General features: G+C 66.3%; 209 protein-coding genes and 1 other RNA gene (2 of these 210 running past the window's edge). 96 read left to right on the plus strand and 114 right to left on the minus strand.

All coding sequences use genetic code 11. The annotated features are described in order from the left end of the window. From AC1AYR_RS00880 to AC1AYR_RS00890, 3 genes are all read right to left on the minus strand, one after another. A protein-coding gene (locus tag AC1AYR_RS00880; RefSeq protein WP_476511056.1) for a DUF58 domain-containing protein crosses the window boundary here: on the minus strand, window positions 1-239 show its start. The gene continues 715 nt to the left of window position 1, outside the view; the window shows 239 of its 954 coding nt (coding positions 1-239); the start codon lies at window positions 237-239; its stop codon lies beyond the left edge, outside the window. Further along, window positions 236-1,300, minus strand: coding sequence for an AAA family ATPase (locus AC1AYR_RS00885; protein WP_476511055.1), 1,065 nt, complete (start codon window positions 1,298-1,300; stop codon window positions 236-238). Before AC1AYR_RS00885 ends, AC1AYR_RS00880 begins: the two co-directional genes overlap by 4 nt. A gap of 115 nt (window positions 1,301-1,415) precedes the next feature. Further along, window positions 1,416-2,117: a uracil-DNA glycosylase gene (locus AC1AYR_RS00890; protein ID WP_476511054.1), complete on the minus strand. Its 702-nt coding sequence runs from the start codon at window positions 2,115-2,117 to the stop codon at window positions 1,416-1,418. A gap of 157 nt (window positions 2,118-2,274) precedes the next feature. Between AC1AYR_RS00890 and AC1AYR_RS00895 the strand changes: the two genes are divergently transcribed. The 3 genes from AC1AYR_RS00895 to groL all read left to right on the plus strand — a co-directional run bounded on the left by AC1AYR_RS00895 (window position 2,275) and on the right by groL (window position 5,305). Then, a complete protein-coding gene (locus AC1AYR_RS00895) occupies window positions 2,275-2,955 on the plus strand; it encodes a LytR C-terminal domain-containing protein (protein ID WP_476511053.1) in 681 nt (226 codons plus the stop codon). A gap of 208 nt (window positions 2,956-3,163) precedes the next feature. Beyond that, entirely contained in the window at window positions 3,164-3,367 is a 204-nt protein-coding gene (locus AC1AYR_RS00900) for a cold-shock protein (protein ID WP_034529900.1), read from the plus strand. 312 nt (window positions 3,368-3,679) lie between these two features. Further along, window positions 3,680-5,305: a chaperonin GroEL gene (gene groL / locus AC1AYR_RS00905; RefSeq protein WP_476511052.1), complete on the plus strand. Its 1,626-nt coding sequence runs from the start codon at window positions 3,680-3,682 to the stop codon at window positions 5,303-5,305. A 120-nt stretch (window positions 5,306-5,425) separates the two neighbouring features. Here groL and AC1AYR_RS00910 read toward each other — a convergent pair whose 3' ends face one another. Further along, window positions 5,426-5,716, minus strand: coding sequence for a WXG100 family type VII secretion target (locus tag AC1AYR_RS00910; protein ID WP_034529895.1), 291 nt, complete (start codon window positions 5,714-5,716; stop codon window positions 5,426-5,428). Between the two features lie 183 nt (window positions 5,717-5,899). Between AC1AYR_RS00910 and AC1AYR_RS00915 the strand changes: the two genes are divergently transcribed. The 5 genes from AC1AYR_RS00915 to AC1AYR_RS00935 all read left to right on the plus strand — a co-directional run bounded on the left by AC1AYR_RS00915 (window position 5,900) and on the right by AC1AYR_RS00935 (window position 11,504). Continuing rightward, on the plus strand, window positions 5,900-6,679 hold the full coding sequence (locus tag AC1AYR_RS00915; RefSeq protein ID WP_476511051.1) for a TPM domain-containing protein: 780 nt from the start codon (window positions 5,900-5,902) through the stop codon (window positions 6,677-6,679). Between the two features lie 69 nt (window positions 6,680-6,748). Further along, complete coding sequence (locus AC1AYR_RS00920) at window positions 6,749-7,480, plus strand: response regulator transcription factor (protein ID WP_034529893.1); 732 nt, start codon at window positions 6,749-6,751, stop codon at window positions 7,478-7,480. Further along, the gene (locus AC1AYR_RS00925; RefSeq protein ID WP_476511050.1) at window positions 7,477-9,552 is read left to right on the plus strand and encodes a sensor histidine kinase; all 2,076 of its coding nucleotides are present in this window, start codon (window positions 7,477-7,479) and stop codon (window positions 9,550-9,552) included. The genes AC1AYR_RS00920 and AC1AYR_RS00925 overlap by 4 nt, the downstream gene beginning before the upstream one ends. A gap of 119 nt (window positions 9,553-9,671) precedes the next feature. Then, entirely contained in the window at window positions 9,672-10,061 is a 390-nt protein-coding gene (locus tag AC1AYR_RS00930) for a cold-shock protein (RefSeq protein ID WP_476511049.1), read from the plus strand. A gap of 9 nt (window positions 10,062-10,070) precedes the next feature. After that, on the plus strand, window positions 10,071-11,504 hold the full coding sequence (locus AC1AYR_RS00935) for a DUF3027 domain-containing protein (RefSeq protein ID WP_476555105.1): 1,434 nt from the start codon (window positions 10,071-10,073) through the stop codon (window positions 11,502-11,504). Window positions 11,505-11,638: 134 nt separating this feature from the next. On the opposite strand, the gene AC1AYR_RS00940 is transcribed toward AC1AYR_RS00935, so the two are convergent. Next, complete coding sequence (locus AC1AYR_RS00940; protein ID WP_476511047.1) at window positions 11,639-12,616, minus strand: universal stress protein; 978 nt, start codon at window positions 12,614-12,616, stop codon at window positions 11,639-11,641. A 152-nt stretch (window positions 12,617-12,768) separates the two neighbouring features. Here AC1AYR_RS00940 and AC1AYR_RS00945 point away from each other — a divergent pair, with 152 nt between their 5' ends. The 4 genes from AC1AYR_RS00945 (at window position 12,769) to AC1AYR_RS00960 (ending at window position 19,116) form a co-directional block, all read left to right on the plus strand. Next, the gene (locus tag AC1AYR_RS00945) at window positions 12,769-15,357 is read left to right on the plus strand and encodes an ATP-dependent Clp protease ATP-binding subunit (RefSeq protein WP_476511046.1); all 2,589 of its coding nucleotides are present in this window, start codon (window positions 12,769-12,771) and stop codon (window positions 15,355-15,357) included. Between the two features lie 179 nt (window positions 15,358-15,536). Then, a complete protein-coding gene (locus AC1AYR_RS00950) occupies window positions 15,537-16,421 on the plus strand; it encodes an AraC family transcriptional regulator (protein WP_476511045.1) in 885 nt (294 codons plus the stop codon). Window positions 16,422-16,579: 158 nt separating this feature from the next. After that, complete coding sequence (locus tag AC1AYR_RS00955; protein WP_476511044.1) at window positions 16,580-18,004, plus strand: sugar porter family MFS transporter; 1,425 nt, start codon at window positions 16,580-16,582, stop codon at window positions 18,002-18,004. Beyond that, on the plus strand, window positions 18,004-19,116 hold the full coding sequence (locus AC1AYR_RS00960) for an alpha/beta hydrolase (protein ID WP_476511043.1): 1,113 nt from the start codon (window positions 18,004-18,006) through the stop codon (window positions 19,114-19,116). The genes AC1AYR_RS00955 and AC1AYR_RS00960 overlap by 1 nt, the downstream gene beginning before the upstream one ends. A 132-nt stretch (window positions 19,117-19,248) precedes the next feature. Here AC1AYR_RS00960 and AC1AYR_RS00965 read toward each other — a convergent pair whose 3' ends face one another. Next, the gene (locus AC1AYR_RS00965) at window positions 19,249-20,949 is read right to left on the minus strand and encodes an acetolactate synthase large subunit (protein WP_476511042.1); all 1,701 of its coding nucleotides are present in this window, start codon (window positions 20,947-20,949) and stop codon (window positions 19,249-19,251) included. Between the two features lie 119 nt (window positions 20,950-21,068). Further along, entirely contained in the window at window positions 21,069-22,391 is a 1,323-nt protein-coding gene (locus AC1AYR_RS00970) for an amidohydrolase family protein (RefSeq protein ID WP_476511041.1), read from the minus strand. Window positions 22,392-22,535: 144 nt separating this feature from the next. Here AC1AYR_RS00970 and AC1AYR_RS00975 point away from each other — a divergent pair, with 144 nt between their 5' ends. From AC1AYR_RS00975 to AC1AYR_RS00990, 4 genes are all read left to right on the plus strand, one after another. After that, window positions 22,536-24,086, plus strand: a complete 1,551-nt coding sequence (locus AC1AYR_RS00975) for a PucR family transcriptional regulator (protein WP_476511040.1) — start codon at window positions 22,536-22,538, stop codon at window positions 24,084-24,086. 157 nt (window positions 24,087-24,243) lie between these two features. Continuing rightward, window positions 24,244-25,605: an MFS transporter gene (locus AC1AYR_RS00980; protein ID WP_476511039.1), complete on the plus strand. Its 1,362-nt coding sequence runs from the start codon at window positions 24,244-24,246 to the stop codon at window positions 25,603-25,605. Between the two features lie 190 nt (window positions 25,606-25,795). Then, window positions 25,796-26,554 (plus strand): creatininase, encoded by a 759-nt coding sequence (locus AC1AYR_RS00985; protein ID WP_476511038.1) that lies wholly within the window; start codon window positions 25,796-25,798, stop codon window positions 26,552-26,554. 127 nt (window positions 26,555-26,681) lie between these two features. Further along, the gene (locus AC1AYR_RS00990; RefSeq protein WP_476511191.1) at window positions 26,682-28,469 is read left to right on the plus strand and encodes a bifunctional metallophosphatase/5'-nucleotidase; all 1,788 of its coding nucleotides are present in this window, start codon (window positions 26,682-26,684) and stop codon (window positions 28,467-28,469) included. A gap of 166 nt (window positions 28,470-28,635) precedes the next feature. Here AC1AYR_RS00990 and AC1AYR_RS00995 read toward each other — a convergent pair whose 3' ends face one another. Continuing rightward, window positions 28,636-30,081 (minus strand): DUF349 domain-containing protein, encoded by a 1,446-nt coding sequence (locus tag AC1AYR_RS00995; RefSeq protein ID WP_476511037.1) that lies wholly within the window; start codon window positions 30,079-30,081, stop codon window positions 28,636-28,638. A 139-nt stretch (window positions 30,082-30,220) separates the two neighbouring features. Here AC1AYR_RS00995 and hisS point away from each other — a divergent pair, with 139 nt between their 5' ends. Further along, window positions 30,221-31,600, plus strand: a complete 1,380-nt coding sequence (hisS, locus tag AC1AYR_RS01000) for a histidine--tRNA ligase (protein WP_476511036.1) — start codon at window positions 30,221-30,223, stop codon at window positions 31,598-31,600. Window positions 31,601-31,676: 76 nt separating this feature from the next. After that, on the plus strand, window positions 31,677-33,476 hold the full coding sequence (aspS, locus tag AC1AYR_RS01005) for an aspartate--tRNA ligase (protein ID WP_476511035.1): 1,800 nt from the start codon (window positions 31,677-31,679) through the stop codon (window positions 33,474-33,476). A 117-nt stretch (window positions 33,477-33,593) separates the two neighbouring features. Here the strand turns inward: aspS and AC1AYR_RS01010 are convergent, their stop codons facing one another. The 5 genes from AC1AYR_RS01010 to AC1AYR_RS01030 all read right to left on the minus strand — a co-directional run bounded on the left by AC1AYR_RS01010 (window position 33,594) and on the right by AC1AYR_RS01030 (window position 38,869). Beyond that, window positions 33,594-34,631, minus strand: coding sequence for a hypothetical protein (locus AC1AYR_RS01010; protein WP_476511034.1), 1,038 nt, complete (start codon window positions 34,629-34,631; stop codon window positions 33,594-33,596). Between the two features lie 14 nt (window positions 34,632-34,645). After that, window positions 34,646-35,806: a DNA cytosine methyltransferase gene (locus AC1AYR_RS01015; protein WP_476511190.1), complete on the minus strand. Its 1,161-nt coding sequence runs from the start codon at window positions 35,804-35,806 to the stop codon at window positions 34,646-34,648. Between the two features lie 5 nt (window positions 35,807-35,811). Continuing rightward, a complete protein-coding gene (locus AC1AYR_RS01020; protein WP_476511033.1) occupies window positions 35,812-35,988 on the minus strand; it encodes a type II toxin-antitoxin system RelB/DinJ family antitoxin in 177 nt (58 codons plus the stop codon). A gap of 52 nt (window positions 35,989-36,040) precedes the next feature. Next, on the minus strand, window positions 36,041-37,075 hold the full coding sequence (locus tag AC1AYR_RS01025; protein WP_476555107.1) for an IS1595 family transposase: 1,035 nt from the start codon (window positions 37,073-37,075) through the stop codon (window positions 36,041-36,043). A gap of 102 nt (window positions 37,076-37,177) precedes the next feature. Further along, a complete protein-coding gene (locus AC1AYR_RS01030; protein ID WP_476511031.1) occupies window positions 37,178-38,869 on the minus strand; it encodes an ATP-binding cassette domain-containing protein in 1,692 nt (563 codons plus the stop codon). 235 nt (window positions 38,870-39,104) lie between these two features. Here AC1AYR_RS01030 and AC1AYR_RS01035 point away from each other — a divergent pair, with 235 nt between their 5' ends. The 9 genes from AC1AYR_RS01035 to AC1AYR_RS01075 all read left to right on the plus strand — a co-directional run bounded on the left by AC1AYR_RS01035 (window position 39,105) and on the right by AC1AYR_RS01075 (window position 50,900). Continuing rightward, on the plus strand, window positions 39,105-39,662 hold the full coding sequence (locus AC1AYR_RS01035) for a YbaK/EbsC family protein (RefSeq protein ID WP_476511030.1): 558 nt from the start codon (window positions 39,105-39,107) through the stop codon (window positions 39,660-39,662). Window positions 39,663-39,792: 130 nt separating this feature from the next. Next, entirely contained in the window at window positions 39,793-40,593 is an 801-nt protein-coding gene (locus AC1AYR_RS01040; protein ID WP_034529880.1) for an amino acid ABC transporter ATP-binding protein, read from the plus strand. A 20-nt stretch (window positions 40,594-40,613) separates the two neighbouring features. Next, a complete protein-coding gene (locus AC1AYR_RS01045) occupies window positions 40,614-41,456 on the plus strand; it encodes a glutamate ABC transporter substrate-binding protein (RefSeq protein ID WP_476511029.1) in 843 nt (280 codons plus the stop codon). Next, window positions 41,456-42,133 (plus strand): amino acid ABC transporter permease, encoded by a 678-nt coding sequence (locus tag AC1AYR_RS01050; RefSeq protein WP_476502039.1) that lies wholly within the window; start codon window positions 41,456-41,458, stop codon window positions 42,131-42,133. The genes AC1AYR_RS01045 and AC1AYR_RS01050 overlap by 1 nt, the downstream gene beginning before the upstream one ends. A 7-nt stretch (window positions 42,134-42,140) precedes the next feature. Further along, window positions 42,141-43,409: an amino acid ABC transporter permease gene (locus AC1AYR_RS01055; protein WP_476511028.1), complete on the plus strand. Its 1,269-nt coding sequence runs from the start codon at window positions 42,141-42,143 to the stop codon at window positions 43,407-43,409. 225 nt (window positions 43,410-43,634) lie between these two features. Further along, on the plus strand, window positions 43,635-45,113 hold the full coding sequence (locus tag AC1AYR_RS01060) for an acid phosphatase (RefSeq protein ID WP_476511189.1): 1,479 nt from the start codon (window positions 43,635-43,637) through the stop codon (window positions 45,111-45,113). 114 nt (window positions 45,114-45,227) lie between these two features. After that, window positions 45,228-47,339 (plus strand): lamin tail domain-containing protein, encoded by a 2,112-nt coding sequence (locus tag AC1AYR_RS01065; protein WP_476511027.1) that lies wholly within the window; start codon window positions 45,228-45,230, stop codon window positions 47,337-47,339. 229 nt (window positions 47,340-47,568) lie between these two features. Continuing rightward, a complete protein-coding gene (locus AC1AYR_RS01070; RefSeq protein WP_476511026.1) occupies window positions 47,569-50,166 on the plus strand; it encodes a hypothetical protein in 2,598 nt (865 codons plus the stop codon). Then, window positions 50,163-50,900: a hypothetical protein gene (locus AC1AYR_RS01075; protein ID WP_476511025.1), complete on the plus strand. Its 738-nt coding sequence runs from the start codon at window positions 50,163-50,165 to the stop codon at window positions 50,898-50,900. Before AC1AYR_RS01070 ends, AC1AYR_RS01075 begins: the two co-directional genes overlap by 4 nt. Window positions 50,901-50,909: 9 nt before the next feature. Here the strand turns inward: AC1AYR_RS01075 and AC1AYR_RS01080 are convergent, their stop codons facing one another. Continuing rightward, the gene (locus AC1AYR_RS01080; protein WP_476511024.1) at window positions 50,910-52,115 is read right to left on the minus strand and encodes a hypothetical protein; all 1,206 of its coding nucleotides are present in this window, start codon (window positions 52,113-52,115) and stop codon (window positions 50,910-50,912) included. 179 nt (window positions 52,116-52,294) lie between these two features. Here AC1AYR_RS01080 and AC1AYR_RS01085 point away from each other — a divergent pair, with 179 nt between their 5' ends. Then, complete coding sequence (locus AC1AYR_RS01085; protein ID WP_476511023.1) at window positions 52,295-54,640, plus strand: WD40 repeat domain-containing protein; 2,346 nt, start codon at window positions 52,295-52,297, stop codon at window positions 54,638-54,640. Between the two features lie 21 nt (window positions 54,641-54,661). After that, window positions 54,662-57,067 (plus strand): TIR domain-containing protein, encoded by a 2,406-nt coding sequence (locus AC1AYR_RS01090; RefSeq protein WP_476511022.1) that lies wholly within the window; start codon window positions 54,662-54,664, stop codon window positions 57,065-57,067. Between the two features lie 248 nt (window positions 57,068-57,315). Here the strand turns inward: AC1AYR_RS01090 and AC1AYR_RS01095 are convergent, their stop codons facing one another. From AC1AYR_RS01095 to AC1AYR_RS01105, 3 genes are all read right to left on the minus strand, one after another. Continuing rightward, a complete protein-coding gene (locus AC1AYR_RS01095) occupies window positions 57,316-59,271 on the minus strand; it encodes a hypothetical protein (RefSeq protein ID WP_476511021.1) in 1,956 nt (651 codons plus the stop codon). Between the two features lie 27 nt (window positions 59,272-59,298). Continuing rightward, the gene (locus AC1AYR_RS01100) at window positions 59,299-59,961 is read right to left on the minus strand and encodes a zinc ribbon domain-containing protein (protein ID WP_476511020.1); all 663 of its coding nucleotides are present in this window, start codon (window positions 59,959-59,961) and stop codon (window positions 59,299-59,301) included. 82 nt (window positions 59,962-60,043) lie between these two features. Then, window positions 60,044-61,315 (minus strand): zinc ribbon domain-containing protein, encoded by a 1,272-nt coding sequence (locus tag AC1AYR_RS01105; RefSeq protein WP_476511019.1) that lies wholly within the window; start codon window positions 61,313-61,315, stop codon window positions 60,044-60,046. Window positions 61,316-61,514: 199 nt separating this feature from the next. On the opposite strand from AC1AYR_RS01105, the gene AC1AYR_RS01110 reads away from it, so the two are divergent. Further along, window positions 61,515-63,428 (plus strand): tubulin-like doman-containing protein, encoded by a 1,914-nt coding sequence (locus AC1AYR_RS01110; RefSeq protein WP_476511018.1) that lies wholly within the window; start codon window positions 61,515-61,517, stop codon window positions 63,426-63,428. A 25-nt stretch (window positions 63,429-63,453) separates the two neighbouring features. Here the strand turns inward: AC1AYR_RS01110 and AC1AYR_RS01115 are convergent, their stop codons facing one another. The 4 genes from AC1AYR_RS01115 to AC1AYR_RS01130 all read right to left on the minus strand — a co-directional run bounded on the left by AC1AYR_RS01115 (window position 63,454) and on the right by AC1AYR_RS01130 (window position 66,963). Beyond that, window positions 63,454-64,566 (minus strand): zinc ribbon domain-containing protein, encoded by a 1,113-nt coding sequence (locus AC1AYR_RS01115; protein ID WP_476511017.1) that lies wholly within the window; start codon window positions 64,564-64,566, stop codon window positions 63,454-63,456. Between the two features lie 23 nt (window positions 64,567-64,589). Further along, window positions 64,590-65,108 carry a hypothetical protein gene (locus tag AC1AYR_RS01120; protein WP_476511016.1) on the minus strand — a complete coding sequence of 173 codons (519 nt, stop codon included), beginning with the start codon at window positions 65,106-65,108 and terminating at the stop codon, window positions 64,590-64,592. Window positions 65,109-65,179: 71 nt separating this feature from the next. After that, window positions 65,180-66,421, minus strand: a complete 1,242-nt coding sequence (locus AC1AYR_RS01125; protein ID WP_476511015.1) for a zinc ribbon domain-containing protein — start codon at window positions 66,419-66,421, stop codon at window positions 65,180-65,182. Between the two features lie 35 nt (window positions 66,422-66,456). Next, window positions 66,457-66,963: a hypothetical protein gene (locus AC1AYR_RS01130; RefSeq protein WP_476511014.1), complete on the minus strand. Its 507-nt coding sequence runs from the start codon at window positions 66,961-66,963 to the stop codon at window positions 66,457-66,459. 280 nt (window positions 66,964-67,243) lie between these two features. Here AC1AYR_RS01130 and AC1AYR_RS01135 point away from each other — a divergent pair, with 280 nt between their 5' ends. Next, window positions 67,244-68,371, plus strand: coding sequence for a zinc-ribbon domain-containing protein (locus AC1AYR_RS01135; protein WP_476511013.1), 1,128 nt, complete (start codon window positions 67,244-67,246; stop codon window positions 68,369-68,371). Between the two features lie 31 nt (window positions 68,372-68,402). After that, on the plus strand, window positions 68,403-69,440 hold the full coding sequence (locus AC1AYR_RS01140; RefSeq protein ID WP_476511012.1) for a hypothetical protein: 1,038 nt from the start codon (window positions 68,403-68,405) through the stop codon (window positions 69,438-69,440). A gap of 28 nt (window positions 69,441-69,468) precedes the next feature. Here AC1AYR_RS01140 and AC1AYR_RS01145 read toward each other — a convergent pair whose 3' ends face one another. The 13 genes from AC1AYR_RS01145 to AC1AYR_RS01205 all read right to left on the minus strand — a co-directional run bounded on the left by AC1AYR_RS01145 (window position 69,469) and on the right by AC1AYR_RS01205 (window position 89,231). Then, window positions 69,469-71,319: a tetratricopeptide repeat protein gene (locus AC1AYR_RS01145; protein WP_476511011.1), complete on the minus strand. Its 1,851-nt coding sequence runs from the start codon at window positions 71,317-71,319 to the stop codon at window positions 69,469-69,471. Between the two features lie 72 nt (window positions 71,320-71,391). Continuing rightward, complete coding sequence (locus AC1AYR_RS01150; RefSeq protein WP_476511010.1) at window positions 71,392-71,916, minus strand: hypothetical protein; 525 nt, start codon at window positions 71,914-71,916, stop codon at window positions 71,392-71,394. A 407-nt stretch (window positions 71,917-72,323) separates the two neighbouring features. After that, a complete protein-coding gene (locus AC1AYR_RS01155; protein ID WP_476555109.1) occupies window positions 72,324-75,233 on the minus strand; it encodes a GAP1-N2 domain-containing protein in 2,910 nt (969 codons plus the stop codon). 36 nt (window positions 75,234-75,269) lie between these two features. Further along, window positions 75,270-76,466: a P-loop NTPase family protein gene (locus AC1AYR_RS01160; RefSeq protein ID WP_476555111.1), complete on the minus strand. Its 1,197-nt coding sequence runs from the start codon at window positions 76,464-76,466 to the stop codon at window positions 75,270-75,272. Between the two features lie 50 nt (window positions 76,467-76,516). Further along, the gene (locus AC1AYR_RS01165) at window positions 76,517-79,651 is read right to left on the minus strand and encodes a double zinc ribbon domain-containing protein (RefSeq protein ID WP_476511007.1); all 3,135 of its coding nucleotides are present in this window, start codon (window positions 79,649-79,651) and stop codon (window positions 76,517-76,519) included. A 6-nt stretch (window positions 79,652-79,657) separates the two neighbouring features. Then, window positions 79,658-81,802, minus strand: coding sequence for an Hsp70 family protein (locus tag AC1AYR_RS01170; protein ID WP_051922855.1), 2,145 nt, complete (start codon window positions 81,800-81,802; stop codon window positions 79,658-79,660). A gap of 32 nt (window positions 81,803-81,834) precedes the next feature. Beyond that, on the minus strand, window positions 81,835-83,493 hold the full coding sequence (locus AC1AYR_RS01175) for an Hsp70 family protein (protein ID WP_034527769.1): 1,659 nt from the start codon (window positions 83,491-83,493) through the stop codon (window positions 81,835-81,837). A 123-nt stretch (window positions 83,494-83,616) separates the two neighbouring features. Further along, on the minus strand, window positions 83,617-84,609 hold the full coding sequence (locus AC1AYR_RS01180; protein ID WP_156963165.1) for a hypothetical protein: 993 nt from the start codon (window positions 84,607-84,609) through the stop codon (window positions 83,617-83,619). A 30-nt stretch (window positions 84,610-84,639) separates the two neighbouring features. Further along, the gene (locus AC1AYR_RS01185) at window positions 84,640-86,844 is read right to left on the minus strand and encodes a TRAFAC clade GTPase domain-containing protein (protein WP_476511006.1); all 2,205 of its coding nucleotides are present in this window, start codon (window positions 86,842-86,844) and stop codon (window positions 84,640-84,642) included. 48 nt (window positions 86,845-86,892) lie between these two features. Further along, window positions 86,893-87,192: a hypothetical protein gene (locus tag AC1AYR_RS01190; RefSeq protein WP_034527763.1), complete on the minus strand. Its 300-nt coding sequence runs from the start codon at window positions 87,190-87,192 to the stop codon at window positions 86,893-86,895. A 40-nt stretch (window positions 87,193-87,232) separates the two neighbouring features. Then, window positions 87,233-87,388, minus strand: coding sequence for a hypothetical protein (locus AC1AYR_RS01195; protein WP_476511005.1), 156 nt, complete (start codon window positions 87,386-87,388; stop codon window positions 87,233-87,235). Between the two features lie 196 nt (window positions 87,389-87,584). Further along, window positions 87,585-88,529: a hypothetical protein gene (locus tag AC1AYR_RS01200; RefSeq protein WP_156963163.1), complete on the minus strand. Its 945-nt coding sequence runs from the start codon at window positions 88,527-88,529 to the stop codon at window positions 87,585-87,587. Between the two features lie 384 nt (window positions 88,530-88,913). Continuing rightward, on the minus strand, window positions 88,914-89,231 hold the full coding sequence (locus AC1AYR_RS01205; protein ID WP_156963162.1) for a hypothetical protein: 318 nt from the start codon (window positions 89,229-89,231) through the stop codon (window positions 88,914-88,916). Here AC1AYR_RS01205 and AC1AYR_RS01210 point away from each other — a divergent pair. Genes AC1AYR_RS01210 through AC1AYR_RS01220 form a run of 3 tightly spaced genes read left to right on the plus strand, consistent with a single transcriptional unit; the run spans window position 89,209 to window position 93,011 of the window. Next, the gene (locus AC1AYR_RS01210; protein ID WP_238567629.1) at window positions 89,209-90,201 is read left to right on the plus strand and encodes a hypothetical protein; all 993 of its coding nucleotides are present in this window, start codon (window positions 89,209-89,211) and stop codon (window positions 90,199-90,201) included. The genes AC1AYR_RS01205 and AC1AYR_RS01210 overlap by 23 nt on opposite strands. 58 nt (window positions 90,202-90,259) lie before the next feature. Next, on the plus strand, window positions 90,260-91,291 hold the full coding sequence (locus AC1AYR_RS01215) for a PPK2 family polyphosphate kinase (protein ID WP_034527758.1): 1,032 nt from the start codon (window positions 90,260-90,262) through the stop codon (window positions 91,289-91,291). A 31-nt stretch (window positions 91,292-91,322) separates the two neighbouring features. Beyond that, window positions 91,323-93,011 carry a hypothetical protein gene (locus AC1AYR_RS01220; protein ID WP_034527756.1) on the plus strand — a complete coding sequence of 563 codons (1,689 nt, stop codon included), beginning with the start codon at window positions 91,323-91,325 and terminating at the stop codon, window positions 93,009-93,011. Window positions 93,012-93,119: 108 nt separating this feature from the next. Here AC1AYR_RS01220 and AC1AYR_RS01225 read toward each other — a convergent pair whose 3' ends face one another. Both AC1AYR_RS01225 and AC1AYR_RS01230 read right to left on the minus strand, forming a co-directional pair. Beyond that, window positions 93,120-93,761: a hypothetical protein gene (locus AC1AYR_RS01225; RefSeq protein ID WP_034527754.1), complete on the minus strand. Its 642-nt coding sequence runs from the start codon at window positions 93,759-93,761 to the stop codon at window positions 93,120-93,122. Window positions 93,762-94,184: 423 nt separating this feature from the next. Next, window positions 94,185-94,865 (minus strand): helix-turn-helix domain-containing protein, encoded by a 681-nt coding sequence (locus tag AC1AYR_RS01230; protein WP_476555113.1) that lies wholly within the window; start codon window positions 94,863-94,865, stop codon window positions 94,185-94,187. Window positions 94,866-96,988: 2,123 nt separating this feature from the next. Between AC1AYR_RS01230 and AC1AYR_RS01235 the strand changes: the two genes are divergently transcribed. The 5 genes from AC1AYR_RS01235 (at window position 96,989) to AC1AYR_RS01255 (ending at window position 105,419) form a co-directional block, all read left to right on the plus strand. After that, window positions 96,989-99,559 (plus strand): DEAD/DEAH box helicase, encoded by a 2,571-nt coding sequence (locus AC1AYR_RS01235; protein WP_034527881.1) that lies wholly within the window; start codon window positions 96,989-96,991, stop codon window positions 99,557-99,559. Continuing rightward, window positions 99,556-100,938 (plus strand): replication-associated recombination protein A, encoded by a 1,383-nt coding sequence (locus AC1AYR_RS01240; RefSeq protein WP_476511004.1) that lies wholly within the window; start codon window positions 99,556-99,558, stop codon window positions 100,936-100,938. The genes AC1AYR_RS01235 and AC1AYR_RS01240 overlap by 4 nt, the downstream gene beginning before the upstream one ends. Window positions 100,939-101,041: 103 nt before the next feature. Then, window positions 101,042-101,809 carry an MtrAB system response regulator MtrA gene (gene mtrA, locus AC1AYR_RS01245; RefSeq protein ID WP_476511003.1) on the plus strand — a complete coding sequence of 256 codons (768 nt, stop codon included), beginning with the start codon at window positions 101,042-101,044 and terminating at the stop codon, window positions 101,807-101,809. Next, window positions 101,806-103,572 carry an MtrAB system histidine kinase MtrB gene (gene mtrB / locus AC1AYR_RS01250; protein WP_476511002.1) on the plus strand — a complete coding sequence of 589 codons (1,767 nt, stop codon included), beginning with the start codon at window positions 101,806-101,808 and terminating at the stop codon, window positions 103,570-103,572. The genes mtrA and mtrB overlap by 4 nt, the downstream gene beginning before the upstream one ends. Further along, window positions 103,572-105,419 carry an LpqB family beta-propeller domain-containing protein gene (locus AC1AYR_RS01255; protein WP_476511001.1) on the plus strand — a complete coding sequence of 616 codons (1,848 nt, stop codon included), beginning with the start codon at window positions 103,572-103,574 and terminating at the stop codon, window positions 105,417-105,419. Before mtrB ends, AC1AYR_RS01255 begins: the two co-directional genes overlap by 1 nt. Before the next feature lie 134 nt (window positions 105,420-105,553). Here the strand turns inward: AC1AYR_RS01255 and AC1AYR_RS01260 are convergent, their stop codons facing one another. Next, window positions 105,554-105,823: a hypothetical protein gene (locus AC1AYR_RS01260; RefSeq protein WP_476511000.1), complete on the minus strand. Its 270-nt coding sequence runs from the start codon at window positions 105,821-105,823 to the stop codon at window positions 105,554-105,556. 301 nt (window positions 105,824-106,124) lie between these two features. Between AC1AYR_RS01260 and fruE the strand changes: the two genes are divergently transcribed. From fruE to fruG, 4 genes are all read left to right on the plus strand, one after another. Next, entirely contained in the window at window positions 106,125-107,102 is a 978-nt protein-coding gene (fruE, locus tag AC1AYR_RS01265; protein WP_476510999.1) for a fructose ABC transporter ATP-binding protein FruE, read from the plus strand. A gap of 149 nt (window positions 107,103-107,251) precedes the next feature. Next, window positions 107,252-108,781: a fructose ABC transporter ATP-binding protein FruK gene (gene fruK / locus AC1AYR_RS01270; RefSeq protein WP_034527738.1), complete on the plus strand. Its 1,530-nt coding sequence runs from the start codon at window positions 107,252-107,254 to the stop codon at window positions 108,779-108,781. An 11-nt stretch (window positions 108,782-108,792) separates the two neighbouring features. After that, complete coding sequence (fruF, locus tag AC1AYR_RS01275) at window positions 108,793-109,866, plus strand: fructose ABC transporter permease FruF (RefSeq protein ID WP_476510998.1); 1,074 nt, start codon at window positions 108,793-108,795, stop codon at window positions 109,864-109,866. After that, the gene (gene fruG, locus AC1AYR_RS01280; RefSeq protein WP_476510997.1) at window positions 109,863-110,885 is read left to right on the plus strand and encodes a fructose ABC transporter permease FruG; all 1,023 of its coding nucleotides are present in this window, start codon (window positions 109,863-109,865) and stop codon (window positions 110,883-110,885) included. Before fruF ends, fruG begins: the two co-directional genes overlap by 4 nt. Window positions 110,886-111,641: 756 nt before the next feature. On the opposite strand, the gene AC1AYR_RS01285 is transcribed toward fruG, so the two are convergent. The 4 genes from AC1AYR_RS01285 to AC1AYR_RS01300 all read right to left on the minus strand — a co-directional run bounded on the left by AC1AYR_RS01285 (window position 111,642) and on the right by AC1AYR_RS01300 (window position 118,667). Further along, window positions 111,642-113,135: an MDR family MFS transporter gene (locus tag AC1AYR_RS01285; RefSeq protein ID WP_476510996.1), complete on the minus strand. Its 1,494-nt coding sequence runs from the start codon at window positions 113,133-113,135 to the stop codon at window positions 111,642-111,644. A gap of 196 nt (window positions 113,136-113,331) precedes the next feature. Continuing rightward, a complete protein-coding gene (locus AC1AYR_RS01290) occupies window positions 113,332-113,637 on the minus strand; it encodes a YhbY family RNA-binding protein (protein WP_476510995.1) in 306 nt (101 codons plus the stop codon). A gap of 128 nt (window positions 113,638-113,765) precedes the next feature. Next, complete coding sequence (gene hrpA / locus AC1AYR_RS01295; protein ID WP_476510994.1) at window positions 113,766-117,944, minus strand: ATP-dependent RNA helicase HrpA; 4,179 nt, start codon at window positions 117,942-117,944, stop codon at window positions 113,766-113,768. 72 nt (window positions 117,945-118,016) lie between these two features. Continuing rightward, a complete protein-coding gene (locus tag AC1AYR_RS01300) occupies window positions 118,017-118,667 on the minus strand; it encodes a class I SAM-dependent methyltransferase (protein ID WP_476510993.1) in 651 nt (216 codons plus the stop codon). A 203-nt stretch (window positions 118,668-118,870) separates the two neighbouring features. Here AC1AYR_RS01300 and hflX point away from each other — a divergent pair, with 203 nt between their 5' ends. Both hflX and AC1AYR_RS01310 read left to right on the plus strand, forming a co-directional pair. Then, complete coding sequence (gene hflX, locus AC1AYR_RS01305) at window positions 118,871-120,325, plus strand: GTPase HflX (protein ID WP_476511188.1); 1,455 nt, start codon at window positions 118,871-118,873, stop codon at window positions 120,323-120,325. Between the two features lie 224 nt (window positions 120,326-120,549). Continuing rightward, window positions 120,550-121,512: an L-lactate dehydrogenase gene (locus AC1AYR_RS01310; RefSeq protein WP_476510992.1), complete on the plus strand. Its 963-nt coding sequence runs from the start codon at window positions 120,550-120,552 to the stop codon at window positions 121,510-121,512. A gap of 263 nt (window positions 121,513-121,775) precedes the next feature. Here AC1AYR_RS01310 and AC1AYR_RS01315 read toward each other — a convergent pair whose 3' ends face one another. Both AC1AYR_RS01315 and lexA read right to left on the minus strand, forming a co-directional pair. Next, window positions 121,776-122,720 (minus strand): cation diffusion facilitator family transporter, encoded by a 945-nt coding sequence (locus AC1AYR_RS01315; protein ID WP_476510991.1) that lies wholly within the window; start codon window positions 122,718-122,720, stop codon window positions 121,776-121,778. 174 nt (window positions 122,721-122,894) lie between these two features. Next, window positions 122,895-123,653 (minus strand): transcriptional repressor LexA, encoded by a 759-nt coding sequence (gene lexA, locus AC1AYR_RS01320; protein ID WP_476510990.1) that lies wholly within the window; start codon window positions 123,651-123,653, stop codon window positions 122,895-122,897. A gap of 117 nt (window positions 123,654-123,770) precedes the next feature. Here lexA and AC1AYR_RS01325 point away from each other — a divergent pair, with 117 nt between their 5' ends. Both AC1AYR_RS01325 and nrdR read left to right on the plus strand, forming a co-directional pair. Continuing rightward, window positions 123,771-124,121, plus strand: a complete 351-nt coding sequence (locus AC1AYR_RS01325) for a LysM peptidoglycan-binding domain-containing protein (protein WP_476510989.1) — start codon at window positions 123,771-123,773, stop codon at window positions 124,119-124,121. Window positions 124,122-124,285: 164 nt separating this feature from the next. Next, window positions 124,286-124,726 carry a transcriptional regulator NrdR gene (gene nrdR / locus AC1AYR_RS01330; RefSeq protein ID WP_476511187.1) on the plus strand — a complete coding sequence of 147 codons (441 nt, stop codon included), beginning with the start codon at window positions 124,286-124,288 and terminating at the stop codon, window positions 124,724-124,726. 143 nt (window positions 124,727-124,869) lie between these two features. Here the strand turns inward: nrdR and serA are convergent, their stop codons facing one another. Together serA and AC1AYR_RS01340 are read right to left on the minus strand one after the other, a co-directional pair. Next, complete coding sequence (gene serA, locus AC1AYR_RS01335) at window positions 124,870-126,069, minus strand: phosphoglycerate dehydrogenase (RefSeq protein WP_476510988.1); 1,200 nt, start codon at window positions 126,067-126,069, stop codon at window positions 124,870-124,872. A 10-nt stretch (window positions 126,070-126,079) separates the two neighbouring features. Then, window positions 126,080-128,359 carry a HelD family protein gene (locus AC1AYR_RS01340; protein WP_476510987.1) on the minus strand — a complete coding sequence of 760 codons (2,280 nt, stop codon included), beginning with the start codon at window positions 128,357-128,359 and terminating at the stop codon, window positions 126,080-126,082. 494 nt (window positions 128,360-128,853) lie between these two features. On the opposite strand from AC1AYR_RS01340, the gene mraZ reads away from it, so the two are divergent. From mraZ to ssrA, 13 genes are all read left to right on the plus strand, one after another. Beyond that, complete coding sequence (gene mraZ / locus AC1AYR_RS01345) at window positions 128,854-129,339, plus strand: division/cell wall cluster transcriptional repressor MraZ (RefSeq protein ID WP_476511186.1); 486 nt, start codon at window positions 128,854-128,856, stop codon at window positions 129,337-129,339. An 83-nt stretch (window positions 129,340-129,422) separates the two neighbouring features. After that, window positions 129,423-130,511, plus strand: a complete 1,089-nt coding sequence (rsmH, locus tag AC1AYR_RS01350; RefSeq protein WP_476510986.1) for a 16S rRNA (cytosine(1402)-N(4))-methyltransferase RsmH — start codon at window positions 129,423-129,425, stop codon at window positions 130,509-130,511. Window position 130,512: 1 nt separating this feature from the next. Continuing rightward, entirely contained in the window at window positions 130,513-130,965 is a 453-nt protein-coding gene (ftsL, locus tag AC1AYR_RS01355; protein WP_476510985.1) for a cell division protein FtsL, read from the plus strand. Further along, complete coding sequence (locus AC1AYR_RS01360) at window positions 130,965-132,782, plus strand: peptidoglycan D,D-transpeptidase FtsI family protein (protein ID WP_476510984.1); 1,818 nt, start codon at window positions 130,965-130,967, stop codon at window positions 132,780-132,782. The genes ftsL and AC1AYR_RS01360 overlap by 1 nt, the downstream gene beginning before the upstream one ends. Before the next feature lie 21 nt (window positions 132,783-132,803). Continuing rightward, complete coding sequence (locus tag AC1AYR_RS01365; protein ID WP_476510983.1) at window positions 132,804-133,694, plus strand: UDP-N-acetylmuramyl peptide synthase; 891 nt, start codon at window positions 132,804-132,806, stop codon at window positions 133,692-133,694. 95 nt (window positions 133,695-133,789) lie between these two features. After that, window positions 133,790-135,268, plus strand: a complete 1,479-nt coding sequence (locus tag AC1AYR_RS01370; RefSeq protein ID WP_476511185.1) for a UDP-N-acetylmuramoyl-tripeptide--D-alanyl-D-alanine ligase — start codon at window positions 133,790-133,792, stop codon at window positions 135,266-135,268. A 79-nt stretch (window positions 135,269-135,347) separates the two neighbouring features. Further along, window positions 135,348-136,454, plus strand: coding sequence for a phospho-N-acetylmuramoyl-pentapeptide-transferase (gene mraY / locus AC1AYR_RS01375; protein ID WP_476510982.1), 1,107 nt, complete (start codon window positions 135,348-135,350; stop codon window positions 136,452-136,454). A 143-nt stretch (window positions 136,455-136,597) separates the two neighbouring features. Beyond that, on the plus strand, window positions 136,598-138,049 hold the full coding sequence (gene murD, locus AC1AYR_RS01380) for a UDP-N-acetylmuramoyl-L-alanine--D-glutamate ligase (RefSeq protein WP_034527691.1): 1,452 nt from the start codon (window positions 136,598-136,600) through the stop codon (window positions 138,047-138,049). After that, window positions 138,036-139,232, plus strand: coding sequence for a peptidoglycan glycosyltransferase FtsW (locus tag AC1AYR_RS01385; protein ID WP_084686111.1), 1,197 nt, complete (start codon window positions 138,036-138,038; stop codon window positions 139,230-139,232). Before murD ends, AC1AYR_RS01385 begins: the two co-directional genes overlap by 14 nt. A 101-nt stretch (window positions 139,233-139,333) precedes the next feature. Beyond that, window positions 139,334-140,515 (plus strand): UDP-N-acetylglucosamine--N-acetylmuramyl-(pentapeptide) pyrophosphoryl-undecaprenol N-acetylglucosamine transferase, encoded by a 1,182-nt coding sequence (locus tag AC1AYR_RS01390; protein ID WP_034527689.1) that lies wholly within the window; start codon window positions 139,334-139,336, stop codon window positions 140,513-140,515. Between the two features lie 162 nt (window positions 140,516-140,677). Beyond that, window positions 140,678-142,210, plus strand: a complete 1,533-nt coding sequence (gene murC / locus AC1AYR_RS01395; protein ID WP_034527687.1) for a UDP-N-acetylmuramate--L-alanine ligase — start codon at window positions 140,678-140,680, stop codon at window positions 142,208-142,210. A 233-nt stretch (window positions 142,211-142,443) separates the two neighbouring features. Continuing rightward, complete coding sequence (locus AC1AYR_RS01400) at window positions 142,444-143,409, plus strand: cell division protein FtsQ/DivIB (protein WP_476510981.1); 966 nt, start codon at window positions 142,444-142,446, stop codon at window positions 143,407-143,409. A 110-nt stretch (window positions 143,410-143,519) separates the two neighbouring features. Continuing rightward, window positions 143,520-143,916: a transfer-messenger RNA gene (gene ssrA / locus AC1AYR_RS01405) on the plus strand. A 275-nt stretch (window positions 143,917-144,191) separates the two neighbouring features. On the opposite strand, the gene AC1AYR_RS01410 is transcribed toward ssrA, so the two are convergent. From AC1AYR_RS01410 to AC1AYR_RS01430, 5 genes are all read right to left on the minus strand, one after another. Continuing rightward, entirely contained in the window at window positions 144,192-144,512 is a 321-nt protein-coding gene (locus AC1AYR_RS01410; RefSeq protein WP_476510980.1) for a hypothetical protein, read from the minus strand. A gap of 29 nt (window positions 144,513-144,541) precedes the next feature. Next, window positions 144,542-145,330 carry an endolysin-like domain-containing protein gene (locus tag AC1AYR_RS01415; protein ID WP_476510979.1) on the minus strand — a complete coding sequence of 263 codons (789 nt, stop codon included), beginning with the start codon at window positions 145,328-145,330 and terminating at the stop codon, window positions 144,542-144,544. 2 nt (window positions 145,331-145,332) lie between these two features. After that, the gene (locus AC1AYR_RS01420) at window positions 145,333-145,458 is read right to left on the minus strand and encodes a hypothetical protein (RefSeq protein WP_476510978.1); all 126 of its coding nucleotides are present in this window, start codon (window positions 145,456-145,458) and stop codon (window positions 145,333-145,335) included. Beyond that, the gene (locus tag AC1AYR_RS01425; RefSeq protein WP_476510977.1) at window positions 145,448-145,672 is read right to left on the minus strand and encodes a hypothetical protein; all 225 of its coding nucleotides are present in this window, start codon (window positions 145,670-145,672) and stop codon (window positions 145,448-145,450) included. Before AC1AYR_RS01425 ends, AC1AYR_RS01420 begins: the two co-directional genes overlap by 11 nt. 100 nt (window positions 145,673-145,772) lie before the next feature. Beyond that, complete coding sequence (locus AC1AYR_RS01430) at window positions 145,773-146,165, minus strand: hypothetical protein (RefSeq protein WP_476510976.1); 393 nt, start codon at window positions 146,163-146,165, stop codon at window positions 145,773-145,775. A gap of 82 nt (window positions 146,166-146,247) precedes the next feature. Here AC1AYR_RS01430 and AC1AYR_RS01435 point away from each other — a divergent pair, with 82 nt between their 5' ends. The 4 genes from AC1AYR_RS01435 to AC1AYR_RS01450 are packed head-to-tail and all read left to right on the plus strand — an operon-like array spanning window position 146,248 to window position 148,186. Beyond that, window positions 146,248-147,117: a tyrosine-type recombinase/integrase gene (locus tag AC1AYR_RS01435; RefSeq protein ID WP_476510975.1), complete on the plus strand. Its 870-nt coding sequence runs from the start codon at window positions 146,248-146,250 to the stop codon at window positions 147,115-147,117. Between the two features lie 23 nt (window positions 147,118-147,140). Further along, window positions 147,141-147,452, plus strand: coding sequence for a hypothetical protein (locus AC1AYR_RS01440; RefSeq protein ID WP_476510974.1), 312 nt, complete (start codon window positions 147,141-147,143; stop codon window positions 147,450-147,452). Window positions 147,453-147,490: 38 nt separating this feature from the next. Continuing rightward, on the plus strand, window positions 147,491-147,784 hold the full coding sequence (locus AC1AYR_RS01445; RefSeq protein ID WP_476510972.1) for a hypothetical protein: 294 nt from the start codon (window positions 147,491-147,493) through the stop codon (window positions 147,782-147,784). A gap of 45 nt (window positions 147,785-147,829) precedes the next feature. Further along, window positions 147,830-148,186 carry a hypothetical protein gene (locus AC1AYR_RS01450; protein WP_476510971.1) on the plus strand — a complete coding sequence of 119 codons (357 nt, stop codon included), beginning with the start codon at window positions 147,830-147,832 and terminating at the stop codon, window positions 148,184-148,186. Here the strand turns inward: AC1AYR_RS01450 and AC1AYR_RS01455 are convergent. The 24 genes from AC1AYR_RS01455 to AC1AYR_RS01570 form a co-directional block, all read right to left on the minus strand. Then, complete coding sequence (locus AC1AYR_RS01455; RefSeq protein WP_476555116.1) at window positions 148,183-148,476, minus strand: hypothetical protein; 294 nt, start codon at window positions 148,474-148,476, stop codon at window positions 148,183-148,185. The genes AC1AYR_RS01450 and AC1AYR_RS01455 overlap by 4 nt on opposite strands. A 455-nt stretch (window positions 148,477-148,931) precedes the next feature. Continuing rightward, window positions 148,932-149,741 carry a hypothetical protein gene (locus AC1AYR_RS01460; protein WP_476555118.1) on the minus strand — a complete coding sequence of 270 codons (810 nt, stop codon included), beginning with the start codon at window positions 149,739-149,741 and terminating at the stop codon, window positions 148,932-148,934. Between the two features lie 2 nt (window positions 149,742-149,743). After that, complete coding sequence (locus AC1AYR_RS01465; RefSeq protein WP_476510969.1) at window positions 149,744-150,001, minus strand: hypothetical protein; 258 nt, start codon at window positions 149,999-150,001, stop codon at window positions 149,744-149,746. Between the two features lie 28 nt (window positions 150,002-150,029). Next, on the minus strand, window positions 150,030-151,013 hold the full coding sequence (locus AC1AYR_RS01470) for a hypothetical protein (protein ID WP_476510968.1): 984 nt from the start codon (window positions 151,011-151,013) through the stop codon (window positions 150,030-150,032). After that, entirely contained in the window at window positions 151,004-151,852 is an 849-nt protein-coding gene (locus AC1AYR_RS01475) for a hypothetical protein (RefSeq protein ID WP_476510967.1), read from the minus strand. Before AC1AYR_RS01475 ends, AC1AYR_RS01470 begins: the two co-directional genes overlap by 10 nt. After that, the gene (locus tag AC1AYR_RS01480) at window positions 151,849-155,217 is read right to left on the minus strand and encodes a phage tail tape measure protein (protein ID WP_476555119.1); all 3,369 of its coding nucleotides are present in this window, start codon (window positions 155,215-155,217) and stop codon (window positions 151,849-151,851) included. Before AC1AYR_RS01480 ends, AC1AYR_RS01475 begins: the two co-directional genes overlap by 4 nt. A gap of 15 nt (window positions 155,218-155,232) precedes the next feature. Then, window positions 155,233-155,595, minus strand: a complete 363-nt coding sequence (locus tag AC1AYR_RS01485; protein ID WP_476510965.1) for a hypothetical protein — start codon at window positions 155,593-155,595, stop codon at window positions 155,233-155,235. 17 nt (window positions 155,596-155,612) lie between these two features. Then, complete coding sequence (locus tag AC1AYR_RS01490; protein ID WP_476510964.1) at window positions 155,613-156,140, minus strand: hypothetical protein; 528 nt, start codon at window positions 156,138-156,140, stop codon at window positions 155,613-155,615. Window positions 156,141-156,225: 85 nt separating this feature from the next. Beyond that, window positions 156,226-156,636 (minus strand): hypothetical protein, encoded by a 411-nt coding sequence (locus AC1AYR_RS01495; RefSeq protein ID WP_476555120.1) that lies wholly within the window; start codon window positions 156,634-156,636, stop codon window positions 156,226-156,228. After that, window positions 156,633-157,403 carry a hypothetical protein gene (locus AC1AYR_RS01500; RefSeq protein ID WP_476555121.1) on the minus strand — a complete coding sequence of 257 codons (771 nt, stop codon included), beginning with the start codon at window positions 157,401-157,403 and terminating at the stop codon, window positions 156,633-156,635. The genes AC1AYR_RS01495 and AC1AYR_RS01500 overlap by 4 nt, the downstream gene beginning before the upstream one ends. After that, window positions 157,400-157,927, minus strand: a complete 528-nt coding sequence (locus AC1AYR_RS01505; protein WP_476510962.1) for a phage tail tube protein — start codon at window positions 157,925-157,927, stop codon at window positions 157,400-157,402. Before AC1AYR_RS01505 ends, AC1AYR_RS01500 begins: the two co-directional genes overlap by 4 nt. Before the next feature lie 68 nt (window positions 157,928-157,995). Then, complete coding sequence (gp17, locus tag AC1AYR_RS01510; protein ID WP_476510961.1) at window positions 157,996-158,376, minus strand: tail completion protein gp17; 381 nt, start codon at window positions 158,374-158,376, stop codon at window positions 157,996-157,998. Then, complete coding sequence (locus AC1AYR_RS01515) at window positions 158,373-158,750, minus strand: hypothetical protein (protein ID WP_476510960.1); 378 nt, start codon at window positions 158,748-158,750, stop codon at window positions 158,373-158,375. Before AC1AYR_RS01515 ends, gp17 begins: the two co-directional genes overlap by 4 nt. A 2-nt stretch (window positions 158,751-158,752) precedes the next feature. Continuing rightward, window positions 158,753-159,178: a DUF6093 family protein gene (locus AC1AYR_RS01520; protein WP_476510959.1), complete on the minus strand. Its 426-nt coding sequence runs from the start codon at window positions 159,176-159,178 to the stop codon at window positions 158,753-158,755. After that, window positions 159,175-159,765 (minus strand): hypothetical protein, encoded by a 591-nt coding sequence (locus AC1AYR_RS01525; protein WP_476510958.1) that lies wholly within the window; start codon window positions 159,763-159,765, stop codon window positions 159,175-159,177. The genes AC1AYR_RS01520 and AC1AYR_RS01525 overlap by 4 nt, the downstream gene beginning before the upstream one ends. Window positions 159,766-159,782: 17 nt before the next feature. Then, window positions 159,783-160,223 carry a hypothetical protein gene (locus AC1AYR_RS01530; protein ID WP_476510957.1) on the minus strand — a complete coding sequence of 147 codons (441 nt, stop codon included), beginning with the start codon at window positions 160,221-160,223 and terminating at the stop codon, window positions 159,783-159,785. Next, window positions 160,223-161,080 (minus strand): major capsid protein, encoded by an 858-nt coding sequence (locus tag AC1AYR_RS01535; protein ID WP_476510956.1) that lies wholly within the window; start codon window positions 161,078-161,080, stop codon window positions 160,223-160,225. The genes AC1AYR_RS01530 and AC1AYR_RS01535 overlap by 1 nt, the downstream gene beginning before the upstream one ends. A gap of 18 nt (window positions 161,081-161,098) precedes the next feature. Next, window positions 161,099-161,713 (minus strand): hypothetical protein, encoded by a 615-nt coding sequence (locus AC1AYR_RS01540; RefSeq protein WP_476510955.1) that lies wholly within the window; start codon window positions 161,711-161,713, stop codon window positions 161,099-161,101. A gap of 25 nt (window positions 161,714-161,738) precedes the next feature. Further along, window positions 161,739-162,947: a hypothetical protein gene (locus AC1AYR_RS01545; RefSeq protein ID WP_476510954.1), complete on the minus strand. Its 1,209-nt coding sequence runs from the start codon at window positions 162,945-162,947 to the stop codon at window positions 161,739-161,741. Then, window positions 162,838-164,334: a phage portal protein gene (locus AC1AYR_RS01550; protein ID WP_476510953.1), complete on the minus strand. Its 1,497-nt coding sequence runs from the start codon at window positions 164,332-164,334 to the stop codon at window positions 162,838-162,840. Before AC1AYR_RS01550 ends, AC1AYR_RS01545 begins: the two co-directional genes overlap by 110 nt. A gap of 3 nt (window positions 164,335-164,337) precedes the next feature. Beyond that, the gene (locus AC1AYR_RS01555; protein ID WP_476510952.1) at window positions 164,338-164,994 is read right to left on the minus strand and encodes a terminase; all 657 of its coding nucleotides are present in this window, start codon (window positions 164,992-164,994) and stop codon (window positions 164,338-164,340) included. After that, window positions 164,966-166,099 carry a terminase gene (locus tag AC1AYR_RS01560; protein WP_476510951.1) on the minus strand — a complete coding sequence of 378 codons (1,134 nt, stop codon included), beginning with the start codon at window positions 166,097-166,099 and terminating at the stop codon, window positions 164,966-164,968. Before AC1AYR_RS01560 ends, AC1AYR_RS01555 begins: the two co-directional genes overlap by 29 nt. A 1-nt stretch (window position 166,100) precedes the next feature. Next, window positions 166,101-166,607: a hypothetical protein gene (locus AC1AYR_RS01565; protein WP_476510950.1), complete on the minus strand. Its 507-nt coding sequence runs from the start codon at window positions 166,605-166,607 to the stop codon at window positions 166,101-166,103. A 299-nt stretch (window positions 166,608-166,906) separates the two neighbouring features. Then, the gene (locus tag AC1AYR_RS01570) at window positions 166,907-167,305 is read right to left on the minus strand and encodes a hypothetical protein (RefSeq protein WP_476510949.1); all 399 of its coding nucleotides are present in this window, start codon (window positions 167,303-167,305) and stop codon (window positions 166,907-166,909) included. Window positions 167,306-167,444: 139 nt separating this feature from the next. Here AC1AYR_RS01570 and AC1AYR_RS01575 point away from each other — a divergent pair, with 139 nt between their 5' ends. The 3 genes from AC1AYR_RS01575 to AC1AYR_RS01585 all read left to right on the plus strand — a co-directional run bounded on the left by AC1AYR_RS01575 (window position 167,445) and on the right by AC1AYR_RS01585 (window position 168,029). Next, complete coding sequence (locus tag AC1AYR_RS01575; protein WP_476510948.1) at window positions 167,445-167,603, plus strand: hypothetical protein; 159 nt, start codon at window positions 167,445-167,447, stop codon at window positions 167,601-167,603. 65 nt (window positions 167,604-167,668) lie between these two features. Beyond that, entirely contained in the window at window positions 167,669-167,830 is a 162-nt protein-coding gene (locus AC1AYR_RS01580; protein ID WP_476510947.1) for a hypothetical protein, read from the plus strand. After that, on the plus strand, window positions 167,820-168,029 hold the full coding sequence (locus tag AC1AYR_RS01585) for a hypothetical protein (RefSeq protein ID WP_476510946.1): 210 nt from the start codon (window positions 167,820-167,822) through the stop codon (window positions 168,027-168,029). The genes AC1AYR_RS01580 and AC1AYR_RS01585 overlap by 11 nt, the downstream gene beginning before the upstream one ends. A 147-nt stretch (window positions 168,030-168,176) precedes the next feature. On the opposite strand, the gene AC1AYR_RS01590 is transcribed toward AC1AYR_RS01585, so the two are convergent. From AC1AYR_RS01590 to AC1AYR_RS01695, 22 genes are all read right to left on the minus strand, one after another. Then, window positions 168,177-168,953, minus strand: coding sequence for a hypothetical protein (locus AC1AYR_RS01590; protein WP_476510945.1), 777 nt, complete (start codon window positions 168,951-168,953; stop codon window positions 168,177-168,179). Between the two features lie 157 nt (window positions 168,954-169,110). After that, complete coding sequence (locus tag AC1AYR_RS01595; RefSeq protein ID WP_476510944.1) at window positions 169,111-169,293, minus strand: helix-turn-helix domain-containing protein; 183 nt, start codon at window positions 169,291-169,293, stop codon at window positions 169,111-169,113. Further along, a complete protein-coding gene (locus tag AC1AYR_RS01600) occupies window positions 169,290-169,667 on the minus strand; it encodes a hypothetical protein (protein WP_476510943.1) in 378 nt (125 codons plus the stop codon). The genes AC1AYR_RS01595 and AC1AYR_RS01600 overlap by 4 nt, the downstream gene beginning before the upstream one ends. Then, entirely contained in the window at window positions 169,664-169,933 is a 270-nt protein-coding gene (locus tag AC1AYR_RS01605) for a tight junction protein ZO-3 (RefSeq protein ID WP_476510942.1), read from the minus strand. Before AC1AYR_RS01605 ends, AC1AYR_RS01600 begins: the two co-directional genes overlap by 4 nt. Next, window positions 169,930-170,223 (minus strand): hypothetical protein, encoded by a 294-nt coding sequence (locus AC1AYR_RS01610; RefSeq protein ID WP_476510941.1) that lies wholly within the window; start codon window positions 170,221-170,223, stop codon window positions 169,930-169,932. The genes AC1AYR_RS01605 and AC1AYR_RS01610 overlap by 4 nt, the downstream gene beginning before the upstream one ends. Next, complete coding sequence (locus AC1AYR_RS01615) at window positions 170,220-170,603, minus strand: DUF7694 domain-containing protein (protein WP_476510940.1); 384 nt, start codon at window positions 170,601-170,603, stop codon at window positions 170,220-170,222. Before AC1AYR_RS01615 ends, AC1AYR_RS01610 begins: the two co-directional genes overlap by 4 nt. Continuing rightward, window positions 170,600-170,860, minus strand: a complete 261-nt coding sequence (locus tag AC1AYR_RS01620) for a hypothetical protein (RefSeq protein ID WP_476510939.1) — start codon at window positions 170,858-170,860, stop codon at window positions 170,600-170,602. The genes AC1AYR_RS01615 and AC1AYR_RS01620 overlap by 4 nt, the downstream gene beginning before the upstream one ends. Then, window positions 170,857-171,330, minus strand: coding sequence for a hypothetical protein (locus AC1AYR_RS01625; protein WP_476510938.1), 474 nt, complete (start codon window positions 171,328-171,330; stop codon window positions 170,857-170,859). The genes AC1AYR_RS01620 and AC1AYR_RS01625 overlap by 4 nt, the downstream gene beginning before the upstream one ends. Beyond that, the gene (locus AC1AYR_RS01630; protein ID WP_476510937.1) at window positions 171,327-171,497 is read right to left on the minus strand and encodes a hypothetical protein; all 171 of its coding nucleotides are present in this window, start codon (window positions 171,495-171,497) and stop codon (window positions 171,327-171,329) included. Before AC1AYR_RS01630 ends, AC1AYR_RS01625 begins: the two co-directional genes overlap by 4 nt. After that, on the minus strand, window positions 171,494-172,138 hold the full coding sequence (locus tag AC1AYR_RS01635) for a 3'-5' exonuclease family protein (protein WP_476510936.1): 645 nt from the start codon (window positions 172,136-172,138) through the stop codon (window positions 171,494-171,496). Before AC1AYR_RS01635 ends, AC1AYR_RS01630 begins: the two co-directional genes overlap by 4 nt. Then, window positions 172,135-172,419: a hypothetical protein gene (locus AC1AYR_RS01640; RefSeq protein WP_476510935.1), complete on the minus strand. Its 285-nt coding sequence runs from the start codon at window positions 172,417-172,419 to the stop codon at window positions 172,135-172,137. The genes AC1AYR_RS01635 and AC1AYR_RS01640 overlap by 4 nt, the downstream gene beginning before the upstream one ends. Before the next feature lie 3 nt (window positions 172,420-172,422). Then, a complete protein-coding gene (locus tag AC1AYR_RS01645; RefSeq protein WP_476510934.1) occupies window positions 172,423-172,833 on the minus strand; it encodes an HNH endonuclease in 411 nt (136 codons plus the stop codon). Beyond that, window positions 172,830-173,882, minus strand: coding sequence for a hypothetical protein (locus tag AC1AYR_RS01650; RefSeq protein ID WP_476510933.1), 1,053 nt, complete (start codon window positions 173,880-173,882; stop codon window positions 172,830-172,832). Before AC1AYR_RS01650 ends, AC1AYR_RS01645 begins: the two co-directional genes overlap by 4 nt. Beyond that, on the minus strand, window positions 173,879-175,330 hold the full coding sequence (locus tag AC1AYR_RS01655) for a ParB/RepB/Spo0J family partition protein (RefSeq protein ID WP_476510932.1): 1,452 nt from the start codon (window positions 175,328-175,330) through the stop codon (window positions 173,879-173,881). The genes AC1AYR_RS01650 and AC1AYR_RS01655 overlap by 4 nt, the downstream gene beginning before the upstream one ends. Next, window positions 175,327-175,464, minus strand: coding sequence for a hypothetical protein (locus AC1AYR_RS01660; protein WP_476510931.1), 138 nt, complete (start codon window positions 175,462-175,464; stop codon window positions 175,327-175,329). Before AC1AYR_RS01660 ends, AC1AYR_RS01655 begins: the two co-directional genes overlap by 4 nt. Before the next feature lie 13 nt (window positions 175,465-175,477). After that, a complete protein-coding gene (locus AC1AYR_RS01665; protein ID WP_476510930.1) occupies window positions 175,478-176,035 on the minus strand; it encodes a single-stranded DNA-binding protein in 558 nt (185 codons plus the stop codon). Beyond that, a complete protein-coding gene (locus tag AC1AYR_RS01670; RefSeq protein WP_476555122.1) occupies window positions 176,035-176,538 on the minus strand; it encodes a hypothetical protein in 504 nt (167 codons plus the stop codon). The genes AC1AYR_RS01665 and AC1AYR_RS01670 overlap by 1 nt, the downstream gene beginning before the upstream one ends. 308 nt (window positions 176,539-176,846) lie before the next feature. After that, on the minus strand, window positions 176,847-177,116 hold the full coding sequence (locus AC1AYR_RS01675; protein WP_476510928.1) for a hypothetical protein: 270 nt from the start codon (window positions 177,114-177,116) through the stop codon (window positions 176,847-176,849). A gap of 13 nt (window positions 177,117-177,129) precedes the next feature. Beyond that, window positions 177,130-177,363, minus strand: coding sequence for a helix-turn-helix transcriptional regulator (locus AC1AYR_RS01680; protein WP_476510927.1), 234 nt, complete (start codon window positions 177,361-177,363; stop codon window positions 177,130-177,132). Beyond that, window positions 177,363-177,578 (minus strand): hypothetical protein, encoded by a 216-nt coding sequence (locus AC1AYR_RS01685; protein WP_476510926.1) that lies wholly within the window; start codon window positions 177,576-177,578, stop codon window positions 177,363-177,365. Before AC1AYR_RS01685 ends, AC1AYR_RS01680 begins: the two co-directional genes overlap by 1 nt. Then, window positions 177,575-177,829, minus strand: coding sequence for a hypothetical protein (locus AC1AYR_RS01690; RefSeq protein WP_476510925.1), 255 nt, complete (start codon window positions 177,827-177,829; stop codon window positions 177,575-177,577). The genes AC1AYR_RS01685 and AC1AYR_RS01690 overlap by 4 nt, the downstream gene beginning before the upstream one ends. Next, entirely contained in the window at window positions 177,829-178,083 is a 255-nt protein-coding gene (locus AC1AYR_RS01695; RefSeq protein ID WP_476510924.1) for a hypothetical protein, read from the minus strand. Before AC1AYR_RS01695 ends, AC1AYR_RS01690 begins: the two co-directional genes overlap by 1 nt. A 95-nt stretch (window positions 178,084-178,178) precedes the next feature. Here AC1AYR_RS01695 and AC1AYR_RS01700 point away from each other — a divergent pair, with 95 nt between their 5' ends. The 5 genes from AC1AYR_RS01700 (at window position 178,179) to AC1AYR_RS01720 (ending at window position 182,001) form a co-directional block, all read left to right on the plus strand. Beyond that, window positions 178,179-178,598 (plus strand): helix-turn-helix transcriptional regulator, encoded by a 420-nt coding sequence (locus AC1AYR_RS01700; protein ID WP_476510923.1) that lies wholly within the window; start codon window positions 178,179-178,181, stop codon window positions 178,596-178,598. Beyond that, a complete protein-coding gene (locus tag AC1AYR_RS01705; RefSeq protein ID WP_476510922.1) occupies window positions 178,585-178,986 on the plus strand; it encodes an ImmA/IrrE family metallo-endopeptidase in 402 nt (133 codons plus the stop codon). The genes AC1AYR_RS01700 and AC1AYR_RS01705 overlap by 14 nt, the downstream gene beginning before the upstream one ends. A 21-nt stretch (window positions 178,987-179,007) precedes the next feature. Continuing rightward, on the plus strand, window positions 179,008-179,397 hold the full coding sequence (locus AC1AYR_RS01710) for a DUF2511 domain-containing protein (protein WP_476510921.1): 390 nt from the start codon (window positions 179,008-179,010) through the stop codon (window positions 179,395-179,397). Between the two features lie 180 nt (window positions 179,398-179,577). Next, window positions 179,578-180,816: a DUF262 domain-containing protein gene (locus AC1AYR_RS01715; protein WP_476510920.1), complete on the plus strand. Its 1,239-nt coding sequence runs from the start codon at window positions 179,578-179,580 to the stop codon at window positions 180,814-180,816. A 33-nt stretch (window positions 180,817-180,849) separates the two neighbouring features. Beyond that, entirely contained in the window at window positions 180,850-182,001 is a 1,152-nt protein-coding gene (locus AC1AYR_RS01720) for a tyrosine-type recombinase/integrase (protein WP_476510919.1), read from the plus strand. Window positions 182,002-182,389: 388 nt separating this feature from the next. On the opposite strand, the gene AC1AYR_RS01725 is transcribed toward AC1AYR_RS01720, so the two are convergent. The 5 genes from AC1AYR_RS01725 to AC1AYR_RS01745 all read right to left on the minus strand — a co-directional run bounded on the left by AC1AYR_RS01725 (window position 182,390) and on the right by AC1AYR_RS01745 (window position 184,772). Next, window positions 182,390-182,806, minus strand: coding sequence for a hypothetical protein (locus AC1AYR_RS01725; protein ID WP_476510918.1), 417 nt, complete (start codon window positions 182,804-182,806; stop codon window positions 182,390-182,392). An 89-nt stretch (window positions 182,807-182,895) separates the two neighbouring features. Beyond that, a complete protein-coding gene (locus AC1AYR_RS01730; protein WP_476510917.1) occupies window positions 182,896-183,165 on the minus strand; it encodes a hypothetical protein in 270 nt (89 codons plus the stop codon). Between the two features lie 2 nt (window positions 183,166-183,167). Next, the gene (locus tag AC1AYR_RS01735; protein WP_476510916.1) at window positions 183,168-183,698 is read right to left on the minus strand and encodes a hypothetical protein; all 531 of its coding nucleotides are present in this window, start codon (window positions 183,696-183,698) and stop codon (window positions 183,168-183,170) included. Then, a complete protein-coding gene (locus AC1AYR_RS01740) occupies window positions 183,695-184,591 on the minus strand; it encodes a VG15 protein (protein WP_476510915.1) in 897 nt (298 codons plus the stop codon). The genes AC1AYR_RS01735 and AC1AYR_RS01740 overlap by 4 nt, the downstream gene beginning before the upstream one ends. Then, a complete protein-coding gene (locus AC1AYR_RS01745) occupies window positions 184,575-184,772 on the minus strand; it encodes a hypothetical protein (protein ID WP_476510914.1) in 198 nt (65 codons plus the stop codon). Before AC1AYR_RS01745 ends, AC1AYR_RS01740 begins: the two co-directional genes overlap by 17 nt. A 142-nt stretch (window positions 184,773-184,914) precedes the next feature. Here AC1AYR_RS01745 and AC1AYR_RS01750 point away from each other — a divergent pair, with 142 nt between their 5' ends. From AC1AYR_RS01750 to AC1AYR_RS01760, 3 genes are read left to right on the plus strand one after another with little or no spacing between them, the layout of a single operon-like run. Beyond that, on the plus strand, window positions 184,915-185,298 hold the full coding sequence (locus AC1AYR_RS01750) for an ImmA/IrrE family metallo-endopeptidase (protein ID WP_476510913.1): 384 nt from the start codon (window positions 184,915-184,917) through the stop codon (window positions 185,296-185,298). Window positions 185,299-185,330: 32 nt separating this feature from the next. After that, the gene (locus AC1AYR_RS01755; RefSeq protein ID WP_476510912.1) at window positions 185,331-185,525 is read left to right on the plus strand and encodes a hypothetical protein; all 195 of its coding nucleotides are present in this window, start codon (window positions 185,331-185,333) and stop codon (window positions 185,523-185,525) included. After that, window positions 185,522-185,899 carry a type II toxin-antitoxin system HicB family antitoxin gene (locus AC1AYR_RS01760; protein WP_476510911.1) on the plus strand — a complete coding sequence of 126 codons (378 nt, stop codon included), beginning with the start codon at window positions 185,522-185,524 and terminating at the stop codon, window positions 185,897-185,899. The genes AC1AYR_RS01755 and AC1AYR_RS01760 overlap by 4 nt, the downstream gene beginning before the upstream one ends. Window positions 185,900-186,278: 379 nt before the next feature. Here AC1AYR_RS01760 and AC1AYR_RS01765 read toward each other — a convergent pair whose 3' ends face one another. Further along, the gene (locus tag AC1AYR_RS01765) at window positions 186,279-188,417 is read right to left on the minus strand and encodes an SWIM zinc finger family protein (protein ID WP_476510910.1); all 2,139 of its coding nucleotides are present in this window, start codon (window positions 188,415-188,417) and stop codon (window positions 186,279-186,281) included. A gap of 59 nt (window positions 188,418-188,476) precedes the next feature. Next, window positions 188,477-189,325, minus strand: a complete 849-nt coding sequence (locus AC1AYR_RS01770; RefSeq protein WP_476511184.1) for an aldo/keto reductase — start codon at window positions 189,323-189,325, stop codon at window positions 188,477-188,479. A 147-nt stretch (window positions 189,326-189,472) separates the two neighbouring features. Between AC1AYR_RS01770 and AC1AYR_RS01775 the strand changes: the two genes are divergently transcribed. Next, entirely contained in the window at window positions 189,473-190,372 is a 900-nt protein-coding gene (locus AC1AYR_RS01775) for a nitrilase-related carbon-nitrogen hydrolase (protein ID WP_476510909.1), read from the plus strand. An 18-nt stretch (window positions 190,373-190,390) separates the two neighbouring features. Here AC1AYR_RS01775 and AC1AYR_RS01780 read toward each other — a convergent pair whose 3' ends face one another. Together AC1AYR_RS01780 and AC1AYR_RS01785 are read right to left on the minus strand one after the other, a co-directional pair. After that, window positions 190,391-191,152, minus strand: coding sequence for a metallophosphoesterase family protein (locus tag AC1AYR_RS01780; protein ID WP_476510908.1), 762 nt, complete (start codon window positions 191,150-191,152; stop codon window positions 190,391-190,393). A 56-nt stretch (window positions 191,153-191,208) separates the two neighbouring features. Further along, a complete protein-coding gene (locus tag AC1AYR_RS01785; RefSeq protein WP_476510907.1) occupies window positions 191,209-192,240 on the minus strand; it encodes a hypothetical protein in 1,032 nt (343 codons plus the stop codon). A gap of 664 nt (window positions 192,241-192,904) precedes the next feature. Between AC1AYR_RS01785 and AC1AYR_RS01790 the strand changes: the two genes are divergently transcribed. Further along, window positions 192,905-194,464: a bifunctional folylpolyglutamate synthase/dihydrofolate synthase gene (locus tag AC1AYR_RS01790; RefSeq protein WP_476510906.1), complete on the plus strand. Its 1,560-nt coding sequence runs from the start codon at window positions 192,905-192,907 to the stop codon at window positions 194,462-194,464. Window positions 194,465-194,486: 22 nt separating this feature from the next. Continuing rightward, window positions 194,487-198,236: a chromosome segregation protein SMC gene (gene smc, locus AC1AYR_RS01795; RefSeq protein WP_476510905.1), complete on the plus strand. Its 3,750-nt coding sequence runs from the start codon at window positions 194,487-194,489 to the stop codon at window positions 198,234-198,236. A gap of 69 nt (window positions 198,237-198,305) precedes the next feature. Here the strand turns inward: smc and AC1AYR_RS01800 are convergent, their stop codons facing one another. From AC1AYR_RS01800 to AC1AYR_RS01815, 4 genes are all read right to left on the minus strand, one after another. Next, window positions 198,306-199,052 (minus strand): aspartate/glutamate racemase family protein, encoded by a 747-nt coding sequence (locus AC1AYR_RS01800; RefSeq protein ID WP_476510904.1) that lies wholly within the window; start codon window positions 199,050-199,052, stop codon window positions 198,306-198,308. After that, window positions 199,049-200,293, minus strand: coding sequence for a carboxylate--amine ligase (locus AC1AYR_RS01805; protein ID WP_476510903.1), 1,245 nt, complete (start codon window positions 200,291-200,293; stop codon window positions 199,049-199,051). The genes AC1AYR_RS01800 and AC1AYR_RS01805 overlap by 4 nt, the downstream gene beginning before the upstream one ends. Before the next feature lie 6 nt (window positions 200,294-200,299). Then, window positions 200,300-201,889, minus strand: a complete 1,590-nt coding sequence (locus AC1AYR_RS01810; RefSeq protein WP_034527517.1) for a UDP-N-acetylmuramoyl-L-alanyl-D-glutamate--2,6-diaminopimelate ligase — start codon at window positions 201,887-201,889, stop codon at window positions 200,300-200,302. Between the two features lie 75 nt (window positions 201,890-201,964). Continuing rightward, window positions 201,965-203,527, minus strand: a complete 1,563-nt coding sequence (locus AC1AYR_RS01815) for a UDP-N-acetylmuramoyl-L-alanyl-D-glutamate--2,6-diaminopimelate ligase (protein ID WP_034527514.1) — start codon at window positions 203,525-203,527, stop codon at window positions 201,965-201,967. Between the two features lie 232 nt (window positions 203,528-203,759). Here AC1AYR_RS01815 and AC1AYR_RS01820 point away from each other — a divergent pair, with 232 nt between their 5' ends. Next, a complete protein-coding gene (locus tag AC1AYR_RS01820) occupies window positions 203,760-204,455 on the plus strand; it encodes a sigma-70 family RNA polymerase sigma factor (protein WP_084686106.1) in 696 nt (231 codons plus the stop codon). Beyond that, entirely contained in the window at window positions 204,452-204,751 is a 300-nt protein-coding gene (locus AC1AYR_RS01825; RefSeq protein ID WP_034527513.1) for a hypothetical protein, read from the plus strand. The genes AC1AYR_RS01820 and AC1AYR_RS01825 overlap by 4 nt, the downstream gene beginning before the upstream one ends. A 168-nt stretch (window positions 204,752-204,919) precedes the next feature. Here the strand turns inward: AC1AYR_RS01825 and AC1AYR_RS01830 are convergent, their stop codons facing one another. Both AC1AYR_RS01830 and AC1AYR_RS01835 read right to left on the minus strand, forming a co-directional pair. Further along, a complete protein-coding gene (locus AC1AYR_RS01830) occupies window positions 204,920-204,994 on the minus strand; it encodes a 50S ribosomal protein bL37 (protein ID WP_003817083.1) in 75 nt (24 codons plus the stop codon). Between the two features lie 129 nt (window positions 204,995-205,123). Continuing rightward, window positions 205,124-206,074 carry an aldose 1-epimerase family protein gene (locus AC1AYR_RS01835; RefSeq protein ID WP_034527510.1) on the minus strand — a complete coding sequence of 317 codons (951 nt, stop codon included), beginning with the start codon at window positions 206,072-206,074 and terminating at the stop codon, window positions 205,124-205,126. 221 nt (window positions 206,075-206,295) lie between these two features. On the opposite strand from AC1AYR_RS01835, the gene AC1AYR_RS01840 reads away from it, so the two are divergent. The 6 genes from AC1AYR_RS01840 to AC1AYR_RS01865 all read left to right on the plus strand — a co-directional run bounded on the left by AC1AYR_RS01840 (window position 206,296) and on the right by AC1AYR_RS01865 (window position 214,199). Beyond that, window positions 206,296-207,273: a 4-hydroxy-3-methylbut-2-enyl diphosphate reductase gene (locus tag AC1AYR_RS01840; protein WP_476510902.1), complete on the plus strand. Its 978-nt coding sequence runs from the start codon at window positions 206,296-206,298 to the stop codon at window positions 207,271-207,273. Window positions 207,274-207,463: 190 nt separating this feature from the next. Continuing rightward, window positions 207,464-209,353 (plus strand): asparagine synthase (glutamine-hydrolyzing), encoded by a 1,890-nt coding sequence (asnB, locus tag AC1AYR_RS01845; protein ID WP_476510901.1) that lies wholly within the window; start codon window positions 207,464-207,466, stop codon window positions 209,351-209,353. Between the two features lie 236 nt (window positions 209,354-209,589). Then, window positions 209,590-211,521, plus strand: a complete 1,932-nt coding sequence (gene typA, locus AC1AYR_RS01850) for a translational GTPase TypA (RefSeq protein ID WP_476510900.1) — start codon at window positions 209,590-209,592, stop codon at window positions 211,519-211,521. Between the two features lie 17 nt (window positions 211,522-211,538). After that, a complete protein-coding gene (locus AC1AYR_RS01855) occupies window positions 211,539-211,982 on the plus strand; it encodes an alcohol dehydrogenase (RefSeq protein WP_476510899.1) in 444 nt (147 codons plus the stop codon). Between the two features lie 28 nt (window positions 211,983-212,010). Continuing rightward, a complete protein-coding gene (locus AC1AYR_RS01860) occupies window positions 212,011-213,045 on the plus strand; it encodes a prephenate dehydratase (protein ID WP_476510898.1) in 1,035 nt (344 codons plus the stop codon). After that, the gene (locus tag AC1AYR_RS01865; protein ID WP_476510897.1) at window positions 213,039-214,199 is read left to right on the plus strand and encodes a prephenate dehydrogenase; all 1,161 of its coding nucleotides are present in this window, start codon (window positions 213,039-213,041) and stop codon (window positions 214,197-214,199) included. Before AC1AYR_RS01860 ends, AC1AYR_RS01865 begins: the two co-directional genes overlap by 7 nt. 40 nt (window positions 214,200-214,239) lie before the next feature. Here AC1AYR_RS01865 and AC1AYR_RS01870 read toward each other — a convergent pair whose 3' ends face one another. The 3 genes from AC1AYR_RS01870 to AC1AYR_RS01880 all read right to left on the minus strand — a co-directional run bounded on the left by AC1AYR_RS01870 (window position 214,240) and on the right by AC1AYR_RS01880 (window position 218,384). Beyond that, entirely contained in the window at window positions 214,240-214,491 is a 252-nt protein-coding gene (locus tag AC1AYR_RS01870; RefSeq protein ID WP_476510896.1) for a DUF6725 family protein, read from the minus strand. Window positions 214,492-214,656: 165 nt separating this feature from the next. Continuing rightward, entirely contained in the window at window positions 214,657-217,539 is a 2,883-nt protein-coding gene (locus tag AC1AYR_RS01875) for an ABC transporter permease (protein ID WP_476510895.1), read from the minus strand. After that, window positions 217,536-218,384, minus strand: coding sequence for an ABC transporter ATP-binding protein (locus AC1AYR_RS01880; RefSeq protein WP_476510894.1), 849 nt, complete (start codon window positions 218,382-218,384; stop codon window positions 217,536-217,538). The genes AC1AYR_RS01875 and AC1AYR_RS01880 overlap by 4 nt, the downstream gene beginning before the upstream one ends. A 73-nt stretch (window positions 218,385-218,457) precedes the next feature. Here AC1AYR_RS01880 and AC1AYR_RS01885 point away from each other — a divergent pair, with 73 nt between their 5' ends. The 9 genes from AC1AYR_RS01885 to AC1AYR_RS01925 all read left to right on the plus strand — a co-directional run. Then, window positions 218,458-219,558, plus strand: coding sequence for a tyrosine recombinase XerC (locus AC1AYR_RS01885; RefSeq protein ID WP_476510893.1), 1,101 nt, complete (start codon window positions 218,458-218,460; stop codon window positions 219,556-219,558). Window positions 219,559-219,855: 297 nt separating this feature from the next. Then, window positions 219,856-221,484, plus strand: a complete 1,629-nt coding sequence (locus AC1AYR_RS01890) for a peptide ABC transporter substrate-binding protein (RefSeq protein ID WP_476510892.1) — start codon at window positions 219,856-219,858, stop codon at window positions 221,482-221,484. Window positions 221,485-221,712: 228 nt separating this feature from the next. Next, on the plus strand, window positions 221,713-222,639 hold the full coding sequence (locus tag AC1AYR_RS01895) for an ABC transporter permease (protein WP_034530437.1): 927 nt from the start codon (window positions 221,713-221,715) through the stop codon (window positions 222,637-222,639). A 19-nt stretch (window positions 222,640-222,658) separates the two neighbouring features. Further along, window positions 222,659-223,627: an ABC transporter permease gene (locus AC1AYR_RS01900; RefSeq protein WP_034530438.1), complete on the plus strand. Its 969-nt coding sequence runs from the start codon at window positions 222,659-222,661 to the stop codon at window positions 223,625-223,627. A 19-nt stretch (window positions 223,628-223,646) separates the two neighbouring features. Then, complete coding sequence (locus AC1AYR_RS01905) at window positions 223,647-225,662, plus strand: dipeptide ABC transporter ATP-binding protein (protein ID WP_476510891.1); 2,016 nt, start codon at window positions 223,647-223,649, stop codon at window positions 225,660-225,662. Between the two features lie 80 nt (window positions 225,663-225,742). After that, window positions 225,743-226,600 (plus strand): exodeoxyribonuclease III, encoded by an 858-nt coding sequence (locus tag AC1AYR_RS01910; protein ID WP_476510890.1) that lies wholly within the window; start codon window positions 225,743-225,745, stop codon window positions 226,598-226,600. Window positions 226,601-226,717: 117 nt separating this feature from the next. Beyond that, complete coding sequence (locus tag AC1AYR_RS01915; RefSeq protein WP_476511183.1) at window positions 226,718-227,587, plus strand: DUF3710 domain-containing protein; 870 nt, start codon at window positions 226,718-226,720, stop codon at window positions 227,585-227,587. Between the two features lies 1 nt (window position 227,588). Continuing rightward, a complete protein-coding gene (locus tag AC1AYR_RS01920; protein ID WP_476510889.1) occupies window positions 227,589-228,320 on the plus strand; it encodes a DUF3159 domain-containing protein in 732 nt (243 codons plus the stop codon). A gap of 51 nt (window positions 228,321-228,371) precedes the next feature. Further along, window positions 228,372-229,018 carry the 5' portion of a class I SAM-dependent RNA methyltransferase gene (locus AC1AYR_RS01925; protein ID WP_476510888.1) on the plus strand. The gene runs 625 nt beyond the window's last position, so only the first 647 of its 1,272 coding nucleotides appear in the window; it begins with the start codon at window positions 228,372-228,374; its stop codon lies beyond the right edge, outside the window.

The following is a 229,018-nucleotide window of genomic DNA, read 5'->3' on the forward strand; positions in this document are numbered from 1 at the left end:
TCGCGGCGTACCACCATCGGGCGGCCCTGGCGCGCGCTCGTCTTCCATTCGATCAGACGCGCCTCATCGCCGGGCTCGTAGGCGCGCACGTCCATCAGCTCGTCCGAGCCTCCCGGGCGACGCGACGCATGCTCGCCCTCGATCACACCCAGCGCCTTGCGGACGGTGGGCAGACTCAGCTGCGTGCCCAACGCCTCGATCTTGGCCCTGATCGGATCGTCGGTTCGCGTGTCGATCATGGAACGGGAACCGCCCTGACGATGCGGTCGACGACCTGGTCGGCGGTCACGCCGTCCGCCAGCGCCTCGAACGTGAGCACGATGCGGTGGCGCATCACCTCATGCACCACCGACTTCACATCCTCCGGCACCACGTAGTCGCGGCCCTTGAGCAGCGCGTTCGCCTGGCCGATGCGCATCAGCGCGATCGAGGCTCGCGGCGAGGCGCCTAGCCTGACCAACGAGCCCAGACCCTGCACGGGGTTCGAGCCGGCGCCGCGCGACGTGGCGGCCAGATCGACCGCGTAGCGCATGATCGCGTCGGACACGTGCACGCGACGGGCGGCCGCACGCAGGAACTCCACGTCGCGGATCGACACCTGATCGGCCGGCAGCTGCGCCGGATCGAGCACGTCGGAGCCACGGCGGGTCAGCAGCGCCAGCATGCGGCGCTCCTCGTCGGCCGTCGGATAGGTCATCACGGCCTTCATCATGAAACGGTCCATCTGGGCCTCGGGCAGTGTGAACGTGCCCTCCTCCTCGATCGGGTTCTGCGTGGCGATCACCATGAACGGCTTCGGCAGGGCGATGCGCTCGCCGCCGATCGTCGTCGCGCCCTCGGCCATCGCCTCGAGCATCGCGGACTGGGTCTTCGCGTTCGAACGGTTGATCTCGTCGAGCAGCACGAAGTTCGCATGGATCGGGCCGATCTGCGTGGTGAACTTCTGCGAGGCGAAGTCGAACACCTGCGTGCCCACCAGATCGGAGGGCATGAGGTCCGGCGTGCACTGCACGCGCTTGAACGTGCCCGACACGGAGGTGGCGAGCGTCTGCGCGGCCGTCGTCTTGGCCAGACCCGGCACCGATTCGATGAGGATGTGACCGCCGGCCACCAGCGTGAGGATCAGCGATTCGCGAAGATTGTCCTGTCCGACGAGCGTCTGCGCGAAGCGCGCGCGGATGCGGTCGGCCAACGCCGCGGCCCGCTTCACGTCGTCCGCGGCGATCGCGCTCGCCGCCACGGGGACCCGCATGCCGGCGGGCTGAGGGGGCATCTGTGGATTCGGAGGGAAAATTGCCATGCGTTCCACTCTAACCGCGTGCGATGACCGCCCATCCTGACAGGCGGCTGGACGGGCGGTCGGGGGATGCGGTCAACACACGTTCCGGGACGGCATCCGCCCGCGTCGACGACGATCAGGGCAGACGCCAATCGACCGGTTCGGCCCCCATCTCCTCGAGCGCCTGATTGGCGCGGGAGAACGGGCGCGAACCGAAGAAGCCGCGCGAAGCCGACAGCGGCGAAGGGTGCGGTGATGTGATGATGACGGCGTTGGTGAGCAGCGGCTCGAGCGTCTGCGCGTTGCGCCCCCACAGGATCGCGACGAGCGGACGCGGCCTGCCGGTCGCGGGGTCGATACGCGCGTTCAGCGCGCGGATGGCGGCCTCGGTGACCTCCTCCCAGCCCTTGCCCTGATGCGAGTTGGGGCGTCCCACACCGACCGTCAGGCACCTGTTGAGCAGCAGCACGCCACGTTCCGTCCATGGTGTCAGATCGCCGTTGGAGGGCATGGGCACATCCAGATCGGCGGTCATCTCCTTATATATATTGACAAGGCTCTTCGGCAGGGGACGCACATCCGGGGCCACGCAGAAGCTCAGTCCCACCGGATGCCCGGGCGTGGGGTAGGGGTCCTGGCCCACGATCAGCACCTTGATCGAGTCGAACGGGATCGTGAACGCCCTGAGGATGTTGTGCGCGGCGGGCAGCCAGCGACGGCCGGCGCGGTTCTCCTCGCGCAGGAAGTCGCCCATGCGGTGGATCGTCGGTTCGACATCGGCCAAGGCGGCGGCCCAGCCGGGTTCGACGAGTTCTCCCAACGGTTTGATTTCGCTCATGGCTCCACACTCTACCCGCATCACGACCATGCGGAAGGGAGCGGGGCGGAGCGGATGGTGTGTGCGTGATGTGCGCGTGACACGGTGGGCGGTCCCGTTCGGGCGGCCGTGACGTTACACTCGGTGGGTAGTGTGACGAATGGAGGACAGGAACATCATGGCGAAGAACGATAAGGACGAGGCCGATTCCTACGAGCCGGATGCGTTCGACAACCCGCCGAAGGGGCCGGCGGGCATGCATCGCGGCGCGCGCTCGGCGGTGGCGAGGTTCGCGCCGTTCGTCGTGGTCGTGCTCGTCGCGGCGCTCGCCGGCGTCGGAGCATGGGGCGTGTTCTCGGGCGAGATCGGCAAGGTGAAGCTGCCGTGGACGCAATCGGCGTCCGCCTCCGCGTCCTCCACCTCGGACGCGGCGAAGAAGAAGGCGGCCGCGGCGGCGAAGAAGAAGGCCGCGGCGAAGAAGGCCGCCGAGCAGAAGGCCGCGGAGGAACAGGCTGCCAAGCAGCAGGCCGAGCAGCAGGCGGCGGCCGAACAGCAGGCGCAGGCCGAGCAGCAGGCCGCGCAGGCGGCCCAGCCGGACAAGACCAAGGGTGTGACCGTCATCAACGGCACCGGCATCTCCGGCTACGCCGCCACCAAGCAGGGCGTACTCACCTCCGCCGGATACACGAACGTCGCCGCGTCCAATCCGACCGGCAGTCTGCCGTCGGCCACCGTGGTGTGGTATGAGTCCGATGCGGACAAGGCCACGGCGGACGACGTGGCGTCCACGCTCGGCATCACGAACGTGCAGCAGGCCAGCGGCTTGGGCGGATCCATCGTCGTCGTGCTCATGAGCTGACCCGCATCCGGGGTTTCACGGGCATCAATCCGGTCCGCCGGCCCACGTCCACGGTTCGTTCCATATTTGCGCTCCCTCTGTTGTCGTTGACATGGGTCACGTCTATACTGTCCCTTTAGTCGCGAGGCGGGGGGAGCGCGGTGTTGTAGTTCTTTATTCCCTCCGTGTCGGGAGAGATTACAGCTCACACAGCTAAGGGAAGTGCAACATGGCGCAAGGAACCGTAAAGTTTTTCAGTAACGGCAAAGGGTATGGCTTCATCACCCCGGATGGTGGTGGCGACGACGTCTTCGTCCACTATTCGGTGATTTCCGGCGAGGGGTTCAAGACCCTCGACGAGGGAGACAAGGTCGAATACGAGGCGGAGAAAGGGCCGAAAGGCATGCAGGCCACCAAGGTCACCAAATTGTAGTCGACGCGATGTGGCTTCTGTGACATCGCCCACCATGAAATCCCTAGGTTCGTGAGGTTGAGGATTCGGACCCCTCAGGTTGCCCCGGTCGGTACGACGGGGCTTTTTTCATGCCCGGACGGGCCGGCGACGTCGCCGGTCAAGCCCAAAGCGCAATCGTGGGGCGCGGTGTTGGCACTCGACGGGGTGGAGTGCTAATCTCATGGTTAGCACTCGGAGGTCGAGAGTGATAACCGGTAGCTGACGGCCGGTATCGCGTGGGCCTTGCGGGTGGACATCGGTACACCAGCCATTTGGAGGATGAACACAACCATGGCAAAGATCATTGCGTATGATGAGGATGCTCGCCAGGGCATGCTGGAGGGCCTCGACAAGCTCGCCAACACCGTGAAGGTCACGCTGGGCCCGAAGGGCCGCAACGTCGTGCTCGACAAGACCTACGGCGCGCCGACCATCACCAACGACGGCGTCTCCATCGCCAAGGAGATCGACCTCGAGGATCCGTACGAACGCATCGGCGCCGAGCTGGTCAAGGAAGTCGCCAAGAAGACCGACGACGTCGCGGGCGACGGCACCACCACCGCCACCGTGCTGGCCCAGTCCCTCGTGCATGAGGGCCTGAAGAACGTGGTCGCCGGTTCCAACCCGATCGCGCTGCGCCGCGGCATCGAGAAGGCCTCCGACGCCATCGTCAAGGAGCTCATCGCCGCCGCCAAGGACGTCGAGACCAAGGACCAGATCGCCGCGACCGCGACCATCTCCGCCGCCGATCCGGAAGTCGGTGAGAAGATCGCCGAGGCCCTGGACAAGGTTGGTCAGGATGGCGTCGTCACCGTCGAGGACAACAACCGCTTCGGCCTGGACCTCGAGTTCACCGAGGGCATGCGCTTCGACAAGGGCTACATCGCCCCGTACTTCGTCACCAACGCCGACGACCAGACCGCCGTGCTCGAGGATCCGTACATCCTGCTGACCTCCGGCAAGGTGTCCAGCCAGCAGGACGTCGTCCACGTGGCCGAGCTGGTCATGAAGACCGGCAAGCCGCTGCTGATCATCGCCGAGGACGTCGACGGCGAGGCGCTGCCGACCCTCATCCTCAACAACATCCGCGGCACCTTCAAGTCCTGCGCCGTCAAGGCCCCGGGCTTCGGTGACCGCCGCAAGGCCATGCTCCAGGACATGGCCATCCTCACCGGTGCCCAGGTCGTCTCCGACGAGCTCGGCCTCAAGCTCGACTCCGTCGACGTCTCCGTGCTCGGCCACGCCAAGAAGGTCATCGTCTCCAAGGACGAGACCACCATCGTGCAGGGTGCCGGCTCCAAGGAGGACATCGACGCCCGCGTGGCCCAGATCCGCGCCGAGATCGAGAACACCGACTCTGATTACGACCGCGAGAAGCTGCAGGAGCGTCTCGCCAAGCTGGCCGGCGGCGTCGCCGTCATCAAGGTCGGCGCGGCCACCGAGGTCGAGGCCAAGGAGCGCAAGCACCGCATCGAGGACGCCGTGCGCAACGCGAAGGCCGCCATCGAGGAAGGCCTGCTGCCCGGCGGTGGCGTGGCCCTCGTCCAGGCCGCCAAGAAGGCCGAGTCGGCCGAGGCCGTCACCTCGCTGACCGGCGAGGAGGCCACCGGTGCCGCCATCGTCTTCCGCGCCATCGAGGCCCCGATCAAGCAGATCGCCGAGAACGCCGGCGTCTCCGGCGACGTCGTGATCAACACGGTCCGCTCCCTGCCGGACGGTGAAGGCTTCAACGCCGCCACCGACACCTACGAGGATCTGCTGGCCGCCGGCGTCACCGACCCGGTCAAGGTGACCCGTTCCGCCCTGCAGAACGCCGCCTCCATCGCCGGCCTGTTCCTGACCACCGAGGCCGTCGTCGCCAACAAGCCCGAGCCGGCTCCGGCCGCTCCGGCCGCCGGCGCCGACATGGGCTACTGATCGGAAGGCCGATCGGTTCCATCAGGTGACTGACTGAACGGGGCCGTGCATGTCTTGGGACATGCACGGCCCCGTTCGTCGTATCCGGGCACTGCAATCCGTCGGATCATCGCGCCCGGATCACTGCGCGAAGAGGCGCGTGGCCTGGGATTCCGCGTCCGCGTAGACCGTGGACGCCTGCGTCAGGGCGTTCTGGATCGACTCCAGCGACGTCTCCATCTGCTGTTGCGCGGCGCGCCACTGGGCCGCCACCGCGGTGAACTGCGTGGCCGCCGAACCGCGCCAGGCGTCCTGCAACGCGTTGAGGTTCGCGTACATGCCGGCCACGGCCTGTCTGATCTGACCGACCGAGGCCTGCACCGCGGCGCTCGATGATTGGATCCTTTCCGAATCCACCTGATATTGGGGCATCGTCGTCTCCTTTGTGTCATGGGCTGGTATTGTCTGTTGGTGCAACCGGTCGCTAAGGTGGAGTCTATGATGTCTGCACGAATGAGGAATGGAAAAACGGCCCCTGTGGTCGGAGCCCCCGTCGACGGCGTGTCGCCGATGCGGAAATGGCTTGTCTGCTTGGTTCTTGCGCTGATGTGTGCGATGTGGATAACTCCCGCGGCCCTCGCCGCGGACACGCCCACGACCACCAACGACATCACCGACACGCAGAACCTGCTCGGCAAGAACGAGTCGGCCGTCTCCGATGCGATGAAGCGCACCGAGGAGGAGACCGGCGTGCACGTGCGTCTGCTCTACGTCGACAGCTTCGGCACGAAGGACAAATCCGCGTTCGCCTCATCCGCATTGGAATCCACCGATCCGGAGCCGAACACCGTCCTGCTCGCCGTGGCCTCGGGCGACGGCAGCCTCGTCGTATGCGTCTCCAAGAACTCCGATGAATGGCTCAACAACCAGAAGACCATCGACGCGCTGAGCGAAGCCGCCATGCAGCCGCTCACCAAGCAGGGCGCGCAGGACTGGCCCGGCGCCGCCATGGCCATGATGGACGAGATCAAACAGCAGAAGCAGACCTCCACGAATTCGGGTGTGATGCGGATCGGCGTCATCGTGATGGTCGGCGTGCTCGGCGTGCTCGTCGTCGTCATCATCGTCACCGTCGTCGTACGCCGTCGCCGCGAGGTCGGCGAGGACGCGGCGCAGGCCGTGGATGCCGACGATCGGGAGCCGTCGCAGGCTGAGGCGTCCGTCATCGGTGCCGCGGCCGGAACGGAGCCCGGGCCCGAGGATCCGACCGTCGTCTCGGACGACACGGTGGCGTCCCCGACCGTCATGGCCCCGGCGGAGGAACCGGAACGGCCGATGACGCGGCGTGAACTGCGCGAGGCGCGCAAGCGCCGTCGCGGGCCGTTCGGCCGCTGACGGCATCGGGGCGACAATGCACAGTCGGCTCTCAGGAAACCCACAGGCAACGAGTCCAAGCTGGGAGCCATGAGCAAGCCCATCGAAGCATCCATCGTCGTCGTCGACGACGAACCGTCCATCCGCGAACTGCTGGTCGCATCCCTTCACTTCGCGGGATTCGAAGTGAACACCGCCGCCTCCGGATCCGAGGCCATCGAAGTCATCGAGAAGGTCGAGCCGGATCTCATCGTGCTCGACGTGATGCTGCCGGACATCGACGGCTTCACCGTCACCCGCCGTATCCGGCAGGAGGGCATCAACGCCCCCGTGCTGTTCCTCACCGCCCGCGATGACACGCAGGACAAGGTGATGGGACTGACCGTCGGCGGCGACGACTACGTCACCAAGCCGTTCAGCCTGGAGGAGGTCGTCGCCCGCATCCGCGCCATCCTGCGCCGCACCCGCGAACAGGTGGACGACGACCCGATCATCCGCGTCGGCGACCTCGAGATCAACGAGGATTCGCATGACGTGACCCGCGCCGGACAGACCGTCGACCTGAGCCCCACCGAATACAAGCTGCTGCGCTACCTCATGGACAACGCCGGACGCGTGCTGTCCAAGGCGCAGATCCTCGACCACGTGTGGCAGTACGACTGGGGCGGCGACGCGGCCATCGTCGAAAGCTACATCTCCTACCTGCGCAAGAAGGTCGACGGCGTCATGGTCGAAGGCGAGGACGGCGAGAAGCACAAGGTCACGCCGCTCATCGAGACCAAGCGCGGCATCGGCTACATGATCCGCGAACCGAAGTCATGATTCCCCAGCCGAACTATCCGCCCAAGAACGGCCACCGAACGGACACGACGCGCGCCATCATCCTCAAGCCGCCGAAGCCGACCGGATGGCGGCGCGTCCCGCGGTTCTTCCTCGACCATATCGACCGCGTCTCGCTGAGCACCAAGCTCGTCGCATGCACGCTCGTGGTGCTCATCGTCGGCACGATCGGCATCTCCGCGTCCATCCGACAGCTCGTCGGCAGCTACCTGCTCGAAAAAACCGATTCGCAGATCACCTCGCAGCGCAACATCGTGCTCACCGGCACGCTGCTACGGGACTCCGACCTGCGCAACAACGGCCTCAACACGTATTTCCTCCAGGTCAGGCCCGTCAAGAACGGCAAGCTCACCGGGCAGGTCGACACGCTGCTCTACCCGGTACTCGACGGCAACGTCGTATCGATTCCACAACTGCCGTCCAACAGCCAGATCGACGTGGATTCGCTCGGGCAGCCGTTCACCACGAGTGGGGTCTCCACGACGGTGGGGCAGATGGAGGCCGCGGCAGCGAAGAACGGATCGTCGTCCTCGACAGGCGGTTCCGATTCGTCCGATGGTTCCGGCGGTTCCGGCACGGCCGATGGTTCCGGTGGCCCCGACGCGTCCGGCGGCTCCGACGCCGGCGGCGCCGGGCAGGACGGGGCGGGGGATCCGGGAGTCGGACAGCCGGATATTGTCTCATCTCCCAGCCGCAAGACGCTCGACCAGGCGAGTGCGCCATGGCGAGTCGCCGCCTTCCAACGGCAGTCCGCCGACAATACCGTCACCGCCATCGTGTTCATCGGTCTGTCACTCGCCGACCAGATCGACATCATCGACACGCTGACCAAATACTGCGTGACCGTCGGCATCGCGATCGTGCTGCTCGGCGGCTCCCTGGCCGCGCTCACCATCCAGCGCACGCTCGACCCGCTCAAACGCATCGAGAAGACCGCCGCGAAGATCGCCGCCGGAGACCTCACCCAACGTGTGCCGTGGGCGCCCGAGAATACGGAGATCGGCTCGCTCGCCGTCTCCCTCAACACGATGCTCGCGCGCATCGAGAAAAGCTTCCATGAACAGGAACAGACCACGGCGAAGATGAAACGCTTCGTCTCCGACGCGAGTCATGAGCTCAGAACCCCGCTCGCAGCAATCCACGGCTATGCGGAGCTGTACACGATGCAGCGCGGCATGCCGGGGGCCTTGGAGCGCGCCGACGAGTCGATCGCCCACATCGAGAAGTCCAGCCAGCGCATGACCGTGCTCGTCGAAGATCTGCTCTCGCTCGCACGCCTCGACGAGGGGCGCGGCATCGACATGACGCAGACCGTATCGCTCACCAGCGTGGTCGCCGACGCGCTCGACGACCTGCACGCGCTCGACCCCGAACGCGAGGTGACGCGCGGCACCATCGTCTACAAGCCGGCCGAAGGACTCGACCAGCCGTCGGACATCGCGATTGCGCCGGGCGAGATGACCCCCGTCACACTCACCGGCGATGCCTCCCGTCTTCGCCAGGTGGTGACGAACATCGTCGGCAACATCCACCGCTACACGCCCTCCGACTCGCCCGCCCGCATCGGATTGGGCATCGTACCCGCCTCCATCCGGCCCGACGAGCTCGCCATGCTACCGTCCACCGACGAGTCGATGCGACGATTCCTCGACGCGGTCGAAGTGGGGCATTCGATGCGCACCGGCACCAACTGCGCCGTGCTGCGCTTCGAGGATCACGGCCCCGGCGTGCCGGACGAGTCACGTGACCAGATCTTCGAACGGTTCTACACGGCCGATCCGTCGCGAGCCCGCGAGAAGGGAGGCACCGGACTCGGCCTCGCCATCGCGCAGTCCGTCGTCAAGGCGCATCACGGGCTCATCTGCGCCACACCCACCGACGGCGGCGGGCTCACGTTCACCATCGTGCTGCCGCTCGGTCCGGTCGAACCCGCCGTGGGAAACGACGGCGACGACACGATACGGGTCCGTGCGTCCAAGGCGACGAAGGCCAAGGAGAAGAAGGAGAAGGTCGCGAAGGAGAAGCCGAAGCGTCTGCCCTGGCTCAATCGGTAGGTGCCTGCACGTGAGCTTCCGCCGCACATGCCCCGGCGCTACGCCGAGGGCATGTGGCGGGGGAGTGCGGTAGAATGAATCGGCTTAACGATTGGAGACAAGGAAAGCGAGAGTGTACGATGCCCACCGGTCGAGTTCGTTGGTTCGATGCCGCCAAGGGGTATGGCTTCATCACCAGTGAGGAAGGCGGGGATGTGTTCCTGCCTGCGGCCGCGTTGCCCACCGGCGCCACCACGCTGCGCAAGGGCGCCAAGGTCGAGTATTCCGTAGTGGCGGGCCGCAGGGGGCCGCAGGCGATGGGCGTGAGGGTCGTCGCGTCCGCGCCGTCCCTGGTGAAGGCCACCCGTCCGAAGCCGGACGATATGGCCGCCATCTGCGAGGACCTCATCAAGATGCTGGATGCGGCCGGCAACACGCTGCGCCGGCACCGCTATCCCTCCGCGGCGGAAAGCCGCAAACTCGCCACGCTGCTGCGCGCCGTGGCCGACAATTTCGATGTGGAGGATTAAGACCGTTCCATGACCGATACCATTGAGACCCCCGGACAGGACGCGGCGACGCCGGACACGCCCGACGCGCCGCGCATCGACCCGCGCGAACTGGCGCGGTCCGTCGCGATCGCCGTCGCCGAGGAACCCGAGCAGGTCGGTGACGTCGTCGACGCCCTCGATCTGGGCGACGGCGTGACGGATTTCCGTGTCGCCGCGCACATCAAAGGCTACGAGGGATGGCAGTGGTCGGTCACGCTGTACCACGACGAGGAGCTTGACCGGTGGACGGTCAACGAGTCCTCGCTGATCCCCACCGACGACGCGCTCATGCCGCCGGCGTGGATTCCATGGAAGGATCGTCTGGAACCGACCGACCTGGCACCCACCGATTCGATCGGCACCGACCCGGACGACCCGCGTCTCGAAGACGGCTTCCGCAGGACCGAGCCCGTGGCCGATACGGCTGAGGGCGTCGACGAGGGCGATGCCGCCGATACAACCGGCGACGCCGCGGCCAGCGACGATGCCGATGCGGATTCCGACATCGACGGCGCCGCCGATTCCGCAGACGGTCGAAGCGAGACCGACCAGCGCGAGGACGTGGACGAGGCGGTCGAGGAATTCGACCTGTCCCGCCGCCACGTGCTCTCCCCGCTTGGGCGCGCGCAGACCGCGAAACGCTGGTATGAGGGGCCGCGCGGCCCGAAGGCCATGTCCACGAAGACCGCGTCCGGGCATCTGTGCTCGACCTGTGGGTTCTTCGTGCCGCTGAAAGGCGAGTTGAACCTGCTGTTCGGCGTGTGCGCGAACAAGTGGAGCCCGGACGACGGTCGTGTCGTCTCCCTCGACCATGGCTGCGGCGAACATTCGGAGATCGAGCCGCCGGAGCCGAGCCGTCTGTGGGTGCAGTCGAAGCCGGCCTTCGATGACCTGCACATCGATATCATCGCGCAGAAGCCGCGTGAGGAACGCGCGCAGATCGAACTCCTCGAGCAGGAGGACGCCGGTGATGCGGCGGACGTCGCAGACGAACCGGAGACGGTGGAATCCGTCGACGCGGCGGAGACCGTCGTGACGGACGATGAGACCGCCGAGGCGACCGAACAGGACATCGAGGAGAACACCGAGATCGACGCGGACGCCCCCGAGATCGAGGAGAACACCGTGGAGGCGGACGACGGCCCGGAGCTCGAAGCGGTCGTCAGCCTCGCCGATACGGACGCGGACGCCGATGCGGACGATGCGGACGATGCCGGAGAACCGGACTCCGCCGCTGGCACGGACGTGACGGATTCCGCGGATCTGGCCGTCGACTCGGCATCGACGGAACCGGAGACGTTCGCGGACGGCGAGACGAACGACCCGGCCGACGGTGGTTCCGCCGACGATGATCACACCGACGAGATGTCCGATGAATCCGAGCAGGATGGTGCCGCCGAGACGGACGACACCGCGCAGTGACGCGGCGGCGACGACGAATACGGCGAGGGGAGGAAGCGATGTCGTATCGCTTCCTCCCCTCGCCGTATCGCTCGGGCGTGGTCGGGGATTCTACACCCGCCGCGTCGCCCTTGCCGCCGCTAGCGGGCCATCGTTCAGTGGACCACGGTGACCGTGCACTCCGCGAAGTTCACGATCTGACGCGACACCGAGCCGAGGAAATGCGCGTCCAGACCACTCAGGCCACGCGAACCGACCACCAGATGGCTCGCATACCGGGAGGCGGCCACCAGTCCCTTCGATGCGGTGATGTGGAAGGCGTGCGACTCCACCTCGACGCCCTCGGGGATGGCGGTATCGGCCACAAGCCCGGCGAGCAGCTCTTCGGCGCGTCGCTGGCCCACCTCGATCGGCGCGACCGCACGCTCGTAGCCGGGCACCACGCCCAGATCCTTCAACTGCCAGCAGAACAGCACATGCAACGGCGCGTCATGCACCTGCGCCTCGCGGATCGCGAACGCCAACGCGCGACGCGACGTGTCCGAACCGTCCACGCCGACGACCACCGGACGACGCGACTCCTCGACCACGCCCTCGCTCGGCGCATAGTGCACGGTCTCCTTGACGGGGGAGAGGGCGTTCGCGATGTCGTCGGTCACCGACTCGTCCTCGCCTCCGGCGACGCGCACCACGGTGACCGGCACTTCGGCCTCCTCCGCGAGCGATGCGGACAGCGAACCCATGAACCAGCGGGCCACACGGCCCAGCGAACGGCGGCCCACGACGATCTGCTGCGCGTCGCGGCCAATCTTGAGCAGCGCCGCCGTGCCGGACGCCTTCACCGACGTGAGCTTCAGCCTGTCGGCGTCGAAGTCGATGCCGGCGCACGCCTCATCCACCCACTCGCGCAGTTGGGCGGCGATGTCGCGACGCACCTTGTCCCACGCCTCCTCGCTGTCCGGTTCCGCGCCCATATCCCACGAATGGGTCCATCCGAACACCGCGTTGACGCGCTGACCCGTCAGACCGGCCTCGCGCATCGCCCATGTGAGCGCCGCGAACGACTCATCGGAACCATCCACGCCGACGACGATGTCGGCCGTCGGATCATACGGGGAATCGAATGTAGTCATCGTAAACCTCCCTTGGTCGTGACTGAAGGACATCCACCAGTCCCAGCATATCGCCTTCCCATACGTCCTGAGCGGAAATCCGGGACGCAACAGGGCAAACGTCACCGCGAATCGCTAAAGTGAGGGGCAGTGTCAATTGAGGAAGGACAATAATGTTCGAACGGTTCACAGACCGTGCGCGGCGCGTGATCGTGTTGGCGCAGGAGGAAGCACGCTCCCTCCAGCACAACTACATCGGCACCGAACACCTCCTGCTCGGACTGATCCGCGAAGGTGAGGGCGTGGCCGCCAAGGCGCTCGCCGCGAAGGGCGTGGAGCTCGACGCCACCCGCAAGCAGGTCGAGGAGATGATCGGCAAGGGCAACGCGACGTCCAACGGCCATATACCCTTCACCACGCACGCCAAGCAGGTGCTCGAACTGAGCCTGCGCGAGGCGCTGCAGCTCGGCCACAGCTACATCGGCACCGAGCACATCCTGCTCGGCCTCATCCGCGAGGGCGAGGGCGTGGGCACGCAGGTGCTCATCAAGATGGACGTCGATCTGGGCGAGCTGCGCTCCACCACCATCGACATGATCCGCGGCAATTCCGGCGACGGCAAGGCCAAGGGCGATCTGGCGAACGCCGGCGGCGTGGCCGACAAGGCCAACAAGTCCGGTTCGGCCATCCTCGACCAGTTCGGCCGCAACCTCACGGCCGAAGCCGCCGAGGGCAAGCTCGACCCGGTCATCGGCCGCTCTCAGGAGATCGAGCGCGTCATGGTCGTGCTCTCCCGCCGTACCAAGAACAACCCGGTGCTGATCGGCGAGCCCGGCGTCGGCAAGACCGCCGTCGTCGAAGGCCTCGCGCAGAAGATCCAGGAAGGCGACGTGCCGGAGACGCTCAAGGGCAAGCAGGTCTACTCGCTGGATCTCGGCTCCATGGTGGCCGGCTCGCGCTACCGCGGCGACTTCGAGGAGCGCCTCAAGAAGGTCCTCAAGGAGATCAAGACCCGCGGCGACATCGTGCTGTTCATCGACGAGATCCACACGATCGTCGGCGCCGGCTCGGCCGACGGCGCGCTCGGCGCGTCCGACATGCTCAAGCCGATGCTCGCGCGCGGCGAACTGCAGACCATCGGCGCCACCACCACCGACGAGTACCGCAAGTACATCGAGAAGGACGCGGCCCTCGAACGCCGCTTCCAGCCGATCCAGGTGCATGAGCCGACGATCGCCGAGACCATCGAGATCCTCAAGGGTCTGCGCTCGCGCTACGAGAACCACCACAAGGTGACCATCACCGATGGCGCGCTCCAGTCCGCGGCCGAGCTGTCGGCCCGCTACATCCAGGACAGGAACCTGCCGGACAAGGCCATCGACCTGATCGACGAGGCCGGTGCGCGTCTGAGGATCAAGCGCCTCACCACGCCGCCGGAGCTCAAGGAGCTCGACCAGAAGGTCACGAAGCTCTCCGCCGAGAAGGAGCAGGCCGTCAAGGACCAGGACTTCGAGAAGGCGGCCTCCCTGCGCGACGACCTCGAGAAGATGCAGACCGAGCTTAAGGAGAAGCAGAAGGCCTGGCATGAGGGCGAGTCCGACGTGAAGATGGTCGTGGACGAGGACGTGATCGCCGAGGTCATCTCCTCCACCACCGGCATCCCCGTGGTCAAGCTCACGCAGGCCGAATCGAAGAAGCTCCTCAACATGGAGAAGGAGCTGCACAAGCGCATCATCGGCCAGGACGAGGCGGTCTCCGCGCTGTCCCGTTCCATCCGCCGCACGCGCGTCGGCCTCAAGGATCCGAAGCGTCCGTCCGGCTCGTTCATCTTCGCCGGCCCCACGGGCGTCGGCAAGACCGAGCTCGCCAAGACGCTCGCCGAATTCCTGTTCGACGACGAGGACGCGCTCATCCGCGTCGACATGTCCGAGTTCTCCGAGAAGTACGCCGCCTCGCGCCTGTTCGGTGCGCCCCCGGGATACGTCGGCTACGAGGAGGGCGGCGAGCTCACCGAGAAGGTGCGCCGTAAGCCGTTCTCCGTCGTGCTGTTCGACGAGATCGAGAAGGCCCATCCGGACATCTTCAACACGCTGTTGCAGGTGCTCGACGACGGCCATCTGACCGACGGCCAGGGCCGCAAGGTCGACTTCAAGAACACGATCATCATCCTGACCACCAACCTCGGCACGCGTGATATCGCGAAGGCCGCCAACACGGGCTTCAACCTGGGCTCCAACACCGAGTCCAGCTACCAGCGCATGAAGGAGCAGGTGAGCGCCGAACTCAAGCAGCAGTTCCGCCCCGAGTTCCTCAACCGTCTGGACGACATCATCGTGTTCAAGCAGCTCACCGAGCCGCAGGTGCGCCAGATCGTCGATCTCGACGTCAAGCAGCTCAACGACCGTCTGTTCGACCGCCACATGTCGCTCGAACTCACGGACGCCGCGAAGGATCTGCTCGCGCAGAAGGGCTTCGACCCGCTGCTCGGCGCCCGTCCGCTGCGCCGCGTGATCCAGCGCGACATCGAGGACGCGATCTCCGAGAAGATCCTCATGGGCGAGCTCACGGACGGCCAGCGCGTGGTCGTCGACGCGGAGGGTGAAGGCATCCTCGGCGAGTTCACGTTCAAGGGCGAGGACTTCGAGGAGCCGAAGGCCGGCGAAGGCGACAAGGACGCGTCGCAGGGCGAGCTCGTCGGAGCCTCCGCCGACGCGTCCGGGGCCGGCGAGACCCCGGCGACGGGCGATTCCGTGCAGGAGTGATCTCCACTCCGCCCGACGGACCATGATCGATGGGCGGCCCCATACGGGGCCGCCCATCGTCGTATTCCCGGCCGGGCCGCGCACGGAGCCGGCCGCATGCCGTGCGGACGGCGGGGATTGACGCCCCGCGCGCGCCGGACCTAAGGTGGTGGCGTATCGATGGCGAGACGGGAGGCGGGATGCATTACATCGACGACAGCCGGCAGGAGCTGCTGGTCTCCTCGCCCCAGTTCCCGGCGCTCGTGCTCGCCCATGATTCATACGACAAGGCGCCGTTCCACTGGCACCCCGGGTTCGAGGTCGTCTACGCCAAGGACTGCGCGGTGGCCGTCTCGCTGAAGGAACGGATGGTGAGGCTCTCGCCGGGCGAGGCGTTCGTCGTGCCGGCCGGCGTGATGCACGCGGTGCGCATGCTGGAGGACGACGACGCATCCAGCGCGCCGCGGGCGCTGTCCGTCACCGTCAACCCCGCCGACATGGCGTCGGTCTTCCCCGGCGTGATGCAGGCGCAACGCTCCATCGACTACGAACGCTGCAACCGGGACGGCGCCAAGGCGTTGGCGGGGGAGTGCGACGAATTCTACCGGCATCTCGCCGGGGACGGCCCCGCACGCTATCTTGCCGCGAACGCCGACTTCTACGCGCTGATTTCGACGATCTTCGAACGGTACGCCTGCCTCGACGGCCTCGCCGGCGATGGCACCGGTCATGACGAACAGACCGTGGCGCTCATCTACCGGTACGTCCAGACCCGGTTCATGGAGCCGATCACCACCACCGGGGTCGCACGTCACTTCGGGTACTCCCGCGAATACTTCTCGCGCTTCTTCAAACGGTACGTGGGCGTCTCGTTCCGGGAATACGTGACCGAGCTGCGGCTGGACGTGGCGTGCGAGCGCCTGCGCGCAAGCGACGTCCCCGCCGGAAGGATCGGCAGGATGGCGGGCTTCCCCAACGAGAAGAGCTTCCGTCAGGCGTTCGACCGCAGGTTCGGCTGCACGCCGGCGCAATACCGGGCCAACGAACGCGGACACGGCGACGCCGACTGGACGACACGGGAGTAGAGCCCGCCGCACCGGGGCAGGGGAGACCACGGGCCCGCTACCCTCCCGGACGCGTGGGTCACAGAACGCCCCGGAAGAGGTCACACCCCGGCGAGGCCGTCCCCCTGCCGCGAGGTTACGCTGGTGCTTGGGATTCATGGGAACGCAAAGGAGGGAACATGAATCAGAACAATGAAGTACCGGTGAAACTGCACGCCAAGCTCATCACCGTCGCCACCATCGGCGCGGTGGGCGGCTTCCTGTTCGGATACGACACGTCCGTGATCAACGGCGCGGTCGACGCCATCGCCAGCCCGGACTCCGGCTTCGGCCTCAACTCCGCCATGAGCGGCTTCTCCGTGTCCAGCGCGATGATCGGCTGCGTGGTCGGCGCATGGTTCGCCGGCACGCTCGCCGACCGCATCGGCCGCGTGCGCGTCATGCAGATCGCCGCCGTGCTGTTCGTGCTCAGCGCGCTGTTCACCGGCCTGGCCAACAACATCGCCCTGTTCGTGATCTTCCGCATCGTCGGCGGCCTCGGCGTGGGCTTCACCTCCGCCATCGGCCCGGCGTACATCTCGGAGATCTCGCCATCGTCCAGACGAGGGTTCCTCACCGGCTTCCAGCAGATGGCCATCGCGTTGGGCATCGTCGCCTCGCTGGTCGTCAACGACTCCTACCTGCTCGGCTCCGGCAGCGCGGCCACCGTGTTCTGGGGCGGCCTCGAGACCTGGCGCTGGATGCTGATGACCACCGCCGTGCCCGGCGCCGTCATGCTCGCGCTCACGTTCGCCCTGCCCGAGTCCCCGCGCTACCTGGTGATGAAGGGACGCCGCGACGAGGCGTCCAAGGTGCTCGCCGAGGTCGTGGCCGACGCGCACCCCGAGCGCACCATCGACCAGATCGCCTCCACCCTGCAGGGCGAGACCCAGCCCAAGGTCAGCGACCTCAAGGGCGACGTGTTCGGCCTCAAGGGCGTGGTCTGGGTCGGCATCGGCGTGGCCCTGTTCCAGCAGGTCTCCGGCGCGAACGTCATCATGTTCTACGATTCCAGCCTGTGGAAGGCCGTCGGCTTCAGCGAGTCCGCGTCCATGACCATCGCCGTCGTGCGCGCCCTGCTCGCCACCGCCGTCACCGTGCTCGGCATGCTCATCATCGACAAGGTGGGACGCCGCGCCATGCTCAAGGTCGGCTCGCTCATCATGGCCGCCCTGCTCGTCGTGGTCGCCGTGTGCTTCAGCCAGTCCACGATGACCGCCGACGGCGGCATCAACCTGCCGGGCGCCTGGGCCGTGATCATGATCATCGGCGCCTACGGCTTCTTCCTCACCTACTGCGCCACCTGGGGCGTGGCGATGTGGGTCGTCATCGGCGAGATCTTCCCCAACCGCATCCGCGCCATCAGCGTGGCGCTCGCCACCGCGGCCAACTGGGTGGGCAACTTCCTCGTCTCCACCACGTTCCCGCCGCTGCGCGACAGCCTCGGCCTGACCTGGACGTTCGCCCTGTACGCCGTGATGGCCGTGCTCGGCTACTGGTTCATCGCCAAGAAGCTGCCCGAGACCAACGGCGTCGAACTCGAGGACATGAAGGCGGACATCTGATGCTGCCGGATATCCAAGGAACCGACCTGCAGGGCGCCGACGCGCTCATGTTCGACAGGAACGACGGCCTCACCGAGGCGCAGAAGCGCATCGCGCGGGAATGGACCTACTTCGACGAGGACCTGGACGGGGCCGACCCGGCCATCGCCGCGCAGGTGCTGCGGCACCGGACGAACTTCGCCCACAACGACCTGCCGCGCTATGCGTTCAAACGCGACATCCCCGACGACGTGGTCCTCTACCGGGACATCCCGTACATGGACGACGGCCCGTCCGCCAAGGGCGCGGGGCGCGAGCATCTGCTCGACGTGCTGCTGCCCCGCGACGCCGTGGTGCGCGGCGGGGCTCCGATCCCCGTGATCCTCGAGATCCACGGCGGCGCCTTCTTCTACGGGTTCAAGGAGATCAACCGGGCCCACGCCATCGTCCTGGCGCAACACGGGTACGCGGTGGCCAGCGTGAGCTACTCGCTCTACCCGGCCGTGGACTTCCTCGCCCAGTTGCGCGAACTCGCCGAGGCGACTCGGTGGATCCGCGAGGAGGGAGGCCGCTACCTCCTCGACGCGGACCAGGCGTTCATCACCGCCGACTCCGCGGGCGCCGTGCAGGGCCTGCACCTGCTGGCGGCGATGAACAACAAGGACTACGCCGACCTGATCGACGTGCATCCGGCGAAGCTCGGCGTCCTCGCGCTGGGCTTCAAGTCCACGATGCTCGACCTCGACCGGCTGTTCGACCCGGACGCCCGCGACGCGGGCGGGCTCGTCGAGGAGCTGGCGCCGTTCTTCGCGGAGTACGCGGACACGGTGCGCGGCAGCGGGTTCGAACGGCTCGACGACGTGCTGCGCGCCGCCGGCATGCCGCCCACCTGGACGGCGACCAGCACCGACGACTTCCTCGAGGCCACCAGCCTGGAGCTGGGCGCGCGGCTGCGCGACCTCGGCGTCGACCACCAGGTGCTCGACTACCGCGCCGGTTCACGCGAATGCCTGCCGCACAATTTCATCGTCGGCATGCCCTGGCTTGAGGAGAGCCGCGACGCGGTCGACTCGATGATCGGCTTCTTCACCGACCATCTGACGCCGCGCACCAGCCTCGTCGCCAGCGAGTGAGCGGCGTCGCCCCGGCGCGATGCGACGCGGGCGGGCCGTGACGGGAATTCCTCTTTCCTCCCGTCACGGCCCGCCCGTCTTCCATGTTCCGGACTCCATTGATTGAACGTCCGGAGCGCATCCGCATGGGGTTCAACCGCTGAAGTCGACCTCGCCGAGCTTCTCGATGAGCTTCATGTTCTCCGAATAGTCGACCGGGCAGGCGATGATGTCGATGCCCGAACCGGAGCGCAGCGCGGAACGCAGCGTGGGGTAGAGTTGGTCGGCCGATTCGATGAGATGGCCCTTCGCGCCGAAGCTCATGCCCAGCTCCACCACGTCCGGGTTGTTGAAGTCCACGTACTCGTGGCTGCCGTCGTGCAGGTCCATCTTCCACTTGATCAGGCCGTACGCCTCGTCCACCCACACGAGGATCACGATGCGGGCGCCCACGCGCACCGCGGTCTCGATCTCCTGCACGTTCATCATGAACGAGCCGTCGCCCATCACGGCGAGCACCGGCCTGCCCGGATGCTCCAGCGAGGCCGCCACCGCGCCGGGCAGCGTCCATGCCATCGTGGACAGCGAATTGTCGATGACGCACGTGTTCGAATAGTAGGTGGGGTAGAGGCGTGCCATCCACATCTTCAACGCGCCCGTGTCCACGAGCGCGATGTCCGTGTCCTCCTCCATCGCGCGGCGCGTGTCCGCGACGATACGCTGCGGCTTGAGCGGGAACGAGTCGTCGTTCGCGTACGACTCGTACTCGTCCGTCAGCAGCTCGTGGATCTTCGGATGGGAGACGCCGAACGTGACGCGGTCGCGCCGCAGCGCGTCGATGAGCGCCGCGAGCGTCGCGTCGATGTTGCCCATGATGTTCAGGGCGGTCGAGTAGTGCGCGTCCGTGTCCTCGATGAACGTGTTGATGTGGATGATGGTCTTGTCGTCGTTCGGGTTGATCTTCTTCGGGTCGAACTGCTGGATCGAGAAGCCCACGGCGATGATGAGGTCCGCCTCGTCGAACGCGAAGTTCTCGTAGTCGTGCCGCATGAAGCCGACCACGCCGAGCGCCAGCGGGATGCGGTCGGAAATGACGCCCTTGCCTTCGAACGTGGTGGCGACCGGCACGTTGAGCTGTTCGGCCAGGGCGAGCAGGCGGTTCTCCGCATGGCCGCGCGCCACGCCGTTGCCGGCGAGGATGATCGGGTGTTTGGCGCCGCGGATGATGCTCACGGCCCGGTCGATGGTGTCCGTCGTGGGCGCGAAGCTCATCGGGTTCGGCAGCGGCAGCGGGCGCGCGTCGGCCGGCGCCGGCATCTCGGCCACGTCCTCCGGCAGGATCAGGCAGGTGGCGCCCGGACGGTTGCGCTGGGCGATTGAGAAGGCCTTGCGCACCATCTCCGGCACGGAGGCCGGTTCCATCACCATCGAGGTCCACTGGGTCAGCGGGCGGAACACGTTCACCAGGTCGACGATCTGGTGGGACTCCTTGTACAGGCGCGTCACGTTGCCCTGCGCGCAGATGGCGACCAGCGGCGTGGTGCTCGCGTTCGCCTGCGCGACCGGCAGGGTGAGGTTCAGCGCGCCCGGGCCGAGCGTCGCCAGGCACACGCCCGGCTTGCCGGTCAGATGGCCCTGCGTGGCGGCCATGAAGCCGGCGCCCTGCTCGTGGCGGGTGAGGATGAAGCGGATGCGGCCGTCGCGTTCGATGGCCTCCATGAGCGGGATGTTCTCCTCGCCGGGGATGCCGTACATGGTCTCGACGCCCTCGTTGACCAGGCATTCGACGAACAGGTCGGCGACGGTGCGGAGGTGTTCCCGTGCTTGCTGCGGTTCGGTTGTTGCTGCGTTCACGGTAGGGAAGTGTAACAGGCGGGATGTGCGACGCCGTTCCACGGTATGTTGTCCGTTCCGCCCTTCGGACGGTCGCGGCGACATGCCGCGGGACGGCGCATGGGGTCCCGCGGGGCGGTTCAGCCCAGCAGGGCGAGGTCGGTGTCGATGCTTTCATGGCGGGTGAACAGCGTGCGTCCGCCCCTGACCGAGCGCAGCACCGAGCAGCGCTCGTACACCGCGTCGAACACGCTGGAGGCGTCGAGCACGATGAAGTTCGCCGGCTTGCCGGCCTCGAGGCCGTAGGAGTCGGTGATGCCGAGCGTCGTGGCGCCGTTGACCGTGAGGAACTTCAGCGCGTCGTCGATCTCCTCGAAGCTCATGAGCTGCGCCAGATGCAGCACGTAGTCGAGGATGAGCATCATATTGCCGTTGCCCACCGGGTACCACGGGTCCTGCATCGAGTCCTGGCCGAGCGAGACGTTGACGCCGGCCTCGGTGAGCTCCTTGACGCGGGTGATGCCGCGGCGCTTGGGGAACGTGTCCTGGCGTCCCTGCAGGTACAGGTTCTCGGTGGGGGCGCACGCGAAGTTGAGGCGCGCCGCCTTGAGCAGCTTGGTCAGATGGAAGAAGTAGGCGTTGTCCGCCGACCCGAGCGAGCAGGTGTGGCTGGCGGTGACCTTCGGTCCGATGCCCGCGCGGTAGGCGAGCGCGGCGAGCAGCTCGACGTAGCGCGAGTTCGGGTCGTCGGTCTCGTCGCAGTGCACGTCGACGAGCCTGCCGTACTTGGAGGCGAGCTCGACGACCGTGTGCATCGAACGCTCGCCGAACTCGCGGCACTGCTCGAAGTGGGGGATGCCGCCCACGCAGTCGGCGCCCATGCGCAGGCCCTCCTCGACCAGGTCGGCGCCGGATTCGCCGTTCGGGCCCTCGTACGAGTACATGCCCTCCTGCGGGAAGCTCACGATCTGGATGGTGACCGTGTCCTTGAGCTCCTCCTTGAGCTCGAGCAGCGCCTTGAGGGAGGTGAGGTTCGGATCGGTGACGTCGGCGTGGGAGCGGATGAACTGCACGCCGTGGAGCATCTCCTTTTTGATGCCGATCCTGGCGCGGCGCTTGACCTCGTCGACGGTCAGGTCGGATTTGGTCTCGCTCCAGCGCTGGATGCCCTCGAACAGGGTGCCGGTCTCGTTGACGGCGCCGGGTTTGCGCGCGGTGAACACGTAGTCGAGGTGCAGGTGCGTGTCGCAGAACGGCGGGCAGACCAGCTTGCCGCCCAGATCCACCGTCTCGACGCCCTCCCAATCGCGGCCCTGCGCGGCGAGCGACGCCTTGAGGTCGGGGCCGATGGCGGCGAACGCGCCGTCCTCGACCAGGATGTCCTGCAGCGGCGCGGTGTCCGCGGCGGTGCTGCCGGGCCTGCCGGTGGCGATATGCGCGTTGGTGAACAGTGTGGTGGTCATCGTCGTTCTCCTTGCATTGCATGTTGCGGGGCGGTTACGTCCGGGCGGCGCCCGCGTAACCGACTGCGGTTATTGTCGGCACCACGCTTTGCGGCGAGGTTACGCCGCGGACGCAGGGACATTACCGAGAAATGGACGGTTTGTATGGTCGTGACGATCGAGGGGGCGCTGCGGGACGAGTGTTTCCGGCTTGCGTTGCCGCATGTCGAGGTCGAGGGCGCGGGGCTCGGCAGGCCGGTGCGCTGGGTGTTCACCAACGAACGCGAGGACGTGGCGAACTTCCTGTCCGGCGGGGAGATGCTCGTCATCGAGGGCAACGCGCTGACCCGCCCCGACCGTTCCATGACCGACCTGCAATACGCGAAAAGCCTTGTCGATGCGGGCGTGGCCGCGCTGGTGGTCGAACTCGTGGAGGGCGTCACCGCGATGCCGCCGCGCATGCTCGACGCGGCGCGGCGCACCGGGCTCACGCTCGTCGGTCTCGAGGCCCGCGTGCCGTTCGTCGACCTGTGCCAGTCGGTGAACACGGCCATCGTGCGCGAGCGGATGAGCTTCCAGCATGAGGTGGACACCATGTCCAATGCGCTGCGCGAGGGATTGTCCCATGCGAACGGCATCGACGCCGTGGCCGGCGTCATCGCCGGGCTGTTCGGCGAGGCCGTGGCCGTCTTCGACGCCGACGGCCTGCTCGCCGCCGAGGCGGGAGGCCCGTTCCGCGTCGGCGAGCCCACCGTCGTCATCGCCCTGCATGGCCGCCCGCGTCCGGTCGGGGCCCTCGAGATCTCCTGCCGTGCCTCGACGCTCGACGCCGAACGCCGGCGCGCCGTCGCCTCCATCGTCGCCCCGGTCGCCGCGCTGCACCTCGACGGCGGCGCCCGCGTGGGCATGATCCGCCATCTGACCGAAGGCCCCGCCGACGGCGTGCACGCCACCGCCGCCGAGGCCGGTGACGCGCACGCCATGCTCGAGGCGCTGGGATTCGCCGGGTCGTGCATCTACATGCCGTTCGCGTTGCGGCTGCGCTCCCTGGTCGGAGGGCTCGACGCCGTCTCGGCGATGATCGAACGGTTCTGCGCGTGCCGCGGATGCGACGTGGCCTGCGTGCTCGAAGGGGACGTCATGGCCGGCTGGTTGTCCGCCGCCGACCTGTCCGACGGGCTCGCCGAGTTCTCCGGCCGGTGCCTCGCCGCGTTGGAGGGGCTCGGCGGCGACGGCATATACGTCGTGCACGGCAAGGTCGCGATGGACACCGTCACGCTGGTCGACGGGTTCGCCGGCGTGAACGACGTCCTGCGCGGCGGGGCCCGCTACGGCGAGGTCGTCGGCACGATGGCCGCGGCCGTGGACCGTTTCGTCGCCGCCGGCGACATGGACGAGGCGGTGCGCACGCTCATCGTGAGGACCATCGGGCACGACGTGCTCGACTCGCCCATGCTGCTGGACACGCTGTGCGCCTGTTTCGACAACCTCGACAACAAGACCGGCGCGTGCGCCCAACTGGGCATCAGGCGGCAGACGCTCTACAACCGGTTGGACAAAGTGACCCAGATGATCGGCGTCGACCACAACGACCCGCACGACTGGTCCACGCTGCTGTTCGCCGCCAAAATCGCCGAGGCGTGGCGGCGGACGGGCGGCGCGCGGGGGAGCGGCGGCCATGGTCAGTCTGTCCACCGCGGCCCGGAAACCATGTAACCGGGGGTTCACCTGCGTGCAAATCCGGCGGCGCATAGTCGGGGCCAACGCGGCGCACCGATCGGTCGGCCGCGACGGACGACAACCGAACACGAACACGACTTCACCACCGATCCGGCCCCCGCAGGGCCCGATCCCATGAAAGGACGGTGACATCATGACCACGGCCACGATCCCCTCGGCCCGACTGATGCACTCCACCACCGAAACCGAAGAACAGCGCATGGTCGGCAAGGTCGCGCTCTCCTCCTTCCTCGGCAACTTCATCGAATGGTTCGACTACGCCTCCTACTCCTACTTCGCCACGACCATTGCGCTCGTCTTCTTCCCCACCGGCGACCACACCGTCGCCATGCTGCAGACCTTCGGCGTGTTCGCGCTGAGCTTCGTCCTGCGCCCGATCGGCGCCCTGTTCTGGGGCAGCTACGGCGACAAGAGGGGACGCAAGGCCGCCCTCGCCCACTCCATCATGTTCATGTCCGGCGCGAGCTTCCTCATCGGCTGCCTGCCGTCCTACTCGGTGATCGGCGTGGGCGCGCCCGTCCTGCTCCTGCTGCTGCGCATGGTGCAGGGCTTCTCCGCCTCCGGCGAATACGCCGGCGCCGCCACCTTCCTCGGCGAATACGCGCCGACCAGCCGCCGCGGCATCTACTGCTCGCTGATCCCCGCCTCCACCGCCATCGGGCTGCTCGCCGGCTCCACGCTCGCCACGCTCATGACCGCCCACCTGGGCACCCACGCCATGGTCGGCTGGGGATGGCGCGTGCCGTTCCTGCTCGCCGGCCCGCTCGGCCTGATCGTCCTCTACATCCGCACCAAGCTGTCCGATTCGCCCGTCTACCAGTCCATGACCGACGCCCTCGACGCGAAGTCCGCAGCCCCCGCCGCGGCCAAGGACGGCATGTTCGCCCCGCTCGCCGAGCTCTTCCGCGACCACGCCAGGGCGCTCGCCATCAGCTTCGGCGCCTGCGTGCTCAACGCGGTCGGCTTCTACACCGTGCTCACCTACCTGCCCACCTACCTGTCCGACACCGTCGGCATGGACGCCACCAGGTCCGGCACCATCACCACCATCTGCCTGGTCGCCTACGTGTTCATGGTGTTCGGCATGGGCCACATCTCCGACAAGTTCGGCCGCAAGAAGGTCCTCATCGGCGCCTGCGTCGCGTTCATCGCGCTCACCGTGCCCGCCTTCCTCATCCTCAACACCTCGGGCTTCCTGCCGGTCCTCATCGTCGAACTCGCCATGTGCGCCACGCTCACCGCGAACGACGGCACCCTGTCCAGCTACCTGACCGAGACGTTCCCGACCTCCGTGCGCTTCACCGGGTTCGCGTTCAGCTTCAACCTCGCCAACGCGGTCTTCGGCGGCACCGCCTCCTTCGTCGCCACCGGCCTGATCGCCCTGACCGGCTCGTCCATCGCCCCCGCCTGGTACATGGTCGGCGTCGCCGCCATCGCCCTGGTCGCCATGATCCTGTCCCACGAGAACACCGACAAGGACCTCAACCACATCTGATCCCCACGGCGGGCGGGGCGGGAACGGAACCGGATCCCGCCCCGACGGTCCGCCGACCGGACGGCTCCCCCCGAACGGGGGAGCCGCGTCCTATACATGGACGCATCCCATACGCCACCCGCATCGACCGCGCGCATACGCGCGACCGCCGAACCCATAAACCCATAACACCCATCAAAGGAGTACAGCAATGGGCAGCAACCGCCGAATGGACCACATGACCTGGCCGGAATTCAAGGAGGCGAGGAACCGTCCCGTCATCGTGCCCATCGGATCGACCGAGCAGCACGGGCAGCACCTGCCCATCGGCACCGACGCCATCCTCGCCGGACACGTGGCCGAGGACCTCGCCGAAAGGATCGACGGCACCGTGCTGCCCACGCTGAGCTACGGATACAAGTCCAAGCCCCTGTCCGGCGGCGGCCCGCTGTTCCCCGGCACCATCGACATGAACGGCGTCACCGTCATCGACCAGATGCACGACGTGCTCTCCGAGCTCATCGCCGACGGCTTCACCAAGATCGTCGTCATGAACGCCCACTTCGAGAACGAGGCGTTCATCGTCGAGGCCATCGACCTGGTCACCCGCGAGACCGGCGGCGTCGCGACCATCGTCGAGACCAACTGGTGGGACCCGCTGCCCCGGGACGTCGTCGACAAGGTGTTCGACGGCCTCGTGTTCCCCGGCTGGGCGCTCGAGCACGCCGCCGTCACCGAAACCTCGCTGATGCTGCATTACGCCCCCGAACTGGTCCACATGGACCGTGCGGTCGAGGAGGCGGGCGCCAGCGCCAAATCGTACGTGCGTTACCCGGTGCGTCAGGGCGACGTGCCCGCCCACGGCGGCCTGGCCAACCCGGCCGGCTCCAGCGCCGAACGCGGCAGGCTCATCGCCGACGCCTGCGTGGACGAGGTGGCGCGCGTCTGCGCCGCCGAATTCGGCGACTGATTCCCCTGGCCCGGTCCGGCACGAACCGTCCCGGACCGGGCCAAGACGCCACTAAGAATTCACCTGACGGTAGGCCGGCGGGCCGCATCCGTTCAACCTCGCGGCATACCTTGCAATCGTGAGCAGGATGCAGTCAGGCCGGCGCACGAAGGCCGGCAGGCGACCGGGGGTCGCCATCGCGGGTATCACGTTCCTTCTCGTCGCGGCGCTCGCCGTCCCGCACGCGTCCGCGTCGAACCCGGGTACCGTTCCCTTCTCCGGCGCGGACGCGGCCACGGGCGAACGGACCGTCACCGTCGCCGACATCACCGACTTCCACGGACACATCGAACGCGGCGAGGACGTCGCCGCCGGGTTCACGCTCGCCGACGCGCACAACCCGGGCAACATGGTGCCGGTCTCCGCCGGCGACCTGGTGGGCGGCAGCCCCTACGAATCCGCGTTCGAGCAGGACCGGCCCACGCTGGATATGGCCAAGGCGTGGGGGCTGACCGTCTCCGCCGTCGGCAACCACGAATTCGACCGCGGCGTCGCCGACTTCGACGAGCGCATCGCCGCGCCCGCCAACGGCATCGACTGGCTGTGCGCGAACGTCTCCGCCGCCAACAAGTCCGCCGACGGGCGGCTCGACCGGGTGAAGGACTACGTGATCCGCAACGTCAACGGCAAACGCGTGGCGTTCGTCGGCGCCCTCACCGACGCGCTCGGCGCGGTCGCCACCCCGCGCATCACCGCCGACGCGGATCTCGGCGAGACCGCCGTGCACGCCATCAACCGCGTCGCCGACCGACTGAGCGACGGCGACGAATCCAACGGCGAGGCCGACGCGGTCGTCGCGCTGCTGCACGCCGACGCCTCCGCCGCCGCCGGGACCGGGGCCGACGGGCTCGACCGCAACGTCGACCTCGTCTACGCCGGCCACAGCCACGCCGTCAAACGCATGAGGACCGCCGCCGGCGCCCCCGTCGTGGAGGCCGGAAGCTTCGGCAGGCAGATGGCCGTGCAGGACCTCGTCATCACCGGGACCGGCCGGGCCGCGACCGTCGACGTGCGCGACGTGGACCTCGGCAACGGCATGACCCCCGCGAACGCCGCGGGCGTCTACGACCTCGCCGGCGTGTCCGGCTCCTCCGCGGGCGCCGCGCACGTGAAACAGGCCGCGTGGGAGTCGGCGGGGGAGCCGTCCGGCCGCGTGCGCCGGGCACGCGCGGTCTGGACGAAGGCCTCCGCCGCGGCGCGCCGCGTGGGATCCAAGGTGATCGGCACGATCGGCAGGGGCGCCTACTTCGGCAAGGTGCCGTCCGACGGCACCGAAAGCGCGCTCGGCGTGCTCGTCGCCGACGCCGAACGCGAGGCGGTCATGCGCGACCTGTACGCCGGCGACCGGATACCCGTCGTCGGATTCTCCAACGACGGGAGCCTGAGGACCGCGAACCTCGACGCGGACGGGGACGGGAGGATCACCCTGCGCGAGGCCGACAGCATGATGGCCCTGCAGTTCAAGGTGGCGAAGACCACGCTCACCGGCCGTGATCTCAAGGCCGTGCTCGCCCAGCAGTGGCGCAGGCACGGCGGCAGGACCGTCGTCTCGCGGCTGGGGGTGTCGGGCAACGTGCGGTACCGGTACGTGACGGGAGGACACGCGCCTTCCGTGCCGGGGGAGGGGAGCGGCGACCTGGGCGGCGCGTCGATCGTGGACCTCACGGTCGACGGACGCGCGATCGGCGACGACGACCTCGTCATCGCCGCGTCCAACTCGTTCCTCCTCCAGGGCGGCGACCGGTACACCGCGTTCCGCGCCGGCACCAACTACCGCGAGTTCGACGAAGGGTACGGCGCGGCGCTCGTCGGGTATCTCGGCCGGCATCCGGGCGTGCGCGTCCCGCTGCCCGTCACCGGAACCGTGCTCGTGTGAGCGGGGCCGCGGCCGATGAGGCTGTGGAGAGGCGCCGTTCGCTTTGTTCTCCACCCCTCACCGATGAGGGGTGCGGTGGAGAGATGCGGTGTGACCGGGCATGCGAAAGGGGCCGCCGTGAATGCACGGCGGCCCCTTTCGCAGTCGGTCTGCCCGGCCCGCGGAATCACTTCACCGCGTTGAGCCACTGCTCCTTGGTGGCCTTCTCGGCCTCGAGCTTCGCCTTCTTCTTCGGGTCGGACTCGGCGGCGATCTTCGCGTCGAGCTCGGCCAGCTGCGCGTTGAGCTGCTCCTCGAAGCTGGACTTGCGGGCGTCGGCCTCCGGGTCGGACTGCTTCCAGGCGGCGTCCTCCACGGCCTTGATCTGCTTGTCGACCGCGTCGAGACGGCCCTCGATGCGGCGCATGTCGTCACGCGGCACGTAGCCGATCTGGTCCCACTCCTCCTGGATCTTCGCGAGCTCCTGGCGGGCGCGCTTGGCGGCCTTCTCGTCGGCGACCGGCACGAGCGCCTCCGCCTTGACGAGCAGCGCCTCCTTGGCGGCCAGGTTCTCCTTCTCGGAGGAGGAGATCTGGTCGCGGTCGGCCTGGCGCGCGTTGAAGAACGTGTCGGCGGCCTCGCGGAACTGCGCCCACAGGGCGTCGTCCTCGTTGCGGCCGGCGCGGCCCGCCTTCTTCCAGCGGTCCATCAGCTCGTTGAAGCGGCGGGAGGTCTCGCCCCAGGAGGTGGAGTCCTTCAGCTCGTTCGCCTCGGCGATGATCGCCTCCTTGGCGGCGCGGGCCTCCTTGCGCTCCACGTCGCGGGCCTGCGCCCACTTGCGGCGGGCCTGGTTGAACGTGGTGCGGGCGGCCGAGAAGCGCTTCCACAGCTCGTCGGCGTCCTTCTTGTCGATGCGCACGTTGTTGCGCTGGTGCTCCTGCCACTCGTCGAACAGGGCGCGGAACTTGTCCGCCGTGGAACGCCAGTTCGTGTTGTCGCCCAGGGAGGCGGCCAGCGCCTCGGCCTTCTCGACGATGGCGGTGCGGCCCTCGATGGCCTTGGCCATGGCGGCCTTGCGGGCCTCGGCGATCTCCGCCTTCTTCTTCTCGCCGGCGGCCTTGAGCTCCTCGTACTGGGCCTTCAGGGCGGCGATGTCGCCGACGACGGCCGGCTCGGCGGTCTCCTCGGCGAGCATCTTCAGGGACTCGTCGATCTCGCGCGGCTTGACGTTGCGGGACTTCAGACGGCCCGCCAGCGCGTCCAGCTTCGACTTGAGGTCCAGGAAGCGACGGGCGTACAGGGCCAGCGCCTCCTCCTTGGACACGTCCGGGAACTGGCCGACCTCACGCTCGGTCTCGCCCTCCTTGACGTACACGGTGCCGTCGTCGGCGACGCGGCCGAACGCCTCGGCCTCGCGGATCGCGGCCTCGGCGTGGCCGCGCTTGGCGGCCGGCGCGGCGGGACGTGCGGCGGCCGGCTTGTGGGCGAACGCGGCCGGGGACGGCGCGTGCGGCTTCGGCATCGCCGAGGGTTTCGGAGCTGCCGCGGGCGCGGTCTGTTCCACCGCAGGCTGCGTCGCCTGCGCGGTGGGCTCGGTGGTGTTCTCGGTTTCGGTGACGTTCTCGTCGGCCATGGCCAGCTCCTTACAGCTTGGAAGTATGTGCGGCGTGCGCTCTCGCACCGCGCCCCGGCGACGACCCCTGCGGATCAGCCCGGTTTCCCGTGAAGGAACGGCGGTGTTTGACGCAACCCTCACCTATTATATTGATTCCGTGGCTAAAGGCGCATCAATTTCAGGATTTCCAGAGTGGCTCCCCTCTGAACGCGTTGTGGAGCAGCGTGTCATCGACACGCTCCGTGAGGTTTTCGAGCTCAACGGCTTCCTCGGCATCGAGACCCGTGCCGTGGAGACCGGAGCGTCCCTGCTGAAGAAAGGCGAGACCAGCAAGGAGATCTACCTGCTGTCCCGTCTGCAGGAGGTCGGCCGCGAGTCCGACACCCCGATCGAGGAGCGGCTCGGACTGCACTTCGACCTCACCGTGCCGCTGAGCCGGTACGTGGTCGAGCATTCCGGCCAGCTCGCCTTTCCGTTCAAGCGGTGGCAGATTCAGAAGGTCTGGCGTGGCGAGCGCCCGCAGGAGGGCCGCTACCGTGAGTTCGTTCAGGCCGACATCGACGTGATCGGTCAGGGCGACCTGCCCGACCACTACGAGGTGGAGCTGCCGCTCGTCATGGTCTCGGCGCTCGAACGACTGCGCGCGTTCGGCCTGCCGAAGGCGACCGTGCACGCGAACAACCGCAAGCTGTCCGAGGGCTTCTACCGTGGACTCGGCCTGACCGACATCGAAGGCGTGCTGCGTGAGATCGACAAGCTCGACAAGATCGGTGCCGACGAGGTCGCGAAGCTCCTCGTCGACGAGTGCGGCGCATCCGAGGCGCAGGCGCGCGCCTGCCTCGAACTCGCCGAGCTGACCGCGGCCGACGGCGCCGAACTCGTGTCGAAGTTCGACGCGCTGTGCGCGGCCCACGGCATCGCGGCCGACTCCGAGGCGTACACGCTCGCCAGGCAGGGACTCGACACGCTCGCCATGATTGTCGACCAGGCCGCGGCCATCCGCCCCGGTTCCGTGATCGCGGACCTCAAGATCGCGCGCGGACTCGACTACTACACCGGCTCCGTCTACGAGACGTTCCTCGACGGTGCCGCCTCCCTCGGCTCGATCTGCTCGGGAGGACGCTACGACAATCTCGCCTCGCAGGGCAACCGCAAGTACCCGGGCGTGGGCCTGTCCATCGGCCTGAGCCGTCTCGTGAGCTACATGCTGCACACCGCCGGCGCGCACGCGAGCCGCGTCTCGCCGGCCAGCGTGCTCGTCGCCGTGTGGAACGAGGAGGATCGCGCCGCCTCCAACGCGATCGCGAACACGCTGCGTTCGCGCGGCATCGCCGCCGACGTGGCGCCCACCGCGGCCAAACTCGGCAAGCAGATCAAGTACGCCGACAAGCTCGGCATCCCGTACGTGTGGTTCCCCGGTCAGGAGGGCGCGGGCGACGAGGTGAAGAACATCGTCTCCGGCGACCAGAACCCGGCCGACGCCACGTCATGGGAGCCGGATACTGTTAGTGCCCGGCAAACCGTAGTCATCGACTGAAAACCCACCGCCCGACGCGCCGTGTCGGACGGCGTGTCGGGATACGTCAAGCACGTCAAGAACTGAAAGAGGAAGCATGAGCCAGACGGCTTACAGAACACACCATGCCACCGAAGTCACCGAGGCGCTGGTCGGCGAGAAGGTCACCCTCGCCGGTTGGGTCGACCGTCGCCGCGACCACGGCGGCGTCGCCTTCATCGATCTGCGCGATTCGACCGGCCTCGTGCAGGTCGTCATCTACGACGAGGACATGGCCCGCCCGCTGCGCAGCGAGTTCGTCATCCAAGTCGTCGGCGAGGTTCGCCTGCGTCCGGAGGGCAACGAGAACGAGCATCTCGCCACCGGCAAGATCGAGGTCGTCGCCGAATCCATCGAGGTGCTCGCCAAGTCCGACGCCCTGCCGTTCCAGGTGTCCACCGCGCTTGAGAACGAGTCCGAGAACAAGCTGCCCGGCGAGGATGTGCGTCTCAAGTACCGTTACCTCGACCTGCGCCGCCCGTCCATGCAGTACAACCTCAAGCTGCGCTCCGACATGGCCAAGGCCGCCCGTCACGCGCTGGAGGACATGGACTTCACTGAGGTCGAGACCCCGACGTTCATCAAGTCCACCCCGGAGGGTGCCCGCGACTTCGTCGTGCCGGCCCGCCTCGTGCCGGGCTCTTGGTACGCGCTGCCGCAGTCCCCGCAGCTGTTGAAGCAGCTGCTCATGGTCTCCGGCGTCGAGCGCTACTACCAGCTGGCCCGCTGCTACCGCGACGAGGACTTCCGCGCTGACCGCCAGCCCGAGTTCACGCAGCTCGACATGGAGATGGCGTACGTCGATCAGGAGGACGTCATGGCCATGGCCGAGAAGGTCATCGCCGCCATCTGGAAGACCGCCGGATACGAGGTCACGCTGCCGCTGCCGCGCATCACCTGGCAGGAGGCCATGGACAAGTACGGCTCCGACAAGCCGGATCTGCGCTTCGGCAACCCGCTTGTCGAGCTCACCGAATACTTCAAGGACACGCCGTTCCGCGTGTTTCAGGCCCCGTACGTGGGCGCGGTCCTGTTCAAGGGCGGCGCCTCCACGCCGCGCCGCCAGTTCGACGCGTGGCAGGAGTGGGCCAAGCAGCGCGGCGCCAAGGGCCTCGCCTACGTGTCCTTCACCGAGGACGGCGAGCTCAAGGGACCCGTCGCCAAGAACCTGTCCGAAGCTGAGCGCGCCGGCCTCATGGAGGCCGTGGGCGCCGAGCCGGGCGACGCCGTGTTCTTCGCCGCCGGCTCCCGCGAGTCCTCCCAGCTGCTGCTGGGTGCCGTGCGCGTCGAGCTCGCCTCCCGCGCCGGCCTGCTGGACCCGAAGAAGTTCGCGTTCACGTGGGTCGTCGACTTCCCGCTGTTCAAGCCCACCGACGATCCGGACGACGACGACGTGGCGGTCGGCCACTCCAAGTGGACCTCCATGCACCACCCGTTCACGATGCCGTCCAAGGACTGGATCGACAAGTTCGACCAGGATCCGGAGCACGCCATGTCCGACTCCTACGACATCGTCTGCAACGGCGAGGAGATGGGCGGCGGTTCGGTGCGTATCCACCGCGACGACATCCAGGACCGCGTCCTCAACGTTCTCGGCATCTCCTCCGAGGAAGCCGCCGAGAAGTTCGGCTTCCTGCTTGAGGCGTTCAAGTACGGCGCCCCGCCGCACGCGGGCATCGCCCTCGGCTGGGACCGCACCGTGTCGATTCTCGCCGGCGCCGACACCATCCGCGACGTCATCGCCTTCCCGAAGGCGGGCGGCGGCCGCGATCCGCTGACCGGCGCCCCGGCCCCGATCTCGGCCGAGCAGCGCGCCGAGACCGGCGTCGACTACGACCCGGACGAGGACGAGGACTGATCGTCCTAGGGTGAGCCTCCCACGAGGGGCTCACCCTTTTTTGTTGGCTCTGTTAAACCAGAATTGACATGCGCAAGTATCCGATGATACCCGATGCTTGCGCATGTCAATTTGAAACTATTGCCTTGGGATGCGAATCGTCGGTCCTGATGGAATGCCAATGGACAGTTCCTGCTCACTGGCGCTAAGGATGACATTTTGCGGAAGCGGTCGAATACCGCCATTGGCTGCATCCAAAACAGGTTCAACGTATTTTCCGATGAATATAGACATACCGTCTTCGGCGTTGTTCTTGAGCAATGACCACGCGCTTTCTCCTGTGGCGCTTTCGCCTCCGGCGGCTGTATACGCTTCTTCCAGTTCCGTTAGGCGAGAAGATGGGGTGGGGTCAAATACTACGAGAACAGGTTTATATCCAGCTGCTTCCGCTTCTCTTGGGAATGAGAGTTCCTCGTTGAAACGTCCTTGGCCACTTGCCGCAATAGTCATTCGCATTTTCAGTTCGTACACGGTTTTTGTCTCTTCGACAAGACAGTCAATTTGCCGGCCTTCTTTTAGAGGATTGCCTTGTTCGTCTAGTCGATGGACAACCGAATTACGAGCTCCTAAATCAACACCGCCCAAACATGCCGCCAGTATAGGCTCAAAGAGATAGCCTGTTTCCTGCCCGCTGCGATTATCAAGATCAAAGGCGAGTTTGCGCCACGACATCCATGAGAACAATAGCGAGTCCTCGCATTTGCCGTATTCAAGGAGGGAACGCGGACCTATCTGATCAACGGTGGGAAAAGATTGGGTCTGTAGTATCTTCCAATACTTTACTCGTCTGCGGTATAGAGCGGATAACGTCTTCAGGTACAGGTATTCAGGTCTATTGTTGTCGCATACGCCGGCTTTTTGTAAGATTTCATAAGCATGCTCGTCGGTGACGTTTTTAATTCGACCAAGATTGCGTGATTGTATTGAATATAACCCGGTCTTTGCTACCGCCAGTATTCTTTCATCCATCCAATCGGCTTCACGGTTTTCGTGAAGGTCAAGACTGGTGATGGTTGTGAGAAGTTCCACTTCCTTTGGTTCAAGGCGTACGAGAGCATCACCAGAACCATGCTCCGCAAATTGCTTATAAAAAGCCTTTTTGGACCCCTTTAGCATTATCAAGTCTCCTTTCAGAAGTCAAGTTGAGGCTGGATATCCGTCAGAGAATTTAGCATGTCTTCCGTCCTCTGAAGTGCCGAGCTGCGAGCCGATGCCTTGCTAAGGTCATATGAAATCAAACCGGGAGCCATTTCTGAACTATTTTTGTCAGCTTGGATTATGGACTGTGCCAGTTGTTTGGCAAATTTTGGCGGAACGGCATTGCCTATCTGCAATATCCGATCCCGTCTTTTTCCATAAAAACGATAACTATCAGGAAAGGTCTGTATTCGGGCGCATTCCCGAATGGTCAATGCTCTGTTGCGAACGGGATGGATAAATTCCGAAGGAGATGCGCTGGTGATAGTCAGGCATGGCTCATCGTAAACGAGTCGCTTCAGACCACTCGGTGCTCCTCCTCGTTTCGCGCTTGGCGTGCCATCCATAACACGTCGGTGAGCGCGTCTCTTGAATGATTCATGCTGGAGCTCTTCAGGTAGATCCTTCATGGTCTGTCCCGGCTTCAGCGACTCGATGCGCTGGAGCTTGACGCCAGTTTCCCATTGTGGTTCCTGATCTAGTTCCGGATCATCTACATCCTGCAAATCCTCAATGGCATCTCTTAACGTCACCGAGGAATTACGATAAATCTGACCTCCAGCTGGCGTAGTGGACACCGGAAATACGTAGCGCTTACCCTCTTTGTTTCCGACGATAATAACTCGTTTTCTGCGCTGAGGAATCCCATATTCCTGCATATATACTTTGCGTATATATACCGAATATCCTAGTTCAATCATTTTCCTTACGGCCTCATATAGATATACCCCCCGAGCTGTGGTGAGTATTCCTTCCACGTTCTCCATTACAAACCATCGTGGAGAAAAGTGCTTAAGGGCATCCGCGTAGTTGCGAACCAAGCTGTTTCTAGGATCGTCCCAAAAGCGGGTACCGGCCGAGGTGAAGCCCTGGCATGGAGGGCCGCCAATCAAAATATCTACATCCCCTTGTTTGGATAAATCTCGCGATACTTTCGAAAAATCGCACGAAGATAAATCCAACTGGGTTGCACCACCGAGATTGGCATTATATGTCTCGACCATCGGCTCCATATTGTCGTAAGCCGCTAAAATGTCATAACCGGCTTCTTTGAAGCCTAAATCCATGCCGCCCGCGCCAGAAAACAGGCTCACTGCTTTCAAACTAAATTCTCCTTATTCTTCACGTCGAACGGCAGTCCGTTCTCGCGTACTACGGCTTTGAGGAAGATGGTGACTGCCCCGGTCATGTTCAGCCCCAATGGTTCGAGCACCCTCATGGCCCGGTCCTTCAATTCGGGGTCGAGGCGCATGGTCGTGGTTGGTGTGTTCGCCATGCGTTCCTCCTTTCCTTCAATGTCGGTGATATGTACAGTGTACTTGCATCCGTCATGCGGCCATGCCCCAGTAGTCCATGTACGGTGGGATCACATGGTTCCAGTCGCGCGTCACGCCGGGGCATGGCTGGGCGTCCACCTGACGGACGATGCTTTCGTTCCTGTCCGCGCGGAACGAGCGCCGCCACAGGAACCACGTCAGGTAGCTTTGCAGATGCTTCGTGGATACGCCCTTGAATCCGGCGAGGAACCCGTCGAGGTTCGAGTGGAGCGTGTTGATCCGGTTGATGCGATGCGACTTCGCGTCCACCCGCTCGAATACGGCGCCAAGCGCTTCCATCGCGCCCGGATAGGCCGCCGCCTCATCCGCCATGACGTATGCGCCGCATTCTATGCGGCCGGCAAGCGATTCGATGGCGCGCCGCTTGGAGATTACGCCGCGACCGCTAAGCGTGGCGAAGGTGGTGTCCGAGTCGGTGATGCCGGTCATCACGCAAATCTGTTCCTTGGAAAGTCCGCGCTTGTGCAGGGAGCCTCCGCGGTGACGCGCGGGGCGCGGCAGAACGAACCTGCCCTTGCGGTGGTTGCCCTTGAAGCTCTCGCGCAGATACGTCTCATCCAGCTGGACGGACACGCCCGCACCGGCTGTGAACTTCGGCAGAAAGCGTTCGAGACATTTCAACAGGCGGCGGCGCATGAGCCATGCGGTACGCAACGACACCTTGCAGCGGGAGGCGCACTCTCGCAGTGCGAGGCGATCCACGAAGCACTCCACGTACGTCATCCATTTGGCGACTGGCAGCTTCGACCGGCCAATAAGCGTGTCGCGCGTCTTGGAGAACGTGCGTTTGCAATCCTTGCACTGCCGACGCTGGGAGCCGTCCGGGTTGTGTCCCTTCTTCACTATGGCGGCGGAGCCGCAGCGAGGGCACGCGAGATCGTCGTTACGGGCGGTGATGGTTTCGTAGGCGTCCTCGTAGATGACCTCGCGCAGTTCGCGTACGGCGTTCTCCCGTTCGACGGGCGTCATGCCCTTGAGTTGTCTGCGCACCTCGTCCGCGAGCCTCATCGCTCTCACCTCCAACACTGTAATCTCATTGTAACTACAGTATTGGACATGCGCCCCCGTCATGTCAAAGCTAGTTTAACAGAGCCTTTTTGTTTCCCGGTTCACGATTCGCCAGGGGGATCATGAACCCAGTACCCGGTCCACGAACCATTCGTCGTGGGAGACGACGACCAGCGCCCCCGGATAGTCCGCCAACAGTCGGGCCAACGCCGTCTTCGACGACAGGTCGAGATGGTTCGTCGGCTCATCCATGACGATCAGCTGCGGGCGATCCGGCAACGCCAGACACATCAGCAGCTTGTGCAGTTCGCCCGGCGACGGCGAGCCGCCGGCCAACAGCCTGTCCGGATTCGCATTGAGCCGTGCGAAAGCCCCCAGCACACGGGCACGGCCCTCGGCGGGAAGCCCGTGAAGCCGCGCCATCGCCGCGTCGCGGTCATCATCGGTGAGCTCCTGCGCGACGACCAGAGTCGGCACGTCGACGGTATGGTCGAGCATCGCGCGCAGCAGCGTCGATTTGCCGGTGCCGTTCGGCCCCGTCACCGCGACATGGTCGCGAGGGCCGATCGAGATCGTCGGAATCCTGAGACCAGTCGGCGCATCGCCGTCGGACGGCGACGACAACCGGATGCGAGTGCCGACAACATCGGCCCGGGATAGGCAGTCGTCGATGCCGTCCCTCCCATCGAACCGGATCGCACCAGCCTCAAGCCGGACGATCTCATGTCGGCGACTCGGCTCGACATCCATCCAGATGTCGCCGTCGTAACGTTTCGCCGCGACCGTGATGCCGTTCTCGCGTCGTCGGGCCTCGGCCATCCGGGCGTCGAGCCGCGTATAGGCGCGGGTGACGCCACGGTCGAGACCGGTCATCTTCGCCAGCTGACGCCTGTCCCGCGCGTCATGGTCGTTCCGGTCGATGTGCTCGCCGTGTCGTTTCGTGGCCTCGACCTGACGCACTTTGGCGAATCCCCGAGCTCGGGAGGCCGACAGGCGTGCCGTTTCGCGCCGCGCTGCGGCCAATGCCGCGGCGTCGGCGGCATCGCGCGCCTCGAGCGCCGCCGCGGCCTGCGTCCATCCGCCCGGAATCGTGTCGACGGTCGTCACGTTGCGTGAGCCGACGTGACGGCGCGAGAAGACGACGCACCGGCCGCAGGTCGCGTCGATGAGCGCCACGTCGTGCGAGACGACGATGCCGATGCCGCGGTATGCGCGCATCGCGTCGACGATGCGCGCCCGCGTGGCGGCGTCGACATGGTTCGTCGGCTCGTCCAGGACCAGCACGTCGGGTCGTGCGATGAGCGCGCAGGCGAGCTGCACGCGTTTGCGCTCGCCGCCGGACAGCGTGCCGTAGCGGTACGGCCAGTCGTCGCCGATGCCGAGCATGTCGCGTACGGCGATCGCCTCGGGCGACCAGTCCACGGCGAACGCGTCGATTCCTTCGGGCGGGATGTCGACCGTCTGCGGGCAATGGCCGATGACGAGACGTGCCGGGCTGGGGGAGACGGTGCCTTTATCCGGGGTGAGAGCACCGCGTGCGATGGCCGTGAGCGTGGTCTTGCCGATGCCGTTGTCGCCGACCACGGCGGTCCAGCCGCGTGGGAACGACACGTCGACGCCGGCGAACAACGGTTCCGGTGCGTTCGGATAGGTGAACGTGATATCGGTGAGGGTGAGTATGGTCGCGCCTTTCGTTTCGGGCGTGCCGATGGGGATGATATGACGATGACGGCAAGGAACCGAATCCTGGTCCAATGACGGATGACGCACGGCGGCACGCTTCGGCGCGTGGTTCCGCTGGGCTGCCGTCATCCTTCACAGGCGCAACTCGGGTGGTTTCCTTTCCTGATGGGGCCAAGACCCCGAACTTATTGACGTGGGGCATCGTAGGGGGCCATGGCGACATCGCCTCCGGTTCACGATTCGCCAAAGGTGGGGAATCGTGAACCAGCTATAGGGAACGGCTATAGGCGAGGCGGCGTGGGACGGGCGACGCGTCGTTATGGTGGGCGGGTAATGAAGGCCGTTGGCAAAACGAGGGGGACATATGACGTTGGAGATCATCGACTGGCATGACGGGGACCTATTGGCCAAGCCGGTGTTCGACCGGCTCAACGATCTGGTGGCCTCGGGCGTGCCGGAGTCCAAGATCCTGGGCGTGACCATCAACACGGACGAGGAATCGGACACCGACCTGTGGTGTCCGAAGTACGGCGTGCCGTTCGCGATCACCGGCAACGTGGTCGTCGTGCACACGCACAAGACCCGCAAGGCGCCGCCCGAGTTCGCCGCCGCGTTCGTCACGGCGGACACGCGTGCCGACTTGAACGGCGTCGTCAAACACACGTTGGAAGTGTCGAAGGTGAGCTTCGCGCCGATCGCCGCGGCCGTCGAGGCGACCGGCATGGAGTCGGGCGGCATGTCGCCGATCGGGCTGCCGGAGTCCTGGCCGCTGCTCGTCGACCAGCATATCCTGTCGATCCCGAAGCTGTACTTGGGCTCCGGCATCCGCCCGTCGAAACTCGTGGTGGACGGCTCCATCTTCGCCGACATCCCCGGCGTCAGGTTCGTGTCCGGTCTCGGCAAGCCGCGTCCGGTGCAGTGACGTTCCCATGGTGCGGCGCTCCGTAGGTGTCGCCGCACCATGGAAATGATGGGAAATCGTCTCACAGGGTGAACACCTGATGTCCGGCTGGTAGTCTGCCGGTAACACGTTGCCGTTATACTGACCTCCCATGTCAGAGAAACTGGAAGAAACGCGCCCTGTCGCGCCCCTCGTGCCGGGTAACGAGACCACCGGCCACCCGCTCGTCGAGCTGACCCACGTCGAAAAGCACTTCGGCGACCTGCACGTCCTCAAGGACATCAACCTCACCGTCAACAAGGGCGAGGTGCTCGTCATCGTCGGTCCGTCCGGCTCCGGCAAGTCCACGATGTGCCGCACCATCAACCGTCTGGAAACCATCGACTCCGGCGACATCCGCATCGACGGCAAGGCCCTGCCCCAGGAAGGCAAGGAGCTCGCCAACCTCAGGGCCGAAGTCGGCATGGTGTTCCAGTCGTTCAACCTGTTCGCCAACAAAACCATCCTCGAGAACGTGACGCTCGCGCCCATCAAGGTGCGCCACATGGACAAGAAGGAGGCCGAGCGCCTCGCCATGGACCTGCTCGCCCGCGTCGGCGTCGACTCGCAGGCCAACAAGATGCCGTCCCAGCTCTCCGGCGGCCAGCAGCAGCGCGTCGCCATCGCCCGCGCGCTCGCCATGCGCCCGAAGGTCATGCTCTTCGACGAGCCGACATCCGCGCTCGACCCGGAAATGGTCAACGAGGTACTCGACGTCATGGTCGAGCTCGCCCACGAAGGCATGACCATGCTGTGCGTCACGCACGAGATGGGCTTCGCGCGCAAGGCCGCGGACCGCATCGTGTTCATGGCCGACGGCCAGATCCTCGAACAGAACACGCCCGACGAGTTCTTCGAGCATCCGAAGACCGAGCGCGCCAAGGACTTCCTGTCGAAGATCCTCACCCACTGACCGACGGGAAGAGACAAGCAATGACGTTCAAACCATCAGTGAAGCGGATGGCGTGCCGCGTGGTCGCCGCCGTGGCCGCGCTCGCCTGCACGATGTCGCTGGCCGCCTGCGGTTCCGACGAGGCCGGCAAGATCCGCATCGGCATCAAATTCGACCAGCCGGGCCTCGGCTTCAAGAAGTCCGGCACCTACGTCGGCTTCGACGTGGACGTGGCCAAGTACATCGCCAAGAAACTCGGCTACTCCGAGGACGAGATCATCTGGAAGGAGGCCCCGTCCAAGCAGCGTGAGGCCATGCTCCAGAACGGCGACGTGGACATGATCCTCGCCACCTACTCGATCACCGACGAGCGCAAGAAGGCCGTCTCGTTCGCCGGACCCTACTTCGTGGCCGGCCAGGACCTGCTCGTGCGCAAGGACGACACGTCCATCAACGGCCCCGAGGACCTCAACGGCAAGCGCCTGTGCTCCGTCACCGGTTCGACCTCGGCCGCCACCGTCAAGGAGAAGTTCGCCTCCGAAGTGCAGCTCATGGAGCAGCCGGGCTACGCGGAATGCGCGACCGCTCTGTTCTCCGGCATCGTGGACGCGGTCACCACCGACGACATCATCCTCGCCGGCCTCGCCTCCGCCTCCCGTGGCAAGCTGCGCGTCGTCGGCAAGCCGTTCACGCAGGAATACTACGGCGTGGGCATCAAGAAGGGCGACACGCAGTTCGCCGCGCAGATCAACAACGCAATCGTCGACATGATCCAGGACGGCTCCTGGCAGCGTGCGATCAGCGACAACACGAGGGGTACGGCGTACTCGCCGAACGCGGAATACAATCCGCCGACGCCCGATGAGGGTGAGGGGGACAAGTGATGAACGGATTCCTCGAACTGTTCAGCCAATACGATGTGCCCGGCGCGTTCCTCGTCAACATCGAGCTGACCCTGTGGAGCGCCCTGTTCTCGATGATTCTCGGCGTGATCCTCGTGGTCATGCGCATCTCGCCGATCTCGTCCCTCAGGGCCGTGGCCGGCGCCTACGTGGAGCTGTTCAAGAACCTGCCACTCACCATCATCATGGTGTTCATGGTGCTCGGCGCATACGCGCAGTTGAAGCTCACGTTCTCCGACACGTTCGCCACGAACTTCTTCTGGTTGGCCGTCATGGGCCTGAGCCTGTACACGGCCGCGTTCGTGTGCGAGTCGCTGCGCTCGGGCATCAACACGGTGCCGCTCGGCCAGGCTGAGGCGGCACGTGCGCTCGGTCTCGGCTTCATGCAGTCCGCCACCGAGATCATCCTGCCGCAGGCGTTCCGCGGTTCGGTCGCCCCGCTCGGCAACACGCTGATCGCATTGCTCAAGAACTCGACCGTCGCCGCCGCCGCGTCCGTCTCCACCGAGACGTCGTCGCTGATGAGTCAGATGATCGAGTTCCGTCCGGACGTCATCATCCAGATCTTCCTGATCTTCGCGTTCGGCTACGTGATCCTGATCATTCCGATCGGCATGCTCACCACGTACCTGTCCAACAAGCTCGCCGTGAGGAGGTGACCGAGTCATGGCCGATACTGCCAATTCCGTCCTGTTCGACGCGCCCGGTCCTAAGGGACGTCGCACCATCCGCATCATCAACTGGGTCGCCGGCCTGGTGTTCGCCGTGCTCGTCGTGCTCATGCTCATGCGACTGCACAACCCGCCGGACGGCGAGAACCAGCTGAGCTGGGAGCTGTGGAAGCCCGCACTCGAGAAGGAGGCGTGGACCGACTTCTATCTGCCCGGCCTGTGGATGACCGTCAAGGCCACCGTGCTCGCCGTGGTCGGCGCCGTCCTGTTCGGCCTCGTGTTCGGTGTGGGACGACTCCTGCCGAATCCGCTCGTGCGCGGCGTGTCCGCCGTGATCGTCGAGTTCTGCCGCGCCGTGCCGGTGCTGCTGCTCATGATCTTCTTCTGGCGCTGGTTCGCGTTCGCGGGCCTGCCGAGCCCCTCGTACTGGGCGGTCGTCATCGCGCTCGTGCTCTACAACGGCTCCGTCGTCGCCGAGCTCGTCCGCTCCGGCGTCGGCAACCTGCCGAACGGCCAGCGCGAGGCGTCGCTCGCCTTGGGACTCACTGAAACGCAGTCCCTCATCCAGATCGAGGTGCCGCAGGCCGTCTACGCGATGCTGCCCGCCGCCGTCACCCAGCTCGTCGTCGTCCTCAAGGACACGGCGCTCGGCTCGATCATCATGTACACGGACCTCCTGCAGGAGTCGCGCCGACTCGGCTCGATGTACTTCAACATCCTGCAGACGCTCGTCATGGCCGCGGTCGTCTACTTCATCGCCTGCTGGCTGCTGTCCCGCCTCGCCGAATGGCTGCCGGAACGCATGCAGCAGCGTACGGCCGCGCCCGCCGAACCCGAGCCGGTCGCGCCGATCGCCGCCGGAGACCCGTCGAACATCAACCAGATCGCCGTCGCCAAGGAGGTGGAGGAGCTGCCGCTCGGCGGCGCGCCCCGCCAGTACCACGTGCACCATCGCGGCACGAACGCGTCGATCCGCAACTGGCGCCGCACCCGCTACGAGCAGGGCTACGACGCCACGCAGCCCGAATCGCAGATCGACCCGGAGACCGGCCGTCTGATCCGCGACGAGGAGGCGGAACGCAAGGCGAAGGCCGCGAAGGCGGCTCGTCTCGCCGCCAAGGCCGCCAAGGAGAACGGCGGCGAGACCGCCGAACGCCACGACCAGTACGGCCACGGCGAGAAGCACGACCGCGCCGTGTTCAAGCCGCACGGCGACATCGGCAAGAAGGGCCACGACGACATGGGCCATCGCCCGAAGATCTGACGGACGCCGCGCCCGCGTCGACACGGGTGTGGACTCGCCGTCCGCTAATCCGGCACGAAGAGTTCACCCACCGTTCGACCGGCACCCGCGCTACGTAGCGAAACGGCGGATAGGTTAGGGAGCATGACACCGTTCCCGAACCTATCCGCCGTCGTCGTATCCGCACCCGTCCGCACGCTCGTCCGCAGGACCGCGGCGGCGCTGGCCGCCGTCACGGCCGCCGCCATGCTCGCCGTCGCCCCGATCCCCGGCACCCTCCCTCAGGCGCACGCCGACCAGCTGCCCAACCCCGACTGGGTGGCGCTCCTCGCAGACTACGAGAAGGACTATTGGAAGGCGCCCACCAGCGCGCGGGACGGCGGCAAGGTACTCGACAAGACCGTGATGCGACGCGACGAGGACCTAGCCGTCGCCATCAACCACAAGGGCGCGGAAGGCGCCGATGCCGAAGGCCTCACCCCGCAGCGCAAACGCGCGCTCGTCGATTCCGACCTGCTGCCGCGCGAGACCATGCCCGACGCGCTAGGCCCCGTGCTCGGCCGGTACATGAGCGAAGGCATCAACGAGCACAAGCTCGGCCGCGTCGTCGACCTGTTCCGCTTCAACGTCGCCTCCACCTACCTGTCCAAGCGCGCCGCCATGCACCCGCGCCCCTACCTCGACCGTTCGGTGAGCACCTACAACGGCGTCAACGACCTCGCCGGACTGCCCGCCACGCTCGACATCAAGGAGTCCCCGTCCTGGGGCGACCACATCCCCGGCTATTCGAACCTGCAGAAGAACAGCTCCTACCCGTCCGGCCACACGACCATGGCCTACTCGTGGGGCGTGGCGCTCGCCGGCATGATCCCCGAACTCGCACCGCAGATCATGGCGCGCACCTCGGAGGCCGGCAACAACCGCATCGTGCTCGGCGTCCACTATCCGCTCGACATCATGGGCGGGCGCATCGGCGGATCCGCGCAGAACGGCCAATACTGGCACAACGAGTTCGGCCCGTCGGTCGCGCCCGCCGCACGCCAGCTGCGCGGCTATCTCACCGCGCGCTGCAAGGCCGACGGCCACGGCGCGACGCTCAAGGCGTGCATCAAGAATCTCAAGGCGACCGGCGAAGGCGGCTACACGAACGGGTTCCTCGACCCGGTCGCCGACGAGCCGGTCACGGACCAGGCGTCCGCCGTGCGTGTCTACGCCAAGCGCATGACCTACGGGTTCGCGCAGGACAGGGCCGAGCAGGGCCGTCCGTTCACCGCGCCGCGAGGCGCCGCCGACGTGCTGCGCCTCGCCTACCCGCAGCTGCACGCCGACCAGTGGAACGCGATTCTCGCCAAAACCGCGCTCGACTCCGGCTACCCGCTATGGAAGTCGTCCGACGGCTGGCAGCGCATCGACTGGGCGAAGGCCCTGTGCGCCCGCGTCACGTTGGACACGAACGGCGACGTCGTCAAGGTCGAGACCGCCGACAAGACGCGTCTCGACGGCCCGACCGTCGTCAACGCGCAATACGCGGACCGCGGCGGCCATCCCGCCTCCGACGCGGCCGCCGGCGAAAACGACGCCGCGCCGGACGGTCCCGGTCCTCTCGCCGCGTCGCTGGAACGCCGCGCGCTCGTCGCGGTCGCCGTCGGCACCGTCGCCGCCGGCGCGGTCGCGGCGTCGCTGCGCGTGCGCGACCGCCGCCGCCGCGCGCGCCGCGACGCGTGAGTTCGACGAACGTTCACGTCGCGTCCACACGCGCGTCGACCGCGCACACACGCGACGTCACTTCGGCCCCATAGCGTGGAACCGTATCGTTCCATACCAGCGAAGGGGAGAAACATGGAATCGCAGCATGATGGGGGAGCGGGGCGGGACGCCGCACGACGGCTGTTCGCCGCGGCGCTCGCCGTCGCCACGTTCGGCGGCGGGCTCGCGATCGGCGCGCCGGTGGCGCTCGCGACGGAAGGCATCGAGCCGACCGCGAACGACGCGACGACCGTGACGGCGCCGACGACGGCCGCCTCGACCACGGACGGTCTGGCCGCGGAGGAGACGCCGGTCGACGACAAGCCGACGGTCGTCATCAACGAGGTGTTCGCCGGCAACACGAAGGAGCTCGGCGACCCGGTCACCGAACGCGACGACTGGGTGGAGCTGAAGAACACCGGCGACGCGCCCGTCGACGTCAAAGGCTGGGGCATCTACGACGAGAAGCAGAAGAAGCACTACACGATCGGCACGGACAAGGAGATCGTCGCCGACACGACGATCCGGCCGGGCGGCTATCTCGTGGCCGCCATCGACTACAACGGCGAACCGGGGCTCGGCTCCGACGCCGACTCCGTCTACCTCACCTCGCACGTAGGCGACGCATACGACGCCGCCGCGCAGGTGGACGCCGTCACATGGAAGCTCGCCGACAAGATGACCGCCAAGCAGTCCTACGCGCGCGCCGACGACGGCACGTTCAAGGTCAGCGACAAGCCGACGCCCGGCGCCGCCAACGAATTCCCCGATCCGGCCACGCCGCCGGCGACCGGCGACACGATGACCGTCGACGCATGGCCGGGACTGCCCGACGTGACCGCCGTCGACGCCGAAGGCGAATTCGGCGCGAAGGGCCAATCCGGCGACCATACGGACGGCAACCTGTCCGGACTCGTCTACGAGCAGGGCCGCGACGGCAGGCCGGACACGCTATGGGCCGCCGACAACGACCTCAACCCGACGCTCGGCAATACGACCGACAAGGGCCCCGGCTCCATCAACAAGTTCATCGACGTGGACGGCACATGGAAGCAGGACCCGTCCGACGGCTGGACGTTCACGAAGAACGGCCGGACCAAGGGCGGCAAGCAGCTGCACTTCAAGGACGGCAAGGGCGGCGTCGACTCCGAGGGCATCACGCTGATCCCTGGCGCCGACGGCAAGCCCGACAGCACGAAGGGCGTGTTCATCGGCGCGGAACGCGACAACGAGAACAAGAACACGCCGCGCCCGTCCATCCTCTCCTACGACGTGAACGCCGCATCGACCGACGCCAACGGCGACGGCGCGCAGGACCTCACCGCCACCCACGAGTGGGATCTCACCGCCGGCCTGAGCCAGTTCGGCGTGCCCCTCGGCAAGGACGACGCCAACCTCGGCGTCGAAGGCGTCGCGTTCATCCCCGACGCGACCCTCGTCGCGAAGGGCTTCCAGACGAACCTCGACCCGAAGAACACGCACGCCTACGATCCTGACGGCACCGCCAACGACTACGGCGGCCTGTTCCTCGCCGCCCTGGAGAAAACGAACACGATCTACGCGTTCGCGCTCGCCACCGTCGGCGGGCAGGACGCCGCCTACCCGTTGGCGTCGATCCCGCTGCCGCAGTCCGCGGCGAACGCCGGCTACGACGGCCCGCGCGACCTCGTCTGGGACGCCGAACACGGCCAGCTGCTCGCCGAAGGCGACAACGACAACGGCACCGGCGCGAAGATCGGCGTCTACACGTTCGACGATGCGGGCGCACTCGCGCTCACCAAGCTCATCGACACGCCCAAGGAGATCTCCGGGCAGAACGCGGAAGGATTCGCGATCACGCCCGACTCGTATGCGCGGACCGTCACGGGCGGTGCGGCCGGCAAGACCTACAAGCCGGTGTTCTGGGCCGACGACGGCGTGACCGGCGGCCACTCGCTGCGTCAGGGCTGGATCGAAGCCGTGAACCCGAACCCGGGCCAGACGCCCGGCGGCGCCGGCCAGACGGGCGGCACCGGACAGACGGGCACGCAGAACCCGGGCAAGCCCGGCCCGACCACGACGCCGCAGGCCGGCGGCAAGGGCGGTGCGCAGCCGAAGCACCTGTCGAACACCGGTTCTCCGATCATGCCGATCGCCGTGGCCGCGGTCGCACTGCTCGCGCTCGGCATCCCCGCCGCGCTCGCCTCGCGCCGCCGCCTCTCCTGACCGGCCGCACGCCGGCGCCGTCCTCGTCGGTGCCGTCCGGTCTCGCCTCCGATTCGCGTCATCGCACGACATAGGGGAATCGTAGAATGATGCCGTCGGAGGCGACGTGGCGGTCGCCGGACGGGAGGAACGACATGATCATCGCGGTCACTGGGCATCAGCGCATCCCCGACGCGCGCGAGCGCGGCGTTCCTGCGCATGTCGTGCTGCCGACGGAGGTGCGGCGCCGATGACACGTATATGCACCGCATCGTCCCGCACACGCCGATCACCGTGGAAACGCCCGTCCGCCGACGACCGCACGCGGCGTCTGTCCGACGACTGGTATCCGGGAGAATGGCTGGAACCGGTCGACCCGGACATCGTCGGCCCGTTCCTCGAACGCTACATGGCCGGCATGTCGCGGCGCATGACCGCCTACCTGCGCGCGCAGGGCGCCACGGACGCAGGAATCCCCGGCCCCGACGCCGATGGCAGCGACGGGAACGCCGCCGGTCGTCGCCGATTGCACGGCGTCGACTTCCTCAACCTGTGCCTCATCGTCGATCAGGAGCACACGTTCCCGATCGGCGAACGCAATCTCGCCGACGGCGTCTACGAGCCCGACGAGGAGACGGCCATGGCTGCGGCGATGATGCTGCAGCTCGAATTCGACCGGTTCGTCGACTTCGTCGCCGCGCTCGACCTGCACATCGACCGTCGCGGATTCGTCGACGCCCTGCGCGACGCCTACGGGTACGAGGACGACATCGACTCCGAGGCCTTCCTCGATCTGCTCGCCTCGCGCACGGCGGAATGCATGGCCCGCGAACGGCTGCGCGACTGGTCGCGGCGGCCGGTCGACGGTGGTGCCGGCCCGGATACGGCTCCCGACGCATGGGAGCGGACGGTCCGGACGCGTCTCGCCTCGTGGGGATTGCGGGACGCCGCCCCGGAAGTCGTAGCATCGCGCGATGCGGGCCGCGGCGACGGCATGGACCCCGCCGCCGCGCTGGAACGCGCGGAATCGCATTGGATCCGGTGCGTGGCCGGCGCCCGCCGCCACACGCCGCGTGCACGCCGCGACGTGGCGTCCTGGTGTGTCTGGCACGCCGTGCTGGACGTCGTCCGGCAGGAGGACCGACGCGTCTACGACGCGCGATGGCGTGGCGTGGACACGCCCGACCGCGACGCGCGACGGTTCGACGCGCCGTCTACTCCCATCGCCGACGACGCCACCGCGGCATGGGACGGATCGCACGGCACCGGCACCCCCGGGTCACGCCATGCACACCACTCGCATCATGGTCTGGACGGTTCCGCGTGGAACACGCTGATGGGCCGCATGGTCGTCGCGCATCGGCGCGTGTCGCGTGGCTACGCGCGATGGTGCGACATGATGCCCGGCGAGAACGACATCGCCGGTATCCGGCTCGCCGTGCGCGCCATCGCCGACACGCCCGCGTTCGCGGATCGGACGCTCGCCGCGGCGTGCAACGCGCTCGTGCGCGGCGACGCCGAACCGCCGCGCGACGCGCGCGAGGCGGCGCGCATGCTGCTCGCCTACGCGTGCGTGGGACGTGTCGTGAACCTCGACGGAGAGGCTGCGCGGGCGGGCGGGGCCGCGGCGGAGAACGCTACGGCCTCCACGGCCGCGGATCCGGGCGACGCGCCCGGCGAATACGTGTACGTCGGACTGCGCAACGCGATCCTCGGATACGCCGGCTACGGGGGAGCGCGGCGCACGCTCGCGCCCGGCGAGTACCGCGGCTACGTGGCGCTCGTCTCCGGCGGCGAGACGCGTGGCGCCGACGGAGACGCGCACGACCTCCGCCGCCGCGCCGTGTGGATGTTCCCCGGCATGGAGGACCGCCTCGACTCGGTGCTCGTGTCGATGACCGCGCAGATGCGAGAGGCGATGGCCGCCGGATACGACCTGGGGGAGACCGGCGGCGACGCGTTCGCGATGCCGGAATCATGGTGGCGGTTCCACGACATGGCCGACAAGGCGGTCAGTCGGTGGCTCGGCGGCGAGACCGTCCACGCGGTCGCCGTCGACGGGCACGGGCACACGCTCGCCTACCGGTCCACGAACCCCGTCGCCGCCTATCAGGACGTGAACGCGTGGCGGCTCGCCGGGGCGCTCGAACGCTACGAAGGCGAACGCGGCTGGGGCAGCGGCGGCCGGCTCGCCGACCTGTACCGCGACCGCGGTCATCTGAGCAAAAGCGGCGGCAGGGCCGTCGACCGGTCCATCCGCGACTACGCGGACAGCGCACGCGGCGCCGCCGATGCCGTCCAATACCTCGCCGCCGTCACCGGACTCGGCATGATGCTTGGATCCGACACGTCCGTCGAAGCGTTCGTGCGCCTCATCGACCTATGCGACGAGCGCGGCGGCGAGGCCTGCCGCAAATCATTGTGGACGCTGATCCGCGTCGCCAAGGCGAAACGCCTGCGCCTCACCGTGCCGGGGCCGCACGGCCGGCACGTCGGTGTGAGACTCATGGCGATCATGCTGTCCGATCCGGGACGGCTCGCCGAAGCGGAACGCGAATTCAAGATCGCGAACCTGCGCCGCGCGCTCGGCACCGTGCGCGGCGGCGATGGTGGCGATGGTGGCGACGCGGACGCATGGCGCGGCATAGCCCGCGACATCGACGCCACCGAACACGTGGTGCGCGGCGTCGCGCTCGCCGCGTTCGCGCGGCTGCGCGCCGCCGACCGGCGGTGGACGACGATCCGCGTCACGCCGCCGGACTGCGTCGGCGCGCGCATCGATCCCGCATCCGATGGTGCGTGCGTGTTCCACGCCGATACGATACGACGGAAAGGAGCGACGGCATGATCGACGACGTGACTCCGCGCGGCACGGCCGCAGGCGGACCGGCGGGCGGCGTCTCGCCGTGGAGGGACGGCGAGACGCGGCCGTTCACGCCCCGCGACGTGATCGCCGGAATCATCGGAGGATTCCCCCCGACGCTCGCCGCGCAGATGATCGCCGACGATACGGCGCTCGCCTACGCGAACCGGTACCTCGGACGGTATCTCGCGCTCGCCGGGCACCTGCCGTACCCGTACGAGAGCCGCGTGGAACGCGAATGCCGCGAATCCACGCCGGAAGGCGACGCCGACCTCACGGTCGCGCTCGCCGTCGGCTACGGCGTTCCCGACGCGATGTTCGACGAGCTGGCGCGCGAACTCGACGCGGGGGACGGCGGCGTGACGATGGGCGCTATGGATGCGGCCTCCGCGCACTCCGACCGGTTCGCGCCGGTGCTGCTCGGCGACGCCGGAAGCGGTGAAACGGCCGATACCACCGGAAGTCGATTGGCTGTAGGCGGACGTTGGGATGCGACGTTCGTCTCCCAACGCGCCCGCGTGCTCGTTCGCCGCGACGACGCGGGCACGCTCGCATTGCGCGTCGACATGCCGGACGCGGACGGTGCGCACCGGCTCGCGTTGCGCTTCTCCAATGGGAACGAACTGGCGTTGGACGTCGACATACGTCGCGGCACATGGCATCGCGGCGGCGTCAAGGCACCCGCCGAGGGGCTCCCGGTCAGCTGCACCCTGCGTTGACCGAGGGCGTCACCGCTTGTGTTGGATATCCCAGTAGAGGCGGCCCAGATCGGTCAGACGCACGAACCCCTGACGTCCGGTCGGTTCGCGGCGGTCCGCATCCCATTCGGCCATGCACGCCCAGAACAGGTCCGCCTCGTGCGTCGCGCCGTCCGGCTCGCGGATGAACGCCTCCAGCAGCTTCGCGTTGCGCAGATGTTTGAACAGCTCCATGTCGCGCTGCAATCCGTCCAACCGTTCCCATGTCTCGTCGCCGACGCGCATCACCCCGTCGCGCGCGGTCGGCGACTCGTGTTCCGGATGCACGGCGAACGACGCCTCCTTCGTCGCGAATCCCGTGAACGGTTCCAGCGTTTCGCCGTCGAACATGCGCGTCGCGGCGCGACGGCGGGAGGGTGCCATGAGACCATGAGCGGCATCCGGGGCGATGCGCGCCAGCTCCTCCTCGGTGATCTGCCGGCTCGCCTCCACCTGACGCAGCACGGTCGTCGCGTCGCTCCACGTGCGCAGCACCGGCTGCTGGCCGTCCTCGCCCAGGTCGAGCAGCGCGCACACGGTGGAGTGCAGCGACAACGGGGTGATGACGCCCTGCACGTCCGCGGCCGCGCCCTGCAACGCGGCCATCAGCGCGCTCGTATACATGAGATGCGTGCCGAACGGGGACTGCGAGGCCGTGTGCTCGTCGGTGCTGGCAAGGACCGTCGTGTTGCGCGGCCACTCCATCGCGGCGGCGACGCCCGCATGGCAGCAGTCGAGGATGATGGTCATGCTGCTCGCCTGCGAGGCGAACGCGGCTTCGCGTATGTCGCTCACACGGATGCCGCGGCGGGTGGCGGTTGTGCTGTCGGTCGAGTCGCCGGTCGGATCGTCGTCCGGGGTGAGCAGCAGCAGGTCGGTGCCATCGCCGACGGGGATTGCATGGCCGGTGAAGTAGAGGAGCGCGTCGCCGCGGCGCACCATGCGGAACAGGTCGCGCACGCGTCCGGTCAGCGCGTCCGCCGTCATCTCCGGATCCGTCGCGTCGAACGGGTCGGGCGTCGCGTACACTTCGCCGCCGAGCAGCCGGAAGTTCGGTTGGGGCGTGCGCGGACTGTTCTCGCGGATCAGTCGGGCGAATGCGTGCGCGTCGACGCAGCAGCACCGCGGCTGCCGGTCCCGGTATACCGCGCTCGCGTATTCCCCCACGCCGATGAACAAGGCCAACCGTTGCGCCATATCGTCCCTCCCGTATCGGACCGTCCCAGTGCCATCATATCGGCGTCGCCCTCTCATCCCTCCCCATTACGCGCGATTTTGGTGCGTAAAACGGCTATTCAGCGCAACAAAATCGCGCGGAGAGATGGGCGGCGGAACGGGGCGGTCGTATCATGGTGGGGAGGGGAGAGGAGGCGGCGATGCCCATACCACAGCCCGAACCGCAGCCCACGGCACAGTCGGCCGTGATGATCGTGGCGCATGGCGGCGATGCCGTGGCGGCGCGTGAGGCGGCCGCGGCGGCCACCGCGCAAGGCAGACGCGTCACCTTGAACGTGGGCGCGCCCACGGTCGTCGCCGCCGACGCCGCCCGATTCGATCTTGTCGTCATCATCCTGAGTGCCCCCGCGGTGCGCAGCGCGGCGTTCGTCGACTACATCAACGCGATCGCGCGCGCCGCCCGCACCGTGGCTCCGGTACGCGTCGACGGGATGCGCCCCGAATGGGCGGGGCCCGACGTCGACCAGTACAATTGCGCCGACTTCTCGTCGGTCTCCGGCCCCGCGCGCATGGTGCGCTGGAACGACCTGTTCCGTCTCAACATCGCCTCCTACGACGCGTTCAACGCGTTGCGCGCGAGCGCGGAACGGTGGGCGCGCAACGGCGGGGGCGACGACTTCCTCATCCAGGACCGGCGGCACGCCGAGGAGTCCGCGCGGCTCGTCGCACGCATGGCGGCGGACCCGTTCGCCCGCCCCGACGAGACGATGCGCGCGTATACGGCCGGGTCGGTCGCCTATGCGGCGCGCGTGCGGCGCAGGCGGATTTGGTCGAACATCCGCGTCGGCGTCGCGGTCGCGTTCGTCGTCGCGTTCGTCGCCGGCACGATCCTGTTCACCCGGTGGGCGAACCAGCGGTTCGTCGCCGCCGTGCAATCCGTGTCCCGTTTCCAATCGGACGTCGCCCCCGAATTCTCCACGTTCCGCACGATCCAGGCGGCCGAGGCCGGCGGCGTGGACGAATCGGCCGCTGCGGCGACGATCCGCGACGGCCTCACACGTGACTGGACGCTGCTGGACGTCGGCGTCGAGAACTCGGTGCAGGGCGACTACACCGGCTCCGGCGTGTTCTCCGACGACGGCTCGCGGTTCGTCGCGGAATCGTCCGGCGGCGTGCTGCGCGTCTGGGACGTCGCCACCGCGAAGCCATCGCAGGCGTGGCGCGTGGCGCAGGGACGATTCGAATTCGCCCTCGCCGCGGACGGCCGCACGGCCGCGGTCACCGGCGACAAGGGCCTCGTGCTCGTCGACCTGGACCACGGGTCGACGCGCGTCATTGACGCGAAGACGCCGGTCCTCTCGCGCGTCGCCGCGAACAAGGACGCGACGCGCGTCATGGTCGAGGAGGGCGATCATGTGGCCGTCTGGAGCAAGGGCGGCGGCCTGCGCGCCTCCGCGGCGAAAGGCGAGGTGCTCGACGTGAAACGCACGGAGCAGGGACTGCGCGCGCTGGTGCGCGACGGCGGCACGATGCACGTCGTCGGCGAGAGCGTGGACGCGAAGCCCGTCGATCTCGCCCTGCCGGAGGATTCCGGCGAATTCGTCTACGGCGTGATCGGCATGGACGGCACGATCGTCATCATCGACGCGGGAAGGATGTTCGTCGCGAAGCGCGGCGGAAACGGAGACTACCCGGACGGCCTCGAATCCGTCGGCGTCGTCACGCGCGACTCGCCGCTCGGCCTCGCCGTCTCCGCCGACGGCCGCACGGCCGCGGTGAGCACCAGTCAGGACGGCGTGCGCCTCATCGACCTCGACCATGGGCTCGACCTGGGCGCCGCATGCGAGACGATCACCGCCGTCACCTATCCTGCGTTCTCGCGCAACGGTCTGCTGGCGTGCGGCAACGGCCTCGACGTCGCCATCCAATCGACCGACGCGATGACGCCCGCGGACGCACGTCCCGCCGGCGCGCGCGTCTCCGACACGACGGCGCCGCGCGCCGTGACGGACGCGGCGGGCGGCGCCGTGCGCGTGAAGGTGACTGGCGACGGCGCGGTCAGCGTGACCACGCCCGCCGGCACCGCGCGCGCGACGGTCGCGGCGCGACACGGCACGCCGACCGTCGCCGCCGTGACGCCGCAGGGCGACGCGGTCGCCGTCGGCACCGATACGGGCGACGTCATCGCATGGGACATCGGCGAGACGGACAAGGCCTCCGGGAACGACGCCGGCAAACCGACGTTGACCATGGTGCGCCGATGGTCCGCGCCGGACGGCGGCGCCGTCGACCGGCTCGGCTGGAGCCGGGACCGGTCGCGGCTCGTCGCGCACACCGCGTCCGGCTGGTGGCGGCCGTGGTCGCTCGCCGGCACCGCCACGCTCGCCGGCGCGACGGAGGCCGCCGCCGCGCGCACACCCGTATGCTGGCCCAGCTACAACATGACCGCATTCGGCGGCTCGTTCGCGCGACGACACAATCTGACCGCATGCCCCGCCGCGCCCGCCGCCGCGGCGACGACCGGCGACGGCGGCGTCGGCGAGTAGAACAGGAGAGGGGAGCGGACCATGGGATACGTGTTCGTGTCGTATTCGCGCCGGCAGTCCGCCGCAGCGGACACGCTCATCGACTGGATGGAACGCAACGGCATCGCCGTGTGGAAGGACACGGCGAGCATGCCCGCCGGCGTCGCATGGAGACGGCAGGTCACCGAGGCGATCCGCGGCGCCGACCTCGTCGTCATGTGCGTCTCGCGACTCTGGTACGGCTCGCAGGCGTGCCGCGACGAGGAGCACTGGGCCGCGCACTACCATCGCCCGCAGGTGCGCATCCCCGTCGACGAGGGACGCTTCGACCCGGCGCGCGCCGTCGCCGCAATCCAAGCCGCATGGGCGGCCGTCACCCCCGAGGACCGGCTCGCCGGCGAACTCGAAACCGCGGCCGGCGACTGGACGAACCGCGGCGGACGGCCGCGCGACCTCGCCCGCGGACGCGCGCTGAAAGCGTATAGGCGTGCGTTCGGCGGCTCGGCGTGCGGCCCGCGCGGCTCGCGACAGGGGCCGCGCGGCGGCGGCGCGGCGACGGCCGCACCCCGCCCGATCACATCCGTCGCCGCACGCTACCTCACGCAATCCATCCGCCGCGGCGTCATCCTGCGCGTGCTCGCCGTGCTCGCCGCGATCGCGATCGTCTGCGCCGGCGTGAGCGGCGCGACGTTCGCGACCCGCATGCGCCAGATTGACGAGGCCAACACGCAGGCGAACGAGGAATCACGGCGATGGGACGCCCTACGCGCGGCGCTCGACGACAACCCGTACACGGCGATGAGGACCGTGCTCGCCCAACCGCACGACACGGCCACGATGCGCGGAAGCATGTATGTCGCCACAATGCGCATGGTGCTCGCCACGCACGTGCCCGACGGCCACGGGGACGCCACGGATCCGCGGTTCGCCGGATACGACTTCCCGGACGCGCTCGACACGCGCACGCCCGACGCGCTCGCCGACGCGGGCGTAGGCGCATCCAGCGTATCCGGCGCATCGGGCGTATCCGCCGTCAAGGCGCGCGGCTACGCCGTCTCGCCCGACGGACTCGAAGTCGCCGCACTGGGCGGTGCCGACGTGCGCATCCTCGACGCGCGACGCGGCGACACGCTGATGACGCTCACCGGCGCGGACCTTACGAAGGCGACGTCGATGGCATGGAGCGAGGACGGGTCGGCGCTCGCCGTACGCTCCTCCGACGGGAAGGCGACCGTGTGGAAGGTGCGCGCCGACACGACGATCATCAAGGACACCGGATCATGGTTCATGGACGGTGCCGCACTGGGCGGTACGGGTGCCGGTTCGTCCCGCGATTCGGGCGCCGGTTCCGCTGCGGGCGCGGGCGGGACGAGCGGCGGCGGGAGCCTTGCCGCATTGCTCGCGCGCGACGGGCGTGTCACGCTCGTCGACACGGCGAAGGGCCGCGTGGTCTCGGACGCCACGCGCGTGCCGGTCGACGTGGGCGTCGCCATCGCGACCGCCCCGGACGCCACCGACACCGCGGTCGTCGCCGGCACGAAGGACGGGAGCACCGCGCTGTACCGGGTCACGTTCGATGATGGTGCGGATGGTGCCGGTGTCTCGGATGGTTCCGGTGACGGTTCCGGTGGCGTGGGGAAGGTGACGCGGATCGACGTGCCCGACGGCTGCGCGCCGGGTGCGCTCGCCGTGCTGCCCGGCGGCCGCGAGATCGCCATCGGATGCGGCGCGCAGGTCGACGTGATCGGCATGCGCGGCGGCAGCCCGTCTCGCACGATCGTCAACGACGCGGGCGCGGACGTGACCGTTCTGCGCGCGGATGGCGAGGGACGCCTGTTCGTCGGATTCGACGGCGGCACGCTCGCCGTCGTGGAGGCGGGGGCGTCCACGCTGATCCTGCCGGGCGCCGCCGCCTCGGATGTGGGAAGCATCGGCATCTGCCTGGGCGGCACCGCCCGCGCCATCGCCGTGTCCGGAAGCAAGGCGCTGTTCGTCGGCGACGGCACGCCCGCGCAGCTCTGCTCGCGCGGCGTCTCCCGTTCGAAGACCGGCGACGGCGGGGCGAACGGCGTGGATGCCGCGCGTCGCGACGATGATCCGTGGACGATGCACATCGGCATGACCGATTTCGCGTCGCTCACCGACGCGCACCAGTCGCGCGCCGTCGCCGCAGCGCCGGACGGGAACGCGTTCGCCGCGGGACTGGCCGACGGGTCGGTCATGTTCGCCCGCTACGACATGCAGCCCGGTCCTCTCGTGCGCGAGATTCCCGGCGAAGTGCGCGCCGTCGTGTACGCGCCCGACGGCAAGCGGGTCATCGCCGCCACGCGCGACGGGGTGATCTACACCGTCGCCGCGCCGGACGCGGGGGAGTACGAGGGCGTGACGCTGCGCGAGCAGGTGCAGGAGCGGCTGGACCGGGCGCGGAAGCTCGGGCTGACACGGTAGTGCCCCGTGGTTTGGCGGGGCGAAACGATTCGGTCATACGGGGGCATGGACGTTTCGCTCCGGTCGCCAGCAAGGCATGTGCAACCGCCAGCGAAGTTGAGTGGCGGGTATTTCCTCCCATCCAACCCGGAAACCGGGGTGATGCCGGTTGAGTGGAAGGCGGTTTCTTCCACTCAGGTTGGAAAGCCCATATGACCATGCCTGCACAGATCGGGCACGCCACAATCGGAGAGGACCTTATCGCTGCTTTATCGGACGCATTTCGCGCCGCACTGGGTACAGAACGCCATCTCCCGCTTCAGCTTCGCGCCGCACTGGCCGCAGAATTTGTAATCGCGTGACGTGGTTGACTTCGGAACGGGTGCAGCTGCGGGTTGAGGCAGGGGAACGGGCGGCATCTGCGATTGCAGCGTGAACGGTGTCGTGTTCCCGGACGTGCTCGAAGTCGCATTGTCAGGCGCGGCGGCGGATACGGGAGCTGGTGTATGCATAGGTGCGGATGCGTGCATGGAGGCATACGCGGGCCCGGTCGGCGCGGCGGGTGCTGCGGGAGTCCTCTCGGGACGTGCGGTCGTCCCCTGGGGTCTCCGGGATTGCGCCTGCGCCGTCATGGTCTGCCACGTCGGCGCCGTCGTGGTCGCCGCCGGTGTCGCATTGCCGCCGAGCGCGCCGAACAGGCGTTTCGCCGTGGTCGTCCCCGCGTCGAACCACAGATCGTTGTACAGCAGGTACAGTCTGCCGAGGAAGGTACGCGACTGCTGGTAGACGGCGGCCTTATAGTCCTCCGTGATCGGGGCGTCCCGATTCGCGCTGAGCATGCCAGGCCGCAGCAGCCATTCGTATGAGTAGTCGGCGATGGTGAGCGGCAGGTTCAGCGCCTCGTCTTGGAACGTCGGCGTGTATTTGCCGTGTTCCAACTCATACCGGTCGCGGAAGAACCGGTACATGTCGTCGTCGTTGGACAGCAACGTCGCCATGCTGCGTGAACTGGCGTCGTAGGCCATCGACAGTACGGCGACCAAGGCCAGCATGGCCAGCGTGAACACGATCCACCCGATGAACCCGTGCATGTTCTCGCCGCGCAGGTCCGCAAGAATACCGTTCAACTGGTCGGCGGACATGTACCCGTACTCTTCGAGTATGGATCCGGTGCCGTAATCCGTGTACCTGTCCGGCAGGATGATCGATCCGGCCGTGTACCCGGCGTAGGAGCCGGATGGTTTGAATCCGAAATAGAGCACGCCGATGAGTCCGATCACCGGGGGAACGAATGCCGCGTACTTCCAACGCTGCTGGAACATCGGCAGTAGCGGATGCCATTCGCCGATGGTCCATTCCTGTGGCGTGAACGGTTTCGTCGGTTTCATGTGGTTTTCGGCGAGTGCGGAGGCGGTATCCGTCTCGGATGCCGGCGTCGTCGGCGATGCCTGATCCGCGTCGGCCGACGTCGGGGCCGCCGGTCGCACAGTGGATGCTGCCGGACCGGTGGATGTTTCGTTGGGTGTCTCGCCGGTCGTCGTGTCGGGCGTCTCGCCGGTCGTCGTGTCGGGCGTCTTGGCGGTCGCGGGAGTCCGTGTCGGCACCGACGGATGGATCCGCACGACGGGACCCTGCGATGGCAGCGGCACCGCATGCGTGGCGGGTTGCTCGAACTGCGGAGCCGGTTGCGATGGTTGCGGGGATGGAACCGGGCGAGTTGGTTGTGCCGCGGGTTGTGCGGTCTGTGCGGTCTGGTTGCGGTTCGCCTGTTCGATGACATCCTGGACCCACGTCTTGAGCTGTTTCATCTGGTCGATGTGACGGACCACGCCGTCCACGTTCGCCCATCGGATGAATTCGAACGTGGCGCGCTGCGCCTGCTCGTCGATCTGGAGGTACGCGGTGAACTCGCCGTTGCCGGTGGTGCGCAGATGGAACGCGTAGTAGATCCATTGGACGCCGTCGTCGGTCTCCTTCGCGACCTGCAGATTGTCGCCGAGCGGGGACTCCTTCAGCAGCGGCTTGACGTCGCTCCATTTGGCGCGGCACGGGTAGGTGAACCTGTGTTCGGTCAACGCCTGCTGCTCCTGATAGGTTCCGCGGCTGAACACGTTGCGGTTCAACGCGGTGTTCGCCTTGCGCTTCAGGATCTCCCATACGAGGCAGATGGCGAAGAGTCCGACGAAGATGAGTATGCCGAGGGCGGTGCTGCCGCTGTCATTCATGATGAACTCCTTTGTTGTTCGCGTCGATCAGGCGACGCGTGCGCCGCACCGCGTGCAGAACGTCATGTCGCGTTGCAGTTGCGCGCCGCACTGGCCGCAGAATTTGCGATCATGCGCCGGGGTCGTCGGCGACGGGCCGTGCGTCTCGGCGGCGGGCACGGTGGGCGTGGAGGGCGGCAACGGTACCGTCTTCGTCCGTGCGGCCTGCGGCGTCCAGCCCGGCAGAGGCGCCGGAGCGGCGTCCGCACGTGGGGATGCGGCAGGTTCCGGCAGCGGTACCGGTGCGGGAGGTCGTATCGGCGATGCCGTGGAGGTGGACTTCGGCCCAGCCGGAGACGGCGTTTCGGCAGTGGCAGGACCGTTCGATCGCGAGCGGTCCCCGTCGCGCGCCGCGGTCGCCTTGGCGAGTTCCGCTTCGAGTTCGGCGATCTTCTTGTGGCGGTCGTCCTCCATGCTTTTGCCGAAGACGAGCATGCCGATACCGGCGAGCCATGCGGCGCCGGTTCCGATCCACAGCCACACGTAGACCGTGTTCGCATACTCGTATCCCACGTATGACAGCACCGTGCCCACGATGGCCGCGCCGAGCGCGGCGAACGCGCTTTTGTACGTGTTCTCGCCACGCGCCTTGTCGAGCTCCTCGCGGATGGTGTTGACGCCGCGCACCGGCTTGCCGTCATCGTCCGTCATCATTCCTCCTTCGTCGTGGATGCTCCGGGATGTACTGTCGGAACGGATATGTCGCGCATCGGGCCGGTCGGGATACGAGATCTCAGCCGAGATCCTCGAGCGTGGGTGGGATCTTCTCGGTCAGCGGGTCGCGTACGTCGCGATGCTCGTCGGAGTATTTGAGCTGCACGCCGATGATGTGGTCGGCGTAGACGATCTCCTTGATGTAGTACACGTAGCCGCCCTTGTAGTAGCTCACGTAGATCGACGGGTCCGCGTTGAGATCGTAGGTGATCGGCACGCCCGCGTCCGCCTCCAGCCGCGCCATCTCGCCGGCCGCGGAGCCAGTCGTGTTGGCGGAGCGCCACGTGGTGATCGTCACGCCCGAACCAGCGAACGTGAACCCGGTGCCGTCGGACGTGGTGCCGGTCTTGCGGAAGTTGTCCGGCACGCTGATCGCGTAGCGGCCCGCCGCGTTCTCGTAGCGTTTCAACGTGGAGGAGGGCGGGGTGTCCGCGTCGGTGGTGGTCGAGTCGCCGGAATCGTCCGTATCGCCGCCGCGGTTGCGGTAGATGTAGCGGATGATGAGCAGGGACGGGTCGTCGTTCGCCTCGTCGACGATGTCCGTCACGGAACGTTTGCACATGTCCGGCGTGTACGTGACCTTCACCTTCGTGCCGTCCGCGGTGACCGTGCGGGCGCGGTCGCCGGAGAAGTCGAACGTGTTGTCCGCCATCGTCTCGCCGCTCGCGTCCTTGAGCGTGATGCGCGCCTTCGGATCGTCGAAGCGCGTGGATGATCCGTCCGAACACGTGGAGGTGACGAGGATCGTCACGACGAGGTCGTTGCCGGAACGCTCCACCGACACGACCTGCATGTCCGGTGTGGAATCGCACGAGGCGTCCGTCGTCCCGTCGGAGCCGGAACCGGACGTCCCGCCGGCACCGTCCGACGAGGACGACGCGGTGGATACGGGCGACGAATGGGCGTCACGGTACATCGACGCGCCGAAGACGACGCCGACGGCGAGCAGGATAACGGCGACGGCGGCGCCGATCGCGACGAACGTCTTCTGGCCGCGGCTCCACGGCTGCTTCGCGGCGGCCGCCGCCGGCATCGGCGGACGGACCGGTTGGGAGGATTGCGGCACCGTCGGCTGCGACACGGCCGGTTGTGGCTGCGGCACGGGATAGACGTACCGGTCCCCGTTCGGGGCGGTGGACGCCGTCGGCGAGGGAGCGGGCACATACCGGTTCCCCGCGCCGTCGACCACCGTGGCGTCCGTGTCGGAGCCGACCGGCTGCGTCGGCTGTCCGCATTCCGTGCAGAACCGGTTGCCGGCCGCGATCGTCGCCCCACATCTCGAACAGATCATGAATCCGCCCTCCTCCGCGAGTTCCTCTGGATTCCAGTATAGGTGGCCGCAGGCGCTTGCACATGGTCCGGACGATGATCGACATGGTATCATTGGCGTGTTTCCGGCCAATGGGCCGCCCCGTTCTTTTGCGATGGCGCACGTTGCGTCAGGTGGTCCACCGTCGGAGCGACGCGGGGATCGGGAAGGAGCCGCGATAATGACGTTCGACTCGCTGGATGTGTCCGACGGAGGCGTGTTCGACGTCTTCGACGAGACGACGAAATACGTTCATGACGATTCCGTGACGTTGGCCATCGGATTGGGGGACGCGGGAACCCGGGCGTTGCGCTCGCTCAAACGGGAGATGTTCCTGCGGTTCCGCTCCCCGGAGCCGTTCGACCGCACGCGGTTCCTCGCCGTCACCGCCAACTGGTTCATGCAGGGCGGCGCAAGCTCGCCTATGGCCTTGCGCGAATACGACACGGATCACCCGGAGGGGAGCGAATACTCGGACATCGGAATCAGCATGCACTTCCCCGAGTGGTTCCGCGAGGACCGCGCCCGTTACGAACGCGACCCACGGTTCCGGGACTGGCTTGACTTCGATGACATGACGACCCGGTTGGACGGTCTGTCATACGAGTCCACCGACGGAAGCCGTCGGATGGGCCGGTTTCTCATGATTCTCGCGGCCGAGGGGTTCGTGCGGCATGTGCGACGGGTCATCGCCTCGTCTATGCGCGGTCTTGACGCCTCGACGCCGATCAGGGTGATGGTGATCGCCAATCTCGACGAGGGCACCGGTTCGGGCGCGCTGATGGACGCCTGCTATGTGGTCCGCAAGGCGCTGGAGTTGTATCCGCGGGTTGAATCGCACGGGTTCCTGCTCGTGCATGGGTCCGATGTGAGGAATCCTCACGAGATGGGAGCGTGCCGGACCGATGCGGAGCGGACGCTGCGGGAGATGTTCGACCGCATGCGCGACGATGGCCGTCGCACGGCGTGGCGGCAGGTGTACTCCGAAGACGGTTCGTTGGCCGTGGACACGACGATGCCGCCGTTCGACCGGTGCCATCTGGTCGTGCGGAGAGGCATCGACGATTGGAACTGGGTGCTCCATCCCAATGCGTCGTATGATCGTCTGGCGGATTGCCTGATCGACATGCTGATACGGGATGATGACGGTGGTGGGAGTGACACGGGCGTCGACGGTCCGGCCGTGGACGTGATGACGGTCGCCGGCTCGATGATGCCGTATTCGATGATGCTCGCGGATCTGATGGAGCGGCCGGTCGCCATGCTGGACGATCTGAGCGAGGGGAAGGGCATGCCCGCCGAGGAATACCGGCGGTTCCAGAAGACGATCGGCATCGACCCCGACCATCGCCCCGAACCGGCGTATCTTTCCGACGATTTCCTTCTTGACGATTCCTTGTTCGCTTCTCTTGACGACGAATTGGCAACTTTTAACCCGGACGACTACCTCAAGGAGTTCGAGATGCCCACGGAATTCGAGAACGCCGACAGGTTCCTGTGGATGGTGCGGGAACTCGTTCGGACGTTCGAGGAGTACCGGAGGAACGTCCGCGAATGGTCCGAGGTCCGGGGCAAGAGAGGAATACCTGATTTAACGTGGTCGTACGATGCGGCCCGGCGCATCGTCGTCGGCACGCCGGTCGACGACGCCGCCGTCGCCCACGACCTGCTGTGGGCGCTCGCACGGGGCGAAGGCGATGACGCGGGGGAGCCGAGCATCGACGAGCTGACGGTGTACCGGCGCTTCTGCCGGTTCGTGAGGAACCGTTTCCCCGGGATCATCGGTTTGACCATGACGGATCTGCTCGCCGGCGACGGACGGGATAGCCGTTCCGTCGAGGACGCGGCGGACGACCTCCTGCATGGGCTGATGGAGCAGGCCACGGTGGACGTCGCGGAGGATTCCGGCAGTGGTGACGGCTGCGGCGTCGGTTCCGAAGCGCGATGGCGGACGGTCGTCACGCTGCCGGCCGGCGACCCGTCGCTCATGGAAGCGGCGCGACGATTCGCCGCCACGATGCCGGACGTCACCGTCCGCGTCGACTCCATGCCCGACCGTCTCCGTGTCGAACGGTTCATGCCGGTCATCGTCTGAGTCCGGTTCCCGCGGTTGGACCGGCTCAGCGGACCTTGGCGCCGCATTGGCCGCAGAATTTCGCATCCGGCGGCAGCTGCGCGCCGCAGCTCGTGCAGAAACCACCTGCGTTCGCTTGCCCCATCACCATGCCGAGGCGGGTTTTGAGCGCGTCATGAAGACGACATGAATCCAAAACGGATGATGATGGAGCTGGTACGGACGGCGATGCGTCGTCGGTCTTGGAAACGTCGCCATGATGGTGTTTCCACCTGCCGATGACATCGATGAGGTTTCGGGCGCATGCATCCAGTTGGTCCGATGTGGCATGGGGATCCACATCGCATAACACGGTTCCCAAGGTGCCTATCAGATGAGGTCGGCATGGGCCGAAGCGTTCGATGCCGCTCCATCCGGCCGTCAGCTCCTGCTCCGTCATGGTCCCGAGCGGATGGAACATCTTCGGTCCCGGACTGGTTCGGTTCACCCCTGCGGCTACGCCGATCGTATGGCTGATGCCATTGCCGTCGACGTATGTCCTACGATACGAGTCGTAGGTGGTCTGTTCCCAGGACGCCAGCGCGTGGATCAGTTCCGACGACATCAACGGCAGGGAGTCCGGCCCCTCGCCCCGGACGTTGGCCGATTCACATGTTCGTTCGAAACCGGGTACGTACCATGGCGCCACCACGCTGCCCATGCCGATGGCCGCAGCCGCTCCCGCCGTGGTGGTCCGCCTATCGATCAACGCCATTCGTATGTCCATCCCGGGTCCCGTCCGGAACATGCCGTCCGGGGCCAGGCCGAGAGGATCGCGGTCCCTTGCGTATCCGTTCGGGGTGAGGATGAAACAAACCAGCGCGGAGCCTTGGGGCCCATCGAACAGGGACCAGCGAAGCGTGTCTCCATTGGCCATGGCCACTTCCATATAACCCGGTCGGTCGAAACGCCTGTTCGTCGATCTGGTGAGATCGATGGAGACCGATGCCTTGTCGGCGGCCGCGAGCAGTCTGTCCGCCGACGCGGTCGAATAGTATGCGAATGCACTGAAGAAATGCAGCGTATCGTAGACGATCAGCGTCGGATCGTCGTCGTTGAACGCTCCTCCGAACTTGTCGATCGGCACGATGGTGTCGTCGTGGAACAGGTCGAGATTCATGGTCATACTCCTTCGACAGAGAATCAGGATTCCCGCACGGCGCGGAAGGCGTCCTCCACCGCGGCGAGGGGGGATTTGCCGTTATGCAGGGTGTTCTCGAATTCGTCGCCATACAGCTTCCACAGGAACATCGAGGCGCGGAAGACGAAATCGATGAGTTCCGTGGGCGGCACGAACTCCCCGCAGTACAGTTCGGTCCGGCTGGACACCGTGCCGTCGGAGAAGTCCAGACGGAGATGTCCGTGGACGGCCGGACGGTCGTTCGCCTCGGTGATGAATATCATCGCGTCGGACACCTGATCGAGATCGTGGATGTCGACCTGCCCTACGATCGAGTCGTGCATGAACGGCTGCGTATTGACGAAGAACGCGTCATTCCAGACGTCGAAGATGACGCCCACCCTGGGGACGGCCGCCACGTCGTCCAGGGACATGATCGTCCGCACGATGCCGTGATCGTCGTCGACGTCGTAGCGGATGTCGCTCGAATCGAGAAACGCGGTGATCGCGTTGATGAGATCGGGATTGCGGTTCGTCGCCATGATGCTCTCCTGTGATGATGGATGGTGTAGGGATGGGTGTGTTATGCGCCCGGGAATGCGACGTCGCCGGTTCAGCGGACCTTCGCACCGCATTGGCCGCAGAACTTCGCGTTCGGCGGCAGCTGCGCGCCGCAGCTCGTGCAGAACCGTCTGCCGGTCTGCGGCGCGGATGCGGCGGGTGACGGGGCGGACGGGACCGATGACATGGGAGCGGGGACAGCGGCCGGGCTCGCGCTCGGCGTGGTCGCCGCGCTCGCCGGCGAACGACCCAGCGTCGCGTCGAGACGCGACTTGAGCGCGTCGTGCAGACGACGCGAGCGGGAATCGGATGAGGATGCCGATTGGGATGTCGATGCGGTCGATACGGGAGACGCCGATGTGGCGTCGTCTGTGCCGCCGTCATTGCGGTGCAGCCATCGGTGGACGGTGTCCAACAGCTCATGGGCTCGTTCATCCACCTGCTCCGCCGTCGCCTGTGGGTCGAGATCGCACATCACCGTTCCGATGCCGGAAAACAGATACGGTCGGCATGGGCCGAATCGTTCCACGCCGCTCCACGTGGCCGTCAGTTCCTGCTCCGTCATGGTTCTGAGAGGGAACAGCAGTTTCGGACCGGGGTCGTCGTGTTCGACGCCGGCGGTCGCGACCAGGTTGACGTCGCCGAATCCCTCGGCATCGTACGGTTTCTGGTACATGTCGTAGCCGACCTGTCGCCATGATGCCAGTGCGCGGACGAGCTCCGGTGACATCAGTCCCAGATCATAGCCGTCCTTCGCCGAATCGTTATGAGTCGTGGGTTCATGCGTATGTTCGAAACCGGGTACGTACCATGGCGCCACCACGTTGCCCATGCCGATCGCCGCGGCCGCTCCCACGGTGGCGACGCCGTTGTCGAACAGGGCGTTGACGATGGCGAAATCCGGATGTCGTTTCGACCATATCAGCGTTTCATGCAGGCATTCGACGCGCAGCAACTTCGTCGCCTCGCCTCCGGCTGCGATGCATATCATGGCGGAACCCTGCGGACCCTCGAACAGACTCCAGTACAATAATTCGCCGGCGAGTTCGCCGGTCATATCCGTGTTCAGGCAGCCGGAGTCGGAGTGTCTTGAAGCTTTGAAGTTGAGGTCCGGGAATATGCCGTCGAGCGTGATGAGCAATTGTTCCGCCGGCGCCTGCGAATAAAAGATGATTCCCGGTGCCGCGGACAGTAGGTTGTACACCCCTTTGGTCATGTCGTTGTCGTCGAACGGGCCTCCGAATCGTGTGATCGGAGAGCTGCTTGTGTCGTTGAACAGGCTGAGATCCACCATGATGTCTTCCTTTCCCTATCGGTCGACGTGGAGAATCAGCGGTTCGCGTCCGCGACGGCGACGAGTGGATCCTTGTGGTGCTCCAGCACGTTGATGAACTCGTCGCCGTTGATCTCCCACGCGTCGTTCGCATGCCGGAACACCTGGTCGATGAGTTCGGCGGGCGGTACGTACGCGCCGCAGTACAGGCTGCTGGTGCTGTTGACCGTTCCCGTGGTCGGATCCATTTGGAACGCGAAGTGGATGCGGTTGTAGTTCGCCGCCGTGAGGAAGATCATCGCGTCCGCGAGACGGTCCGTGTCGTCGGCCGGGACCTGCCTGACTACCGACAGCGATCCTTCGGGGATCTCGGGCTGGTTGGTGACGCAGATCGCCTCGGACGTGATGTCGAAGTTGATGCGCGCCCTTTTGATGGCGGTGGCCCGCGAGAAATTCCATTCCAACGTGACCACGCCCGTATCGGGGTTCGTCTCGTACGTGAAGTTCCGCGAATCGAGATACGCGGTGACCGCGTGGAACAGGTCGGGACTGTAGTTCGCCATGATGCTCTCCTTCGTAAATGGGTGATGCGGTCGTCGCGGCGTCGCGATGCCGGGGAAGAAGGAGGGGCCGAATGGCCGGAACACATCTTTCACCCTAGCACCAGGAGGCCGTTCGTTCCGTGTTCGACATGGGACATGTCGCGTCGATGCCGCAATCGGAGGCGAAAGACGGTATCATCGGAATCATTCATGGCAGTCGCCATCCCCTTCTCGAAGACGCATGCATGGACGCATGCGGGATGACTACGGCCGGCATGCGTCGGCGACGGGAGGAACCGACATGGTGGGATTGCCTGATGGAAAGCGCGCGGCGGACGTCTACGACTATCTTGAACCGGCGAGCGACGACGATCCGAAGGCCGGACTGCGTAGGCATATCAGGAATGCTCAGAGAACGGTCATGGTCTACTACTCGGCGACTCTGACATCCGCGCAGTTGCTGCCCCTGATCGATTCGCTGATCGAGGAGGATCTGACGCGGAGCAGGTATTTGGCCGGAGGCATCGTGGCGAGCGGAAACGCCGAAGTGGCGTGGATGCTGTTCGATGGTCCGGCGGGGTCCGCTTTGATGATTCTGCCCAGCAGGAATCCGCAGACGACGTTGAGATTCCTGTGCCGGGGCGCCGCGGACGTCTTTTCACGGCATGATCTGCATTTCAGCACTCCGATGACCGTCAAGGCCGACCGTGACGCGTGCGAGATCATGCGCTCGGGAGGCCTCGTCGCGCCATGGGAGGTGCCGGGCTATGGGCGGCTTGTGCAACACGTGGAAGGCGTGGAGGAGTGCCCGGTGATCGACCTGATGCCGGCGGGCTTCTTCTGCGCCATGGGAGGCTGGGAACGCTGCTCATACGGATGCTACACCACCGTGATCGGCGACGGGGACGCGGCGCAGACGGTCATGTTCGGCGATCAGGGTCTCGAATCGATGGGATTGCCGTCGCCGGTGATCTCGATGCCGGTGGAGATCACCGATCGTGACTCCTACGTCGCACGGTATGGCGGCGACCACGTCATCAATGGCGGCTACCACATCGTGTGGGCGGATGCCGGCGACGGGGAGGGGATCGTGCAATTCGCGCTGTCTGTGCCGAGAAGCTGCTTCGCCCCAGGACAGTCGCGGGACCGGTACCGTCGGATCGTCGACGACATCGTGCAGCGGTTCCTTACCGATGGGCGCAACGGATTCCGGACGGATTCGCAGGTGTTCTCCGCTACGGTTCCGGCGTCCCAGCCCGTCCCGCAGCCCGCGGCGTCGCCTCAGCCCGCGGCGTCGCCTCAGACCTCGACGCCGACACGACGCGCGGACCGGCGGAACGTCGCCGAAAAGGTCGTCTGCCCGCGATGCGGCGGCAGGATTCCCGCGAACCGCCGATTCTGCACGCAATGCGGCGCGAAACTGCGCTGACGGATGAGCCGATACGGAGAGGAGAGGTACGATGACGACGTTCGAGGGAAGGACGCTCGACCAGGACACGCTGATGGAGGCCATACGACTCGCCCCCAACGACAACGCGAGCGCCCAATGGCTGACGCACGTCGCGGACAACGGCAAGCTGGCGGTGATCGCAGCGCAACTGGCGGGGTTTGATACTGATACCGCCAACCGTTACCTTGACGCCACTACACGGCTCAGGCGTTGGGGAGGACAGATCGGGCCGACGATAGCGATGGTGCCGGATTCGTATGCCGATCTGGTGTACGGAATAGTGGAGAGCTCCATCGGCGACACATTCCGTTACGCGTTGGGACAGCGCGATCCGGCCGAGTACGTCGCCGAATCGAAGCGTCTCGCGGACCGGTATCTGCGGGAACTGCCCGGAGCCGTCGACCTCACCGCGCTCGCGCACGCCGTTCAGATGGCGGGTCCGGACGACTATGGCACGTGCCTGGTGGGCAGATCGATGCTGGATGCCGTGTTCCTCGCCGCTTCGGCGACGGAGACGACGGGGAAGACATCCCCGCGGCGACAGGAGGCTGCCTCTTCCGCGCCTTCATCGACGTCGGCATCCGCAACGTCCGAGCAATCCTCCTTCGCCGATTTCATGAACCGGCTCAAACTCTTCGACGCCGCGGAAGCGCTCGGCGAACAGATGATGCTGTATTGCGGTGGCGTGGCTGCGGCCTTCGTATTCGGCGTCGCCCCACTGCTCTGGAATTGGGTCACGCCGGATGGCGGTCCGATCGCCGATTTCGCCAAGACCAGCGCGATCGGCGCGGTCATCGGTGCCGTGATCGGCGTGGTCGTGCTCGCCGTGATGTGCGCCGCATCGGGCAAGCCGTTGAAGACGCCCAACTGGACGGTTGCGATCGGCTGTGTCGTAGGCATAGGCGGCACCATCTATCTCGGTATGCGGATGACCGAGAACATCATCACGGTGCCGACGTTCATTCAGTATGTCGGCGTCATGGTCGCCGCCGGCTTCGTCGTGTGCGCCCTGATCGACGGTCTCGTCTCCATGGTCGCCACCGACTAGCCGCCGGCGACCATGGAGACGAGCCTCACTACGCCGCAAGATGCGGATACCGTTTCAGCAGGGGCTTCAGCTTATGGTCCTGCACATACTCCACATTGTGTTGCGTATCGGGTTCGGGGGTCAATGCGATCGACTGATGATACCAGTATGCGGCCCATGCGGCATTCTTCTTCGCGGCTTTGCCGTGTTCGTATGCCCATTGTCCGAGTGCGCCTTGACGTTCGTCGGTCGTCCATCCTTTTGCGTTCCGGTGCTTGAGGTACATGTCGCCCAGCTGGCAGGCTGCAAAGCATGGTGACAGTCCCTTGCCTTGCTCGGTCGCCAGCCGGTACCAATGCGCCGCCTGCTCGTAGTCCTTTTCGACGCCTTCTCCCTTCTCGTATCTCACGCCGAGACCGAACATGGCGCCGGCGTCCCCTTGCTCCGCCGCCTTCCGGCACCAATAGGCGGATTGCCCGTCGTCGATATGGTGCAGCGCGTCGGCGAGCAGCACCTGTGCCGTGCGGTCGCCCTGCTCCGCCGCCCGACGGTACCATGATCTGGCCTGTTCCTCGTCCTTGGGTGTTTCCACGCCGTACATGCAATAGTCGCCTACTTTGATCTGGGCTTTGACGTGGCCGGCTTCGCCGGCTTTGCGATACCATGCGGCGGCGGACTTGAAATCCTTGTCCTTACGGGCTTGTTCGCCGCGTCGATACCATTCCTCCGGAGTCTCACGGCTCGCAGTGGGCTGGGCTTCGCGTGGTTCCGACGCGTGCGGGCGTGACGTGGAATAGGTCGACGGCTGCCAGCCCGACGGTTGCGGGGTCTTCGGCTTCGGTGCGGGCCGCTGCGAGCTGCCCGGCTTCGCCCAGGGGCGCGGGGTTTCGGCGACCTTCGGTGCGGAGCCCTCTGATACGGCTTTCGGCGTGTTTCCGTCGAACCGCCACTGCGATGGCGTGCAGGCGATGTCGTGGGTCTGGCAGTACCACAGCAGATATCCCGCGGCGGTTTTGGCGCTGACGAGCGTGCCGGCCGTGCCGGAGGCGTCGCGGATCATGCGGATGAAGTGCGGCGCCTGGTTGACGCTTTCCATCGTCTTCGTGTAGGCGCACGCCTCGCCGGCGTCCTCCAGCACCCGCATCATCGCCAGATACCGCAGGTACTCGTCATAGTCCGCCTTCGAACGTTCGCTGGCGAACGTCCTGTCGATGCAGCAGCGGAACAGCATCGTGCGCGCCTCGGTCAGCGTATCGTGCTTGCGCGGCATCGCCTCGAACCGTTCGCGGGCGTCGCCGCGCAGTTCGAACGCCGACTTGTACCAGCAGGTCCGCGGGCTGCCGCCGAGGAACGTGTACAGATCCTCCACGCCGCAGACGGCGAGAGACGAACGGATTCTCTCGTACATGGTGAAGGAACGGGGTTTCGGCGGTTCGACCGGTGCAAGGGCGTCGGATGGCGTGGCCGTCCGACGGATGCCGATATGCTTCCGCCGGATGAACGCGCGTATGGCGATCGGCGTCGGCGCATAGCCGGTCTCGTCGGCGATCTTGCCGGCGATGAGACCGATCTCGGGGTCGGCGATGAATCCTTTGCTGGCGAAATTGCCCACATGCTTCGCCATCGCCTCATCGACGATGCCGCGCGCTTCATCGAACTGCCGTTCGCGTTTCGCCTGCGTGTCCAATGCTGATTCGGCATGCTGCAGCAGGTCGAGTCTGCGTTTGCCCGCCAACGCCTTGCGGGGGTTGTTGATGGCCCGGGCGTTGTCGAGCTGCTTGTCGCGGATCGCCCGACGAATCGGTTCCATAACCTCCGGGTCGGCGTCGCTCCTGCCGGACAGGTCGGCGTCCGGGTCGAAGATGCCGAGCAGCAGATAGTAGTTCGTCGATGCGTCCATGGTCGATATTCCTTCCCTATGTCGTGATGCGGTCTGTCGTGATGCCGCCGTCCCTGGTCGCCCTGTCCGGTTCTATAGTCGGATGCCGATGGAGGCGAGCTGGACCGCCGGCATGACGGCGCAGCCGAAGACGACGATCACGACGGCGATGACGTACAGCGCGATGCGTGCCCCCTTGCCGGTCGTCGTCCGTTCCGCCGAAGTCGCGAGCCATGCGGCGATGAGGAAAGCCAGTACGGCGAATGCCGCGTATGCCCAAGCGGCGGGAGTCTGCGGCAGAAGCTGGAATCGCGGCGTGAAGAAATGGGAGACGGTGAGGGGGACGGCGAACTGTTGCCCCTCCATCAGCACGACGATTGACGAGCTGGCGAACATCACGGCGCCGCACGCCATGGCCGCGGTGACGACCGCGCAGACGAGGCGGTCCGCGCCGGTCGTGGCGATGCGGCCCAGATACCGGAATGCAAGATACGTCACGAGATACGCGGCCGTGGCGCCGATCACGCCGATCGTCATCATCATCGGCGTGATGTGGATGCGCGCGTTCCCAGGCTGGAAGACTTGGAGGAGGACGATCGGGGAGAGCGAGCCCAGCATGCCCACACCGACCGAGGCGATCGAGATCGGTTCGACCGGTTCGGAGGACAGTGTGGCTGTGCCGGGCTTCCCCGCCGAGGGTGCCGGCGATGATGAGTCTGATGGTGACGGGGCGGACGTATCGGGTTCGTTCCCCGTGGAATCGCCGGACGGTGCGGAGGAGGAGGTAGGCCGCGACCAACCCGAACCGCTTGGCATCGGAGATGCCGGTGATCCACCAGACGGCGCGGACGAAGAAGATGGGCGTGCCCAGCCGCCCGATGCCGGAGAACCTGCCGGTTGTGCGGTGCCGGAGCGTGTCCACCCGCCATGGCCGTCGCTGGTGGTGCCGCCCGAACCGGTAGCGCTACCAGCGTTCGATGAGGCCGAGCTGGAGCGTGTCCACCCAGAGGATCCGTTCGTCATGATCAATGCCTCCTTTTCCCGCCGAAGATGCCTTGGACCGAACCGAGGATGGACGGTCTGTGTCGCTGTTCCGTCGCCTCCAGTGCGACGACGATGCCGTTGTAGAGCTCGTCGAACGACCGGTCGGGGAACCGGATTCCGTACGACCGTTCGTAGCGTGCGATAAGCTTGTCCATCTGCCGCTTGTCGTCGGCGGCGCGTGCGAGCGTTTTCGGCCGCACGCCGTTGCCGGCCAGCTCCTCGGCGATTGCACGCGCCAGCTGGTCCGCGCGGTAGCGCACGCCCTGCGTGCCGTCGACGAATCCCGCGTCCACGGCGATGAGGAGCAGAATGTCGTCGACGCGTGCGTGGGCGGCGGTTTCGCGCATCACGGCGCGGATGATCGTCGCCGTATGATCGCGGGGAACGACGATCGCCTGCAGGCTCCAGCAGGATCGTCCGGTAGGCACGCATGCCGCCACGTTCTGCGCGATGGCGCCCAGATACGCGTCCAGCTCGTTGCCGGCGGCCGCCAACGGCAGATCCGCAGCGGAGGCCTGGATGCGTCGCAGCGCGACGTTCGCCGCGTTCTCGTCGGGGCGTTTCGTCGTGACCGAACGCGCGAGCGACGTGACGAGACGCCGGTATCCGACGAGTCGCATGCGCGGCGGGACGGGCGTGCCCAATTGGCCGCACAGTTGCCGTGTGCTGTCGCGCAGCCGGTCGTAGTCGTCGCCCGGCTGCGCGTCGAGCGGCATGCCCGCGTCCACGTCGGCGATCTGCCGTTCGTACCATGGTTTCGGCACGTCTGCGCCGAGCAGCCGGCTCGCCGCGACCATGCCTCGGTAGCGGGTGAACGGCGAGCCGTCGCGCCCGGCCGCCGTCTCTATGATGCCGAGCAGCTGGTTTAGGTGCGCCTGCCTGTACGCGTCCGACAGGGCATCGCCGAAGGCCGGCGTGGCGAGCAGGTCGAGGAACCGGGACGGCGGCGTGTCCGCCGATCGCGCCTGCTCGCTCAACAGCAGGTCGGCCAGCCGATGGTATTCGGCGTCGCCGCACAGCGTCCGCAGGCAGCGAAGTCGCGCGTCGTCGTCCTGCGCGAGATACCAGTCGCGCAGCATCGCATAACAGGCTGCGGCGGCCTGGCTCGGCAGGGCGGCCGGTTGCGGGGAGTCCACGAACCGTGCGTCCGCGCTGCCGGACAGCACGTCGATGAGGAACAGGAACCACGCCCACGGTATGGGCGCCAGCGCGCGCGCCGTGTCGTCCACGAGACGGGAGGCGTCCGCGTCGCCGTCATGGGCGATGATGACGCGGACGATCCGGTCCATCATCAGCGTGTTGCGGGTGCCGATCGCCTGCACCATCACGCTCAACGGTTGTCCGAGCGGATCGTCGCCGCGCGTCGCCTGTGCGGCCGCGCGCACCGCGCCGGCGAACCACGCCGCCACGACATGCGCCGTCCACGGCATCGGCGTTCCCGGCGCGGCGCCGTCGCCCAGATCGATGTTCGGATTGTCGGCGAGACGCGCGAACAGTTCGGCGTCGAGGTCGCGGTGCGCCGCGGCGAACACGTTGGCGGCGATCGCGTGCCGCTGCTCGTAGACGGTATGGTCCGGAGCGGGCGTGGAGAACACGTCGACGATGAGGTCGAGGCACCGTTGCGTAGCCGTCGCCGCATAGTCGGGATCGCTTTCCGCGATGCCGCCGAGCGTGTTGGCGATGATGCCGAGCCGCCGCTCGTCGAAGGTCGTCGAGGCGATGTCGCGGAACATGCCGTCCGCGAACCGCCGCCACATGTCCGGGCGGCAATGGCGTTGCAGGAACGCGATCGCCGCGTCGATGGAGTCGGCGTCCATCCGCGCGAACGGCGTCATGCCGTTGACGAGCCTCAGCAGCGCGTACGCCGCGCCGAGCTGCGTGTCCGTGCCCGCATAATCGGTCTCGTCGAGGAACCGGTGGAACACGGTCAGCGAGTCGGGACTGTACTGCATGGCGCCCACGATGAACGTGCACAGCTCGTCGGCGGTGAGGGATTCGAGCACGCTGGCCTCCGGCGTGGGCTCATCCGCGCCGAAGACCATGTGCGGCGGTTGCGGCGCGGAAGGGTCGAGAAGATCGAACACGGCGCAGGATGCCTTGAGATCGGCGGACATGCCGTTGATGCCGTCCACGGCGCGCACAATGTCCGCGTTCGCGTAGGTGATGTCCTTCTCATAAGTGGAGAAGCCGTAGCCGAGGGCCTGACGGATGGGCAGCGCCATCTGGATCGCCGACACCCACATCGTGAAGTCGTCGGCGCTGCAGCGGATGACGGTCCTGCGTGTGTACGGTTTGTCGGCGACGGTCGTATGCCGGCCGAGGAAGCATCGCAGCATGTCGGTGAGGATCTGGGAGCGCGGGACGCCGGTGTTCGGCTCGTCCTGCGCGATGAACCGCCGTACGGCTTCGGCGGTGACGCCGTTGCGTTGCGGCTCCACCTCGGGCAGCGGCTCCGGCGCCTGTGCGCTGCGCGCCAGATTCAGATCCATCGTCGTCCAGAACGTGAGGGACTGGATGTACTGACATGGGTAGGCGTCCATGTCGGCGGCGCGGACCACGAGCGCGTGGTCGATGTAGTTGCCTCCGCGAATCACGCCCTCCGGGTAGTCGCGGCCGATGTACGTGGCCAACGCCATGCGGTACAGGCCGTCCGGACCGTTCATGGGACCGAAATGGTTGCGGCTCGGGTAGAGTGCGAGTTCTTCGGGGGTGCTTGGCTGGGGCGGGAATTGCGGGCCACGTGGGGCGGCGTACTCCTGCGGGCCCAGATCGTTGCCGTCGGCCAGCCATCGCGCCATGCCGGGGGACTGGGAGTACACCTGGAAGCCCGACGTGTTCCCGGAGATGCCCCTGTTGCAGGAGGTGTAGATCCGCTGTTCCGCTTTCATCATGCGACCTTTCGCGTATACATGTGTGTCTGTCGGCTTCTACAGGGCCTTGTTGAGATGCAGCAGCCAGAACATCGCGTCCTCGATGCGTTTGGGAACCGGCACGGGGATGCGGCCTTGGGAATCCTTGTCGGGGCGGCGTCCGTAGGCGGAGAACGCGAAGCACCGGTTCGTCGCATAGGTCTGTTCGAGGAACGCGAGGAAATCGCCGTTGCCCCACTGTTCGAGCAGACCGCGCATCTCGCCGTCCACCAGCCGGGAGTCGTTCTCGTCGAACACGCCCTGCAGGGCGTGGGGCGAAGGGCGCGACAGCGTGGAGCCGCGCACGAAGCCCATATCCTCAAGCACGTCGAGCTTCGAGAACGACGCGGCCACGGGAATGGTGATGCGCTGGTTGTTGCGCAGCCCCTGCTGCTGGCGGATCAGCGTCGCCACGTTGCCGATCACGGTGGCCGGGTCGGCGGCCGGATCATAGCCGACCACCTTGGAGGAGGCGATGGCCGCCTGATCGGTGATGGACCCCAGCACCGTGCGGTTGTTGAGCGGGTCGAGCAGGAAGATGATGCCCGCCGAATGGCTGACATAGCGTGCCACGGAGGCGATGATGTCGGGGTTCTGCCAATCCTCGCCCGCGGAGTCGAAGAACACGAGCGTGAAGGTCCTGAGCCTGCCGAAGCGTTCGGTCTTCGTGAGCGTGGCGAGAATCGGACGTTTCTCGATCCTCAGGTTGTCGTAGGAGTGCGTCTGTCCGACCGGCTGGCCGTAGTTGTACAGCGGCGCCTCGAACCGTTCGCGGTATTGGCTCTGGTCGAGCGCCGTGGGCAGGGTGAACGTGGCGCCGAACGGGCGGACGAGCCGCTTCATCATCTCGTGGATGAGCACGCCCACATAGGTGCTTTTGCCCACGCCGCGCGTGCCGATCAGCGAGATGATCATCGGCTCCGCCGTGTCGATGTCGCTCGGCAGCTGGTTGTGGCATGCGGGGCAGACGCGCACGCGGCTCACCTGATGGCACAGGTCACATTCGGCGACGTCGGGCATGACCGAACCGAACCGCGATGAGGCCGCGGAACGGAAATGATGGTGGCCCATATGGCTTGGCTCGCCCAGGTACCGGGCCATCTGCTCGTCGGGCTCCGTGCGGCAGCGGGCCCGAGACTGACATTCGAACTCCACATCGTCGAGGGCGTGCTCGGTGAAGCAGAACGGGCACAGGTAGCGTCTTCTCATGAACATGGGTCGTGGTCTCCTTCTTCGTTCGTGTGCATGATTCGTCGCCATCCTCGTCAGCCGATCCGCGGCATGACACCGGGGGCGACGGTGAGGCTGTTCGTCTCGTAGGCGTGTTCGTCGGTGAAGAACAGCCGGTAGAACACGCCTTTGGCGAGCAGGTTCGCCGGCAGGGGGAAGCTGTGGGAGCCGGCCGCGTCGATCGGCGGGATCTGCGCGATCGACACGCCCTGGGTGACGAACATCGGCAGGGCGCCCTGCTGGCCGCGCAGTTCGGTGGCGGGCAGCGGGCCGGAGGTTCTGATGTCGAGCTGGGCGCGGGACACGCGGCCGAATCCGAATCCGCCCTTGTGGGCCGTCACCTGATAGACGGCCTGCGCGCCCATGCCGGGCATCGGCACGCCGCCGCGATCCGTGGCCGCCCGGGCGGGCAGTGGTACGCCGGGCATGCCGCTGAAGCTGAACATGCGGCTGCTGCCCGCCGAATACGATGAGGAGGTGCCTTCGCCGATGAGCGCGAACAGGCTGAAGTAGTAGGTGGCGTGCGGGTCGAGGCCCCTGACCACGAGCGCCTGGGCCATGTCGTAGAGCGCCTTGGTCGCGCCCATCGTGGTCGCGCCCTTCTCCTGCGCGGAGGCGGGGAACCGGTCGGTGCGCCATGCGAGCAGCACGCGCGTGCAGTCCTTCGGCCAATCGAAGCGCACGATCGCGTCCGCGCCGGAGGCCTGGATGCGTGTGATCTCCACCGCCTTGCGCTTCGAGACGGTGGTCGTCTCGCCGATCACGCCCATGTCGTTCTTCGCGGTCACGGCGACGATGTGGTAGATCGCGTCGTCGGCGAGCCGGAACGTGCCGGTGTCGTCGCCGCGTGGCGTGACCGGCAGTGGAGATGCCTTGGAGGCGATCTCCCGCAACGGGACCATGTCGCCCTTGCGCCACGGGATGCGACCGCGTGTCGCGTAGAACCGGGCCTCGCCGCCTTCCGGAGCGTCCCATTCGAGCGAGAACACGTCGCCGGGCATGAGCTGCGCCATGAGGAAGTCAATGGGCTCGGCCGGCGCGGAGGGCGTCGTCGTGACCCGCACGCCCGAGGAATAGGCGGGCGTGCCGTCCGGCATACGGTATCCGACGAAGACCGTGTAGTGGACGGGCACGTCGTTCGCAAGCCCCCGGTCGTCCATGCCGGAATCGATGACGTTCGTCACGCGCACGCCGTCGCCCGGCCGGACCGGCGCCCGGTCGGGGCGGCGCCACACCTCGACCACGCCGCCGCGCGGCCTGCCCCATGCCATATGCACCGACGATTCGTCGGGCGTGACCTTGAGGTCGTCCACTTCGAACAGCACGGTCGTTGCAGGGGATGGGACGGCCGCGGACATGGTCGGTCCGACCTTCGCGGCCACCGCGTAGCAGTAGTCGACCGCCGGCTCGACGTCCGCATCCACGTAGGTGGTGGCCGTGGTCTCGGTGAGCGTCTCGCCGTCGCGGATGGTTAGCGGGCGCGAGCCGCGCTTGCGCACCAGCACATAGGAGGGCTGCGGGCCTGACGCCGGCCGCCACGAGACGACGATCCGCCGGCCGGCTCCGTCCGCCTTCGCCTGCACGGCGGCGACCGGTCGGGGCGTGAAGGCGGCGAGCGCCGTGTTGAGTTCCGGCAGGTCACGGCAGGCGTCGTAGGCGTCCAGAAGTTCCGGCAGCGTCTTCGGAGTCGGTGCCGAACGGGCCAGAAGCGCGGCGTTCCTGGCCTTCGCAAGGCCCGTGTCGATGGCGTTCCTCGCTTCGGGATCGGCGAAGCCGGGGCTTCGGCCGGCGATCTCCCGGTAGATGCGGTCGGCGTTGGCGAGCTCATGGGCGTCGATCGCGGCGTGGAGCCGTGTGCCGAGATCGCCGACGAGTCGGCGCGTGTTCGCGATGTCCGATTTCGTGCGCGTGACGTCCTGCAGTCCCGCCCATAGTCCGTCCGCCTGATCGAGTAGTCGTTCCGCCTCGTCGAAGCGCAGCGAGGCCGCTTCGCCGCGGGCCTCGTCGCATAGGGCCGTCGCCTTGGCGAGGTTGGTGTACGCGTAGCCGCAGTTGCCGCAGAAGCGTACGTCGGCGCGGTTCCGCTCATGGCATTGCGGGCAGGCGACCTCCACCTGGCCACCGCAATGGGCGCAGGTGGAGGTGCCGTGGGCGAGCAGCATGCCGCACCACGGGCAGGGTTCCGCCTTCGGCCCGGCGTCGGCCCCTTCCTGTTGGACGGGCGTATAGGCGATGTCATGGGTGTGGCACCACCAGATGAGATGGTCCTCGGCGTCGTCGCGGGTGATTGCGGCGCCGTGCGAGGTGCCGCCCTCCAGAATGCGGTCCGCATATTTGTCGGCCACGTCCTGCGGCAGGACGCTGGACGGTTGGAAGACCGTCGCCACTTCGTCGAGCACCCGTTGCATGGCCGTGTAGGCGAGATAGTCGTCGTATGCGGCGCGGGAGGCATCGTCCTTGAACACCCTGCCGATGCACATCTTGTACAGGTCCTTGAGGGCGCTGGTGCGCGCGTCCTGCTTGGAGTTGTTCTTCGGGTCGTCGGCGGTCGCCTTCTTCAGCCACACCGCGGTGGGCGTGGTCGCCGGGCGCATGTTGCCCGGGTCGAGCATCTGGTAGAGGTCGCGGTATCCGCAGGTGGCCAGTTCCGACTCCGCCTTGTTGAACGCCGTATAGGATTTCGGTTTGGCGAGTTCACGTCCCTTGCGCGTCTCCTGTTCGCGGATCTCCATGGTGGAGGGGATGAGCTCACGCACCACGTTCTGCGGCACCGTGTATCCGTATCGTTCCTTGGCCTGGCCCGCGATGGTGGCGAGGTCATCCGGCGTCATGTAGCCTTTGATCGCGAACATGGTGATGATGGCGGTCACGTCGTGCTCGGCTCGGGCCCGGGCTTCGGCGTATTGCCGGGCGCGTTCGTCGCGGGACGCGAGGAACGCGGGTAGTTCGCGGTTGGCGCGGTTCAGCTCGTCGAGCCGTTGCTGCGCCTGCGCGCCCTCGCGGGGGTTGTTACGGAGCTTCGACCAGCGGGCCTCCTGCGCCTTGAACGCGTCGGTGAACGTCTTGGCGATGGCAGGGTCCTCGTCCGCGCGGCCGACGAGATCATGCTCGAAGTCGAACAGGTCGAGCAGCTGGTAGAAGTTGATGCCGTTGCCGTCATTGGATGTCATGTCGAATCACCTTCCGGAATGGCCGATGGCGGTGCCGGACGAGCCCGAGACGAGGCCGGTGGAGCCGCCGATGACGCGTGCGATGTTCGAGAAGCTGTCGCCCAGATGCCTCAGATCGGTGAGCCGGGCGAGGTCCTTCATCGAGGAGATGGCGTCGATGAAGGTTTCGTCGGCGCCGCCGAATCCCAATCCGATGGTGTCGATCCCCGCCTCGTTGCATTGCCGCGCCTGTCGGATCGCCGTGTCCTGGTCGTACCAGACGCCGTCGGTGAGGACGATGGCGTACTTCGGCCCGTCGTATCGGTCCAGTCCCCCGGCGAGGACGTCGGGGAACGGGGAGGCATCGTTCCCGAAGGACAGTTCCTCGGCGTCGAATCCGGCGGCGAGGTCGCGTATGCCCTGCCGGATGGCTCCGCCATCATCCGTGGGTTCGAGATAGGTCTTGGTCCTGTCGGCGAAGCCGATGAGGCCGACGTTGAGCGCCGCCACATCGATGGAGGCGATGAAATCCCGGCAGGCATCCATCGCCTGGCGGAAGGGATTCCCGCACATGCTGCCCGAGAAGTCGATTGCGAGATACACGGCGCCCGCGGGCGGCGCCTGCCTGTCGTTCTTCTTCGGGCTGCGTTCCAGCCAGCTCATGTCATCGGGGAGGGGTCTGCGTTCCATGTGGAGCTTCCGTCCGGTCTCGACCTGCGTGGCGGATACCTTGATCACGCCGTCGGCGTCATAGCGGTACGTCACGTCGATGAGCGTGCGGCCTCCATCCACATACGGGATGCCGGTGAACGCGTACAGTCCCGCCACGTCGTTGTCGAGCGGCGCCGGCTCCGAACCCTGCAGCAGGTAGACGTCGAGCTCGCCGCCGCGCCTCGGCACGGCCAGTTCGCGACGTTGCGTGTTGCGCGCGGGGATGGCGGCGTTCTTCGCGATGAGGATGTCGTTGACGTAGCGTTCGCGGTCCTCGGATTCGGCGATCATGCCGAGCGCGTGCGACGTCGCGTCGGTGATCTTCCTGCCGCCGATGAGCGGCAGCGCCTGGTTCCGGGCCTTGGTGCCGCCGATGGTGGGCGGCGTCGCATTGCCGGAGGCATCCTGGTTGGCGCGGATCGCCGCGCCGAGCGCCACCGCCTCGTCGACGTTCACGCCGGCCAGCGGCGGTTTGCCGGTCATGCGTTCGACGTATTCGTGCACTTGGGGCATGCGCGTCGAACCGCCCACGAGAATCACGCCGTCCACGTCGCTCCACCGTCTGGCCGGCGTGAAGCTCGCGAACAGACGGTCGATGATGTCGGCGGTGCGCATGAGCCGGTAGGAGGTCAGCTCATCGAACTCGCGTCGGGTGAGCGTATAGCGTCCTCGATGTCCGTGCCATGCCACGCTCACCGGGGCAGACGTGGCGTTGGTGAGGCGCTTCTTCGTCTTCTCGGCCGTCACGCCGATGATGTCGGCCTGTTCGGTGTCGTCCAGCGGATCCTCGCCGAACTCGTCCTCGAACCGGTCGGCGATCCACGTTGCCACGTCGTCGTCCCAGTCCTTCCCGCCGAGATAATGGTCGCCGTCCGAGCCGAGGATGCGGATCTCGCCGGCATCCACCCGGGCGAGCGTCACGTCGAACGTGCCGCCGCCCAGATCGTAGACGAGGATCGTCCGGTTCGCGCTCGACCCGCCCAGGCCATAGGCGAAGGCGGCGGCGGTCGGCTCGTTGAGCAGGCCGAGCACCGTGATGCCCGCCCGGCGTGCCGCGGCCAGGGTCGCCTCGCGTTCCGCGTTGCGGAAGTAGGCGGGCACGGTGACGACCGCAGCGTCGACGTGCTCACCGGACATCATCTCGGCCTGGCCGACGAGGCCTTTGAGCAGCATGGCCGACAGGTCGACCGGCGTGCATGGACGCCCGGGCAGGTCGAGCCTGAATCCGGGGTCGCCCATGACCCGTTTGAAGAACGACGCGGTGCCGGTCTCGCCCAGCTCCTGACGCTCCTTGGCGTCCTCGCCGAACAACTCCTCGCCGTCCTCCGTGACCGCCACGACCGAAGGCGTGACGGCATGCCCGTACCTGTTTGGGATGATGGTCGCCCGGCCCGTCGCCGGGTCGATGCGCGCCACCGCCGAATACGTGGTCCCCAAGTCGATGCCGACCCTGATGCCCATGTTGCGATTCCGTTCCTTCGCCGTGATGAATGTCAGAACACGAGTCCGGTGGAGACGCGCTTCCTGGCTTCCTCGATCTCCTCCTTGCTCAGCACGTTCTCCGACTTGAACACGGTGTCGATGTTGGTGCCGTTGTCGAGCGTCTGGCCGTGGAGGGAGATGGTGCCGTCCTCCTGCACGGCCAGCGTGATCTCCAGCGGGGTGTGCGCGGGCAGGCCGGCGGGCAGATTCATCTCGCAATCGCCGATTCTGCTGCTCGCGTCGACCGGCAGGTCGTCGGCCTTCTCCGGGGATTCGAACAGTTCGATGAGCACCTGCTCCTGGTTGGCGTCGACGGTGGCGAACCGCTGGGAGGCGTGCGCGGGCAGCTCGTCGTCCTTCTTCACGATGTTGAAGATGCGCGGCTCGCCGGTCTGGCTGTCGTTCGCCTTGATGCCGAAGCTCTTCGTGGAGACGGAGATGACCTTCGTGTCGGCGTTGAGGTTGGTGGGCAGCGTGGAGCCGCCGCCGATGGTCGGCAGCATGCGCGTCTCGCCGGTCGTGGTGTCGCGGGCCACGTCGTTGCCTTCGGCATCCTGCTCCTTGACCTCGGTGCTGTTGACCTCGCTCTGTTTGGTGGCCTGGATGATCGCGTAGATCGCCGCGCCCTTGGCGACCGCCTCATGCGGTTCGAAGATCTTGAACGGCACGCCGAACGTGTTCCCCACCATGTTCTGTACCTGAGGCATCATCGTCGAACCGCCGACGAGCAGGATCTCGTCGATGGCGACGCCCTGCGCCTTGGCCTCGTCGATCGCCTTCTGCGTGAGGTCCTTGGTGCGTTCGAGCAGCTCGCTGGTGATGTCGTCGAACTCGTCGCGCGTCACTTCGATCTTCGCGCGCTGTCCGTTGTAGTCCAGGAGCTTCTTGACGCTGGTCCTGTTCGACAGCGCCTGCTTGGTCTTCTCCGACTCGATCATCAGCTGCTGCATGAACTCCTCGTTGCCGTCCTCGTCGAACGGGTCGCCCGTGTAGCCGCTCTCGTCGAGGAACTTGTCGACCATGAGCGTGGAAAGCGCGTCGTCCCAATTCTTGCCGCCCAGATCATGGTCGCCTTCGGTGGTGATCACGCGGATCTCGCCGTTGGTGATCTTGAGTACGGTGATGTCGAACGTGCCGCCGCCCAGATCGTAGATGAGCACGTTCCTGTTGGAGTCGGCCTTGGTGACGCCGTAGCAGATGGCGGCGGCGGTCGGCTCCTCGATGATGGACAGTACGTTGAGCCCGGCCATCTCGCCCGCCTGCTTGGTGGCGGTGCGTTCGGTATCGCCGAAGTAGGCGGGGCAGGTGATGACGACGTCCTTGACCTCGTCGTCGGTCTGCTGTTGGGCTTGGCGGACGAGCTCGCGCAGGATGTAGGCGGAGACCTCGACGGGGGAGATCTGCCGTCCGTCGATGGTGGTGGCGACCTGCGATTTGCCGATGAGCCGCTTGACGAAGGATACGGTCCGGCCTGCGGATTCCTCGAGCACGGAGGTGTCCTTGGCCTCCTGGCCGACGATCACGGTGCCGTCCTCGCCCCACTGGACCACCGAAGGCGTGGTGTCCGAGTTGTTGTCCAGATTCTTGAGCACGGTCGGGCGGTCGCCCTCCTGATAGGCGATGCACGAGTAGGTCGTGCCCAGATCGATGCCATACACGTATTTCGACATGATGTCGTTCTCCTTATGGTGTTGTGCGGTTATGCGTGGTATGTCGCAGCGACGCTGCACGTATATATGCGCCGTCCACGCGGATTCCGGATGTCGGGATTCGGGCGGACGGTGTTCGGCGGGTCAGCCGATCGACGACGGGGTGTCAGGGGTTTCGGGGGCCGCGGGAGCGTCGGCGGGTCCGTCCGGAGTTTCGGCCGGTGGCGCCGGTTTGACGACCTTGTACATCACCACCTGCTCCTTGAGGAGCACGCGCGGGCGCTCGCCGGCCTCGTAGACGTAGCCGGGTGCCTTGGAACGTGCGATGGTGCGTGCCTTGGCGGGGTCGTCGGTGGTTTCGACGTCCTTCGGAAGGAACCTCTGGCGGGCCGCGTTGTAGCGGGAACCCGGTTCGCTGTCGACGCGCGCCACGTCGTAGTCGTCGAGGATCGCGCCGAGCATGTAGTCGATGTCCTCCAGCATGCTTTGCGCCTCGGCGTCGTCTTCGGGAAGCTCGCCCTTCATCGTGTTGATCTTGGCGAGCGCCGAGGCGATGTCCTGCAGCACCGGCTCCCTCAGATCGAGGGTCAGTCCGTCGCGCAGCTTGTTGAGTTCCGCATGCTGGCGGTCGATGACCTTCTCCTTGGCCTCGTCGTATTGCGACCGCTTCGAGAACGCCTCTGAGAGTCCGTCCAACGATTCACGCAATCCGTCGAGGCGCTTGCCCAGCGCTTCGAAGCGGGCGTCGAACGCGTCGAGACGGGCGTCGGCGTCGGCCAGCCGCCCGTCCAGACCATCGAAGCGGTCAGTCCAATCGGGAACGGTCGGTGCCGGTGAGACGGGGACTCCCGACTCACCGGACGGGGCGGGAATCTCTGATTGGACGGGGGCCTCGGTGGGTTCGGCCGCTGATTCGGATGGTTCGGGTTCTCGTTCGGGCGTTGGCTCCGTCGGCTCGACCGGCGCGGGCTGAGGAGTCGCAACCGTTTCGGTGGGTTGGGCCGGTGGGATAGCGGGGGCCGTCTCGGACACGACGGGGGAGACCGGCAGTGCGGGCTGTGCATCGGCCGTTGCCGGAACGGCCGATGCCTGCGGTCCGTCCGGGGGAACGGGCTGTGGAAGCTTGGATCCGAGCATGATGGATTCCTTTCGGTTTGGTGTGGTCGTCTATTGGTGCGGGTTGTCATGGTCGTTGCCGGTGCGCCGGGGCCGTGTCCGACGCGGTCTGGGCGACGGAACGGACGGTTGGCCCGTCCACGGGGCGGGTTCCTGCGGCATGGCCGGCCGCGGCACCTTGGGTTGCGCGTCTCGCCGGTCGGTGCCGGATCGAGCGCCGTTCGCGGGAAGCGGCTCGTTCGGGGCGGGGATGCCCTGGGAGGGCGTCGCTCCGGTACCCGCCCGGTGGTAGGGGCGGGTACGTTGCGGTCTGAAGCTCCGTCGTGCTGGCTGAGGGGCGGGCTGCTGCGCAGGTTGTATCGGTTGTGCCTGTGGCATCGGCACGGGACTCGCCTGTTGCCGTCGTGCCGGCTGCGGTGGGGGAGTCGGCACGACGGCGGGGTGCGCGGGCCTCGATACGGGTTCCGGTGCCGAGGGAATGGGCGTGGGGGGCGGAACCGGCGCAGGACCCGGCCGGGTGAATGGAACAGGTGCAGGTACCGGGGATGTCGTCGCCGCACCGGCATGCCCCTGCGGGGCCTTGCGTTCCCGCTTGGCGCGTTCCCTGTCCGCCTTGGCCTGTTCCTGCGCGATGCGGTCGCGTTCGCGCTGCGCCGCCTCGGCGGGGATGCCCTCGAACCGTCCGATGCCGGGCGTGAACACCGGCAACTTCGTCTTCGGGAACTCGTGGATGGCGAGCGCCTTGGCGAGGGCGGGGTCGCTGAGCGAGACGATCCAATCGATGACGTCGTCCACGCCGCGCGGCATGAACCGTCCCTCGCCGGCCGTGTGCCCGATGGCGCTCGCCGCGAAGAACCGGGAGACGGCGAACTGCTGCTGGATCATGTCGACCACGTCGCCCATGTCCATGTCGACGAGGAACTGGCGGCACAGGAAATCCATCGTGTCGAGGTCGTTCGCGCATCGCTCCGGCTCCGCCTGACGGAACCGTGCGATCGCGGGCGCGTCGAGACGCTCGTCGAGGAGCGGCGCCGCGTCGACCTTGTTGATGACGACGGCCAACGGCGTCGTCAGACGTTTGCCGCGGTTCCTCGCCAGATTCGCGTCGATGTCGTTGCGCAGCGCGTTCATCACGTCGCCGAGCGGGGAGGCGCTGATCGAGCCGGCGTCCGTGCCGCGCAGGCCGGATGCGACGCGGGCCTTCACCTGGGGAATGGCCAGAGGGTCGATGACCAGCACGATGCCCTCGCAGTGCGCATACTGGTTCTGCTGTTCGTTCTCGTCGCCGCGGACGAACGTCTCGCCGGCGATGTCGAGCAGCTGCACGAGACGCGACGGTCTGAGACCGCCCCCGTCGAGATAGAAGCTCATCGAGAACGCGCTGGCGCGTTGCCCGTCGGTCTCGACGGCGGTCTTGTCGACGAAGCCGCGCTCGCTGTCGGCCACCATCGTGGCGAACCGCTGCTTGCGCGCCTCGTCGTAGAAGCGCGTGGTGAGGCCATGCTCGCCGGCGCGGCGCGTGATCAGTGACACGGCGTACGCGTTGATGAGCGAGGTCTTGCCGCTTGAGGCGCCGCCCACCACGGGGATGCAGATGGTGCGGCTGCCGGCGGAGCGGATGATCTCGTCATGACCGGCGGCGAGGCAGTACGGGCACAGGGCGGTGAGCTTGCGGCGCGGTTTGCGGCGGTCGAGGATGCTTGACGGCAGTCTCTGGCCGCATCGGCAGGTGTGGTGGAGGATGCCGTAGCGTCCGGGGAACAGGTCGCGGTGCTTGGCGCCACAGTTCGGGCACTGGTAGACGGGGCGGGCGAACCGTTTGTGGCAGTAGTCGCAGACGTTGGAGATGCGCAGGATGGCGAGGAAGAGCGTGTCGGTCAGCCATGTGGCCGCGCATAATGCCGATCCGACGAGCTCGTAGCACAGGAAGGCGATGGTCTGCGGCAGCAGCATGCCGACGCAGTAGATGACGCTCATGACCACCATGCCGAGACAGCACGCCAGCCAGTACACGTACCGGCAGGCCGTCCATCCGGCGCGTACGATCATGCTGTCGAACGTCGTGCCCTCGGACACTTCGACAGCGGCGCGCGTCATATCGTCGATGTTCGTGCGCGCCTTGTCCGTAGTGGACCTGATGACCCGCGAAATGTCGGCGAAACCCGGGCCGAACAGGTACGAGACCTTCGCCGGGTCGTCGGGTCTGCGCGGCTTCGGCGGTCTCGCGGGCTTCGTGGTCCCCTTCTTCTTCCCCATATGCATGAGCCTTTCCCGATGATGCGTCGATACGGCGGCGCCGTCGCATCACACGGCGAGCGCCACGGCGAGTGCGCCGAGCGCGATCCAGAACGCGGTGACGGCGAGCCCGATGGCGAGCCCCCTGCCTTTGCCGTACACGTCGCGCAGCGTCTCGTAGTAGCCGACGATGCCGCCGTACGCGCCTTTGACGAGTCCGATGACGAGCATCGTCCCCAATGCGACGGCGGTGAGGACGCCGATGACCGTCAGCATCATCGGCAGGATCTTGATGAGGAAGACCACCAGATAGTAGATGACGACGAGCACCAGAACGATGACCGCGAGTACGATGAACAAATCCTCCATCCGATGGCCTTCCCCTTGGAATCGGCGGTATCGCGACGCGTCAGAACTCGCGGCCGCAGTACGGGCAGGCGGCGGTGTTCGTGTGGCTGTTGAGCGAGTAGCTGCTGTAGCAGCGTGCGCCGCAGCTGGGGCAGTCGCGCACCATGCTGCTGTCCGCGCCGTATTCGCCGGGCTTGTAATAGGTGTACATGGCCATGATGGTTTCCCTCCGTCCGGCCCGAACATCGCACGGTCGTCGTACGTCGGGCGACTGCCGCATGGTTTCGGGCGCAATGGTTTCGACATTGAAAAAGAGGGGAGGCGAGTGCCTCGAAAACAGTTCTCATCGTATCACCGCCGGGTCGCGGCGGTGCGGTACGACTTGCGTGGGACGTACGATTCGTGCGGGCGGTTCACTCCGTGCGATTCGTGTGGTCCACGCGGTTCTCGGAGATCCTCTCGCGCAGGCCGTCGGCGACCAGCAGCAGCGCGTCCTTGATCATGATGTTCGTCAGCAGCATGCGCGAAACGTGCTCGTTCGGCAGGAACAGCCGCATCCGCGCCTTCGGGTCGTTCCACGAGGCGTCGGCGGGGAACACGCGTCCCGCGTCGCCGAACACCCACGCCGGTTGCGCGACGTGGCGTTTGAACTCGGAGATCGCCTCGTTCGAGTCGAGCATCACGGTCGCGGCGAGCCCGTGCAGCATGGTCGAGATGAGGTCGACGTCCACGCACGTCCGGCGTGATCCCGCCGACCGCGACACCACGACGACCGGTTTGCGGCGTTCCGGCGACAGCAGCAGGTCGGCGAGTTCGCGCGCCTCCGCCTTCGTGCGGATCACATGCGCCGGATGCCGTCTGCGCAGTTCCTCCAGATCGTAGGAGCGCGTCTCGTCGGACCGTTCGACGAACCGTCGGACGGCGTCTTCGGACGGCGCGGCGGACGGTCCGGTGGCGGCATCGTCGTCGCGCCGCAGCAGGTCGGCGATCAGCCGGCCGCGATGCGCCGCGGTGTCCAGATAGTAGAGCGTCGTCGCCGCCGGCGGCGCGGGGTAGAGCCGCGCCGCCCCGTTGTAGACGCCGGGTGTGCCGTGGCCGTCCGCGGCCAGAGCCGCGTTGAACGTCTCGTCCGCGCCATCGACGGTCCTGCCGGCTCCGTCGAGCAGCACGACGTCCAACGCGCCGCCCGTCAGCGCCGCGATCGCCTCGACGTCGTTCCACGCGTCGTGCGCGTTCCCCCGCGCGGTGACGACGAGCACCGGCCTCGTGCGTGAGCCGGACAGCACGTAGCGTGCGAGCCGTCGCGTGTCCTCGCCGTCGGTCACCCGCTGCGGGCGGGATGAGGGGAGAGCCAACATCGTTCGATCCTTCCTCAGCGCGCGAAACCGTCGCACGCCGTTCGTCGATATCCGTCGGCGGGGATATGTCGCGAAACGGGCGCATCCGGATGCGAAAAACTGAAAAGCGCATCTGCATACAAGAAGAAGGAGATGGGCGAGTGCCCTGAACAAGCCGTATCGTACCACATGCACGCATCCCGACCGGGAATTGTCCGGGGGGGGGCTTCGCTCGCGCGGTCGGACGGTTTTCGTCTCCCGATCCGTGGCCGTCGCGGCATATACTGGAATGAGTTTCGAGGCAGTGGCCTCCGCTCGCATGTGGTTCGGGGGAGTGGAGGCCGTCGAGCCGCATCGCAGCGGTCGCCGCGGATGTCAAGGAGAACGGAGAAGAATCATGGTCTGTCAGCAATGCGGATTCTCGAATCCGGCGGGATGCCGGTTCTGTACGGAATGCGGAGCGCCGCTCGCCGCCGCGCCGGTCAACGACGCGACGGTGCTCGACGGCGGCGCGAACCGCACCGTGCCGTATGGGGCGGGGACGGGCGTCGCGCCGTCGCCGGCGATGCCGCCACGACCGTCCGTCCCGCCGCGCCCGGCGGCGAACGACGCGATGGCGTCCTCGTCATCCACATCCGCCGCCAGTCCGCAGATGCCGGCGGCGCGGCCCCTGCGCCCGAACGCGTCCGGATCGTCGGGCATGAGCTCGGAGACGAAAGTCACGCTCGCCGTGCTGTCCCCGATACTGATCGGTCTGCTGATCCTGCTCCTGATGTACGTCATCTCCGTGTCACAGGGAAACAAGCCGTTCCAGTTCGGCACGCAGGCGCAATCGTCGTCGGACACGTCGGCGTCCTCAGAATCCACCACGACGGGCTCCGACGATTCCTGGCCCGATACGGAAGGCAGGAACCTCGCCTGCGACGCGGAACCGGACATGAAGGTCGTCTCCGTCGAAAGCGTCGGCAACGATCTGGTCGTCACCGTGCTCGTCACGCCGTCCGACGACTGCGAATCCGGTACGACCACCACGCTCGACGACGATTCGACGCGCGTCACGCTGCGCGATTCGAGCGGCGACACGGTCGCCGACGCCGTGTTCGACTTCTCGTCCGACATGCAGACGATCCCCGCGAAGGGCAAGCGGATCAAGCTCTCGTATGCGCCCACGCAGTTCTACCGTCCCGCCACCGAACTGGAGCGGACGTTCCAGGACGATCCCGCCGAGCTCATCGTCAAATACGTCTACGCGGCGTCCGCCGGTTCCGGCGCGTCCACGTCGACCGGACCATCCTCCCGGTCCGGGGCGCTCGGCGGCGAAAGCGCCTCCGACGACGAGGCCGAACAGGACGCGTGCAACGCTCTGCAATGGCAGGTCGCGCAGGACAAATCCAAGGCGTCCGCGTTCATGAGCACGTACACGACGCAGTTGTCGAGCAAACGGCAGGGCATGGTCATCGACGGCAAGACGTGGAGCTGCCGCGACATCCTCGCCCATTTCATCACGCTGCGCGACAAGCATCCGAACGTGCTGCTCATCTGGTCCGGCGACTGGCCGACCTACGACGCGAACCCGACGAAATACTACGTGATCATCTCCGGCGAGAGTTTCGGATCGACCGATGACGCGTGGAACTGGTGCCATTCCAACGGATACGGGCAGGTCGACTGCCTGCCGGTCAACCTGGAATGAGCGCGGCGCGGGTGCGGCGGCCTTCTGCGGACGTGCGCGGCGGCGTACAATCGGACGCATGGCCAAGGACGACATCAAGGACGACAGGAAGACCGGCAAGGGCGGCGGCAAGTCGGCGCGCAAACGCGTCGACAAGGCGCTCGACGCGGCCGAGGCGCGCATCGGCGCTATCGAGGAGAGCGACACCGTGGCGGAACGCCTCGCCAACGCCGCCAAATCAAGCGAGCTGCTGAGCGCCGTCTGGTCGCTGCCTCCCGCGCAGCGGCTCATGTTCCATCATGGAGTGGATGTGGGGGAGATGGCCGCGTCCGGCGCGGGGGAGACGCCCGGATTCGACGGCGACAAGTACGACGGCGAACGGTTCATCGACCTGAGCTCGTCGGGCATCGCCCGCTACCAGCGGCTCATGTACGCGAACGGCGTGAAGGGCTCACCCAGACGGCTGCTCATCGTGCTGCAGGGCATGGACGCCTCCGGCAAGGGCGGCATCGTGCGCCACGTGTTCCGTCAGGGTGACCCGATGGGCATCCACTACCACGGGTTCGGTAAACCCACCGAGGAGGAGGCGTCCCATGGGTTCCTGTGGCGCGTGGAACGCGAACTGCCCCAACCCGGATGGATCGGCGTGTTCGACCGGTCGCATTACGAGGACATCGTCATGCCGCACGTGTACGGCACGTTTCCCGAAAGCGTGTGGCGGGAACGCTACGATCTGGTCAACGCGTTCGAGCGCAGTCTCGTCGCCTCCGGATGCGCGGTCATCAAGATCTTCCTCGTCTCCAGCCGCGAGGAGCAGCGGCGGCACTTCCTCGCACGCCTCGACGATCCCACCAAATACTGGAAGTTCGACATCTCCGACCTGGACGCGCGGGACCGTTGGGACGACTACATGGACGCATGGCAGGAAGTGTTCGAGAAGACCAGCACCACGTTCGCCCCGTGGTATCTCGTCCCCGCCGACAACCGCTGGTATTCGAGGGCCGTCGTCTCGGAGCTGCTACGCACCACGCTGCGCAACATGAACATGTCCTGGCCTCCGCTGGAACCGGAGATCGACCCCGACGAGGCCCGACGACGCCTCGCCGCCTAGCCGCCTAGCCGACCAACGAGAAAGAACCATCATGACCGCGAACGAATCCGGCACATGCCGTCCATCTGCCATCCGCCGCCCTGCGGCCGCCGGTGCATCGATCGCAACGATCGCCGTATGTCTTTTGGCGATGCTGACGGCATCTCCCGCGGCCTACGCGGCGGAACCCGCGCTTACGCAACAGCACACGTTGAGCGTAGAAGGGTCATATCTGTATGGTGACGCATACGGCACCGGCGAGGCGGTGGGTGTCAACCAGCATGGCGGCATCCATGTATACCGCACCGACGGGTCCGCGGACTTCCTCGCGCCGAACAACGGCATGGTGTTCCCCGTCGTGCTCTCCAGTGACAACAAGACCCTCTACACGACCGATTCCGTAGGATCGGCGCTGTTCGGCTTCGACATGAAGACCGGTGACGTCAAGACCTACGGCAATGTCGACATGTGGAACGCCAAGGAGGTTCGCACGTCCCCCGACAACGGGTCGCTGGCGGTGCTGTCGTATGAGCTGGATTCCGATTTGGGCGATGAGTACAATCTGCAAGCCTCAAGCAACATGCAGATATACGATCCCGCAACGCAGCAGGTGACGGCGGCATGTGACATCGGCGCCGCGACGGGCACGTTGGCGTCCAACGACCGCAAACGCATCCACGTCATACTCAACGGGACGAAGCCCGTGCTGAAGACGGTGGACGCGTCGACCTGTTCGACGGCGGGAACCCATGACATCGTCATCGGCGGCGTCGACGCCACCCAGTTCGTCGACCCGCTGCACGTGGCGGACGACGGGTCGATCATCGCCTACGTAAGTCCGTTGTCCATGCACGGCACGCACGACGATTCGATTTCGAAAGTCACCCATTACGCCCGCATCGATCCGGAAAGCGGCAAAGGGGAGCTGTTCTTCGACCATCCGTACAGGAAACTGGCGGATGCCGAACACGCGCAGGCCTACATGCATATGCAGTCGGGCTCGCCGGACGATGATCTGCCGCACGAGTACTCCGACGACATGATGCTGACGATCACGGACGACTCGGGCAGGGCGGTGCGTAGCGAGAAGCTGTCCCGTGAATTGTATGACCAGGTGCAGGAGTACGTAAAGAACGATTACTACGACTTCGCCGAAATCACCAACGACGGCCGATACCTGTTCTTCGCCGGCTATGACAGAAAGGAGATCTTCTCCTACGATACCGAGAAAGACACGCTCACGACACTGAAGAAGAACTCCTCGCGTGAGGGCGTATACGCGTTGAGCGATGACGGGCGAGTGCTGCTGACGACTCATACCACCGATGGCGAAGGCTCTTTCAACCACTTCGGCATCACCGCGTATTCCACCGGCATCACGTCGAGCATCGAAGGTCCTTCCGCGGCCGGATCCGTGGGAAGGACCGTGGGCATCGGCATCACTGCCGGAGCCGTTCTGGTCGTCGTCGCGGCGGTTGCGTGGATCGTCATCCGCCGGAGACGGCAGGCGGGAAGCTCGTCGGCGTCTCCGACGGACGACGGTGGGCATCCGCCAGTTCCCTCGGTCACGCCCGACGGGATTCCGTCCGGAGCCGCGACGGTGGGCGTGACCATGAGTACGTCGCCGCCGGTTCCATTACCGACGCGTGTCGATTCCAAACCTTCCGTGCCGTTGCCGCCGAGAACGGGACACGGCGTCCCTCCCTCCGTTCCGCTACCGCCGCGTCCGGGGAACGACTGAACCGCCGGAGTTTGAGACAAGTTTCCCTCCCCATGCCATCACGGACGACGCCGATCCCCTCCCTCAGCGTGTCGCGCATCAGGGTCGTGCGGAGGAAAGGAGGGAGGGTCAGCTCTGTTCGGCGTCGTAGCGGTAGATGGTGCCGTTGGCGTCCGAGGCGATGATGATCTCACGCGGGGTGAGCGACAATACGTGCAGATTGTAGTCGTTGATGTCGGTGCCGCGGAAGTCGAGTTCGTGGCACCCGGTGTAGGAACCGTCATCCTCGTCGTCGACGGCATCGCACACGGAGAGATGGAGCGTGAGCGACGAGTCGATCTCGTCCTCCTCGATGTCGCCGTCGGCCACCAGGAAGTACAGGTCGCGTGTCAGCTCGCCGTAAGTCCCCAGTGTGTCGTCCGTCGTGTCGGCTGTCGCTTTGGTCCGGTAGTGGGTGCCGCTTGTGACATCGGAGAGCGTGCCATCGGATGTGATGTTCGCCATCCACTTGGGCCGGCACGACGATGTGTCGTAGTACGTGCGGAACGCCTTGTAGATCGTGCACTTGTCCTTGTCGGAGTCTTTGTTGGAGTAGTAGCCGACGACGCCCGCAGGCAGCTCCGGCAATGTGTTGTTCGATGATGTCGAGGGGTCGACCTTCGTCTTGTTGGTGAACGCGAACGCCACGATGACGCAGACGATCAGGAATCCCAGCAGCAGCGCGACGGCGACGTATTTCAGCGTGTCGGCGTTGTCCGTCGTCTTCGGCATGGCGGGCTGTCCATCGGATGTCGTGGTCGTGGACGTGGTTGTGGTCGTTGCCGGGAGTGGTACCGACGGCCGGGGTGCCGTGTACCGAGGCGGCTGCGGGGACTGAGCGGAGGAGCCTTGCGCGGTGGAAGCCGGTGCGGAGGGCCGTGGCGGCAACGGCGGCCGCCTTGACGGAATCACCGTCTGCGCGGTCCCCGTCTGCGCGGTGCCTGTCCGTGTGGTGCTCATCGGTGTGGCGCCTATCGGTGTGGTGCTCATCGGTGAGGTGTCTGTCGATTCGGTGTCTGTCGGCGTCAGTGGGCTGCCGCATCCCGTGCAGAACCGGCACTCGTTGGTGTTCCTCGTTCCGCATCGTCCGCAATACCGCATGATGTTTCCCTTCTTCCCCTCATCCGCTTCGATGATCGTCGATTGGCTATTTCTTCAGAGTATATCCGTCCGTTGCCATGCGGTTCCGCCGTTGGTTCCGATGCCGTTCGTGGGCGTGGATTCGTCGGGAAGATCCGCGGTCGGTATCAGCACGTTGTAGATGAGGAAGCCTTGGGAGAATGTCGTGTCGGGTTGCTTTCCCCTGCGTGACGACCGTTCGCGTTCATGGTCGATGATGCCCGTCGGCAGCGGAGACCATGGGGAGGCGAGGCGGTATCGGCGTCCCACGGAGGTGGCGGTCGTCGCCATGAGATGGCGAGACGTGCCGTCTCCCCATCGCAGGTGACGGTAGATTCCCGCCAATGTGGCGAGCCATCGATGGTCCCGTATGCCGTAGGACGCCTGTGTGAATGCGATGCATTGGTCGTCGCGGTCGGAAGCGTGGAACAGGTCGTCGAGGCGCGACGACAGGGAACGCCATGTCATGCCGTTGTCGATGAGCCGTTGGTCGATCGGCCGACGCAATTCGGCAAGAAGCCCGTGCAGTTCGTCCGTCGGAGACGGGTCGAACGGTGCCGACCGTTCGACCCTGACCGTGAATCCGGCTCGTTCCAAGCCTTTGGCGAGCAGGTCGGATCCCATGCTTCTTTCGCCGCGCAGCACCTTGGCGACCGACGACTTGTCGATGCCCATGTGTCTGGCCAGCTCGCTCGCGGTCCACCCCGTGTCGGCCATGATCGATTGCAGTATATCCGTCGTGTTCATCATCGCATCCCCTCGTATATTGCATCGTTCAGCGTGTTCCTCATAACCGCAACCAAAATGTTCATCATCGCATCCCCTCGTGTATTGCATCCCCTCGTGCGTATGGAGCGGCCTTGCCCCTGTAGCTATTCTATCCCTGTGTCTCGTAATTCGTTCCGTCACCGTGCCATTGGTTTGGTCAAGAGCCTGTTCCGCACTTTCGGGAAGCCGTTCGGATTGGGAATAGGGGAGGGAAAGAAGTGTTCCCATGTCAATGACGGGACTGTCTCGGAAAGTGTGTAACTGGCTTAAATTGCCGGCCATAGAGGCGGAACCTTCTCGGAAAGTGTGTAACCGGCTTTAATTGCCGGCCGTGGAACCACTCCAGACAACCAAAGACGGATGCTGCACTCCATTGAGAACTCGGACGGGCAATACGGTTGTACTGCGGTGTCTCATCGGACACTGGCTTGCCATTGGCCCAGCCAAGAGCGAAGAGCTTCACCGTCGACTCCGCAACCGGCGGACAACAGCCAGTTGCATGCTTCCTGAGGCAGTCCCCAATGACAGGGCGGTGTCCGATGGGACACCGTTGACCGGGACCGTCATCGGGAGGTGTGGGCATGAGGGCGTCCCGGGAGGCGGGCTTGTGGGGCGGGTCAACTGGAGTGTGACACGGCTCTGACACTCGTCTGAAGAGTGCGGGGCGAGGCGTGTATTGGATATGTGACAGAAGAGTGTGGTTGGCTTCGGAATGGGAGAGGAGGAGGAAATCGCGCCTGTGCCAGTGACAAGCCAGTGTCCGATGGGACACCGCTGAGCGGGTCGTCCCGGGAGTGGTGCAACTGGTTGGATAACTGGGTTGGGGTTGTGTGACGGGGCGCGCAATGGGGTGTGCGATCGGGCGGTTGGTTGGGATATGCGATTGGAATGCATGGCATGGGTTGTAATTTGGCTTGGAGTGCGGGGCCGGAGCGTGGACTGGTTTCGCCCGTTGATTGTGGGTCGAAGGAAAGGTGCCATGACGGGTATGGCACCATGACGAGGATGGGTATTGCATCACGACGAATGACGATCGCGTCTCACGATCGCGTCTCAACGAGCTTCGCTGTGATCTCGGGCGAATGAGTATGGCTTCATGTGACGAGGGCGGGTATTGCATCATGACGAATGACGATTGCGCCCTCAATGCAAGGTGACACTTCGGTCTGTGACGGTTCGATCAGTGACGATTCGATCAGTGACGGTTCGATCAGTGACGGTTCGATCAGTGACGGTTCGGTCTGTGACGGTTCGCCGGATAGTTGACCTGTGTTGACTGGGTGTTGACCTGAATGGACCGTATTGACTGTATTGACTGTATTGACCGTATTGACCGTATTGACCGTATTGACTGTATTGACTGTATTGACCGTATTGACCGGGTGTTGACCTTGTATCTTGGTATCTTATCGGACACCGGCTTGCCATTGGCCTGGTCAAGAGCCGTAATGCTTCGGTCTGTAACGGTTTGATCTGTAATGGTTTGATCTGTAATGGTTTGATCTGTAATGGTTCGGCCCGTGGTGCCTTGGTCTGTAGCTGATCGGTCCGTTGGTCTCGGTCTGTAGCTGTTCGCCGGATTGTTGACTTGCATTGGCCGGGTATTGGCTTGAATGACTGTATTGACTGTATATATTGGCTGTATTGACCGGGGGCTGACCTCGTATCTTGGTGTCTTATCGGACACCTGCTTGCCATTGGACTGTTCAAGAGCGGGATGGCGCTGTCATCGCGTGGCCAGAGAGCAAAACAATGCCGGTTGTGGACTTTCGGTTTTGGAAGACGAACACCTTTTCGAGAGGCACCCCTTTGTGACCTCTTTCGTAAGATGCCCCTTTCGGAAAGCATCGGAACGACGCTCCGATTGCCGGATCGCGGTCATTCGGATCTGATGATCGGAGATGCGGTTCACGGCAGGTGCGCTCCTGCGGCTACACTCGTGAGACATGATCGACGAGAAGGAATACGACGATATGGAGCGCGACGACGCGACGCGCGATGAGAGGGGAGCTGAGATGCGGGCGACGGACGATGCGCCGCGCGACGGCGCGGGCGCGGACATGGACGCGGATATGACGTCCCGCTACGGGTCGCTGGGACGATTGGCCCCGGAATGGGACGGGAGCGAACGTGAGCGCAACCTCACGGACGATGACATCTACGAACGGTTCTTCGGATGGGTGGAGGACGTCAAGGGCATCGAACCATGGCCCCACCAGGAGGAGGCCATCATGGACCTGCTCGCCGGCGACCATGTGATCCTCAACACGCCCACCGGCTCCGGCAAGTCGCTGGTCGCGCTCGGCATGCACTTCGCCGCCCTGTGCACCGGACGGCGCTCCTACTACACGGCGCCCATCAAAGCGCTCGTCTCCGAGAAGTTCTTCGACCTCGTCGCGGTGTTCGGCCGCGACAACGTGGGCATGATCACCGGCGACAGCCACATCAACGCGGACGCGCCGATCATCTGCTGCACCGCGGAGATCCTCGCCAACCAGGCGCTGCGCGAGGGCGAGCACGCCGACATCGGCATGGTCGCGATGGACGAGTTCCACTACTACGGCGATCCGGAGCGCGGATGGGCGTGGCAGGTGCCGCTGCTCACCCTGCCGCAGACCCGCTTCCTGCTCATGAGCGCGACGCTCGGCAACGTCGACGCGATCGCGAACAAGCTCGAAGAGCTCAACGACGTGCCCGACGTGGACGTGATCGCCGACGCGCCGCGCCCCGTGCCGCTGAGCTACGAGTACACGCTCGACCCGTTGGAGAAAACCGTCGAACTCGCGTTCAGGAACGGGGAGACCCCCATCTACGTCGTCCACTTCTCGCAGGACGCCGCCCTGGAGACCGCGCAGGCGCTCGCCTCCACCGGTGTCTCTTCGAAGGAGCAGCGCGCCGCCATCGCCGAGGCGATCAAGGGAGTCAAGTTCACCACCGCGTTCGGCAAGATCCTCCAGCGACTCCTGCGCACCGGCGTCGGCATCCACCACGCGGGCATGCTCCCGCGCTACCGGCGTCTCGTCGAACAGCTCGCCCAGCAGGGCCTGCTGCCCGTCATCTGCGGCACCGACACGCTCGGCGTCGGCATCAACGTGCCCATTCACTCGGTCGTGCTCACCGCGCTCACCAAGTTCGACGGCACGAAGATGCGCCGGCTCAAGGCCCGTGAGTTCCACCAGATCGCCGGCCGCGCCGGCCGCATGGGCTTCGACACGGAGGGCCTCGTCGTCGCCGAGGCGCCCGAATACGAGATCGAGAACCAGAAGGCCATCGCCAAGGCGGGCGGCGACCCGAAGAAGCTCAAGAAGGTGAAGCGCAAGAAGGCGCCCGAAGGCTTCGTCACGTGGAACCAGAACACGTTCGACAAGCTCATCGACGCCGCGCCCGAAACGCTCGTGCCGCACCTGAAGATCACACATTCGATGGTGCTCAACGAGGTCGAGCAGGGCGGCGACGCCCGCGCGCGCATCGACGACCTCATCGACGACTCCGCGCAGACCCCCGACCAGAAGGAGAAGCTCCACCAGCGCGCCGACGAGATCTTCCAGACGCTGTTCGACACCGACGTGATCGAGGTGCTCGAAGGCCGCGACGGCGGCAAGGACTACGTGATGACGCTCGACGTGCCCGACGACTTCGCGCTCGACCAGCCGCTCTCGCCGTTCCTGCTCGCCGCGCTCGAACTCCTCGACCCCGAGTCGGACACGTACGCGCTCGACGTGATCTCCATGGTCGAGGCGACGCTCGACGACCCGAAGCAGGTGCTGCGCGCCCAGGAACGCGCCGCCCGCGACAAGGCCATGGCCGACATGAAGGCCGACGGCCTCGACTACGACGAGCGCATGGACCGCCTCCAGGAGATCACCTACCCCAAGCCCTTGGAGGACATGCTCGACGCGGCGTTCGACCAATACCGCCACGACGTGCCGTGGGCCAACGACTACTGGCTGAGCCCCAAGTCGGTGGTGCGCGACATGGTCGAGACCGCCTCCGACTTCACCGGCTACATCGCCCGCTACAACATCGCCCGCTCCGAAGGCACGCTGCTGCGCTACCTGTCCGACGCGTACCGTGCGCTCGCCCGCACCGTGCCGCCGGAGAAACGCGACGAGCAGCTGGACGACATCATCGCCTGGCTGCGCGTGCTCGTGCGCTCCATCGACTCCTCGCTCGTCGACGAATGGGAGAACGCGGGTGCCGACGGCTCCACCGACGCGTCCGAAGCGGCCGCGTCGCTCGCCGCGCCCGGCGCGCGCGACGCCGTCGTCGAGGACCGCCGCGGCCTCACCGTGCTCGTGCGCAACGCCCTGTTCCGCCGCGTCACGCTCATGGACCTCGACGATCCGGACACGCTCGGCGCGCTCGACAAGGACTGGGGCTACGGCGTGCACGAATGGGAGGACGCGCTCGACGACTACTACGACGAGCACGAATACGTGAACACCGACGCGAAGGCCCGTTCCGCCGACCTGTTCATGCTCGACACGAAGCATGAGAAGGACGAGCACTCGTGGAGGGTGCGCCAGATCATCGACGACTCCGACGGCGACCACGACTGGGCCATCGAAGGCGTCGTCGACCTCGACGCCACCCAGGAGAGCGGCGAGGTCGTCTTCTTCGACTACAAGGTCGGCAACGAATGAGCGACAACGACCTGTTCGCGGCGTCGGACGCGCCGGACGAGGTGACGCGTCCGCTCGCCGTGCGCATGCGCCCGCGCACGCTCGACGAGGTGATCGGCCAGTCCCACGTGCTGGGGGAGGGCTCGCCCCTGCGCCGCCTCGCGAACCCCGCCAGCAAAGGCAGCCTCACCGCGCCCAGCTCGATCATCATGTTCGGGCCTCCCGGCGTCGGCAAGACCACGCTCGCCACGATCGTCGCCCGCCAGTCCGGCCGCGTGTTCGAGGAGCTGTCCGCCGTGACCAGCGGCGTCAGGGACGTGCGCGCCGTGCTCGACCGCGCCCACGAACGGCTCGTCGCACGCGGCGAGGAGACCGTCCTATTCATCGACGAGGTGCACCGGTTCTCCAAATCCCAGCAGGACGCGCTCCTGCCGGCCGTCGAGAACCGCGACGTCACGTTCATCGGCGCGACCACCGAAAACCCGAGCTTCTCGGTCATCAAACCGCTGCTCTCCCGCTCCGTCGTCGTCAAACTCGAATCGCTGGAACCCGAACAGCTCGACGACCTCGTCCGCCGCGCCCTCGCCTCCGACCACGGGCTCAAAGGCGAGGTGAAGGCCACCGACGAGGCCATCGCCGAGATCGTGTGGATGGCGGGCGGCGACGCGCGCAAGTCCCTCACCATCCTCGAGGCGGCCGCCGGCGCCGTCACCGGCGACAAGGCGCGTGAGAAGGGTCGTCGCCGCCCGACCATCACGCCCGACGTGGTCTCCACCGTGATGGACGTGGCCACCGTGCGCTACGACAAGGATGGCGACGACCATTACGACGTGATCTCCGCGTTCATCAAATCGATGCGCGGAAGCGACCCGGACGCCGCCGTGCACTATCTCGCGCGCATGATCCGCGCCGGCGAGGACCCGCGGTTCATCGCGCGTCGCATCATGATCGCCGCCGCCGAGGAGGTCGGCATGGCCGCCCCGCAGATCCTCCAGGTGACGGTCGCCGCAGCGCAGGCCGTCGCGCTCGTCGGCATGCCGGAGGCCCGGATCATCCTCGCCGAGGCGGCGATCGCCGTCGCGACCGCCCCGAAATCGAACGCCAGCTACATGGCGATCAACGAGGCGCTCGCGGACGTGGACGCCGGCCACATCGGCGCCGTGCCACTGTATCTGAGGAATGCACCCACCAAGCTGATGAAGGAGTGGGGCAACCACGAGGGCTACAAGTACGCGCACGACTGGCCGGGCGCGGTCGCGCCGCAGGAGTACCTGCCCGAGGACCTGCGCGGCCGGCGCTACTACCGTCCGAACAACCGCGGCTACGAACGCGAGGTGGGGGATCGGCTCGCCCGCATCGAGCCGATCCTGCACGGCGGCGACGGGAGCGACGGGCGGTGATGGATACCGACGATGGCATCGGTGAATGTCGGCGGACGCTGACAGGTAAGCGGTTACGGGGTACAATGAACCGGAACCACGACGGGACGGAAAGGAAGATGCAATGACGCAGGATGATATCGCCGGCAAGATGATCATGATCGTCGACGATGACCAGGCACTGGGCGAGATGCTCTCCATCGTGCTGGAGAACGAAGGCTTCCGCACCACGACCTGCTTGGACGGCCTGCGCGCCGTGGAGATGTTCCCCACCGTCGCCCCGGATCTCATCCTGCTCGACGTCATGCTGCCGGGCATCGACGGCACCGAGGTGGCCCGCCGCATCCGCGAGACCTCGTCGAACGTGCCGATCATCATGCTCACCGCCAAATCCGACACCGTCGACGTGGTCGCCGGACTCGAGGCCGGAGCCGACGACTACGTGCCCAAGCCGTTCAAGGTCGCGGAGCTCATCGCCCGCATCCGCGCGCGGTTCCGCATCCGCGCCAAGCTCGCCGCCGAGTCGGCCGCCAACGCCGACGAGACGGGCTCCGGCGAGGACCCGCAGCACATCGAACGCGGCGCGATCGTCATCGACCGCGCCGGGCACACCGCCACCAAGGACGGCGCCGACCTGGCGCTCACCCCCATGGAGTTCGAGCTGCTCGCCGTGCTCGCCGCCGGTTCGGGCGAGGCCATCAGCCGTTCCACGCTGCTCAGGAAGGTGTGGGGCTATGACGGCAACGGCGACACGCGTCTCGTGAACGTGCATATCCAGCGTCTGCGCGCCAAGGTCGAGGATGATCCGGAGAAGCCGCAGATCATCGTCACCGTGCGCGGCATCGGCTACAAGTTCGTCACCCCGGGCCCGCTTTCCGGTCAGGCGGCATGAGCGGAGGGGAGGCCGCCCGCCGCATCATCGCAGGCAGACGGTTCAGCTGGCGGCGTCTGCTGAAAAGCGGACGCGCCGAGGTGCGTCGTTCGCTGCAGGCGCGTACCGTCGCCCTAGTCGTGGCGGTCACACTCGCCGTGGCGGTCGTGTTCTCCGTACTGTCGATGATCTCCGTCCGCTCCACGCTGCTCGATCAGGTGTCCATGCAGGCGCGCAACGACTTCTCCACCATGGTCCAGCAGGCGCAGAACGGACTCGACTCGTCCGACGTGACCGATTCGGTGCAATACCAGCAGCTCGTCAACGACCTCGCCTCCTCGCTGCAGAACGAGGGTGCCTCCAATCTCACCAGCGTGTACCTGTGGGGCAAGGACGATGAGAGCCGCTTCATCGTCCCCGTGTCCACCGACCCCACCTACGAGTCGCTCATCACCGACGACATGCGTGCCGCCGTGGACTCCGACACGCACAACCGCGTCTTCTACCAGCCCGTCTCCCTCGACGTCGCCGGGCGTACGGGCGTCCCCGGCGCGGTGCTCGGCACCACACTCGAATTCGGCGCCGCGGGCGGCCTCGAATTCTACGCCCTGTTCTCATACGAATCCCAGGACAGGTCGCTCGCCCAGATCCAGATGAACCTCATCGCCATATGCCTCGCGTTGAGCATGATGGTCGGCGTCGTCGTGTGGATGACGCTGCACGGCATCATCCGTCCGGTCGGCGCCGTGGCCGCGGCGGCCGAGACCTTCGCCGCCGGCGACCTCGACGCGCGCGTTCCGGTGACACGCAAGGACGAGATCGGATCGTTGCAGGACTCGTTCAACAAGATGGCCGACGCGTTGAACCAGAAGATCGACGAACTGGAGGAGGCGGGAGCCATGCAGCGCCGGTTCGTATCCGACGTGAGCCATGAGCTGCGCACGCCGGTCACCACGATGCGCATGGCGTCCGATCTGCTGGAAAGCCGCAAGGACGATTATGATCCGATGACGCGGCGCACCGTCGAACTGCTGTCCGGTCAGATCAACCGCTTCCAGGACATGCTCGCCGACCTGCTGGAGATCTCCCGCTACGATGCCGGCTACGCCGCGCTTGACCTGGTCGAGTCGGACATCCGCGAGACGATCCATGAAGCCGTCGACCAGGTGGACGGACTTGCTAAGGCCAAAGGCGTGCCCATCCGCACGTACCTGCCGAACATCGGCGTGCTGGCCTATTTCGACACGCGGCGCATCGTGCGCATCATCCGCAATCTGCTCGCCAACGCCATCGACTTCGCCGAGGACGGGCCGATCGAGATACGTCTCGCCGTCAACCGCAGGGCGTTCGTCATCTCCGTGCGCGACTACGGCGTCGGCATGTCGCGCGACCAGGTGCCGCACGTGTTCGACCGGTTCTGGCGCGGCGACCCCTCGCGCGCGCGCACCACCGGCGGCACCGGGCTGGGATTGTCGATCGCGATGACCGACGCGAAACTGCATCAGGGGACGATCCGCGTGCGCTCCGAGGAAGGCGAGGGCACCTGGTTCCTCGTCATGCTGCCGCGCGACCCCTCGCTCGGCGCGGTGCCCGACAACGAGATGCCGGTCGATTTCCAACGCGGCACCAGGGCGCTGCGCATCACCGGAGGATTCGGCATCGCGGACAACCGCAGCGTCGACTACGTCAAACGCGCGACAGATGCCGCGGTTGGATCCGTGACGGATCTCGCGGCGAAGCCCGCGACGACGCGCACGGCCCCCGACGAGGAAGGAGACGAATGATGGCCGGCACCACCAGGCGCATCCGCCGCGTCGTCCGCACGGCCGCCGCCGTGGTGGCCGCGGCCCTCATCTGCGCCACCGGCGCATGTTCCAGTCCGATCGGACTGCCGACGGGCGGCGGCGTGCAGACGCTCTCGCCGGTCGAACAGCAGACGCAGCGCGTATACACGAGTCCGGAAGGCCCGGCGGACGATGCCCAGCCGGAAAGCATCGTCGAGGGATTCTTCAACGCGATGCCCGCCGGCGTGCAGTCGGACGGCTACCGTGTGGCACGCCAGTTCCTCACCTCGCAGGCCGCAGGTCGATGGAACGGCGACTCCTCGGCTATCGTGTACGACGGCACGCCGACGTTCACACGCAAGGCGCGCGCCCAGACCGGCTCGCCGGAATCCGACGGCGGCATCATCGTCGAGGCGGAGCTCAACGTGGTGGGCACGCTCGACGCGCACGGACTGTACACGCCGGTATCCTCCGGCTCCGGCACCGTGCTCACCTTCGCGATGGCGCAGTCGGATGGACAATGGCGCATCAACCGGCTCGACGATGGCGTGGCGGTCTCCTCCGCGGATTTCGAGCAGGTGTTCCGGCAGGTCTCCGTCTATCAGATCGACGCGCCCGGCAAGCATCTCGTGCCCGATGTGCGCTGGCTCAGCTGGCGCAATTGGCGTACGCAGGCCGTACGCGAAGTGCTCGCCGGCGGTTCGGCGTGGCTGGGGGACGCGGTGCGCGACGTCAATTCGGCGAAGGCCACGCTCGCCGTCGACAGCGTGCCGTTGAGCGACGGCAGACCCCAGGTGCAGCTCTCCGCCGAATTCCTGAGCCTTGACGCGCGGGACCGCTCCATGCTCGTGCATCTCATCCGCCTGACGTTGGGTGACGGCGTGTCCAGCGCGCTGCTGCAACTCACCGTGGACGGGGTCGACTATTCCAGCGCCGATTCCGGTCTCGACCTGGACAACGAGCAGCCGAACGTCGGCATCTACACGTTCACCGACGGCCGCGTCGTATCGCTCGGATCGTCCAGCCCGCTGCGTGTCGGCGAGACCGAAGGGTATCCGGGGGCGCGCGGATTCGCGTTCGCCTCCGACGGGGGAGCGGTGCTGCGCGCCGACGGCGTGGTCGAATGCCTCAAATCCGACGCGTCGTCATGCGGGGAGATGTTCTCCGGGGCGCGCACCTCGTTCATCACCGGCGGTCTCGACGGTGAGATCTGGGCGGTGTCCGACGGCGGCCACAGTCTGTACGTGTCGCACGACGGCGTGGAGCGGCATCTGTCGGTCGGATGGCTCGGGTCGGAGACCATCCGCGCCGTCACGATCTCCCCGGAGGGCGCGCGGCTCGCGTTGGCGCTCGACGACGGCGTGGCGTTGGTCGGCATCAACCGCGACGACAATCTCGTGCCGGCCGGACTGTCCGACCAATCCACGGAGGCCTCCCGCCAGAGCGGCGTGACCATGCTGACCTTCTACAACGATCTCAACCTGATCTACGTGACCGGCGCCGACGAGGAGGACTCCACCGGGTCCTCCGATGGCGGCACCGGCGATGGCGGCAGTGGCTCCACGGAATCCTCCGAGGGCACGGCGTCATCGGAGAACGGGGGAGACGGGACGTCGCGGGAATCCTCGACGGCGCGACAGCGGGGATTCCGTCAGATCGCCCCCGGCCCCGACAGCCGGCAGCGTCTTCTCGACTCCACCGTCGTGTCCCTTGCGGCGGGCCAGATCGCCCTCTACCGCAGGCTTGCCGTACTCGACGATCTCGGCGTCGTGCGGTCCGTCTCCGGTTCCCTCGACGGGTCCTGGTCGATCGCCGACTCGCAGGTGACCGCGCTCGGCGCGCAGTGAGCGCCGGAACGACGAGAGGGGCTTGCCTCCCACCGTGTCGATTGTGCGTGTCGATCGGTGGGGAGACAAGCCCCTCTCGATAATGACGGTCGCATGGTCGGTCCGGATCGTCCGCATCGACCATGCGCATCGGATCAGATACCGCCGTACTCGCTCTTGAAGAGCTCCTGCGGGACCTCGGAGTTCAGCGGGACCTCATAGATGAGGTACTGCATGTTGAACGGGATGTTGAACAGGTGACGCTTGACGCCGTACACCTCTTCGGTGCCGAGGAAGTTGAAGTTGTCCGGGCACTCCGGCTCCCACTTGGCGAGCAGCTTGGCGGCGTCACCGATGGTGGCGGCCACGCCGGCGAGATGCTTGATGCCTTCCACCTGCTTGATGATGAGGAACACGGTATCCATGGGTCTCCTTTCGTGTTCGTTGTACGGTGCCGGGCCGTCGCATATGCCCCATACGGAAGCCCATACGCGGCGGCGGCGCCTCGTTACGGCGCTCTCCATGATACCCGAAAACGGCGTAACCGCGCCGATATGACGGCATGAAAAGACATGTTATCAAAACGTTATCAAGACGTTATCGAAATGTTATCGCGTCAGGTTGAACGCTCACATTGTTTGGTTCATACTTAAGCATGTCGATGACAAAAGGTCATCAGCCGGGGAAGGAACCCCGGCGCTCGGTAACTCGAGGAGGAGTAACATTATGAAGAATTGGAAGAAGGCCATTGCCCTCGTCGCTTCGGCCGCCGCTCTGGTGAGCGTGGCCGCCTGCGGTTCCAGCTCCAGCAGCTCGGACAGCGGCAAGAAGACCGTCGGCTTCGTCGCCGTCGGCCCTGAGGGTGGCTTCCGTACCGCGAACGAGAACGACATCAAGTCCGCGTTCAAGTCCGCCGGATTCGACCTGATCTACTCGCCGACCCAGAACAACGATCAGCAGAAGCAGATCCAGGCCTTCAACAAGTTCGTCAACGACGAGGTGGACGCCATCATCCTGTCCTCCACCGAGGATTCCGGCTGGGACGAGTCCCTGAAGAAGGCCGCCGAGGCCGAGATTCCGGTCTTCACCGTCGACCGCAACGTGGAGGTCAAGGACTCCTCCGCCAAGAAGGCCATCGTCTCCCACATCGGACCGTCCAACGAGTGGGCCGGTGAGCAGGCCGCCGAATTCGTCAACAAGAACTTCCCGGACGGCGCCAACGGCTTCATCCTCGAAGGCCCCGCCGGCCTGTCCGTCGTCAAGGACCGCGGCACCGGTTGGGACAACAAGGTCGCCAAGAACGTGAAGGTCCTCGAGTCCCAGTCCGCCAACTGGTCCACCGATGAGGCCAAGACCGTGACCGCCGGCCTGCTGGACAAGTACAAGTCCGACAACCCGCAGTTCATCTTCGCCCAGAACGACGAGATGGGCCTCGGCGCCGCGCAGGCCGTTGACGCCGCCGGCCTCAAGGGCAAGGTCAAGATCATCACCATCGACGGCACCAAGAACGCCCTGCAGGCCCTCGTCGACGGCGATCTCTCCTACGTGATCGAGTACAACCCGATCTTCGGCAAGGAGACCGCGCAGGCCGTCAAGGACTACCTGGACGGCAAGGACGTCAAGTCCGACATCCAGATCGAGTCCAAGACCTTCGACGCCACCAGCGCCAAGGAAGCCCTGGATTCCAACTCCCGCGCCTACTGATTCAGGCTCCACGCCTCCATCAGTGATAATCGACAACCACACATGACCACAAGATGATGGTGTACGAGGAACGTTCCTCGTACACCATCATTCATGTGAGGCCGAAATATCACAAAACGGTAACAATCCCACTGTTCAAAGGCAACGAAATGACAGACAAAACCCCTATCGTCGTGATGAAGGGCATCACGATCGAGTTCCCGGGCGTCAAGGCCCTGGACGGCGTCGACCTGACGCTGTACCCGGGCGAGGTCCACGCTCTCATGGGTGAGAACGGCGCGGGCAAGTCCACGATGATCAAGGCGCTCACCGGCGTCTACAAGATCGACGCGGGCACCATCACCGTCGAAGGCAAGCCGCAGCAGTTCAACGGCACGCTGGACGCGCAGAACGCCGGCATCGCCACCGTGTACCAGGAAGTCAACCTGTGCACCAACCTCTCCGTGGGCGAGAACGTCATGCTCGGCCACGAGAAGCGCGGCCCGTTCGGCATCGACTGGAAGAAGACCCATGAGGCGGCGAAGACGTACCTCAAGCAGATGGGTCTGGAGCACATCGATCCGCACACCCCGCTGAGCTCGATCTCCATCGCCATGCAGCAGCTGGTCGCCATCGCCCGCGCCATGGTCATCAACGCGAAGGTGCTGATTCTCGACGAGCCGACCTCCTCCCTCGACGCCAACGAGGTGCAGGACCTGTTCGCCATCATGCGCAAGGTGCGCGACTCCGGCGTCGCCATCCTGTTCGTCTCCCACTTCCTCGACCAGATCTACGAGATCACCGACCGCCTGACCGTCCTGCGCAACGGCAAGTTCATCAAGGAGGTCATGACCAAGGACACCCCGCGTGACGAGCTCATCGGCATGATGATCGGCAAGTCCGCCGAGGAACTGTCCCAGATCGGCGCCAAGAAGGCGCGTCGCGCCATCGAACCCGGCGAGAAGCCGATCGTCGACGTCAAGGGCCTCGGCAAGAAGGGCACCATCAACCCGGTGGATCTCGACATCTACGCGGGCGAGGTCGTCGGCTTCGCCGGCCTGCTCGGCTCCGGCCGTACCGAACTCGGCCGACTCCTCTACGGCGCCGACAAGCCGGATTCCGGCGAGTACACGCTCAACGGCAAGCAGGTCTCCATCAACGACCCGGCCACCGCCCTGAAGAACAAGATCGCGTACTCCACCGAGAACCGCCGCGACGAGGGCATCATCGGCGACCTGACCGTCCGCCAGAACATCCTCATCGCCCTTCAGGCGACGCGCGGCATGTTCAAGCCGATTCCGAAGAAGGAAGCGGACGCGATCGTCGACAAGTACATGAAGGAAATGAACGTGCGACCGGCCGATCCGGATCGCCCGATCAAGAACCTCTCCGGCGGCAATCAGCAGAAGGTCCTCATCGGCCGTTGGCTGGCCACCCACCCGGAGCTCCTCATCCTCGACGAGCCGACCCGAGGCATCGACATCGGCGCCAAGGCCGAGATCCAGCAGGTCGTCCTCGACCTGGCCTCGAAGGGCATGGGCGTCGTCTTCATCTCCTCGGAGCTCGAAGAGGTCGTGCGTCTGTCCGACGACATCGAGGTCCTCAAGGATCGCCACAAGATCGCTGAAATCGAAAACGGCGACACCGTCTCGCAGTCGACCATCGTCGAGACGATCGCCAACACGAACGTGAAGAACTGAAAGGAGGGATGATGGCTGATAAGAAGCAAGCAGAAGAGAAGAACAACATCTTCAAGAAGCTGCTCTCCTCGAACATCACCGTCGAGGTGATCGCACTCATCCTGCTGGTTTTGCTGTGCACCGCGTTTGACCACGCGTTCCTCGCCCTGACATGGAACGACAACACCGGCGGTCTCGCCGGCCCGCTCATCACGATGCTTCAGGAATCCGCCCGATACCTGATGATCGCCACCGGCATGACGCTCGTCATCTCCACCGCAGGCATCGACCTCTCCGTCGGTTCCGTCATGGCGGTCGCCGGCGCCGCGGCCATGCAGGCCCTCACCAACGGCACCAACGTGTGGCTCGCCATCCTGCTGGCCCTCGTCATCGGCCTGGCCGTCGGCTGCGTCAACGGCGCGCTCGTCGCGTTCCTCGGACTCCAGCCGTTCATCACCACGCTGATCATGATGCTCGCCGGCCGTGGCCTCGCGAAGGTCATCACCTCCGGCGAGAACACCGACGCCTCCGCGGTCGCCGGCAACGAGCCGCTCAAGTGGATGGCCAACGGCTTCATCCTCGGCATCCCCGCCAACTTCGTGATCGCCGTCGTCATCGTGATCCTCGTCGGCCTGCTGTGCCGCAAGACCGCCATGGGCATGTTCATCGAGGCCGTCGGCATCAACCCCGAAGCCTCCCGCATGACCGGCATCAAGCCCAAGCAGATCCTCTTCCTCGTCTACGCGATCTCCGGCTTCCTCGCCGCCATCGCCGGCCTGTTCGCCACCGCATCCGTGATGCGCGTCGACGTGGTCAAGACCGGTCAGGATCTCGAAATGTACGCCATTCTGGCGGTCGTCATCGGCGGCACCTCGCTGCTCGGTGGCAAGTTCTCCCTCGCAGGCAGCGCTGTCGGCGCCGTCATCATCGCCATGATCCGCAAGACCATCATCACCCTCGGCATCGATTCCGCCGCAACCCCGGCCTTCTTCGCCGTCGTCGTGATCGTGATCTGCGTGATGCAGGCTCCCAAGGTTCGTAACCTGAGCGCCGAACTCAAGCGTAAGCGCGCGCTCAAGTCCTCTGAAAAGGCGGTGGCAGCATGACAAACGCTACGGCAACCCCGGCCAAGAAGGCCGTGAAGAAGACGCGTCGCATCGACGCGCAGATGATCCCGACGATCGCCGCAGTGGTGATCTTCATCCTGATGATGATCATGGGACAGGCGCTCTTCGGCACCTATCTCCGTCTCGGCTTCATCTCCACCCTGTTCATCGACCACGCCTACCTCATCATCCTGGCCGTGGCCATGACCCTCCCGATCCTCACCGGCGGCATCGACCTGTCGGTCGGCGCCATCGTCGCCATCACCGCCGTCATCGGCATCAAGATGGCCAACGCGGGCGTTCCCGCCTTCGTCGTGATGATCGTCATGCTGCTGATCGGCGCCGTGTTCGGCGTGCTGGCGGCCACCCTGATCGAGGAATTCAACATGCAGCCGTTCATCGCGACGCTGTCCACGATGTTCCTCGCCCGCGGTATCGCCTCCATCATCTCCACCGATTCGCTGACCTTCCCGGACGACAACAACTTCGACGTGCTTTCCCAGAGCATCACGATCATCGACCAGCCGAAGCTGAGCCACGATCTGTACTTCAACCTCGGTGTCGTGATCGCGCTCGTCGTGCTGGTGTTCGGCTACATCCTCCTGCACCACACCCGCATCGGCCGCACCATCTACGCGATCGGCGGCTCCCGCTCCTCCGCTGAGCTCATGGGTCTGCCCGTGAAGCGCGCCCAGTTCACGATCTACATCACCTCCGCGACCCTCGCCGCGCTGGCCTCGATCGTGTACATCGCCAACCTCGGCTCCGCGAAGAACACGGTCGGTGTCGGCTGGGAGCTCGACGCCGTCGCCTCCGTGGTCATCGGCGGTACGATCATCACCGGCGGCTTCGGCTACGTCCTTGGCTCCGCCCTCGGCGCGCTGGTCCGCTCCATCATCGACCCGCTGACCTCCGACTTCGGCGTCCCGGCCGAGTGGACGACCATCGTGGTCGGCCTGATGATTCTCGCCTTCGTGGTCCTCCAGCGTGTGGTGACCGCCGTCGGCTCGAAGAAATAGGCGATGGCCGGCCGGTGAGGTTCCGTTCCTATGAGTCCAGATTCTCGCCGGCCGGCCACCGGATTGAATCCCATAACCGAATATCGTGATAACTGAACATCGTGATAACTGAACATGGAGGTCGGCGGGCGTGCCATCGGTGCCCCGCAAGGCATTCCTCCTCGCCTCGAAGCAACGAGAGCTTCCAGCGGGGACCGTGCACGGTTCGTCCGTCGACATCCGCCTCTCTCTTTCTTCTCCTTCCTTTCATCCGCGTGTGGCCCGTTCCGAATTGCTTCGGAACGGGCCACACGTGTTGTTGTCTGTTGTGGTTGTCTGTCCTGTACGGTTGTGATTCGACTCTTCCTCCCGCCGGCGGGAGGTGGCGCGCAGCGTCGGAGGGTGGTCACGGTCTGGAGGTGTTGATCTGGAGGTGTTGGTCGAGAATCAAGCGATTTGACATTCCGACCGAGCGGGGCATCCATTGCCGTGCCTCGGTGGTTCACAACACCTCGGATGACGTGAACCGGCGAGTTATATCGCTTGGTGGGGCATGTCGCTTGGTAGCCGCTGTCTTCAGCCGGCGCCCGGCGTCAGAAATCCCGGAAATCGATGGCTTCGTCCGGGATTTCTGACGCTGAGAAGTGGTTCAGCGTCACATATCCCGGACGATGGGGATAATCTCCGGGATATGTGACGCTGGGGCGCTGCCCGCTGGAATGGCGTATCGCTCGCGGGTGGAATCAGCTGCGGTGGGGTATCAGCTGCGGGGTGGAATCAGCCGCGACGGGCGCGGATGCGGAACGCCGCGGCGAGCGAGACCCACCCGATCAGGCAGATGACGATCATCGTGGCGAATACCCACTGGCCGCCCACCGCGGTCGCATGCATGAACTCCGCGGAGCCCTCCGCGCCATGGCCGGCCTGTGCGACCGCCAGAATCGTCGAGAACAGCGCGGTGCCTGCCGCGCCGCCGAACTGGAGCGCCGTGTTGAAGATCGCGTTGCCGTCCGGGGCGAACTGGCGGGGGATCGAACTCAGGGCGCTTGTCATCACATTGGAGTTGCCGAGCGCGAAGCAGAATCCGAAAACGAAATAGAAGCCGGCGAGCATCGCGGGGGTGAGCCGCAGTGCGAACGCGAACAGCAGCACCGGGCCGAGCGTCGCGATGCCGAACGGCACGAGAATCGGCTTCACCGCACCGAACCGGTCGTATAGCCAGCCGCCCACCGGCGCGCACACGGCGCCGATCAGGGCGCCCGGCAACACCAGCGAACCGGCGAGGAACGCGTTCGTGCCGAGTCCCAGCTGCGCCACGTTGGTGATCACATAGCCGAATCCGATGGACACGATCGGCATCACCAGATAGGCGACCAGATGCAGCAGCACGACCGGGTCGCGCAGGATGCCGAGCCTGAGCAGCGGCGAGAACGCGCGTTTCGTCAGCCAGCAGAACACGGCCAGCGCGGCGAGTCCGACGATGACGCTCACGACGGCGACCACGGTCGCACGCGTGGCGGAACGCCCGGCCACGGCGGCGCTCACCGCGACGCCGGCCTGGTTCAGTCCCAGCACCATGCCGACAAGCGCCACGACGATCGTCACGACTTGGAACGGGTCAAGGTACGCCGCCTCGGTGGGGGACTTCTGCTCGATGCACAGCATGCCGAGCAGCAGGGCGAGCAGGATGAACGGCACGGCGATCACGAAGATCGCACGCCACGGCAGAATGGTCGTCACCGCGCCGCCGACGGTCGGTCCGATGGCCGGCGCAACGGTGATGACCAGGGATCCGACGCCCATGAGCCGGCCGATCTTGGAACGGGGGGATTGTTCGAGGATGATGTTCATCATCAGCGGCGTGGCGACGCCCGAGCCGATGCCTTGGATGATGCGGGCGACGATGAGCAGCGGGAACGCGTGCGCGACGACCATGATGACCGATCCGACGAGCGCCAGCGCGACGGCCGCCACGAAGATTCGCTTCAACCGGAATCGGCGTTTGAGGAACGACGACATCGGCATCGTCGCCGCCACGGTGAGCAGGTAGATCGTGGTGATCCACTGCACGGTGGCCGTGTCCACGTGGAATTCGCGCATGAGCGCGGGGAACAGCACCGTCATCACCGTCTCGGTGAGGATGCCGATGAATGCGAGCGCGCCGGTCGCGATGATCGCGCCGATCAGCTTGACGGGAATCTTCTCATCCGGTGTATTCGGGTTCGGCGCCACTGCGCGATGCGCTTCCGTTGTCTTCTGTTGTACTGTCATTGGTTCTGCAAATCCCATATTGATACCGCATGCGCCCCGATTGCGGGCGCGGATGCGAATGGCCTGACTGTCCAGGAGGATGAAAACCGGCCCTGGCCGCACGGATTTGCGGAGAGCTCCCGGCGTGTGCAGTGTAGCGCGTCATGCTGGACAACACCGGGAGCGATGACTAGGGGCGACGCCCCCCTGAACCTGCTTATTCGCGCACGAGGCGGATGTGTTCGACGTCCTTGCGCTTGGAGCGGCGGAACAGGGTGAAGCGGTTGCCGATCGTCTGCACGACCTCGGCGCCCAGCTGGCCGGCCAGGTTCTCGGCGGCCTCCTTGGCGGTCAGGCCGGAGCCGTCCTGCACGCTGAACTTGACGAGTTCGCGGTTCTCCAGGGTTTCGCTCGCCTGCTTGACGAGCGCGTCGGTCACGTCGTTCTTGCCGATGTTGATGAGCGGCTTGATCGTGTTCGCCATGCCGCGCAGCTGCTTGGTCTGCTTCTTGGTCAATGCCATAGTCGTTTTCCTTGATCTCTTGGTGGTGGACCATCAGGAGATTGATGGTCGGTTGATGGTCGGTTGATGGTCGGTTCGGTCCGTTGACGGTCGGTGCCGTCGTTCGTACACGGATTGTAGCGGCAGGGTCAGGCGAGCGCCTTGCGGATGCGGTTCAGGCTGGCCGGCTTGGGCGTGCCGAGCTCCTGCGCCCATAGGCTCACGTAGAACTCCTCCAGGAGCCAGCGCGCACCCGTGGCCTTGCGCATGAGCTCCTCGTGCCGTGGCCCGGCCGGCTCGGCCTTCGCCTTGGCCATGGCCTTGTCGACGAGCTGTTTCGCCTCGTCGGCCTCCCACGCCCATCTGACGTCGCGGTTCTTGTCCGACTTCGCTTTGGTGAGGCGCATGAGGTCGGCGTGCAGATACCGTTCGATGTGGCGCAGCGAGGCCGGGGGAGCGGCGCCGATGAATCCGGGGAAGACGAGCGTGGCGATGTGTTCGCGGATCGACTGGAGCACGGACAGCATCGGCAGGTCCGCCTTGCCGGACACCGCCTTGTCGACCTCCGCATAGCGTTTGAGGATCGCGATCACGTCGCGCGCCACCTGGTAGACGGTGTCCTCGTACACTTCGCGCACGTCGAGCACCGCGTTCGCCAACGCCTCGTCGTCGGGCAGACGGTCCACGTCGGGCAGCAGCCGTTTGACGGCCGCCAGCTGGAGGTCCTCGACGAGCGCCTTCGTTGATTTGTAGGGCGCGGCGGCGAGCATGAGCGCCTCCGTACCGAGCCAGCGCGAGGAGACGCGCTCGTCGGGCAGGCGAAGCGCGTCGAGCGCGCCCCGCCACAGCATCGACGCACGCGATTCGGTGGTGGCGCCCGCCTTGTGCAGCAGGTTCGCCTGCTCGACGAGCCTGCCCTGGTCGGCGGCCTGGTCGGCTTTCCGGCGCACGGCCTTGCGCGCGGAGACCTGCGCCTCCTGCGCGAATTTCACCTGCAGCGCCTTGAGATCCTTGCCGGTGCCGAGCGTCTTGACCGCGCGCCTGCCGCGTCTGCGGCCGCTCCGGCCATCGTCCAGCGGCTGTTCGACCGTGAACGTCATCCTCAGGTAAGGGGAGAGGCGTGCGACGAGTTCCGGTCCCAGCACTTCGGGGTGGATCTGCGCGCCGACCGTTTCGATAGCGGCGCGCGTGAACACGTGCGCGAGATCGGGCCATGCGCCGCCTCCCGCCGTTCCGGCCGTGTCGGCGTCTCCGGCCGCGGCGTCGTCGGACGGCGGCAGATTCGGCTTGCGCTGCGACCCGGAGCCGGGCAGGAACGGGTAGTGGTCGTCGATCCACGCGCGGATCTTGCGCGTCGCGTCCGGCGCGGGCACGAACTGGACGCGCAGTTTCTTCGGCAACGCCTTGATCATCGCGAGGATGAGCTCGTCGAGCAGACCGGGCACGTTCCACGTGAACTGTTCGGGAGTGACGCGCGAAAGCGCCTTCAACGGCACGTGCACGGTGACGCCGTCCGCCGGGTCAGACGGGTCGTACACGTAGCTGAGTCTCAGGTCGATCGGCTGGCCGTCGGTGCCGAGCGTGTGCCAGTGGTCCGGATAGTCGTCGAGGCTCACCGATTCCGCGGACTGGAGGCGCTCCACCTTGCTCGGGTCGAAGTCGAGCAGCGTCGGATGCGCGTCATGCTCGCCCTTCCACCATTTCGCGAGGGCGGCGACGCTCGTCACGTCGTGCGGGATGACCGCGTTGTAGAAGTCGAACAGGTCCTCGTCGGACACGGTCTCGGCGATCTGGCGCGTGCGGTTCGCGTCGTCCGCCGCGTCCTCCAGCTGCTTGAGGTTCTTCGCGACGAAGTCGTCGTAGCTGAACCGCTGCTGGATGTCACCCTCCACGAGGCCCTGACGCAGCAGGAAGTCGCGCGCCTCCAACGGGTTGATGCGGCCCCACTGCACGGTGCGGTCCTGCACGATCGGCAGGCCGTACAGGAGCACGCGGGCGGTCGCCACGGCCGAGCCGCGCGAACCGGACCAGTGCGGCTCCGCGTACGTGGTGCGCGTGAGCGCGCCGGCCAGCGGTTCCGCCCACGCCGGATCGATGACCGCCGAATACCGGGCCCACAGGCGCGAGGTCTCCACCAGCTCGGTGGACATCACCCAGCTGGGCGTCGACTTGGCGACCGCGGAGGCGGGGAACAGGGCGAAATGCGTGCCGCGCGCGCCCAGATAGTCGTTCTTCGACATCTTCTGCGCGCGCTTCAGCGCCCTCGCCCTCGCCGCGCCCTTGAGATGCGCGTAGTCGGAGGCCTTCGGCTCGCGCACCACCTGCATGCCCATCATCGACAGGAGCCCGGCGAGCATCGACTTGTGGATGCCCTCCGCGTCCCACGAGCAGCACATCGAATGCGCCGCCTGCTGGTTGATCGGCAGCTGGCGGATCTCCAATCCGGCACGCGAGGCGGGCTGCGGCTCGCCCACCTTGAACTTCATCTCGCGGCACATCTGCGTGAGCTGCGCGACCAGATCCTTCCACTGGCGCATCCTCAGCCAGCTGAAGTATTCGGTCTTGCAGATGCGGCGCAGCGCGTTGTTGCTCGGGTTGCCGTCCGCCTGGAAGACGCGGTCCCAGATGTTGAGGGCCGTGAGGAAGTCCGAGGTCTGATCCGCGTACCGGTTGTGGATGCGGTCCGCCTCCTCGCGCTTCTCGTCCGGGCGCTCGCGCGGGTCCTGCAGGCTCAGGAACGCGACGACGACAAGCACCGCGGCCAGCGTGTTCGGCGACGTGGTGCGCGCCGCCTCGATCACCATGCGTCCGAGTCGCACGTCGATCGGGATGCGGGCGAGCTGGCGTCCGATGTGCGTGAGCGTCACCTCGCCGCGTTTCCTCGCGATGGCCTTGAGTTCGGTGAGCTCGTTGAAGCCGTCGGAGACGGCCTTCACATCCGGCGGGTCGATGAAGCCGAAGCCGGTCACGTCCTCGGCGGTGCGGGCCACGCCCACCGACAGCATGTGCAGCACGACGGCACCCAACGACGTCCTGAGGATCTCCGGCTCGGTGAAGCGGGGGCGCGTCTCGAAATCCTCGCGCGAGTAGAGGCGGATCGCGATGCCGTCCGCCACACGGCCGCATCGACCGCTCCTCTGGTTGGCGCTCGCCTGGCTGATCGGCTCGATCGGGAGCCGCTGCACCTTCGCCGTCTTCGAATAGCGGGAGATACGCGCGGTGCCCGGATCCACCACATAGCGGATGCCCGGCACGGTCAGCGACGTCTCCGCCACGTTCGTCGCGATGACGATGCGCTGGTGCGTGTGCGCCTCGAACACCTTGTGCTGGTCGGCGGCGGAAAGCCTCGCGAACAGCGGCATGATCTCGATGGCGTCCGCGCGGCGCATGTCCTCGGCACGCGGACCGTAATGATGCCGCAGCGCCGCCTCGAACTCGTGGATGTCGCGTTCGCCGGACGCGAACACGAGGATGTCGCGGGGCCCGCGCTCGTGCGAGGAGTGGATGACGAGCTCGGCGCAGGCGCGCGCCACGGCCGTCGGCATGTCGGTGATGCCGTCGTCCTCGTACGACGAATTGGAATTGCGGCCCGATCCGCGGCCGCCATGCGCAGGCCCCTCGTCCTCGCCGGCGATCGCGTTCGCCAGCTCCTCGTAGTCGGCGTCGCCCGGGCGCGCGCCGGTCGCGAAGCCCGGCACCTCGCGCATCAGCGCGGGCGCCGTGCCGAGCGGTTCGTACACGACCTGCACCGGGTACGTGCGTCCCGAGACCTCGATGACCGGCACCTTCTCGTGCAGGGCGTGTTCGAAATGCTCCTGGAACTTCTCCGAGTCGATGGTCGCCGACGTGATGACGAGCTTCAGGTCGCGGCGCTTGGGCAGCAGGGCCGTGAGATACCCGAGCAGGAAGTCGATGTTGAGGCTGCGCTCGTGCGCCTCGTCGATGACGATCGTGTCGTAGCGGCTCAGCTGCGGGTCGCGCTGGATCTGCGCGAGCAGGATGCCGTCGGTCACGACCCTGAGGCGGGTCTTCGGCGAGCTTTCGTCGGTGAAGCGCACCTGATAGCCGATCTCGTCGCCGAGCCGCACGCCCATCTCGGAGGCGATGCGCTCGGCGACCGTGCGCGCGGCGATGCGGCGCGGCTGCGTGTGCACGATCTGCCTGCCGTGCGTGCCGCGCCCAAGCTCCAGCAGGATCTTCGGCAGCTGCGTCGTCTTGCCCGAACCGGTCTGTCCGGAGACGATCACCACCTGGCTGTGACGGACGGCGTCCGCGATCTCGTCGCGCGCCGCCGAGACCGGCAATTCCGCTGGATATTCGAAACGCATGCTGTTGAGCTGACTTCCTACTGGCCGTGTCGTCCGGTCGCGCGTCGTGCCCGCGCGTGGGACCGGAGTGCGCTACTTGCGCAAAACCTCAATGATACGGAATCCCTTGGAGCTCGCGTATTTGCCCACCGCATAACGCTCGCCGAGCGAATCCGCCAGCCACGGGATCAGCGAATCCGAGCCGAGGTTGCGCTGCACGACCAGATACGCGGCGCCGCCCTCCTTCAGGCGCGGCAGCCACGCCATGAGCAGCGTGTGCAGCGCCTCCTTGCCGATGCGGATCGGCGGGTTCGACCAGATCGCGTCGAACATGAGATCGTCCGGCATCGTCTCGCACACGTCGAGCGGCTGGACGGCGAGCGGCGCGCCCTGCGCGTCCGTCGCCGTCGCACGCACGTTCGCGGCGCCGTTGCGTCGCGCGTTCGACGCGGTCAGTTCCAATGCGCGCTCGTTGACGTCCACCGCCCACACGCGCGCCTCGGGGGATTCCGCGGCGAGGGCCAGCGTGACCGGGCCCCAGCCGCAGCCGAGGTCCAGCAGGTCGCCCGTCTCGGGCGGCTCGGGTGCCTGCCTGAGCAGCACCGACGTGCCGAGGTCGACGCGCGAACCGGAGAACACGCCGTTCGACGTCTCCACGTCCGCCTCGTGGCCGCGCAGGGTGACGTGCATCGTGCGACGCACGTCCTTCGACGAGGGTTCCGCCGCGAAATACTGTTCCGCCATGATGTCCACAAACTCCTTCACTCGCCCGGTGCCCGGACCGTCGGTCCCATGGTGCCCATGCCCGCGCATGTCACCTCAATGATGATAATAAGGACCATAACGCAATCGAGGAACCTTCCGACAGACCAGAGGTGACAGTGAGCAGCAGCCCCGCAACCCATGAAGCATCGCACGGGAACCGCATCGACGAGGAGGACGTCGTGATGGGCGGCGGGGGAGTGCTCGCCGAGGCGTCCGAAGTGCTCCTCGACGAGGGGAGTGTCGCCGGAGTGACGGAACGCCACGACGAGGAGTGGGCGGAACGCGAGTCGCGCAACCAGCTCAAGCACGTCGCCGGACTGGGCGAGCTGAAGGACGTCACCGAGGTCGAATACCGCAAGGTGAGGCTCGAACGCGTCGTGCTCGTCGGCGTATGGTCGAGCGCGAAGACCACGCAGGCGAAGGCCGAGGAGTCGCTGCGTGAGCTCGCCGCGCTCGCCGAGACCGCCGGTGCCGAGGTGTGCGACGGTCTGCTCCAGCATCGTCTCAAGCCCGATGCCGCCACCTACGTGGGTTCCGGCAAGGCGAAGGAGATCGCCGACATCGTCGCGCGCGAGGAGGCGGATACGATCGTCGTCGACGACGATCTGCCGCCGAGCCAGCGCCGCGGTCTCGAGGACGCGGCCAAGGTGAAGGTCGTCGATCGCACGGCCGTGATTCTCGACATCTTCGCCCAGCACGCCACCAGCCGTGAGGGCAAAGCGCAGGTGGAGCTCGCCCAGCTCGAATACATGCTGCCGCGTCTGCGTGGCTGGGGCGGATCGCTGTCCCGCCAGGCGGGCGGCCGCGCGGCGGGTGCAGACGGCGGCATCGGCTCGCGCGGTCCGGGCGAGACGAAGATCGAGATGGACCGCCGTGTCATCCGCACGCGCATCGCCCGTCTCAAGCGGCAGATCCGCGAGATGGCTCCCGCACGCGAGGTCAAGCGCGGCTCGCGTCGACGTTATGGGCTGCCCACCATCGCCGTCGTCGGCTACACGAATGCGGGCAAATCGTCGCTGACGAACCGGCTCACCGGATCGGCGGAACTCGTCGAGAACGCGCTGTTCGCCACGCTCGATACGGCCGTGCGGCGCGCGAAGGCGCGCGACGGCCGTCTCTACGCCTACGTCGACACGGTCGGATTCGTGCGGCGGCTCCCCACGCAGCTCGTCGAGGCGTTCAAGTCCACGCTGGAGGAGGTCGCCGAGGCCGACGTGATCCTCCACGTCGTCGACGGCTCCCACCCGGACCCGTTCTCGCAGATCGACGCGGTCAACGAGGTGCTTTCCGGCATCGACGGCGCCGAATCCATCCCTCGCATCATCGCGTTCAACAAGGCCGACATGTGCGACGAGGCGACGCTGGAACGGCTCGCCGCGCTCGAACCGGACGCGCACATCGTCTCCGCGTTCGACGGTCGCGGCGTCGATGCGCTGCGTGATGCCGTCGAGTCGCTGCTGCCCGTGCCCAACGTGCACGTGGATGCGCTCCTGCCGTACACGGCCGGCGCGCTGCTGTCCCAGGTGCGCGAGTACGGGCATGTCGAGCACGTCGAATGGCGCGACGACGGTGTGAAGGTCGTCGCCGACGTCGACGCGCATCTCGCCGCGCGCATCGTCGCCGTCGCCGTCGACTGACGGACGGTACGGCGGGGGCGTGCGCTGCACGATGCGGCTGCGGTGCGTGGTGTGACTTTGGTCACAGATGTCGCACGATGAGGCTGTGAGCGATAACAACGTTGACGTTGCAAGGATTCCGTCAACCCGCTTCCGTTCCGTCGTCACGTTGTGCGAGTACATTGATAGTCGTTGGTTGAATGATGCCCGGCAACGGGCATTGACTCTAAGAGAGGTTCATTAACATGGCTGAATTGGTCAACAAGCCCACGAAGCTCGCTGTCATCGGCGCCGGCGCCGTCGGCTCCACCCTCGCGTTCGCCGCCGCCCAGCGCGGTATCGCCCGCGAGATCGTCCTCGAGGACATCGCCAAGGAGCGCGTCGAGGCCGAGGTGCTCGACATGCAGCACGGCTCCAGCTTCTACCCGACCGTCTCCATCGACGGCTCCGACGATCCGGAGATCTGCCGCGACGCCGACATGGTCGTCATCACCGCCGGCCCCCGCCAGAAGCCGGGCCAGTCCCGCCTTGAGCTCGTCGGCGCCACCGTCAAGATCCTCCAGGCCATCATCCCGAACCTGGTCAAGGTCGCCCCGAACGCCATCTACATGCTCATCACCAACCCGGTCGACATCGCCACCCACGTCGCCCAGAAGATCTCCGGCCTGCCCGAGAACCAGGTCTTCGGCTCCGGCACCAACCTCGACTCCGCCCGCCTGCGCTTCCTCATCGCCCAGCAGACCGGCGTCAACGTCAAGAACGTCCACGCCTACATCGCCGGCGAGCACGGCGACTCCGAAGTCCCGCTGTGGACCTCCGCCACCATCGGCGGCGTCCCGATGCTCGACTGGACCCCGCTGCCGGGCCACGCGCCGCTCGACGCCGACACCCGCGAGCAGATTCACCAGGACGTCAAGAACGCCGCCTACAAGATCATCAACGGCAAGGGCGCGACCAACTACGCCATCGGCATGTCCGGCGTCGACATCATCGAGGCCGTTCTCAAGGACTCCAACCGCATCCTGCCGGTGTCCTCCATGCTCAAGGACTTCCACGGCATCTCCGACGTGTGCATGTCCGTCCCGACCCTCATCAACCGCGCCGGCGTCAACACCGCCATCAACACCCCGGTCTCCGACAAGGAGCTCGCGGCCCTCAAGCGCTCCGCCGAGACGCTGAAGGAGACCGCCGCCCAGTTCGGCTTCTGATGAAATAACCGTCGCACGGAGTGTCCTCCGCGTTGCGGCGAACTCGACGTACCTCCGTACGCCTTCGTTCGCCGCGCCTTGAGGCCACACGCGTGCGACGGTCATTTCATGGATGGTGGTTGGCGGGCGTCATCGACTTCGCCTCCCGCTGCCATGTGAGGAAGGGCGGAAGACCTCGTCAGGGGGGCTTGGATCCTATGGGTCCAAGCCCCCTCGTCGTATTCGTGGGCCATTCGTGCGCGGCCGGTCGACGTTGGTCGTGGCTAGTCGTGCAGGGATTCGTCGGAGGGGGAGTCGTAACCTTCGGGTTCGAGCTGGAACGTGGTGTGCGGGACGGACACGGGGAAGTGCTCGCGCAGACAATCCTGCAGCTGTTCGAGGATGACGGCCGCCTGCTCCATCGTGAGCCCTCGCTCCACCACCACATGCGCCATCAGAAACGGCATGCCCGTCGACACCGTGCTCGCATGCAGATCATGCACCGCCACCACATGCGGCACCTGCTCCAGATGCGCGCGCACCTCATCGAGATCCAGTCCCTCGGGCGTCTCCTCGAGCAGCACGTGCATCGCCTTATGCAACAGGGAGAAGGCGCGCGGAATCATCATCAACGCGATGACGGCACCGGCCACCGCGTCGAATCCCATCCAGCCCGTCGACATCATCACCAGCGCGGACAACACCACCGCCACCGATCCCAGCGCATCGTTCATCACCTCAAGGAACGCCGCCTTCATGTTCATGTTGTCGCCGCGCTGCGAGGCGAGAATGAAGATCGATGCCACGTTCGCTGCGAGCCCCAGTATGCCCACGAACAACAGCAGCCCCACGTCGTCGATGCCGTGATCGGCCCCGCCGAACAGGCGCATGCACGCCTCCACCAGTGCGTACACGCCGACGATGAGCAGCACCACCGCGCCCGCGGCGGCCGTCAGCACCTCCAGGCGCGCCCAGCCCCACGTGCGTGTGCTGCTCGGCCGACGCTCCATGAGCAGAGCGGTCACCGTGGAAGCCGCGAGCACCGACATGTCCGTCAGCATGTGCCCGGCGTCCACGAGCAACGCCAGCGAACCCGTCAATACCGCGGCGACGACCTCGACCGCGAACACCGACCCCGTCACTGCCAGTGTGGCGGTCAGCCTCCGTCGATGCGCCGCCGCATCAGGTCCAGCCGTGGCGGCGGCATCCTGTGTGTGATTATGAGTCATGCTCCCCATCTCCCTTTCCGGCCCCGCCAAATGAGACCGTTTTTCACTACCGTTCCCGGTAACGCTGACAACGCAGAAACCCCGGCGTAATGCCGGGGTTTCGATGACGCGGATGACTATAGCACGGGTCCCTTTGGATGACAACGGCTGCACGCGTTGGCGAATCCGGGGCCGTCACAGGCGGCGCAGCACCGTGACCACGCGGCCCATGATCGTCGCATGCGTGCCGTCGATCGGCGGGTAGGCCGGATTGTGCGGCATCAGCCACAGATGGCCGTTCTCGCTGCGATAGGTTTTCACCGTGGCCTCGCCATCGAGCAGTGCGGCGACGATGTCGCCGTTCACGGCATCCTGCTGTTCGCGCACCACTACGAAATCACCGTCGCAGATGGCGGCGTCGATCATCGAATCGCCATGGACCTCCAGCATGAACAGGTTGCCGCCCGGTCCGGTGAGCCGTTCCGGCAGGCGCATCACATCCTCCACATGCTGCTCCGCGGTGATCGGCACGCCGGCGGCGATGCGCCCGACCAGCGGCACGTCGCGTGACTCGCGCACCGAAGCGGGGAACGGCACAATCACAGGATTCTCCGCATCTCGGATTCCGGAGGCTTCGCCGCCCGTTTCGGATACACCGGCCTGTGGTGTCGTGCCGGGGCGGCCGGAGGTCGCCGTCGGGTGGAGAATCTCGATGGCGCGCCCCTTGTTCGCGTTGAGGCGAACGAACCCCTTAGCCGCCAAGGTCTGCAGCTGATGCTTCACGGAGGAGGGGCTTTTCAGTCCGGTGGCCTGACCGATGTCCCTGAAGGAGGGGGAGAAGCCACGTTCGTTCTGGTACTCCCTGATCGCGTCGAGAATCATCCGCTGACGTTCGGTCAGCTCGCGCTCGTCCGGCTCCGGTACGTTGCGCGGCTCGAACGGTATCGTGCCCATGGCGCACTCCTTTCCTGCATGATGTGCCCAGCATAGCGCGAAACCATGCAAACGGCAAAACATATGTTCGACACGGCGGGTTGTATAAATCGAACATCTGTGCAACAATCAAAACAGATGTTCGATGGAACGTCTGTTCGAAAGGAAGTGGTCGGCATGACTAAGGCGATGATGCGAGCGGTCGTGGTGGTGTTGGCGGTGTTCGCGGTATGGATCGGGGTCGGGGCGGTGCTCGCGCCGTCTCGCGCGACGGGTGCGTCGACGCCCACGGAGGTGGTCAGCTATACGGTGCAGCCAGGGCAATCGCTGTGGACGTATGCGGAGATGATCACGCCGGATGGTGGCGATGTGTCCGATTCGGTGGATGAGCTCCAACGGCTCAATGGCATGGATGGTACGCAGGTGCGCGTCGGACAACGCATCATCGTGCCGGTCGAGCAGGAGACGTCGCAGGGGGAGGGGAGATGACGATGGCGGCGGTGCGGGTGTCGGGTATGAGGCCGCGTGCCGCTACACGCGACGTAGGTGCCTGGTCGGCGCCGAAGGCTCGGGCGGTGTCGGTGAAACGTGTGTCGTCGTGTCGGAAACCCGCCGGTATCGGATGTGGCGTAGGTCACGGTATGGTGGAAGGTATGCATTGCCCGTATTGTCACCATGCCGAGACGAAGGTCATCGAGACCCGCGTCAGCGAAGACGGCTATTCGATTCGTCGTAGGCGCATGTGCCTGCATTGCAGCAAACGGTTCACTACATTGGAGACCACCACGCTGCTGGTGGAGAAGAGATCGGGGAGCCTTGAGCCGTTCAATCGCGACAAGGTCATCTCCGGTGTGCGCAAGGCCTGCCAGGGCAGGCCGGTGAGGGAGGATGACCTGCGCAAGCTCGGCCAGCGCGTCGAGGAGGATCTGCGATCGACAGGCCAGGCCCAGGTCACGTCCGATGAGGTAGGCAAGGCCATCCTCAAACCGTTGAGGGAGCTTGACCAGGTCGCGTACCTGCGGTTCGCCAGCGTCTACCAGAACTTCGAGGATCTGTCCGACTTCCAGCGCGCCATCGACGCGCTCAAGGACTGACCTGCATCGATTGGCCGGCATGGTCCGGCCGGCGACGAACGGATATTCGACAAGGCCCCGGTGTCCGGTTCCCTCCCGTTGAGAGGGAACCGGACACCGGGGCCGAATCATGTTCCCGCCACCGGAAGGAGGGAAACGATGGCTCAGGAGATCACGCGCATGCGAATCGTGCCCTCGATGGAGCGCAAAGCCTCCAGCGCCGCCTTGGAGGGTCGCTGCGCGACATCGGTCACCACATAGCCGAGTTCGCCCTCGGTGCCGAGCGACTGGGCGGCGATGTTGATGTTCTCCTCGCCAAGCACGCGGTTGACATGGGCGAGCACGCCCGGCAGGTTGGCGTGCAGATGGGCGATGCGTGCCACGCCGCGGTTCGCGCCGAGATTGATCTGCGGCAGATTTACCGATAGCGAGGTCGAACCCTTCTCCCAGTAGTCCTCGAGACGCTGCGAGACGAAGTGGCCGATCGCCTCCTGCGCCTCCAGGGTGGAGCCGCCGATATGCGGGGTGAGGATCATGTTGTCCTCGTCGGCCAGAGCCGTCTCGAACGGGTCGCCCGTCTTCTTCGGCTCCACCGGGAACACGTCCACGGCGGCACCGGACAGGTGGCCGGAATCGAGATGCTGCTTCAGCGCGCCCAAGTCGGCGACGAAGCCGCGCGACGCGTTGATGAAGATGGCGTCCTGCTTCATATGCTCGAACTGGTCCTCACCGAAGAACCCGGTGTTCGACTTACGGCCGTCCACGTGGATCGTCACCGCGTCGGACTGCTCCAGCAGCTCGTTGAGCGTGGCGCAGCGATAGGCGTTGCCAAGGGCGAGCTTCTCTTCGAGATCGTAGAAGACGACGCGCATGCCGAGCGCCTCCGCGAGCACGCTCAGCTGCGATCCGATGTTGCCGTAGCCGATGATGCCGAGCGTCTTGCCTCGGACCTCATGCGAACCGGTGGCGGTCTTGTCCCACACGCCATGCTTGAGATGATGGGTGTGGGCGGGGATGCGGCGCATCAGGCAGATGATGTCGCACAGCACCAGCTCCACGACGGAACGCGTGTTCGAATACGGGGCATTGAACACGGCGATGCCCTGTTCCCCCGCGAAATCGAGATCCACCTGATTGGTGCCGATGCAGAAGCAGCCGACCGCGGACAGCGTGGGGCGTGCCTCGAGCACGCGCTTGGTCACGCTCGTCTTGGAGCGCACGCCGACCACATCGACGCCGTCCAGCGCCTCGATGAGCTCGTCCTCGTTCAACGCGCCCTTCATCGTCTCCACTTCGAACCCGTGATCGCGCAGCGATTTGGCCGCGTCCGGGTGAATGTTCTCCAACAACAGTGCTTTAGGCATGATTCCCACCTTAGAGTTCAAGATCCTTTTCGTCCATCGCCGTCCGAACGATGGCCAGCCGTTGCGTGGGCCTCGTCATCGCGACGTACAGGTCGGCGGCCGCCACGAGACGACTCGGGGCCTCCTGGTCGATGAGCCCGGGCTCGACCAGCACGACGGCATCGTATTCGAGTCCCTTCACCGTTTCGGTGCCGCTCACGTCCACCTGACGGTCCCACGGTTCCTGCGCGGCGAGACGATTCGCCTCGTCTTCGCCCATCGTCTCGCGCAGCGCGGCATCCATCGCGTCGCGCAACGAGGGGAGCAGCGCTGCGGCCGCGATCACCGCGACGCGGCCGGTGCCGTCGGCGGCTACGAAACGCTTCGCCAGTCCGGCTGCCTCGCGCGCCGCCGCTGCGCACAGCTCGTCGCGGGACGCGACGGTGACCCGGGACACGGAGTCGGGAATGCGTCGCACCGCATGCACGGTGGAGATGTAGAGTCCCTGCGATTCGGCGAACCGTCCGGCGAGATCCGACACTTCCTGCGGATTGCGGTAGTCGATGGTCAGCTCGTTGAGATCCCAACGGCCGCGGCCGAACAGACGGTTCATCGTCTTCGCCCATGAACGGGTGCCGCCCAAGGCACTCGTCTGCGCCACATCGCCCACGATCGTGAACGAGCGGGACGGGCAGCGCCGCATGAGCATGCGCCAATCCATGGCGGTGAGCTCCTGCGCCTCGTCGACGACGATATGCCCGTACGTCCATTCGCGGTCGCGGCCTGCCAGCTGCGCGGTCGCCTCGGCGTCCGACCCGTTGATCTGGTCGAGCAGCATCTGCGAGGTGACCAGGCCGGTGCCGATGCCGTTCTGGTCGAGCGTGTCCTGCGCGAACCGCAGCTGTTCGGCCTGCGCGGCCTCCTCTCGGCGGCGCAGGGACGCGAGCTTCGGGTCGTCGCCGAGCAGTTCCATGGCCTCGTCGAGCAGCGGCACGTCGGAGCGCGTGAGCGCGGAGCCCTTCGCGCGGGTCAGTTCGGCGATGTCATCCTCGTTCAGCCACGGGGCGTAGCGGCGCAGCTTCGCCGGCTTGGAGAACATGTCGTCGAGAAGCCACGGGCCGTTCATCGGCAGCCAGGCGAGGTTCAGGGCCACGCGCACCTTGTCGTTCATGCGCAGCATCGAGACGGCGCGGTTGATCTCGTCCTGGTCGGGCGCGTAGTCGAGCTGCTCCTCGTAACGGATGCGCATCGCGGAGATCATCGACTTGACGAACGTCTCGCGCGCCTTGTTGTGCGGTTGACGGGTGCGGCGGGCGTCGCCGATCGCCTGTTCGACGTCCGCGGCGAGCATCGGCACCGTGATGCCGTTGATCTGCACGACCGGCAGGTCGGCGGGCACGCGTTCGCGCGCGGCCACGGCGTTGCGGATCGCGTTCGCCATACGGTGGTCGCCCTTGAGCAGGGCGGCGCGTGGCGTGTCCGTGGCGGTCGCCTCGATGCCGGGGATGAGGTCGCCGATGGTGCGTGAGACCACGCCGGTCTCGCCCAACGAGGGCAGCACCTGATCGATGTAGTGCAGGAACGTGGTGCTTGGTCCGACGACGAGCACTCCGGAACGCTCGAGCGTGCGGCGATGCGTGTAGAGCAGGTATGCGGCGCGATGCAGCGCCACGGCGGTCTTTCCGGTACCGGGGCCTCCCTGCACGACGACCGCGCGGTCCATCGCCGATCGGATGATGTGGTCCTGCTCGGCCTGGATGGTGGCGACGATGTCGGTCATCTTGCCGGTGCGACGCGAGCTCAGCGAGGCGAGCAGCGCGCCCTCGCCGGTCAACGTGCCGGATTTCGACGCTTCGCCGACCTGGCTGGAGTGGATGTCAAGCACCTCGTCCTCCAACGCGACCACGTCGCGGAAGCTCAGCGTGATGTGGCGGCGCATGACGATGTCGCCGTGGTGCGAGGGCGTCGCCTCGTAGAACGGGCGTGCGGCCTCGGCGCGCCAGTCGGTGAGCATCGGCACATGACGGTCGTCCGACAAACCGATGCGCCCGATGTAGCGGCGTGCGCCGGTCTTGTCGTCGAGACGCCCGAAGACGAGACGGTCCTCCACGGCGCGCAGCTGCGTGAGCCGGTCCTCGTACATCGTGGCGAACGAGTCGCGTTCGGTGCGCTGGGTGGGCGAGCCGTGCGATCCCGCGGCCCGCACGGCATCGAGGCGTTGCCTGGCTTGGGCGCGCAATGCGTCCAGACGGTCGTATGCGCGGCTGACCGCGCGCTGCTCCTCCTCGATCTGCGAGGCGTAACTCGACATGTGTTCCGTTTCCCCTGTTCTATCTCCTGAAAACTGGAATGTTCCAATCTACTCCCCACCCCCAACGAGGCGGGTGCCGTCGACGCCGGCGGAGGTGAATTCCGGATGAATTCGTCCGCTCCGGAGAGCCGGCCCGTCGGTTCGGTCGGAGAGCCCAGAGGCGGGGATTGTCCCCGCCGCACCTTGGGAAGGGGAGAAGGCCGCGGAAAAAGCGCGAATTGTGTGAGTGTGTGGGGAGTAATGGGGGAAAGTGGGGTAGAGTGGGGAAGCAGTGTGGTCGGAGTGTGTCCGAATGGTGTGCGAAGGAGGTGGGGCGGATGACCGGCGAGACCGTGAACGGCATGGAATACGCCGGATATCCGCCATACCCGGCGTACCCGCCATACCCCGCCATGGCCGCATCCGGCCCCATGCCGATGAATCAGGGCGTTCCGGGTACTACGAGTGCCGTCGACCCCGGAGCCGCCGCAGGGAACGGAGCGTCTGCGGACGCCATGTCCCGGCAGATGCCGGTGCAGCCTCAGATGCCGATGAGCCTGCCTCCCCTCATGCTCGGCACGTACACGCCGAAGATCGATGCGAAGGGGCGCATGGCCCTGCCGGCCAAGATGCGTGCGCAGCTCGGTACCGGCATCGTCATGGCGCGCGGCCAGGAACGCTGCGTGTACCTGCTGCCGGCCATGGAGTTCCGCCGCATCGCCATGCAGATTCAACGCACCTCGATGGGCGACAAGGCGGCGCGCGACTACCTGCGCGTCTTCTTGTCCGGAGCCGTCGACCAGGACCCCGACAAGCAGGGGCGCGTGCTGGTGCCGCAGATGCTGCGCGACTATGCGAACCTCGGCAGCGACATCGTCGTGATCGGCGTGGGGACCCGCGCGGAGATCTGGAACCGTGAGGCGTGGGAGACCTATCTCGCCGACAAGGAACAGGGGTACGCCGACATCGCCGACGACGTCCTGCCGGAGGTGGGGCTGTGAACGACGATGAGACGACCGACGAACGAACCAATGGAACGGAGACCGGAACGACGGTGAACCACGAACAACCCAAGGAGCAGGATATGAGCGGCGCAAGTGGCGAGACGAGGGATCCGGCGGCGATTCACCAGCCGGTCCTGCTCGACGATTGCGTGCGTCTGGTCACCTCGGGGCTCGACGGCGTGGACCGGCCCGTGGTCGTGGATTGCACGCTCGGTCTCGCCGGGCATGCCACCGCCTTCCTCAAGGCGGCGCCACACGCCCGTCTCGTCGGCATCGACCGTGACGCCGAGGCGCTCGGTCTCGCCTCCGAACGCATGGAACGGGAGGGGCTTGCGGATCGTTTCATCCCCGTGCATGCCGCCTTCGACCAGTTCACCGAGGCGTTGGATGCGCACGGCATCGGCCGCGTCGACGCCGCCTTCATGGATCTGGGACTGTCGAGCCTGCAGATCGACGAGACCGATCGCGGATTCTCGTACTCCCATGACGCGCCGCTCGATATGCGCATGGATGTGAGCCAGCCGCTCACCGCCGCGCGCGTGCTCGCCGAATACGACGAACGCGAGCTGACGCGCATCTTCCGCACCTACGGCGAAGAGAAGTTCTCCAAGCCCATCGCCCGCGAGATCGTCCGTCGCCGTGATGACGGCGTCACGCTGACCACTTCCGCCGAACTCAACGCGCTCGTCGACGAGGTGATTCCCAAGGCCCACCGCCCCGCAGGCAATCCCGCCAAACGTGTCTTCCAGGCGCTGCGCATCGAGGTGAACGGCGAACTCGACAAGCTCGCGCGCACCCTGCCGCAGATCGCGTTGCGTCTCGCCCCGCATGGCCGAATCGTCGTGGAGTCCTACCATTCGCTGGAGGACAAGACCGTCAAATCGTTCATGGCGCAGGGTCTCAAGGCCGATGTGCCACCCGACATGCCGGTTGTTCCGCCGGACGCACGCCCGTTCTTCAGAGAACTGACGCGCGGTGCGCTCAAGGCAGACGCCGCGGAGATCGCGGCGAACCCGCGCTCCGCTTCCGTCAGGCTGCGCGCCGTCGAACTGTCCAGGCCGCTGCCTGCACGCGCCGTCGAACGTTTCAAGAGGGACACGGTCCCGGATACGACCGTGCACGGTGGCAGAGATATGAACGCGCGCCGCAGGCGCGGGGGAAGGAACTGACATGGCGACGACATCGGCACGTACCGCACGATCCACCGCATCCCGTCGTCCCGAACCCGCGTCCAGGCCCGCGTCCCGCCCCGAACTGCGCGTCGTGGACGGAGGCGGCGACACCCGCACGGGGCTCGCCGCCGGTCTCGGACGCTTCATGACCTGGGTCAGGACCCGTTCCGCGCCCACCGTGCATATCGTCATCGCAGTGGCGTTCCTCGCGTCCACGCTGATCGGGGCGCTCATGCTACGCACGCAAATGGTGTCCAACGCGTTCGAGACGTCCCAGTTGGAGACGTCGATCAGCCGTCTCACCCAGGACGTGCAGGACGATCAGGCGAAACTCGACCAGCTGGAGGCGTCGCTGCCGCAGAAGGCCAGCGACATGGGCATGGTCCCGCAGTCCGGATCCGTGACCATCGATCTCAACGGCTATCAAGAGCCGAAGGAAGGCGGACGGTGATGACGAGACGCTTCAAGGCGTTCACGCGCGCCCACGGGCTTGACGGCTTCATGGTCAAGAGTCTCACAGTGGGGGTCGTGTTCGCGGTAATCGCCGCCGTGTGCCTCGGACGTCTCGCCTGGGTGCAGCTGCTTGAAGGACGGGCCACTGCGCAGGCGGCCACCAACGCGCGCACCTCCAAGGTCGTCATCAGCGCCAACCGTGGCAAGATCCTCGACGTGAACGGCACCGTGCTCGCCCAGAGCGTCGAACGCTACAACATCATCGGCGTGCCTGATTCGGCCACCTCGTTCACGCCGGTCTCGTGTGGGTCCAAGCAGGCGGAGTCCCTCGGCTACTGCCATGAGATCGACGGCAAGCCGGTCGGTGCGACCGGCGCCGCCGCCGTCGCCCGTCTGCTCGCCCCGATCCTCAAGATGGACGCCATGGAGCTCGGTGCCATGCTCAACGGCACCGGCCAGTACGTCGTCATCAAGAAGGACGTCACACCGCAGATCAAACGCCAGATCGACAAGCTTGGCCTGTACGGCATCATATACGGCGAGCTCAGCAGCGAACGTGTCTACGCGGAGAACACGCTGATCGGCTCCCTGCTCGGCGGCATGAACGACGACGGGCACGGCGCAGCCGGACTGGAGCAGACGTTCGACAAGACGCTGAGCGGCACCGACGGCTACACCGTCTACCAGCGGGGCAACGGCGGCGAGGTCATCCCCGGCACCGTCACCGAGTCGAAGGACGCTGTCGACGGCAAGGACGTGAGCCTGACCATCGACTCCGACGTCGACTGGTATGTGAAGAAGGTGTTGACGGAAGGCGTCCAATCCAGCCACGCGCAGTGGGGCATCGCCGTCGTCATGGACACGCAGACCGGCGGCATCGTCGCCTTGGAGGACTCCGACCAGATCAAGGCCGGTTCCGACGAGGCGAAGCTCTCCGTCTCGCGCGCCGTCAGCCAGACCTTCGAGCCCGGTTCGATCGGCAAGGTCCCGGCGCTCGCCGCGATCCTGCAGAACGGGGCGCACAAGATCACCGACAAGTTCACCGTGCCGTACGAGTACACGAAGAGCAACGGCCAGAAGTTCCATGACGCGGTCGAGCACTCCACCAAGCATTGGACGCTCGCGGGCATTCTGCAGAACTCGTCGAACGTGGGCATGGTCATGGCCTCCGAGAATGTGAGCTCGCAACAGCGCTACGACATGCTCACCAAGTTCGGCATCGGCCAGCCCACCGGCTTGAACCTGCCCGGCGAATCGCAGGGCGTGCTCGGCACCCCCGAATCATGGGACGGCCGCACGAAGGACACGGTTCTGTTCGGTCAGGGCTACACCGTCAACGCGCTGCAGCTGACCCGCGCCGTGTCGGTCATCGCGAACGGCGGCGTCATGCGTCAGCCGTCGATCGTCAAGTCCGTGACCGATGCGAACGGTCATGTGACCGAGCAGGCGCAGGGCGAGGCGACGCGCGTGATCGACGAGAGCGTGTCGAACGAGATCAAGAACGCGATGGAGTCGGTCGCCGAGGAGTACAAGAACACGGCGAGTGTCAACGGATACCGTGTGGCCGCGAAGACCGGTACCGCCGAGGTCGTCGGATCCACCGGGCAGCTCACCTCGATCATCGCGGATTTCTCCGGCATCATCCCCGCCGACAATCCGCGCTACGTGGTGACCGTGGTCATGCTCGACCCGGACGGCATGTATGGTGGTACCACATCCGGCAAGCTGTTCGCGCAGATCGGTGAATTCCTCATGCAGAAGTACGAGGTGCCCACCTCGTCGCCGCGAACGGATGCTATTCCGGTTGAGTGGTAGGACACGGGCGAAAGGGAAAATATGAGCGCAGTGAGCGAGTCCATCATGCAGCGCATGACGCTCGGGCATCTCGTCGAGCATTACGGCTGGGAACTGGTGCCGTCGTTCGCGACGTCCGTGACCGTCACCTCGCTCGCCGACGACATCGACTCGGTGGCGCCCGGCGCACTGCTGTGGTCCGAACACGACCTGGGCGTGGACGACCTGCGTCGTGCGCGCCGCAAGGGCGCCTACGCGGCCATTGTGCCCGAAAGCACGCGGGCGCATCTGCCCGAAGAACCCGACATGCCGATTCTCTACGCATCGCCCACCGACGAGGAGCTGGGCGCGCTGGCGGCGCAGATGGCCGGCAACCCGTCCAACACGCTGGCCGTGTTCGCCGTGAGCGGCGGCACGCCCGCCGAAAGCGTGGCGGTGGTCGACAAACTCGCGCAGTTCCTGCACATGCTCGGCAATCCCGTGGGCGTGATCAGCGTCGCAGGCTCGTATTCGCTGGAACGCCGACTCGATCTCGACTATCCGCTCGGCGTGCTCGATCTGCAGCGCACGCTCGCCGTATGCGCCGAGGACGGCGCGGCGGCCGTGGTCATCGCATTGGACGATCTGACCGTCGCCACGCACGCGCTCGCATCGGTGAGCGTCGACGTGTTCGGTTCCGCGACGCCCGCGCCGACGAACGCCGACCGCGCGGTCATCGAACGCATGCAGGACGAATACGGGTTCCGCGCCGACGAACAGATGCGCGTGACCAGCCGCACTGAGGAGTCGGACACGTTGGCGAAGCTCGCCACAGCCGCCCAGACCGATGAGGAGCGGCGGCACCTGTCCCTCGCCATCGCGATGGTGCTCGCCGCGGGTGTGCGCCGCAACAACATCAGGAACGCGCTGCGGGTGGCCGGCGACCTCACATGAGCCCGAGCCGGCCGGCCCCGGACATCGGGGGCGGCATGAACGGACATGACAACACGACAGACGAGACGAGGAGCAGGGTTGTGACGGACAACACGATGATGCCGATGACGATCGAACAGGTCGCGGAGGCGACGGGGGGACGCATCGTCCCACCCGCCGACGGACAGGTGCCGGAAGGCGCGGTCACACGCCATACGGTCAGCGATTCCAGGCAGGTCGGCCCCGGCGGCGTATTCGTCGCCATCAAGGGCGAGCGCGTCGACGGCCATGACTACGTGCCCCGCGTCGGAGCCCAAGGCGCGGTCGCGGCGATCGTCGACCACGAGACCGCCGGCGTCGACATCACTCAGATCGTCGTCGGAGATACCGTCGCGGCGCTCGGAGCGCTCGCGAAGCGCAACATCGAACTGCGCCGCGCCACCGGCGAACCGTTCACGCTCATCGGACTGACCGGCTCGGTCGGCAAGACCACCACCAAGGACCTCCTCAAGACGCTGCTCTCGACGATGGGCGAGACCGTCGCCCCGGTCGGTTCGTTCAACAACGACATCGGCCTGCCGCTCACCGCGCTCACGGTGGGGGAGACCACCCGCTACTTCGTCGCCGAAATGGGCGCCAACCACGTCGGCGAGATCGCCGGCCTCACCCGCATCGCCCCGCCGGACATCGCCATCGTGCTCAAGGTCGGTGTCGCGCATCTGGGCGAGTTCGGCTCCGTCGAGCGCATCGCGCAGGCCAAATCCGAGATCGTGCGCGGCCTGCTGCCCGGCGGCACGGCCGTCCTCAACGCCGACGACGCACACGTCGCCGCCATGGCGGGCATCGCCCCCGGCGACGTCCTGTGGTTCGGCGTCGACCCGGCCAACGCCGGCAAGGACACGCTCACCGCACGTGACATGACCTGCGACGAGACCGACCACGCGTCGTTCACGCTCGCCGCCGCCGACGGCGCGAACACGCACGTGACGATGGGCATTCCCGGCGCGCACAACGTGATGAACGCGCTCGCCGCCGCCACCGTCGCCTCGCGTCTCGGCATGGATCTCGACGCCATCGCGCGCACGCTCGGCGAACAGAAGCGCATCAGCCCGCACCGCATGGCCGTCTCCACGGTGCGTGAGGACGATACGGAGTTCACGCTCATCGACGATTCGTTCAACGCGAACCCCGATTCGATGAAGGCCGGCATCGACGGACTCGCCCGTTGGGGCGCCGGACGCGAAGCCGCCCCCTACCGCGTCGCCGTGCTCGGCGCGATGCTCGAACTCGGCGGCGACGAGCAGGGATTGCACCGCGGCATCGGTGCCTACGCCGCCCAAGCGGGACTCGACCGGGTCATCGCCGTCGGTTCCCCGACCGATCCGGAGTTCGACGCGCTCGCCGCATCGATCGCGCAGGGTGCGCGTGAGGCTGGCATGGACGCCGAAGCCGTGACGCAGGTGCATGACACCGACATGGCCGACGCGCTCGTCACAGCCGCCGCACGAGAGCATGACGGCACCGTCGTGCTGCTCAAGGGATCGCACGCCTCGGGGCTGAGCGCGCTCGCCGCGCGTTGGACCCCGGACGCGTGACGGGGCCGGCCGCCGCCAACCGGGAACATGCCGGGGCCGATGCCCCGCAGAGAGAACAGACAGAACAAAGGAACAGCAAGTGATCGCGCTCATCATTGGAATCCTCGTGTCGTTGGTCGTCACGATCGTCGGCACGCCGATGCTCATCCGTCTCGTGCACAAGCTGCACTACGGTCAGTACATCCGCCAGGACGGCCCGCAGTCTCATCTGGTCAAGCGCGGCACGCCGACGCTCGGCGGCGTCGTCATCAACCTCGCCATCCTGCTCGGCTGGGCCGCCTCCGCGCTCTACCGCTACCTGCACAACGGCGACGCGCCCTCCTGGTCCGCGGTGCTCGTGCTGTTCGCCATGCTCTCCATGGGCCTGCTCGGCTTCATCGACGACTTCGCCAAGGTGCGCAAGAAGCAGAACGAGGGCCTGACCGTGCGCGGCAAGTTCATCGGCCAGTTCATCTTCGCCACCATCTACGCGGTGCTCGCGCTCCTCATCCCCACCAAGAACGGGTTCCCGAGCGCGCAGGCCGGCATGAGCTTCATCGAGAAGCCGTTCCTGAGCTTCGACTTCGCCGGCCGCGCCGTCGCCATCGTCATCTTCGTGATCTGGGTGAACTTCCTCATGGCCGCGTGGACGAACGCGGTGAACCTCACCGACGGCCTCGACGGCCTCGCCGCCGGCTCCTCGATGATCGCGTTCACCGGCTACGGCGTCATCGCGTTCTGGGAGAGCTACCACTTGAAGGGTGCCGGCCACTACGGCTTCGCCTACGGCGTCTCCGACCCGCTCGACCTCACGATCATCGCCGTGTGCGCGGCCGTCGCCTGCATCGGGTTCCTGTGGTACAACACGAACCCGGCCGAGATCTTCATGGGCGACACCGGCTCGCTCGCGCTCGGCGGCCTGTTCGCCGCGCTCTCCATCGCCACGCACACCGAGTTCCTCGCCGTCATCATCGGCGGTCTGTACGTCATCGAGGCGATGAGCGACGTCATCCAGGTCGGCTACTTCAAGGCCACGCACAAGCGCGTGTTCAAGATGGCGCCCATCCACCACCACTTCGAGCTGTGCGGATGGCAGGAGTCGAAGGTCGTCGTGCGCTTCTGGATGATCGAGCTCATGTTCGTGCTCATCGGCCTCGTCGTTTTCTACGGCGACTGGGTGACCCGTTCCGGCCTACTGTTCGGCTGATCCGGGCGCATCCCGGCGTATCCGGAAGGTTTCCCGGACCAGGCCTTCCCGCGTAACATTCGATTGGAATAATGCCGCTGGAACCGAGGCCGCCCGTCGCGGCGCCGCGGACATCATGCGGACATCCTAAGGGGGATCAAGTCATGGACATCACAGGAAAGACCGTCGTCATCGCCGGACTCGGCGTGTCGGGCACGTCGCTGGCCGAGGTGCTGCGGGAGCGCGGCGCGCACGTGATCGGCGTCGACGAGCGCAAGCCGGAGGCGGACCTCCACTCGTTCGACGCGATCGACTGGGATACGGTCGACTACGTCATGTCGTCGCCCGTGTTCAACCCGCGCACGCCGTTCGTGCTCGAGGCGCAGCGCCGTGGCATCCCGGTGATGAGCGAGGTCGAGTTCGCGTGGCGCCTGCGCGTCGACTCCGCGCACACCGGCCGTCCCGCCGGCTGGATCGGCATCACCGGCACCAACGGCAAGACCTCCACCACCGAGATGACCTCCGCGATGCTCACCGCCTGCGGTCTCGACGCGCCGTGCGCCGGCAACATCGCCTCCGGCAACATGGCGATGTCGCTGTCGCGCTGCGCCACCAATCCCGCGCACGACGTGCTGTGCGTCGAACTGAGCTCGTTCCAGCTGCACTTCACCGATTCGCTCGCGCTCGACTGCGCCGCCATCACCAACATCGCCGACGACCATCTCGACTGGCACGGCGGCCGCGAGAACTACGCCGCCGACAAGGCGAAGGTGTTCCACGGCGTCAAACGCGCGCTCGTCTACAACGCGGACGACGCGCTCGTCACCGCCAAGGCCGAGGCCGCCGAACCCGCGGAGGGGTGCCTCAAGGTCGGGTTCACGCTCCACGAGCCCGAGGCCGGCCAGATCGGCGTCGCCGACGGCTGGATCGTCGACAGGAGCGGCGTCGCCGGCGGCGAGCCCGGCGAGACGACGCGCATCGCGCCCATCGCCGAATTCACGCATCTGACCGAACCCGACGGCACCATCTACCCGCATCTGCTCGCCGACGCGCTCACCGCGCTCGCGCTCGTGCTCGGCTACGGCGCCGACAAGGCGAAGGCGCTGGAGGCGCTGAAGGCGTTCCATCCGGGCGGCCACCGCATCGAGACCGTCGCCGCCACCGCCGCCGACGCGCAGGGCCGCACGATCCGCTTCGTCGACGATTCGAAGGCGACGAACGCGCACGCCGCCAACGCCTCGCTCACCAGCTTCGCCGACGGCTCCGTCGTGTGGATCGCCGGCGGTCTCGCCAAGGGCAGCCGGTTCGAGCATCTCGTCGCCGACCGCAAGGCCACGATCAAGGCGGCCGTCATCATCGGCAAGGACCAGCGTCCCATGCTCGACGCGTTCGCCGCCTCCGCGCCCGACACGCCGCTCACCGTCATCGACCCCGAGCCGAACGGCACGGTGATGGATCGCGCGGTCGAAGCCGCCGGCGCCTACGCCGAGCCCGGCGACGTGGTGCTCATGGCGCCCGCCTGCGCGTCGATGGACCAGTTCGTCTCCTACGCCGACCGCGGCAACCGCTTCGCCGACGCCGCCCGCCGCTGGGTGAAGGCGCATGGCGAAGACTGACCGCGACAACCCCGGCATCCGCAGCCTGTTCAACCCGCTGTGGTGCTATCACGGCTTCCGCATGTCCGTGCTGGGACTGAGCGTCTTCGGCGTGATCATGGTGTTCTCGTCGTCCGCCGTCTCCTCGGCGTCGGAGGGCAAATCGCCGTTCACCGATTCGCTCGGCCAGGTCGTCGTGTGCGTCTGCGGCCTGGTGGCCGGCGTGATCGTCAGCATGCTCCCGGTGGAGTTGTACAGGAAGTCCGCGCTCGCCGTCATGGTCGGGGCGCTGGGTCTCCAGGCGCTCACCCTCACGCCGCTCGGCGTCGGCCAGTACGGCAACAACGGCTGGATCGCCGTCCCCGGCACGTCGGCCACCTTCCAGCCGGCGGAGGTCACCAAGCTCGCGTTGTGCGTGTGGATGCCGTCCGCGCTCATCGCCGCGCGCCGCATCCTCGGCGACCACGCCCGTCGTGCCACGTGGAAGGAGGTGGTCTCCGCCTATCGTGGCGTCATCATCGTGTACGGCGCCGCTCTGCTGCTCGTCATCGGAGGCAAGGATCTCGGCACCGCGATGATCGTCATGCTCATCGGCTTCGTCTCCATGCTCGTCTCCGGCTTCCCGGGCGGCAAGCTCGCCGTGATCGCCGGCGTCGGCATCGCCGTCGTGGTCGCATTGGTCGCGTCCAGCCCCAACCGTCGCGAACGCGTGCTCGCCGCATACTCGCAGTGCACGGCCGCGGACGCGCAGGAGATCTGCTACCAGTCGATGCACGCCCGCTACGCGATCGCCTCCGGCGGGTTCCTCGGCGTCGGACTCGGCAACTCGCGCGAGAAATGGAACTACCTTCCCGCCGCGCACAACGACTTCATCTTCGCGATCATCGGCGAGGAGACCGGATTCGTCGGCTGCGCGATGGTGATCCTCATCTTCGTGATTCTCGGCTGGTGTCTCCTGTTCAGCGCCATGCAGGCGAAGGACCGCTACAGCGCGATCGCGCTCATGTGCGTCGCCACATGGTTCGTCGGGCAGGCGCTCGTCAACATCGGCGTCGTCGTCGGCATCTTCCCCGTGTTCGGCGTGCCGCTGCCGTTCGTCTCGTCCGGCGGCTCGTCGATGCTCGCCTGCCTGATAGCCTCCGGATTCGCCGCCGGGCTGATGCGCCAGCAGCCGCAGATCAAAGCGGACACGTCCCGCCTGTAGCCGCCGCCCGCGGCCTCGCCGCGCGATCGGCGCCGGTCGCGCGGGCCGTTTCTCGCGCGTCGCCGTCGGGCGGACCACGCGCATGACTATGCTCGTTACCCATGAAGCATATCGTCCTCGCCGGCGGCGGCACCGCCGGACACGTCAACCCGCTGCTCTCCGTCGCCGACGCGATCCGGGGAATCGAACCGGACGCGAAGGTGACGGTCGTCGGCACGGCCGTCGGGCTTGAGAAGGATCTCGTGCCCGCCGCCGGATTCGAACTCGACACGATTGAGAAGGTGCCGTTCCCACGCCGCCCCAACCTCTACATGCTGCGGTTCCCCGCCAAATGGAAGGCGGAGACGCGCAAGGTGCGAGGCATCCTCGAAGCGCGCGAAGCCGACGTGGTCGCCGGATTCGGCGGATACGCCTCCGCGCCCGTCTACGCGACCGCGCACCGCATGGGCCTGCCCATCGTCATCCACGAGCAGAACGCGCGCGCCGGCATGGCCAACAAGCTGGGCGCCCGCTGGGCGGACTTCATCGGCACCGTGTACGACGGCAGCGGGCTGAAACCCGGCAAGGGCGGAAGCATCGAACGCGTCGGCCTGCCGCTCAGGCCCGCCATCGCCTCGCTCGTGCGCGAACTGGAGAAGGACCGCGCCGGGGCCCGACGCCGCGCGGCCGCCGAACTCGGCGTCGACCCGGATTGTCCGCTCGTGCTCGTCACCGGCGGCTCGCTCGGCGCGGTCAACCTCAACCGCGCGGTCGCCGCCGCCGCGGGCGACATCCTCGCGCACGCGCAGGTCGTGCATCTCACCGGCCGCGGCAAGGCGGACGAGGTGCGCGACCTCGTCGGCGTCAACGCGGGCGAGAACCATCTCGCGGGCCTGCGCTTCAACGACGGCGACGCGGCCGGCGACGGCGACTATCACGTCGCCGAATACCTGGAACGCATCGACCTCGCGTTCGCGTGCGCCGACCTCGTGATCTGCCGTTCCGGCGCGGGCACCGTCGCCGAGCTCACCGCGCTCGGCCTGCCCGCCGTCTACGTGCCGCTGCCCATCGGCAACGGCGAACAGCGGTTCAACGCGCAGCCGGTCGTCGACGCGGAAGGCGGCGTCATGGTCGCCGACGCCGACATGACCCCCGTATGGGTGCGCGAACACGTGCCCGCGTTGCTCGCCGACCCGGAACGCCTCGCCGCGATGGGCGCGAAGGCTTGGGAGTACGGCATCCGCGACGCGGCCGACACGATGGCGCGCCGCATCCTCGCCCTCGCCGGCACCGGACGCGAATAGGTCCGGCTAGGTCCGGCTAGGTTTCGGCTAGATCCGGCCGCAAGTAGTCCGGCCGCCGGTCGCTTGAGTAGACCGGCACGGCATATCCGACCATAATGGAACAGGCCCGTCCCCGCGCGATCGCGGCCGGGCCGGAGATTTTTCCCACAAGGAGCACGTTTCGTGAGCGCAGACAGCACATCGTCCATCATCCTCGACCCCGCACGCGCGGCCTTCTCTCCGGAGGAGACCACCGACGCGTTGGGGGCCACGCACTTCATCGGCATCGGCGGCGCCGGCATGTCCGTCCTCGCGGAGATGCTCCACGAGCGCGGCGTGAAGGTCACCGGCTCCGACCGCGAACGCAGCGCCAAGACCGATCGCCTCACGTCGCTCGGCATCGCCGTCGCGTTCGGCCAGAAGGCCGAGAACGTGGCCGACGCCGACACCATCGTCTATTCGAGCGCCATCAAGCCCGACAATCCGGAGATCGTCGCCGCGCACGGCTCCGACAAGCGCATCGTCCACCGCAGCGACATCCTCGCCCTCCTCATGCACGGCAAGCGCGCCGTCACCGTGGCCGGCGCCCACGGCAAGACCACCACCAGCTCGATGCTCGCGCACATCCTCGAACACTGCGGCGAGGAGCCGAGCTACGCGATCGGCGGCTCCATCCAAGGCCCCGACGGCACCACCATCGACGGCGGCCACGTCGGCGCGGGTGCGGCGCTCGTCGCCGAAGCCGACGAATCCGACGGCAGCTTCGAGAAATACCGTCCCGAAATCGCGATCATCACCAACTGCGAGGCCGACCATCTCGACCATTACGGCGACGAGGCGCACTACCGCGCCGCGTTCGTCGAACACGCGGGGCACGCGACCGGCCACGTCGTCATCTGCGCCGACGACGCCGACGCGCTCGCCGTGTTGCGCGCCCTCGCCCCGACCGTCGCCGCGCGCGCCATCGCCTACGGCACCGCCGACCCGGCCGAGGCCGGCGACCTCAACGGCGCCGCCTACGTGCACATCGAATCGGAGAACGAGACCGCCGGGACCGGCACCGAACACTTCACGCTGCATCTGCCTGAAGCGGTGACCGGCGGCGAGCCGATCGACCAGCCGGTCACGCTCGCCGTGCCCGGACTGCACAACGCGCGCAACGCGGCGGCCGCGCTCTCCGCCGCCGTGCTGCTCGGCGTCGCGCCGACCGACGCGGCCGACGCGATCGCGTCGTTCCGCGGCGCCGCACGACGCTTCCAGGTCCGTGGCGTCGTCAAGCAGGTCACCGTCGTCGACGACTACGCGCATCACCCCACCGAGATCGCCGCGCTGCTCGACGCCGCGCGCCGCCGCTACCCGCAGTCGACGATCCGCGTGCTGTTCCAGCCGCACCTGTTCAGCCGCACGAAGTTCTTCGCGCGCGAGTTCGCCGAGGCGCTCGCCAAGGCCGACGACGTGATCGTCACCGGCGTGTTCCCGGCGCGCGAGAAGCAGGAGGACTTCCCGGGCGTGGGACCGCTCACCATCGTGCGCGAATCGCAGGGCATGACCGGCGTCGAATTCCGCGCCGTCGACGACATGAACCTCGCCGCCCGCATGATGGCCATGCGGGCGCATCACGGCGACGTCGTGTTCACCGTGGGCGCCGGCGACATCACCGAGATGGACGAGGTGATCCTGCACGCGCTCGAAGCCCACCGCGAAAGCTGCGAGTGATGGCGGGACGCGTCGTCAGATCGGACGGTGGTGACGGGGCTGACTCCGGGGCGGGCAGGGCCGGTAGGTCCGCCAGATCCGCCAGGTCCGATGGAGCAGGCCGGGCCGTTTCCGGTAGCGGGCGAACCGCTGCATCCGGAGGTGCCGGAAGGTCCGGTCGAACGTCACGCACCACCGGCACGGGAATCGAGAAGGCGGGCGGTGCGGCGTCGTCACGTCGCCGGTCGGTCGGCGTGCGTGACGCCGACTCCGCGGGACGAGGCGGGGGAGAGGCTGTCCGACGGCCGCGCCGCACGGTAGGCGAAGCCGGCTCCCGGGAACCGGTCTCCCGTTCCGAACCGGGCCAGTTCGTCGACGCGCGCCGTCTCGCCAGCGAGGATCTCGTCGCCCGGACATTGCAGGAGAACTCCGGTACGCTCGGTCTCGCCACGCGCCCCAAGGTCGTGGACTTCAAGGCGCGTGCCAAGGAGCGCAAACGCGTCGGCGCGCGCATCATCGCGTTGCGCGTGGGCATCGCGGTTCTCGTGACCGCTCTGATCGTCGGACTGGGATGGCTGCTGTTCCTCTCCCCGGTGCTGAGGCTCGAAGCCTCGCAGGTGACCGTCTCCGGTGCTAACGAGTGGGTGAGTGAACGTCAGGTGCGGCAGATCGTGGACAGGCAGACCGGCAAGTCGCTGCTGCTCGTCGATACGAACGCGATGACCGATGAGATGACCGCCATCGCCGGCGTGAGCCGTGCGGAGGCGGTGAAGAAATTCCCGCACGGGCTCGCCGTGACCATCAAGGCGCAACGGCCCGCCGCCATGCTTCGGGCGAAGGGTTCGGACGCGTTGACCGCGGTGGATTCGAAGGCACGGGTTCTGAACTCGGTGTCCGCGGATGCCTCCGTGGAGGGAGTGCCGGTGATCGACGTCGGCGATGTGAGCGCCGGATTGAAGAGCCGTGCCGTCAAGGAGACGCTCGCCATCCTGGATTCGCTTCCCGAATCGCTGCGCAAGCAGATCACCAAGGTGACCGCGAAGACGCAGGATTCGGTGACCACCGAACTCAACGGCGGCGAACACGTGGTCGTATGGGGCAACTCGTCGGACCTCAAGCTCAAGAAGGCCGTGGTCGACAAGATTCTGTCCGACCCGAACGTGATCGGCGACAAGACACAGATCGACGTGTCCGCGCCGCTCAGGCCGGTGCTGCGCTGAGCGGCGCTGCGCTGACAGCATAAGGCCCGGGCCGGTGTTTTGCGGTTTCGTCGATGCCGGTGTATTCTGAAAAATCCGGCCGCAAGACCGGAGTTTGATAATTCAAGAATGGGGTCGATCGGTTTCGACGGTGACCTGTTCGTCGCAGGGAAGCGTGCCGAGAACGCCGGGTCCGCTCGTGGATGCCCCCGGCAAAAGAATAAGTGCTAAATCTAACCGCACTGAGTTCGCTCTCGCTGCCTGAGCTTCGCGCCAGGATTAACCAGTGAGCAGCCGCTCCGTTCACTCCTCCTCGTCCTTGGGAGGATGCTGAGCGTCGTTTAGAGGACTTGCCGATGTGATTGAGTCTCAGGGTCACATCGGGACTTTGACTGCGAATATGCCCGCCAACGGTTGTCCGCGACATAGTTGGGAGCAGAAAAACCGCCGCATGGCCAGCGGACTACGCACGTAGAAGACTGAGGGTACGGTCACCGGACCGGGGTTCAATTCCCCGCGACTCCACGGTTCCGCAAGCGCGGAAAACAGCCGCTTTCCCTTACGAGAGTAGGGGAGAGCGGCTTTTTCATATTTCTTAATATTTCACGATTTTTCGTGATTTTTCAAAAAAATGTGCCCAGAGTGTGCCCAAAAAAACAGATGGAGTGAAGGTTGTGCGGGTAGAAGTGTCTCTTGTCGGAAACGGGTGAGACGACCGGCAGACGATGGTCTTCCGGCAAGAATGACGAAACCGCCCCGGCTCCCCGCGCATGGTGCTGCGGGGGAGTCGGGGCGGTTTCGGGTCACTTGCCTGCGAGTCGCATGGGGTTGTAGGTGACGCCGAAGGCGGCGGCGATGATGCCGGCCGCGCTGGAGATGTAGGCGCCGATCTGCGGGTCGCCGAACGCGCTCACGCCGAGGCCGACGAGCCCGGCGGCGAGGGTGAGCACGTAGATGGCGGTCCTGACTGTGTCGTTGAACACGGGCGTGTAGGTGGTGGGTGGAGCCTCGACGTGCTCGCTTTGGTCGATGGAACTCGTGTCGGTCGTGTAGGTGGTGGGGTTGTCGACGGCCGTGGTGATGGTGTCGGCCGTGTCGGTGGTGTGTGCGGCGTGGTCTGCCATGATGGTGTCCTTTCGGGTGGGTGGTTGGTTCAGAAGCGGCCGGTGTTGAGCCGGGTTTGGAGGGCGCGTACGGTGGCGGGGCCGAAGCTCGCGTCCTGTGCGACGCCGAGGCGCGCCTGGATGGCGCGGATGGTGGCCGGGCCGAGGAGCCCGTCGCGGGTGATGCCGAGCGCGCGCTGGACGGCGACGACGAGCTGCGAGCCATAGCCGCCGTAGGAGACGGCCGACGTGTCGAGCGCGGGACGCGCGTAGGTGTGCCCGTCGGGCACGACTTGGCCGCTGATGACTCCGTCGACGGGCGTGCCCATGACGGCCTGCCATTTGCGCACGGTCGCCGGCCCGCACGAGCCGTCCACCGCGAGCGGGCCCGTCGCAACGGTCGAAGCGTTGCCGTAGCGCAAATAACAGTTCCATGGGTAGCTGTAATAGGCCCTGATGTTGGTCTCGCGGCCGGTCTGGTCGCCCGAAGCGCCTCCCGACGCGCGGCCGCGCTCGTCAATCGATGCCTGCGCGAGCATGCCGCCGCCCAAGTAGATGGCGACGTGGTGGACGTCGTTGAGGAGGATGTCGCCGGGCTGGGGGTTGCCGTCGGCGGGCAGGCGACGCCAGCCGCGCGCGGTGAGATTGCTCGACAGGTTGCCCGTGTAGGTCGCGGCACCCGTGTCGAAGCCCGCCTCCCTGAGGGCATGGATGACGAGGCTTGAGCAGTCGCATTCGCCGCCGGGACGGATGTCCCAACGGTTCGACTGGTCGTAGCCGAGGCTGACCGTCGAACACCAGTAGCGCATGCGGTTCACAAGCGTGTTCAGATTGCCCATGCTCACGCCTCCTTCTTGCCGGCGGTGTCGGCTTCGGCAAGGGCTTGTTCGGATTCGAGCTCGCTCATAGGTTGAATGTCGGGCGGCAGGCTGTCGCCCTGTGGCTGGGTGATTGGCTCATCGGCCATGGTGTCCTCCTTGATGGCGGGGTGGATAGGATGGAGCCCCCTCGGCCATGCGGCTTCGGGGCTTGGAATAACGGCCGCTCCAATGACGGGGCGGCGCGGGATGCGGGCGGGCGTGGCCGGCGGCGAGCTCGTCGAGCCGTTCGATCCACGCGACGAGCAGGACGAGCAGCAGGACCGCGAGCGCGGGAATGAGCATGGCGACGGCGACTCTCACAGGCTCATCGCCCCCAACGCGAACGTGAGCCCCACGAGGGCGGAGACGAGCAGGACGCCGATGCCGGCGAGCGCGACGAGCAGGTCGGTGATGGGTGGTCTCATTCGGGGTCTTCCTTGGCGTGGGCTTCGATCATTTCGTCGCGGTAGTGTTTGCCGACGCCGTTGCCTCCGAGTGCGGCGTAGGCGTCATAGGCGGCGTCGACGCGGGTTTTGACGGGGGTGGGTACGGGTTTGCCGTTTTCGACGGTCTGGGCGTGAAGTCGTGCGATTTTGTCGAAGAGGAGCGCTTTGAGGGCGTCGTCGACGATCAGGCCGTGTGTGTCGCGTTTGCGGTTTTCTTCGTCGAGGTGGTCGAGGCGGCGGGTGAGGGTCTGCTGGTAGGCGGTGGGCTTGTGGTCGAGCCTGTCGCACACCCATTTCATGAGCACGCCGATCGCGCCGGAGCACGCGCCGACGAGGGCGACGAGGACGGCGATGAAGCCTTCGGACATGGGGCATCCTTTCGTGGGAATCCCACACGTTTCGCGCCGGCGGATGGGCCGTCGGCCGTGTGGGATTTATGGAGGTTGCAAGATGTTGTTGGAGGAGTTTTGGGCGGCTCGGTTCGAGCCGTATTGCCGCGGTGCGCTGCGTGAGAGCACGATGGTCGGGTACGAGTCGGCGTGGCGGCGGCACATCCGCCCCGTGTTCGGCGGCAGGGAGCTGTCGGAGGTGACGGTGGAGGCCGTGGACGCGTGGCTCGCGGGTTTCGAGCGGCCGGGTGCGGCGCGCAAGGCGTGGGCGGTATTGCGTGCGATGCTCCGCCGCGCGATCCGCTGGGGACTGCTCGACGTGGACATCACGCGCCGCGACATCCGCCTGCCGCAGAAACGCCGCTACGAGCCGCGACTGCTGACCGTCAGACAGACGCGTGAACTCCTGCGCGGCTTCTACGGGCATCCGTTGGAGGCGTGGCTGATCTGCGCCACGGCGTGCGGGCTCCGCACCGAAGAAGGCTACGGGCTCGAATGGGCCGATATCGACCTGCGTCGCGGCGTCCTCCACGTGGAGCGCGGACTGCAATGGGTCAACGGGCGCGAGGCCGTCGTCGAGCCGAAAACCGAATTGAGCCGGCGCACGCTCCCCCTGCCCCGCTTCGCGGTCAAACGCCTCCGCGAGCTCAAACCCCGCGACGGGGACCGTCTCATCGGCGAGCGGACGCCCCCGCAGGTCGCGCGGGCATACGCGTCATGGTGCAAACGTCACGGGCTGCCGCACGTGCCCGCCCGCAACCTGCGCCACTCATGGGCCACCAACGCTTTGCACGCGGGAGCGGATATAGCCGTGGTCAGCCGTATGCTCGGACACAGCGATATCAAGACCACCGCTGCCTACTACCTCAAACCCGACATCACCGCCCTGAGAGACGCGCAACGCCTCTACGAGCGAGCCTTGATCAGCTGAGGGTTTCGCTAACCCCGACGTCCGTGACGCGGCTCGTGCAGGTCGTGCGTGACAACGTCACGTATTTCGCGGACTGTCAGAAGCTGGGCGGCTTGGTTACGGTGTGGGTGGATTGGAGGTCGAACAGCACCGAATCGTGGGCGCAGGGCGACATCGCCACCCTGCCCGACGGGTACCGTCCCGCACGCGACACGTACCAGACGGTGTCCGCGTCGAGCAGCGGCCGTCCCGTCGCCGTGAGGATCAACAAGGACGGGAAGATCACGTGGCGCAACCAGGGCGGCTCGCAGGAGCCGCAGCCATTCGCCTGCGTCCTCTGCTTCCCGGCCATCTGAGGGTTTCGCTAACCCACGTCGATACGGCGCAGCTCAAGATGCCGTACAGCGACCGGACGATCGCCCTGACCCGCGTGGGGCGCATGGTCGTCGCGAGCGCGTACATCACGCTCAACAGCAGTTTTTCAAACGTCAGCAACCAGTCCGTCACCGAGACGATCCCCGCAGGCTTCCGGCCGATGCCCGACATTGGAGGACTGCTGCACGGCAGCGACAACACCGGTGCCATCAGCTTCTACCTGTGGGGCAACAAGGACGGCAGCATGCGCCTGAACGGCACCGGGAATGCCGGCCGATTCGTCGGCATCTCCGGATGCTGGATCACCGCGTAGTTTTCGCTAACCCAGACGTCGCGCTGGTTCGAGTTCGGGTTCAAGATGCAGTCCGAGGTTTCCTTCACGCCCTTCCAGTATGGCGGCGCGAACCGGCTGTTCTACAATCCCGCCCAACGCCTGATACGAGTGGACTTGACTCCGTTCAAGGCGACGGTGAAGGTAGGACGATACCAATGCTATCTGCCGAATAGCGGAAAGATACAGCCGTCCAGGGCACTGGGATTGGGCCAGGCGATTCTGGACAACGGGAGCATCGGCCGGGAAATCACACTCAACACCGATGGCACCGTAAGCATCGGCCCCGAGATGAACCCCGGCGACCTGATCCGGCCGATGCCCAACCTCATCCCCATCCCGACCGGCGTCACCATCACCTTGACCGACGCGACCGAGATCTAGGCGAATGTGACCCCGTCGGGGATGGGCAGCGTCTTCGGCGTGTGGATGCACCTGTCGCCGTTGGTCATGTTGCCGATGACGGCGATCTTCCCGTCCGTCTGCCAGATGGCCTGCTTGCCCCACGTGCCGGACGGCAGCGACCACAGGCAGCCGAGCCGGATGTCCGCCGACGGGCGGACACCGGATGCGGGAAAGAACACCGGGAAGGTGTCGGACAGGGTGACCGTGCTCTGGAATCCCGACAGGTCCACATGGAGCAGACGGTTCGCCCTGTCCACGAGAATCTGCATGGCTCCGCCGTACCCGTCCGGTATGAAACTGCCCGAATCCTGCCACTTGAACTTCGCGGTCAGTAGCGGCTGGGTTAGCGAAAGCTACGCACATCGGACGGCGATACCTGAGATGAAAGCCTCCGCTCCAGACGGCCAACCGTTGCCTGTGTCGCCGCCCACGATTTTCACATCACGGCTGTCGGCTGTGAATTGGAGTTGGAGCTGCTGCATCCACAAATTCGTGCCGATATTGACACGGCATGTGTCCTTCGCAGCGATGGGAAGCCGGAACATCACGTCACCGGCCGATGGATTCAGCGCGTAATTCGACTTGAACCGCCCAGTCAGGATGAGGACATCGGCGATGCGAAGCCATCTTGCGGAGTTAAGTGTCAACCAGCCTCCGCTCGGCGTCAGATCGCCGGATTGGGTTAGCGAAAACTACGCGCGAGTTTGCCGGAGTCAATGATGGTCTAATTCCGTCTCCATACGGCGATCCATCTGCCGAAGATAGCGGTCTTACCACACCACTTCTGGTAGCGCGTCGAGTAGAGCCGGAAGCGGACGCCAGTGGCGGTCATGCCCCACACATGGGCGATGATGCCGTCCTCGTCATAGAATCCGGTGCCGAAAGGTCCGACCGTGTACGCGGCGTAATCCGGCGGCTCGCCGTTCGGAGAGTCGACCCCCACCCAGAACGTGCCGTCGTCCCCGGTCGTGACCGTATGCCCGGCACACTGAATGTACGGCGCATACTTCGCAGGGGTTAGCGAATCCCACACGTCGCTTAGCGGCATGAGGACGCTGACGAGGGTATCTATGCCGGTGATGGTGATGCCGTCGAGGTTGACGCGGCACAGGGGCAGGTCGGAGACGATGGCTCCGTCCGCGATGACGCCGGTCTCGTAGGTGGGATCCGTGGGGGTGCCGGTGCTGACGGGCGTGCCTTTCAGCGCCGTGAGAGTGACGGTCTCCACGCCGGTGGTCTTGTCCATCGAGTAGCGGGCGACGATGAGGTCGCGGCGTTTCTGGCCTTGGGAGCCGGATTGGATGTTCACGTCGGTGGGCGCGTCGATGAAGATGTGCCGCCCCTGCAGGAGCAGATCCCATTCGGGGATGGTGATGTTGTTCGCGTCCTTCGCGGTCGGCTTGTCGAGGTATCCGCGGGTTTTGAGCAGGCAACTGCCGGCGCCGAATACGCCCATGTGGAGGAGCGCGTCCTGCTGGCTGGTGACGTGGGGCTGGTCGCCGCCCCACGAGCCGGTGACGAGTATGGCGCCCATGGTCACATCCCCTTCCCGTTGTTCTTATCGGCGAGCGCGTTGAGCCAGGTGTCGAAGTCTTTGTCTTGGTTTTCGGCGAATTGGAGGTATTCCTTGTAGTCGGCGCCGCAGAACAGGAGGTGTTTCTGGTTGTTGTTGCGGTCGATGCGGTTGATGTCGTGCCAGTCCGGGCTGGCGGTTTCGGTCGGGTCGACGTATTCTTTGACGTCGCATCCGGGGCGGTCGCATTCGTATTGGGTGATGTTCGTGGTTTTGGCCATGGTGGGGTCCTTTCAGTTGGGTGTGGGGTCAGGCTTCTTCGTCGGGCCAGTCGTAGGAGCCGGCTTCGTAGGAGATGTTGGTGATGCCGTTGGCGAGTTTGACGACGATGCGGACGATGGGTGAGGTGATGCCGATGCCGGTGGTCGTGTCGTATGCTTTGGCTTTGTCATCGATGTGGAGGTCGATGTCGTCGGGGATGGTCAGGTCGATGGTGCCTTGTTTCCAGAGTTCCTTGAGTTTGTCGCGGGTTTTGTTGGAGAGGTCGGCGCCTTCGCTGGTGGTGAGTTCGTAGGTTTGCGTGATCTCCCGGTCGCCGGTGAGTGATTGCGTCTGGCTGATGGTGCCGTTGGTGGACGCGTACCAGTGGGTGATTGCGCGGGCTTTGAGTTCGCCTTTGCCGAGGCCGATGAGGTGGTTGACTTGCGTGTATGCGCGTTCGGCGGTGAAGTCGATGCGTTGGTCGCTGTCCGTGCCTTCGTAGGTGGTGGCGTTCACTGCTTCGAGGCGGCATGTGTCGCCGGTGTAGGTGAGTGCGAGGCGTGCGTCCGCGCCGGTGAGCATCATGCGCAGTCCGTCCCATGCGGTGCAGTACCGGTGGAACGTGTAGGCGTTTATGGTGATGCCGCTTGGCGTGGTGGGCACGGTGAATACGTTGGCGAGGCCGATGCGGTTGACGATGGTCTTGATGATGGTGTTGGCGTCGCCGCTTACGGTGAGTCGGTCCTGTCCCGTGTCGGGCTGGATGATCTTGCCGGCGAGGATGCCGTGCCAGGTGCGGCCGGTGTACGCGTAGTCGGCGTGGCCGTCCTGCATGTCGACCTTGACGCCGTCGATGCGTCCTCCGTATTCGGTGCCTTCCGCGCCGATGTAGCAGCCGTCGGCGAGGATGAGGCCGGGGGTGGCGTGGGTGAGTTCGAAGTCGTTGCCTTGGTCGCCGTATTGGAGGTCGAGTGTGGGGGCGACGAGTTCGCCTTGTGGGGTGCGGGTCGTGTCGGTCCAGGTTATGTCCATGGCAGTCCCGTCCTTTCGAGCCAGTATTCGATGTCGAAGCCGAAGCTTTCGTCCCAGCTGACGGTGTTGCGTCCGGGCGGGATGGTCGCGAACGCGTATTCTCCGGCCGCCTGGTTTCGGTGGAGTGCGGCGAACACGTTGGTCTTGTCGCCGTTGGCGGCGACGAGCGTGGCGGTGCGGGGCGTGCCGGTGCCGTCGATGACGAGGTATCCGCCGGAGGGGATGGTCACGTCGGCGATGATCCTGTTCGCGCCGATGATGATGGTGGGGGTGGCGGCAGGCCCGTAGATGGTGATCTTCGCGCGGGACGGCAGGGCGCTGTCGTTGTCGATGACGCCGACCTGCCGTGACGGCATGTAGTCGTACCGGTAGTCGTGCGGGTAGTCCTTGCCGGACGTGTACCGGGCGGTGCTCCGGTCGAACGACTGGGTGACGGGCTTGTGCCATACGCCGTCGAGGAGGGCGATGGTGAGGTTCACGCGGGTCAGTTGGGGGCTGACGTAGTCGGGTTCGCATCCGGTGACGAGCGCGTTCTGCCGCCACCCGTCCACGTCGAGCAGGCCGGGCGTGGCCTGCTCTTCCGTGTAGGCGCGCATGTCCGCGTCGAAGCGGGCTTCGGCCGTGTCGAGTCTTGTCTTGTCTCGGCATAGGGCGGTGACCTTGACGGTGCGGGCGGGGCGGGTGGCGGTCAGGCTCCGGTAGCCGAGGCTGATGTTCCAGCTACGGGTGCGCGGCTCCATGATCTGGCCGACCATGAGCCCGTCCGGATCGTTCAGGCTGACCGCGGTCCCGTCGGCCCGGTCGCGCGCGGCCGCGGGGATGTAGGTGAGGGATTTCACCGCAGTGCCTCCTTGGTGAGTCGTTGGAAGTCTCGTTTGCCGATGGTCGGCGCGTACGCGGCGATGGTGGGGCCTATCTCCTCGCGGAAGGCTCGCAATTCGGCGACGACGGACTGGTTGGATTCGATGAGGGCCGGGTTGGGTTGCTGGTAGAACACGGGCGCGGCTGCGATCTTCTCGCCGGGCGTGTAGCGCATCGCGTTCACCGAGTCCATGAAGCCGACGCCGTAATGGTCGACGGCCCGCGCCTTCATCATGTACTCGCCTTTGGAGTCCCAGATGAGGTTCGAGTCGGATACCTTCGAGCCGATGCCGCCCAGCAGGCCGGACGGGTAGCCGCCTCCCGCGTACTTGGGGATGCCTTTCCCGCCGATGTGCCCGCCGGCCGCGTAGCCGATGATGCCGCCGTGCGCCTTAGATTCCTTGGCGGCCACGTTCACGCTGAACACCTTGCCGAGGATGCTGTTGACCGACCCCCAGAAGCTGGACGTGTCCGCGCCCACGGAGATGGTCTTGTCCTTGATCTTCATGTTCTCCACGGCCTTCGCGGCCGCCTTGAACGGCCCGTTGTCGCCGCTGATGACACCTGTTATCGGGTCCACCTTCCAGCCGTTGGCCTCGGCGACCTTGGCGAGCAGGTCGCTGCCGTCGCCGACCAGGTAGCCGGTCTTCTGGTCGATGGTCGCGCCGTTCGCGATGGCGAGCGCGATGTCGTACTGGCTGGAGTCGAGGGTGACGGTGCCGCTCTTGTCGTCCACGGGGAGTCCGTTGACGGCGGCGATGGCCGCGATCGCGTCCTTGTTGTCGCCTCCTATCTTGACGGTGCCGTCCGGCAGGGTCTCCACGGTCACGCCCAGTTGTTGGAGTTGGCCTTCGGCGGCGCCGGTGTCGGCGTTCACGTTGACGATCTTGCTGTCGGGGACCATGCCGATGCTTTTGCCGAGTCGTTCGAATTCGTCCGCGCTCAGGCCCGCGGCCTTGGCGGCCGCTTCGGCCTGGTCGGGCATCATGCCCATGGCCTGCGCGGCTTCCTTGTACTTGTCCTTGGCGGAGTTCAGCGTGCCGTTGATCTCGTCCATGCTCGCGCCGTTCCTGGCCTGCGCTTCGGCGGCTTTCAGGGCGGTGTCGGCGATGTCGTTCAAGGCGCTTTGGTTGGCGCGTCCCTGTTCGGTGTTGAGGTCGAGGGTCTTGCCGTTCTCCTGCGCGGCCTTGGTGGCCTTGTCGAACGCGTCGTGCATGGAGATCAGCGCGTCCGACGCGCTCGTGGAGAACCCGTAGTAGGTGGACAGGGCGCTGGTGACCTCGCCCAACGCGGCGGCCTGCTCGTTGATGCCGTCGGTGGTCGCGTTGAAGTTGCCGGCGAGGATGCTGGCGGCGTCCGCCGCCTGATTGGCCGCGTCGGCGACTTCGCTCATGCCGTCGGCGGCGGTGCTGCCGGAGTTGCCGAGTTGGGCGTTGGCGTCGGCGAGCTCCTTGGTCTTCTGGTTGTTGTCGCCGATCTGCGAGGACGCCTCCTTGAGGCTGTCGCGGATGAGGTCGGATTGGGCTTTGCCGACGTTCATGCCGTGCACGTAGGTGTTGTTGGCTTCCTCGTGTTCCTTGAGGGCCTGGTTGACCTCCTTGATGGCCTGCTTGTTGCCGGCTGCGGCCTGGCTGAACGTGGCGGCGCTGATACCGCAGTCCTTCAACGCGTCGTTGAGGTTCTTCACGTCCTTGGACGAGTTCTTGAATCCGAGGTCGCCGCCCCATTCGCCCTTGATGATCGCGGTGGACAGGGCGGTGGCCGCGTCGGTGCCGGATTCCATGGCCGTGGCGAGGTTCTCCGCCTCCTGTTTGGCGGCGGCCGCCTTGGTGGCGAAGTATCCGACCGCCACTCCGGCGGCGGTCAAGGCGGCACCCCAGGGGCCTCCGAACGCGCTGAGCAGTCCCTGCCCGACGCTGGAGAGTCCTTGGGTGACTCCTTTGGTGCGGCTGACGGTGCTGCCGAACACTTCGGCCTGGCGGGTCGGGTTGGAGAAGGCGGCGCCGATCTGGGTGGCGGCCTGGGAGAAGAGGGGCGCGGCGGCCTGGAAGCGTTGCACGGGGTCGACGAGGAGGCCGAGTTGCTGGGCGGCCTTGCTGCTGGATTCGCCCAGCGGGCCGAACTGCTTGTGCAGCGCGGCGACCGCGCCGCCGGCCGCGCCGAGCACGACGACGCCCTGCTGGACGGGCGCGGGCAGGCCGCTGAACGCGTCCACGGCCTTGTCGACCGATTGGACGAGCGTGCGCAGCGGCCCGTTCGCGCCTTCGCCGATGGTGATGAGCATCGATTCGAAACTGCCGGACAGGTTCTCCAAGTCGCCTTTGAGGTTGTCGTTCTTGGCGGCGGCCTGTTCGGCCGCATACCCGCTGTCGGACACCTTCTTGGTCCACTTGTCGATACCGCTCGCGCCATCCTTGTAGAGGACGTTGGCGGCGCGGATCGCGTCCGAGCCGAAGATCGTGGCCAATGCCTGGTTGCGCTGCTCCTGCGTGAGGCCGCTCATCTTCGACTGCAGCTGGCCGGCGAGCGCGCTGAGGCCGATGAAGTTGCCTTGGGCGTCGTAGGCGTTGATGCCGAGTTCCTGCATGAGGGCGGAGGCTTTTTCGCTGGGGTTGGCCAGTGAGATGAGCATGGTCTTGAGGCTGGTGCCGGCGTCGCTGCCGGTCATGCCGGCGTAGGCGAAGGCGGTGAGTGTGCCGACGGTTTCGGTCATGCCGATGCCGAAGCTGTTGGCAACCATGCCGGATTGTTGGAGTGCGTAGCCGAGGTCGCGGGCCGAGCCTTGTGCTTTGCCGGCGCCGGCGGCGAGGGCGTCGGCGACTTGTCCGGCTTGGCTGCCGGTGAGGTTGAATTGGGCCATGGCCGAGCTCATGAGTTCGGCGGCTTCGCTGACTTGCATGCCTTCGCTGGCGGCGAGATTGAGCGCGCCGGAGAGTCCGCCGGAGAGGATGTCGGAGGTCGACATGCCGGCTTTGCCGAGTTCGTTGATGGCGTCGGCGGCTTCCATGGCGTTGTAGACGGTGTTGGCGCCTGCTTGGATGGCGGCTTGGCGGAGTTTGTCGAGTTCGCCCGCACTGGCGCCGGTGTTGGCTTGGACGGTGCTCATGGCGGCGTCGAATTGGGCGAAGGTGGTGACCGCGGCCACGCCGATCGCGGCGCTTACGGCACCGATGGCGAGTCCCGCCTTGGTGAAGCCGGCGCCGACGCGTTCGCTGGTGGTCATGGGCTTCTCCAACGCGGTGGAGAGCTTGGTCGCCTGCGCGGACGCGGCCTGCATCTTGGTCGTGTAGTTCGACGTGTCGGCCATGAGCCGGATCATGATGTTCTCGTTCAATCCGGCCATGGCCGGGCACCTCCGTCAGTCTTGCGTGATGGGTCTGGGGTTGAGGCGGGTGGTGATCGCGCCGTCCGCGTCCGGGTCGGGCGCCCCGCTGTCCCGGTAGGCGCGCAACGCCTTGTTGCGCAGGTAGGCGACGTTGCAGATCTCCACGTCGGCTCCCGCCCAACGCCGTTCGGTCTCGTCCTGGTCGTGGCAGACGCGGGTGGGGAACCCGCAGATGGGGCACAGGCCGTCCTCGTACGCCTGGAGGGCGAGCATCCACGTGCGTTCCGTCCCGTCCCATTCCGTGGGGTCGTCGTCCGCGGGCTCCCACCCGTCGAACCGTTTGAGGCTCATGCCCAGGCTCCGCGCGCATCTGAGCCGCGCGACCAGATCCGGCATGCCCTCCAACGCGGCCGCTAGTTCGCCGACCGCAGCAGCGTCAGCGTCTCTTTTGGGAGGCTCGTCGCCGGCGTGTTCAACGCCTGGATGGTCTCAAGCAGCTGCATCACCTGCGAATCGGCGAGCGCTTCGGCGAGTCGGGTGAGTTCGTCGGCGGTCATGGGGATGGTGTCGCCGTGGTGGTCGGTGACGTGGGTGGTCATGGATGTGAGGGCGAGGGCGAGGAGTTTGTTGAGGTCTTTGGTGGTGCGCCCGTTGGTGGTGAGGGTGCTGCGGGCGACGGTCTGGTTCCATTGGTTGGAGGGGAGGCCTTGGAGGGTGAGGGTGATGGTGCTGTCCTGGACTTTGGTGGTGAGGGTGGCGATCTTGTCGCGGGTGTGGTCGAGTTCGGCGCGGTGTTGGGAGGCTTCGGTTTCGGTGGTGGTCTGGGGGTTGTCGGCGAGTTCGTTGTAGTGGTTGGTTGCGTTGATGGTGTCGCGGAGGGCTGCGAGGTCGGTGATGATGTCGATCTGGGCGGTGGGGCGTGTGATGGTGGGGGTGGTCATGCGGGGCTCCTTCGGTTCTCCTTCGGGGGTGGGTCCCGCACGCGTGGAAGGAGAGGAAGCGCGCGTGCGGGACGTGTGTGGTGGGTTATGGTGTGGTGGTGAGGAGGAAGTCGTCGTAGCGGATTTGTCCGCCGTTGGCGGTGACGCGGAGGGTGGCGGTCGCGGCTCCCTCGGGGATGGGGATGGAGATGGTGTGGCGCGTCCACTTGGCATCGGCGTCTCCGGGGACGAGCATCGTCCACGCGTCGCCCTTGTCGAAGAGCATGGCGAGCGACGTGGAGCGTGTCGTGTCGTAGGAGTTGGCCATGTACGACAGGGTGAGGTTCGTCGCCTCTTGGGGCAGGGTGACGGTTTGGGTCATCGTGCCGGCGACGCGTGTCATCCATTTGCCTTCGACGGGCGCGACCCAGGCTGCGTCCGATGCGCCCACCACGTTCGCACCCGCCCATGGCGTGGCGGTTCCGGCCTCGAAACCGGGGTTGGCGAGAAGGTTCACGGGCTCAAAGGCCAATCCCCCCCCTGAACGGTCAGGGAGGCGGGAGGCTCCCACGTTTCGGGCCACTTCGCGTGCAATGCGAGCATGGGATGCAGTGTCGCGTCGAACGATCGCCCCGTGCTGTTGATCTTGCCGATGACCGTGAACCCGCAGCGGGTCGGCTGGGACAGGAGGAACCGTTGGTTGTCGCCCTTGCCCTCATCCCAGTATTGGAGGCGATTGCCTGTGTCCATGTCGATGACGACGATGTACACGCCTGTGCCGGAGTACAGTCTGGCGTCGTCGCCCATGGGACGTATCCGGTATTCGTTTGGGGGAATCGTGCCGATCTCCCAGACGACGCCTTTGCCTGCCGTGAGTGTGCCTTCCATGTGCAAGCCGGAATCGTCGGCGACGCTGCATGTCAGCCCGTTCGCGTTCTCGGCCGGCCCGTAGGCGAGCAGGTTCCTCGAGCCGGTCACGCTAAAGGGGCGGGGGAGCGTCCCCTTGCCGAGGAGTCGTGCGTTCGCTCCGCTCGTGGTGCAGTCCGCGACGGTGGCGACCTGTGCTTCCGTGCCGGAGACGGCGCCGTCCGCGGGGAACGCCGTCCATCCGGAGGCGAGGTCGCATACGGCGTCGTAGGCGACCGTGGGCGTCTTGTCCGCGTCGGTGATCATGATCCGGCGTTGCAGGCCCGCGCCGACGTCGGGCGTGACGGTGACGGTCTGACCGCCGTTACGCGCGGCGGCCGTCACCGTCAGCACGCCGAGGGTCGGCGTGGGCGTCACGCTTTTGGGGCGACGACGGCGGTCTCGTCCTGCGAGCCGGGGTCGGCGGAGAAGCTGATGGTCGACATCTGGCGCTGGTTGGCGGCGTGGGCGACCGGGGTCTTGATGCCGATGGTCACCTTGAACACGCTGACGGTCTGGCCGGCGTCGAACGCGTCGTCGGTGGGCAGACCGCGGCGGCGCACGATGTAGCCCTGGGTGCCGGCGGTGAGCTGTTCGACGGCGTCGTTGGAGGCCTTGCCGGCGCCGTCCTTGATGTTGACGTTGTCGATGACCTGGAGGGTGCCGTTCTCGTATTTCTCCTGGCCGGGGATCTGGCCGACGGCCGCGGCGCCCTCGCGGTCGTCGTCGATCATGTCCTGGCTGTGGTCGAGCTTCCAGCCGTCGGAGGTGAGCCAGTAGCTCAGGTCGAGCGGGTCGGTGGTGAGTTCGGCGACGGTCGGGGCGGTCACGTCCGCGATGGTCTTGACGAATACGGTCTTGACGCGCCCGTCCTCGAGGTGCGCGGTCACGTTGTTCGGCATGGTGGTGTCCTTTGCTGTATGCGGTCCCGCGGGGTGCGGGACGGTGATGGTCGATGTGTGCTTGTGGGTCAGGCGCCGAAGCGCCATGTGACGACGCGCATGACGAACGCCTGCCCGGTGTCGGGGCTGGTGAGTTCGCTCGCGTAGATGCCGGAGTCCTTGTCGGGCACGAGTGCGCCCATGCCGGCGGGATGCCTGCCGTCGAGCGCGTTCATGATGGTTTCGCACGCCTGGTCCACGTCCGCGGCGAACGCGGCGACGACGCGCACGTCGAGCTCCCAGACGCGGCCGGTCACGTTCACGGCCTCGCCCAGGAGGCGGGATGTCTCGTGCACGCGCCACACGATCCACGGCGGGCTGGATCCGGTGGCCACGTCCTCGTACACGCGCCAGTGGGGCAGGGCGGGGAGCATGCCGCGGACGAGGGTCTTCACGGTTCGGGAGTTCATAGGTTCGATGCCGCCTCCTTCACGTATCGCGCCGTGGCGTCCAGCTCCTCTTCGCCGTGCTCGTAGAACCGGTGGGTGCCGCCGCCCTTCGACGTGCCGAAGAACGCGATGTTGGCGAGCGAGCCCGCGCCGCCGGAGACGGGCGCGATGTCCGCCTCCACGGTGGTGCCCGTCTCCTTCATCTCGTAGGCGATGGGGATGCGGGAGATGCCCCGGTTCGACGAGCCGCGCACGTCCGCCTGCACGGCCGTCTTGATGTTCTGCGCGCCGTGCTTGACGGCCGCCGTGACCAGCAGCCGGTTGCGGCCCACGGCCTTGGACAGGCGCGCCGCGAACGCGGTGACCTCCTTCGCGTCGATGCCGATCACGCCCATGCTCACGCTCCTTCCGGGATCTCGCGCACGTTCCAGCGTCTTGCCGTCGCGTGCGTCTTCTCCGATTGGAGGTTCACGAGCCGGTAGCGCCGGCCCACGAGCGTCGGGTCGGAGGATGCGGTGCATTCGGCCACGTCCTTCTCCCTCGGCCCGGTGGCGGTGATGGGCAGGTGCAGGTAGAGCGCCCATTCGGCGACGTTGCCGCCCACGTTCGAGCTGTCGCCGGTGGCCGAGGCCTTGTCCGAGGCGACTCCGCCGGAGGTCTGCAGCCTGCCTTCGCCCTCGTAGACGGTCAGCGTGGCCGGTGCGGTCAGCCCGGTGTCCGGGTCCGCGACGGTCCGCCCCGTGTACCGGACGACGCGGAACGTGTCCGTCATGAGGGATTCGGCCATGCGCCGGCCTCGCGCCAGCAGCGTGCCCACGCTCATTTGAACACCCCCACGCTGATTCCCCGGATGCCGAAGCGTGCGCGGAGGCTGCGTCTCGTGGCCTCCGGCAGTTCGGTCGCGTCGATGACCGTGGCGGCTCCCTGCTGGTATCCGATCTGGAAGTCGTCGATGCGTTCGTACGCCTTGCCGACGTTCGCGCCGGGGCCGCCCTCCGCCTGCTGGTGGAGGCCGGCGGCGACCATGGAGCAGGCGAGCCTCACGATGTCCTCGGGCACCGGGTCGTGGCCGATGCTCATGGTCACGGTGACGGGCAGGGGGATGCCGTTCGGAGGCCCCCACATGACGTCCCGGTAGAGGCTGGAGCCGAGCAGCGTCCAGTCGTCGGTCTCCTCGCCGTCCACGAGCACGCGGCTGACCGCGTTCACGGGACGGCATGGCAGGTCGAGCTTGCGGGACGCCTCGCTGGGGATGGTCACGGTCACGTCGCACCGGCTGATGGGTCCGCCGGCGGCGTCCCGGATCGCGGACGACACCGAGGAGAGCAGCCGTCCGGCCATGTCGGCGCCGGCAGCGGAGTAGTCGACCTTGTACGCGTCGAGGTCCTTCAGGGTGGCGAGCGGTCCCATGACGGCTCCTCCCTATGTCAGCCGAGCGTGCTCGGCTGGTCGGCGGGCTGGTCTCCGGCCGCGGCCGCCGTGGTCACGGTGATGGCCGCGGTCGTGTTGTCGGTCTTGGTGAGCGTGCCGCCGGTGACCTTGCCGGACGCGTCCGTGGTCAGGGCGATGGACTTCACGCCCACGCCCGCCGCGCCCGGAGCGCCGTTGGAGCCGGCCTTGCCCGGAGCGCCCGCGGCGCCCGTGTCGCCCTTCGCGCCGGCGGTGATGCCCAGGGCGAGCACGCCGCCCGTCAGCCTGGCGGTCGGCGCGGCGCCCGCGGCGAGGCCGGTCACGGTCACGGACGTGATGGCCTGGCCGCCGCCGGACGCCTGTCCGATGGCGGCATTGAGCTCGTCCACGGTCTCGGCTGCGATGACGGCCGCGCCGGCCGCGCCCACGTAGGGGAAGTCCTCGTAGTTGCCGGCCATCACTTGCCCACCTTGAAGTGGACGGTGGCGAGCGCTTCGGGGCGGACGACCTTCGCGCCGTACAGGTGCAGGCCCTTGACGATGTCGTCGAAGCCCTTCTCCTTGCGGACGGCTTCGACCTTGGCGATCTGTTCGGCGAACGTGGTGGCGGCGTTGGTGCCGGCGATGATGACGTTGCCTTCGTCGGTGGGCGCGTTGGTGGTGCCGCCGGTGGCGGCGGGCGCGTTGTTGGACTTGAGGATGGTCATGCCGGCGGCCTCGCCGACCACGCCGTTGAGGAGCGTGGAGTGGGCGGCGTCGGTTCCGCTGATGAAGCGGTTGTCCTTGCGCAGCAGGCCGTAGAAGTCGGGGTTGACGATGACCCAGCGGCCCTGGTCGGGGACGTTCTGCTTGTCGAGGGCGGTGGCGAGGTCGACGATCGCGTCGTACGCCTTGGTGGCGGTGGCGCCGCTGATCGGGTCGAGCTTGCTTTTCGCGCCGGCGGCCATGAGGCCGGCGACGTACCGGTCGGCGAGGTCGCGCAGCTGGTAGGCGGCGTCCTGCGAGTAGGCGGCGGTGAGGTTGTTCATCGCCTGGCGCTTCTCGACGTCGTCGATCTCGAACGCGAAGTACTTGGACTGGTCGATGACGAGTTCGCCCGCGTCCTTGTCGGTCGCCTGTTCGATGGCGATGTCGGTGTGCGGCGTGTAGTCGCCGACGGTGATGTGCGCGATGCCGGTGATGTGCACGGTGTCGCCGTAGTTGGCGATGTCGCCCTCGTAGTCGCGGTTCACGGCGGAGCCGTAGACGAGGCTCTTCTGGAGTTCGGTGAGGATGTTCGCGCTCCAGATCTCGGGGATGAAGTTGGTGATGGCCATGTCGGGCCGTCCTTTCTGTCAGTCGGTTGCGAGCAGGTCCTTGAGGAGGCCCTTCCTCTGGGCGTCCACGATCTGCTGCGGTGTCATGTGGCGCAGGTCGTCTCGGGTGAGCTGGCCCGCGTGCCGGTCGCCGTCCCGCGTTCCGCTGGGCGGTTGGATGTCGGCCCCCTTGGGGGTGTTGGTCTCGGCTTTCCCGAGGTACGGTTTGTCCTTGAGCAGGCCGTCGAGCGCTTCGGTGATGGCCTGCGTGTCGGTGTCGCCGTCGTCGCCGACGGTGAACTTGGACAGGTCGAGGTAGCGCAGCGCGTCCGCCGGGTCGTTCATGCGGCCGGTGGCGGCGGCGCGGATCTCGGCCTTGAGGATGCGCTGGTTCGCGGTCCTCAACGCCTCGTCCTTGATGGCCTGCTCCTTGCGGGCGGCCTCGTATTCCTTCTCCTTGCCCTGCATCGCGGCGATCTGCTTCTCGAGCTCGTCGACCTTGTCGGCCTTCCTGTAGGCTTCGTTGAGTTTGGCTTCGAGGTCGCGGTTGACCTTGCGCTGGCCTTCGAACTTGGACTGCCAGTCGGTGTCCGGCGGCGTGGCCGGATCCTTCGGCTTGTCCTGCCCGTCGGGCTTGTCCTGCTGCTGAGCCATGCTTCTTCCTTTCGATTCGGTCGGATCATTGGGTGTATATCTGGCCGTTCGTCGCGAGCCAGCGCCGGTAGCGGCGTTCCACGTCGGCGGCGACGTCGGGGGTGAGGGGCAGGCGCGCGTCGTACGGGTTGCGGCCTTCGAGGACGGCCTGCCATTGGAGCGTCGCGGATTGGACGCGTTTCTGGGCGGCGGTCATGGTCTCGTGCCGGCCCTGCCGGTACGTGTTGTCGTGCCGCCATCGTTTGCGCCGGATGTCGGGCACGTTTTCGCGCCAGCCGTTGGGGATGATGTACCCGTTGCGTTTCAGCGCCTCGATGGTCCTGGCGCGGTCGCCGCGGGTGAGCGTGTAGATGGCGTCGGGGGTGAGCCTGCGTTTCAACGGGCGACCCGACTCTTCGGCCATCATGCGCGCCCATCCGTAGCGGCCCATGCCCTCGCTCGTGGTCATCGCCGTGTACCCGCGGCGCAGGCGCTGCATGCCTCGGCGCGCGTTGACGACCTGATGGATGTCGGCTCCGTCGCGGATGGCCTGCGCGTTCGCGGGGCCGAAGCGCCGGTCCTGCTCCTCGCGGCTCAGGGCGCGGAACGCCTCCATCGGATCGGACACCCAGCCGTGTTCCGTGGCCGTGTCCTTCCGGCAGGGCATGTGGCGGCCGTGGCAGTGCGGGTGGCGCAGGAAGCCTTCGTTGAACCGGTACCATTTGCCGGCGAGGATCATGCACCGGTCGCAGCAGGCCGCGGATTCGACGCGCACGAACCCGACCTTGGCGCGCAATGCGATGTCCGCCTGCTCGGCCTGGCGGGCCGTGTCCGTCACGGCGAGCGCCGTGAGCATCGTGAGCGTCGTCCGGCCCGCCTGCAATGCCTCGGCGATCGGGTGGCCGGTTTTGATGGCGTGCAGGGTGGCGAGCGCGGGTGTCTGGAGGTAGTCGGTGAGGGGGATGCCGCTGGGTGCCCAGCCGGTGAAGGCGGTGGGGGCGAGGAAGCCGTTGGGGGCGACGTAGTCGCCTTGTTCGGCGAGCATCATGGGGTTGGCGTCGGCGACGGTTTCGACGGCTTGGGTTTGGATGGCGGCGAGTGTGGCGGCGAGGCGGATGCTGATGGTCTTCCATGTGGCCCGGATGTCATCGGGGTTGACCTGTCGCCATGTTCTGGCCGCCGCGCGGGTCGCCGCCAGCTCCAATGTCGCGAGGCGGTGTTGGCTGTCCGCCAGCGCCTTCGATTCGACCGTCATCGGCGTCGCCTCCTATCCGCAGGGCGTTGTTCAACGCTTCGAGTTCGGGGTCGTGGGCTTCGTCGGCGCGCATGCGCATGATGCGTTCGATTTCGTCCGCGGATTGGCCCATCTGTTCGGCGATCCATTGGATGGGGAAGCCGAGCTGCTTGTATTTGAGCATCGCGTCGGCCATGAGCGTTTCGGACCGGTATTGCGGGGTGGCGAACTGTACCTTGCTGTCGGTGATGATGTCCGCCTGGTCGTCGTGGTTCTCGATGCGCATGGCGAGCGCGCACATGTCGCGGATGGGGCTTTTGAGGAAGCTGATGCGTTCCATGGTCTTGGAGACGAGGCCGGCTTCGGCGACTTCGTATCCGGTGGCGGGCACTTCGGCGTTGGTGAGGAGGTAGTGGCCGGGGGTGCGGGTTTCGGCGGCGATGTGTTCGACGGCTTTTTCGATGACGGGGATGAACGCGTTGAGGTTGGAGCTGGACCATTCGCCGATGTTGACGTTGTCGCCGGTGAATTGGTAGATGCGTTCGAGGACCTGTTTGTCGAGTTCGATGGGTTTCTCGCCGATCTGGTTGCCGTCGTGGTCGTAGACGGGTTCGACGAGGGGGTCGCCGCCCATGATGACGCGGGCGGGCAGTGATGCGAAGTCGAGGGCGTTGAGCAGGTAGGCCCAGACGATGTTGACGGTGTCCTGCATGCTTTCGACGTGTTCGATGTCGCTGATGGGGCTGTTGTCGAGGAGCATCTGGTTGCGGAATTCGCGCATGGGCACGGTGCCCCATGGGTTGGGTCGCGCGTTGCTGATGTTCCATCCGTACACGTCGGGCGGGGTGCGCTGGTCGGTGGGGTCCTCGAGGCGTCTGCGTTGCATGGCGACGATGGTCGTGGGCGTCATGAGGGTGCCGTATTCCGTGTCGTCGCCCTGTTGGATGAGGAGGCCGGCGGATGGTTGGCCGGTGCGCGGGTCGTAGAGGATGCATGCGCTGTCGGGGTGTTCGAACGTGATGCGCGCCTGTCCGGGCTTCTGCTGGGTGACGAGGATGAAGGCGCGGCCGGTGGCGGTCATCATGAGGGCGGCTTCCTGCAGGCCGCGTTCGAAGTCGTTGCGGTCGAGGCATTTCATGACGTCCGTGCCGAGCTCCTTGTCGTCGTAGGGGGTGAATCCCTTGAAGCGGATGCGTTCGACGGGGGCCTGGGCGACGGGGAGGCACCAGTTGTCGGAGAAGTCGCTGAACCTGTCCGACATGTAGCGGCGGAACTCCTTGGACGCGAAGCGGAGGCGGCCGCGCACGCCGCGCACGTAGTCGGTGTGCTTCGCGATGGCGGGGCGGCGGTATTGGATCTTGTCGGCCATGCGGTTCGCCAATGTGACGAGCTGCGCTTCGGATTCCATGGGTCATATCCTCCTTGTCGACGAGCCGGTGAGCATGTAGTTGCGTTTGCGTTGTCCCCAGCCGGCGGTGCGCGCGTCGCATGCGGCCTCGTGGGCGAGGACGCTGGTGACGGCGGCGTCTATCTTCCGGTCCTGTTTGGGTTTGCCGAGCCCGTAGCGTTCCAGCGTCTTGGATATCTTGCGGGCGTTGGCCATGTGCGTGGTGGTGATGGGGCAGCCGTCGTGGGTGATGAGCCCGTTGGCGAGGTCGGCCTCGAAGCGGCGCAGCGCCTCGTAGACGGCGCCGATGCGGCTGGATCCGCTCATGGTCCACGGCATGAACCGTTTGGGCCCGTACTTGCGGTCCCACGCCTCGATGTCCGACTCCCAGGACACCTCGTCGCGGAAGCCGGGGTCGCAGTAGGCGCGTATCACCTTGTAGCGGCGGTTGATCTCGTCCCATGCGGCGTTGACCTCGCCGCGCGGGATCCTGCCGCCCCACGTCTTCGGGTTCCAGATGGCGGGCCGTCGGTCGTCGCCGTAGCGGGGCGTGAAGATGAGGCCCTGCAGGGTCTCGGCCTTGATGCACGTCCAGTCGTCGTTCTCGGAGCCGTCGAACCCGCAGCAGATCTCGGTGCCGTCGGGCGGGTTCTCAAGCCACAGCTGATGATGCTCCCGCATACGCCTTCGCCCACGCTCCTTCGTCGAGCCATGCGCCCGCGCCCTGCACGAGACGGTTGCCGAAGAACCGTTCGGCCTGGTTGGGGTCGCGTCGCATCAATGCGGTCGCCTCGGCCTCCACGGAGTCGAGGTTCACCCACGGCGAGCCCTCGTAGACGACCTCGAGGATGCGGCGCCGCTCCCGCTTGTTGAGGAAGCTGTACGGCGCGCCGTCCTCGCGTCTCAACCGGGGGTCGAGGTCGGGGTTGCGGTAGAACACGAACACGTCGGGCGCGCCGGACTCGTACACCTGCTGCGCGTACGAGTTCTCGGCCGGATCCCACGCGTTGGTCCACGCGTGGGTGCGCCCGCCCATGCCGGCGGCGCCGCGCCGCTGCGTGTCGGCCACGTCGATCATGCCGTTCGATTTCGTGTACAGGCCGGCCTCGTCCTGCTCGGCGTCCGATATCGGGTTGCCGAGACGGCTTCGGGCGGAGCTGGTGACGATGTCGATGCGGTCGAGGTCGAGCCCGTCGTCCTCGCCGTCCGTGCCGGGCCGCAGGATGCGGATGAACGTGTCGCGCACCAGCAGCAGCCGCTTCAACGGGCCGAGCCGGATCATGGCCTTCAACGGCCGGTACGCGTTGGCGACCTGGTCCTCGCTGTTGGCGGTCAACTGTATCAACGGCGAGGGGTGCGGCCGGCCTTTCGGCTCGCCCGGCTCGTAGGGGAACTCGAAGCCGCACGGGCACCCCCAATCCGAGCACCGGTACACGTCGCCCGCCTGGGCCCACCCGTCGAAGATGACGGGCCCGGCGGCCTCGTCGGCCACGAACGCGGCCTCGGTCGGCCCCTTGCCCGTCTTCTGCGGTCCCACGGTCAGGGTCTGGCGGTAGGTGAACGCCTGGTTCAACACCATCGGGTTGTCGACGGTGACCTCCTCCGGGGGCACGTAGGCGGCGTCCTCGCGGATGCGCAGCCGGTTCGCCAACACCCAGAACTGCCAGTCCGCGAGCCGGAACGGACGGCCTCGCAGGGGGCCGTCGGGCTGCCGGCAGTGCGCGGTGATCCACGCGTCGTTCAGGTCGCCGAGCGTGGGGAAGTCCACCGTGAACTCGGCCCCCACGTCACACCGCCCTCAACCGGCGCGGATACGCGGCTTCGGGGGCCTCGTCCCGGCCCTCCATGCGCCGGTTCGCCATCTCGTCGGGCGTGATCTGCCAGCCCAATGCGGCCAGTCCGGCGGCGCTCAGGCCGATGCGGTCCGCGTAGCGGGGGATGAGGCCCCGGTCGGCGGCCGTGGCGGTGTTCTCGCCGGCCAGCACCATGAGACGGCAGTACATGGCGATGTCCCACACCAGATACGAGTACTGCGGCATGCTCCACGCCCACGCCTGCGGCGACTTCCACAGTTGCCGCCACAGGGCGAGCTCGCGCTTGCGGAACGAGCGCATCGCCTTCTCGTCCGGACCGTCCGGCCCGCTGACGCGGTAGCGGTCCAGGGGGAACGCGGGCGGCTTGCCGTCGTATCCGCCGTTCGGCAGCGACGCCAGCGTGAAGCCCGCGCGCTCCGACGTCCTCGAATGCGGGTCCTTCGCCGGACCCGAACGAAGCCTCGCGCCTCCTCTTGCCATGTTTGTTTTCACCTCCGCGAAACCGGCCTTGCGCCGGTCAGGCAAAACGTCGGAGACGCCGTTTCGGAGCCTCCCTGAAAACTTTTGAACCCCGCGCGCCTTCGAGGCACCTCACCGGCGGTCCTGGCCGGAGGCCTCCGTACCCCACCCCCCCGGGGTGGCGGCGGGGCCGCGTCGCGTCGGTTCCGGGGTGGTTTCGTGTCGTGCTTCGCGTTCGTGCATGCTTGCCCGTCGTGGCGGCGCGCGTCGCGTCGTCGCGTGTGTCGCGTCGTCGGGCGTCCGGCGTGGCGGCGTGGCGGCTAGCGTGCCCGGTGGAAGCCGCTCGGCTTGGTGCGCGCGGTCTTGCCGTCGTGGCATCGCTTGCACAGTCCGCGCCCGAACCTCGGGTCGTTCGGGTCGAGGCGCATGTCGATGAGCTCGACGCGCTCGTACGGGTAGTGGTCGGCTATCGTGCTCGGCTTGCCGCACAGTCCCGCGTGGTGGCCGCACCCTCCCAGGGCGGGGTCTCCGGGACAGGTGCAGTAGGGGTCTCGCGCGAGGACGCGGCGTCGGAACGTTTGGTGGCCCCGCGTGTTGTACGGGTTCCGCCCACGGGTGCGACGCCGGTCCTGCTGCCTGCGCCGGCACGCGTCGCATTTGCGGGCCGGGGACCGGACGAGGTCGGGGCATCCGGGAGTGGAGCATACCCGCCATCCCATACGCCCCACCTCCCGGAACCATTGGAATACATCGGCGTGCCGCACTACCCAGACTTGCATATCTACAGTCACTGCGTTACTATAGATATGTCGGCAAAGAAGACCGGCGACAACTCAACAGTGAAAGGATCGACACGGGATGACACCCGAGTGGATCACGGCGATAGCGGCGATCATTACCGCGGCCTGCGGATTCGGAGGACTCCTCTTCGAAATCCTCAAATGGCTGACCGAGCGCCACGATCGCAAGCCCAAGCACCAAGCCGAACGCAAGTCCGGCCCCAAGCACAAGGGCTGAAAACGAGGGGTTCCAGATGCCGGTAACATCCAGAACCCCTCCCACTCATCATCCCGCAAAACACCATGAAAAGCAAGATATGGGGCATCACGGGACTCGCTACGGGCCTGTGCGCCGCAGCCAGCGCATGCGCGGGCTTCGCGCCGTGGATCACGGCCCTGCTCGCCATCGCCGCAGGCATCGACTGCCTCACGCTCGGCCTGTTCGGAGGCCATGATGACGACTGAATACCTCGGCGTCAAACAGGTCGCCGAACGCCTCGGCATCACCAGCGGCGGCCTGCTCAACCTCAAACTGCCCGAACCCGACGTGAGAATCGGCAAAACCCGCGGCTGGTCAATCGAGACCATCGACACATGGAACGCCGCCCGCCCCGGCCGAGGCGTCGGCGGCGGCCGCCCACGCAAGAACAAGACCAACAAGTAGAACCAGCACGGCGCTCGCCGACGGAAACGAACATCGTCGGCGAGCGCCGTGCTTGTGTGAGTGGGGGAAGTGTGTCGTGTGTCATCATGCCTTCGTGGCATACGTATGACCACTGTAGACATATGTTCGACGACAGTCGGGGGTTTGTCAAATCGAGGGTGTCGGTGATGGTGGGTTTCGGCGGGTTGCCGTGGTTTTTCGGCGGGCGTGCTCGTAGCCGGCGTTGCGTTGTTTGGCGGCCCATACGTCCCAGATGAGGTAGACGGGCGCGGTGCCGTCGTGGCCGATGGGGTGGATGACGCCGCGGCGTCCCCATGTGCCGATGGTCTTGGCCTTGATCTGGATGCCCCACGGGGCGAGCAATCGTGACAGCTGAGTGGGTGTACCTTTGACGCCGCGCGCGTGGAGGCGTTGCATGGCGAGCGTGTGCAGGTCCTTGATGCGCCACGTCATGCCGCACTGCGGGCAGGGCACGTAGCCGCCGGCGATCTCCCGCTCGTCGCAACGCAGCTCGCGCACGCACCGCGGACACCATCCGACCATGCGCGTCCCCTCCGGCGGATACAGCAGGAGGCGCGCCCGCTCCACGAGATCACGCGCATTGGCGGCGAGCGCGGCCAGCGTCCCGCCGTCGAGCGAGGCGAGGCGTGCCCGGTTGGCGAGCGCGCCTTTGAGCAGGTCGCGCGCGTCCATGTCTCTCGTGGGGTGCAGGTCGAGCAGGCGGACGAGCCATCGCGCGGTGGACGTGATGTCGTCGAGCAGCTGCCACGCGCCGAGATTGATGGGTAGGGGCGCGCTCGCCATCGACGCGCGGCCGCCGCGCGGGTCGCTGACATTGGCTTGCTTGGTGGCGAGCAGGTCGAGGGGCTGCCAGAGGGTGCGCAGGCTGGTCAGGTCGTCGATGAGGTGGGTGGGTGTGGTCAAGGCGAAACCCTCCATTCGAACAGGTGTACTATGGGTGCTGGTTCATGGCACGCCCTCCATTCCCGTCCGGGGGTGGAGGGTTTCGCTTTTATGCACTTTTATGCACTTTTATGCACGCGACTACGCGTTTATCCGGCTTTATGCACGCGACTACACGTCAGTCGAAGAGCGGCGGCGGCTCTTGGAAGTCGGGGCGCTTCGACGGTACGGGGCCGGGCGTGGTGCGTCTGATGAGGTCGCGCACCTGCATGACGGGCAATTGGAGCTGGCGGGCGATCTCCGACGGCGTCAGCCCGTCCCGGTGATGCTTGAGGATCCTCTTGACGGTCAGCCGATTCACTGCGTGTCCTCCTTGCCGAGCAGGCGGGCGGCGAGCGCGTCCAGGGTCTCCCCGTCCGGCTCGTCGTCGTCCCGCGTCCTGTGGGTGATGGTCAGGTCGAGCGCGTCCAGGGCGCAGGAGAGCCGCCATGCAAGCTCGGCCACGTCGCCTTGCGGCGCGGGCGGTTGGACGATCATGGTCTGGTGGATGTCCGTGAGACCGCCCTGCGATGCCGGCGTGTGCTCGTCCTGCCAGCGGCGCGTGGAGCGGACGCGCTCGCGGATGGTGGAGATGGAGACTCCGTACCGGTAGCTCAGGCTCGCGATGGTCGCGCCGTGCTCATAGGCGAGCCTGATCGCCCCTGTCTGCTCGTCGGTCAATCTTCGCCGGGTCATGACAGTCTCCCGGTCATGTCATCGATGGTCTGGCAGTCGATCGCGTCGATATGGTCGCCGGTGCGCACGACCAGGCACCAGCGTTTGACGTCGCCTGTCACGACACGCTCCTGCGTGACCTGCTGGCGCGGCTCGGGCGTGGTCAGGCTCATGACGGTCAGGCCGATGACGCCGGCCAGCAGCGTGGCCAGGACGATCGTGATGACGATGGCCATGAGGCCTATCGTGGATTCGACGCTCCAATCGCGAAGTGGCCTGAATCTCATTGCGCTCCTCCGATCTGGACGCGCGTGTAGGGGCCGAACTCGGCCATCTCGTCGGCTTCGAGCGTGCCGAGTTCGGTCAGCCAGTCGCCGTCCTGGTCGTGCAGCCACTGGCCGCGGTGTCCGTCCCACAGGATGATGCGGCCGTCGGGGGCGCGCCACAGGCCGGGCTCGTGCGGGGTCTCCAGCTCGTCGCCCTCCATGCCGAGGTCTCGGGGCGTGAGCTTGATGGTGACGGTGCCGCCGGCGTTGAAAGCGGTCTTGATGATTTCGGTGATGTTGTTGGTGCTCATTGCTGGTGTCCTTTCTTGTCGTGCCAGGCGTATTGGGGGCGTTGGTCGAGGATCCATAGGTGGCGGATGTTGGCCGCGTTGACGAGGTCCTTCTTGGGCGGGTATATTTCGACGGCCCACACGTCGCCGACGGTCTCCTGTTTGACGCGTTGCAGCTCATCCCATGTGATCCCGTCCTTCCACCGCCCGTTGAGGTCGACCTCGACGCGGTTCACGCTCAACCGCAGGAACCCGTTGCGGTCCTTGTAGAGCTGGGCAAAGTAGTCTCGCGACCTCCAGACCTTCAACGGCGCGGAATGGCGGGCCACGGTGCGCATGAAGGTCCTCTGCTCGTCGGTCACGGGCTGCTCCTTCATATGCCGAGAGATGACGCCACTCATTCGGTGTCCTCCTTGTCGGTGTGTGCGGTGATCTCGATGACGTGCCAGGTCAGATGACACAGGTGGTCGACGAGCATCCCCAGCCAGACGGCGAGGCACAGGCCGCTCACGACGGCGAGCGCCCAATGGTGGAGTGCCGTCGCCCAGCCGGTCCAGAAGCCGGCCAGGACGATCCACGCGAGATCCAGCCACGTGCGACGCAGGTCAGGCCGGTCACCCCGCTCGTAGTGGACATGATTGACGCTGGGATTGCTCATGATGATTGCTCCTTGCTCTGGTGGATTTTGAGGATGCGCCGGCATGTGCCGCACAATCCCCGTTCGTCGACGTGGCGCGTGCGGCGTTCGCAGCGCGCGCACTGGGGCAGCTGCTGTTTGGCGTGCGCCCGGCAGCGGCCGCATAGTCCGTCCTCGCGTCTGACGCATCGGCTCCCGCAGTGCGAGCAGGTGGCCGTGACGGTCACGTGCCGGCGTTGCCGGCAGCGGCGGCACAATCCGGTCGCGGTCGGCGGGCACGATTGGCCGCAGTCCGCGCACTCCATCCGCTCGACCCGCGCCGGCATGACCGGCTCCCGACGCCACACGCTCACCTCCGGCTGCTCCACGCACCAGACGACCTCCGCCTTGGTCAGCACATTGGCCGACGGAGGCACGTCGGCCGTGCCCTTGCCCGCGCTCCGCCCATACGTGCCCGCGCCGACCGCGTGCGCCGAATTCGGCCGCCTCATCGCCCCGTCTCCTCCCGACGCCGCGGCACATAGCCATGACGGCGCTCGCCGATGATGTCGTGGAGGATGGCGGCGAGCGCGATGGTGGCTCCGATGGTGAGTGCGATGGCGGTGCCGGTGAGGATGCGTATGCCGGTGATCAGGATGGTGATGGCTGTGGTGTTCATGCCTGTGCCTCGGTGTCGGTGTGGTCGGCGGGGGTGACGAGTGTCTGCGCGTGCTGCCAGAAGGTGATGTCGTGTGTGAGGCAGTCGTCGACGCGGTGGCGGGCCGTGTGGTCCTGGTCGGTGTGGTGGCCTCGGGTGGTGAGGAGTGCGCGCACGGTGGTCATGTCCACGCTGCGGTAGTGGAGGAGGCGGCTGACCGGGATGGGGCCTTCGCCCGTGCCGTGGATGGAGCAGAAGGCGTCGAGCTTGGGCAGGTCGAAGTGTTGGATGTTGGTGCCGGCCGCGTGGAGCCGGTATTTGGCGGCGAGGTCGCGGGTGAAGTCGATGACGTCTTCGGCGAGGTCGTTCGGGTCGAGGCCGGAGAGCAGGCACTCGTCGATCAGGCCGTTGGCGTAGTGCATGCCGATGGCGCCGGGCTCGAAGACGATGCCCATGTCCGGTTTGAGGTGGCGGACGGCCGTGAAGCGGGCGACCTCCTCCGTGCCGTCCATGCTGGTGCAGCGCAGGCCGATTTCGAGGATGTCCGCGGCCGGGTCGATGCCGGTGGTCTCCACGTCCATCCACAGGAGCATGTCGGGTTTGGGCGTGGGGATGGGGCGGCCGCCGACGGTGATCGTGTGCGCGGTGGCGGTGGTGGTCATTTGGTGTCCTTTCGGGGTTTGAGGGCTTGGACGATGGCGGCCGCGATGAGGTTCTTCTCGCGGCTGTTGAATCCTTGGGGGATGATGATGGTTCGTCCGTCGATGGGGTCGTGGGGGTCGATGAGCAGGCTGACCGTGGTGGGTCCGTCGCCGGTCGGCGCGAAGTCGACCTGGTCGAGGGTGCCGGGCAGGACGCGCACGAGATCGTGCACGGGGAGCGTGGGCGGGCTGTCCGGCGGCTCGTCCGTCGGGGTGTCGTAGCCGAATATGCTGTCGCTCATGGCTTATGCCTCCTTGATGCGGGTGATTCTGCGGGGTTGTCGGTCGGGTGGCGGGCAGGGCGTGGCCTGGCCGTCCGGGGCGAGGAGCTGCCAGCCGTGGCGGCTCGTGTACACGGGCACCTCGTGCGGCGGCCGGCTGTCCGTGGCGGCGATGAGGTAGCCGAGCGCCTTGGCGCGCTCGATGTGGCTGTGGACCCATCCGTGGCATCCGGTCGTGCCCGTGCCGCACAAGGCGACGAGGTTCGATGCCTCGTGCAGCTCCGCGCATCCGCCGCCCTGGGAGCGGAGCAGCCGGTGGTGGATGCTCATGCCGGGCCACTGGCCGGGCCTGAGGTAGGTTTCGCACAATTGGCATCGATGCTCGTCGCGGCCGAGCACGATGGCGCGGGTCTCCGGGCTGGGCTGGCGGCTCATCGTGTGCTCCTCGCGTTGAGCTCGTCGACGATGCGCTGGGCGGTGTCGGCGGCGCTTTCGCCGCTTTTGACGCTGGCCCAGAACTCGCGTTCCCGGCTGTCGGTGAACGCGCCGGCGGGCACTTGGCTGGTGATGTTCTCGGCGATCCAATCGCGGCTGATGCCGCCCCACTCGTAGCTGCTGGGCTTGTCGGGCTGCCATCGTCGCCATTGGCCCTCCTGGAGCCATTCGGCGAGCGTGGGCACGTCGCGGCGCAGCACGTCGCCCGCGTCCACGGCCCGCCCGTAGCGGACGACGGCCCCGTACAGGGTCGTCGCGTCGGCGTCCTTGAGCGCTTCGGCCAGGGCGGGCGCGATGTCGCTCTTGCGGCCGGCGCGGCCGGGCCATGCGCCGTGCAGGGCCAGGAGCGTGTGCCCGGTGACGAGCCGGTCGGCCTGCTCCGGGCTCGCCGCCGGCACGGGCCCGCCGTCCGGTTCGCCCGGTTCGCCGTCCGGGGGGCTTTGGGGGGTTATAGGCTCGGTTAGGGTGGTAGGTATCCGGTTGCTTGAATTTTGCTTCGCCGGTTTGCTTGAAGCATTTGCTTGAGCAATTGCTTGCGTGTTGCTTGAAGCAATTGCTTGCGCGTTTGCTTCACCCGCGTTGCTTGAACCGGTTGCCTCGCCCGTTTGCTTGGAGCGTTTGCCGGCCGTCGCGCGCCCGCCCTTGCGGCCCGCTGCGGCGCGTTTCGCGCTCAGCTCCTTGCCTCCCGCGAACTTGCCGAACGGGGGCGCCTCCACGATCCGGTAGCGTCCCTCGCCGTCCGCGCACCACATGCCCGCCTCCGTGAGCTCGCCGGCGAGCGCCGCGAGTCGTTTCTGGGTGGGTGGTTTCTTGGTGAGGCGTGTGACGATGTCCACGCGTTTGAGGGTGAACCATGGGTCGAAGCCTTCGTCGTAGACGTGTTTGCCGATGTAGGAGCACATGAGCGTGTGCACGCCCAGCGCTTCGGGGGTGACGGTTTCGATGGGTTGGCTGTCGTAGAGCGCGTCGTCGAGCATCCACCAGGTCATCGTGTTTCCTCCTTGGTTTCGGTGAATCGGCCCGCGAGCGCGGTGTTTTCTTCGTCGGACGGCTCGTATCCGAGTTCGGCGAGCGCCGAATAGTAGGTGGTGGCGGTTTTGAGGCTCATGGTCCAGCCTTTGCCGCGCCATGTGTCCTTGTCGAGGCGTGCCTCCTGGCGGGATAGGAGGATGAGGGTGAGTTGGCGGAGTTCCTGGCCGGATTGGTGGATGCGGCGGCGTAGTTCCGCCACGTTCGCGGGGCTGTCGAGGTGGTAGAGGTTGTTCTTCACGTCCTTCTTCTCGTCGGGCAGGGGTGTGGCGACGCGCTGGTATGTGTCGAGCATCCGGTCGCGTTGGTTGGCGTCGAGGCCCGTGGGGAGGGTGTCGTCGATGCCGAGGGTTTCGAGGCGGGCGAGCGTGGCGATCGCGTCGCGCATCTGGTGGGCCGCCCATTGGGCGGAGTGCGTGCGGATCCATGTCTCGCGCGTCTCGCGGCTTGTCCGGTCGAACGCGATGACCGGGGCGAGCTTGCGCTGTTCGGCCTCTCGCGCCTGTCTGGCGGCCTGCTGGATCTTCTCTTCGCGCTCACGGTCGGCGGGGTCTTCGGGCCGGGTGATCGTGATGCCGGGAGCCGCGTGGCCGTTTCCCGTGCACACGCTGATCGTGCAGTCGGGGGCGTGATAGGCGTCGTCGAGGTCGTCGTACCAGGTTTCGACGGACGGGATGTCGGAGTCGGGATGGATGGTCTCGGACCTCTCCCAAGGCAGGCTCCAGAGCGAATCCACGATTTCATAGGCGAGGTGACGCTGGCCGAGGAAGGCGAGCGTGGCGTCGACCCAGGCCTGCTCGTCACGGTGGCGGCGCGCCTGGGTGAGCGCGTAGTCGAAGCTGGTGGTGCCGGCTTTCTCGGCGAGTGTGGCTTGGGTGTCGGGGTCGTCGGCGAATTCGGCGATCGCGTCCAGGTCGGTCAGGGAGAGTTGGGCGAAACGCTCGTTGTGGTCGCGGATCGATTGGGGGATGCCGGCGACCTTCAACCGGCCGCGCACGAAGCCGGTGCTGCGGCCGGTGGCCTCGGCCATGTCCGCCACGCTCGCGCCCAGGTCGAGGAGACCCTGGTAGCCGTCGGCCTCCTCCAAGGGGGTCAGGTCGCTTCGCTGGCAGTTCTCGACGAGCATGATCTCCCGCTGCTGGCGGGCGGTCAGCTCGCGTACGAGACACGGGGCCGTGCGCATGCCGGCCTGGCGGAGGGCGGCGAGGCGGCGGTGGCCGATCACGACCCTGTAGAGGGGGTGGCCGTTGTCGCCGGTGCCGTGCGGGGTGACGAGCAGCGGCTGCTGCAGGCCCTGCGAACGGATGGAATCGGCGAGCTCGGTCACGTCGCCCACGTGACGGCGCGGATTGTCCGGGTGCGGCTGGAGTTGGGCGAGGGGGATGTGGACGATGATGGGCTCGGTCACTTGGTCGGGTCACTCTCCTTCAAAAAATCCGCGGGGATGCGGGGTCGGATGGTCGGATGATGCGGACGACGCCGGTGCCGCGCCTTCTGGCGTTGATGCTCGAGTTGCTGGCGGCCGTGCTTGCGTTTCGCCATGATGTGGCTCCTTTCAGAATTCCGGGTCGTCGCCGGTGGGGGCTGGCTCCGCCTTGCTCCATGGGTCCGCGTCGTCGTGCGGGTCATGGGGAGGCGCGGCGGGAGGCGGCGTGGCCGCGCCGTAGGTGGCGCCGCCCCGGTAGCCGCCGTTTTGCGGGTGGCGGTTGGGGTCGCCGAAGGTGCTGCCGCCGCTCACGCCGTTGCCGGACTGGATGCGGGTCACCTGGGCGGTCGCGTAGCGCAGGCTGGGCCCGATCTCGTCGACCGTCATCTCCACGATCGTGCGATTCGACCCGTCCTGCGCCTGATAGGAGCGCTGGGAGAGACGTCCCTGCGCGATCACGCGCATGCCCTTATGCAGGGACTGCGCGCAGTGGTCGGCGAGGTCGCGCCATGCGCTGCAGCGCATGAACAATGCCTGCCCGTCATCCCATTGGCCCGTCTGGCGGTTGAAGACGCGCGGCGTGGAGGCGATGGTGAAGCCCGCCACGATCGCGCCCGCGCCGGTGGTGCGCAGTTCCGGGTCGGCGGTGAGGTTGCCGACGATGGTCAGGGTGGTTTCTCCGGCCATCATCGGCTCCTCTGGTCGAGCGTGGCGGCGAGACGGCCGGCCGCGTCACGGGCGCGGCACGCCTGGCCGAACGCCTCCCAGTCGCAGGCGGCGAGGGCGCGCACGGCGAGATTGGACAATATGGCGTAGGCGTCGCCGGCGATGGCCTGCCAACGGTCCGGCACGGCCGTCGCATCCTTGGCGTCGCACGCCTGCCGTTGGAGGCCGGCGGGCGGCATCTCGGCGCTCGGCTCCGGCTCGTCGGCCTCGGCCGGCGCGTCCTGGATGACGGTGCCCATGGGCGAATCCGCCACGGTCTCTCCGGTCTCCTGGCTGAGGCTCTCGGCCGCGATCCGGTACGCCTTGTCGACGCTGACGGTCGGCTGGTCGTCGAGCACCGTCTCGGCCAGGCCGGCGAGCATCGGATCGTCGACCTGCTTGCGCTTCCACCGTCGCGCCCGTCCGAGCTCGCCTTTGCTGAGCTCGTTGGCGGGGGACTGGCACAGCTCCCGTACTGTCGTCATCATGGTCTCCTTGTCTCTTGGAGTGGATGGGGGGTTTGCGGCCGCGCTGGACGGGTCACGGGCTCCAAGGAGATGGGGCCTTCCCGTGTCCATCGCTCCCCGCGCACGCGGGCTTCATGCGCGTCCGTCCTGTCAGGGTGTGGCGCGTGCCGGGGCGGCGTTGACGCGACCGCAGTGGACGCCCGCGGAATCGGACCGCGTCCCGGCCGTTGCCCCGCGGTATCGTCCGCGTGATCTTGGCTGGGGGCTAACCTGCTGCGCCCTGGGTGCCCGCCGGGAAAGGAAAGAAAAAGCCGACGGGCAGGTATTCATTCGCTGTCGCTCGTGTCGAGGAACACGACGAGCAGCCATGCGAGTGGGATGATGACCGCGAGCATCATGGCCCCGGTGATCGCCCACTGGGGCGTGCCCGTGCCGATAGGGGAGGGCAGCCGGTCATGCGTCAACGCGAAGCACAGCATCCACCCTTCGAGCAGGGTGAGGATGAGGAGCACGCCGCCCTTCATCGAGGCGGTGAAGTGCTGGGGGAGGTTGCGCCAGCGGCGGCGCCGGCGCAGACGGTTCTTGAAAAGCTTCATGATGATCTCTCCTTCATGCTGCGATGGTCGCGGATTGCAAGCCGTTCGCCATGGCCCATTGCTTGACGGCTTCGATGGGGTACCGGACCTGTCTGGTGTCGTTGCGGCAGCCGGGCGTCTTCGCGCCGAGTTTCACGAACTTCGGCCCCTTGCCGCGGGACCGCATGATCGCGAGCGCGGTCACGCTCGGTCTGCCTCCGAGGTAGTCGCTCACCTGCTGCGCCGTCCAGAATCCTTGGCCGCCCATCACTCCACCTCCTTGTCGATGAGGTCGATGAGGTCGAGCAGGACCTCCTGCTCATGCCTGGTGTTGAGATGCATGACCGCTCCGGCCGCGGACCGCATGGATGACGGCCCGGCGCCGTTCATCTCGCACCACAGGACCGTCAGCGCCGAATCCGACTTCTTGAGATAGGCGAGCGCACGCCGCGCAAGGAAACGAATGACCAGAAGCCTCATCATGACACCCCCTTGCCTGAGGTTTCCGCGGCCGGGGCGACGAGCATGCCGGCGAGCGCCCGCGCGGCGTCGGGGCTGAGCTCCCGGCGCGGCCCTTGGCCGTCCCTGCCGATGCGGACGGTCACATGCCCGTCCGCGTGACGGGTCACGGCCAGCCGCTCGTCGTCGGGCTCATAGAAGGCGACCAGACTCGCGAAGCCGCCGGCGCCATGCGACTCGACATGAGCCTCCGTGCTCACGGACTCCCCGCTCATCACTCCACCCCCTTGCCAGCGAGCGCGTCACGCTTCACACGCGTCAAGCTGCTCACGGACCTTCTCGTCAAGCCGGCAATCCGGCTGAGCTCAATGACGTCAAACGGAGAAGTCTCAGGGTGCTTGAGGTGTCGGGTAAGGGTCGTGCGGGGAATTCCAGTCTTCTCTGCGGCGGAGAGAACACTTATCCCGGCGGCGGAAAGCGCCTGGCCGACATTGCGGGCAACCTGCGTGCTGTAATCCAAAGTGTCCATGCCTTACATGGTACTGCCCATTTGGGCATCGTCAAGCGCGACACGCTGCCCAAATGGGCAATGCAATACAATCAACATTGCCGTACACTGTCCATATGGACATGAATGAAGCAACCTCGAAAGCCATTGCTGCCGAACGATCAGCAGCGCATCTCACCATCAAAGAGCTTGCAGAAAAATCCGGAGTTCCAGAGAGAACTTTGATTCGTCTCCTAAAGAACGAACGCAACATCAACGTCATCCAAGTTGCACAAATCGCGAGCGCCGTTGGAATTTACCCCCACGAACTCATTGAGTCCGCCGAACGCTTCCAGGAAAGAGCCGCAAGACACGAGGCCGCTCCCGCGCTCGCCGACGCCCGTCGTGTCGAGCTTGAGGAGACGGCGCGGCGTGAGAGCGATCTGGCCGCGGCCACGCTCAAGGCGCTGGAGGACGATCCGATGCAGCTCGCGGCCAACGAGGATCCGGACAAGATGCGGTATGTGGAGTCCGGTGATCCCGATGCCGCCGCTTGATTACGCCCACACGCTCTACGGGCCGATGCGCATGGCCCTGTATAAGCTCGCGCCCGAGCTCACCATTCTCAGCGCTCCACAGCTCCCCGGCGATCGCGTAGGCGTGTACGACGACGTGCGCAAGACCATCCTCATCGACCGAAGGCTCACGTACACGCAGAAGCGATGCGCTTTGGTCCATGAGCTCGTACACTGGTCACATGGAGACAACCGGTGCGGGCTCAACGAGCGTCGCACCCGGTTGGAAACCGCGCGCCTCCTCGTGGACGAAGAGGCGTACAGAAAAGCCGAAGCCATGTACGACACCGACATCTGGCAGATTGCAAGCGACCTGAACCTTACCGCCCAGGTCATCCGCGACTGGCAGGAATGGCGTCGCGCACGGTGAGGCCGCACCACGGAGAGAGACATGAGGGAACGCATCGTAGTCATAGCTGCCAGCTTGGCCGCCGTAACAGCATTGTCCGCATGCGGAGAAAGCGCCGCAGCCACGCATGAGCTCAGCAAACAGCAGTTCGTCAACGACTACGGGTTTTCGGAAGAATACTGGCCTTGGACGTCGGATGAGACCACCATCACCTGCAAGGACCACGATGCCGTCGTCATGACGATCGGCGACACCGACTACCCGCTCAACGGACACGCCAAGGAATTCGACTATGCCGAAGGCGACCTCAACAGCGTCTGGCTCGACGATCCGGCAATCGACGGGCTGAAGGTCAACACCGGAGACTACGACCACGTGGCATTGGGCTTCTGCGGCATCGACGCCCCCTCGCTCAACGACCCCAAATCTTGAGATACACATAACGCCCCCGGCGCTCATTGGCGAGCGCCGGGGCCGGTTGCGCATGAGCGCCGTCTGGCGCTGCATGCGTGTGGTTTAGATTCTACGGTTTATTTTGTCTTAGATTCTAATATGTTGTGATACGATTTGAACCGTAATTCATGCATTGTGGTTAGATTCTAAGGATTCTAGATGATTTTTCAGCGATTGAACATCACCCCGTCCCAGTTGCCGATCATCTCGCTCATGGCGTCAATCAAGAACATCCGCGCCAACGGGCTCGACATCTCCCCTGATTATCAGCGCGGGTATATCTGGTCCAACGAATACAAGGACCAGCTCATCTTGAGCATCATCCTCAACTACCCGATCGGCAACATCGTCATCAACAATCTCGATCACGCCAATGAGAAGAACGCCCGGCAGGAACTGGTGGACGGCAAACAACGACTCACCACCATCTTCCGGTTCATGGAGGGGGGCAACGTCGGACAGTGGATCGACAATTACGATGACTGGTTCCAACTCAGCAAGAAGATTTCGGATCAGGCGAAGGACATCATCGACCGCATCGTAGGGGATTCCGATCCTGACGGCCTCGCCCGGATGCATCGCGCGAAAAGGTTGTCCTTCCGGGACCTGCCGAGCAGCATCCAAATGAATTTCAACACCTACAACATTCCCGTATACACCATGCAGGCGGCGGACCCGACCCAGATCCGCAACTATTTCAAAGTGCTTCAGAATCAGGAGAAGCTTCGCGCCGGTGAGATCATCAACGCCTTGCCGGACAATCCGATGAGCCAGTACTTCGACCGGATCCCCGCACAGGCGTTCCTGGAAAAGGTGAACTGCAACCGGTTCAAGCGCGCGGAATTGGAGAAGGTCTATTACTCGGTCCTCGGCGCATGGTTCGACAAGCTCCAGATGAACGCCGCGGATCAGGCGCTGATCGCGTTCGTGGAGGGGATGCCGTCGCTGAATGCGGACGAGATCGTCTGCATCGAAAACCTGAACTCGGGCATCATCTCCATGGCGAGCCTCCCGACCCCGGTCGCGAAGGTGAGGGCATCGAAACGCATGCTCAAACTCCTCTTCGGACTGTCGTTGCACTCCCCGGGCTATTTCGCGGGGACCGACGCGCTCACACGAGTCCAGCAGGTATGCGATCTGTCGGCGAAACTGGCGGCGTTCAACACCAGCGAGGCCGACCAGGTCGCCTACGCGAAGTACTTCAGCGACGAGTACGCCACGAACAGAAGCGACTTCGAGAAGCGACGCGCCCCCCTTTACCGATCGCTGTTCTGGAGCACCGCAAGAACATCCTCGAGAAGGGCCTTCATCGACGCCGTGGAAATTCTCCGACGCCTCTTCACCGAATCCTTCGATTCAGCCTATGCCTACTATTCGAAGCATGACGCGACGAAATAGGTGAGCGCCGGGACGGTGGTGGAGGTGATTTAGATGGCGAACATCGCCAAATATGAGACGTCCAAGGGCGAGCGCCGGTGGATGGTGCGCTACCGAAAGCCGGATGGCTCGCAGACGAAGCGTCGGGGCTTTAAACGCAAGCTGGATGCGGAACGCTGGGCGGCGGAGCATGTGACGGTCGCGAAGGCCGAGGGCCGCTACGTCGACCCGACCGCGGGTAGGACCACGGTCGGGTCATTGTGGCCGGCGTGGATCGCCGCGAAGAAGACGCGCTGCAAGGCGAGTTACGTCGATTCGCTGGAGCGTGAGTGGAGGCATAGGGTTGACCCGCGGTGGGGGAGTCGTGAGCTCTCGTCCATCACTCGTGGCGAGGTGCAGGAGTGGGTGAGCCTGCTTTCCGCCGGCGATAGCGACGGGACGCCGCCGGTGAGCGCGACCGTCGTGCTCCGGGCCGAGGGCATCCTGAGCGCATTATGCCGGCAGGCCGTGCGCGACAGGCTCATACCGGCGAACCCGTGCGACGAGCTCGAGCTGCCGCGGAAGCGGCGCAAGGAGCACCGGTACCTGACCGCATCGGAGCTCGTGCGTCTGGCCGACGAGGCGGGGTGGCGTCGCGTCATCGTGCTCACGCTCGGCCTGACCGGCATCCGATGGGGCGAGCTCGTCGGCCTGACCGTCGGCGACGTCGACCTCGAGCATCGTCGCCTGTGGGTGCGGCGCTCCGCCACCGAGGTCAAGGGCGAGCTCGTGGTGGATACGCCGAAGTCCGACCAATGGCGGAAGGTCGTCTATCCCGCGCTGCTCGACGATGATCTACACGCCCTGTGCGAGGGGCGGGCGGATGGCGCGATCCTGTTCGAGGCGAGGGAAGGCGGGTACCTGCGGCGCACGCACGGGCCGAACTCCACGGCCTCATGGTTCTACTGGGCGCGCAAGAGGGCCGGCATCACGGGCGAGATGACCGTGCACGACCTGCGCCACACGGCCGCCTCCCTGATGGTGGCGAGCGGCGCGAACGTCAAGGCGGTGCAGCGTCAGCTCGGCCATGCGAGCGCGTCGATGACCTTGGACGTGTACGCGGATCTTTTCGACGACGACCTCGACGCCGTGGGCGACGCGATGAACGCACTGCTCTTGGAGAGTGTGCCCAGAATGTGCCCAAAAGGGGTGGCGAGCGCCGCGTAATCCAAGCGGCAGTAGGGCTTTCGGGTGCAAGGCCGCGGGGTTCAATTCCCCGCGACTCCACGATTCCGCTTCGGCGGGAACAAGCCGCTTTGCCTTACGAGAGTAGGGCTGAGCGGCTTTTCTGTTTTATACCATTTCATATGGTTTTATAGCATTTTCGACGAAAAATGTGGGCAAAATGTGGGCAACGGCCGGAGGCTCCGTGGGCATTGCCGGGCCGGCGCACTCGCTCCGCCGCCGCCAATGGATACCGCCTTACGTCAAGGGTCCGGCCGACAAGCCGCTGATCCTCAAAAGCATCGTACACATCTGGCGACGATAACAGGAAAACCGCCCCCCGTTCCCCGCGTTGCAAGCGGGGAACGGGGCGGTGGAGAGAATGTGTGGACTACTTGGCGCTGAGGCGTACCGGATTGTAGACCACTCCGGTGCCGGCGGCGATGAGGTCGAGATCCTGTTCCGTCAATGACGGGTATTTGGCGCGGGCTTCGGCCCACGCCTTCTGCATGTTGACTTCGGCGAGCTGCTGGCGCGCCTCCTTGAGGTCGCGTTCGAGCTTCTCCTGTTCGATGAGCTTGGCGTCCTCGAATTCCTTGAGCTTGCTGCCGGCGGCATCGTTAGCGGTCTTGAGCTTGGCGTTGTCGTCGCGCAGATGCCGGATGAGATTCCACGCCTTCTCGGGATTGAACTCCTCGCCGTCGCGCTCCCACGGCGGCTGCTGTCCCGTCTCGCCGGCCGGTGGAGTGGTCTCCGCGCCGGGCGTGGCGGCGTCGTTCTGGGCTTCGGCGATGGTGTCGTCGGTCATGGTGATGGTTCCTTTCCGCCCGTCCTGCGGGCATAAGAAAACCCACCATGAACTTCATGGTGGGTTGGGGAAAATCAACGGGAAACCGGTCAGCTCTCAGGCACCGGCCCGAGTTCCGCAAGGAACTTGCGCGTGGCAAGCAGCAGACTCTCGTCCGCAGTGCAATACCGGGCCTCTCCGGTCTCAAGGTTCACGAAGAAACCCTGAGGGAGACCGAGGGCGTCGCCGGGTTCGCAGCCAAACGGAATGGCGTAGATGATGAGCTCGCCGTCATACACGCCGGCGGGGTCAAGCAGACGGAAGCCCTGTCGGCGGGCCTCCTCCTTTGCGCTTTCGGTCAATTCCCTGAGAGTCTTCATCGTTACGCCGCCTCCATCAATCCAGGTGCGATATCCCTGTTCAATTCCAGATTATCAATCCGGTAGATCCCGACACTGCGGGCGTCCACCGGATATCTTCTGAAATACTGCTCCAGGGTTTGTCTCGAACCGGACTGCGGGTCCACGACGATGATGTTGCCCGCCTTGTTGGTCCACGGACGCTCCAGTACGACGATATGGCCTACCTGCCGGCCCTGCCAGCCGAAGGACATGGCATACCGTTCGCCGGGGTTCATCCGTCGTCTGATTCTGGAGAGAACGATGTCTTCGGTCCCGCTCCCGACATTACGACGTGTCGGCGGACGCCCGGTCGCGGGGTTCACCCATGCGAGAATTGTGTCCGTCTGGACCTTGTCCGATTCCCGGGAGCCGAATCCCAATGCCCGCACATTCACGCCCCTGCGGCGCATCTCATAGGCGGGGACGCATGACTGGCAGTTGTTCCGATATCTCCAGCCGTGGGACTCGAACTTGGGGTTCGCGTGCAGCTGGTCGGCTTTGCTGATGCTCATGGGCCGCCCGGATTATCGAACATGTGGTTCAGGATCCGTTTGCGGTTTTCGAATTCCGCCGCTTTCTTCCTTGCGTAGGCTTTGCGGCGTGCGGCGAGTGCTTCCGGGGTGCTGCGGCGTGCCGTGGAATCCCGGAAATCGCCGTTCCCGCGCATGATGGGCAGGATGACGTCATAGGCGCGCGGCGTTTTCGCCGGAAGAGTCTCCGCGGCGCGGTAGTAGTCGTCTATCCACCGCTTCTCCTTGTCCGTGGGTTTCCAGTCGCCGTACACGACCTCGACGGTGCATCCGCAGTGCGGATGATACTTCTTGCCGGTCTTGGCGCTCAAACCGGCTTTCTCGGCGCTCGTGTATACGGGGCCGCGGGTGACGAGCATCGCGCAGAACGCGCACGGGTCGCCGTCGGACACGCGCCGCCAGCCGATGGCGCGAGCGTCCTTCTTCGCCCAATGCTCTATCGTGGTGCGGCCGCCGGTGAGCACGGCCTCATGGAACACTCCAAGGAACAGGCTGCGCGCGGCCTCGTATGCGGCCTCCTGCGTCTCCCCGCGGGCGATATGCCATAGCACGTTCGTGGCGCCGAGCCAATCGACCTGACCTGCCATCCGTTTGCGGTCGAAACGCGGCACGGCCGTCTCGAACGACCCGTCGCCGGTCTCGGCCTCCCGGAACCGCGGCAGATAATCGGCGGCCGCGTCGGCGCTCACCTGCCACCATGTCTGCAGCAGGTTCAGCATCGCGTTCTTCCAGATCGGCTGCGAACCCTTCAGATCGTTCAGGTCCAGCGTGGAATCCCAGAGCCTTCGCGCCTGACTGTCGGCGGTGATCGCCAACCGCACCTGATTCCTCCGATGCCGGTCGGTGAGCGCGGCGCCTTTACTGGTCAGCGCCATCATCCGCCACCGGGTTCAACTGGGCCTGGTACGCCTGCACGGCGAGCGCGTCCGCGTCGGGATGGGTCTCCGCGTACTCGCGCCACGAGTCGGCGCGGGATTTGGACACGCCCGGGATCATGTCCCACAGTTCCTGTTTGGGGACGCCGAGCATCTGCGCGGCCTTGCAGGTCGAGGTCATTCGTGTAGCGGACGACCGGGCACACCGGGTTGCCGTCCGCGTCCGTGGCCAGATGCGGTGTGCACGAGTCGGCCGCGTAGGCGCCGTCCTTGCGGGTCCACTGCCAGATGTTCCACTGTCGACCGGGTTGAACTACGGGCCGATGCGCATGATGCTGTACGATGCGGCGCCCGACCTGACCGTGGCGAGCAGCGACCTGCTGCCCGGCGATCTGGCGGGCCTGTACGACGCCGTGCGCGACGTGATCCTCATCGACCGGGGCATGACCTACACGCGCAAGAAGTGCACGCTCGTGCACGAGCTCATCCACCGCGCCTACGGGGACATGGGCCACGTCCGCGAGCGCCGTTGCCGGATGACGACGGCGTGTCTGCTCGTGGACGAGGATGCGTGTCGTCGTGCGGAGCGGATGTTTGAGGGTGATGTGTGGTTGATGGCCGAGGAGCTGAACGTCACCGTGGACGTGCTGCTCGACTATCGGGAGTGGCTGCATGACGATGCGGCATGTTTAGTCTACACCACTTGACTTGATATAGTAAATAGGTATAGACTATAACTATGAAGCGTAAGGAACTGGAGAAACGAATCCACAGGCTTGCCAAGGACAACGGACTGACGGACATCTGGACGGAAGGCGGCAACCACAGCAAGGTGACCGTCGGCAAGGCCCAGACCACGGTGCCGAGGCACGGCGAGGTCAACGAGCTTACCGCCAAGGCGATTCTGAGGTACATCGAAAGGAACATGAAATGAGCACCATCGTCAACGCCACCGCCGTCTGCACGCGCAGCGGCGGCTGGTGGGCCGTCGAAGTCCCCGAAATCCCCGGTCTGTTCACCCAAGCCCGCCGCCTCGACCAAGTCGAAGCCCAGGTGCGCGACGCAGCCGAAATGCTCGACGTCGAAATCGACACCGTCACCCTCGACCCACAGCTCGACCAGCCCACCCAGCAAATGGTCAATGACCTGCTCGTCAAGCGCGAGGCCGCCCGCAAGGCGCAGGACGAGGCATCCAGGCTTGCGCGACGCACCGTCGCGACCCTCCGTTCGGAGGGGCTCACCGTGCGCGACGTCGCCACCGTCACCGGCGTCAGCCCGCAACGAGTCAGCGCTCTGCAGGACGCCTGAACAATACAGAAAAGCCCCGCCGATGCTGGATCCATCGGCGGGGTTGATGCCGGAAGAGTGCTACGGCACTCCGTCAGGTGCCGGTGTAATGGGCGGTGAGAGACGGTGCTGAACGCAGTGGACTCCCACACACCGCGACAAACGACGAAGAACGGTTTACTGCTTCTGTGGTCACTCTCCGGTGCTACGCGCCACCTCCCGACAGCGGGAGGAAAGATATGAATTACAGCCGTATGCCTCTTACGCGCCACGAAGCGAAGAGCCTATCTTGTGTCGCGCTCTCGTCGGTGCCGGAATATATATCGATCTGACGGTGAAGAGCGTGGAATTCTCGCTATGCTGCTGAACGGTGGCCTTGAACTCCTACGGTCTCTTTCGATCAATCCAGGAACGGGGCGATCTCTTCGCGTAGGGCCGGACGGTTCGGGTACCGGTCCGCGATGAGACCGGCGATGGGTCGTGCTTCGGTCTCGCCGAACACGGCGGCGTAACGGCGCAGCTGCTTGAGAATCTGACGGTAGACACCGCGCGTGGCGCTCATCCTTCGTGCGCCGGAGACCACACGTCGGTTCCCGATACCGCGCGACTTCCGATCGTCCATCCGATTCGCCGCCCGATCCGGCGTCCCGGCCGGCACCTCGCCGGTCCGTGCAATCTGTGCGATGTCGTCCTCGGACAACGCGCCTTGCGGCAGTGTCTCCAGAATCGTTTCGCGCGCCTTGTCGGGGTGGCCGATCGCCATCGTCTTCAGCAGAGGCAGCGGCGGATAGGCGATGGTCACGCAGTAGGTGAGCGCGTCGTCGGTCAGCCGTTCGTCTACGATGAGCTTCTCGTACGCCGGATTGCGCCAACTGCTGCGCCGGATTGTGCGGATCCCGTCATCGACCGTCGTCATCTCGGGCTGCGATGTGATGCGCTCGGCGACGTCACGGGCGCAACGGCGGGCGAGACGTCGCGCCTCATCATGCCAGCGCGCGTCGGCGGTACTATCCGTAGCGGTCGAGTCGTCCATGTCGGTCGCATCTCCCGCGCGCAGCAGGCGGCGTAACCGGTTCACATACGCGACGTCGCCTTTGTCGTTGCCTGCGACGATGTAGTCGCGATACAGGTCGGCGAGGCGAGCGGCATCGTCCATGCCTTCCGCGCAGCATTCCAGCAGCGTGCGCCATCCGTGCGGCAGCAGTCCCGGCATCAGGCCGTTGCGCATGATGTACGTGTCGGCCTGGGGCCGGTCCGTCACCGTGGCGAGGAATGTTTCGGCCGCGTCGCGGGCTTCGCGGTACTGCCGCGCGTCGAGCAGCGTGACGACGCGCATCAACGCGAGCGGCGCATGGTCGGGATGCTCGCGCCGGAGCGCGTCGCATCCCTCGTCGTCGCCGGCGAGACGACGCACGTCGTAGGCGACCATGAGCATGTACCGTCGCAGTACGTGGCGCGAGGGGAGCAGCGCCTCGTGCGGCAGGTCGGCGTCGTGACGTTCGCTGAATCGTTCGAGCGCCGTGTCGACGACGTCGTACGCCCACACCGTCTTGTCGTCATGCCGTGCGAACGCGGCGGCGGACGCCAGCAGCATGGCGGCGTTGACTGGATCGTAGAACTGGATGTCGGGCGTATACGCGGCCTTCGCGATTTCGCCCAGCGCGATGCTCGCCGTCGCCGAATCGGCGTATCGGGCGACGTTCTCCATGTAGCAGCGGATTTCACTGGACAGCAAATCGTTCTCATTGGACAGTTCGTGCCGTTCGTCCTCGACGGAGTTCGTGAACGCGGCCAGCGCCTCCGCGGCGACGGCGAGGTTCAGGCAGGCGTTCTCCCAATCCGTGGAGTGCAGCGCGTTGTCGACGACCGTGTGGAAACCGGCGAGGGCCTCGTCGAGCGTCGGATCGTCGGGGTACGGCATGCCGTCGTCCTCGAAAGGGATCGCGTCATCGTGATGGTGGATGCCGTGCCGCCGATGGTAGGCGTCCATCGGGCCGAGCATCATCCGACCGGCCTCGCGGGTGGGAATCAGCGTCTCTGACGTGCCCTCGCGCGTCAGATGGTTCGCGTATTCGATGCAGCGGTTCGACCAGAAGAACAGTATGGTGCTTCCGTCCGCGTCACGTTTCTCCTGTTCAATCCGTTTGAGCACGCCGTCGAGCACATACGACGGCACGTGCGTCCGACGGCGCGTACCGTTCGTGTCCGTATTGTCCGCCGCATCCGTCTCATGGTCGTCGGACAGGCGCAGGCGTAGTTCGTAGAGCACCGCTCCCACGTGCTTGCAGTACGGTGTGGCATGGTACGGGCAGGTGCACGCGGACGACATGACGCATCCGGAATCGTCGACGCGGACATCCACATCGTAGAATCCGGTCTCGTTGCCCGCGACCCGCGCGTGGAACAACGACGGCGCGATGCGTTCCACGGACTCCACGCGGCCGTCCTGCCAATAGTCGAAGGCGCGTTCGAGAATCCACGGTGCATCGTCGAACATGGACTCGAACTCGTGCAGTGCGGGTTTCGCGGGAAGGCTCATACCTCGAGTGTAGCCGCGAAACCCGCGGATATGGGTTTCTCCGACGGGTCGCCGGTAGGTCAGTCCTCCTCGTGCCAGCGCGGGTTCTGGCCGAACGTGTAGCCCTCCGGGTTGTCCATTGCGGCGATGTCGCGCATGTCCTGCTCGTCGAGCGCGAAACCGGTCAGATCGAGGTTCGCGCGCTGACGCTCGCGGTGCATCGACTTCGGGATCGCCACGTCGCCCAGCTGGATGTGCCAGCGCAGAATCGCGGCGACGGGGGAGACGCCGTGCTTGGCCGCGATGCGTGTGATCGTCGGATCCTTGAGCATCTGGTTGGCGCGTCCGAGCGGGCTCCACGCCTCGGTGATGATGCCGTGCGCGTCGTCGTAGGCGCGCTGCTCGTCCTGCTGGAAGAACGGGTGCAGCTCCACCTGGTTGACCGCGGGCGTCACTCCGGTGGCGCGGATGAGCAGATCGATGTGGCCGGGCAGGAAGTTGCTCACGCCGATGTGTTTGACGATGCCCTGCTTCTGCGCGTCGACGAGCGCCTGCCATGCCTCGACGAACTGACCTTGCGACGGGTTCGGCCAGTGGATGAGATAGAGGTCGATGTAGTCGAGACCCATGCGCGCCACCGACTCCTCGATGGTCGCGCGCGCCTGGTCGTACTGGTGGTGGCGTCCGGGCAGCTTCGAGGCGACGATGATCTCTTCGCGTGGCACGTCGGATTCGCGGATCGCCTTGCCGACCACGCCCTCGTTCTCGTAGTTGAACGCCGAGTCGATGAGACGGTAGCCGACCTCGATCGCCGACTTGACCGCCTCCACGCCGGCGAAGCCGTTCACCTTGTACGTGCCGAAGCCGATGGCCGGCAGTTCCAGGCCGTCATGCGCGCGGCGCACGGGGATGGCCGGAGGATCGAGCAATGTTGCCATGATGGTTCCCTTCGTTGGTCATTCATATGGTGCGGACGGAACCGCCGCATCCTCACCAACTCTACGCGCAATCGTCCGCATGCGATGATTCGGAGGTGACGATGGACGGATGGCGGACGGGCGACGGATAATGAATGCATGGATGTCGAGAAGGATGGGAAGCGGTCAGACACGCTGAAGGTCGCCGTCGCGCAGTTCGCGGTGGGACGGGATCCGGAAGAGAACCTCGCGGCCATCGAGGGGTATGCGCGGCGTGCGGGGGTTGCCGGCGCTCGAATACTGCTGTTGCCGGAGGGGCTGATCGCGCGCGACGACGGCAATCCGTCATACGTGGCGCGCATGGCGCAGCCGCTGGACGGGCCGTTCGTCATGGGGTTGCGCCATATCAGCAAACGGTTCGGCATCACGCTGATGGGCACCGTGCATGTGCCTGCGAAGGACGCCGCGCTTCACGCCATCGACGGCCATACGTCGGCGACGGGCGGTATCGACCCGAATGCGCCGAAGGCCGTGGATCGTCGGGTGTCCAACGTGTTCGCCGTCATCCGCGACGGCCGTCTCGTCGCGACCTACCGTAAACTCCATCTGTACGACGCGTTCTCGGAACGCGAATCCGACACGGTCATGCCGGGCGACGCGCTCCCGCCGATTGTGAGCATCGACGGCTGGCGGATCGGCGTGATGACCTGCTACGACCTGAGATTCCCCGAGATGGCGCGCTCGCTGGCCGTGCGCGGTGCCGACGTGATCGCGGTCTCGGCCGCATGGGTGCGCGGACCGCGCAAGGAACGCCACTGGGAGATCATGGCTGCCGCCCGCGCGTTGGAGAACACGTGCTATGTGCTCGCCTGCGGCGAGGCGGGTGCGCGGACCATCGGCCTGAGCCGCGTCATCGACCCGCTCGGCGAGGTCGTCGCCGCGGCCGGACCACGACCTGCGCTCATCACCGCCGAGCTGGATCGTACCGTGCTCGATGCCGCGCGCCGCGAACTCCCCGTCCTCGTCAACCGTCGTTTCGCCGACCCGGTGCTGGCATAGGTCCCGCCCCGCTTGAGTTCAGCGCCTTCCGTCCGTCGGCATGTCGAGCATCGCGGCGCTCGGGGCATTGCCGGCGCGCGCACGGAACCGTTCGGCGATTCGGATCTCGCTCACCGGCTCGAGATTCCAAGCGTCGAGACCCACGTTGAGCGCCTCGGGTCGCGCGCCTTCGGGCGCGAGCTGATGCGTGTGCCCATAAAGAAGCCGTCGCCCATCGAACGACAGCGCCTTATCGCGAAACCGCAAGGCATCGTCCGGCCAGCCGTAGGCGAGATCCTCACGGTACGGGAAATGCGACAGGTTCACGATCTCGACCGAGTCTGGACGTGTGGCGTCGAGACCGGTGAGACCGACCGTATCGTTCGGCTCGATCGACTCGAACAGGTTGCGGGCGGGACGATCGCCCAGCCACCAATCGTCATGGTTGCCGATCACCGCGTGCAGATGACGGCAGCGCAATCGCCGCAGACAGTCCTTGAGATGGCTGACGGATGTACGGAATCCGATATCGCCGAGAATCCACAGTTCGTCGCTCTCGTCGACCAGCCGGTTGATGTTCGCGATGACGGCCTCATCATGCGCGTCGGTGTCGGCGGCCGTATGAAACCTGAGCCGTGAATCATCGAGCACGACGTTCTTAGCCCAATCCTCGGCCGCCTTATGCCCCTTTGAGGCGAGGATCGTCGCATAATGCGCGCGGCCGGGGTCGAACGTCGTGAATCCGCGCAGCACGCTCACCAGCGGATGCCCGAAATGCGTGTCGGTGGTGAAATACCTCATATGATTGTTCCCTCCCTGGCATGGCATGCGCCGTTGATCCGTTCACGGTCTCCAATCTAGTGCCGTGGTGTGTCGACGACCGTTGGCATCAGCCGGTCGGCACGGGCGAGCGGTACTTGTTCCCGACGGGGAATGCCGGCTCTGAGCAGTTTCATCGTCAACGCGGTCCTTCCTATGACGTCGTCATAGGTGAAGTGGACGATTTCTCGTGCTCCCGCGCGTTTCAGTCCCTCATCCCGCTGGCGTTCCTTTGCCACCATCTCATGGATACTTCGATTGTCGGTCATGTCAGGGTCGACGTATTTGCGCGCGCCGTCGTATTCTCCGACGACGGTCGTGCCGTCCGTCAACGTCCACACGAAATCGGCGCGGTACTCCGCTCCGGTCTGCGGATCTCTCACCGGCACCTGAAGACGCGGCGTGGGGAACCGTTCCTCGATCATCGTTCCGCGGGCCAATGATTCTCCGCCGTTCTCGCTTTTCGCGTTCACATGGCGCAGCAGACGCAGAACCGAGCGTGGGTCGGCATGCATGTTGCCAATCGCGTCGAGTACATCTTCGGCGGTGATTCCCTTGGCGAACGCCGAGTCGAAGAACGGCAGCGCGAAACGGAATTCGTATGCGTCGGCGCAGTCGAGAAGTGTCATGGCGGGAGGCAATAGGAGCAGGCCGGTTTCTTCATGTTCGACGCGCGTCAGCGCCGGTTTCGACACATAGACACGTTTCAGATGACGGTCAGGTCGATGTGTGCCGTGATCCGATGTGGCGATTGTCACGGAGCCGTCATGCAGACACCATTGGTGTTCGAATCCGTAGGACACGGCGGCGACTAGGCCTCCGAACACCCATGTGTCATGGACTCGTGCGAGCGCGCGGGCGATGTGCATCGTGCGTTCCGGAGGTTTCAGCCCGTTCCAGTACGCCGTCTCGGCATACAATGACGGGATTCCCGGATAGGGGCGCGTGAGCTCGCCGGTTTTCGCGCGTCTGCGCAATGCCGCCTGCTCGGCTGCATTGCGGGAATACGCGCATCGTTCTTCATGCTGAGCGTCCGCCATCAGCTTCGTCACCGTTCTATGCATTCTCATGGTTCAACCGTAGTCGATTCGTGTCCCGTGGAGGCCCCGGTCCACCCCCTGTGGTCGGAGCCTTGTTTTTCGGCGTGTCTGCTATGTGGGTCGGCGGAATCAAGCCGATTCGCGTACAAGATGTGCAATGTGGATAAACCTGGATGGTGGACTGGCGCCAGGAGACCCTCATTCTCGCGTTGGCGGAGCCGGGTGCCGTCGACGGCGTGCCGGGCCTAGGTGGTGGCGCGTCTGCTGGGTCGTTTTCATGCCAAAGATGGCGTGGTCCCTCCGCGCAGAGGCCCTCCGGCGTCTCCTCCGTGCCAAGGTTGGCGGAACGGCGACGGTGGAGGCCCGCCCAGCGTCGTTTCCATGCCAAGACTGGTACTGAAGCGACGTATGGGGCTTCTTGGCGTCGTCACCGGCCGGCGGGTGGTATGCATGCGACGCCGTTGGCATGGAAGCGACGTACGGGGGCGCCCGTCGGTGAGCGGCCGGCGAACGGGCGGTGCGTGACGGCAGGGGGTCGGCTATCATTGTGGAGTTTGGGCATGTGAGGCCGTGAGGCCGGCCCGGCCGCGGGCGCACCGTTCGACGGGCGACGCCTCCGGTATCCCGGCACCCCGGCAAACCGCCGGAGGCGGCACGGTGACGGCACAGAAGAACAAGCAGGAGCACAGGAACCATGTCATTCGAGCATCCGAACAGGAACAACGAGAGCATCAGGGACGTCGAGCTGGACATCATGAGCCGCCCGCCGGAGCACAACACCACGAACCTTGACCTGGACCGCATGAACCTGATGCTCGACGTGCTGGGACATCCGGAGGAGTCGTTCCGCGTGATCCATGTGACCGGCACCAACGGCAAGGGTTCCACCGCACGCATGGCCGAAGCGATCTGCCGCGCCTACGGCATGCGCACCGGCCTGTACACGTCGCCGCACCTGGAGAAGATCAACGAGCGCATCGCCATCGACGGCCAGCAGCTCTCCGACGACGACTTCATCGACGCCTGGGACCAGATTAGGGACCTCGTCGCGCTCGTCGACCGGAAAATGGAGGAGCAGGGCAAGCCGCGCATGAGCTTCTTCGAAGTGCTCACCGCCATGGCCATCTGGAAGTTCGCCGATGCGCCGGTCGACGTGGCCATCGTGGAGGTCGGCATGGGCGGCGCCTGGGACGCCACCAACGTGCTCGACGCGGATGCCGCGATCATCGGCCCCGTCGACATGGATCACATGAAGTGGCTGGGAAACACCGTCGAACAGATCGCCACCGAGAAGGCCGGCATCATCAAGCCCGGCTGCACTGCCGTCATCGGGCCGCAGCCGCATGCGGAGGAGGTCATGCCGATCATCGAGGCGGCCGCCGAACGCAACCATGCGAAGCTCGTGCGCGACGGCTACGAGATGGAGGTCGTCAACCGCATGCCCGCCGTCGGCGGCCAGGTCGCCACCCTGTCCACGCCGCTCGGCACGTACACGGAGGTGCCGATCGCCAAGTTCGGCGAGCATCAGGCGCACAACGCGCTTTCCGCGCTCGCCGCATGCGAGGCCGTGATCCCCGTCTCCGGCGCCCTGGACGGCGACATCGTCGCCGAGGCGCTTTCCAGCGTGAGGATCCCCGGCCGTATCGAACAGATCCGTACTTCGCCGACCATCATCGTCGACGGCGGCCACAACGTGAACGCCGCCGAATCCTTGCGTGCCGCCATCGAGGAGAACTACCACTTCGAACAGCTCGTCGGCGTGATCGCCATGATGGAGGACAAGCAGGTCGAGGAGTATCTCGGCGTGCTCGAACCGGTTCTGAGCCAGGTCGTCGTCACCGAGAACTCGTGGCGCGACCGCGTCATGTCCGCCGACGATCTGGAGAAGATCGCCGTCGAGGTGTTCGGCCGTGACCGCGTCGTCAAGGAGCCGGAACTGCCGGACGCGATCCAGACCGCCGTCAACATGGTCGACGAAGCGGACGAACTGGGCGTCGGCTACGGCCACGGCGTACTCATCTGCGGCAGCTTCGTCACTGCCGGTGACGCGCGCGAGATGCTCGAAGAGCATGCGAGTCCGGTCATGGCCAAGGCGATGAGCATCCACCAGCCAGTCGTCGAACCCGACGACTCCGATATTGACGCCGATGCCGACGCCGATGCCGACGCCGCCGACGACGTGCTCGGGGGCCTGTTCGGTGGCGAAGACGAACATGGGGCTTCTCACGAGCCTTCCGCCGGTGAGTACGAGTGACGAGTACAGGGGAATTCCAGGCGTGTATCTCAAGGAACTGACGCTGCGCGGCTTCAAATCGTTCGCCTCGGCGACCACGCTGCGTTTCGAGCCCGGCATCACCGCCGTGGTCGGCCCGAACGGCTCCGGCAAGTCGAACATCGTCGACGCGCTCACCTGGGTGATGGGCGAGCAGGGTGCCCGCAACCTCAGGGGCACATCGATGGAGGATGTGATCTTCGCGGGCACGTCCTCCCGCCCCGCGCTCGGCCGCGCACAGGTGAGCCTCACCATCGACAACACCGACCATGCGCTCGACATCGACTATACGGAAGTCACGATCTCGCGCACGATCTTCCGCAACGGCGGCTCCGAATACGCGATCAACGGCTCGCCATGTCGTCTGCTCGACATCCAGGAACTGCTCTCCGATACCGGTCTTGGCCAGCAGATGCACGTGATCGTCGGCCAGGGACGGCTCGACCAGATCCTCCGGGCCGATCCTGCCGGGCACCGCGCGTTCATCGAGGAGGCGGCCGGCGTCCTCAAACACCGCAAACGCAAGGAGCGTGCGCTGCGCAAACTCGCCAACACGGACGCGAACCTCAAACGGCTCGACGATCTGCTCGGCGAGATCCACCGTCAGCTCGGCCCGCTCGGCCGCCAGGCCCGCGTCTCACGACGCGCCGACGCGATCAAGGTCACGCTGCGCGATGCCCAATCACGTCTCTACGCGGAGGACGCGGTCAAGGCGATGCGTCGGCGCGACCGGGCGCACGAGGAGCTGGCGGCGGTCCGCGGCGATCTCACCGGATTGCGCCGCGAACTCGCACAGGTCAAAGTGCGCATCGAACAAGTGGAGGCGCAGGCCGGCGAAGCCGATCCCGCCATCGAACGTCTCGACCGTTCCTGGCATGAACTGACGCAGTTGAAGGAACGATTCTCCTCGCTCGCGGCCCTCGCCGACGAACGCGGACGCACGCTGTCCGCGGCCGTCGCGTCGGAACGCGGCGACGACCCGGACATCCTCGACCATCGCGCCGTGGAACTCGACGGACAGGCCGCCGAAGCACGGCACGCGCAACAGGATGCGCGGAACGCACTCGATCAGGCCACCGAAACCCGTTCCGCGGACGAACGGCGTCTCGCCGACCTGCGACGGACGATCGCCGAGGTCGACCGTGCCAGCCGTGAACGCGATGCCCGCGCCGCACGCCTGCGCGAGCTCATCGCGCGCGAAGAGACCGCCGTCGAGCTGGGGGAGGGGCGCGGCAGAGACCTCGCGGCGCAACGCGAATCCCTGCTCGCCCGACAGCATGACGCGCGCACGCGGCTCGCACAGTTGCACGAGCAGACCGCGGCCGACAGCGGCGACGGCACTGCCGCCTTGGACGAGGCACGCGCTCTGCTCGCCGAACGCCGCGACGCCTTGGATGCGCTGCTCGCCGAACAGCGGGACCTCCAATCCTCGATCATCTCGCTCGACGCCAAATCCGAGGCGTTGAAGGACACACTCGAATCCCGCGGCGATGCCGGTTCGCTCACATCCGATCCATCCGTGACGGTGCTGGGACGTCTCGCCGAACTCATCCACGTGGCCGACGGTTGGGAGGAGGCGGTCGCGCACGCGCTCGCCGAATATGCAGGCGCACTCGTCGTCCCCGACGATACGGCCATGCTCGCCGTGCTGCGTGTCGCCCGCGAACGCCGAATCGGCAAGGCCTCGGTCATCAACGCGGGCGCGGCCGTTCCGGACGATCCGGCCGTTGCGGACACTCCGGCAGATCAGTCCACGCCGCGCACACTGGTCGGCATCGGGGAAGCCGATACTGCGGAATCCCACAACGTGATCGCCGCCACCGGCCTGACAGCGCTCGCCTCGCTTGTCGCCGCGAATCCTGATGCCGCGGATCCCGCGCTCGCCGAACGCGTCGCGCGCGTGGTGCGGGAGCTGCTCGCCGATACGATGGCGGCCGACCGGCTCGAGGACGCACGTCGCATCATCGCCGACGGTGCGGCGTCGCGCGTCGTGACGCGCGCCGGCGACGTGATGGTCGCCGGCATCGCCGCGTCGGGCGGAGCCGGATTGGCGCAAAGCGACCTGTCGCTTGCCGCGCGCCGCGACAAGGCCCTGCATCGGGCGAAGGAACTCGCCACACGACTCGAGCAACTGGAATCCAAGGTGTCGCAGGCCCGCACCGCGTTCGCGCAGGCGACGGCGAACGTCGACGCCGAAAACCGGCGTCGCATCGAGATGCGGCTCAAAGCCGAGCAGACGCAGCGGGAGACGCGTGACGTCCAGACGAGTCTCGACGGCATCACCCGTGAGATCGAACGACTCGACGGCCAAATCGCGGCCGCGGGCGAGGAACGGGAGAACCATCGCGCCCGTCTCGCCGACCTGCATGCCGCCCTCGATACGGACATGGCCGGCGATTCAGGCCGGCCGGACGCGGACGGTCTCGCCCGACGCGCGCAACAGCTCGAGGAGACGCTTGCCGCGGCCCGTGACCGGGAGACCGCCGCGAAGATTGCATGGACCGAGATACAGCGTAAAGCCGAATCGTTGCAACGTCAGTCGGCGCTGCTGCATACGCAGGCGCAGGAGGCGCGCAAGCGTCGTGAACGGCTCGACAGGCTTGCCGCGGAACGCCGTGAACGCGCAGCCCGTGCCCGGATACTGGCGCAGAAGGCCTCCGAAGCCGCGCGGAAGGCGGAACAGGCGATCGCGAAGGTCGTCGCCGAGCGCGACGAACTCAGGGCGGTGGCCGCGGGACGCAACGAGGAGCTGCGTGACCTGCGCGAACGCCGCAACAGAATCGAACCGAAGGTCGGAGGCCTCGCACAGCGTGAGCATGCGCTCGATGTGGATCGTGAACGGTATACGGGCGAATACGCGCAGGTTGAACGCAGGGCCGACGAAGAGCTCGGCATGACGGTCACGGAACTCGTCGACGGATACGGTCCGGACAAGCCGGTGCCGGTGCTTGACGAGCACGGACGACCGCTGCCGGCCGACGGTGCATCGGCGCCGACAGCATCGACCGGCGACGGCACGCCCACCGCCGACGACACGGCCGCAGCCGACGCCGGGAATCCCGAGGCCTTCCGTACCGTGCCGTACGTGCGCGAGGAGCAGGAGCGTCGCCTCGACAAGGCGAAGCGTGACCTCGCCAAGCTCGGCAAGGTGAATCCGCTCGCCACCGAGGAGTATGAGGCGTTGGAGGAGCGCAACCGGTATCTGAACGATCAGCGCAACGACGTGGCGCGTTCGCGCGACGACCTCATGCGGCTCATCCGTGAGCTGGATACGACGATGGTCGATGTGTTCCGCGATGCGTTCGAGGATACCGCGAAGGCGTTCGAGCAGGTGTTCGCGACGTTGTTCCCCGGCGGCACCGGGCGTCTGCGTCTGGAGAATCCGAACGATCTGCTCTCCACGGGCGTGGTCGTCGAGGCGAGTCCCGCCGGCAAGCGCGTGCGGCAGCTGAGCCTCCTGTCCGGCGGCGAACGTTCGTTGACCGCACTGGCGCTGTTGTTCGCGATCTTCACCGCACGTCCCAGCCCGTTCTACGTGATGGACGAGGTGGAGGCCGCGTTGGACGACGTGAACCTCACACGTCTGCTGGACGCGCTGGGCGATCTGCGCGAGCACGCCCAGCTCATCGTCATCACGCATCAGCAGCGCACGATGTCGATCGCGGACGCGCTCTACGGCGTGACGATGCGTGCCGACGGCGTCACCGCCGTGGTGAGTCAGAAGCTCGACGGTGGTAACGCCGTCACCGACTGAGCGGAGATGACGAACCCCCTCCACCCATCGGATGGAGGGGGTTCGTCATGCCGTCGGACGGACGGGGGCTCACGCCCTGCGTGATTCGCGCAACGCCTTGGCGCGGGCGATCGTGTCGTCCACGAGCACGGCCTGCGCATCCACGAGCGGCAGCTGCGGCATCGGAAACGCCTCGTTGAGTACGGAAAGCTCGGTGCAGCCGAGAATCAATGCGTCGGCGCGCACCGGGCCGGACGGGTCGAGCATGTCGCGCAGCACCGACTCGTAGCGTTCCAGGTTCAGCCCGCCGGCACCCTTCACATCGTCGTAGATAAGCGATGTGATGCGCTCCTGCAGCGCGTCGTCCGGCTCGACGAACGTGTAGCCCGCCTCCTCGACGGCCTGACGGTACACGCCTGCGGCGCGCGATCCGAGCGTGCCGAGGAAGCCGACGCGCTCGCACGTGCCTGACGGCGCGTGCGGATACAGCGAGGAGAGGCGTGCGACCGCGCCACGCGGCATGTGCAGGATCGGCACGTCGGTGAGCGCTTGGAAATGGTCGTAGAAGTAGTGGGCCGTGTTGCAGGTGAGCACGATGAAGCTTGCGCCCATCGCGGTCGCCTTCTCGATGTCGTCGGCGATTACCGGGAACGGGTCGTCGTCCGACTGGCCGGTGATGAACGCGGTGCGGTCCGGCACGGCGGCGTCGTTGAACACGACGTAGTCGAGATACTCTTGGTCGCAATGCGCGTGCGTGCCCTCGTTGACGAGACGCACGTAGCTTTCCGTGGCCAGCGAACCCATGCCGCCCAGCACGGCGAAGAACGGTCTTCTCACTTCAATGCGCCCTTCTGCCGGAAGTACTTGGCGTAGCTCTTCTTGTAGATCGAGAACATGTGGCGGATCATCAGCCAGCGCAGCGGGTTCATGTCCTTCGCGTACTCGAGCGTGGTGCCCCAGTCCCCGGATTTGAGCATGGCCATGCCGCGCGTCTTGTCTTCGCCTTCGGCGACGTAGTCGGTGAAGATGGAGCGCGGAATCTCCAGCCACAGCTTCGAGCCGCGGCCGAACACGGTGTTCCCGTCGAACGGCGTGTCCTCGACGAGGTCGTCGACGAAATACTTCGCCAGGTTGAAGCCGTTGAGCGTGACGAAGTAGCTGGAACGGCCCTGGCGCAGGTTGATTTCGAACAGTTTGTACTCGCCGTCGCGCTCGTCGTACTTCATGTCGAAGTTCGCGACGCCCTCGTAGCCGATGTCCTCCAGGAATGCCTTGATGCGGTCGAACACGCCCTGGTTGAAGTCGGGGATGATGGCCGCGTAGTTGCCGGCGGCCACGGGGGAGGGGTCCTCGAGCAGCGGGTGGCCGAGGAACATCATGCGCACGCGGTGGTGGTGGTCCACGTAGGCGTTGAGCACGCGCATGCGCGAGTCGTCGCCGGGGATGAAGTCCTGGATGATCATCTCGGACTTGTAGCCGGCGTCGTAGGCGCGGCGGATCATCACGTCCAGCTCCTCGGGGCGCTCGAAGATGTACGCCTTACGGCGGCCCTCGAAGTCGATGTCGAGCCATTCGACCGAGTTGGCGGGCTTCATGGCCACCGGGTAGGAGAACGGCAGGTCCTTGTACGCGCCGAGCCTCACGTCCTCGGCGGTCACGGTCTTCGTCTTCGGATGCGGCAGGTCGTACTTTTCGCACAGCTTGTAGAACGTGGCCTTGTAGGCGAGCTCGCGCGACAGGCGGATGTCGAGCGTGTTGTAGACGAAGTACTTCCTCAGGTCGTCGCCGCACTGGCTCAGCAGGTTCGCGTACACGTCGCCGCAGGGGATGAGCAGCAGCGCGCGGTCCGGGTCCTCGGCCTTCATGCGCCGGCCGAGGTCGAGCATGAAGTCGCGGAACGTCACGAAGTTGTCGAAGTCGGGCACGATGTGCACGTTGACGATCTTGCTGAACTTGGTGGGGCTCAGCTGGAAGTACGCGTACGCGTCGGAGACGATGCCGTACTCCTCGTGGAACGCGCGGGCCATGCCGTACACGTTGATGTCGCTACCAAGCAGAATCGGTTGGAATCGGGTCATGGTTGCTCACCTTACTCCCTGCGCATGCCGTTCGAGCGCGCGCCGCACGACGTTCGCGTCGCCCGGCCACGCCACCGGCCTGCCGTCGATGATGTTGCGCGTCTCGTGGCCCTTGCCGATGACGAGCACGATGTTAAGCCTCCCGTGCTCGCGCGCGTCGGCGCGGGCCTCGTCGATGGCCGTCCCGATCGCCTGCTCGCGGTCGACGATCACCTTCGCCGTCGCGTCCGGGTCGGTCACGTGGGAGGCCATCTCCTCGGCGATCGCGCGCGGGTCCTCGAAGTTCGGATCGTCGGTGGTGAGGATGAACGACTTGGCGCGTCCCAGCGCGCCCTTGACGATGCCCTCGCGGCGGTCGATGGCTTTGCCGCCGGTCGATCCGGCGACGAGCGTGATGCGCGGGTCCCGTTCGCCGTACACGCGCAGCACCTCATCGACGACCGACTTGGTGGAGATGTAGTTGTGCGCGTAGTCCACGTACACGTGCAGGTTCTCGCCTTCGGTGAAGCGTTCCATGCGTCCCGGCACCTGCACGCGTTCGACGGCGCGCATCGCCGGGTCGTCGAACGGCACGCCGGCCTTCATCGCCAGCGTCATCGCGGTGCCCGCGTTGAGGAAGTTGAATTCGCCAAGCATGTCGAGCTCGAGCGCGACGGTCGTGCCGCCGCACGTCACGCGGATGCCGGTCTTGCGCGACGGGTCCACGGCGATCGTCACGTCGGCGGGCGTCGTGTGTCCGGTCGCCGGGTCGTCGAGCGCGAACGTCGTGACCGTCACGCCGGCGCGCCGCGCGTCCTCGCGCAGCAGGTCGGCGTGGTCGCAGTCGGCGCCGAGCACGAGCGTGCGCGAGTTCGCGATGATGCGGCGCTTGCAGTGGAGATAATCCTCGAACGTGGGGTGTTCGATCGGGCTGATGTGGTCGGGGGAGATGTTGAGGAAGGCGCCGACGTCGAAGGTGAGTCCGTAGACGCGGTTCACCTTGTACGCCTGCGAGCTGACCTCCATGACGAGGTATTTCATGCCGTTGTCGACGGCCTCGCGCATCATCCGGAACGCGTCGAGCGATTCGGGCGTCGTGAGCTTGGACGGCGTCCACGTACGCCCGTCGAGGCAGCAGGTGAGCGAGCTCATCATCGCCGCGTGGCCATGCGAGTATTCGTTGAGGATCGCGTGCGTGAAGTAGTCGGTGGTGGTCTTGCCTTTGGTGCCGGTGATGCCGATCAGGGTGAGCTCGTCCTGCGGGCGTCCGTAGAATTCGGCCGACAGCAGACTCATCGCCTTGTGCACATCCTCGACGATGAGGCCCGGGGCCTTCGTGCGGTCCGTGTAGGGGGTCTCGGCCACGTAGGCGCCGAGGCCGCGCCCGTCGATGCCGTCGAGGAACTCGGGCTTGAACCGTCCCTTGATGAACAGCAGCGCGCCGTCCGCCACCTTGCGGGTGTCGTAGGTGATGGACGGAATCGGATCGCTCGCGCCGGGAATCGTCGAGGCGTCCATCGTCCAATGGTTCCCGGCGACGATCTCGCGAAGCAGATGATGGTTATCCAGCAGCTTGGCCGCGGCGGCGAGGCTCAACGGCGAAGTCGTGGTGGGCATATGGTTCTCTCCCTAGTATCGAGTGGCGATGCGGGTCTCCCCGGCATCATCGCACGATACTACTCCACCGGCGTCTCACTTCGCCGCAAGCAGCCGTTCGACCACCCGGTCGTCGCCCTCGTACGGCACGTGCCTGTTGCGGTCCTTGATCCAGCGTTCGTCGCCTTTGCCGATGACGAGCACCACGTCCACGCGTTCCGGGTGCGCACGCGCCTCGTCCAACGCGTCGGCGATGGCGGCGGTGCGGTCGATGATCGTCGCGGCGGCGACGCGCGGGTTGGTCACGTGGGAGCGCATGTCGCGGCAGATGTCCTCGAATGGTTCGGTGTCGGTGTCCTCCGCGGTGAACACGAAACGCGCGATGCGGTCCTGCGCCGCCTCGACGATCTCCCGGCGGCGGTCGAACGCCTTGTCCCCCGCCGAACCGGCCACCAGCGTGACGATCGGATCGCGGCCGGCGTAGCGAGCGTCGACGAAGTCGAGCAGCGCCTTGACGGAGACGTGGTTGTGCGCGTAGTCGACGATGATGTCGGTGTCGCTCGCCGCGTCGCGGAAATGCTCCATGCGGCCGGATACGCGCGTCGGCTCCATCGCGTGCAGCGCGCCCGCCTCGTCGGCCGGCACGCCCGCCGCATGCGCGATGGCCACGGCGGCCAGCGCGTTCTCATAGTTGAAATCGCCGGCGAGCGCCAGCCGGTAGCCGCCGAGGTCGTGGCTGTCGAGGCGCATCGCGTAGGCGTCGTGGCCGTCGCCGGTCGGCCACGCGACGGCCGTGGCGGGCGCGTCGTCGTCGGCGGGTGCGGCGTCCAGCAGCGCGAATTCGGTCACGGGCACGCCGGCGGTGGCCGCGTCCTCGCGCAGCAGGTCGGCGTGGTTGGTCCGCGCGTTGAGCACCAGCGCGCGGCTGTTGTCCACGATGAGGCGTTTGCAGCGCAGATAATCCTCGAGCGAGGGGTGCTCGATGTCGCTGATGTGGTCGGGGGAGATGTTGAGGAAGGCGCCGACGTCGAAGGTGAGTCCGTAGACGCGGTTTACCTTGTACGCCTGCGAGCTGACCTCCATGACGAGGTATTTCATGCCGTTGTCGACGGCCTCGCGCATCATCCGGAAGGCGTCGAGCGATTCGGGCGTGGTCAGATCGGATTCGACGTAGGTGTGGCCGTCGAGGCAGTTGTCCACCGAGGAGAACAGGGCGCAGCGGCCGTCGGAGTGGGTGTTGAGCACGGCCTGCGTGAAGTACGCGGTGGTGGTCTTGCCTTTGGTGCCGGTGATGCCGATCAGGGTGAGTTGGTCCTGCGGGCGTCCGTAGAATTCGGCGGCGAGCAGGCTCAGCGCCTTGCGCGCGTCGTCGACGATCAGTCCGGGTGCGGCGGTGTGGGCGGACATGTCGGTTTCGGCGACGTAGCCGGCGAGACCGCGGTCGTCGCAGCCGTCGAGGAATTCGGGGCGGAATCGGCCCTTGCATACGAGCATCGAGCCGGGGGCGACCTTGCGGGTGTCGTAGGTGAGCGAGGCGAACGGTTCGTCCGCGCCGGGCAGCGCCGCGGCCGTCCTCGACCATCGTCCGCCGTGGATCACCTCGCGCAGCAGATGGTGGCGTTCGAGCAGTGCGGCGGCGGAGTTGAGGGTCAGTGCCATCGGTGTCGCTTCCTTTCGTGGCGGGGCCGTGCCCGCCGATCGTGTCGGTCGTAGCGGCCGTACGTTCCTGTACGGTCGGAAGGCCCGTGCCTCCCGTTCGGACGGCTCTACTGTGGGCGACGAATCTCAACGTCGACTGGGAGGTTGCTTGGATTCTACCGCCGGATATGCCCGGATACGCGGCCTGCGGCGATTACAATGGGCAATCGTGACCAGCGAGACGAAAGAGACGATGGCTCAGCGCCGCGCGCGCTTCGAGAAGCTCGCCATGCCCGCGCTCGACGCGCTCTACCGGCGGGCGATGCGCCTGACCAACGATCCGGACGATGCGCAGGATCTCGTGCAGGACACCTTCGAGAAGGGGTTCAAGGCGTTCGATTCGTTCACGCCGGGGACGAACTTCGAGGCGTGGATGACGACCATCGAACGCAACGCCTACTTCAACCAGTACGCGAAGGCGAAGCGGCGCCCGCAGCGGGCGAACGATACGAGCGGCGAATACGACGACTGGGACCTGTACGAGGCGTCCGAACATTCCTCGGACGGGCTCAAATCCGCGGAGGACGAGTATCTGGACGCGTTCGCGCCCGAGGAGATCATGCAGGCGCTGGCGAAGCTGTCTCCCGAACGGCGGCAGGTGTTCATCGACACGGCGATCGACGGCAAGACGTACCGGCAGGTCGCTGAGGAGCAGGGCGTCGCCATCGGCACGGTGATGAGCCGGCTCAACCGCGCGCGCACCCAGCTCAAGCACGAGCTCGCGTCCTACGCGCGCGAACACGGGTACGGGTCGCAGCTGCCGGCTAAGCCGTCCTCCGGCTCCGGTTCACCCTCGGCGAAGTCGGGGCGGGGGCGTGCCGGTTCACGCGTTTCCGGCGATAATGGAACCGTCAGGCGGGAATCCGCACAGGGAAAGGAGACGCGATGAGCCAGATGCCGGTGGAGCATGTGCGTCGCATCGCCGTCACCCGCACGTCGGCGGATGGCGTCGTCAGCCATACCGAGGTGCGCATCACCGAGACGCGCGTCGTCGACGTGGATTCCGCGGCCGATGCCGGTCGTGACATGGGCGATGTGGGGGAGTGCTTCGACCCCGCGACCTGCTGCTCCGAGCGGGAGCAGGCGATGATCGCCGCGTTGCGTGCCTATCTGCGGCCCGAATCGGCGCCGGAATGTCTCAAGGCGAGACTCAAGGCATGCCTCGACCACTGCTGCGAACAGTGAGCGGGTGCCTCGCGCGGGGCATGTGGGACTTCGTTCGCGATATCTCTCCCTCAGTCGGCTTCGCCGACAGCTCCCTCGTCAGAGGGAGCCGAACGAAGACGCGGATATGAGAAAACCCGCCGGGCCGTGAGGCTCAGGCGGGTTTTCCGCGTCTTGAACAGACAAGAATCAGGCGTTGGGGCGCTTGCCGTGGTTGGCGGCCTTCTTACGACGATCCTTGCGCTTACGTCCGCGCATGCCCATGATGGACTCCTTTACTGGAAAGATAAATAAGCCTTCGGCATTATGCCACAGGACGCGGACGCGCCGCAAACCGCGTTTCGGACGGGAGCCGGAAACGCGGTTCGCGGCGCGTACCGTGGCGAGATGGCGTCAGTCGATCTCGGCCTTGATGAACAGCTTCGTCACGCTGGACTCGCCCGGCTTGATCGCGATGAGGTCCTTGCCGGTGTTGAACGCGTTCGCGTAGGCGGTCTGCGGCTCGACCGCGGTGCCCGCCGGATGCTTGGACGCCGGGAAGCCGGTGCCGGTGCACACCTGGAACGAGGTGACCGTCTCGTCGCCGCCCACGTGGACGGTCAGGCCGTCCGGGCGGTGGAACACGGCGGTCGTGGTGCCGTCGGCGGCGTGCTCGACGTCCGTCCACGCGTCGTCGTACGGCTGCTCGGTGATCAGACGCGGCTCGCGGAAGTCGTACTTCGTGCCGTCCACCGGTTCGGTGCCGGTCGGGATGAGGTTCTCGTCGACGGTGACGTGCGTGCGCGCCGGCACGGTGAGCGTGCACTGCGCGTTGTGGCCGTCGATCTCGTCGCCGTAGCCGTTGAAGCCGTTGTCGAGCCACGGGTGGATGGCGAGCGCCCACGGGGCGTCGACGTCGCCGTTGTTGGCGGCCTCGACGGTGACCTTCAGGCCGTCGTCGGTGAGCTCGTGCGTCGCGGTGACGGTCACGTCGAACGGGTAGCCGAGCAGGAACGGCACGCGCCAGGACTGGGTGACGGAGTTCTCGGTGAGGGTCTCCAGCTTCCAGAAGGAGCGGTAGCCGTAGCCGTGGATGGCGGTGTTCCTGTCGTGCTCGTCGATCGGCAATTCGTAGGTCTTGCCTTCGAAGGTGTAGACGCCGCCTTCGATGCGGTTCGGGAACGGCACGAGCAGCTGGCCGTGGCAGCAGGTGACGGGGTCGTCCGGTCCGAGCGGGACGATCACGTTCCTGCCCTTGTAGGTGACTTCGCGCATCGTCGCGCCCAGTTCGGTGATGACGGCCTTGTAGTCGCCGTGGGTGATCGTGTACTGCTGCCCCGTGCGCGGGGGAAGGTTCTTGGCCATATATCTCACTCCAGAGTGAATATGAAGTTGTTTGCGGTGTGCGCGACAACGTGCGTTATCGCTAACACGTCCAGTCTAGCGTTATTTTCACGTCACGCGCCCGTGCGTCTCCCGCGAATCGCGCGTCGCAGGTCGCCGGCGGTGCGGTAGAGTGCATGCGTAACGATTGCGGCGCGGGGCGCGCCGATGCCCGAGACGATCGAGAAAGGTCCCTGATACCCATGGCGAAACGCATCGTATTGGCCGATCCGCGCGGATTCTGCGCCGGCGTGGACCGGGCGATCCTCACCGTGCGCACGATCCTCAAGGGCTCGCACGCCGCGCCGGGGACGGATCTGCCGCCCGTGTACGTGCGCCGTCAGATCGTGCACAACAAGCACGTGGTCGAGGATCTCGCCTCGCAGGGCGCCGTGTTCGTCGAGGAGCTGGGCGAGATCCCCGACGGAGCGGCCGCGGCGGGCGTGCCGGTCGTGTTCTCCGCTCACGGCGTGTCGCCCGCCGTCAAGGTGGAGGCGAAGGCGCGCGGGCTCAACGTGGTGGACGCCACCTGCCCGCTCGTCGCCAAGGTGCACCGCGAGGTGCTGCGCTTCGCCCGTTCCGGCTACGAGATCGTCTACATCGGTCACAAGGGGCACGACGAGGCGGTCGGCGTCGTGGGGGAGGCGCCGGAGCACGTGCATCTGATCGAGCATGAGCGCGACGTCGAGGGACTCGACTTCGCGCCGGACACGAAGCTCGTGCTCCTGAGCCAGACCACGCTGAGCGTCGACGAGACGGCCGGCACGATCGCCGCCCTGAAGGCGCGGTTCCCGTGGATCGAGATGCCGCCCAGCTCGGACATCTGCTATGCGACCTCCAACCGTCAGGCCGCCGTCAAGCTCGTCGCCGAACGCTCCGGATGCGTCGTGATCGTGGGATCCGCGAACTCGTCGAACTCCGTGCGCCTCGTCGAGGTCGCGCAGGAGGGATTGGGGGAGCGCGGCCGCGCCCACCGGGTCGACGACGCCGGCGACCTCGACTCCGCATGGTTCGAGGGCGTCGAGGCGGTCGGCGTCTCCTCCGGCGCGTCCGTGCCCGAGGAGTACGTGGACGGCGTGATCGCCGCGCTGCGCGAACGCGGATACACGGACGTCGAATCGGTGGAGACCACCAAGGAGACGATGCACTTCGTATTACCGGCGGAGCTTCGCCGCCGGTAACTTCGCAGCAAGCTGCTCACTTCGCCTACGGAAAGCCCACCGGGCTTTCCGCTATACGGCTCAGTCGTCGGAGCTTCGCCGCCGGTAACTTCGCAGGCGATGACCGCGCCGGCGGTGATGCACAGGACCGTCACATCGCGTTGGTAGGGTATTGCCCATTGAGCCAACCCCGAGGAGATGGAAATATCTTATGTGCGGAATCGCCGGATTCGTCAACGACGACCCGATCGACGTCAAGTGCCCGGTCATCAAGCGGATGACCGACATCATCGCCCATCGCGGCCCCGATTCGGAAGGCAAGTACGTGGACGAGCACGTGGCGCTCGGCCACCGTCGTCTGAGCATCATCGACCTCGGCGGCGGCCAGCAGCCGATCTACAACGAGGACGGCAACCTCGTCATCACGTTCAACGGCGAGATCTACAACTACCGGCCGCTGCGCGTCCAACTCATCGAGGCCGGCCACACGTTCACCACCGAATCCGACACCGAGGTGCTGCTGCACGGCTACGAGGAGTGGGGCGTCGACCTGCTGCAGAGGATTCGCGGCATGTTCACCTTCGTGATCTGGGACAAGACGAAGAAGGAGCTGTTCGGCGCGCGCGACCACTTCGGCATCAAGCCCTTCTACTACGCGAAGATGAACGGCACGTTCATGTACGCCTCCGAGATCAAGAGCCTGCTGCAGCACCCCGACTTCGTCAAGGAGCTCAACCGCGAGGCGCTCAAGCCGTACATGACCTTCCAGTACCCGCCGTTCGCCGAGACCTTCTTCAAGGGGGTGTTCAAGCTGCCCGAAGGCCACTACTTCACCTACCGCGACGGGAAGATGGACATCCACCGCTACTACGACGAGCGCTTCCGCGAGTCCGACGTGACGCTCGACCATCTCGTCGACACCATCGACGACACGGTCGTCGGCTCCGTCAAGGCCCACCAGATCGCCGACGTGGAGGTCGGCTCGTTCCTCTCCTCCGGCGTGGACTCCAGCTACGTGGCCGCCGTCGCCCGCCCGCAGCACACGTATTCGATCGGCTTCGGCAAAGGCACCTACAACGAGAGCCAGCAGGCCGGCGAGCTCGCCGAGATCCTCAAGCTCAACAACACGGCCGAGGCCCTGACCGACGAGGAGGCGTTCAGCGCCTTCCCGCAGATCCAGTGGCATCTCGACGAGCCCGACTCCAACCCGAGCTGCGTGCCGCTGTTCTTCCTCTCCAAGCTCGCCGCGCACGACGTCAAGGTCGTGCTCTCCGGCGAGGGCGCCGACGAGCTGTTCGGCGGCTACATCGACTACGGCGTGCACACGAAGTCGAAGGTCATCAAGGTCGTCACCCGCTGGCTCACCCATCTGCCCGCCGGCGCGCGCCACGCCATCGCCCGATGGTGCAAGGGCAAGACCTTCCACGGCGCGTGGCACCTGTACGCGAATCTCGCGCCCGCCGAGGAGAGCTTCATCGGACAGGCCCGCGTGTTCGAGGAGTCCGAGTCGGACCGCATCCTCAAGCCCGAGTACCGCAAGGCGCCCAGCGTGCAGAGCATCGTCGACAAGACCTACGCGCGCATCGAAGGCAAGGGACTGAGCGAGCTCAAGAAGAAGCAGTACCTCGACATGCACCAGTGGATGCCCGGCGACATCCTCCTCAAGGCCGACAAGCTCACGATGGCCCACTCGCTCGAGCTGCGCGTGCCGCTGCTCGACAAGGTGCTCATGGGCGTCGCCGAACAGGTGCCCACCAAGTGGCTCATCAACGACGAGAACACCAAGTACGCGTTCCGTCAGGCCGCCGGCCGCCACTTGCCCGAGGAGTGGAAGAGCCGCGAGAAGCTCGGCTTCCCCGTGCCGATCAAGAAGTGGCTGCGCGAGGAGAAGTACTACAAGCTGGTGCGTTCCGTGTTCGAGCGCGACTACGTGAACGAGTTCTTCGACCAGGACGCGATCCTGAAGATGCTCGACGACAACTACGCCGGCAAGACCGACGACCGTCGCCGCATCTGGACCGTCTACACGTTCCTCACCTGGTACGACGTGTACTTCGTGCACGACGGCTCCAAGCCGGCCGTGCTCGACCTGGGAGACTGAGCGTCGCACGGGGCGTGCAAGGGGCCTGCGGACCGTCCGCGGGCCCCCGACCAGTCATCGGAAGGCTTGACCGCCGCCGCGGTCAAGCCTTCCGGCTATCATCAGTGCGGTTTGTGTGCACACACAGGTTGGACCAATCCATATATCCATACTGTCAAGAGGGCGGCGCGCGGGACAGGCCCCGCGCCGCGCGGTTACGCGACAAGAACAAACAGAATCAATCAAGAGAGGTTTCGATGGCGGTTCGCGGTGATATCCGTAATGTGGCGATTGTGGCTCACGTCGACCACGGCAAGACCACGCTGGTGAACGCGATGCTCCAGCAGTCCCACGTGTTCAACGAGCGTGAGGAAGTGCCGGATCGCGTGATGGACTCCAACGATCTGGAGCGCGAGAAGGGCATCACCATCCTCGCGAAGAACACGGCCGTCGAGTACACCGGCCCGCTGGCCGCCAAGTACGGCCACCCGGAGGGCATCACCCTCAACATCATCGACACCCCCGGCCACGCCGACTTCGGCGGCGAGGTCGAGCGCGGCATCTCCATGGTCGACGGCGTCGTGCTGCTCGTCGACGCCTCCGAGGGCCCGCTGCCGCAGACCCGTTTCGTGCTGCGCAAGGCACTCGAGGCGAAGCTGCCGGTCATCCTGTGCGTGAACAAGGTCGACCGTCCGGACGCCCGCATCGATGAGGTCGTCGGCGAGACCTCCGACCTGCTGCTCGGCCTGGCCGACGACGTGCAGCACGAGGGCATCGACCTCGACCTCGACCAGCTGCTCGAGATGCCGGTCATCTACTGCGCCGCCAAGGCCGGCTACGCCTCGGCGAACCAGCCGGAGAACGGCGGTCTGCCGGACAACGACAACCTCGAGCCGCTGTTCGAGGCCATCATCTCCAACATCCCCGCCCCGGAGTACGAGGAGGGCGCGCCGCTGCAGGCCCACGTCGCCAACATCGACTCCTCCGACTTCCTCGGCCGTCTCGGTCTCGTGCGCATCTACAACGGCACGCTGGAGAAGGGCAAGACCTACGGCCTGAGCCGCGTGGACGGCTCCATCGAAAACTTCCGCGTCGCCGAGCTGCTGCGCACGCAGGGTCTCGAGCGCCAGCCCGTCGAGTCCGCGGGCCCCGGCGACATCGTCGCCGTCGCCGGCGTCAACGACATCATGATCGGCGAGACCATCGTCGACCCGAACGACCCGAAGCCGCTGCCGCTCATCCACGTCGACGACCCGGCCATCTCCATGACCTTCGGCGTCAACGACTCCCCGCTGGCCGGCACCGAGGGCAAGGACCACAAGCTCACCGCCCGCATGATCAAGGACCGTCTCGACCGCGAACTCATCGGCAACGTGTCCATCAAGGTGCTGCCGACCGACCGTCCGGACGCCTGGGAGGTCCAGGGCCGCGGCGAGCTCGCGCTGGCCGTCCTCGCCGAGCAGATGCGCCGCGAAGGCTACGAGCTGACCGTCGGCCGCCCGCAGGTCGTCACCAAGAAGATCGACGGCGTGATCAACGAGCCGATGGAGAACACCACCATCGACGTGCCCGAGGAGTACATGGGCACCGTTACCCAGCTCATGGCCGACCGCAAGGGCCGCATGGACGGCATGACCAACCACGGCTCCGGCTGGGTGCGTCTGCAGTTCACCGTGCCGTCCCGCGGTCTCATCGGCTTCCGCACCGCGCTGCTCTCCGCCACGCGCGGCACCGGCATCTCCTCCTCCATCTCCGCCGGCTACGCGCCGTGGGCCGGCCAGATCACCATCCGCCAGAACGGTTCGATGGTCTCCGACCGCAAGGGCGTCGCCACCCCGTACGCCATGCAGCGTCTCCAGGCGCGCGGCAACTTCTTCGTCGAACCGCAGTCCCCGGTGTACGAGGGCCAGGTCGTGGGCGTCAACAACAAGCCCGACGAGCTGGACGTGAACATCACGCTCGCCAAGCACATGACCAACATGCGCTCCTCCACCGCCGACGTGCTCGAGACGCTCACCCCGCCGATCAAGATGAGCCTCGAGGAGTCCCTCGACTTCGCGAACGAGGACGAGTGCGTCGAGGTCACCCCGGAGTCCATCCGCGTGCGCAAGATCATCCTCGGCCGCGAGGATTGGTACAAGTGGCGCGCCAAGCAGCGCCGCCAGAACGCCGCCCAGCAGGGCAAGTGACGTCCGTGAGGACAGGCGTGAAGACCACGGCCGCATCCGATGCGCGGCCGTGGTCGCACCGGTTCGGCCCTCTGGGCCGGACCGTCGTCACGCTGCTCGCGGGCGCCGGCTCGGCGTTCGTCGGCACGCTCGCGCACCGCATGGGCGCGGCCTCGAACATCCCCTACGGGCTGGTGCTCGCGTTCCTCATCGTCGCCTTGTCGACCTATTGCGCCCGCGCGCGCCAGGGCGTGACCGGCCTCGCCCTGCATCTCATCGTCTCGTCCGGCCTGGCATGGGGGCTCGCCCTCGTCCCCGGTCCGGGAGGCGACGCGCTCGTGGTCGCCGGATTCAGCACGCCGGCCACGTTCTTCAGCCAGCACGCCGGCTACATCTGGCTGTACGGCGTCGTTCTCGTGCAGGTCGCCATGCTGTGTCTGCCCGCATCATGGTTCCGTATTCCCGAACCCAAGGCGGAATGACGCCGCGAAGCGGCTACAGTGGTGTCCTATGACACGCGAAACCCTGTTCTATCTCGGGCCGGAAGGCACGTTCACGCATCAGGCCGCCATGGAGGCGGCCGCGCAGCTCGCGGATGAGACGGCGGGGGAGGGCGGTTTCGACCTCGTCCCCCTGCCCGACGTCCCCGCCATCATGGAGGCCGTCCGTTCGGGCCGGGGTCTGGGCGTCATCGCGTGGGAGAACAATGTCGAAGGCTACGTCGTGCCGAATCTCGACGCGCTCATCGACGCGACCGATGTCGCCGGTCTCGCGCGCGTGCGCGTCGACGTCGCATTCGACGCGTTCACGCGACGCGGCGACGATCCCCTCGCCGCGCGCGACGCCGTCGAACGCGACGGAACCGCCGGCGCCTCGGATTCCGCCGCGATTCCCGTCAGCGCGCATCCGCACGGCCTCGCGCAGTGCAAGCGCTTCATCGCCGACCACCGTCTCACGCCCACGCCCGCATCCTCGAACGCGGCCGCCTGCCGCGACCTCGAACCGGGCGGCGTCGCGCTGGGACCGCGCATCTGCGGCGAACTCTACGGTCTCGACACGCTCGCCGAACGCGTGCAGGACTTCGCCGGCGCGCACACCGACTTCCTCGTCCTCGGCAGGCGTGACGACGTGCGCGCGTCGAACGACCGCGCACGCGCGCGCGAAACCGACTTCGAGACGATCATCACGTTCATCCCGCTCGTCACCGGCCCGGGCGTCGTCGCCAACGTGCTCGACATCCTGCGCGACGCGGGACTCAACATGACCAGTTTCATGTCGCGTCCCATCAAAGGCGACGACGGCACGTACAGCTTCATCGACACGCTCGACGCCGCGCCGTGGGAGCCGCGCTTCCGCGACGTGCTCACGACGCTCGCCGCGCACGGCATTTGGCTGAAGACCCTCGCCGTCTACCCGAGGCGCGAACGCTCCAACCCGCCCGTCGAGGCGTGGCGGCTGCCGCAGGGCGGCGTGCATCTCGACGCGACGCGCATCAGCGACGACTGGCGCCAGACCGAGACCACGAGGAGGGAACTGCTGTGGTAGACACGACCGTCACGAACACCGGCACGCCCGGAACCGCAGGAACCGCCGGGCCCATCGGCATCATCGGACTCGGCCTGATCGGCGGCTCGCTCGCGCGGCGTCTCATCGAACGCGGCGTCGAGGTCGTCGCATGGAACCACCGTCCCCACCCGTACGCGGAGGCGGAACGGGCCGGCATACGCTGCGCCGCCACGCTCGCCGACCTCGTCGCCGCACGGCCTGAGACCATCGTGCTGTGCAACCCGTTGAAGGCGATGCCCGCGATCCTCGCCGAACTCAAGCCGTTGCTCGACCAGGCCGCCGTGACCGGCACCGACGTGACACTCACCGACGTGGGCAGCGTCAAGGGCATGGTGCGCGACCAAGTGAAGGCCGCGGGACTTGGGGAGCGCTACGTGGGCGCGCATCCGATGGCCGGCAACGAACTGTCCGGCTGGACGGCCGCCGATCCAAGCCTCTACGACGACGCCCTGTGGGCGATCACCGTGGACGAGGCGACCGACTACCGGCGCTTCCTCACCGTCGCACGGCTCATCACCGCCGGTGTCGGCGACCGCGTGATCGTCCTCGACGACGACACACACGACAAGGCGGCCGCGCTCATCAGCCACATGCCGCACGTCGTCGCCACCGCGATGGTCAACACGCTCACCGCCAGCTCCGACCGCAACATCGCGGCCGCGCTCGCCGCAGGCAGCTGGCGTGACATGACGCGCGTCGCCCTGACCGACCCGGACCGCACGCGCGCCATGGTCGAAGAGGACGCCGAGAACGTCGAACGGCTATTACGCGACGTGGCTTCCCGGCTGCTCGCCGTCGCGAACCTGTTGCACGACGAACGGGACCTGCGCGACATCGCCGTCAGTAGTCAGGCGCATACCGACATGCTCGGCTTCTTCGCCGAAGGTCAGCCGTTCCGCGACTACAAGGCCGTCCAGCGCACGATCGCCGCACAGGCCGCGGGGGAGCGGGGCACGGAGCCGTCGGGCGCCGATGCGCCGACGCGGACGGACCCCTACGAGACGGTCGAGCTGCGTATCGACCCGTCCGGAGACTGGCGGGGCGAGCTGCTCGCCTCCGCGCGGCGCGGCGAGCACATCATCGCGTTCGACGGTCCCGCGGCCGCGCGGGCCGAAATCCGTTCCGCCGTCTAGATTCTGGGCTTTCGCGGCTTCACGACACGGCCGTCCGGCCCTACGGCCTCACCCGTGGCCGCTCCGGCACCGGCTTCAACGTGGCGATCGTGTCCGCGTCGATCGTCACATGCTGCTGCGGGCGCGAGCCGTTCGCGGCGGCGTCGCGCGAGAGCTCCAGCGTGGTGCCGTCCCACGCGAGCACGTGGCCCACGTAGTCGCGGAATTTGGTGCGCCCGTCGGCCGGGTCCACGCCCTCGATGACGCGCACGACGACGCGTGCGCCTGACGGAATCTGTCTCGGCAATGCCATGATGCCTCCCCAAACGGCGTTGTTTCGGCGGTCGCGGCCATCCGCGACATCCGGTCATTCCACTGTACGCGCGTCACGCGCACGCCGCGCGTACCGACATACCCCACGCACGGAACGGACGGGCCGGCACGCGCGGCATGCCGGCCCGTCCGTTCCGTCGCCGGTTCAGTCCGTCGCCACGGCGTCGAGCACCGGCACCTTCAACGCGCGTCGCGCCGGCGGCAGCGCGGCGACGACGCCCACGAGAATCGACGCGGCGAGGAACACGCCCAGCTGCTCCCACGGAATCGACAGACGTTCCAGCCCGTTCGACGCGTAGACGACGCGGATCACCGCGCCCGCCGCGACGCCGACGCCCACGCCGAGTAGCGTGCCGAGCACGGCGATCAGCGACGCCTCGATGGCGAGCATGCCGCGCACCTGCGCGCGCGACGTGCCGATCGCGCGCAGCAGCCCGATCTCGCGCGTGCGTTCGGACACGCTCAGGGCGAGCGTGTTCACGATGCCGAACACGGCGATGACGATCGACAGGGCGAGCAGCGCGTACAGGATGATGAGGATCTGGTCGACCATCGTGGACATCGTCGACTTGAATTCGTCGCGGTCCTGCACGGCGATCACATAAAACGGTTTGACCGCTTTGACGAGGCGCTTCTTCACTGTGGCCGTATCCGCATGCGAATCGGCGTTGATGAACAGCATGATGGTGAACATCGTGTTGTCGTTGTTCAGCCGTCCGGCGAGCTCATCGTTCACGAGCACCATCGAGCGGTACACGGAGTTCTCGATGATCGCCCCGACCTTCACCTTCACATGCGTGGTCGTGGTCGTCGTGCGTACCAGCGTGGACGGGTCGACGTTCGCCGCGTCGTCGGCCGTGCGTTGCGCCTCCGCGGCCTTCTCGTGCGCGGCTGTGGTATCACCGGAGGCGGCGAGCCGTTGCGCCTGCGATTGCAGGTCGGCGACCTGCGCCTGCACCTTCGCCTGATAGTCGGCTTGCGCCTTCGCGGTGGCCTCCTCGTCGACGACGACCTGCCGGCCGTTGACCCGTACCGTGTCGCCGACCTTCCAGCCGTTGTCCTGCGCGACGGAAAGACCGACGACGAGCTCGCCCGCCCTGAGCGCCTTGTCTGCGTCGCCCGCATTGGCGACGGGCTCGAACACCTTGGAGAACAGGGACGGCTGTTCGGCGAACGTCATCGCCTGCGACGCGTCGTCGCCGGAACCGTAGGTGACGCCCATGAGCATGCGGCTCTGTGATACGGACGCGACGCCCTTCGTCTTCCTGATCGCCGTGACCGCGTCGTCGGGGATGCGTCCGGAGGTCGCGCTCATCGCGGTGAAATCGGATTTGAGCCCCGTGTCGACGATGCCGGCGACCGACGCCTTCGCCGACGAGGCGACCACGCCGAGACAGCTGACGATCGCGACGCCGACGAACAGGGCAGCCGCCGTGTTCGCGGTGCGGCGCTTCTGCCGGGCCAGATTGCGCGTGGCGAGCCTGCCGGTCACGGTGAACACGTGCGCGGGGAGCCATCCGAGCACCGCGCCCGCCGGCGTCACCAGCGCCGGGGCGAGCACGATTACGCCGACGACGATGAGCGCCGCGCCCGCGCCGAGCGGCCAGTCGGCACCCAGACGGTCCGCCAGCGTGTTGAGCGGCGCGAACGGCGTCGGGGAGCCTGTGTCTCCGGCGCGCGCGATCGCCACGCAATACGCCCAGCACAAGGCGCCGAGCGCGATCATCGCGATGCCGGCGATACCGCGCGGCCACACCGGCTTCTCCGGGTTGACCGTCTCGTTCATCGCCTGGATGGGCGGTGCGGTGGCGGCTCGTCTGGCGGGCAGCGCCGCGCCGACGAGCGTGACGGCGACGCCGACGGCCAGACCGATGAGCATGTCCGTGGGACTCGGGTTCGTGGCGCCCGTCATCGGCGTGCCCGCCTGCGCGAGACCGGCGACGATGAGCCGCACCATGCCCCAGCCGAGCGCGATGCCCGCGCCGGAGCCGATGAGGCCGAGCAGCAGCGCCTGCACGACCACGGTGGAGAACACCTGCGCGGGGGAGGCTCCCACCGAGCGCAGCAGCGCGTAGCCGCGCATCGACTCGCGTACGATCATCGAGAACGTGTTCGCGATGATGAACGAGCCGACGAACAGCGCGATGATGCCGAAGATGAGGATGAGCGGCTGGATGAAGCCCAACTGGTCCTTGATGGACTGGGAGTATTCGTCGCGCAGCTGGTCGCCGGTGACGGCCCTCGCCTTGGAACCTTTCGGCAGGGCGCGTCCGATGCGGTCGGCGAGGTCGCGTTGCTGCGCGTCGGTCAACGGCGCGCCGCCGTTCGTGGACCCGTAGACGCCGATGAGGTCGGTCACGCCGATCTCGCCGCTCTGCTCCTGGCTGATCTCCTTGGCCACCGACGGCGCGAGCCCGATGATGACGGCACCCGCCTGCGAGACGTCGGTGTCGAACACACCGACCACCTTCACGTCCTCCGGGCCGGACGGGTAGACGAGCTTCGTCGTGTCGCCCACCTTGAGACCGGCGGTTTCGGCGGCGAACGCGTGCAGGGCGATCTCATGGCGGTCGCGCGCCCAACGGCCTTGGGTCAGGTGGGCGGAACGCCATGTGCCCCGTTCCAGTCCGATGCCCATCGTCGGCGAACCCATCGTGGAGACCGCGTTGCCGTCCTTGGCGACGAGCACGAGCGTGCCGCTCGTCGCATACGTGACCTCCGCGGTCCGCACGCCCTTCACCTTGGCGATGTCGTCGACAAGCGACACGTCGATGTCGTTGTAGGTCTTGAGCGACGACGAGCCGGACGCGCCGGAGCCTGCCGCCGCGTCGTCCTTCTTCTGCGTGGCGCCGCGCACGTATACGTCGTGGTCGGTGTTCGAGCCGAGCATCTGGTCGACCTGGTTGTTCATCATCTCGCGGAAGCAGAACGAGCCGACCACGAAGGACACGCCGAGCGCGATCGCGATGATCGACATGACGAACCGCGGCAGATGCGCACGTGCGTCGCGCAGTCCGATTCTGATCATGCCGCGGCCTCCGCCTCGTCGCCCTCGACGGCGAACTCCGCGAGGATCTCCTCGTATGTCGGATGCTTCAAGTCACGTGTGATGCGCCCGTCGGCGAGCACGAGCACGCGATCCGCGTAGGAGGCGGCGCGCGGGTCGTGCGTCACCATGACGATCGTCTGCCCGTATGCGCGCACCGAATCCTTGAGGAATCCGAGCACCTCTCGGCTGGAACGCGAGTCGAGGTTGCCGGTCGGCTCGTCCGCGAAGATCACGGAGGGCCTGGCCATGATCGCACGCGCGTAGGCGACGCGCTGCTGCTGGCCTCCGGACAGCTGGCTCGGCCGGTGCTTGAGGCGCGGGCGCAATCCGACCACGTCGACCACCTTGTCGAACCACGCGCGGTCGATGGGACGTTTCGCGATCTGCAACGGCAGGAGGATGTTCTCCTCGGCGCTCAGCGTAGGCACCAGATTGAACGACTGGAAGATGAAGCCGATCTGTTCGCGCCTCAGCTTCGTCAGCTGCCGTTGGTTCATCGACGAGACCTCCAGCCCCTCGACCACCACGCGGCCGGAGGTCGGCCGGTCGAGTCCCGCCATCAGATGCATGAGCGTGGACTTGCCCGAACCGGACGGTCCCATAATCGCGGTCATCTCGCCGCGCGCGAACGCCACGTCCACATGGTCGAGGGCGGTGACGCGCGCGTCCTCGTCGCCATACGTCTTCGTCAAGCCGATGGCGCGCGCCACGACGTCCTCGCCGCGCGAGGGGAGTGCGGCATGCTCCCGCAGGTCCTCCACGGCGGTTTCGCGCCGCCTCTCGCGCCGTTGCTCCCCGTTACGTTTTGCCGCATGTCGTGCCATCGATGCCCATCCGTTTCCCAGTATCGCGAACGGTTATAGTCTATCCGAGAACGTCGTGGACGAAAGGGACAGGATGCGTTTCGATAACCGGTTGCGGGAGTTCCTTGACTATCTGAGAGCGAACCGCGGGTTGAGTGCGAACACGCTCAAGGCGTATGGCGCGGATGTGGGGGAGTGCCTGCACGTGCTCGAACTGCGCGGCGTCGAGGATTTGAATGAGGTGACGATCGACGATCTGCGTTCCTGGATGGCGCATGAGTCGCGCTCGCACGCGCGCTCCAGCATGGCGCGCAAGACCGTCGCCGTGCGACGGTTCTTCGCATGGGCCCATGCGCACGACGTGACCGCGACCGACCCGGCCGCCATGCTGATGACGCCGAAGATCCCCGGCACGCTGCCCGCGGTGCTCACCGAGGCGCAGGCGGAGCGTCTCATGGACGGGGTCGAGGCGCGGGCCCACGGTATGACGCCGGCAGACTCGTGCGGCGGCGAAGACCGTGAATCGGACGGTAATGGCGAGAACGGGGGAGTGGACTCCGACAAGGGCAGCAGTGTCGGCCCGCTTGATGAGGCGATGCGTCTGCGCGACGCGGCGATTCTCGAACTGCTGTATGCGACCGGCATCCGTGTGGCCGAACTCGTCGGACTCGATCTCGGGGACGTGGATTTCACCAATCGCACCGTCAGGGTCATGGGCAAAGGCGACAAGCAGCGGGTCGTGCCGTTCGGACTGCCGGCGGCGCACGCGTTGGAGGCATGGATCGGCCGGGGGCGTCCGGTCGTTCTTGCGGCGGCATCGGCGCGAGGGCGACGCGGCGTGCGCGACGGCGGGCGGCAACTTGTTCGCGAAGAGCGAACAGGCCGACATGGTTCCGGGCCACGCGAACGAGGGGGAGCCGCGGACGCGCTGTTCCTCGGCGCGCGCGGCGGCCGTCTCGACCAGCGCATCGCGCGCGGCGTCGTGCACGAGGAGTCACGCAGGGCCGGCGTGCCGGACATCTCCCCACACGCGCTGCGCCATTCCGCCGCCACGCATCTGCTCGACGGCGGCGCCGACCTGCGCGAGGTCCAGGAGATGCTCGGCCACTCCTCGTTGAAGACCACGCAGCGGTACACGCATGTCTCCATCGAACAATTGAAGTCGCGATACCGGCAGGCGTTCCCCAGGGCGTGAACGGGTACGTTGGTGCGCATCGGCTCCGTCGGAGGAGAAGGGAGAAGCGTCGGGGCGTCTGTGTCCGTAATGTGGAAGCGGCGATCATGCAGCCGTTTCCCAGTGAATCCAAGGGCGATAAGACAGGAAACGGCAAGGCCGTTCACCGAATATTCGCAATTCGGTAACACAACGTCTCCGTTCTGCGGCACAATGGGACGCGATCGGCAAGGGGGTTGGAAGGCCATGCGGCCTCCAGCCCCCTTCGCTTGGCAGGACGCGGAACCCCCGCGTTCCGATGAAACAGGAGATAATCATATGAAGAAGAAAGCCTTCGCGATCGCCGCGGCCGTGTGCGCCGTCGCGACCATGCTGGGCGGCTGCGGCTCTTCGAACAGCGCCAGCACCGCCGCGGGCAACGTCATCACCGCGTACGCCTCCGAGCCGCAGAACCCGCTGATCCCGGGCAACACCAACGAGACCGGCGGCGGCAAGCCGGGCGACCTGCTGTTCGCCCGCCTCGTCTCCTTCGACGCCAAGGGCAACGCCTCCAACGAAGTGGCCGAGTCCATCACCCCGAACGACGACGCCACCCAGTACACCATCAAGATCAAGGACGGCTGGAAGTTCACCGACGGCACCCCGGTGACCGCCGAGTCCTTCACCAAGGCCTGGAGCTACGTCGCCAACGCGAAGAACGCGCAGAAGTGCTCCTCCTTCTTCTCCACCATCAAGGGCTTCGACGATCTGCAGGACGCCAAGAGCCTCAAGGGCACCGAGCAGCTCTCCGGCCTCAAGGTCGTCGACGACCACACCTTCACCGTCGCCATGTCCCAGCCGGACGCCACCTTCCCGATCAAGGTCGGCTACCTGGCGTTCGCCCCGCTGCCGGAGTCCTTCTACAAGGATCCGAAGGCCTTCGGCCAGGCCCCGGTCGGCAATGGCCCGTACAAGTTCTCCAAGTGGGACCACAACAAGGAGATCCAGCTCGTCAAGAACCCCGACTACAAGGGCAATGACGTGCCGAAGAACGACGGCATCACCTTCAAGGTGTACACCGACGACGACTCCGCCTACGCGGACGTCCAGGCCGGCAACCTCGACGTGATGGAGACCGTCCCGGCCTCCGCCACCAAGACCTTCCAGAAGAACCCGAAGGTCCAGGCCTACAACAAGGCCGGCTCCGTCTCCCAGACGTTCACCATCCCGTCCAACCTCGAGCACTTCCAGACCAACACCAAGGAAGGCCAGCTGCGTCGTCAGGCCATCTCCATGGCCATCAACCGCCAGCAGCTCGTCGACAAGGTCCTCGGCGGCGTCGGCACCCCGGCCAAGGACTTCACCTCCCCGCTCACCCCGGGCTACTCCGGCAGCCTCAAGGGCGAGGAGAACCTCGAGTTCAACGCCTCCAAGGCCAAGGACCTGTGGGCCCAGGCCGACGCCATCTCCAAGTACGACGGCCAGCTCACCTTCGCCTACAACGCCGACGGCGGCGCCAAGCCGATCTACGACGCCATCGTCAACCAGCTGAAGAACAACCTGGGCATCGACGCGGCCACCAACCCGATGCCGACCTTCCAGGAGTTCCGCGACGCGGTCACCAACCGCCAGATCAAGGGCGCCTTCCGCACCGGCTGGCAGCCGGACTACCCGTCCGCCGAGAACTACCTGTTCCAGCTGTACTCCTCCAAGGCCGCCGACGGCAACGGCTCCAACGACGGCGACTACAAGAACGCCGAGTTCGACAAGCTGATGGACGAGGCCTACGCCGCCAAGTCCACCGAGGCCGCCAACAAGATCTACCAGCAGTCGCAGGAGATCCTGCTCAACGACCTGCCGGCCATCCCGCTGTACTACAGCAACGCCAACGGCGTGGCCGCCACCACGGTCAAGGGCTTCGAGATGAACTGGCAGAACCTGCCGGTCTACGAGGAGCTGACCAAGTGAGCCTGACGCTCGCCTGATCCGGTCCCTCGCGATCGAGACCACAAGGGGCGGAACCCATCCGGGTTCCGCCCCTTTCGTTTCCCCGCGATTCATCGTTGTGAAACATTCGTGTCGGCCCGTGGGGTAAACTTACGGGGTACTGAGCGACCGGCCGGGCGCTTTGGCGCGCCCTCGACACGATGCCGCGCCGGGGCGGACGAGACCGGTCCGTGACACAAGGAGAAACCGATGGGCAAATATCTTCTGCGACGTATCCTGCAGATGATCCCCGTGGTTCTCGGTGCGACGCTGCTGGTCTATGCGCTCGTCTTCGCGCTGCCGGGTGATCCGGTCAAGGCGATGTTCGGCGACAAGCCGGTCAACGAAGCCGTCGCCGCCCAGATCCGCGCCGAATACAACCTCGACAAACCATTCATCATCCAGTACCTGCTGTTCCTGAAGAACGCGTTCACGCTGGACTTCGGCAACACGTTCGCCGGGCAGCCGGTCATCGACGAGATCGGACGCGCGTTCCCCGTCACCATCAAGCTGGCGGTCATGGCGTTCGTCTTCGAGGCGCTCTTCGGCGTGGTGCTCGGCATCGTCTCCGGCCTGAAGAAGGGCAAATGGTACGACTCGGTCATCCTGATCGTCTCCCTGCTGCTCATCTCCGTGCCGACGTTCGTCACCGGCTTCGTCGGCCAGTACTTCCTCGGCGTCAAGTGGAGCCTCATCCCCGTGACGGCCAGCGCGAACCCGACGTTCACCGAACTGCTCTTCCCGGCGATGGTGCTGGGATCGGTCTCGATGGCGTACATCATCCGTCTCACCCGTTCCGAGATCTCCTCGAACATCGCCCAGGACTACGTGCGCACCGCGCGTGCCAAGGGCATGTCGAACAAGGCGGTCATGGCGCGCCACGTGCTGCGCAACTCGCTCATCCCCGTCGTCACCTACCTCGGCCAGGATCTCGGCGCGCTCATGGGCGGCGCCATGATCACCGAGCAGATCTTCAACATCCACGGCGTCGGCTTCCTCACCTACCAGAGCATCCTCAAGGGCGAAGGCAACCTCGTCGTCTCCATCGTCACGCTGCTGCTGCTCGTGTTCGTGATCTGCAACCTGATCGTCGACCTGCTGTACGCGGCGCTCGACCCGCGCATCCGCTACGAGTGACGAGGGAGGAAAGGACATCATGACCGACGAAACCAAGACCCCCGCATACGAGCCGCTGCCCGGCCAGGAGCGCTACGTCGCCCCGATCGACGAGACGCCGCTCCAGGCCGTCGACAAGGTCGACGAATCCGCCCCCGCCACGAGCATGTGGGCCGACGCGTGGCGCACGCTGCGCAAGAACCCGCTGTTCATCGTCTCCGGCGTGCTCATCGTCATCATCGTCTTCGTCGCCCTGTTTCCGGGCGTCATCACGAAGATCGACCCGAACTACTGCGATCTCGACAACTCGCTCGAACCCGCCGAGGCCGGCCACCCGTTCGGCTACGACTTCCAGGGCTGCGACGTGTTCGCCCGCACCGTGTACGGCACCCGCACCTCGCTGTCCGTGGGCATCCTGACCACGCTCATCGTCGTCGCCATCGGCACGCTCATCGGCGCCGTCGCCGGCTTCTGCGGCGGCTGGGTCGACGCGCTGCTGAGCCGCATCATCGACATCTTCTACTCGATCCCGTTCCTGCTGGGCGCCATCGTCGTGCTGCAGATGTTCCGCACCTCCAGCTCCATCTGGAAGGTCGTGCTCGTGCTCGCCCTGTTCGGCTGGGTGTCCACGGCGCGTATCGCCCGCGGCTCGGTGATGGAGGCGAAGAACCTCGAGTTCAACACCGCGTCCACCGCGCTCGGCTCCACACCGATGAGGAACCTGTTCCGCCACATCATCCCGAACGCGCTCGCCCCGATCATCGTCATCGGCACCACGTCCCTCGGCTCCTACATCGTGTCCGAGGCGACGCTGAGCTTCCTCGGCGTCGGCCTGCCGACCACGACCGTCAGCTGGGGCGGCGACATCTCGCAGGCGCAGGTCAACCTGATGACCAACCCGATGGTGCTGTTCTACCCGTCCATGGCGCTGGCCATCACCGTGCTGAGCTTCATCATGATGGGCGACGCCGTCAAGGACGCCCTCGATCCGAAGAGCCGCACGGCCTGAGTGTGAGGTAGGAAGACAAATGGAAAACACGAACGATGCCAAGATCGTCGAGATGCAGAAGGCCCACGGCCCGCTGCTCGAGGTGAAGAACCTCGCCATCGACTTCACCACCGACGACAAGCGCGCCGTGCACGCCGTGCGCAACGCGTCCTTCTCCGTCTACCCCGGCCAGTGGGTGGCCATCGTCGGCGAATCCGGCTCCGGCAAGTCCACGTCCGCCATGGCCGTGCTCGGCCTGCTGCCCGGCACCGGCCACGTGGTCGGCGGCTCCATCAAGCTCGACGGCCAGGAGCTCACGGGCCTGAAGCCCAAGGACTTCGACAAGCTGCGCGGCGACAAGATGGGCCTCGTCCCGCAGGACCCGATGAGCAACCTCAACCCGGTGTACCGCATCGGCACGCAGGTCAAGGAGGCGCTCACCGCCAACAACATGGACGTGGCGCACGAGAAGCGCTCCGCCCTCGCCAAGGCGCTGGCCGGCGAGGAGGCGGACGTCGAGCTCAAGGGCAACGACGACGAGACGTTCATCGGCTCCGCCGAACTGCCCGCCCTGCTCGACGCCGCCAAGGCCGCGCTGGCCGAGGCCGGAGTCGGCGATGAGGCGGCCGCCAAGTCCATGGACTACTTCAAGGGCGAGTGGGTGCCCGGCTCCGAGACCCGTTGGCGCGTCGCCGACGACCTCATCAAGGCCGGCGTCTCCGACGACAAGGCGTGGTCGATCGCCAAGACCCACGTCACCGGCTCCACCGTGGACGACCGCATCGCCGGCCTGCTCTCCGAGGCAGGCCTGCCCGACGCGGCCACCCGCGCCCGCCAGTACCCGCACGAGTTCTCCGGCGGCATGCGTCAGCGCGCGCTCATCGCCATCGGTCTCGCCTGCCGTCCCGACCTGCTCATCGCCGACGAGCCGACCTCCGCGCTCGACGTGACCGTGCAGAAGAAGATCCTTGACCACCTGCACATGCTCACCGACTCGCTCGGAACCGCCGTGCTGTTCATCACCCACGATCTGGGCCTCGCCGCCGAGCGCGCCCAGCACATCGTCGTGATGTACAAGGGCCAGGTCGTCGAGTCCGGCCCGTCGCTCGAAGTGCTCCAGCACCCGCAGCACCCGTACACGAAGCGTCTGGTCGCGGCCGCCCCGTCGCTCGCCTCCCAGCGCATTATTTCCGCGCACGAGCGCGGCGAGGATGCGGACGCGCTGCTCGAACACCACATCGTCGGCGAGGACAAGCTCAAGAAGAGCGATGACGTCATCGTCGTCGAGCACCTGACCAAGGAGTTCAAGCTCCCGCGCAAAAAGGAGATGTTCAAGGCCGTCGACGACGTGTCCTTCTCCGTCAAGCGCGGCTCTACGCTGGCCATCGTGGGCGAATCCGGCTCCGGCAAGTCCACCGTGGCGAACATGGTGTTGAAGCTCCTAACGCCCACCTCCGGCAAGGCGCTCTACGAGGGCAGGGACATCGCGGAACTGGCGGGCAAGGACCTCCTCGAGTTCCGCCGCCACGTGCAGCCGGTGTTCCAGAACCCGTACGGCTCGCTCGACCCGATGTACTCGATCTACCGTTCGATCGAGGAGCCGCTGCGCATCCACGGCATCGGCGACAAGACCAGCCGCACCAAGCGTGTGCGCGAGCTGCTCGACATGGTCGAACTGCCCGAGTCCGTGATGACCCGCTACCCGAACGAGCTGTCCGGCGGCCAGCGCCAGCGCATCGCCATCGCGCGAGCCATGGCCCTCAACCCGGACGTGATCGTGTGCGACGAGGCGGTCTCCGCGCTCGACGTGCTCGTGCAGGACCAGGTGCTGCACCTGCTCAACGACCTGCAGGCCGAAAAGGGCCTGAGCTACCTGTTCATCACCCACGATCTGGCCGTCGTGCGCCAGATCGCCGACGAGGTCGTGGTGATGCAGCATGGCCGACTGGTCGAACACGCCACCACCGACGAGGTGTTCAACCACCCGAAGATGCAGTACACCCGCGACCTGCTCGACGCCATCCCCGGCGGCAAGCTCCAGCTCGGTCTCGACTGAGATCGCAGCGTGATCGACGAAGGGCTCCCTCGCACAATGTGAGGGAGCCCTTCGTCATAGATGCCCGTATAGTGAGGCGCATGATCTCCATCACGACTTCGAACATGAACGGCATCCGCGCGGCGAAACGCAAGGGCGTGGAGGAGTGGGCGCGGCGCAACACGCCCGACGTGTGGTGCATGCAGGAGGTGCGTGCCCCTCAGGCCGAGCTCGATCCGATCCTCGACGGTCTCGCCGCCGACTACGCCGAGGCCGGCCGCATCGAGGGCCCGGCCGCGTTGACCTGCGTCAACGAGGTGTGCCGCGTCAAGGGCCGCGCCGGCGTCGCCCTGCTCTCCGACCTTGAGGTGACGGCCACGCGTCACGGTCTGCCCGGCCTCGACGAGGACGTCGACTCGGGCCGCTGGATCGAGGCGGACGTCACCACCCCGCAGGGCTATTCGATCACCGTCGCATGCGTGTACGTGCATGCCGGCAACGCCGACGACGAGACCAAGATGGCGCAGAAGTACCGGTTCCTCGACACCATGCTCGAACGCATGGGCGAGCTGCGCGACGAGGCGGCGCGGGGCGGGCGTCAGGCCGTGCTGTGCGGCGATTTCAACATCGCGCACACGCCGCTCGACATCAAGAACGCGAAGGGCAACGTGAAGCACGCCGGCTTCCTGCCTGACGAACGCGCCTACGTGGACCGCTGGCTCGACGAATACGAGTTCGTCGACGTCGTGCGCGACCTCGCCGGCGACATCCAGGGGCCGTACACGTGGTGGAGCCAGCGCGGCCGCGCCTTCGACAACAACGTCGGATGGCGCCTCGACTACCAGTTCGCCACACCGGAGCTCGCTGAGACCGCGCGCGGATTCGTCATCGACAAGGCCCCCACCTATGATCTGCGCTGGTCCGACCACGCGCCCCTCACCATCCGCTACGACGTGTGACGCCATGCGGGCGTCCGGAGCCGCTGACGGCAGGTGAAGGTGTTACCCTTAACAAGGTCGCAACTGCGAGACACTGCGTGATGCCACAAGACATCGCAAGACATGAAACGAGGATCCATGGGACTGTTCGGATTCGGCAAGAAGAAGGACAAGGCGGAGAAGAAGCCCGTCGAGACCGAGGACGAGGACGCCAAGGCCGCCGCGGCCGCGAACGCCGCCGCCAAGGCCGACAGCGAGACCGCCGAGGAGACGGCCGCCGCCTCGCTGCCGGAGGCGAGCAGCGAATACGTGGGGCGCGGCGAGGAACGTGGCCCGTGGGACGTCGATGACGAGGACGTGCCCGACTACGACGACTATCTCGACCTCGGCGCCTACTACCTGCCGTTCATGCAGCACATCGAGCTGCGCATCAAGGCGAACCGCGCCACCCGCGCCATCCTCGGCTCCACCATCACCTACAAGAACTCCAGCCTGGAGATCGAGGCGTATGCCGCGCCGAAGACCCTTGGCCTGTGGGAGGACTGGCGCGACGACTTCCTCGCCGCCAACAAGAAGGCATCCGCCGTCGAAGGCGTGTTCGGCACCGAGCTGCGTCTGCCCGTCGAGATCAAGGGCGGCAAGACGCTCACCACGCGCATCGTCGGCGTGGACGGCCCGCGTTGGATGCTGCGCGGCATCTTCTCCGGCGTGGCCGCCACCGACCCGGACGCCGAGGAGACCGAGGCGCTGAACCGCTTCTTCTCGGACATCGTCGTCGAACGCGGCGAGGAGCCGCTCGCGCCGCGTGACCTCATCCCCATGCACCCGCCGGTCGCGCCCGCCGAACGCAAGGCCGCGAAGGCCGCCGCCGAAGGCGAAGGCGAGCCGGAGGGCAAGGAGCATCTCAAGGACGTGCCCACCCGTCCGGACGGCCCGCTGAGCCAGGACCAGCAGACGGAAGTCAAGACCACGCTCTCGCGCGGCCCGATGTTCTCCGAAGTCCGCTGACGTGTCGGAGCCCGAACAGAGGAAGCGCACCGGTCTCGGCGCACTCGCCGGGGCCGGCGACCACGCGGGCGACGGCGTGGGGGAGGACTTCTCCGTCATCGAGGCGATCGGCGGTCCGCGCGGCGTCGTCGAATCGATGCTGCCTGGCGTCGTGTTCGTCGTCCTGTTCATCGCGACGAACGACCTCAATCTCACCATCGGCGTGTCCGCCGCGCTGGCCGTCGTGCAGGTGCTCGCCCGTCTCGTCCAGCGCCAGTCGGTGATGGGCGCGCTGAGCGGCCTCATCGCCGTGGGCATCTGCCTCGTCTGGGCGTGGAAGAGCCACGAGGCCCGCAACTACTACATGCTGGGCTTCCTCACGAACGGTGTGTACGCGGCGTTGCTCGCCGTCTCGCTCGCCGTGCGCGTGCCCGGTCTCGGCATCGTCATCGAGTTCATCCGCCAGATGCCCACCGAACGGTTCGGCGCATGGTTCCACGACTGGATGGACGACAAGGCGCTCAAGCGCGCCTACATGATCATCACCGGCCTGTGGCTCGGCCTGTTCGCGCTGCGTCTCGCCGTGCAGGTGCCGCTCTACGTGACCGACCACGTGGCCGCGCTCGGCGTGACCCGCCTCATCATGGGCATCCCGTTCTGGGCGCTCGCCATCTGGGTGAGCTACCTCGTCATCGCGACGCCCCTGCACCGCCACAAGGCGGCCGCGAAGGCCGCACGCGAAGCGGCCGAATAAGCATCGCATCAGCATCGAAAGCCAACCGAACAGCCAACCGAAAAGGAATCCATGGAAGCCGAAGTCCGCATCGAACGCTACGCCGACCAGGGCCGCTGCGTCGCCCACATCGACGGACGTGTCGTGTTCGTCCGCTTCGCACTGCCCGGCGAGCACGTGCGCATCGCCCTCGACGAGCCGCACGACCGCGACGACCGGTTCTGGACCGGCGAGGTCATCGAGGTCATCGAACCGAGCGAGGACCGCGTCCCGCCCGCATGGCCGCTCGCCGGTCCGCTCGCCATGGGCGGCGGCGTCGGCGGCGCCGACCTCGTGCACGTCTCCCTGCCCGGCCAGCTCAAGTGGAAGGCGGTCACTGTCTCCGAGCAGCTGAGCCGGCTCGGTCATATCGACGTGGCCGTGCCGATCGAACGCGCGGAAGGCGACGAGGAGCTCGGCGGCTTCCACTGGCGCACGCGCATCGAGATGATCGCCGACGAGGAGGGACACCCGTCGATGCGCCGCCGCGGCACGCACGTGCGCGTCCCCCTCGACACGATGCCCCTCGCCACGACGACCCTGCTCGACGTGGCCGGAGAGCACCACGTGTGGGACGGCGGCTTCGAACCCGGCTCGCAGATCCGTATCGCCGCGCCCGAACCGCGCGGCGGCGTCGCCATCCGCGACAACCACGCCGTCCTCGTCGACGGCGAACTCGT

It is taken from the genome of Bifidobacterium sp. LH_417 (assembly GCF_056357035.1).

Coding starts and splice junctions, on each gene's coding strand:
- AC1AYR_RS00885 (WP_476511055.1), bottom strand. CDS start 1,300: ATGGCAATTTTCCCTCCGAATCCACAGATGCCCCCTCAGCCCGCCGGC.
- AC1AYR_RS00890 (WP_476511054.1), bottom strand. CDS start 2,117: ATGAGCGAAATCAAACCGTTGGGAGAACTCGTCGAACCCGGCTGGGCC.
- AC1AYR_RS00895 (WP_476511053.1), top strand. CDS start 2,275: ATGGCGAAGAACGATAAGGACGAGGCCGATTCCTACGAGCCGGATGCG.
- AC1AYR_RS00900 (WP_034529900.1), top strand. CDS start 3,164: ATGGCGCAAGGAACCGTAAAGTTTTTCAGTAACGGCAAAGGGTATGGC.
- groL (WP_476511052.1), top strand. CDS start 3,680: ATGGCAAAGATCATTGCGTATGATGAGGATGCTCGCCAGGGCATGCTG.
- AC1AYR_RS00910 (WP_034529895.1), bottom strand. CDS start 5,716: ATGCCCCAATATCAGGTGGATTCGGAAAGGATCCAATCATCGAGCGCC.
- AC1AYR_RS00915 (WP_476511051.1), top strand. CDS start 5,900: ATGTGGATAACTCCCGCGGCCCTCGCCGCGGACACGCCCACGACCACC.
- AC1AYR_RS00920 (WP_034529893.1), top strand. CDS start 6,749: ATGAGCAAGCCCATCGAAGCATCCATCGTCGTCGTCGACGACGAACCG.
- AC1AYR_RS00925 (WP_476511050.1), top strand. CDS start 7,477: ATGATTCCCCAGCCGAACTATCCGCCCAAGAACGGCCACCGAACGGAC.
- AC1AYR_RS00930 (WP_476511049.1), top strand. CDS start 9,672: ATGCCCACCGGTCGAGTTCGTTGGTTCGATGCCGCCAAGGGGTATGGC.
- AC1AYR_RS00935 (WP_476555105.1), top strand. CDS start 10,071: ATGACCGATACCATTGAGACCCCCGGACAGGACGCGGCGACGCCGGAC.
- AC1AYR_RS00940 (WP_476511047.1), bottom strand. CDS start 12,616: ATGACTACATTCGATTCCCCGTATGATCCGACGGCCGACATCGTCGTC.
- AC1AYR_RS00945 (WP_476511046.1), top strand. CDS start 12,769: ATGTTCGAACGGTTCACAGACCGTGCGCGGCGCGTGATCGTGTTGGCG.
- AC1AYR_RS00950 (WP_476511045.1), top strand. CDS start 15,537: ATGCATTACATCGACGACAGCCGGCAGGAGCTGCTGGTCTCCTCGCCC.
- AC1AYR_RS00955 (WP_476511044.1), top strand. CDS start 16,580: ATGAATCAGAACAATGAAGTACCGGTGAAACTGCACGCCAAGCTCATC.
- AC1AYR_RS00960 (WP_476511043.1), top strand. CDS start 18,004: ATGCTGCCGGATATCCAAGGAACCGACCTGCAGGGCGCCGACGCGCTC.
- AC1AYR_RS00970 (WP_476511041.1), bottom strand. CDS start 22,391: ATGACCACCACACTGTTCACCAACGCGCATATCGCCACCGGCAGGCCC.
- AC1AYR_RS00975 (WP_476511040.1), top strand. CDS start 22,536: ATGGTCGTGACGATCGAGGGGGCGCTGCGGGACGAGTGTTTCCGGCTT.
- AC1AYR_RS00980 (WP_476511039.1), top strand. CDS start 24,244: ATGACCACGGCCACGATCCCCTCGGCCCGACTGATGCACTCCACCACC.
- AC1AYR_RS00985 (WP_476511038.1), top strand. CDS start 25,796: ATGGGCAGCAACCGCCGAATGGACCACATGACCTGGCCGGAATTCAAG.
- AC1AYR_RS00990 (WP_476511191.1), top strand. CDS start 26,682: ATGCAGTCAGGCCGGCGCACGAAGGCCGGCAGGCGACCGGGGGTCGCC.
- AC1AYR_RS00995 (WP_476511037.1), bottom strand. CDS start 30,081: ATGGCCGACGAGAACGTCACCGAAACCGAGAACACCACCGAGCCCACC.
- aspS (WP_476511035.1), top strand. CDS start 31,677: ATGAGCCAGACGGCTTACAGAACACACCATGCCACCGAAGTCACCGAG.
- AC1AYR_RS01010 (WP_476511034.1), bottom strand. CDS start 34,631: ATGCTAAAGGGGTCCAAAAAGGCTTTTTATAAGCAATTTGCGGAGCAT.
- AC1AYR_RS01020 (WP_476511033.1), bottom strand. CDS start 35,988: ATGGCGAACACACCAACCACGACCATGCGCCTCGACCCCGAATTGAAG.
- AC1AYR_RS01030 (WP_476511031.1), bottom strand. CDS start 38,869: ATGACGGCAGCCCAGCGGAACCACGCGCCGAAGCGTGCCGCCGTGCGT.
- AC1AYR_RS01035 (WP_476511030.1), top strand. CDS start 39,105: ATGACGTTGGAGATCATCGACTGGCATGACGGGGACCTATTGGCCAAG.
- AC1AYR_RS01040 (WP_034529880.1), top strand. CDS start 39,793: ATGTCAGAGAAACTGGAAGAAACGCGCCCTGTCGCGCCCCTCGTGCCG.
- AC1AYR_RS01045 (WP_476511029.1), top strand. CDS start 40,614: ATGACGTTCAAACCATCAGTGAAGCGGATGGCGTGCCGCGTGGTCGCC.
- AC1AYR_RS01050 (WP_476502039.1), top strand. CDS start 41,456: ATGAACGGATTCCTCGAACTGTTCAGCCAATACGATGTGCCCGGCGCG.
- AC1AYR_RS01055 (WP_476511028.1), top strand. CDS start 42,141: ATGGCCGATACTGCCAATTCCGTCCTGTTCGACGCGCCCGGTCCTAAG.
- AC1AYR_RS01060 (WP_476511189.1), top strand. CDS start 43,635: ATGCTCGCCGTCGCCCCGATCCCCGGCACCCTCCCTCAGGCGCACGCC.
- AC1AYR_RS01065 (WP_476511027.1), top strand. CDS start 45,228: ATGGAATCGCAGCATGATGGGGGAGCGGGGCGGGACGCCGCACGACGG.
- AC1AYR_RS01070 (WP_476511026.1), top strand. CDS start 47,569: ATGACACGTATATGCACCGCATCGTCCCGCACACGCCGATCACCGTGG.
- AC1AYR_RS01075 (WP_476511025.1), top strand. CDS start 50,163: ATGATCGACGACGTGACTCCGCGCGGCACGGCCGCAGGCGGACCGGCG.
- AC1AYR_RS01080 (WP_476511024.1), bottom strand. CDS start 52,115: ATGGCGCAACGGTTGGCCTTGTTCATCGGCGTGGGGGAATACGCGAGC.
- AC1AYR_RS01085 (WP_476511023.1), top strand. CDS start 52,295: ATGCCCATACCACAGCCCGAACCGCAGCCCACGGCACAGTCGGCCGTG.
- AC1AYR_RS01090 (WP_476511022.1), top strand. CDS start 54,662: ATGGGATACGTGTTCGTGTCGTATTCGCGCCGGCAGTCCGCCGCAGCG.
- AC1AYR_RS01095 (WP_476511021.1), bottom strand. CDS start 59,271: ATGAATGACAGCGGCAGCACCGCCCTCGGCATACTCATCTTCGTCGGA.
- AC1AYR_RS01100 (WP_476511020.1), bottom strand. CDS start 59,961: ATGACGGACGATGACGGCAAGCCGGTGCGCGGCGTCAACACCATCCGC.
- AC1AYR_RS01105 (WP_476511019.1), bottom strand. CDS start 61,315: ATGATCTGTTCGAGATGTGGGGCGACGATCGCGGCCGGCAACCGGTTC.
- AC1AYR_RS01110 (WP_476511018.1), top strand. CDS start 61,515: ATGACGTTCGACTCGCTGGATGTGTCCGACGGAGGCGTGTTCGACGTC.
- AC1AYR_RS01115 (WP_476511017.1), bottom strand. CDS start 64,566: ATGAATCTCGACCTGTTCCACGACGACACCATCGTGCCGATCGACAAG.
- AC1AYR_RS01120 (WP_476511016.1), bottom strand. CDS start 65,108: ATGGCGACGAACCGCAATCCCGATCTCATCAACGCGATCACCGCGTTT.
- AC1AYR_RS01125 (WP_476511015.1), bottom strand. CDS start 66,421: ATGGTGGATCTCAGCCTGTTCAACGACACAAGCAGCTCTCCGATCACA.
- AC1AYR_RS01130 (WP_476511014.1), bottom strand. CDS start 66,963: ATGGCGAACTACAGTCCCGACCTGTTCCACGCGGTCACCGCGTATCTC.
- AC1AYR_RS01135 (WP_476511013.1), top strand. CDS start 67,244: ATGGTGGGATTGCCTGATGGAAAGCGCGCGGCGGACGTCTACGACTAT.
- AC1AYR_RS01140 (WP_476511012.1), top strand. CDS start 68,403: ATGACGACGTTCGAGGGAAGGACGCTCGACCAGGACACGCTGATGGAG.
- AC1AYR_RS01145 (WP_476511011.1), bottom strand. CDS start 71,319: ATGGACGCATCGACGAACTACTATCTGCTGCTCGGCATCTTCGACCCG.
- AC1AYR_RS01150 (WP_476511010.1), bottom strand. CDS start 71,916: ATGCTGGGCTCGCTCTCCCCGATCGTCCTCCTCCAAGTCTTCCAGCCT.
- AC1AYR_RS01155 (WP_476555109.1), bottom strand. CDS start 75,233: ATGATGAAAGCGGAACAGCGGATCTACACCTCCTGCAACAGGGGCATC.
- AC1AYR_RS01160 (WP_476555111.1), bottom strand. CDS start 76,466: ATGTTCATGAGAAGACGCTACCTGTGCCCGTTCTGCTTCACCGAGCAC.
- AC1AYR_RS01165 (WP_476511007.1), bottom strand. CDS start 79,651: ATGACATCCAATGACGGCAACGGCATCAACTTCTACCAGCTGCTCGAC.
- AC1AYR_RS01170 (WP_051922855.1), bottom strand. CDS start 81,802: ATGGGCATCAGGGTCGGCATCGACTTGGGGACCACGTATTCGGCGGTG.
- AC1AYR_RS01175 (WP_034527769.1), bottom strand. CDS start 83,493: ATGTCGAAATACGTGTATGGCATCGATCTGGGCACGACCTACTCGTGC.
- AC1AYR_RS01180 (WP_156963165.1), bottom strand. CDS start 84,609: ATGCTCGGATCCAAGCTTCCACAGCCCGTTCCCCCGGACGGACCGCAG.
- AC1AYR_RS01185 (WP_476511006.1), bottom strand. CDS start 86,844: ATGGGGAAGAAGAAGGGGACCACGAAGCCCGCGAGACCGCCGAAGCCG.
- AC1AYR_RS01190 (WP_034527763.1), bottom strand. CDS start 87,192: ATGGAGGATTTGTTCATCGTACTCGCGGTCATCGTTCTGGTGCTCGTC.
- AC1AYR_RS01195 (WP_476511005.1), bottom strand. CDS start 87,388: ATGGCCATGTACACCTATTACAAGCCCGGCGAATACGGCGCGGACAGC.
- AC1AYR_RS01200 (WP_156963163.1), bottom strand. CDS start 88,529: ATGTTGGCTCTCCCCTCATCCCGCCCGCAGCGGGTGACCGACGGCGAG.
- AC1AYR_RS01210 (WP_238567629.1), top strand. CDS start 89,209: ATGAGCTCGGAGACGAAAGTCACGCTCGCCGTGCTGTCCCCGATACTG.
- AC1AYR_RS01215 (WP_034527758.1), top strand. CDS start 90,260: ATGGCCAAGGACGACATCAAGGACGACAGGAAGACCGGCAAGGGCGGC.
- AC1AYR_RS01220 (WP_034527756.1), top strand. CDS start 91,323: ATGACCGCGAACGAATCCGGCACATGCCGTCCATCTGCCATCCGCCGC.
- AC1AYR_RS01225 (WP_034527754.1), bottom strand. CDS start 93,761: ATGCCGAAGACGACGGACAACGCCGACACGCTGAAATACGTCGCCGTC.
- AC1AYR_RS01230 (WP_476555113.1), bottom strand. CDS start 94,865: ATGGCCGACACGGGGTGGACCGCGAGCGAGCTGGCCAGACACATGGGC.
- AC1AYR_RS01235 (WP_034527881.1), top strand. CDS start 96,989: ATGACGTCCCGCTACGGGTCGCTGGGACGATTGGCCCCGGAATGGGAC.
- AC1AYR_RS01240 (WP_476511004.1), top strand. CDS start 99,556: ATGAGCGACAACGACCTGTTCGCGGCGTCGGACGCGCCGGACGAGGTG.
- mtrA (WP_476511003.1), top strand. CDS start 101,042: ATGACGCAGGATGATATCGCCGGCAAGATGATCATGATCGTCGACGAT.
- mtrB (WP_476511002.1), top strand. CDS start 101,806: ATGAGCGGAGGGGAGGCCGCCCGCCGCATCATCGCAGGCAGACGGTTC.
- AC1AYR_RS01255 (WP_476511001.1), top strand. CDS start 103,572: ATGGCCGGCACCACCAGGCGCATCCGCCGCGTCGTCCGCACGGCCGCC.
- AC1AYR_RS01260 (WP_476511000.1), bottom strand. CDS start 105,823: ATGGATACCGTGTTCCTCATCATCAAGCAGGTGGAAGGCATCAAGCAT.
- fruE (WP_476510999.1), top strand. CDS start 106,125: ATGAAGAATTGGAAGAAGGCCATTGCCCTCGTCGCTTCGGCCGCCGCT.
- fruK (WP_034527738.1), top strand. CDS start 107,252: ATGACAGACAAAACCCCTATCGTCGTGATGAAGGGCATCACGATCGAG.
- fruF (WP_476510998.1), top strand. CDS start 108,793: ATGGCTGATAAGAAGCAAGCAGAAGAGAAGAACAACATCTTCAAGAAG.
- fruG (WP_476510997.1), top strand. CDS start 109,863: ATGACAAACGCTACGGCAACCCCGGCCAAGAAGGCCGTGAAGAAGACG.
- AC1AYR_RS01285 (WP_476510996.1), bottom strand. CDS start 113,135: ATGACAGTACAACAGAAGACAACGGAAGCGCATCGCGCAGTGGCGCCG.
- AC1AYR_RS01290 (WP_476510995.1), bottom strand. CDS start 113,637: ATGGCATTGACCAAGAAGCAGACCAAGCAGCTGCGCGGCATGGCGAAC.
- hrpA (WP_476510994.1), bottom strand. CDS start 117,944: ATGCGTTTCGAATATCCAGCGGAATTGCCGGTCTCGGCGGCGCGCGAC.
- AC1AYR_RS01300 (WP_476510993.1), bottom strand. CDS start 118,667: ATGGCGGAACAGTATTTCGCGGCGGAACCCTCGTCGAAGGACGTGCGT.
- hflX (WP_476511188.1), top strand. CDS start 118,871: ATGGGCGGCGGGGGAGTGCTCGCCGAGGCGTCCGAAGTGCTCCTCGAC.
- AC1AYR_RS01310 (WP_476510992.1), top strand. CDS start 120,550: ATGGCTGAATTGGTCAACAAGCCCACGAAGCTCGCTGTCATCGGCGCC.
- AC1AYR_RS01315 (WP_476510991.1), bottom strand. CDS start 122,720: ATGACTCATAATCACACACAGGATGCCGCCGCCACGGCTGGACCTGAT.
- lexA (WP_476510990.1), bottom strand. CDS start 123,653: ATGGGCACGATACCGTTCGAGCCGCGCAACGTACCGGAGCCGGACGAG.
- AC1AYR_RS01325 (WP_476510989.1), top strand. CDS start 123,771: ATGTTCGATGGAACGTCTGTTCGAAAGGAAGTGGTCGGCATGACTAAG.
- nrdR (WP_476511187.1), top strand. CDS start 124,286: ATGCATTGCCCGTATTGTCACCATGCCGAGACGAAGGTCATCGAGACC.
- serA (WP_476510988.1), bottom strand. CDS start 126,069: ATGCCTAAAGCACTGTTGTTGGAGAACATTCACCCGGACGCGGCCAAA.
- AC1AYR_RS01340 (WP_476510987.1), bottom strand. CDS start 128,359: ATGTCGAGTTACGCCTCGCAGATCGAGGAGGAGCAGCGCGCGGTCAGC.
- mraZ (WP_476511186.1), top strand. CDS start 128,854: ATGTCCCGGCAGATGCCGGTGCAGCCTCAGATGCCGATGAGCCTGCCT.
- rsmH (WP_476510986.1), top strand. CDS start 129,423: ATGAGCGGCGCAAGTGGCGAGACGAGGGATCCGGCGGCGATTCACCAG.
- ftsL (WP_476510985.1), top strand. CDS start 130,513: ATGGCGACGACATCGGCACGTACCGCACGATCCACCGCATCCCGTCGT.
- AC1AYR_RS01360 (WP_476510984.1), top strand. CDS start 130,965: ATGACGAGACGCTTCAAGGCGTTCACGCGCGCCCACGGGCTTGACGGC.
- AC1AYR_RS01365 (WP_476510983.1), top strand. CDS start 132,804: ATGAGCGCAGTGAGCGAGTCCATCATGCAGCGCATGACGCTCGGGCAT.
- AC1AYR_RS01370 (WP_476511185.1), top strand. CDS start 133,790: ATGATGCCGATGACGATCGAACAGGTCGCGGAGGCGACGGGGGGACGC.
- murD (WP_034527691.1), top strand. CDS start 136,598: ATGGACATCACAGGAAAGACCGTCGTCATCGCCGGACTCGGCGTGTCG.
- AC1AYR_RS01385 (WP_084686111.1), top strand. CDS start 138,036: ATGGCGAAGACTGACCGCGACAACCCCGGCATCCGCAGCCTGTTCAAC.
- AC1AYR_RS01390 (WP_034527689.1), top strand. CDS start 139,334: ATGAAGCATATCGTCCTCGCCGGCGGCGGCACCGCCGGACACGTCAAC.
- AC1AYR_RS01410 (WP_476510980.1), bottom strand. CDS start 144,512: ATGGCAGACCACGCCGCACACACCACCGACACGGCCGACACCATCACC.
- AC1AYR_RS01415 (WP_476510979.1), bottom strand. CDS start 145,330: ATGGGCAATCTGAACACGCTTGTGAACCGCATGCGCTACTGGTGTTCG.
- AC1AYR_RS01420 (WP_476510978.1), bottom strand. CDS start 145,458: ATGGCCGATGAGCCAATCACCCAGCCACAGGGCGACAGCCTGCCGCCC.
- AC1AYR_RS01430 (WP_476510976.1), bottom strand. CDS start 146,165: ATGTCCGAAGGCTTCATCGCCGTCCTCGTCGCCCTCGTCGGCGCGTGC.
- AC1AYR_RS01435 (WP_476510975.1), top strand. CDS start 146,248: ATGTTGTTGGAGGAGTTTTGGGCGGCTCGGTTCGAGCCGTATTGCCGC.
- AC1AYR_RS01445 (WP_476510972.1), top strand. CDS start 147,491: ATGCCGTACAGCGACCGGACGATCGCCCTGACCCGCGTGGGGCGCATG.
- AC1AYR_RS01450 (WP_476510971.1), top strand. CDS start 147,830: ATGCAGTCCGAGGTTTCCTTCACGCCCTTCCAGTATGGCGGCGCGAAC.
- AC1AYR_RS01455 (WP_476555116.1), bottom strand. CDS start 148,476: ATGCAGATTCTCGTGGACAGGGCGAACCGTCTGCTCCATGTGGACCTG.
- AC1AYR_RS01460 (WP_476555118.1), bottom strand. CDS start 149,741: ATGGGCGCCATACTCGTCACCGGCTCGTGGGGCGGCGACCAGCCCCAC.
- AC1AYR_RS01465 (WP_476510969.1), bottom strand. CDS start 150,001: ATGGCCAAAACCACGAACATCACCCAATACGAATGCGACCGCCCCGGA.
- AC1AYR_RS01470 (WP_476510968.1), bottom strand. CDS start 151,013: ATGGACATAACCTGGACCGACACGACCCGCACCCCACAAGGCGAACTC.
- AC1AYR_RS01480 (WP_476555119.1), bottom strand. CDS start 155,217: ATGGCCGGATTGAACGAGAACATCATGATCCGGCTCATGGCCGACACG.
- AC1AYR_RS01485 (WP_476510965.1), bottom strand. CDS start 155,595: ATGCCGGATCTGGTCGCGCGGCTCAGATGCGCGCGGAGCCTGGGCATG.
- AC1AYR_RS01490 (WP_476510964.1), bottom strand. CDS start 156,140: ATGACCACCCCCACCATCACACGCCCCACCGCCCAGATCGACATCATC.
- AC1AYR_RS01505 (WP_476510962.1), bottom strand. CDS start 157,927: ATGCCGAACAACGTGACCGCGCACCTCGAGGACGGGCGCGTCAAGACC.
- gp17 (WP_476510961.1), bottom strand. CDS start 158,376: ATGAACTCCCGAACCGTGAAGACCCTCGTCCGCGGCATGCTCCCCGCC.
- AC1AYR_RS01515 (WP_476510960.1), bottom strand. CDS start 158,750: ATGGGCGTGATCGGCATCGACGCGAAGGAGGTCACCGCGTTCGCGGCG.
- AC1AYR_RS01520 (WP_476510959.1), bottom strand. CDS start 159,178: ATGAGCGTGGGCACGCTGCTGGCGCGAGGCCGGCGCATGGCCGAATCC.
- AC1AYR_RS01525 (WP_476510958.1), bottom strand. CDS start 159,765: ATGGGACCGCTCGCCACCCTGAAGGACCTCGACGCGTACAAGGTCGAC.
- AC1AYR_RS01530 (WP_476510957.1), bottom strand. CDS start 160,223: ATGGCCGGCAACTACGAGGACTTCCCCTACGTGGGCGCGGCCGGCGCG.
- AC1AYR_RS01535 (WP_476510956.1), bottom strand. CDS start 161,080: ATGGCCATCACCAACTTCATCCCCGAGATCTGGAGCGCGAACATCCTC.
- AC1AYR_RS01540 (WP_476510955.1), bottom strand. CDS start 161,713: ATGGCTCAGCAGCAGGACAAGCCCGACGGGCAGGACAAGCCGAAGGAT.
- AC1AYR_RS01545 (WP_476510954.1), bottom strand. CDS start 162,947: ATGACGGTCGAATCGAAGGCGCTGGCGGACAGCCAACACCGCCTCGCG.
- AC1AYR_RS01550 (WP_476510953.1), bottom strand. CDS start 164,334: ATGGAATCCGAAGCGCAGCTCGTCACATTGGCGAACCGCATGGCCGAC.
- AC1AYR_RS01555 (WP_476510952.1), bottom strand. CDS start 164,994: ATGCGGGAGCATCATCAGCTGTGGCTTGAGAACCCGCCCGACGGCACC.
- AC1AYR_RS01565 (WP_476510950.1), bottom strand. CDS start 166,607: ATGGCAAGAGGAGGCGCGAGGCTTCGTTCGGGTCCGGCGAAGGACCCG.
- AC1AYR_RS01570 (WP_476510949.1), bottom strand. CDS start 167,305: ATGGGATGGCGGGTATGCTCCACTCCCGGATGCCCCGACCTCGTCCGG.
- AC1AYR_RS01575 (WP_476510948.1), top strand. CDS start 167,445: ATGACACCCGAGTGGATCACGGCGATAGCGGCGATCATTACCGCGGCC.
- AC1AYR_RS01580 (WP_476510947.1), top strand. CDS start 167,669: ATGAAAAGCAAGATATGGGGCATCACGGGACTCGCTACGGGCCTGTGC.
- AC1AYR_RS01585 (WP_476510946.1), top strand. CDS start 167,820: ATGACGACTGAATACCTCGGCGTCAAACAGGTCGCCGAACGCCTCGGC.
- AC1AYR_RS01600 (WP_476510943.1), bottom strand. CDS start 169,667: ATGACCCGGCGAAGATTGACCGACGAGCAGACAGGGGCGATCAGGCTC.
- AC1AYR_RS01605 (WP_476510942.1), bottom strand. CDS start 169,933: ATGAGATTCAGGCCACTTCGCGATTGGAGCGTCGAATCCACGATAGGC.
- AC1AYR_RS01610 (WP_476510941.1), bottom strand. CDS start 170,223: ATGAGCACCAACAACATCACCGAAATCATCAAGACCGCTTTCAACGCC.
- AC1AYR_RS01615 (WP_476510940.1), bottom strand. CDS start 170,603: ATGAGTGGCGTCATCTCTCGGCATATGAAGGAGCAGCCCGTGACCGAC.
- AC1AYR_RS01620 (WP_476510939.1), bottom strand. CDS start 170,860: ATGAGCAATCCCAGCGTCAATCATGTCCACTACGAGCGGGGTGACCGG.
- AC1AYR_RS01625 (WP_476510938.1), bottom strand. CDS start 171,330: ATGAGGCGGCCGAATTCGGCGCACGCGGTCGGCGCGGGCACGTATGGG.
- AC1AYR_RS01630 (WP_476510937.1), bottom strand. CDS start 171,497: ATGAACACCACAGCCATCACCATCCTGATCACCGGCATACGCATCCTC.
- AC1AYR_RS01635 (WP_476510936.1), bottom strand. CDS start 172,138: ATGACCACCACCGCCACCGCGCACACGATCACCGTCGGCGGCCGCCCC.
- AC1AYR_RS01640 (WP_476510935.1), bottom strand. CDS start 172,419: ATGAGCGACAGCATATTCGGCTACGACACCCCGACGGACGAGCCGCCG.
- AC1AYR_RS01645 (WP_476510934.1), bottom strand. CDS start 172,833: ATGAGCCGCCAGCCCAGCCCGGAGACCCGCGCCATCGTGCTCGGCCGC.
- AC1AYR_RS01650 (WP_476510933.1), bottom strand. CDS start 173,882: ATGACCTGGTGGATGCTCGACGACGCGCTCTACGACAGCCAACCCATC.
- AC1AYR_RS01660 (WP_476510931.1), bottom strand. CDS start 175,464: ATGGCGAAACGCAAGCACGGCCGCCAGCAACTCGAGCATCAACGCCAG.
- AC1AYR_RS01665 (WP_476510930.1), bottom strand. CDS start 176,035: ATGGCCGGAGAAACCACCCTGACCATCGTCGGCAACCTCACCGCCGAC.
- AC1AYR_RS01670 (WP_476555122.1), bottom strand. CDS start 176,538: ATGACGACAGTACGGGAGCTGTGCCAGTCCCCCGCCAACGAGCTCAGC.
- AC1AYR_RS01675 (WP_476510928.1), bottom strand. CDS start 177,116: ATGAAGCTTTTCAAGAACCGTCTGCGCCGGCGCCGCCGCTGGCGCAAC.
- AC1AYR_RS01680 (WP_476510927.1), bottom strand. CDS start 177,363: ATGGGCGGCCAAGGATTCTGGACGGCGCAGCAGGTGAGCGACTACCTC.
- AC1AYR_RS01685 (WP_476510926.1), bottom strand. CDS start 177,578: ATGATGAGGCTTCTGGTCATTCGTTTCCTTGCGCGGCGTGCGCTCGCC.
- AC1AYR_RS01690 (WP_476510925.1), bottom strand. CDS start 177,829: ATGAGCGGGGAGTCCGTGAGCACGGAGGCTCATGTCGAGTCGCATGGC.
- AC1AYR_RS01695 (WP_476510924.1), bottom strand. CDS start 178,083: ATGGACACTTTGGATTACAGCACGCAGGTTGCCCGCAATGTCGGCCAG.
- AC1AYR_RS01700 (WP_476510923.1), top strand. CDS start 178,179: ATGGACATGAATGAAGCAACCTCGAAAGCCATTGCTGCCGAACGATCA.
- AC1AYR_RS01705 (WP_476510922.1), top strand. CDS start 178,585: ATGCCGCCGCTTGATTACGCCCACACGCTCTACGGGCCGATGCGCATG.
- AC1AYR_RS01710 (WP_476510921.1), top strand. CDS start 179,008: ATGAGGGAACGCATCGTAGTCATAGCTGCCAGCTTGGCCGCCGTAACA.
- AC1AYR_RS01715 (WP_476510920.1), top strand. CDS start 179,578: ATGATTTTTCAGCGATTGAACATCACCCCGTCCCAGTTGCCGATCATC.
- AC1AYR_RS01720 (WP_476510919.1), top strand. CDS start 180,850: ATGGCGAACATCGCCAAATATGAGACGTCCAAGGGCGAGCGCCGGTGG.
- AC1AYR_RS01725 (WP_476510918.1), bottom strand. CDS start 182,806: ATGACCGACGACACCATCGCCGAAGCCCAGAACGACGCCGCCACGCCC.
- AC1AYR_RS01730 (WP_476510917.1), bottom strand. CDS start 183,165: ATGAAGACTCTCAGGGAATTGACCGAAAGCGCAAAGGAGGAGGCCCGC.
- AC1AYR_RS01735 (WP_476510916.1), bottom strand. CDS start 183,698: ATGAGCATCAGCAAAGCCGACCAGCTGCACGCGAACCCCAAGTTCGAG.
- AC1AYR_RS01740 (WP_476510915.1), bottom strand. CDS start 184,591: ATGGCGCTGACCAGTAAAGGCGCCGCGCTCACCGACCGGCATCGGAGG.
- AC1AYR_RS01745 (WP_476510914.1), bottom strand. CDS start 184,772: ATGACCTCGACCTGCAAGGCCGCGCAGATGCTCGGCGTCCCCAAACAG.
- AC1AYR_RS01750 (WP_476510913.1), top strand. CDS start 184,915: ATGCGCATGATGCTGTACGATGCGGCGCCCGACCTGACCGTGGCGAGC.
- AC1AYR_RS01755 (WP_476510912.1), top strand. CDS start 185,331: ATGAAGCGTAAGGAACTGGAGAAACGAATCCACAGGCTTGCCAAGGAC.
- AC1AYR_RS01760 (WP_476510911.1), top strand. CDS start 185,522: ATGAGCACCATCGTCAACGCCACCGCCGTCTGCACGCGCAGCGGCGGC.
- AC1AYR_RS01765 (WP_476510910.1), bottom strand. CDS start 188,417: ATGAGCCTTCCCGCGAAACCCGCACTGCACGAGTTCGAGTCCATGTTC.
- AC1AYR_RS01775 (WP_476510909.1), top strand. CDS start 189,473: ATGGATGTCGAGAAGGATGGGAAGCGGTCAGACACGCTGAAGGTCGCC.
- AC1AYR_RS01780 (WP_476510908.1), bottom strand. CDS start 191,152: ATGAGGTATTTCACCACCGACACGCATTTCGGGCATCCGCTGGTGAGC.
- AC1AYR_RS01785 (WP_476510907.1), bottom strand. CDS start 192,240: ATGAGAATGCATAGAACGGTGACGAAGCTGATGGCGGACGCTCAGCAT.
- AC1AYR_RS01790 (WP_476510906.1), top strand. CDS start 192,905: ATGTCATTCGAGCATCCGAACAGGAACAACGAGAGCATCAGGGACGTC.
- AC1AYR_RS01805 (WP_476510903.1), bottom strand. CDS start 200,293: ATGACCCGATTCCAACCGATTCTGCTTGGTAGCGACATCAACGTGTAC.
- AC1AYR_RS01810 (WP_034527517.1), bottom strand. CDS start 201,889: ATGCCCACCACGACTTCGCCGTTGAGCCTCGCCGCCGCGGCCAAGCTG.
- AC1AYR_RS01815 (WP_034527514.1), bottom strand. CDS start 203,527: ATGGCACTGACCCTCAACTCCGCCGCCGCACTGCTCGAACGCCACCAT.
- AC1AYR_RS01820 (WP_084686106.1), top strand. CDS start 203,760: ATGGCTCAGCGCCGCGCGCGCTTCGAGAAGCTCGCCATGCCCGCGCTC.
- AC1AYR_RS01825 (WP_034527513.1), top strand. CDS start 204,452: ATGAGCCAGATGCCGGTGGAGCATGTGCGTCGCATCGCCGTCACCCGC.
- AC1AYR_RS01835 (WP_034527510.1), bottom strand. CDS start 206,074: ATGGCCAAGAACCTTCCCCCGCGCACGGGGCAGCAGTACACGATCACC.
- AC1AYR_RS01840 (WP_476510902.1), top strand. CDS start 206,296: ATGGCGAAACGCATCGTATTGGCCGATCCGCGCGGATTCTGCGCCGGC.
- asnB (WP_476510901.1), top strand. CDS start 207,464: ATGTGCGGAATCGCCGGATTCGTCAACGACGACCCGATCGACGTCAAG.
- typA (WP_476510900.1), top strand. CDS start 209,590: ATGGCGGTTCGCGGTGATATCCGTAATGTGGCGATTGTGGCTCACGTC.
- AC1AYR_RS01860 (WP_476510898.1), top strand. CDS start 212,011: ATGACACGCGAAACCCTGTTCTATCTCGGGCCGGAAGGCACGTTCACG.
- AC1AYR_RS01870 (WP_476510896.1), bottom strand. CDS start 214,491: ATGGCATTGCCGAGACAGATTCCGTCAGGCGCACGCGTCGTCGTGCGC.
- AC1AYR_RS01875 (WP_476510895.1), bottom strand. CDS start 217,539: ATGATCAGAATCGGACTGCGCGACGCACGTGCGCATCTGCCGCGGTTC.
- AC1AYR_RS01880 (WP_476510894.1), bottom strand. CDS start 218,384: ATGGCACGACATGCGGCAAAACGTAACGGGGAGCAACGGCGCGAGAGG.
- AC1AYR_RS01885 (WP_476510893.1), top strand. CDS start 218,458: ATGCGTTTCGATAACCGGTTGCGGGAGTTCCTTGACTATCTGAGAGCG.
- AC1AYR_RS01890 (WP_476510892.1), top strand. CDS start 219,856: ATGAAGAAGAAAGCCTTCGCGATCGCCGCGGCCGTGTGCGCCGTCGCG.
- AC1AYR_RS01895 (WP_034530437.1), top strand. CDS start 221,713: ATGGGCAAATATCTTCTGCGACGTATCCTGCAGATGATCCCCGTGGTT.
- AC1AYR_RS01900 (WP_034530438.1), top strand. CDS start 222,659: ATGACCGACGAAACCAAGACCCCCGCATACGAGCCGCTGCCCGGCCAG.
- AC1AYR_RS01905 (WP_476510891.1), top strand. CDS start 223,647: ATGGAAAACACGAACGATGCCAAGATCGTCGAGATGCAGAAGGCCCAC.
- AC1AYR_RS01910 (WP_476510890.1), top strand. CDS start 225,743: ATGATCTCCATCACGACTTCGAACATGAACGGCATCCGCGCGGCGAAA.
- AC1AYR_RS01915 (WP_476511183.1), top strand. CDS start 226,718: ATGGGACTGTTCGGATTCGGCAAGAAGAAGGACAAGGCGGAGAAGAAG.